This window comes from Cupriavidus sp. P-10, from assembly GCF_003402535.2.
Classification (GTDB): domain Bacteria; phylum Pseudomonadota; class Gammaproteobacteria; order Burkholderiales; family Burkholderiaceae; genus Cupriavidus.
On record NZ_AP025171.1, the window covers coordinates 1,421,990 to 1,652,675 of the forward strand.

Genomic DNA, 230,686 nt, shown 5'->3' on the forward strand with positions numbered 1-230,686 from the left:
CGCGTCAGACAACGCGACGAGCAGCTTCTCCGCTATATCGTCCAAGTGTGGATCCTTGAATCGATAGCCGCGTTGGCGCCCTTGCACGACTGCCGGCAGCAACACTTCCGAAAAAAGCGTTTGGCTAAAGCTGATGGACGCGCGTAGCGACGTGTGGACATCCAGTTCCCGACAGACATGTCGGAAGATGTCGATGTCGCCAATCGTGCCCCGGTCGCGCTCGCGCAGCGAAGCATCCACAACACGTGTTTTCGGTAGCGCACGGCGGTACGGTAAGGCCGTAAAAAAAACGGCGCCGTGTCGACGACGTTCGTCGGCCGTCATCCAGCGCGCCTCGTGGCCGTCCTCGCGCGCCAGCAGTATCTCGCTATCCCCGCGCGGCTGGGCCACCATCTCCGCGATCCGGGTCAGCAGGGTCGTTTTGCCAGCGCCATTGCGCCCCAACAAGATATGGCAGGAATCTATGCCGAAAAAATTTGCAAAAACCTTGCGTCTCGGCGCAATCAACAGCGCGCGGTCATCGACGACGATCTTATGAATGAGGGCCATGCGGAGCAGTCAAGAAAGGGCGCGTCAGCCAAACGGGACGCGTGCGTCAGCAGGATAGCGCAAACGCCTTTCCCGGCGCATCAGTACGGAGAGGGGCTTGACGCAGTGCTCCGACGGTCCGGCGCTCACAGCCAATCGGTGAGTGTTCTGCCCTAAACGCGAAAGGCCTTAAAAGGCACTTTATGCTGTACTGCAGAAATCTCTATATCTTGATAACCGCGATTATCACGGGACGGTAGGCCGGCCGAACGCCGTTTCGAAGGTTGAGACTGGTTGCACGAGGAAGCGGTTGTAGCCGACTTTGGACTCGACCGGTCAACGCAACAGCTTGATGAGTCCGGCCCGGTTATCGAAGTTTTGCGTGGACGTTCGTTGAAGCTATGGCGTTGAGCTTGGCTTGCGTGTAGACCGACAGATCGGTGACTTTTGTGAGATACCGTGCGACAGATCCTCTGTCAGCGACTTGTACAACTCCTGTGGCAGCGCCGGCGCTAAGCGTCAGTCTTGGGGCGTCACGGCTTTTGCATGGCTCTCAAGAACCACTGAGGTGGCACTGTTTCGTCCGTTTTGAATATCCGCTCCGGAATACGCGTCCAGAATTCCACGACGGCGTCAGAAAATTCCTGGAATTGCTCGTCGCTGACAGTGAGATAGGTATGATCTCTAATGGCTGGCTCCCAATCGAGTTTCAGGCCGCTGAAGGGGCCAGTCAGATACTCCGGATGATCCCGTCTTAATTCCTGCAAAGCCTTGCCGGTGCCATGCTTGTAGACATTCACCACCAACCGGCATGCGTCGAGCTTTCGGTAAAAATCAGCGGTGCGAAGCTGCCAACCGAATCCCTCCAGCAGGTCGATGATTTGGCTGAAATCAGCAGACCAAACTTTGGAGGCCACCAGTTCACCGGAATGCCAATGTTTAATCTCCTTCACCAGCCAGTCGCGCAGTTGCTTCTCCCACTCGTGAAACATCCCAGCCACAACACTCAAGCGGGTGCGTTCTTTCATATCGCTCAGAAGCTGGTAGAAGGCAATTCCTGCGTCGTGGGCGGCTTCGAGGAAGTCAGCAGGGTCATGACGATCGGGATCAAAATGCCGGTCATGCTTATCTAGCCAGGCTTGTTCAGCAGCCTTTGCTTCCCCTTCCAGGTCGCCAAACTGGGACAGTAGCCGGGTGCGGGCCTGCTCGACATAGAACTTATGGCCCTCGATGAGCACTTGGCGAGAAGGGTCCCACATATGAAACAAGGTGAAGTTGGCCATCGGTGCTTTCCAGAGAGAGGAGACCCCATGATCGCATGCGCGAGCGCTTCAGTGTTTCCTGTCGCGAAGCTTCCAAGCCGCGAACGATTCGTAATCGTCCGGAAAGTCTGGCACCACATAGTTGCGGCCGGTTTCGATGTGTTCATCCAGAGCACGCCACTTCAGAAGTTGGTCGCGAAGCTCGAAAGCGCCCTCCATGCCGTAGACAAAAAGCACCGGTACGCCAAAGCGCAGATAAGTCTTCCACTGGGTCATGCCGTGCTGGCCAAGCTTGCCCTTCGCGCGGAATGTCTTGATCTCGATGATGTACTGGAGATGTTTTTCGCGGTCGAAGACTAATAGGTCAAAATAGCACTGTCTGCCGGACGGGAGCCGGATCGGCGTCTCACCACGGACGTCGAAGCCTACGTCGAGCAGCTTCATGACCAGCCACGCCTGGATCTCGAACTCGGTGGTTTGTCGCGGGTACGGTGCGAGAGCGTTGTACTCGGCGCTCGTTGGTCCGAATCGCCGAACGAAGTCTGACTCGTTCATGGTGTCAATGTCCCATTGAGTTCGTGCGGGCGTTTTTCCCGTGTTGCGACGACAGGCTCGGGCTTTGGCGCTACGCCAAGGCCGTGGCTAGTTCTTGGAATCCCCGCCAAGGATTCGATCCAATTCCTTCCCGAGCGCGTCCAGCAGCAATTGTTGAGCCCGCGCCAGATACGGCTTGTCCTCGCTGGACAGGCGGGCCACCTTGGCGTGGACGAGCTTGCCGCGGACTTTCAGTACCTTCCTGTACTGCCCAGCTAACTCCTCTCGCTCCTGGCGTGACCGTCCCAAGAGGAAGCCATAGCGATCGGCAAGCCGGTTCGACATGTCGTCCATGAAGTCGTCGCTGCCGAGCAAGGCCTCTAATCCTATGCATGCGGCGAGGTACGAGAAGGTTTGATTGTCGGCGTAGACGGAATCGTGATACCACTCCATGGCGGCGGAAATGCTTGCAAAGTCCGGATGACCGTCCTTGGCAAAGAAGCGAAGAAGAACTTTGAACTGGTGTTGAACCGCCGATCGTTTCTGATCATCGGTTTGTGCGGCAAGTTCAAGGACTGAGCCCAGCATGGCCGCCGGGCTGTCGTTGTCCACGACTGTTCTCACCAGCTTGAGCGGATCGGGAGTGAGGCGGCCAAAGCAGTGGCCGAGAGACCGGGGGGCTTCCACGCGGTAAACCTGCCCTTGACTGGAGAGCAGGGTGCAGCGCGCCTTCCTAAGCGTGAGCTTTTCGATGAACGTCCCAGAAGCACTCAGCAGGAACGCGCAGCGCTTGGCGACGGACAGAGCCTCGGCAAGGGCGGGGGAGTCCAGAAATTGGGTCGCGTACCCCATAGTCTGGATCTCTAAGTAGCTTGCCTGAGGCGCTTCAAACGGGGGCAGCCCATCAGCAGGCCCACTGCGGGGCCCGTCAAAATCGTGGCTTCCTTGAACCAACGTGATGTTGTCCGTAATGGAAAAAGCAGACTGCCCAAGCCACGGGAACGACGGGAGCTCGATCCGGAGTCGATACGTGAAGGGCAGGTTTTCCACCATCGACTTCATTCGATGGAAGTAGGCGTGGCGCAGTACGGGTAGCGTTTGATCGTCATACGGTACGGTCTTCTCGCCGCGCAGCGCTCGTTCCGCGATGATTTCATTCAGTTCGCGCTCCACAATGTCTTCGGCCGTCCCCTTGTCGATATACCGGTGATGGATCCCCGCGATGCTGCGGGCGACGGCGTCAATATGCGCGCGCTGGGCGGTCGGATAGTCGCCGTCAATGCCCTCGCAGAGCGTCTGCAGGGCTGCGAGATGTTTCCCGTTGAGGTCGATTGCCATGGTGGTGATTCCAAGCCAGCCGTTGGTTGAGCCTGCCGCGTCGCTGCACATTCCGAAGCCACCCACTGTGGGGCATCGAGGCTCTGCGCGGGGGTCGGTTATTCCTCTGCGAGATGCGCAGCGAAGCGATTGTGGGAGGCCGTTGGGCGATTAGACCATTGGCCGGAACCCGAGCGCGGCGACAAACCCCCCGTTGCAGAATGCGTCCGTGGCGGACAGCCCGCGTAGCAGCGCCGTCCGCCAGTCGTTGCGCCCGAACCGTTGCGCGTTCTTTTCCGCCGAGCGGTCGAGGAACGCGCGGAGTTCGTCGGCGCCGCCGGATTCGAAGGCGTACTCGAACGCAGCCTCCAGGCTGCCCAGATAGATGTTGACTTGCGCCGGGTAGCGCTCATGCAGGTCGTAGTCGTCCAGATGATTCACCAGTCGCGCATACAGTTCGTCCCCCATGCCGGCGGGCTGATCGATGGTGAAATGGACCTGCAGCGCCCCGTGTGCGGGGTCGATCTGTACGTCGGCCACCAGAAAGTCGTAGTCCGAAACGTCCTCCAGAAAGGCATGCAACATGTGCCGACGCGGATCCTGCCGGGGCCGTCTCGGCCTGCCGCGGTTGCAGGTCGCGCAACACGGGACGAGATTGAGCGGGAAGATGCTGAACGGCTTGTAGATGGCTTTCGGCAGGTGATGATCCAGATCCTGGATCTGGCCAAATCCGCAATAGGGGCATTCCGTCGCAAGCAACTTCAGCGCGCTCCGGAGCGCTGCCAGCTTGCCATGGTCCTGGACCGCGCTGTACGCATCGTGCACTGCCTGCCTCAACTCGGCCGACAAGGCGTGGCCGAGGAGTGCCTGACCGGGACGACCCAGGGCCACCCGATACGCCTCATACAGGTCCTCGATGGCATCCTTCTCTGCCGCCGTGGCGATGGCTGGCGGCGGGGCTGCGGGAAAAACGCGGTCCAAGTCATCCCTCACCCCGGAAATGTCCGGCCTTGGCAAATTCCACATGCGGCTAGCTCTTCTGACGGTTGCTCAGGCGACTCATGACGTAGGCGCGTGCCTGGTGACTCATGGCGCCATCGAGGAACAACTGTTCGAGCGCGTCGAGATCCGGCGTGCGCCTCACCAGGTGGTCCAGAATCTTGTGGAAATCGGTCGCATCCGTCTGCAGGCCGAAGACTTCGGCGGAGATCAACCCGATACTCTCACCAAACGTTTCACCGGTCATAGGCACCACTCGGGTCAGGTCGCCCTCGCGACGCACCACGCGGACATGGCGCGCGAGGGATTCCTGAACCACTACCGGTGAATGCGTGGCCACCACCGCGAACGCCTTGAATTCGCGCAGGATGCCGCGCAGGGCGTGCATCAGCGCGGCCAGCAGCGGCGGATGGAGATGGGTTTCCGGCTCGTCGACCAGGACAAGAGAATAGGGTTCGATATGGGCGAGCAACCCGGTGACAATCAGCAGGGCAATCTTGTGCCCCGTGCTGCAGGCCAGGAAGGCCGCCCTGGCATCGTCGACGGAACATTCTGCCAGCAGCAGGTGAGCGTCTTGCAGCGCCGACTCCCCGATCAGGTCAGTGGCGAACTTGTGAAGCCGATGCTGCCGGCCTTTCCCATGCACCTTCTCGAGCGAGAGGCGGAACTCATCGGCAAGCTGCTCGATCGACTTCAAGCGCGTTCTTCCCAGACGATCGCCGCGCAACGGTTCGTCCTCGAGCGAGGCAGGGGCCGATGTGGTTCCCCTGGACGTCGATTCTCCAATGACGTCCCGGATGCCGATGAAGCTGAACCGGCCTTCACCCCGCTCCAGATCCTTGAGGACTTGCTTGCGGTTGCGGCTGTCGGAACCGGGCAACTTGAAACTGTCAAAGGGACTGAAGGCGACCGTGATGATGCGGGGGAAGCCGACGCCAGGCGGTTCCAGTCGACCCAGGTCAGCGAGGGGTCCCTTCGCGCGTTCCTCGAGCGTGCCAAATGCGACACGGGCCAGGCGCGCCAGCAACGTGCTTTTCCCCGACCCATTGCGTCCGACCAGTACTGCAATGCGCTCGGGCAGGAGCGGGGAGGACAAGAAATCATCCGCCGGGGCGTCGAACGCGAAGTCGACCGGCGCTTGCCAGGTGGGCATCGCAAACGAGAACGACATGTCTTCGGCCGGCGTCCTGGCGTAGATCCCCGTAATCAAGCCTCGCGCCAGCGTCATGAAGCTGGTGCCGTCGTCGTTGTGGTCCCGGAACAGGGAGGTGGACCAGCCCGCCTCATGCTCGAACTGCGCCACCAGGGCCGGACTGTGCACGACATCCCGCAGCGCGCTCAGGACCTCGATTTTCCGCTTTTCGCCAAGTGCGTTGATGCGCTCGTAGTAGTCGAGCGACTGACCAACCGAACAGAAATCCTCGTCAAGCTTGTCGAAATCCGCGCTGAGTAGCAGGCCGTCCGCCGCCGTCTGGCCCCGCTTCAAGATCTTCACCGGGCCGAGTAGGGTCTCCTCGATGCTGCCCGAGGCATTGATGTCGAAGTAGGAAAGGTGATACTGCGTGCGAAAGCTGTGGTCATTCCAATTGTCCTGCTCGAGGACGAAGGTGGGGAATCCGGCCTTGGGGCGCGCGCCGCGAGGCTTCCGAATCTTGAACCGCTTGTTCTCCACCGCTTTGCTCCAGAGCTGTGCCGACCGCATCATCGCACAGGAGACGTAGGCGCCATGCGTTCTCCCATCCTGAGTAGGGGGCTCAATTGGCCCGCCCATGGTGGGTGTCGACTTGATGCGCCGTTAGCATCACAATCGACCGGGACGAAGAAATGCGCCTGTCTTGATAATTACCATTATCTCGATACCAACTTTAAGCCCGGAAAGCGCGCCGCTGCGGTACCATCTGACCCGCCCGCATCCGCCCATCTGCCGTGTCCGACCCCGTCCGCCCACCCGATTCCCGCGCCCCGACCGCCACGCCGGACGGTGGGGCGGACCGCGTCGCAACCCCGGTACGCCGCCGGCAGCGTGCGCCGGTCGCGCCCACGCGCCTGCTCGGCCCCCATCACTTCGCGTTCTACCGCGGCGTGCTCGAAGGGGTCGATCTGGCCCGCCTGGCCGACCGCTATCTGGACACGGGACGGGATCTGCGCGTGGCGCGCGCGACCGTCGACTGGATCGCCGGGGAGCTGACCCGCGGCGTGCGTCGCCTGGCGACCCGGCCTCGCGCGGCGCAGTCCCCAACCGACGGCCACGACCACGATGCCCACCATCCGGATGCGCCGGCGCCAGGCGGGGCGGCCGGGATCCCAGGCATGGCGGGCACCCCGCCGCCGCGCCGCTGGAGCGAGGCCGCCTGGCACGCACTGTTTCATGCGCCGGCGGGCGAGAGCGCGGCCGCCCGGCAGGCCCGGTGCCAGCGCCAGCAGCGCGCACTCGAGGCGTTGCAGCCGCTGCTCGCGGCGCGTCCGGCGGCCGACGATGCCGTCGGCGGCTGGTTCACACCCGCGATCGCCCAGCGCCTGGTCGCGGTGGGTTGGACCACGCTCGGTGCGCTGCAGGCCGGCATCGCGCAGGGCGGGGCGCGCTGGTATCGGCAGATTTCCCGCATCGGCACGCACACGGCGCGACGCATCGAGGCGTGGCTGGCCGAGTTCGCGACTGAACTGGGTGCCATCCCGCCGGCCGCGCTAGTGCCGCGGCGCAGCGCCACGGCGGCAGAGCTCGCGAGCCTGCGTCCGCCCGCCGCGATGGTGGCGCCGCTGGAGGCGCTGCTGCTGCCACCGGCGCTCGATGGCCGGCACGGCCACAATCGCGCGGCCGCTGGCAGCGAGTCGCGCATCGCCGCCCAGACCGACCTGATGGCGATCCACGCCTGGCTCGGCGTGCATCCCCCCATCGGCGGCCATACCTGGCGCGCGTACCGCACCCAGGCCGAACGGTTCCTCCTCTGGGCCGTGTTCGCCCGCGGCAAGGCCCTGTCCGACCTGACGGTCGAGGACTGCAGCGCGTATCTGGCCTTCCTGGCCGATCCGCAGCCCGCCGCGCAGTGGGTTGGGGCGCGCGGCACGCCGCGCTATCGCTTCGACTGGCGGCCGTTCGAGGGGCCGCTGTCTGCCGGCAGCGTGCGGCAGGCCTTCACCATCGTGAAGAGCCTGTGCGCCTGGCTGGTCAGTGCCCAGTACCTGCGCTACAACCCGTTCGCGCTGCTGCCCAAGCCGAAGGCGGCCAGGCAGGGCCGCATCCAGGTGGCGCGCAGCTTTACCGAGACGCAGTGGCAATTCCTGCGCAGTTTCGCCACGGGCCTGCCGCCCGACGATGCCCGCACGGCGCGGATGCAGTTCCTGTTGCGCTTCGCCTACGCCACCGGCCTGCGGATCTCGGAGCAGGCCCAGGTCACGGTCGGCGAACTGCGGCAGCAGGATCTGGCGGCCGACCAGCGCGGCATGTGGACGTTGTCGTTCGTGGGGAAGGGCACCCGGGCCCGCGAGGTGCACGTGCCCGCACCGGTGATCGAGGCGCTGCGCGACTACCTGGCCGCGCGGGGCCTGGGCCGGGAGTTCGAGCGCCTGCACCCGGAGACGCCGCTGATCGGCCGTGTCAAGGCCGACGGCCAGGCGGGCAGGCTGTCGGTGGCGCAGCTCGATGCGATCTGGAAGGGATTCTTTGCCCAGGCGGCCGAGGTGCTGGCCACGGAGGATCCGGCCGGCGCCGCGCGCCTGGCGCAGGCCAGCGCCCACTGGCTGCGGCACACCTTCGGCTCGCACGCGATTGCGCGCGGCGTGGCGCTCGATGTGGTCCAGCACCAGCTTGGCCACGCGTCGCTCGCCACCACCTCGGTCTACGTCCATGTGGAAGACGCGCGGCGCGCGCGCGAACTCGATCGGGCCGGCATGTATTGACCACCGCCGCCGGATTGCGCATCCTCTCTTGAATCCGGCGGCCCGCATGACCACGTGCGGCCACCCTCGACCGACGAACCGCCCCCCGCCCGCCTATGTCCCCTGAGCTTGAACGACGAGACGCCATTACCTGGATTCGCGTGCAAATGGCGCGCCATGGGTTGCATGTCGAGGACCTGATCGCGGCCGGCTGCTTCCCGGCACCAGCCGCCGCGGTGGCGAAAGGCGTCGTCCGCTATCGCAACGCCGAGGGGCAGGGCTGGGACGGGCAGGGCGCGATGCCCGACTGGCTGCACCGTGCGGTCAACGCGGGACAACGCCTGGAGCATTTCGCGGTCAGTGATGCCGCGTTCCCGTGATCAAGGCCGGCGCGGCAGGCGCAACACCGTTGCCAGGTCCGCGGCGCGCCGTACGCAGGCGAGGCGGGTCATCGCCATTCGGACGGACTTCGTGGCCGCAGGCCGTTGCGCGAGGGCATGAATGGCGGATCTAGTGGCGCTGCGCCGCGTGCTGGCCCCCCTCATCAGCGGGTTGAAGGACCATGCCACGCACGAGCGCCTGCCGGAACTCTGCCTGGCACTGGGTCTGCCGCCGCCGGATCCGGAGGGATCCAAGCGGGACCGGATCGAGGCCAGCTTTGCGGCCGTCGCCGATGGGCGGCTGCCGGAGGTGGCCACCCGCCTGCTCGCGCAGCATCCCATCGACGCGGCCGTCCGCAACCGCATCCAGGATCTGATTTGGCACGATCAGACCGCGGTGGCCATCTCCAAGCGGGTGCGTCGGGAGGTGGCGCGGGCGATCCCGCTCGAAGACCTCTATCTCGATGCCGGCCGGTTCGACATCCTGCTCGACGCGCTCTGGGTCATCGAGGATGACCCGTTTGCGGCGCTCCTGGGCAGGCCGGCGCACGGCCTGCGGACCGAGATTGAGCAGCATGTGCACCGAAATCCGGGAGACTGGTCGGTGGAGACCTTGTTCGACCGGCTGGGCGCCTTTGAGGCCAGCGACGCGCGCTTCGCGCGGTTCCTGGAAGGTCTGGCGGGTGCCGATGTGCGCCCCGACGAAGCGGCGCAGCGCGACTTCGTCGCCCGCGTGAACGTCGCGCTGCACCGGGCTGGTTGCGATTTGCGGGAGTGCGGCAGCCAGGATGGCTATCCCGAATACCGCCTGATGCCCTTGCATGATGGGGTGGCCGGGCGCCCCAAGAACCTGATCTTTGCCTCGTCGGTCAAGCCAGACCTGCGCTTTCGGGACGCCATCAATAACGACATCGAGATCGTCACGCACGCCGACCAGGTCCTCGTGTACGACCGGCCGATCTCGGTCGAGGGCTTGCGCTGGCAGGATCTGCAGGACTGGTGGCAAGAACGGGAAGCGATCGCCGATCCGGAAATCGCCAAGCGCACCCTTTATGAGCGGCTGCAAAGCAGCCTGCCCGAAAGCTCGCCACCGCAACGGACGCTGTTCAAGGGCTATCACCGCGCGTTTGGCAGACGGATTCCCGGGCTGCCGGCCCTGCTGCCCGAGGTCTGGCTGCACTGGGATCCGCGCACGGCAAAACAGCGGGGCGCCGCAGCACTGCTGAGTCACCGGATGGATTTTCTCCTGCTGCTGCCGCATGATGTCCGGATCGTGATCGAGGTGGACGGCAAGCACCACTATGCCAAACCGGACGGGATGGCATCCCCCCAGCGCTACGCCGACATGGCACGTTCCGACCGCGAACTGAAACTGGCCGGCTATGAGGTCTACCGGTTTGGCGCCAACGAGTTGCTCGCCGACAACGCCGAAGCGCAGATGCGGGACTTCTTTGCTGCCATGTTTGCCCGCTATCGCAGCGCGAAGCTGTAGCCGCGACGGGGAGGGATTTGCCTTTGCTATGATTTCGCGGCTGAGATGGCATGTCTGGCATATCCTTTGATCAAGACCACTCATGTACAAGATTCCGCGAAACATCGGTTACAACGATCTGGCGACGCTCTACGACGCGCTACAGCGGGAAGGCGCGTCGACGGCAGCAATGCCGGTTAGCTTCCCCGAAGGTGGCAAGTTTGGAATGGCCGGCCTGCTAATCCAGTGGATCGCAGCATGGGCACGCTCTGGCCCGAACCATGTCGTCTCTGTCTCCGGCGTACCGATTGAGACCGTACTGGCCAATTTGGCGGACGAGCCTCATGGATGCGCGGCACTGTATTTTGCCTCCGGTGTCTCCGGTGCACGCGGCGTCGAGTTCGGTCCCGCGGAAGCGCGCAAGTATTTGATTCCGGGTCTGAAAGCCATGCAAGGGTCCCGGTTCAGGGACACCAATGGCAGCCGGGGGGTTCACCTCTGCTGCTACCATGGCGCGGTAAATGAATTCCTGCTGCCGTTGTACGGCAGGCGTTCGGAAGATTCACTGCGCGACTCGGACGGCTTCCTTGTCCTGACCAAGCAGATCCTCGAGTCGTTTGAACCTCTCGCCGTTCGAGCGATGGCGCCGGACCAACTGGAGTACCTGGCCACGCTGGTCGAAGAACTATTTTCGAACACGCATGACCACGCGCGCGTCGACCAGAACGGCATGAGTTACCCGAGCGGTAATGTTAGGGGGATCTTCGCTCGTACGTTTGAGCAGAGGGCCCGCGTTGACGATTCCGGAAAAGACCTTGGCCCCCTCGGACGGTACCTGACGTGGCAGAGCACCCATAGGAAGCTCTACAAGCCACCGGTGAAGACTGTGTCGCCGGACGAGTTGCGGGAAATCCGGAACGTTCGGAAGGACGCCGTCGCACCCAGAGCAACCCGGTTCCTCGAGATCACCATCTACGATGCCGGTCCTGGACTCGCCCGAAGATGGGCGTCCCAACACGTGCAGAATTTCCGTTGGGACAAGCTCTCGATCGAGGACGAGGCGAACTACGTCAAAGCCTGCTTCCAGGCCCATGCAACGACGAAACGCAGTCGAGGATTCGGTCAAGGCCTTTCTTCGTCTCTTCAAGCCCTGAAGGCCCTGGATGCGTTCATGTCGCTGCGCACCGGGCGGCTTTTTCTCTATCAGGATTTTTCGAGGCAAGATGCGGAAGGCTTCGCGCCGAAGCATTGGGATGAAGCAAGGCCACAACTGCCCGATGTACCTGGGGCGTCTTATACGGTAGCGATTCCGCTTGCGAGGGCGAAGAAATGAGCGGTCTTTACTCTTACCGCTGGGAGCGCCCCTCGAAGAAATCCATCTAGGTCATTTTTTGTCCCGCAGGGTGCGCTTCAGTCCCCGATATGGCGGTCGCCTTGAACAGGGCTGCGCAGGCCGTTCTGTACCCGGATGCCGTCATTGTTGCCTGCCTGTCGGAAGACAAGGGCGCCAACCTGGCCGTGCTGACCAGCGACCGGGTACAACAAAGCATCGCACGGTTCGCGGGGAAAGCGAGTGTGCATCTCGCCGTATTCGGCGTGACGGGCGACCTCGTCGAGATAGCTCCCATCCAAACGCATTCGGCAACGGATGCGCTCGTCACGCTGGCCGCGTTGCAAGCCCAGTGCAAAGGTATGCTAGACGCGGGCGTCCATGCCGTATTTTCCCAGAAGGGCGTGGTGGTGCCGGCTCCGCCGGGATTTGAGTTCATCAAGCCGTCCGGTGAACGATCCAGTCACTTCCTGCGTGCCGAAGAGGCGCTTTCCAACAGCGCCGCGGTCGATTTCATCGCGTTCGCACTGCTGCGAAGGATTCAGATCCAAGATTTGAAGGTGATCTTCGTGGACTCGATGGCCATCGCAAGCATTGCCTATGCGATTCGGGAGATTCGATCACGCGCCGGTTTGCCGATGCCTCAAATCGTGAGTTTTCACTCTCACGAAGGACTGGCAGCCACGACCGTCCCTCCAAGCGGCACCTTCTTTTGCATCATTTCGGCGTCGTCCTCCCTGTCCTTGGAAAAAAAATGGCTGGAGTACACGGGATGCGCCGAGGGGGAGGTCGTTACGCTCCTGACGTTCCGCGATGCGATCACCTCGCAACAGCCGATGTGCGCGGTCGATCGACCGCAAAATTGGCGTGATGCGCAGTTGCCTGTCGCGGGAATCCGAGGGCTGCGGATCTTTGGCGAACGGTTCCAGCCGGAACAGATGCCGGCAAAGAAAGTACTGCTGGGTCTGAAGAAGCACCGCTGCGAAAACGCGACGCTGTTGGCCGAAAGATTCCACAACGCCCGGTTATTCTCCGTGGATGGACTCGATGACTTGGGAAAGCGCCGTGCGCTGTATGCAGACGGCGCGACGGTGCTTGCAAACGGGAATTTCGACGATTGGCTGAAAAAGCAACTGCGATCCCGGGTGCCGGCCTCGATTCAGGGCATCATCTACCAAGATGATCCGGCCAGTCTCGCCATGGCGAACACGTGTCGCCGGATCCTGGCGGCGATGCAGGTTTCCTGGGGACTGCATAGCAGTTCGACCTTCGAGGGCAAGCTTGACGAGGTGGACAGGCATCGGGCGATACTGGTTGTCGCGGCGGTGATTGGCAAAGGCTCGACATTACTCGGCATTTCGAGAGATCTGCGTGCCAGCCATTTCGGCGCGAGGACGTATCTCTGCGGGCTGCAAGTCTGTGCGACTGATGCAAGCGCAACGTCTCTAAGAAGCAATCTCGCTCAAACGAAAGACGGAACCGCGTACTTCGGGGCCTTCCACGTGGCCGCGGTCGGAAGCGCGCTCGAGCAGTCGCTGCGGCAGGAGGCAGATATTCTGCGTCTCAAGGATTCGCGCCTTGATGTCCTGGAATATCGCTGGGCCCCGTCACGCAATGCAGGGCTTGTGACCGACGCCTTTCTGCCTTCGTTGGTGTCCGGCAAGCATCGCTTGGTGCTGCGTCCCGATTTTGCATTCTGGAAGCCAGGGTACGTTGAGGGCGCCTCTCACGCACCCATGGTGTTGGCGACCATCGGGGCCATTCTCGAGCGGGCGAGAACGCCAACGATCGAAGAAGATGATCACCGCCTGTCTTCCGCCGCCTTCCAGCAAGTCGTGCTGGATCCGCAGAATTTCACGCGGTACAACGATGGTCTGATACAGTCGGCGCTACTGCGACAGGCCTATCCCTCCGAGCTCGACTCTTCATCGCTGCCGGAAAACAGCAGTTTCATGCTGCTATTCCTGAAAAAGCTCTTCGCGGCCCGCCACAGCCAGCAGGGTGAAGCCGCCCCTGAATTTGCCTACGCGCTCGGCGTTGGCAGGCTGAAGCTTCAACCGCGCGATCTGCAGGAGCTGGTGACGCACGTCCGCGGCATGGTGGGGCAAACACCCGGAGACGCTGAACTTATGGCGCTACTATCGCCCGAGCCGGCAAACGCGGACGGTGCGAATGCGGCCGTCATCTAGCTTCCGGCCTTCCAGCAGACGCGTGGCTTAGTGCCTTTTAGTGCCGCGCGATGCGCCGCTGAACGGATGGCTCAGCGAGGCAAGTCCGGAACCGCCTGGGGGCCGTTCGCGCTAACGCAGAAAGGCGGAGGGCGGCTCAGTAATCCGTTCGGCACACAGCGCTGACGGAGTCATGCGTCTGCGCGGCGATCGGTATGTCTGCAGCAACCCCCTCCCTAAGTTGGGTTATGGAGAAGGGCCAGGTGCCGAAATATATCTGATAATCGCAAGTTTGACTGAATTGGCATTTTGGGATGCAATCATCCAGGATTGCGCTTGGGGGTTCGCGTCTAGACACCGAAATTGGCTCACGGAGTGTTGGGCATGACGAGAAGAGGTTCGCGCTCGGATGCGACCGCATCCACAAGAGCAACGGTTCATCAGCTTTGCGTGGCCGTGGCGCAGTGTTTTGCGCTGAAGTCCGATCAGAAACTGCTGATAGAGCGATTGGGGGATATCACGGTCGAAGGGCATACCCAGTTTGAGGTAAAGCGGTACCACAGCAAACCTCTGACGGATGGCAGCAAGAACTTCTGGAATACGGTGTACAACTGGATGGACGCTCGGTTCCCCCGGGCCCAGTACGCCTCGCTCATCCTTTTGACGACGCAATCATTTGGCACCACGGCCCAATTGCGATACTGGAACGAGATGGATCGAGCCGGTCGACTCGACCTGCTATGCGCCATCCACGCCAATCAAGCCGACGAGTTCGAAGTGGCTCAGGGCGCCGACCCCGAGCTGAAGCGTAGCAAGGTGCTGGAGTTGCAGGACTGGATCCTCGACCCGATTCGCCGAGACCTGCTGGAGTCAGTTGTGCCGAAGATCTACATCGAGGCATCGGCGCCGGACCTCAGCGAACTATACCAATCGATCCAGACCGAGCAGCTCCGTGTCCCAGCCGAAAACAAAGGCGCGATGATGGACGCCTTGCTCGGCTTCGTCTGTCGTGCGGATCAACCCCGGGAGGCGGCTTGGGAAATCGATTTCCGCGATTTTGATACAAAGCTGAAAGAGTTGTACGACATTCACGGCAAAGCGACTCGATATTTTCCGGAGAAGCCTCATCCTGACCGCATATCAGAGGTGCCGACTGACACCGCTCAGGACCCGTTCGTCAGCAAGATCCTGGACATTGACTACGAAGACGTCATTCCCGAGGCGATCCACCACTATCAGAATGCGATGACGTTGATCGAAACGCACATCCAGAGCTATCTGATTGAGCCATCCCGGTGGAAGGGCTATCACAGCGAGGTTCTCGACATCTTCAATGCGAACTACCGGAAGGCCGCACGGAACTGCGTCGATGAAATTCATGCGTCACAGGATTTCTATGATGACGTCCATGGCACCGGAGCACCGAAGTTTCCAGGCTACGACGACTCGCCGACCTGGTTTCGCAATGGACTGCTGCACGTTGAGATGAATAACAGCCAATTGCAATGGAAGCTCAAGAAAAGAAGATCGACGTAATCGAAAATCTCTTTGTACTGCACAACAATCCCTTCCTGTTTTCCGAGCTATTCACCGAATTCTATGGGGCAATGGGACCACAAAAGAATGGTGTCTTGCTGGCCTATCTGGTCTTGCCCCTGGTCTTGCCGGAACAATCGAGGAAGGTGCTTTACAAGGATCGAGGCAGGACGCGTCTCATGACGTTTGCGGCGAAGCCCGAGCGCCTGTATGGGTTGCAAGGCCGGATCGATACCTACCGTGCGCTCACCAACGTTACCCTCCAGCATCTGCTGAGCTGTGGTCGCCTGTCGATGACGGCCGACTTGTCGCTCGAAGTCTGCGGGAAAGTTGTCGACGAACCGTTAGCGCCACGCGAAGCCCTTGCCGCCTCGAGAAAACTCGGAACGATCGTTGCCCCCTATGACGTGCCGACGATCTTTCGCATGCTTGGTGTTATGTCCCTATGAAAGCCCACATCCTTCACATCGGCGTCGTCGATAAGAACGACACCGTACACGCAGTGACCTTCTCGCCTGGCGTCAACGTCATCACTGGGCGCTCGTCTACCGGCAAGAGTGCGCTGATCGAAATTTTTGACTACTGCTTTGGCAGCTCCGAGTTTACCGTGCCGGTCGGCGTGATTACTGACCGGGCGAGTCTGTACTTCACCGTGCTGATGCTCCACGATACGGCTGTCGTTCTGGCTCGCCGCCCGGACACACGGACGGCATTCCTCAAGGAGGAGCTAGAGACCGAGCGAGTCAAAGAGGCCCGCTCATTGACCAGCGCCTACTTCGAGGAGAAGTTCTTCTATTCACCCTACCTGTTTAAGAAGAACTTGATACGAAGCTTTGGCGTCTTGGTGACCGACGTGGATGAAGACCTCTCGGTTCGCGAAGCCCGTTTTAATAAAGCCCGTTCGGCACCCCCATCTGCAAGAAGCTTTACGTCGTTCATGCTGCAGCATCAGAATCTGGTCGCCAACAAGCACGCAGTCTTCTATCGCTTCGACGAGCGCGAAAAGCGCGAGCAGGCGATCGACCATTTGAAGGTGTTTCTGGGTTTTGCCAAACAGGAATATTTTCTCCTGAAACAAAAGCTCAACGAACTGGAGCAAGAAGAGCGATCGTTGAAGCGCATGGCGCCCAAGCGCGAAGCGCTGATCGACGAGGCCAAACGGAAGGTGGCCCTCGCAAGGACCGAGTACGAAGCATTGTCTGGACTATCGCTTCCGGTGGATCTGGCTACCATGTACGCAAGCCCGGCGGCCGCCAGAGACAGGATCGAAGCCATGTCAGTCGCGCTGTCGGCGGATACAGCGGGGCATGTGCGACGACGGCGTGAACTGGAGATGGAATACAGCAAAACCGTTGCTTTGCTACGGGAGCACGCCACAAACCTGGAAGGCATCGAATCGTCTATCGCCTTCGCGATTCAGTATGACCAGCGCAAGCAGGCTATTCCTCTCCCGGTAAAGACGGATTTGCACGCTAGTGCTTGCCCATTCTGCGCGACGCCCACGGAAACCGTCGAGCACAGTGCGAACGCACTAAGCTCGGCGATTGAATGGCTCAACACGGAGCTGCTCCGATCCAACTCGCGACTGGCGTCATTTGAGGAAGCACGTGCCAGGGTGAGGGATGAGATGCTCCCCGTGCAGAAGCTGGCGGCGGCGCAGGAAGGCGAGCTGAAGAGGTTAAACGCGGAACTTGCCAAGATGGGCAAGCTGAAGAGCCAGTACGAAATGGCAGTTGCGGCGAAAGGGCGTCTAGAAGAGGCACTACTCGCGCTTGCCAAGGCGATGAGCCGAAAGGATGAGAGTGATTTGGCTCAACTGCGCCGAAACATCGCCAAGCTTCAGGCAGACCTGAAGCGCAAATTCGATGTGCAAACAAAGCTTGCTCAGGCCGAAGAACGCATCGCGGAGATTCTGGATGATCTGGGCACACGATTCGACTTCGAGGACTCGTACAAGCCGATTCGCTTGCGGTTCTCAGTTGAGACGTTTGACCTGTGGCACGAACCCGCAAAGGATAAGAAAGTCTTCCTGCGGTCAATGGGAAGCGGGGCCAACTGGCTATCCTGTCATCTTGCGCTGTTCCTCGCGTTGCATCGCTATTTTTGCGAACTTGGAGACAAGTGCGCAATTCCACCGATCCTGTTTCTTGACCAGCCGAGCCAGGTGTACTTTCCTGCCTTGCTGGACAACGACGCCGAATTTAACGCGATCCAAGATCCCTCGCGAACATCGGCGCATAAGGTGGACGAAGACTTGCGCGCGGTGACAAACCTGTTCGATCAGCTTGTTTGGTACTGTGAAGACACGTTCAAAGAGACTGGAATTCGTCCGCAGATCATCGTCACCGATCATGCCGATAAGCTGACGCTCGCGAACCAAGTCGAATTTGAATCGCTGGTTCGAAAGCGTTGGCGCAAGCCTGGAGAGGGCTTTATTTCGGCTGCACCGTACGGCCCTGCACTTGAGTAGCGCAGGAGGATCGTGAAGGGGCAACGAAGCTCCCTTTTTTTCCGGTAACAGACGCGCTGTAAAATCTTGGTCGAACCGCTGATGAACCGGCGGCCGCAGGCTTCGATCCGATATCCCCACTCAACTGTACTCCTACAAATGGACCGTATTTGCTCATCCTGCTTCGCTGACGAAGATCTGCGCGCATGGATCCGAGAGGAGGGCGGACCGCGCGGCTGTAGCACCTGTCAGAAATTCGACTCGCCAACGGCAGAGTTTCATAAGGTCGCAAGCCGTATCGAAGCATGTATCCGACGGTACTACGGGCGTGCTGTGGATCAGCTCGGATACTGCTCGGCAGAAGGCGGCTATTTGGGTCCCCACTGGGATTCGTGGGATATGCTGGAAAAGATCAATCTGGTACTGCCCAGGGATGATGGGACCCTATTTGATAGCATCGCCCGGACCATGATGGATGAAGTCTGGTGCGATTTCGATGTGGGTGCTCTCGACCCTGACGAAGCGTTGTGGACAAGTTGGCAGAGCTTCTGCGAGACAGTCAAACACGAGCGACGCTTCTTCTTTCACGCAACCGGAAGAGATGACCAGGATTCGTTATCGCCAGCGTCTCTGCTAAGCCACATTGCCACCGTGAGCGAGAATATCGGCTTAATCACGGAGATACCCGCGGGTACTAAGTTCTGGCGCGCGCGTCCCGACATCGCCAAAGGCCAACGCGTGTCCGCCGCACAATTTGGGCCGCCGCCAGTTGAACACGCCTTGCAGAGCAATCGCATGAACCCGGCTGGTATTCCCATGCTTTATCTTGCTTCCAGCATTGCAACAGCGCTTAGGGAAACTCGGGTGGCCGCGGCGAAAGTAGGGCTTTGGCGCGCGATTCGTCCACTACGTGTTCTTGACTTGCGGACTTTGCCACCCACACCGGGCATGTTTTCAGATGCCGCCCGGATGCCAGCTCTTACTCTGAGTTTCTTGCACGACTTTGCCGCTGACATCATGAAGCCGGTGGCGAGGGACCGGCACGTCCATGTTGACTACTTGCCGTCACAGGTCGTCACCGAATTCGTGCGGGACTATCGGTTCGACGGTGGTGTCGTGGATGGAATTGCGTACGGGAGTACCGTACACCGTCGTGGCTGGAACATGGCACTGTTCCTCGGCCCAGTCGATTTGGGCCTAGCAGATCCAATGTGGGGTAGAAAGTCGCGCCCCAGCCTGGCATTTGAGCGAGCCGTGTGGGCGACGAATGTCTAGCGACCGGCGTAGGTCGCATGGGGCAGAATGGCGAGAAGGGCCCGGTGTTTATGCTCTGCCGCGACAGGGATTCGACCCCTTGCTCTCCTGGCGCGGCACCGAGCGGGGGATTCCCGCACGGCACGTGACCTCGCTCGCTGAAACGTTCGGCGCAGGCCCCAGCGGCCCGAGGAAGTTTGGTGGGCCGCGACGCACGCGTCGCAGATGGCTGTCGTGCCAGTGCGCACAGGGCGGCCGTTTAGCCTCTACGTTGAACTGGACACCCGGATCGGCGATGAGGTGTGGCCGACTTGATCAAGCCATTGCCGGACGGGATTGTCTGCGCCATGCATTCTCACCCGCTTCCATCGAGGGGAGGCCATCGCCCGCTTGAGCCGGAGTTGTAGACGCGCAGAGACGGAAATGTGGTCGCGGCTGCTGAACCCTCCAAGTCCCATACTCGGTGCGCGGCGGGTACTGACTCCCTATCAAAAGACTAGCGACACGTCTGCAATTTTGGATCCCGCGGATCACCTCTGCGAGGAATGTACCCTCGTAGTCGTACCTTCCGACGACCAACGTTGTTGGGTCATGGTCACACCAATGGACTGACGGCTAACGTCGGGGCGTGTATCGGCGCGGGCCATACACTGGGCTTTGGAGTCCCGGCCGAGGGCCTGCGCTGGCAGGATCTGCAGGACTGGTGGCAAGCGCGCGAAGGGATCGCCTATCCGGAAATGGCCAAGCGCGCCCTCTATGAGCGGTTGCTAAGCTGCCTGCCCGACAACTCCCCGCCGCAACGGACGCTGTTCAAGGGCTATCACCGCGCGTTTCGCACCCAGATTCCCGGACTACCAGCGCTGGTGCCCGAGGTTTGGCTGCACTGGGATCAGCGCACCGCAAAGCAGCGGGGCGCTGAAGCGCTGCTGAGTCACCGAATGGACTTTCTGCTGTTGCTGCCGCATGACGTCCGGATCGTGATCGAGGTGGACGGCAAGCACCACTACGCTGCCGATCCAGAGGGGAAGGCCTCGGCCCAACGCTATGCGGACATGGCACGCTCCGACCGCGCGCTGAAATTGGCGGGCTATGAGGTCTACCGCTTTGGCGCCCATGAGTTGCTCGCCGACAACGCGGATGAACAAGTTCGGGAATTCTTTGTGGCCATGTTTGCCCGGTATCGCACCTTGAAAAGGTAATACTGATGAGGGTGGGGAGCGCGAGAAGGTTGAGCGCCGGCGCCAGAGGCGGACCAGACCTCCAGCCGGCCGGACTACAGCAACATCAACATGTGTCGTAGCCAAACATGCACGCCGCGAGGACCTTCGTGGGTTCATAGGACCCGTATCGACCTTGCGGACGCCCGACCTCCGAGATTAGGTGAAGATGCTTGCGCGCGCGCGAACCGACGACATAGAGAAGCTTGCTAGCGGCCGCATGGCTGGTCGTTTCGCTGAAATGCGGCACCATGCCTTGAAGCAGACCAAAAGCGATAACCACGTCGAATTCGGCGCCCTTGACGCCGTGTATGGTCGAGACGGTGATACCGGTCCGTTCACGAAACACCTTCTTGAAGAAGGACACATCGTTGATGTAGCTGGCCCCCGCTTGCCGAAGCTTGGCAATCCGCGCCTGTGAGCTGCGAAAGAATGCCGCGTGATGTTCAATCAGCGGAGGGAAGCTGTCGAGGTCGACACCAAGCCGCCCAAATAATATAGCGAACGCCTGGTGCAGGTACGCAAGTCCGTCCGTCTCGGAAATTGCGATGGCGTTGCACTCCCTCAATAGCAACCGCGGTGTCAGGGGAGAGGTGTCGACACCAAAATCTTCCAGATCGTCGATGACCTCGTTCGCCCAACGCATGCGACGAACGAGCATCCCTGGCGAAGACTCCGTCAGCAGAATCTTCGACAGCTTGAACCAGTAGTTATCCGAGTCGTTGCTAAAAGGCACGAGGCCCGGCCCGTCGAACTGTTGATCTGGCAGCATCGCCACCAGTTTGCGCGTCGTCGATGCCAGCAATGTCCACCAGGGGGCGAGCACGCAAATCTCCTCGGGGGCATGCCCTGCAGCCAGGCTCACCTGAATCAGCCGGATCAACTCGTCATGCAGGCCAGTATGGGCGATCTGCCGGTTGTACGACACCATGCTTGGAAAGCTAGCGTTGACACCCGCGCCTTCGATGGTGGTCGCATGGACGTTGAAGTTTGAGAACTGACTGATGATTCTGTTACTCGAACGATAATTTCGGCTGAGCGCCATCTCCTCGATCGGGATCCCCGCCAGGGCACGAAACTCGGGCAGGGAAATCGCATAGCCGCCGAGCGAACCATAGATGGCCTGGTTCGGATCGCCGACGATGAACGTCTTCGTCCGTCGGGCGCCCGCACGCAGGATCGCGGCCAGCAGGCTATATTGGATCTGCTTCGTATCCTGGTACTCGTCTACGAAGATATAGGAGAAGACTTGGGAGAGAAGGGGTGCGATATGCTTCTGGTCACGCATGAGGGTATGCGCATGCCAAAGGATCAGCTCGAAATCGATCTGCCGCGCCGCTGCAAGCTCCCGAAAATACTCCTGCAAGATCTGATGGAGCGCCTCATGTTTCCAGGCATCGGCGCATCCAAGGTGGTACCCGCTTTCGTTGAAGTAGTAGTCGCAATCCCAGTGGCTGACGCCCGAATAAGGCGCGCACAGCCGCTCAAGCAGCAGTTCGCGATCATGCCTGTCCAGGACGCGGTAGCCACGCGCGAGCTCGGGCAGGTAGACGCCATACGGCTTGATGATCCATTCGAGACAGAAGGAGTGGATCGTCCCGATCCACAGGCCCGAGGTGTCGACACCCATCGCTTCGATGCGCTCCTGGATCTCGTCGGCGGCGCGATGCGTATAGGTGATGGCGACCACAATCCGCTTGTCCGTTCGGCGGGAAAGCTCATAGGCAATCTTGTAGGTCAGCGTCCGCGTCTTGCCGCTGCCGGGGCAGGCAATGAGGAAGACGCTCGACTCCTCCCTAACGGCGGCCGCCTGCTCCTCGTTCAGGTCCCGTGCATCCCAGGCGAACATCAGGACATCTCCGCCAAGAACGGCGCGATGGCGTCCCCGGGCAACGCGCAGGCGACTGCCGTCCTGAGCGCTGGCATATCGATCTCTTTCCGACGGAAACGATCGAGCTCGATTGCGAAATGGGACAGACGCGCGTGCGCAGAGGCGTCGGTACGCCACAAACAATCCGCCCGATGCCGAAGGATCCGGGCAATCAGCGGGCGGGAGAAGGGACCATGTGCGAACAGGATCGCCCGTCGGATGTAGTCCGGGATCACCACCTCATGGGTCAGCGCATCGGCGAGCAGGATGGCGAACCAGCCCTTTCCATCGTGCTCGGCCATCATCAGCGCCCGAAGTCCCATTTCAGGCAGGAACCTCGAGTGGAGCGTCGCAATCGATTGTGCAATGGTCGCGGGATCCTTGTAGACCCTGTCGACGACCCGGATTAGTGCCTCCTGGTTGCCAGCCGCGACAAAATCCACTTCAAACGTATGCGTTGCGTAAAACGCCGCGAGCCAGGGGTTTCCCGCGACAAAGGCGTCGAGGTCAGCCTTGCGCTCGGCACCGGATTTCTGCGAGCCGGCCGCTTTGCGTTTTCTCGCTGCCCAGGCGTCCGGATCACCGGGTTGTGGCGTCACATCGAAGAAGATCGTATCGAGGTCGGTGACGATGCCGCAGCGCTTGCGGATGCGCATGTCGTGAAACAGGACGGCCACATTCTTGAACCCGGTGCTCCGGATATTGATGACGCTGATGCCCAGCTCATCGACACTCAGGCCGAGCACCTTCTTGACGAGGATCGGGATCAGGATCTCCTCGGCATCGCCTTCCACGAGCACCACGCTCTTTGCGAAAAGCAGGTTGCTACGCACCGCGTCCAAATACCGTTGAATGCTGGTGAGCTGGGACGGCTCCAGCCCCGTCGACGGCTGGTAGGCCTCGCAGAACGAACCGTGACGTCCCAGGATGTTGACGTTGCTGACGTTACTCACCTCGGAGATGTGAGTCGAGTGCGTCGTGTAGATAATCTGGGCGTCGCGGTAGGCGATGCGATCGAACAACGTCTTCTGAATATGCGTGTGGATATGCGCTTCCGGCTCTTCGATCAAGAGGAAATTGGCGATCGCGAGTTTTTCGCGCTGGTACTTGAATTCCAGCAGCTTCAACGTCAGGTAGATCAAGTTGGCCCCGCCCAGACTCAACTCGTGTATCGCCCCCTCATAGCCTTCCTCGGACTCGCCCACAAACAGACGCAGTGACTGAAATAGCTTCTCGGCTTCGTTAGGCAGGTCGGACTTGATCGACAGCGAGGCAGGTGAGTAGGTCTCGCCGGCGGCATCCTTGATCGTTTCGCGGATGTGCTTGCGCACCGACTGCACGTCCTCCAAGCCTTCAATGGAGGCATTCAAGTCGTGAACCATCTGGGTGATGGGGAGCATTGCCCCCGGCGCGAGCTCGCCGCTCTTGCTCTTAAGCAGCGTGAATAGCGGGTTCGTCCGGTTGTTGTGAAACTCGGCGACGACGTCGCGCAGGGCCTGGATGAAGGTCAGCGACACCTCCTTTGTGACCGAGAGGAAACCAGGCACTTTCGCTCCAATCTCCGGGAACTCAGTCTCCGGACTGAGGACGCACTGCTCGAAGTTGCCTACGATCGATTCGTAGACCAACGGGTCGCCGAATTCCGCGCTACTTCTTCCGGTGAACACGGTCTCGTAATCATCGATCGTGATCGCGTCACGGATTCTGGCGAGGTTCTCTTTGTCGCCATTCTTTAACCCAGCCAGCTTCAGCCGAACCTCCTTCTTCGGGCGAAAGATGAGGTTATAGGTGGCCTTCGAGAGCGGCCCGTCTTCGAGAGCGGCCGTACCGTGAAGAAACAGTGCCTGCACGGCTTCGTCGGCGCTGATTTCCTCGAACTCCATACTGATAATGATCCAATGGCCCTGCCATTGTGCTAGCGCCCGGCTGAAGTCGGACTCTTCCAACCGATAGGCAGCGCGCACCATCGTGTCATCCAGGAGAAGCCGGATCGCGCGAAGAATAGTGGACTTGCCTGACCCATTTTCGCCGATGATGGTGTTGACACCCCGATGAAACCGCAGCGTTGTGCTCCGAAAATTCCGGTAGTTAACCAGGGTCAGTTTGGAAATATGCATGCTTTTCCGGCCCGCCGCTTCCTTGAACGGCCTTGTCTGTTTTTAAGCAAATCGTAACGCTACGGCCTTACAGGGCGTCCAGTGCCGGTAAGAATCGGAGTTTGCGAGATTGTAGCGCGTGCAGCGCGCCCAGATTCCACCCAAATCTCGGGATTACCTGTAAGCCTGTCCGGTAATATGAAAACGGGCCTCATCACACTACTTGCCACCAGCAAGCTCAATGTTTATGCGGGTTATGGAGCGCAGGATCAAGTATCCTCCAATTGGGGGATTGACAATCGTCTTTCGCTGTGACGGATTAAATCCAGCGCCATGCGGAGGCCATCTCCAATGTGCGGGGTAGTTTGCAGTTCCGGCGTTCTCTTCGCAATATGTCAAATCAGATCGCGGCAGGCGCTATAGTCGCGCTCTCACTAGGTAAGGCGAGGCGCTTGTGAGCGCACCAAAATGAAAAAGTCAGGTTCGACGGAACGAATCTGGCCACACTGAGTAGTCGGTAGTTCCTGGTGACGCCTACCCGTAAGCCAGTGCGGGCACGCGGCAAGAATCTGTCCGGAGAGAGAACGTTTGTTTAGTCACGAGACGATAACAACTCCAACGAAGATGGCACAACTAACGAGTTTGTCGAAGCTCCCGCACGATGTTCGGCTCGTCGCCGCGGTGTCGCGCCTGATCGACCTGCATCAGAGTCGTCGTGAAACGGGCGGCGTGTACGTTCCCGAGACCCCAGAGCGGGCCGGATATATGCTGGCGGTCGCCTTCCTGATCCTCGAACTCCTGAGGGAACTCGAAATGGATCGCGGCCCGACGTTTGTCGCCTTGACGGAACTCCATGCGCGCATCCGGCAACGCGTAACGACGGTCACGGCAGACGACCTGACCTTCGTCGTCGACACGCTCGCCCGCGAGCGCGATATCCGCTACGGCGTGGAGGACGGCAAAGGCGGCTTGGAGTTTGGGCTCACGAAGGATTCGACGCCGCTTCTCGAACGAGCAAGGGATTTCAACCAGGTACAACTCACGGAGAATGGACGTCTGCTGCTGCGGGTGTCGGCCGCCAAGGAAAACTGGCTCTATACCGACGTCGACGCAGAGCGGCTGGTCGCTGCCATCGAGCGCAAGCAATTCGGCGACATTCCGCGGCTGTGTCGCAGCCTCATTCTTGAGGTGGCGTCGAAAAGCAAGCAATTGACCTCCGCCATGGAGCGGCCCACGCTCTCGGAACTGCGCGATATCCTACTGACGGAGGGCAGCGGCATCGCCGATGCCCTGCAGAAAGCGATCGAGGTGGTCAAGCGAGCCATCAACCTGATCCACGGTACGGGCGCCCGCGAAGCATTTGACGCGTGGAAGTACACCTACGGCGTCGAGTACTCGCTGGGCAACCTCCAGACGGAAGTGGAGATGGTCATGCAGAACGTCGAGGCGCTGTCCCGGCGCTTTGTCACCTTTCTGGACACGGCGCAGCGCGCGAAGCCAGTTGGCGGCACGACCGTGGACTTCCTGTCGATCGTGAATTCATTGACTATGGTGGGTGCGTCTCCCACACCCGATCGACTGGAAGCGCTCATGGCGGGCATCATGCCTTGGGGTATGCATGGCGAGACGTTCCATCCGGTCGATTTGGTGGGGCAGGTGGACTTTACCCGCCTCGGCGAGGAGTCGGTCACCCCCGTCTCGACCTTCACCGTCGATCCGACGCAGGGTGACGCCAGCCACAATCGATTCCTCAACTTCCTGCTGCGCAATCGCGCGCTGGTGATCTCTCAACTCAAGGAACAGCCGACCCTGTTCTCTGAGATCGTGACAGGGACGGACTTCGCACTTGAGGCGGGCGAAAGTCCGGCCGACTTCTTTGGCGTGTACTCGTCGCCCGAGCAACTGGATGGCGAGGGCTTCACGATCAAGGTCGGCCTAACCGGCAAGACCTTCCAAACTAAAATCGGCGGCACCTGGTTCTCGGGGACGGATCCGATGATGTTTCTTGAGGAGAGCACGCAATGAACATGGCCGACATGGGCGCAGCATTCGCCTACCTGCAACACTGGCGCGTCGCTTTCGGAAACCCGCCCGGGCGCAACCTGCGCGATGGCGAACGGGAAGCCGTGCGTATTCTCTCGAATTGCAACGCTGTCGATCTAGCCGCCTTCGATGAATTTCTGGCCACGCAGGGTCTGACGTTGATCGAGCGCAACGGCATGGAGTTTGGCATCCCGTCCAAATCTGGTGTGTCGAACAGTATCTGGGTGCTGACCCGCAAGCGCGGTACCAGCCTGCCCGCCTATGTCGATAGCCGCTGGTATGTTGAGCGCATGCGTGACCGCCGGGGTGGGGACAGCGACGAAAAGCGTCACGAAACCGTGTTCTGGGTGACTCGCCTTTGGCTCACGCTGCAATGGTTCTTCTATCAGAAGATTGACCGACACCCGTCTGAGGTCAGCCGCTACCGGGAGGCCATGGTGTCCAAGCGTCTGTTCGTTGACATCCTGAAGGGCGGCATTGAGGAGATGGGAAATACTGGCCGCCCGGAAGGCGAGGCCGGGATCGTCTTCGACTACTTCTGGAAGGAAGCCAACAAGATCAACATCTGGGCGACGCGCTTCCTGACTGTGATGGAGGAGGCTGGCATGATCGAGCCCACCGGCAACAAGGAAGAATGGAGCCAGACTGTGCTCGCGGCGGTCGAGATGGCTGATGTGGCGGCAAACGAAGTCGCCTACCTGTTGCCGCCGGCGCAGCGCCCGGCGGCCTTGGAAACCGCAGCCCTGTTACTGGGTGAGTCGGTCGAGTCGGTGCAGGCCCGTCAAGCAGAACAGCAAGTACACGGAGCGTAAGTGGCATGCCTTTAATCAATCGCATCGAAGTTTCCAACTTTATGAACAGCCGTCGCCAGGAGCCGTGGCGCCCGGATTGGGTCTACCAAGTATTCAACCCCAAGGGTGAGAATACCGCCATGAATATGCCCAATGGTCGTGGCAAGAGCACCATGATCGGCGGCACGCTTGGCATGCTGGCGGGCGACTACAAGGTATTGAACGACATCCGGCAAAAGCACTTTTCTCCGGCGTCGAATGGACACTTCACGCATCTGCGGATCGAAGTCACGATCGCCGCCGATGACGAAGCGGGCATGGATCTGGTCGCCCAGTCGGGTGGCGATTTCTCGGGCTACCGGATGGTCTTTGGCATCTACGGCACAGCCGGGGAAGGCCGTGACTACTTTCTGTACTCCTACCGAGGCACCTTTGAAGACTGCCCGATCGGACGCCGTGACGGCCACCGCGTCACGCTGATCGGCAACACCACCTTCCTGGAGACGCTCGACGCGCTGCCTTCGCGCTTCCCGACGACGCGCCGGGAGGGAACGCTGATCAACTGGCGCGAGCACGTTGGTGGCATCTTCGATATGGCTAGTATCGAGCAACAACTCGTCTATCAAAAGGCGAAGGGCGCCGAGGGGAGCAGCAACTACTTTGCGGTCCATTCGGGCAAGCGGCCCTACAGTGAAGCCGTGTTCTACGAGCGCCTGGCGCCGGAACTGCTCGTGGACATGATGGGCAACATTGACGAGTTCGCGGGCGAACGGGGTATCGAGGACACGATCCACGAAAAGGTCCGCAATATTATCGGGGCCCAGAACCGCACCAAGCAGGCCGAAGAAGGCCTTAACGAAACACGGATCCTGCTTGACGAGCTGGAACGGGTGGAGAAGCAGGCCGGCGACCTCAATGCAGCAGAGCAGGAAGCGCACGCCGCGTTGACCGACGCTTCGCTGGCGCAGGCCGTCATCAAGAATTTGGCCACGGATGATCCCCTGCCTGGCGTTCCGCTTGCTCCGCCGCCCGGTGCACCGGCGCTTGCCCGGTGGATGGTGATGCAGGATGGCGAATGGCACTTTGCCGATCTTGGATTCGAGCAATTGACCGGGGAAAAACCGGCTGATGTCGCGACCCGAGCCGGCCGCAATCAGGTTTCACTGACCCCGCTGATGAAGCAGCGGGCGATTGCCTGCGAGGGCAGCGGGATGGTCGAACTGCTGGTGAGCGCCTCGAAAGGCAATCCGAAGCTGTTCAAGCGCCATTTTGCGCTGGCCTTCAACGGTCTGACGAGGAACTTCCGCGAACAGTTAGACCAAGCATCGGTCGCAGCGGCGCTCAATACGGCCTTCGATTGGGCGGAAGCCAACGCCGATACGAACCCCGCTCGTCTCGAAAAAGCTCGTCTGGATATTCAGCGTGAAGAGGCTAGTGTCGAGCATGAGGCGCTTCAACGGGAGGGGACTGCACTGACCAGGGAGGCTGAGGAGCTTCGGGGCCAGTTGTCGGAGATCAACGCGCAGCAAGCCGAATACGCTCGGATGTTGGCGAGCGGGCTTTTCACCGAAGCGGAAATGCGGCAGCCGCTGAAAACCGGGCAGCGGGTCGGCGAAGTGCTTAGCGAGGCGGAAGAGAAGCTGGGCACGCATCGCGTGAAAATGGCCGAGCAAACAGACTCCTTCGAGAAGTGGCAGGAGTTCGTGGCCGAGCATGGGGACGATGCCCAGCCAAAGGCCGTGTTGGAACGGCTCGGCGACGCCTACGAAACCGCGCAAGCACAGGCCTTTGACGCCAAAATCACGAAAGATACCGCGTCCGAAGCAGCCGAGAACGCTCGACTTGAAGAGAAGGCCGCCACCGCTGCGCTGAAGGAAATCTCCGATCGCACCGGAAAGCTGGAAGATCTCGCCCCCCGAGTCGGCGTCTTCAGGAGCGTCTTCGGGGATGAATCGCCGGATGGCCTCGCGGACCGCGTGAAGGCGGTCCTTGCCGCCGCGAGGTACCGCGACGCTGAGATCCACACTCAACGCACGAGAATGCGCGAAGGGCTGGAGGCGCTCGCAGCCTTCGAAGCGGCCCATGGTGACGCCGTGGCGCCCGCCCAGTGGCTGGAACAGCGGACCAAACGGAGCCAGATGTTGACCGAGGAAATCCTTGGCCATCGGCATGATCTGGCGGACTTAACAGCGCGGCGGCGCGACCTCGATACCCATCCCGTGGCGGCCGGTAAGGTGGCGCGGGAAGTCCTAACCTTCGCGGGCGCAGACGCCATGCCGCTGCACACGGCAGTTGAGCAGATGGGGCTTGCAGAGGAGCGAAAGGGAAAGATCCTTTCGCTGTTCTCGGCGTTGCTGTTTTCGCCGGTCTACGCCGATGCCGGCCGCGCTGCGGCCGTGGCGTCCCAATTGGCGGAAAGAGGGATCGAATCGCCTGTCTTTGTGGCGATGGAACTCGAACAGTTCTGCACGGCGGGCGAGATCGCGTTCGACGGCCGTGTGGCAAGTACGTGGCTCGTCGGGGTCAGGACGCGGCCAGTGGACTGCTTGCTGGATCCGACCCTGGTCGAGCGGGAAAAGACACAGCTTGCACTCGAGATCGAACAGGTGCGCACGCTCCTCGCTGAAAAGGAGGTCGAACTCAAAGCAATGGACCCGAACTCGCCGGCGGCCCAGCAGGCATACAAGGCCAGCGATGCCGTGGCCCAGAGCTACCGCCAACTGGACAAGACGCTCGCGGATGAGCAGGCACCGCTGCGTGAGCGGCTGCCCGAACTTGAGGTACGTGCCTCTGCCGAATCCATCGAAGCCATTAAGGCGGTAATTGCTCATCGCCAGGTTTTGGGCGACGACAGCATCGAGGAATTGCTTGAGCGTTTGGTCCTCGCCAAAGACCGCCACGGGCAGGCAGAGGAGGCGATGAAAACCAGGCTCGATCAGGCTCGTGTTGCCGACCAAGCCTCCGACGAATGTCATCGGGTAGTAGCGGCGGCGGGTAGAGAACTCGCCGGCGCAGAGGGTGACCTTAAGCAGGTGGACGCCTTCATCCAGGCGCAGGGACCGGAGTTCATGCGGACCGCAGCTAGTGTGCGAAACAGTTTGGCGAAGGACTTGGATACCGCCAAGAAGCGGAGCGTGTTTCGGTTCGATGCCGTGGAGTCCTTTGTGACGTGCGGCGACCAACGGCCCAAAGAGATTCAGGACCGACTGGCGGAGATCCGACCTGAGCAGGAACGCGTCAGCAATGACCTCGGGTTGGTCACAAAGCGCATGGACACGCTCATTGGAGCTTCCCGCGCCTTAGAAGGCCAAGCCAGAGAGGTCGATGACGTTGTGCGCTCACTGCGGCAGAAGCAGCGTGAGTTGGTGCTGCGGGACTGCATCCCGATCACAGTCCGGGAAGATGTGCTGATCAGCCACCCTGCGTATCAGCAGGCCGCGGAAGTACGTTTGGGCCGCGACATCGAAGCCATTGTGACCGCACTCAAGACCCTTAATGAGCGACTTGGCGACATTAATGCCGGGGTGATCAGCCAGAATCTTGACGCTGCGCGTAGGCAGTTTGCAAGGGCACGCACGCTCTATCACGACGAGATCGACCGCGTGAAGGGTAGCGGCATGGCGCTGATTGATGAACAGATCAAAATGGGGCTCGATGAGGCGAAGGAAAACCTCGCGGTCCTTGGCCAACTCATTACCGGAACCCGGAGCATCTATGAGCGTAGCCGGCAGGCAAACGAACAAGCCGCTCAGTACCTCGATCAGCAATGGTCTGAGATAGGCTCGTGGTTGGGGAGCTTTACGCGCCGCCTGCCGACCAATCTCGATACCATGAAGCGGGTGTTCCGCCCGCGGCGCGACCCGGTCTCAGGCGATATCGTCAAGGCTGGATTCGAGATCGAGGCCAAGCTCGCCGATATGTCAGATGTGAGGGCGGTGCTCGACGGTATTGTCCAGAAGGTCGAGAAGCGAGAGCGTACGCGCGAAACCTACGCCGAAGACGAGGTGGTGCAAACGATCGCGGACAAGAACCTGCGCAAGGATATCCGAGACGAGTTTTACCGCAATGTGATCGTGGAGCCGAAGATCCGCGTGTGCTTGCCCGCGATTTCGCAACGGCCGCTGCTTCTGGAAAAGGATATGGCGTCGTCCGGGCAGGGTGTGGCGATGACCCTGCTCTGGATCGTCAAGATGGCGGATTACGTGACCGAGCGGGAACTCGACAGGCAGAGCGTCAGCGCGGCGAACCGCAAGAAGATCCGCAGCCAGCGGACGCAGTTCGTCTTCATCGACGGTGCATTCTCGCACTTATCGGACCCGCGCCTAATCGATGATGCGCTTAAGGGGGTGCAGGAAAGCCGTGGCAAGTTCCAGCTTCTCATTACCGGGCACGATCCCAACTATCAGAATAAGTGGGAGTACTTCCCGACCTATGTGGTGGCCCGCGAGATCGGTGGCAACATGATGTACGCCGATAGCGAGACCCGACGGCTGCTGGAGCCGGAGGAGGTCGGGGCACGACACGGGGTCATGGAACTCGCATCGTTCCGCAAGGGCGAGGCTGCCGCGCAATGAGTCGCGAGGACCAGTTGCTGACTGAACTGCACGCGATGCTGGACGGGCGGGCATTCCTCCAAGGCTCGGGTCTGGTGGCGAGGCTGGCAAAGCGCACGGGCTGGCATGAGTTGGATGTGAAACAAGCCCTGGGCCGCCTGGCCCGCTCAGGGACGGTGACGGGGATCACGGTCCAGGGCGATGTGTACAAGCGGGTCGGCGTGACCGCGGCGGCGCCAGCAAAGCCCGTCCCGGTGTCCCTGACGCAATGGGAGACGGCCATGCAGCGGGCAGGGCTCAGCACCTCGGATGTCGGGGCGCTTGCAGCTTGCCACGACAGGATTGCTGACTTCTGCGACACGGATATGGAGGCACTGGCAGCAGGGCTCCTGGCGTTACGTCGGGCTGCGCCTCAGGAGGTAGGGACACCGAAGTTTGTCCTGTCCGCCCGATATCTCCTCGGGTCGTCAAAACTCCTCGGGCAGTTGCCGGCAGCCGCGATGTCGACCTTCGGCCTAGACTTAAAGGCGCACCCCGATGCGCCACCGTACGTCATTACGGCGGGTCCCCCAGAGCCTGAGGCGGTGGTGCTGGTCGAGAACCCACATGCCTTTGACGCAGCCGTTGCGGCCGGAGCGGCCTCCCGAGTGGCGTTTGTGGTCACCTTTGGCTACGGGCTGTCACGCAGTAGCGAGGACTTTGGCAATCAGTTGCTCGCCTCGGTCGCCTACGGCGATGGGCTCATTGCGCTGGTCCGGGAAGGCCGACCTCCAAGTCCGGCCGCACTGCTTGAGCACCCCCGAGTCTACTTCTGGGGGGATCTCGATCGCGAGGGGCTGCGGATCTACGGCGGCCTGCGACATCGCATCCCGCAGCTAAGGCTTAGTGCGCTTTATCGCCCCATGATCACAGCCTTCCACGCCGGCGCCTCCCACCCGTACGCAAAGGCAACCTGCAAGGATAAGCAAGCCGCAAGCCAGATTGCCCCCGACGATGGTCGCGATCTCATCGAATTGTGTGGGCTTCGTGCCGTGGATCAAGAATACGTAGGTACCGAAGACATTAGGAACCTATGCGCCCATGCATTGATCTAGGGTTAGCGGCCAGCGCTTTCGGGATGGCCGCCACAAAAGATGTTGAAAGCTGACTCGATTCGAAGCAAGCATGCAGCATGCTGGGAGGCACGAGGGAAAAATGAGGAGATTCGCAGCGTAAGCCTGACGCCGAAGGAAGATGTCGACCAGGTCCGTTTGCCAGGCGGTACTGCAGCGAGGCATCGCGGCAGGAATCGCCGTCCAGCGCCGGAAAATTAAACGTGCTGTTTCAGTTCCCTATGGTGCGCGATGGTCAAGGCGACCATGTCGCGGGGTGACAGCTTTCCAGCACGCGTCAGTGCAACAAGCAAATGGTCGGTGGCGTCCGGCGTGACATCATCACCCACTAAACCGGTCACGGCTGCTGCCCATTCGTCGGCAAAGGTCGCCGCATAGCTAATGCCCTCTCTATGCGCCAGGTCAGCGACATAACGCGCGGTTTTGGTCATGTTTCAAAATGGAGTAGGGGGATGGCTGGACTAATGGCATACACGTCTCCCTCAACGCGGGTGAAAGAGGGGTGAAGTGCCCGAAGCCAAGGATTCGCGTGTAGAGGGTGCTTTTGCCCACCTCACCAGCAAGCTCTGCGATCGCGACTAGACAAGATACTCACGGTGGCGGGACACTTGCCGAGTCTAAGCGCATTCAATAGCGTGGCTTGCGGCGCAACGACCCTTGGAACTCGGGCGCTGGAATTCCGGCGAAAGCGCGAAGCATTTGCCTTGCCCGTTCAAGCGCCGGCAGCAAATCTTCCCGGCCTCGCAAGCCGATCAAATCTTTTCTTCTTTGCACAACCTCCGCCGTTTCAGCGGACTGCGAGGCGTCTGCTTCGCGCATAGCGTCGGGATACCTGATCATCCTGTCCTCTTGGTCCAGTCTCTATTGTGTTGGCGAGCCGTTCGCAATGGCGTGTCATTCGTCGGCGCCTTGCTGGCTCATGTAGCACTCCTTGCAGACGCGCCGGTGAGCCAACGCTCCTCGGCAGACTGAAGCCTCCGAAAAGCAGCGACCAGGAACAGTTTAGCCACGAATGCCGCAGCCTAGAAGCTGGACACCACGTCCTGTCGACGCGTGGGGAATCAGTATGCTTCCCATAGCAGGCGTATCGAACAAATTCTGTCAATAACGCCTGCCGCAGGACGCCGAATGGAAAGCGAGAAATCCTTCCACTCGTCGCGCCGTCGCAACAAGAGCCGCGCAGCCCAAGGCGCGAGGGCATGCGCCTGTCAATCCTTCTGAGCTTTTATCACGTACGCGCGCATTCGAAGTTGCCGCCGCTTCGTCAACGCTAACGACGTCGGCAAGGTATCCGGGAACGCGGCGTCCAGGTTGCTAAGCACGCCCAGCCCACGCATGACCTTGATGAGAGTCGACAACCGAACATCGCGACCGGCCTCAATGTCACCCACCGCGGTACGACCGACACCGGAGCGTTTCGCGAGCGCCTCAATAGTGATATTGCGCTCCAAACGCCGGAAGCGGAGCCGCATGCCAATCTCTTGGGCGATCTCGTCGCCTGTCAGTGCGTTTCGAATAGCAGGCATAGTGAGCAAAAAACGTCGATAACGCCCGCGTTGGCAGGCATAACGGTTGGCCGCAATGTCAGGCTCTCAGATACCACTCGTTGGGCCCATAGATGCGCAGGGTGGTGTCGACATCGCGCTTGTAGTCCATTTCCGCCGTAAAGCCGGCGTCGCGCAGCACTTGGCGTACGATCATGAGATCCGCTTGATCATTCCAATCCAGCGTGAAGATGCAGATGACATGACCGTCGTGGTATCGACGACCGATCGCGCTCGATACCTTTGCAAGAAGGATCTTCTCATCAGCGGCAAGACCCTGGATCGTTGCCCATGATTCATCGATCTCGTGCTCGGAGCGAAAGATGCATCATTTTCCAGTGGACTCATTGGATTCGAATCACTGCACGAAGGCGCGGCCACGTAAAGCCACACATCATCTTCGTTTAGGGACGGGCGGTCGTCTGGCATAGTCGCTTTCTCTATCTGCGGTGGATCATGTGGGCCGGGGGCCGGTTTCCATCGCCTCGCCCCAGTGAGGCAAGCTACATTCCACCAGTCGCTGCGTCGCGCGCGCGCGCCATGCGTATAAAGCAGATTGCGCCGGCGTCAGGTCCATACGAGCAGCCTGATGAAAAGCGTCCATAATGTATTGCGTCGGTGGAATCGCCGTCATGCGTGCCATACGGCCGGTTGCTGTCACCACGGCGGTGGAGAACTTCCGCAAGCCCAGTGGACCGGGCGGCGCCACCAATGCGGCGATCTGGGTGTCGTGACGAATCTCCACAGTCACGCCCTGCGCATTGGTGGCCTCCAGACGATCCCTTGTGACCTGACGCACGATAAACGACTTGTCCGCGGCGCGCAGCGCATTGAACGCCAGATCCTTCGCTGATTCGCTGGCGGCCCAGAGATGGAGGCTCAGGGGCGCCGGCACATTGCCGGCATTTGGCGGGGCACACAGGCGCACGCCCGCTTGTGCCGCGTACGCAAACAGTGCGCAGTCGCCGGCAACGACCACCTGGTCGTGCAGGCGGCGTCGATCCATCGCCGAGAGGATCCGCTCCAGCAGCGCCGGCACGTCGCCGACACGCAGGGCGCGGTTCATGCGGTACTGAATCGCCATCTGTTGGCGTAGCGCCCGCAAGCGGTCTTGCGCCGTGCGTTTTCCGGTCACAAACTGCTCATACATGGATTCGGTTGCGGCCGACCGGCGACCGAGGGAGCGTTGACGGTTGTCGCTGCTGGTCTGGATCAGATACTCGTGACCCTTGCTGGTCCGCCACAGCATGCCACCACTGAATGCATCGACGCGAGAGCGAGCGGCCTCGCAGGCTTCGAATACGGCCATGGCATCGATGTACTGGCGCAATGCCAGCTCGTCCAGGTCGATCCAGTACGCCATACCAGTACCGTGCAAAAAAGGAGGTGAGGGTGGCATCGCGCACCAAGCATTAGGCTGGCCAGCGCAATTACTTAAGAACATGAGGATGCGTCGATGGCTAGGTGTGAAGAGAAAGCGAGGAGGGCGGCCATCTACTGTGATACGCGCCAGGGTTGCAGTGTCCCCAACGTAACGGCACTGCGAAAAAACTCGCGTACACGACCGCGCAGGACCGCGCCACGCACGTCCAGATCATCGGCCATAACGTGGCAGTCTCCGTTGTCCATCGGTCCGGCTTCCAGGCCCGGGAGCTGCGTCTCGATGAGATGGCAAATCAAAATCACCTCGTCGTCGTTCAGATCGGTTTCGCCTAGCTGGCGGCGTTGGCGTGCCAGCGCTGCTGGCCTTTCATCACTGGGCATCGTCCGCATCAGAGCCAGCAAACGGTCGTGGTGATACTGCAGGTAGTCCGCACGCAATCCGGTTTCGCCCTCGACGGGCGCCTGCGATACCACGTACATGTGGCCAGCGAACGCCACAGGTAGCGCGATGCCCATGGCATGACTCAGTTTGCGAAGGTCGGGCGGTAGGTACTTGCCGGGCAGCACATGCCCGGAAATGGAGACTGGCCAGTTAAATGCGCTCATCGTTGATGCGGTGAAGCCTGATGCGGTGGTGCGCCGCTTGGCAGCGGATCTTGCAAAACCGAGCCGGAGCGGTCGCCAGGTTGGAAGAAATCAACGCTGCGGGGACGCTGGGCTGGCCCAGCTTATGGCCGATGCAACACTGACGATCCGGTTCAGACCGAAGAAATAAAGTTGGTGAACTTTAACTTTAGTTGAAGTTTCAGTGCAACTGGGGCCTGAAAATTCGCTCTAGATCACTTGAGCGACTGCATGGACCGGACCGAGGCGCTCAGCCACGTGCTGAGAAAAATCAGAGAAGACAAAGGGCTCACACAGCTCGTTGTCGCTGATCTCGCCTTGATGTCACCGACCTCCGTCTCCAATGTCGAAAACCACCGCAAAGGCTTGCGGATGGCTTCCTTCTTTGATCTCTGCGACGCGCTGGGCGTCCGGGCCTCGGATGTGATCCGCCAGGCTGAGGAAGAGGCGGCCAAACATAGCGGCCGCAGCCGCTCGCAGAAGCCGCGTCTTGGCCGCCCTCCGACCAAAAAGGCGGTTTAACATAACGATGATTATGCGACGTTTGAGTCACTTTTTGGGTGAGCCGTGCAGCATGGCGGAAACGAATCTGGACAGGCTGCCGGAAGAGACGCACCGCAAAAGTAAGTTCCGACGATCGTAGGTCCTTCCTTGATGAATATCACGTCATCGAGCTTGACTCTTCCGAACCTGGAAAGTGCTCTCGGCAATTTCTACGCTCAGAAGCGATCCCTGTATGGCATCCCATGTCGTGACAACACTGGACGACCGATTCGGCCATCCTCGCTGCGAACAACGAAGTCGAGCGCAGCTACGGCGTACTGAACAGAAAAGCCAATTTCGCTACCGGAATTGGATGCTGGGATAAAAGATAGGCTTATAGAAGCCGGTCCACCGTAGCGTTGGCGGCAAGTACCCGCGTCCGTAAGATCAAATTAGGCACGCTGATCCGCTACAAAACTCAGTCCCAGCAAACTGCGGCAGCCTTGCTCGAAAAGAAGATTTCTTTCCCATGAAGGCGAGAAGTGCATCAAAAATATCTTTACAGTGCCATTTATAGCGGAAGTTGCCGCGCCGGCGTCGCCCAGCACTGGTTGATTCATGACGGAAGTTACCGCCACATCCGCGCCAGCTAAGGGTTTCCGGGCATTTGTAGCAAAGTTGCCGCCACCACCGAGAGTAGCGGAGCACCATTTGTAACGGCTTTTGTTCCGAGTCACGGCGTTCTGTTTGACTTTTCGTTCGGCTGGCGAGTTGTTCCACTTTTCCTTCTGTAAGCTGCTGCAAATTCAGTTCGCGGCTGTCCGAGACGACTTTGACCACGTCTGAACAGGTCCGAACACAAGAAATCAGACACGCGCATAGGTGCAACCCATGGATGTATTGGCGCCTGAACATTGGTTGTCACGAAACGAACATCATCTCGTAGATTTGTTATGGCTTTGGTTCCGCTTTTTGATAAGTTCTTAGTCCGGGGATGTCCGGTCTCGGACAGACGGAAAGCCGCCAGCATGCCAGCCTTGGCAAGGGGGTACGACATTTCTATTTGGCTCAAGTACGACATTACTATTTGGGCCTAACACTAACACTTCGCATAATCTATCTTATGTTAAATGAAAGACACAGATGCGCCGTGGTCCCCGGAACTCAGAAACCCTGGACCGCCACTGCCTCGCGGCGGATTCCACCCTTGTCCTTCTGAACACCGGATGATGACAAGGCTCGGATAGCAGCTTCGCGGGAATTCGCGATGCGCTTGTGTGCGGTCTGCAAGACCGCATCGATGTCTCGCCTGGTGACAGCACGCTGCAGCGCACGCCAGGTCTTCAAGGAATTTTCCAGCGAGCCTGGATGGCATTCGAGCCCCAGCCGGACATAGCGCAGGACCCGCAGCGAGATGGAGTTCAGCAGTTCCCCGACCAGCCGGTTGCTCGTCAGGTCTGCCATGGCCATGTTCGCGATGAAGGTCACGCTGATATAGGCGTCTACCGATTCTTCGACGGCCTTGCTGAACTGCGGCATGAACTTTTCGAACCAGGCGTCCAGCGCGTCCGCGCGCTCTTCCACCAGTTGCCTGAGCAGGATTTCAAACAGCGCATCCCGCACGACGTAGATATCGCGCAGATCCTGGGCGTTGGGCTCGGTGACAATGGCGCCGCGCCGCGCGCGAAACTCCACCAGGCGCTCCCGCTCCAGGATGCGCAAGGCCTCGCGCACAGGAGCGCGGCTGACTTCCAGCACCTCGCAAATGTCATTTTCAAGCAGGCGTTGGCCGGCGTGGATTACGTCGAGCGTGATCAGGCCCGCCAGCCGCACTGCAATCTGATCAGCGACCGATGCCGACCAGTCGCGCCCATGCATCAGCGCCTGCTCAACCGCCAGCATGACCGGACTCTGCGGCGTTTGCGGCGCAAGCAGCGACTGCAGGTCTGGCGTGTTGGTAGTCTTGAGTCGAGCCATGCGCGGCGCATCCTTCCGATATACGTTGTTCAGTTTTTGTCGACAATATTAAACCGCGCAACCGGCTGGAGGCAACCAGGACCCGTGCCTGGCATGGCTTCGTGAAGCGTTATGCGTTGTCCACCGGCAGAGGTGCGGCCTGCCGGCGCACGGCACCGCGTGCCGCCCTGCTTTCCTTGGGGCTGCAGCCGAATTGCACGTGATACCAGCGCGAGAATCCACTTGGCGCGGAGAATCCGAGCAGGGTCGCCACTTCGGTCAAGGGACGATCGCTTTCGATGACATGGCGCGCGGCGAGTTCGATGCGGACGTCGTTGACGATCGAAGAAAAGCTCTGCCCTTCATCCGCAAGCCGGCGTTGGACCGTTCGGCACACCACGCCCAGATGGTCCGCCACCTGTTCGATGGTGCAGCGCCCGCCGGGCAGCAGCAACAGGATGATGCGCCGCACGTCTTCGAGCATTGTCACCTGCCGGCAAATGGCGGAAGCATCTACCAACTGTTGCGCATAGCGCGCCATGGCAGGATCGGCGGAGGAATTGCGGGCATCGAGATCGGCCTTGGGGCAGATGATGCAGTTGAATTCATGGTCGAACTCTACGCAAGGCCCGAAAAACCGTTGGTGCGTACTGAGGTCGCGTGGCGCCGGATGTTCAAAGCAGACGCGCCGCGGCACCCAGTCGGGGTTGAGCAGTTGGCGTATCAACCGCACGATGACCCCGAGTGCGAGTTCCACCCGTTGGCGTGTGGGCTGGTGTGCATTGCCGGCGATGACCGCCTCGCGAATGATCACCAGTCCGTCGCATTCCTCGACCGCCAGCGAGAGCGCACTGTTGAGCAAGGCTTGATAGCGCATCAGGATGCGCAGCGAATCGCGCAGGGTCGCCTGGTCGCGGATCAGCAGTCCTACCGGCCCGAGATTGGACAACAGGCGCGACTCGGCCATGCATAGCCCGAAGCTCTCGTTTCCTGACAGGGTTGCGGAGGCGTGCAGCAGTCGTCCGACACGCTCCACCGGAATCATGAGGTCCGGATCGCGCAGAACGCTAGGACTCAAGCCGGCGTCAAGGAGCATTCGCACCGGGTCCAGTCCGGCAGCCAGGGCGACCTCGCTGTAGTTGGTGAGGGCCGCGGCGCGGACCAGTGACGACATTGCAGGGGCGAGTAAAACAGTGACATGGAATGATAAAAGCCTGTCATGTACTGTCAAGCGGGAGAAACCCGTGGCGTCCAAACTCCAAGGCGATCGACCAGCTCGACGAAGGAGACAACGCTCATGATCCAACGCCTCGAAGCGGCACCCGCAGTGGTCCGCGCCACCTCGCTTGGGAATTCCATCCGGGTCGAGCCAATCACTTGCACGATCGGCGCCGAACTCGGCAACGTCCACCTTGGCGCGGCTGCCGAGGACGACCAGCAGATGGCGGAGATCCGGGCACTGTTACTCAAGCATCGCGTGTTGTTCTTCCGCGACCAGGACATCACGCGCGCAGAGCATGTGGCCTTTGCGCGCCGCTTCGGCGAACTGGAGGACCATCCGGTGGTAGGCAGCCATCCCGACTACCCGGGACTGGTCCAGATCTACAAGACCCCGGACAGTCCTCCCGAACGCAATGAGAATTCCTGGCATACCGATGCCACCTGGCGCGACCAGCCGCCACTGGGCTGCGTGCTGCGCTGTATCGAATGCCCGCCCGTGGGCGGCGACACGATGTGGGTCAACATGGTCGAGGCATACAACCAGTTGCCCGAGGATATCAAGGCAAAGATCGCCCCATTGCGTGCGCGGCACAGCATCGAGGCGAGCTTCGGCGCCGCGATGCCGATTGAAAAGCGTCTTGCGCTGAAGGCCCGGTACCCGGACGCCGAGCACCCCGTTGTGCGCATCCATCCCGAAACCGGGGAGAAAGTGCTGTTCGTCAATGGAAGCTTTACGACGCATTTCACCAACTTCAATGTGCCGGCGAACGTGCGCTTCGGGCTGGATAAGGCGCCAGGTGCAAGCCACCTGCTCAACTATCTGGTCAGCCAGGCCAGCATCCCCGAATACCAGGTGCGATTTCGTTGGAAGAGAAACAGCGTCGCGTTCTGGGACAACCGTTCAACCCAGCACTATGCAGTGATGGACTATCCCCCGTGCCACCGAAAGATGGAGCGAGCCGCCATCGTTGGTGATCAACCTTACTGAAAGATCGACATGACCGCTACGACACCAACCGTTCTTATCGTCCCTGGCCTGCGTGACCACGTGCCGGAACACTGGCAGACGCTGCTGGCCGCAAAGCTGCCTCGCGTCGTCAGCGTCGCCCCGCTTGAGCAGGACAAGCTGAGCTGCGCAGCCCGGGTCGAGGCAATCGACCGCGCCCTGGCCACCATCGACGGGCCGGTCATCATCGTCGCGCACAGCGCGGGCGCGATGATGGTCGCCCATTGGGCTGCGCGAGGCGCCACACGCGAGATTCTCGGCGCATTGCTGGCGGCGCCCGCGGACCTCGAGACGCCCATGCCGGCAGGCTATCCGACGACCGAGACACTGGGCGCCCAGGGCTGGCTGCCGATTCCTCGCGGCCCGTTGCCGTTTCCCAGCATTGTTGCGGCAAGCAGCAACGATCCCCTGACGCGCCTGGATCGCGCCCGCGAGCTGGCGCAGTCGTGGGGAAGCCGCCTTGTCGAGCTTGGCGAGGTCGGGCATCTGAATCCTGCCTCGGGCTATGGCGAGTGGCCGCAGGCCGAAGCGTTCATTCGCGAGCTTTCGCAAGCGAATATCCCGGCGACGGCCCGCGGATAATCTGAGATCAGTCCGGCTGGAAATTGATGGATTTCAGTAGCGCGGACTGTTGTTGATAGGCCTGCTTCAAGTCCGCCATCATGTCTTCCGTGGTGGCGGCACTCCCCTGCTCCATGCCCATGTCCCTGACGCGATTCTGCACCGCTGGCTGCCTGAAATAAGCCAGCGTCACCTCGCGGATCTTTTGCTGGACGGCAGGATCGACATCCGGGCGCGACCTGAAGCCCGCGAATTCCGCGGGCGTGGCGGATACTCAGGTCACGAAAATGAGGAGCCGGTGGTCTTTCGCGCCTCCAGGTCCCGATGTGCCTGCACGGCGTCTTCCAGGGCGTAGCGCTGGTTGATCCCGATGTGGATGCGGCCTGCCGCGACGTGCCCGAACAACTCATCGACCAGTTCCGCCTTTTCGGCGGGATCGGCGATGTAGTCCGCCAGGCCCGGTCGAGTCAGGTACAGCGAACCCTTGCGGGCAAGGATTTGCGGATCGAACGGCGGGATCTTGCCGGAGGCGGTACCAACGCAGACCAGCAGGCCGCGGCGCTTGAGGGAGTCCAGCGAGGACATGAACGTGGCCTTGCCCACGCTGTCGAAGACCACCGACACCCCTGCTCCGTCCGTCAGTTCCCGCACGCGGCTGGCCACGTCCTCGTGGCTGTAGTTGATGGTGTGATCGCAGCCATGGGCGCGCGCCACTTCGGCCTTGGCGTCGGTCGAAACCGTGCCGATCACTTTCAGCCCGAGGCCGGGCAGGCGGATGGCGCCGGCAGGAAACTGCGTGACCAGGCGAGGGGTGCGGGGCTTCTTATTCTTCGACCCGGATGGCTGCGTCGCTGGCGATCTTCGTCCAGACCCGCAGGTCGTTCTGGACGATCTCGCCCAGCTGCGCGGAGGACTTTACCGGAGCCGGCTCGAAGTTGAGCTTGTTCATCAACGCCGCAATCTCGGGCGATCCCTGCACCTTGTTGACCTCGTCGGACAGGCGCTTCACGATTGCCGGACTGGTCCCTGCCGGCGCGAACATGCCGAACCATCCCACCGTGCCGAACTTGTAGCCCTGCTCGCTCATCGTCTTGACGTTGGCAAGCTGGGGCGAGCGCACGTTGCCCACGATCGCAATGCCACGTACCTTGCCGGATCGCAGGAATGGAACCGCCACGCTGGGATCGGTCCAGCCGATCTTCAGCACCCCCGAGGAAAGCTCGGTGAGCAGTTGGGTGGTAGTCCGGTAAGCAACGTGCTCCGTCTTCATGCCGGTCTGCTTCTTCAGCCACTCCATCGTCAGGTGCGCGGACGAACCGGTGCCCCAGCTGCCGTAGCTTATTTTGTCCGGATGCGCCTTCACGTACTCGATCAGTCCAGGCAAGTCGTTCACCGGCAGATCCGGGCTGACCAGCAGCAACACGCCACCCACCGCAGTCTGCGCGATCGGCACGAGGCTCTTCCTGGACTCCGGGGAAATAGACTTGATGACTGCCGGCGCAACCACCATGTTGGATGCCGTCGTGTAGAGGATCGTATAGCCATCCGGTGCCGCCTTGAGGGCGGCATTGGTGCCGATCACCCCACTGCCACCCGGCCGGTTCTCCACCACCACAGGCTGCTTCAGCGATTCCGAAAGGCGTTGCGCCATGACGCGCGCCAGCGCATCGGTTCCGGATCCGGGAGATGACGGCACGATCATCTGGATCGGGCGCACAGGCCAGTTTTCCTGCGCCTGAACCGGACGTACCGCGCACAAGCCGACGATGGCCTCCGCGCATAGCGTGAGGGCAAGCCGCTTTCTGAGTAATGACATCGTTGTCTGTCCCCATCTTTTCTAGTCATTCGCCCGGTGCGCAGTTGTGCTGCCCGCCTCACCAGGCCACTGCTGCAACGGCGAGGATTCCTGACGACTCAGGCGATCGTGCGATTGATCATAGCAGTCGCATTTTTTATTGTCGACATAAATTATTTAGGCTGATGAGACGACCGGATTCAATTCGAGCCAGGCCCGAAATGGATCGCAACAGGTGGGGATTGCCGGGGTCCGCCAACGCGGTGGCGGACCCCCGGATGGACTGCTCCGCTACTTGCCTGTAGCTGGCTGTACGGACACGGCGATGGCCTCGGTATAGACCGCCTCGACCCTGTCACCCTTCTTGATGCCTTTGAGCCGCTCCGGATCGTCAACCACCAGATCCACGGTGCGACCCTTTGGTCCCTTCAGCGTGACGGTCTTGGCGCTGGTGTTGACCGCGACGACGTCGGCAGTGACGGTCACTTCGCGGCCGACCGTACCGCCCGGCTTCGCACCCGGCGCGGCACGGTCCGAGATCTCGCGCTCATTCATCGCAAGGGGCCCGCTGCCCTTCTTGAGGCTCATGGTCAGGGCCTCCCTGTACTCGATCGTGACGGTGTCGCCTACCTTGAGCTGCTCGAAGTTCCTGGCCTCCGGGCCTACGACGATATCCACGACCTTGCCGTCGCCGGATTTCAGCGAGACCGTTCGCGTCGGCGCATCGATCTTGACGATCTTGGCGGTCATTTTCGCCGTGCCGGTGGCAGTCGCCTGGCCTGCCGATTGCGTGACATCCACGCGCGTTTCAGGCTGTGCCCAGGCGGAAGCGGTAGCCACCATCATCACTGCTGCAGCCAGTACTGTTGTTCCTTTCATGCTGTATCCCCTTTTGCTCTGCCTTGCGCTGCGCGGCCATGACACCAGCTGCGCTTCCCTTCAGCGTCCCATGCGGCGGTCATAGCTGCGTGAAACGCGATCGAGCAGGCCGCCATCGCGCGGGCTGGCGGAATTGAACTCAACCCGCACGCTGCCGTCGCCTTGCTGGCGGACACTGGCCGTCACGGTATCGCTGTCTTTCCTGCCGACGACAGTGCCAGCCATCGCGTCCTGACTGGTGATGACCAGGCCCTGGTCCCGCATGGCATCCGCGGCCGCATAGAACGAACGGTCGTAGCTGGCAGGTGCGCCCGCAGGGGGTGGGTAGCCGTAGTAGGTGCAGCCCACCAGCGTCAGGGTGGCAGCGGCTATCAGGGCGATTCGCTTGAGCTTCATGGTGACACCCTCCATTTCCAGTGATGTACGCGGTCAAGGTCCGGTGTGCTACGCCATCAGGAGCGCCTCGAAGGATGCGTCACAGGCTTCATCGTGTGTGATGCCGGTCAGCATGTTTGTCTGCCCCCGTCAGCGCGGCGGCTGTGCGCCCGGCGCGTCGAAGCCGATCGTCATCGCGCCGCTTTCGATCTGTTGCAGGCGCAGCAATTGGCGGGCCGGCAGCGTCTGTGCTGCCAGCCGCGCGCTGGCGCCCTGTCCGAAAAGGTCATACAAAACCATAGCACACGGAAGGTCTTTGCCTAAGTGAGCCGCATGAAACCCTGCTGAAGGCGCTTGCGCCCGTCGTGGCTGCGATCATAGGTCGCTTGACTACCGCGCCCAAGGGGCCGGCACTGCACATGTTGCGACGCAGTCTTTTGGTGTCGCTCACCGGAACCCGATGCGCCGCGCCCCTTCCCGGAACAGCGCCTCGCCATCCGCATCGAACGGGAATGTCAGCAGGAATTCGTCAAGCGTGTAGCGCGGGGCGATCCGGTAGATCGCCGCAGCCTGGGAACGCGCCTGCTCCAGCGAGTTGGCCAGCGCCAGCGTGCAGGCGGCAATCGCGTGGATATGCGGGAACACGTTGGGGCGCGCGGCGGCCTTGACGGCCCAGCCAGCGGCTTCCTCGAACTGTCCGAGTCGGACCAGCGCCATCGCCCGCGTCGCCAGCATGCCGAACAGCATCGGGTCGAACGGACTCAGCTGGCGCGACAGGTCCGACGCATCGATGGCCGCCTGCGGGTCGCCGGAAATCGAGCGGACGAACGACAGGTTGTAATGCCCCAGCGCAAAGTTGGGGCTCAGGTCGATGGATTGCTCCAGCTCGCCGACGGACTCTTCGGGATTGCCCCGCAGCCACAGCGCGCGACCCATCGCCCAGTGGACCGCGGGGTCGCGGTCATCCGCCATCATGCCCTGCACCGCGGCTTCGTAGGCTTTGTCGATCTCCGGTCCGCGCTTCTCCCAGTTCTGGAACGCGTCCTGGAAATGCGTGAAAGACAGGCCGGCGTAGGCGCGCGAAAAGGTAGGGTCAAGCCGCAGTGCCGTCTGGAAGAAATGCCGGGCCATCTCGTTGTCGGCCCGGCGATACCGGTACATATGCCAAAGGCCGCAGTGGTACGCCTCCCACGCATCGAGCGAACCCGGTGGTTTCAGGATGGCGCGGTTTCGCTCCAGGGTCTCGATCTCGCTGGCGATGGAGGCCACGATGCGGTTGCCGACCTCTTCCAGCACGAGGAAGGCGTCGTCCAGCTTGTGGTGGAAGGTGTCAGCCCAGACGATCCGGGCGCTGCGTGTCTCGGCCAGTTCGACGGTCACCGTCAGGCGCCCTTCCCGCATGCTGACGGTGCCGCCGACGACGTAGTCGACATTCAGAGTCCGGCCGGCTTCTTCCGCGCCGACGTGCCGCTCATGCAGCGCGAACACGGTCCCCTGCGCGATGACAAACAGGCTGCGCAGCTTGGCCAGGCGCGTGATGATGTCGTGCGCCAGTGCATCGGCTGCGCCGCCGTGCGCGAGCGCCGCGGTGGAAGGATCGATGAACGGCATCACCGCAATGGAGCCGTGCCGGGAAATTGCCGGTGAGGCGTCGGTGGCCGCAGGGGCGCTGGTGGCCTCGACCACTTCGAGCACTTCGACGACCGAGGTGCGGCCGCCTGCCCCGCCTGCCGCACTGCCCGCCGAACCGGCCATGGCCGAGCGCCAGGCATTGCGGATCGGCCGGCTGTCCAGCCCTTCGGCCTCGAACAGCCTGGTGGTGGCGGCGACATGCTCTTCCCCTTCGCGTATGCGACCCTGCCGGGCGAGCGCGGCGAGGATAGACGCGTGCACCTGCTGGTCGAATGGCGCCAGCTCGCGCCACTTGTCGAGGTAGCCAAACGTCTCTTCGTCGGCAGCGTCCTGCACGAGCTGCTCCAGCAGCGCGGTCTGGCAGGCCCGGAAACGCCGCCGTTGCGCGGTGAGCCACGCGCTGAACGCCGGGCAGCGCGCAATGTCGAGACCTTCCAGGAAATCCCCTTCGAACAGCTTCGCCAGGCCGTGCTGCCGCTCTGGCGACAGCGACGTGACGCCTGCCTCCATGGCCTGCGCCACCCCCAGCGCATCCACAAACCCGTCAGTCAGGTCCAGCCAGATCGTCTCGCCGCTGGTGCGCAGCCGCTGCCGCGCGTCGGAATCGACGAGCTTGCGGATCCGGCTCAGGCACCAGCGCAATTCGCCACGTGGATCGTTGGGCACATCCCACAGCAGTTCGCAGAGCTGGCTGCGCAGCACCGGCCGCGGCGCAAGCGCCAGGTACGCGAGCAGCGCGCGGACTTTCCTCGATGCCGGCAGCGAAAGCGCAACGCCATGCCGCCGGACGCGGAACGGCCCAAGCAACTGGATCTGCACCGGCGGGATGCCGGTTCCGGGCGGCAGGTTCGATTCCACGGGAATTTCCACGCCGGCTACCACGCCACCTACCACGCGCGCGGCCAAAGATCGGGACTGGAACGACCTGGAACAGACCGGAAAGGAGACTGGATCATGGACACCACCTTGCATGTGCGCAGCCGCAGTCATCTGACCATCGCGCTAGCGGCCGGAGCGGTCTTCGCGCTGGGGCTGGGCCTGCGCCAGTCGCTGCCGCTCTTCATCAGCTTACTCAACTCTCATACCGGCGTTGGCTATGCCACCGTCAGCCTGGCCTTCGGCCTCTCGCAGCTGATGTGGGGCATGGCGCAGCCGGTGGCGGGCGCGATCGCGGACCGCTGGGGGCCGCGGCCGGTGATGATTGCCGGCGCCACGGTGTTTTCCATCGCGGTCGCGGCCACGCCGGTCGCGGATAGCGCCATCACGCTGATGCTGCTGATTGGCGTGGCCGCCGCTGCCGGGGCTGGCGCGATCGGTCCGGCCATGCTGATGTCGGCAGCGAACCGGCTGATTCCCGAGGCACACCGGGCCCTGGCGAGCGGCATCATCAACGCGGGCGGCTCGGTGGGCCAGTTCACGATCCTGCCGCTGACGCAGTTGCTGATTGGCACCGCGGGCTGGCAGCCGGCCCTGGTGCTGCTCGGCGCGGCGGGGCTGGCCGCGATCCCGGCGATCCGGGTCATTACCCGCACGGCGCCGGCGCACGCCAACGCCCATGCAGGCGCTGCGGGCGGTGGCACGGTGGGCTCGGCAACGGTGGGCTCGGCATTACGCGGCGCACTGCAAGATCCCGGCTTCTTGCTGCTCAACGCGGGCTTCTTCGCTTGTGGCTTCCACGTTGCATTCATCTCGACGCACCTGCCTGGCGTGGTCGCGCTTTGCGGAATGCCCGCCACGGTCAGTGCCTGGTCGCTGTCGCTGATCGGTCTGTGCAACATCCTGGGGAGCCTGTTTATCGGCAAGGCCATCCAGACCGTGCCGATGAAATATGCGCTGGCCGTCCTCTATTTCGCACGGGCACTGCTGATCATGGCGTTCGTCGTGGCGCCGAAGACGCCGTTGACCTTCGCCCTGTTCGGTGCCGGACTCGGTTTCACCTACCTGTCGACCGTCCCGCCGACCATCGGCCTGGTCGCCAAACTGTGCGGCGCGCGTTACCTGGCCACGCTGTTCGGCGTCGTCATGCTGTCGCACCAGCTTGGTGGATTTCTCGGCGCCTGGCTTGGTGGCAAGGCGTTCGAGGTGACCGGCAGCTACGACTGGATGTGGCAGGCCGACATCGCGCTTTGCCTGCTTGCCGCCTTGCTGCACCTGCCGATCCGCGAGGCACGCCCCCTGCCCCTCGCTGCGGGACAGGCCCAACCCACCTGAGGAGACTGCCATGCGTTCATTTCACTCGACATCCTTCGCTGCGCCGGCGCAGCCCTTCTTCCGCGAGGCGGGCACCGGACCCGGCGTCGTCTGCTTCCATGCGAATGCGAGCACCTCCGGTCAATGGCGTGCGCTGATGGAGCACCTCGCACCGAGGTTCCACGTACTGGCGCCCGATTCCTATGACGCCGGCCAGGGTCCGCGCTGGCCGTCGGACCGGGTGATTTCGCTGCGCGATGAGGTGGCGCTGATAGAGCCGGTGCTCGGCAAGGCTGGCGCATCGCTGGCAATGGTGGGGCATTCGTATGGCGCTGCGCTGGCACTGGTCGCCACGCTGGCGCAACCCGGCCGCGTGGGTGCCCTGGCGCTTTACGAGCCAACGCTGTTTTCGCTGATCGATGCGCAGCAGTCCGCGCCGAATGACGCCGATGGCATTCGCCATACCGTCGCCGATGCGGCTGCCGCGCTCGATGCAGGCAACGAGGACGCGGCTGCCGAGCACTTTATCGACTACTGGATGGGAACGGGAGCGTGGCGGCAGACACCCGGACAACGCAAGCCGCCAATCGCCGCATCGGTGAAGAATGTCCGCCGGTGGGCGCATGCGCTGTTCACGGAGCCCACGCCGCTGCAGGCATTCCGATCCCTCGACGTACCGGTGCTCTATCTGCTCGGCAAGCGCTCGCCGCCGTCGGCGCATGCAGTGGCGCGGCTGCTGACGGCCGCGTTGCCGCACGTGGAAGTGGTGGAGTTCGCGCAACTCGGGCATATGGGCCCGTTGACGCATCCGGAGGTGGTCAATCCGGTGATCGGCGAATTCCTTGCGCGCCACCTGCGATGATTACAAGGCGAGCGTAAACGGCAGCAGCAGCGCATTCACCAACAGCAAGCTGAAGACGATGGCGATGGCCGCCGGGACGCCGCGGCGCCAACCATGCCCTGCGCCAGCCGCTCGCCGCGTCCACAGAAACCCCGCCCCCATGCCCAGCACGGCCAGCCCGGAAAGCACGCTCTCCGCGGTCAGCGCGGCCGGGTAGGACCTGGCGGGGCTGCTGTTGAAGGTTTCGATGTACGGCAGCGATTCCGCTCCAGGGTCTGCCGGCGCTGGCGCGGCGGCGGCAAGCGGCTGTGTGAGGGCCACCGGTTCTTGCTCGGGTTCCTGGACGGCTTGCGGCGCAGGCAATGCGGTCGCCGGCGTCCCGTCCGGTACGGCGGCGAGCGCGGGGCTCGGCAGCGCGGCTGCCGGCGCCTGGATGGTGGGGCTAGTCTGGACTTTGGCCGTGGGCGGCGTAGACGTAGAGGCAGGCGCCCCTGAGGCACTTTTCATCGAGTCCCGTTCCCGCCAGAACCTGGCAAAAAGGCCTTCCAGGCAGCGTGCCGACTCGCAGGCATCGCGCCGGGCACGCCAGGCGGTAATGTCGGCATTATCGATCCTGCCCTTGCGCAACATCCGCTGCTGCTCGGCGTAGATGCGCTCGTAGCGCTCGGACAACCTGGAAGAATTGCAGATCAGCGCATGGCGAGCGCGTGGCCTGGGCTCGTCAGTTGCCAGCGTGCATCGCACTCCGGAACCATCCGGATTGTTGCAGCGGACCGTGGATTCGCCCGCAGGAGAGTTGCAGGCGATGTCGGAGGCCCATGCACCGCCGGCGGCGCAGAGGCACGCTGCAGCACCCGCGCAAACCATCGTGGCCAGGCGCCCTGTGATCCTCTTCATGATGATGCCCCATCGTCAAGCGGCCCAAGGCTTTCAAGCTAGTCGCTAGCTGGCGGGTCATGCAAGTGCCGGATTTTGCAGGCCTGCGCCAGCGCACATGGCGCCAGGCAGGCCGGCAGGAATGCGCGCTGTCGTGCTCTCGCGGCAACCCGTCAGCGGGCGGCCTTCGGCGTCATGGAAACGGCGAACGCCTCGGTGTAAACCGCCTGAACCTGTTCGCCGCGCCGGATCGCCTTGAGCTGCTGCGGATCGCTGACATGCACGTCGACCGTCTTGCCCTTCGGGCCCTTGATCGTCACCATGCCGGTCTTGCGGTTGACGTTCACGACATCGGCAGTCACTGTTACCTCCCGCCCGATGCTGCCCCCGGGCTTGGCACCAGCCGGTGCGCGATCGATGGTCTCGCGCTCGATGGACGAGCGAATGCCGGTCTGCCGGGTCATGCTGACGGACAGCGCCTGCTTGTATTCGACGGTCATCACGTCGCCAATGCGTACCTGGTTGAAATTTCGAACATCGTCACCGACCTGCAGGTCGGTGACCTTGCCTTGCTTGTTCTTGAGGGACACCGTGCGCGTGGCGGTGTCGATGGCCACCACGGTCGCGGTGGTCTTGACAGTCTCGGTCGCCATCATCGCCCCGACGCCGGACGCGACAACCACGCTGGATTCTGGCTGTGCCAGCGCTGCAGCACTGGCCGCGGCCAGCGCGCATGCCAGGAGTAGTCTGTCGAAACGCATGCTCGGCTCCTTTGCTCGGAGAAACGTTTTGGACTCCTGTTGGTTTAGCTCATCCACGCCAAAGTACAAGCCGCGGGGCAGCCTGGCGCATGACCGGCCTTGCGCCGGCCGCGCTGAACCCGCTGGCCGTTCCCGCGAAGCGGGAAGCGCAACCAGTCAGAAACGGATATCCAGCTGCCTCACCACGGCCCTCTCGCGCTCGTACTGCTCCGCCGCGAATTTCGCGTAGGCCTCGCTACTGAGGTGGACCTGCTCCAGGTCGATCGCCTCGAGCGAGCGCAGGTAGGCGGGATCCTGCGACGCCTTGTAGAACGCGTCGTGCAGCGCCTTGACCACCGCCGGATCCATGCCCTTGGGGCCGACGATGCCGACCAGCGAACTGGCCGTGATGTCGTAGCCGCGTTCCTTCAGCGTCGGCACATCCTTGAAGCGCGGGAAGCGCGCGTCGCCGACGATGGCCAGCGGCCGCACCTTGCCGGCAACGGCATACTGGCCCCACCCGGGATCGAGCACGGCATCGATGTCGCCGCCCAGCAGGGCCATCATTTCCTCGGAACCGCCTTTGTATGGCACAAAGGTGAATTTCGCGCCGGTGGCCTTGCCAAGCTTTTCCATGGAGATATGGCCGGAACTGCCGATGCCGACAGCGCCATAGGTGACCTTGCCCGGGTTCGCCTTGGCGTGGGCCAGGAATTCCTCCAGCGTCTTCCAGGGTGCATCGGCCCGGACCACCAGCCCGTAGCGGTAGTTGGTCAGGCCGATGATGTAGGTGAAGTCCTTGAGCGGGTCGTATGGCGTCTTCTGCAGGTGCGGCATGCGGAAGATGTTCGACGCCACCATCGACAGCGTGTAGCCGTTCGGCGCTGCTGTCTGGGACATCACCTGCGCGGCAAGCGTGGCGCCGGCACCTGGCTTGTTGATCGGCACGACGCGCTGGTTCAGTTCCTTGCCGGCCGCCGCCACCAGCGTGCGCAGCGAGCCGTCAGTGGGACCGCCCGGCGGGAACGGTATCCAGAATTCGATCGGCTTGGCGGGAAAGTCCGCTGCCGCCAGCGTGGCGGGTGCATGGGCGGCCAGTCCGGCCAATGCTGCCAATGCCAGTACGCCTTGCCGGGCGACCGATCGCAGGCTCCTGCGCGTTCCACGGATGGTCATGCTCACGTTTCGTCTCCTGTCTGTCGTTTTGATATGCCGCGCCGGGGTATCCAGGGTGCGGTCGGTTTTATGACAAGACGTTAGTGAGTTGCGCCGACAAGACCAATTGCGGATTCGGTCAATCGCATTGGCAGGAATGTCGGCAGGAATGTCGGGAGGTATGCTGGGGCCACGCAGTGGATGGCGCCAGGTAAAGACATGACGGCCGGAGGGACCGGCCGCCGAGGAGGGAATTCGCCGGACGCATCATGGCGGCGCGCCCGGATTGCAGAGACTTATTCGACCGCGATGCCCTTGTCGCGGATGACCTTGCCCCACTTGGCATAGTCCTGGCGGATGCGCTGGCCCATCTGCGCCGGTGCCTGGTAGCTGGCAATGGCGCCTGCCTTCAGCAGCTTGTCCTGCACGTCCTTGTCGGCCAGGATCTTGCCGACTTCGCCGGAGATGCGGTCGACCACGTCCTTGGGCGTGCCCGGGGGCGCCAGCAGGCCGCCCCACGACACCGCTTCATAGCCCTTGAAGCCCTGCTCCGCAATGGTCTTGACGTCGGGCAGCATGGCGACGCGCTGCGGCGAGCCGACGGCGATGGCGCGCAGCTTGCCGGCCTGGATATGCGGCAGCGCCGCGACCAGGTCGGCGTACATGATGGGCACTTGCCCGCCGATGGTGTCGCTGATCGCCGGCACGCCGCCCTTGTAGGGCACGTGCTGCATCTCGAAGCCACCCATCTGCTTGAGCAGTTCCATGCTCAGGTGGCCGAAGCTGCCGGCGCCGGAGCTGGTGTAGTTGAGCTTGCCCGGCTGCGCCTTGGCCTGCGCGATCAGCTTGGGCAGGTCGGTCACGTTGGGCAGCAGCGTCGGGTTGACCACCACCACGATGGGCAGGTCATAGACCGTGGCCACCGGCGTGAAATCCTTGGTGGTGTCGTATCCCGCCTTCTTGTACAGGAACGGTGCCAGCAGCGTCGGTGTGGCCAGCATCATCAGCGTGTAGCCGTCCGGCGCGCTCTTGGCGACCTGGGCGGCAGCGATGGAGCCCGACGCACCGGCGCGGTTTTCCACCACCACCGGCTGCTTGAGGGCTTCGCCCAGCTTCTGGCCGACGATGCGCGATGCGGTATCCGTGGGCCCGCCCGGCGGGAACGGCACGACCAGCTTGATGGGCTTGGCTGGCCACGATTGGGCGAAGGCGCCGCTGACCAGCAGCGGTGCGGCGGCCAGCGCCAGGATCGCGCGGCGGCGGGAGTGAACCATACGGGTAATGTCTCGAATACGCACTTTCTTGTTCCAGTTGAATCAGCGCAAGGCAATCCAGCCCCCTTGCCGGGCGCGCTGCGCGTGCGCCATGGGTATGCCATGGGCACGACGCGCGGCGCGAATGCTCAGGCGGACGCGGGTGCGTCCGGCAGCGTCAGCACGCCGCTGGCCTGCAGGGCCTGCAGCTGGTCATCGCTCATCTGCAGCAGGTTTTGCAGCACGGCGCGCGTGCCTTCGCCCAGCGTGGGCGGCGCGCTGCGGATCGGCAGGCGCTGGCCATCCAGCCGGTAAGGCGGCGCGAAGACATGGGTGGTGCCTGCAACGGGATGCGGCATCTCGCGCAGCAGGCCGCCCTGGCGGGTGCGTTCGCTGGTCAATGCCTCGTGCAGCCCGGCCACCTTGCCGCACGGAATGCCGCAGGCGCTCATGCGTTCGAGCAGCAGGTCGCGCGCAAAGCTGCGGATCAGGCCCGTGATCAGCGGGGTCAGCGTCTCGCGGTTCCTGGCGCGCTCGACATTGGTGGCGTAGCGCGGATCTTCGACGATGTCCGGGCGCTCGATCACCTGGCGGCAGAACTTGTCGAACTGGCTGTTGTTGCCCACCGCGATGATCAGCGGGCCATCGGCGGCGTCGAACATGCCGTAGGGCACGATCGACGGGTGGGCATTGCCGTAGCGGGCCGGATCGCGGCCCAGCAGCATGGCGTCCAGGCCGTAGTAGCCGGTGACCATCAGGCCGCAGTCGTACAGCGCCATTTCGATCAGCTGGCCCTTGCCCTTGCGCTCGCGGCGGAACAGTGCCGCCAGCACGGCCTGCGCGGCGTACATGCCGGTCATCAGGTCCACCACGGCCACGCCAAACTTCAGCGGCGGCGTGTCGGCTTCGCCATTGAGCGCCATCAGCCCGGCCTCGCCCTGGATCACCAGGTCATAGCCGGGGCGCTTGGCCTCGGGGCCGCTGCTGTTGTAGCCGGAAACCGCGCAGTAGATCAGCTCGGGCTTGATGGCCTTGAGCTGTTCGTAGCCCAGGCCCAGCTTCTCGGCACCGCCGGTCTTGAAGTTGTGGATGACCACGTCGAACTGCGGCAGCAGGTCGTAGACGATCTGCACGCCTTCCTTGCTCTGCAGGTCCAGCGTGATCGACCGCTTGTTGCGGTTCATGCTGTTGAAGTACGTGGTCTCGGTCTTGCCGATGCGCATGCCCCAGTCGCGCGTGTCGTCGCCGCGTCCGGGGTGCTCGACCTTGACGACTTCGGCGCCGAAGTCAGCCAGGACCTGGCCGCACAGCGGGCCGGCGAACACACGCGACAGATCGAGTACGCGCACGCCCTCAAGCGGGAAGTCGATGCCTTGGGATGATTCGGGCGTCTGCAATTCTTGTCTCCTTGGGCTGTTTCGGGGTACGAGCCGTCTCTGGGAAATCGTAGCCCATGCCGGGCTGGCGCCACGCGCGGCAGGCGTGGCTGTGGTGTGGTGCGGTCAGCCCAACATTCTTGCTTGGATAAATAGCCTATACAATCCCAATCGACATTGACAAAATGTTCAAGAATATTTGACAAAGCCCTGCGCGGGGCCCAAAAGCATGGCGCCCGGGCATCCGACTGTAGCCGAGTGCCCGGGCGCCACGCTGGCTTCACATTTGCCGTGGGGTGCTTGCCTGCCTCAGTGGCTGGCGCCCTCCACCGCGCCGATGCCGGTCTCGGAACGCAGCTCCTGCGCTTCGAAGCCAGCCCTGTCCACGCGAGCCCGCGCCGACTTGTCCGTCACCGAGAAGAACCAGATCCCCAGGAACCCGGCCGTCATCGAGAACAGCGCCGGCGACGTGTAGGGGAACGGCGCGCTGCTGAAGTGGAACACATCCACCCACACCGCCTGGGACAGGATGGTCAGCACCACCGCCGACAACAGCCCGATGAAGCCGCCGACCGTGGCGCCGCGCGTGGTGCAGCCCTTCCACAGCACCGACATGAACAGCACCGGGAAGTTGGCCGATGCCGCCACGGCAAACGCCAGCGACACCATGAAAGCGATGTTCTGCTTCTCGAACACGATGCCGAGCACCACCGCGACCAGGCCGAGGATGATCGTGGTGATGCGCGAGACCCGCAGCTCCACCGAACTCGTCGCCTGGCCCTTCTTGAAGACCGTGGCATAGAGATCGTGCGACACGGCCGAGGCACCGGCAAGCGTCAGGCCCGCGACCACCGCGAGGATGGTGGCAAAGGCCACGGCCGAGATAAAGCCGAGGAACACATTGCCGCCCACCGCGCTGGCCAGGTGCACCGCCGCCATGTTGATGCCGCCCAGCAGCTTGCCGCTGCCGTCCTGGAAGCTGGCGTTGGTCCCCACCAGCACGATCGCGCCGAAGCCGATGATAAAGGTCAGGATGTAGAAGTACCCGATCCACGTGGTCGCCCAGAACACCGACTTGCGCGCTTCCTTGGCATTGGGCACGGTGAAGAAGCGCATCAGCACGTGCGGCAGGCCGGCGGTGCCGAACATCAGCGCTATGCCGAACGAGATCGCGGAGACCGGGTCCTTGATGAAGTTGCCGGGGCTCATGATCGAGTCCTGCTTGGCATGGACCTCCACCGCCTTGGCGAACAGGGCCTCGGGGCTGAAGTGGTACTGTGCCAGCACCATGAACGCCATGAACGAGGCACCGCCAAGCAGCAGGCACGCCTTGATGATCTGCACCCAGGTGGTGGCCGTCATGCCGCCGAACAGCACGTACACCATCATCAGCGCGCCGACGATGACCACGGCGACCCAGTATTCCAGCCCGAACAGCAGCTTGATCAGCTGGCCCGCGCCGACCATCTGCGCGATCAGGTAGAACGCCACCACCACCAGCGTGCCCGATGCCGCGAACGCGCGCACCGGCGCCTGCTTGAAGCGGTAGGCGGCGACGTCGGCAAAGGTGAAGCGGCCCAGGTTGCGCAGCCGCTCCGCCATCAGGAACGTAATGACGGGCCAGCCCACCAGGAAGCCGATCGAATAGATCAGGCCGTCATAGCCGTTGGCGTACACCGCCGCGGAAATGCCCAGGAACGACGCCGCCGACATGAAGTCGCCGGCGATCGCCAGGCCGTTCTGGAAGCCGGTGATGCCACCGCCGCCCGTGTAGAACGCCGCGGCGGACTTGGTCTTGGATGCCGCCCACTTGGTGATGTACAGCGTGCCGAGAACGAACACCATGAACATGCCGATGGCAGTCCAGTTGGTCGGCTGGCGCACGGCCTGCCCCATGTCGCCACCGGCGGCGAACACGCCGGCCGACAGCAGCAGCGCCGCGGCGGCGAGAATTGCGTGGCGTGCGTTCATGCGACCTCCCGCTTGATACGTTCGGTCAGCTCGTCGTAGGTGCGGTTGGCATGCTGCACGTACAGTCCGGTGATGACCACCGTGAAGACGATCACGAACAGCCCGATCGGCATGCCCCACGTCATCACGCCCTCGCCCACCTTCCTGGCTAGCAGTTCCTTGTCGAAGGCGATCAGCAGCACGTAGCCGTAGTAGATCACCAGCATCGCTGCGGTCAGCAGCCAGCCGAGGCGCGAGCGCCTGCGCACCAGCTGCAGATAATTGGGATTGGTCTTCAGTCGCCTGACCAGATCTTCATGCATTCCTGTCTCCTGCCATCTATGCGTGGTCTTGCCCGCTGGGTTTGGCCCGCTGGGTTTGGCCCGATGCACCCGCGGCGGGACGCCGCGAGTCCGTGCTGCATAAGTTAATGGCCGCCCCTTACCTGCTACTTACACGCGGCAGAAATCGGCCCCGGGTAAACGCTGAGTCGAGGCGTGGGACAGGATGCGCCCTGGCGGTGTCGGTTGTTGGTTTGCATGGGCGACGCATGCGCCGCAAGTCTGATCGGGCCCAACACTGTTGCGGCCGGACGCCTTGCAAAACGCGCGTGGCGGGGCGTCGGCTGCATTTGCTTTCGCACTGCATCCGGTGGCACGGCTTCTGCGTAAGTACAAGCGGACGCCCCGGCGTTCTGCCTCTCCTTACCGCAAATCGGAGTACCGCCATGATTCGACAGTTCGCCCACACGCTCTTTGCCACCGCCGCGATCGCCGTGGCCTGCACCGCCACCATCGCCCATGCCGCCGCGCCGCGCGACAGCGGGCATGCCGGCGACAAGTACGGCTATTCCTTCCGGGGCGACATGGGCAAGGTGTCTGGCGACGGAGCACGCGCGGCCCGCTTCGACGTTTTCACCGAGGGCGCCAGCACCGGGGCACCGCCCGCCAATGCGCAGTCCCTCTCGGGCCTGGATCGCAGCGGCGTATCGGCCGACCCGGCGCGCAAGTTCGATGTGTATTCCGATGGCTCGCTCGCGGGCATGGACCGCAGCGGTGTTTCGGCCGATCCGGCGCGCAAGTTCGACGTCTATACCGACGGCGCGCTGGCGTAAGATCGCATCGGCAGTCACTCCATCTTCAGGCCCACCGATCTGGTCATCGCCTGGTAGGTTGGCCAGGTACGTGCGATGAATCGCTGCAAGGCATCACCGGTCAAGGGAGTGTCCTGGCTGCCAAGCTGCTCGCGCACGTTCCTGACCGCCTCCGATTCGGTGACCGATTGCCGCACCAGCGTCGCCAGGCTCTCGACGATGCCGGCAGGCAAACCGGCCGGCCCCAGCAGCATATTGCATTCAGCAAGGTTGCCGAAAACTGGGTCGGAGATGCCCTCGTCCGCCCAAGTCGGCACGTTTGGCAACTTGTTGCTGCGCGGCCCGGAAATCAGGAGAAGCGGCTTGAGCCCACCGGAAGCCAGGCCGCCCGACATGCCCAGCAAGGACCCGGCGCCGATATCGATATGGCCCGCCAGCAGGTCGCCGATCATCGCGCCGGTCCCCTTGTAGTTGATGATGTCGAGCTGGGCCCCGGTCAGCTTCTTCAACTGCGCGACCATCAGCTGCCACCCCGAGCCTATGCCGTAGTTGCCGACGCTGACCGGGCGTTTCTGCGCGAGGGCGAGCAATTCCTTGAAGGTGGTGGCCGGCAGCCCCCGGGTCGCGACCATGACGCCGACACCGGTGCTGATCGATGCCACCGGCGTGAGGTCGCGCGAGGGATCGATGGGCGGCTTCTTCAGCAGGACCGGCGCCTGCGCCAACTGGCTGTGCAGGGTGCAAAGCAGCGTATAGCCGTCAGGCCGCGCCCGCGCCACGGTTTCTGCGGCGATCATGCCGATGCCGCCCGGCTTGTTCTCCACCACCACCGGCGTCTTCAGCCTCGCGGAGAAGAACTCCGCGAATGCGCGCGCGGTGCTGTCGTTGGACGATCCCGGCGCCTGCGCCGCAATGATCCGGATCGGCCGTGAAGGCCAGTCGGCGGCAAACGCACCACGTGGCAGCAGCCACGGCAGCGCAGCGGCGCCGGCAGCGGCCCCCAGCATCCGGCGCCTGCGAGGGTTGATCATCTCCGCGGGCAGGTCGCTGCCCGGTTCAGGATAGACACGCATGGATTGTCTCCGAAAGCGTCGAGCCTGCGCCGGCCGACTGGCAGCCGGCGCCCTGGCTGGCCGTCGCGATCCGCCACGGCCGGCGGGCGAGCATGTCGTTTCATGCCGCTACATGCCGATCAGGTCGGCCCGTTGCACCAGGTTCCGGACGATGCGGACCGAGGCGATGTCGATCATCTTTCCCTCGTACTGCACGGCACCCAGGCCTTGCGACAGCGCTTCGTCATACGCGCGCATCATGTCGCGGGCACGCGCTACATCGGCCTCTGCCGGCGTGAAGACGTCCTGAGCCAGCGCTACCTGCGATGGATGGATGGCCCACTTTCCCGCCATGCCGAGGATCATGGCGCGGCGGGCTTCTTCTCGGAACGCTGCGGGATCGCGGAAGTCGGCGAACGGCCCATCGACGGCGTCCAGCCGGTTGGCGCGCGCCGCGATCGTCAGCCGCTGGCGCTGGTAGTGCCAGATGTCGCCCGGATATCCGCCGCTGCCGCCAATGTCCCGCATGGATACGCCCTGGCTGGCGGAGTAGTCGCCCATGCCGAAGATCAGGCACTCCAGGCGCGGCGACGACGCGGCGATCGCCTCGACGTTCATCATCGCTTCCACCTCTTCGACCAGCACATCGATACCGATGCGGTGGCGCAGCCCGAGCTTTTTCTCCATCATCGACAGCAGCTTGTCGACGAACTGCACATCCGCCGCCGACATGGCCTTGGGCAGCATGATCACGTCGAGGTTGCGGCCGGCGCCCTCCACCACCTCGATGATGTCCTCGTAGGCATACTCCGTGGTCAGGTCGTTGATCCGCACGCAGCGCGTGGACGTGCCCCAGTCCAGGCCGTTGAGCGCATCGACGATCTTGCGCCGCGCCGGCCGCTTTTCGCTCGGGGCCACGGCGTCTTCCAGGTCAAGGAAGACGAAGTCGACGGCCATGTCCGCTGCCTTGGCCATCATCTTCTCGCTTGAGCCCGGCACGGACAGCTGGCACCGGCGCAGTCTCCTGGTTCGTTCCTGCATGATGTTGTCTCCTGCTGGTTGTATTGGTCTTGCTTGCCTGCCATGCCGGCGGGCGCTACTGCACTACGCCACCGGCGCGCAGCGCGGCGATTTCGCGGCGATCGAAGCCGAGGTCGGCGAGGGTGCGGTCGGTGTGCTCGCCTGTCATCGGGGCGCGGCGGCGTACGCCGCCGGGGGTGGCGCTCATGCGTACCGGGCTGCCGGCAATGGTCAGCTTGCGCGGGGCGCCGGGCTGCTCGGCCTCGACCAGCATCCCGCGGACGCGGAAATGCGGATCGTTGAAAATGTCGGCGGCATCGAATACCGGACCGAATGGCACGTCCCCGCCAAGCATCTCCGCGAGCGCCCGCTTGGTGTAGCGCATGGTCCAGGCGCCGACCCCCTGCTCCACCTCCTCCCGGTACTGCACGCGCAGTGCGTTGGTGGCGAAGCGCGGATCATCCGCCCATGGCGGATGGCCCATCCGGTCTACCAGCAGCTTCCAGAATCGGTCGTTCGGCACGCCCAGGCTGATAAAGCCATCGCTCGCCGGGAACAGGCCAAACGGGCAAAGCAGCGGATGGCCATTGCCCTCCGGCCCCGGCGGCTGCGCCGTGGCGCTGTACTGGAACACCATGCGCTCGCATACTGCCAGCACGGCATCGACCATGGCCACGTCAACGAACTGGCCACGCCCGGTGCGCTGGGCATGCCAGCAGGCCGCGGCGATGCCGTAGGCCAGGAACATTGCCGGCACGATATCGCCGACCCCCGGCCCGATCTTGGTCGGCGCCCCGCCGCGCTGCGGGCCGGTGATCCCCATGATGCCGCCCATCGCCTGCGCGACGGGGTCGTAGGCGGGCCAGCCGGCATAGGTGCTTGCGCCGCTGCGTGGGTCGCCGAAGCCGCGCAATGCTGCGTAGACCAGCCTGGGGTTTTCTTCGGCGAGCCGCTCGTATCCCAGCCCGAAGCGCTCCATCACCCCGGCCCGGTAGTTCTCCACCAGCACGTCCGCACTGCGCACCAGTCGCAGCAAGGTCTCGCGGCCCGCGGCCTGCTTCAGGTCGAGCACCAGCGATTCCTTGTTGCGGTTGATGGAGCCGAAATAGCCGCCAAAGCCACCCGATTCCATCGGCAATGCGCCCTCCAGGTGCGGACCGTTGCGCCGCGTCTGGTCACCGCCGGGCGGCTCGATCTTGATCACGCGCGCCCCCTGGTCGGCGAGCATCATCGAGCAGTACGGGCCGGCCAGCATCTGCGTCAGGTCGAGCACCAGCAAGCCGTCCAGCGCGCCGGCGGCGCCGCCATGCGCGCTCATTGATCGCCCCAGTGGCTCTTGCGCTTGATCAGCGCGGTGCGTTCGGCCTGGACACAAAGCTTGTCGTCCTGGTTCACGCCGTAGTGGCGGAAGCGCACGATGCCGGCATCGTCGCGCCCGGCATCCTCCCTGCCGAGCACTTCCGTAAAGGCATAGAGCGTGTCGCCGTGGAACACGGGATGCGACAGGCGGATCTTGTCGAGCCCGAGTTCGCGCAGGCAGTGCTCGGCCGTATCCTGTGCCGCCAGGCCGAGCACCATCGACAGGTTGATCCCGCCGAATACCACGCGCTGCGCGAAGATGCCGCCGGATGCACGCCGCATGACGTCTTCGTTGAAATGGCCCTCGGCGGTGTTCATGACCATATTGGTCAGCATGACGTTGTCCATCTCCGTCACGGTCTTGCCGCGTGCGTGGCGGATCAGCATGCCGGGCTCGAAGTGCTCGAAGTAGCCGTCCGGGCTGGTGAGTGCGGAATATTTCATGCTGCCTCCCTTGCCGGGCCGGATTGCTTGTCGAATGCGCGGCTGGCGATCATGCCCTCCACCTCGGACTTGCCGAGCAGGCTGGTCGCGATGATGCGTTGCTGGATCTCCGAGGTGCCCTCGAAGATCTTGGTCAGCCGCGCATCGCGCCAGTAGCGCTCCACCGGGAACAGCCTGGTATAGCCGGCGCCGCCGAAGATCTGCAGCGCGGACGATGTCACCCGCTCGGCCATTTCGGAAGCGAAGTACTTCACCATCGACGCCTCCTTGTCACAGCGGCGCTCGCTGTCGATCTCGCTGCAGACGAAATAGAGCAACTGGCGCGCGGCTTCGATCTCGGTGGCCATGGTGGCGATCTTGAAGCGGATCGCCTGGTATTCGGCGATCGGCATGCCGAACTGGCGGCGCTCCAGCGAATAGGCGATCGCATCTTCGAGCGCGCCCTGCGCCAGGCCGATGGCCCGGGCCGCAGTATGCGCACGCGCGCCTTCCAGCCCCTTGGTCATCAGCAGGAAGGCCTTGCCCTCCGGCCCCATCAGGTTGCGCTTCGGCACCCGCACGCCGTCCAGTGCCAGTTCGAAGGTCTTCCAGCCAAAGTAGCCGATCTTGGGAATGGGCGAACCGGTCATGCCGGCCGGAAAGCTGCCGCGCGGCTTCTCGATCATGAAGCACGAGATGCCCTCCCAGCGCTTGTCCGGCGCGGGCGGCGGCGAGGTCCGGGCGAACACGATCAGGTAGTCCGCGCCATCGGCAAAGGTGCACCAGTACTTGTTGCCGGTCAGCACCCAGTCATCGCCGTCAGGCACGGCGCGGCAGGAGATCGAGGCCAGGTCGGAGCCCGTGTCGGGCTCGGACAAGGCACTGGCGTTGAGGAATTCGCCGCGCACCACGCGGGGCAGGTATTCCCGGCGCATGTCCTCAGGCATCGATTTCATGATCCAGCCGCCCTGTGCGCGGGCGACGATCGATGCCACCGACATCCAGCCGCGCGAGAGCTGCTCGCAGATCAGGCAGTACTCGAAGATGCCAAGGCCCATGCCGCCGTACGCCTCGGGGATGGTGATGCCGAAGTACCCCATCTCGGCCATCTTGTCGCGCAGCGACATCGGGATTTCCGCATCCGGACCATCCAGCGCGTTAGCGACCGGCAGCACCTCTTTCATCGTGAACTCGCGCGCCGCATCGCGGATCATGCGACGCGCTTCCGTCATGTACCCCAGACCGTCTGCTGACATGCTTACCCCCTCATCCTGACCAGATTCGAACGCTTGAACTCGATGACCGCTTCGCCCCGCTGGTTGGTGCCATGCGTATGCCAGGTCACGATGCCGTAGCCTGGCCGGTTGCTCGCGGGCCGGCGCGATACCACCACGGAGCGGGCATAGAGCGTTTCGCCGGGATAGACCGGCCTGACGTAGGCCAGTTCATCGACGCCGAGGAAAGGACCGCCCCCCTCGGACAAGTCTTCGACCGACAGCCCGAACACGGTGTTGAACACCAGCAGCGGGTTGACCGGTACGCCCGGATGTCCGTTCGCCTGCGCCATCGCCTCATTGGTGTACTGCGGGTTGTAGTGCAGCGTCAGCACCGAGAACATGGTGTTGTCCGCCGCGGTGACGGTGCGGCCCCAGTGGTGGTCGAAGCGGCGGCCGGGCTCGAAGTCCTCGTAGCGGTTGCCGCGGCTGCGCAGTGTCGCGCTGGCTTTCAGGCGGGCGACGACGGGGTCGACAGCAGTCTCGTTGGATGTCATTGGATTGCCTCAAACAGGGGTTCAACGGAAGGAAGCCGGTCCAGCGCGTCGACCACCGACACCAGCTTCGAGAACCTGGCCACGCCGATCCGTGGCACGACGATGGCTTGCGCCTTCTCGACCAGGCGCCGCCATTGCATGGCCAGGTCCGTGGCGGGCACCGCGACATTGGCCTGCGCGCGCAGCGTCCGGCCATCGCGGGTCATGATCTCCACGGTGGCGGCATTGCGGTCCGCTCCCGGCACCACTTCCAGCGCGATCCGCTGCCGTGCCTTGACAAAGCGCGGCGCGAGCGCTGTCTCGGTTGAATACAACGCGAGCGATGCGGTGGGCGCGCCGTCCATCGCCAGCGCCGCAAGATGCTGGATGGAGAACTTGATCTCGAGGCCGGTCTGCGGGCTGGCGATATCGCAGACACCGCGGTGCGGACCGGACACGAAGATGGTCATGGCCTCCAGGGCATCGAGGTCGATCCGTTGCTCACGGCAGGCCGCCGCGACCGCCTCGATGGTGGAGTGCGTGAGGTAGCAGGATGCGTGGAACTTGAACAGGGTGCGTTCGATGGCCAGGCCCTGCCGTCGCTCAAACGTCTGCGGGAAAGCTGGTGCTGCTGGTGCCTGGGTGCGGCCGAAGCCCTGCTCGCATTCGATGGCGCGGGGGTTGGCGGTGAACCCGCGCGCCGCCAATCGGGCGGCCATGACGCCATTCATGGCCGCCTTGCCGGCGTGCAGCGGCTTGGCCATGGTGCCGAACATGCATTTGAGTCCCGCCGCCTGGGTCGCGGCCAGGCCGAGCGCATGCGCGGTGGCGCTTGGATCCAGGCCACCGAGCCGTGCGCATGCGGCGGCCGCGCCAAGCGTGCCGGTGGTGCCGGTCGGATGCAGGCCAAGGCGGTATTGCTCCGCGCCCACGACTTCGCCGATCCGGCTTTCCGCTTCGTGCCCCAGGATCAGCGCGCGCAGCAGGTCCCTGCCGCTGGCGCCGGTTGCCTGGGCCATCGCCAAAGCGGCAGGCGCAACCGGCACGGTCGGATGGCCATGCATGGCCGAGGCGACGTCGTCAAAATCCAGCGCATGTCCGGCGGCACCATTGATCAGCGCGGCCTGTGCAGCCTCCGCGCGCAGCCGGCTGCCCAGCAGGGCGCAAGGCAGATCACGCGAGCCGCTGGCATACTCGGCCGCGAGCATTTCCACCAAGGGCTCGTGCGCCGCGGCGATGGTGACCGCGATCCAGTCGAGCATGGCATGCCTTGCCCAGGCGAACGCCGGCGCGCCGATGCCGGCATCGTCGACCGTGCTGACCCAGTGGGCCAGCGCGTGGGTAAAGCCGCCGCTGCCCGCCGCATTTTCGATAATGTTGTCGGTTTCCACTCGGTGACATCGCCGCGCTAGCGGGGCGTAGTGTTGTTGTCGATGGACCGAGTATTGGCGATCGCTGACAGGGGCGGTATCACATATGTGATGAATCCAGGCCCCGGCGATCGATCACATATGTGATGAAAGGCGCCCCGCGGCGAAAGCGCTCTAGCAGTCGTTGGCGACGGCGAGCACGGCGGCCAGCAGCTTCTTGCGACGTGCATGCAGCCGCGCAACCGGGCCACCGGTACCAATGCCGAGCCATTGCCCGCGTATTGGCGTTGCCACCAGCGTGGCGATCACGCCCGCGCCCGGCGTGGCCAGGCTTGCCGACTCGTAGTAGCCGTGGCGGCGCGCCTGCTCCACGGCGCGCATGACCTCGGCGGGCCGTGCCGGCTGCTCGCCGGGCGCTGCCTCGGCGTTGTAGCGGCGCAGCAGGCGGCCGATCTCTTCGTCGTCCATCCGGCTCATCAGCATGATGCCGATCGCGGTGCGGTGCATCGGGCGGATCGTGCCGGACGACACCGACAAGCGCAGCGCGTGGCTGGATTCGATGACGGATAGGTACTGCAGCATGTTGCCGCTTTGCCGGCCGAGCAGCACCGTCTCGCCGGTTTCACTCGACAGTCTGCGCATCGCATCATGGACCGAGGCGCCGGGACCCTGCTTGCGGGTGGTCCAGCCGCACAGGAACGCGACCCGCACCGAGGGGCAATAGCTCCGGTTCTGCGCGTCGAACTCCATGTAGCCGCGCCCCACCATGGTTCGCAGCAGCATCGAGACGCTGGATTGCGGGATGCCGAGGCGCTCGGCGATCTCGCCGACGCGCAATGGCCGGCGCACGCGCTCGAACAATTCGAGCAGATCGAATACACGATTGGCGGACTTGACCATCCCGCTGTCCATGACGGTGTCTCCTTGACCACCTGCGGTGGCCGCTTGGCTTTTGCCGGCAGGATAGCAGCCCGGACCGCCCGAGATTCGTCCTAACCGACGATGCCCACGCTTCGGCCCAAACCCTATCCTCCTCGAAAACGAAAATCATATCGGAGACAAAACCATGGATCAGGACAGGCGCCGCGCGTTGTGGCAGATCGGTATTGGCATTGCCGCAGGTCCTTTCGCTCCGCTCGGGCTGGGCACCGCCTTCGCGCAGGACAGTGCCTATCCGTCGCGGCCAGTCCGCGTCGTCTTGCCCTATGCGGCTGGCGGCTCCAGTGACGTGGCGTTCCGCGTGCTGGCCGATGGCCTGTCGAAGGCCTGGGGCAAGCCGGTGATCGTGGACAACCGCCCCGGTGCCGGCGGCATGATCGGTGCGGATGTGGTCGCCAAGTCGGCGCCTGACGGGTACACCCTGCTAGCCACGCTGACCAACCTGGTGCAGGCGCCGGTGCTGTTCGGCAAGTCTCCCTACAACGCCGAGAAAGACTTCGTTCCCATCGCGGAACTCGCGACCCTGAACCTGGTGTGGGTGGTGCAGAAAGACCTGCCGGTGCGGGATATCAAGGGCCTCATCGAGTACGCGAAGAAGCAGGGTCGGCCGCTGCCCTACGGCACCTATGCCGTGGGCGGCACCGGACATCTGCTGATGGAAACCTTCGGCCGCGAGCACAAGCTGCCGCTGGTACACGTGCCCTATAAGGGCGAGGCGCCGCTGGTCAATGACCTGCTCGGCGGGCAGGTACAGGTCGGGGTGATCGGGCCGGGCAATGCCAGGCAGCACACTGGCAGGCTGCGCGCCATTGCTGTCAGCGGCGTCAGTCGTCCTCCGCAATTGCCTGACGTGCCGACGTTCAAGGAGCAAGGCTTTGGCGGCATGGAGCGCCAGGGCTGGTTCGGCCTGTTCGCGCCCGCCGGCACGTCTGCGGCCATCGTCGAGAAGGTCAGTGCCGACGTGAACCGGCTGATGGTCCCCGCCACGCGGGCGCGCGTAGCGGAAACCGGTTACGTTCTCACCGGTGGCACGCCGGCGGCGTTCGCCAGCACGGTGAAGGCCGACGACAAGTTCTGGCGGGAAGCGATCAGGGCGTCGAACATCAGCCTTGAGTGAGTTGCACGCCGCGCCTGCGGTGCGAGTGAAGCCTACCCGTACTTGCCGCCGGGCAGCGCCATCTCGATCGCGCTGATCAGTTCCTGCAAGCGCAGCGGCTTTGCGCAGACCGCATCGAAGCCGGATTCTATCGCCAGCCGCCGGTCTTGCTGGCGCGTGAAGGCGGTCAGGGCGATGGCCGGCACGCGGGCGCGGGATGCGACCACCTCCTGCGCGCGCACTTCGCGGACCAGTTCATTGCCGTCCCGCCCGGGCAAGCCGATATCGCTGATGATCAGGTCCGGCATGGCGTTGGCCAGCTGGGCCAGCGCGTCGTCGCCGTCGCGGGCGGTGCGGACATGGGCGCCGAAGCCGGCCAGGATGGTGCTCAGGGCCGCCGCCGCATCGCTGTCGTCTTCCACCAGCACGATATCCAGGCCGTCCAGCCGCGTCGGTGTCTCCGGTGCACCATGGCTGGCGCCGCCAGTGGCTTCGTCATCGTCCGGCTCGGCGGTGGGCGCCAGTAGCGGAATGGTGATCTCGAACGTGGCGCCGCGGCCTGTTCCTTCGCTGCAGGCCTGGACTGTGCCACCGTGCATCTCGGCAATGCGCTTGACGATGGCCAGCCCGAGGCCCAGGCCGCCATGCCCGCGCCGGTTCGCGCCTTCGCTCTGGGTGAAGCGGTCGAACAGGAAGGGCAGGAACTCCGGATCGATGCCACGGCCGGCGTCGACCACGGACAAGCTCAACGTGTCCGCATCGGACTTCGCGCTCACGCGGACGGTGGCGCCTTCAGGCGAGGACTTGATCGCGTTGGAGATAAGGTTCCACAGGATCTGCTGGAAGCGTGCCGGATCGATCCATGCGGCCGGCACCAGGTCAGGCGCAATGTCCGCCTCCAGCGACAGCTGCTTCTCGCCTGCCATCAGCTGCATGCTGTCGAGTGCGGCGCGGATGACGGTGGCCGGGTTGGCCATCTCGCGCTCCAGCTTCATCTTGCCGACGTTGAGCAGCGACACGTCGACCAGGTCGGCCACCAGCCGCTGCTGGATGGCGACATTGCGTTCGACCGCGGCCAGCCCGCGGCGCCCTTCCTCGTTGCTCACGTGGCGGCCCAGCACGTGGGTCCAGACCGAGATCACATTGAGCGGGTTGCGCAGTTCGTGCGACAGGATGGCGATGAACTCGTCCTTCATGCGGTTCAGGCGTTCGACGCCGGCACGCGCTGCCTGTTCGCGTTCGATCAGCTGCTCCTGCTGGTGTTCGAGGCGGATCCGTTCGGTCGCGTCCGTCACGACCGCGACCCGGTCGCCCGATGGCGTGGCGGAGGAAATGCTCCAGTCGAGGTGGACCGGCGCGCCCTCCGCGTCAAGCAGCGGGAACGATCCCTGCCATCCCTGGTGCGCGGCAACCGTGGCCTCGGCCGCGCGCGGGGCGAATTCCGGGGGCGCCAGCGCGGTCACCGGCTGCCCGACCAGGTCCGTGGCCGGCCGCCGCAGCAGTGTCAGCATGGCGGGATTGACGTCAACCAGTTGCCCGTTCGCATCCAGCACGCAGATGCCGCTGGCGGCCTGCTGGTAGATCGCGCGCAGGCGCGCCTCGCTCTCGCGCAACGAGCGCTCCGCCGCGCTGGCGCGCGCCAGCGCCGAGACCGTGGCAATCAGCACCTCCGGCTCGGCGGGATGGACCAGGTACGCCGTGGCCCCGGCATTGAGCCCGCGCGCCTTGTCGTAGTCCTGGACGTAAGTAGCGGACAGGTGGACCACCGGCAGCGTCGCGGTATCGGGGTCGGCGCGCAACCGCTCGCACACCTGGATTCCGTCGATATCGGGCAGGTTGATATCGAGCACGACGACCGAAATGCCGGGGGTCATCGCCAGGCGCAGCGCGTCCAGCCCGCATTCGGCCTCGGTGATGCGGAACCCGGCGCCATTGAGCACGCGCACGGTCGAATAGCGGGTCACCGGGTTGTCGTCGACGACCAGTATGTGGGGCGGCAAGGGCAACGATAAGGGCTGCGCTGTCCGAGGTGTGGATTGGGGATCCATGGTCATGCGTTCGCCTCGCCCGCCTCCGCCGGCGGTGCAGGATAGGTGAGCGGCAGCGTGACGTAGAAACGGGAGCCTACATCGACCTCACTCTCGAAGCCGACCCGCCCGCCCAGCAGTTCGGCCAGCCGCTTGCTGAGCGCCAGCCCCAGTCCCGAGCCGCGCAGGCGGCGCTGCAGCGGGGAATCGATCTGCACGAAATCCTGGAACACCGCGCCATGCATCGCCGCGGGAATGCCGATACCGGTGTCCTTGACCGAGAACATGACTTCGTCCTCGCCGACCCGCGTTGCCGAAACGCGGACTTCTCCGCGCGGCGTGAATTTGAGCGAGTTGGAGATGAAGTTGCGCAGGATCTGCGACAACTTGCGGTCGTCGCTGTAGAGGGTCGGCACCTCGTGCGGTTCTTCGAAGATCAGCGACACCTCGGGGTTCGTCAGCACCGGCTTGAACATGCCGCGCAGCGTATCGAACAGCGCGACCATGTCGAACCAGGCCGGCGACACGTCCACCCTGCCCGCTTCGAGCTTGGCCAGGTCGAGCAGGTCGTTGACCATGTCGGCGAACTCGGCAGCGGTCTCGCGCACGAACAATACCTGCCGCTCCTGCTCGGCGGTGAGGGGGCCGTCCACACGATCGATCAGCAGGCGGGTGATGCTCTGGATCGCGACGATGGGTGTGCGGAACTCATGACTCATGTAGGCCAGGAACCGGCTTTTCAGCTCCGTTGCCTGGCGCAGCTGCTCCGCCTGCATGTCCAGCTCCGCATACAGCGCCACCACGCCGCGGTTGGTTTCCTCCAGTTCGGCGCGCAGGCCGTCGCATTCGCGGATCCTGGCTTCCAGCGCCTCGCGCAGTTCGTCCGGGCTCAGCGGGGTGCCGGGCGGCAGGCGGGAGTAGTCGCGGCTGGCCATGCTCAACCCTCGGCGCGGCGAATCACGAGCACGGTCGCATCGTCCCGGCCCCGGCTGAACTTCCACACGATAAACGCCGCGATCAGTGTGGGATCGTGCCGCAACAGGCTGGCATCGTCCAGTTGCCAGCGCGATTGCACGCCATCAGAGAACAGGATGACCAGGGCATGGGCCGGCCATTCCATCACCTGCTCCTGGACGGTGTGCACCTGGATGCCGGCGGTGCCGTGCTGCGGCAGCAGCGTGCGGTCCGCGGTGCCGGTGATCACGCGGCCCATCACATTGCCGGCGCCGGCGAAGTGGATCTGGTTGGCCCGCAGGTCCAGCCGCGCCGCGCTGACGGCCGCGCCGCGGGTGGTGCGCAGTGCCGCGTGGGCGCGTTCGAGGATCTGGGACGGGCTGCTGTCGGGTTTTTCGGCAAAGGCCGCCAGCGCCGCCTGGGCTGCATCCGCGGCCAGTGGGCCATGGCCGAGGCCATCGGCCAGCATCACCTCGGCGCCGCCGTCGTGCTGCGCCACGCCCCAGCCGTCGCCGCTGACCTGTTCGCCGGGTGCCGCCAGGCATACCGCTCCGACCAGGCAGCCGTGCACCTGCGCCTCGCGTACCGGCCGCCCGCCAGGTTCCCGGTCCCGGTAGAACCGCGCCAGGATGACGCTGCCCTGGCCCAGGCAGCTGACGATATCGAAGTCGTCGGCCATGCGCTGCACCGCGCCCAGCCCCTGCCCGGCGCTGCCTGCGCTGGAATAGCCATCGCGCAGGCAGGCTTGCAGGTCGCGCATGCCGGGCCCGTTGTCCACCGAGATGAGCTCGATCAGCATGCCATCGCCGACCGCCCGCCCGCCAATGAACAGCCGGCCGCCCACGGCATGGCGCACCAGGTTGTTGCAGAGTTCGTTCGCCACCACGGCGATCCGGCCTGCCAGCGAACTGTCGAAGGCCAGCCGCGTGCACAGGTCGGCCGCGAGCCGGCGGGCCTGGCCGACCCGGCTGGCGTCGTCCATGGGCACGACGGCGGCAGGACCCTGGCCGCTACTTCCACCGAGTGACACTGACACAGGTTCCCTCCCCGACTTGGGTACGGATGGAGAAATCGTTGACCAGCCGGCGGCTTCCGGACAGGCCCATGCCCAGGCCATGGCCAGTGGTCCAGCCATCGGTCAGCGCCAGGGCAACGTCCGGGATGCCCGGGCCCTTGTCCTCGAAATGCAACCGCAATCCCCGGCGCTGACCCTCGTCGATGAATTCCCAGCGCATTTCGCCGCCGTGGCCGTGCACCACCGCATTGCGGGCCAGTTCACTGGCCGCCGTAATCATCTTAGTCTGCTCGACCAGCGAAAACTGCAGCTGGGCGGTCAGGGAACGCACGACCGAGCGTGCCTGCACGACATCGCGCTCGTCGCGCAGGGGGATCGATCCGGCGGCGTCAAGCGCGGATTGCGTCACCTGTGACCACTCCGCTGCGCCTGGTCCAGCAGTGCCATCCCGCGCTCGACGTTCAGTGCGGTCTTGACGCCCGTCAGCGGCAGGCCAAGCTCGACCAGCGTGATCGCCACGGCCGGGCGGATGCCGACCACGACCGTGTCCGCGCCCAGGATGCGCGCGATATCGGAAATGCCGACCAGCATGCGGCCGATAAAGGAATCGACGATTTCCAGCGCCGAGACGTCGATCAGCACGCCGCGCGCCGTGTTCCGCTCGATGCTGCCCGCCAGGTCTTCCTGGAGCCGCAACGCCGTCTGGTCTTCCATGTCGATCTGGATCGTGACCAGCAGGTAGGGCCCCATCCGCAGGATCGGAATGCGCTCCATGCCTGGTGCCTCCGGATCAGGCAGGATGACGGGACACCGTGTGCCCCGTCATCCGCATTGCGGCAGCCAGCGCGTCGGCCAGCGATGCCTTGGTCACGATGCCCTGCAGGTCGATGCCCAGATGCACGATGGTCTGCGCGATCTGTGGACGGATCCCGCTGATAATGCTTTCCGCACCCATCAGGCGGATCGCCGTCACTGTCTTCATCAGGTGCTGGGCCACCAGCGTGTCGACCGTCGGCACGCCGGTAATGTCGATGATGGCCAGTGCCGAGCCGGTCTCGACGATGCGCTGCAGCAAGGTCTCCAGGACCATTTGCGCGCGGTTGCTGTCGAGCGTGCCGATCAGCGGGACCGCCAGCACCCCGTCCCACAGCTTGATGACCGGCGTCGACAGTTCGAGCAGTTCCACCTGCTGGCGCCGGATGATGTCTTCGCGGGTGCGCTGGTAGGTGGACATGGTCCACTGGGCCATGCGGTCGATGATGGCGGACGCGGCCCAGATCACGTCGATCTGGGCTTCCAGGTTGCTGCGGTCGCGCTGCAGCGCCCCGAAGATCGGCCGTTTGAGCGACAGCACGAAGCCGCTGGTAATGTCCGCGGTTTCGCCTTGCGCGGCGCGCGAACCCGACAAGTGGGCGAGCGCCTCGCGCAGTTCGGCAAACGGCGGCTGGTCGAACGCGCCCGCATCGCCATCAGCGTGCAAGGCGGCCTGCAGGCCTTGCAGGATGGCGCGCTGCTCGGAGGCAAGACCGCCGGTGAAGCCCCGGCCGCCGGACAAGGCCTGGTATTCCGTGGCCCAGCTTTCGATCAATTTGTCCGGCTCGGCTTGCAACAGGTCGGCAAGGCGTTGGTTTTCTGGACGCATGTGAATGGCGGAGGTTGTAAGCGATGCACAGGGAACAAGCAACGCAAGTGTTTGTGCATTCTAGGAGAGATTGATAGCTCACCCCACGTTACAACGCGCCCTGCGGAACAAAGACGGGCGCCGCGATGTGCGCTGCGCTGCACGGTGGTGGCACCCGTCCAGGCCGGCCGTACCTCCGATATCTACTTCAGATCTGCAAACCGCATGCCGCGCGCCGCCAGCTCTGCCAGCAACGGCGCGGGCCGGAACGCCTCGCCGAGCATTTCCTCGTACTGCCGCAGCGTCCGCACCACCTTGTCCAGCCCGATGGTATCGGCATAGAACATCGGGCCGCCCCGGTACACCGGCCAGCCGTAGCCGTTGTTCCAGATCACATCAATATCGGACGCCCGCAGCGCCTTGCCCTCCTGCAGGATCTTCGCGCCCTCGTTGATCATCGGATAGACGCAGCGCTCCAGGATTTCCTGGTCGGATACCGCGCGGCGAATCCGGCCCTGGCGCGCGGCAAAGTCGCGGATGACCTGCTCGACCACTGGCGACGGCCGCGCGTTGCGCTGCGCGTCGTAGTCGTAATAGCCCGCGCCGGTCTTCTGGCCGCGCCGGTCCATCTCGCAGAGGATCTCGCGCAGTGTCGAGCCGGTGGAACGCTCGCGCACCCAGCCCAGGTCCAGCCCGGCCAGGTCGCTCATCGCGAACGGGCCCATCGGGAAGCCGAAGTCATACAGCACGCGGTCGATGTCCCAGGGCAGCGCGCCCTCCAGCGCCAGCTTCTGCGCTTCGCGCTGCCGCTGCGCCAGCATCCGGTTGCCGACGAAGCCGGGGCAGACGCCGACCAGCGCCGCGACCTTGCCGATCTTGCGGGCCAGTTCCATCGAGGTCCGTACCACCGGCTTTGCGGTCTTCTCGCCGCGCACCACTTCCAGCAGCTTCATCACATTGGCCGGCGAGAAGAAATGCAGACCGATCACGGCTTCGGGGCGCGACGTGGCTGCGGCGATCTCGTCCACATCCAGCGCCGAGGTGTTGGTAGCCAGGATGGCGCCCGGCCTGACGATGCGGTCGAGCCGACCGAACAGTTCCTGCTTGACGTCCATGTTCTCGAACACCGCCTCGATCACCAGGTCGGCATCGGCCAGTTGCTGCAGGTCCAGCGTGGGTGTCAGCAGCGCCATGCGCGCCTCGATATCGGCGGCGCTCAGGCGCCCCTTCTTCATGGTGCTGTCGTAGTTGGCGCGGATGGTGCGCAGCCCGCGGTCAAGTGCCTCCTGTGTGGTCTCGACGATGGTGACGGGCATGCCGGCGTTAAGGAAGTTCATCGCGATGCCGCCGCCCATGGTGCCGGCGCCGACGATGCCCACCCTGGCCACCGGAATCGCCGGCACGTCGGCGCCGATGTCAGGCACGTTCCAGACCTGGCGCGAAGCGAAAAAGACGTAGCGCTGCGCCGCCGACTGCGTGCCTGCCATCAGCGCCTGGAACAGCTCGCGCTCGCGCCGCAGGCCTTCGTCAAAGGGCAGTTCAACCGCGGCCTCGATGCAGCGGATATTGGCCTCGGGCGCCTCGAAGCCGCGGAACCGGCGCGCGTTGGCCTTGCGGAAGGCGGCAAACAGTTCGCCATTGCCGCGCGCGGGGGCGATCTTGTCGTCGAGGTCGCGCACCTTGCGCAGCGGCCGATTCCCGGCAACGAGCCGGCGCGCAAAGGCGATGGCATCGGCGCGCAGCGTGGCATCGCCGGCAAGCGCATCGAGCAGGCCCATTTCGGCCGCCTCCGGCGCCGGCACGTGGGTGCCGTAGGTGACCATCTCCAGCGCCTTTCCGACGCCGACCAGCCGGGGCAGCCGCTGCGTGCCACCGGCACCCGGCAGCAGCCCGAGGTGGACTTCGGGCAGGCCGCATTTCGCGCTGCGCGCGGCGATGCGGTAATGGCACACCAGCGCCACCTCCAGCCCGCCGCCGAGCGCGGTGCCGTGGATGGCGGCGACCACCGGCTTGGGGCTGTTCTCGATGGCAGCCTGCACGTCAGGCAGTCCCGGCGGCACGAACGGCTTGCCGAACTCGGTGATATCGGCGCCGGCAATGAAGGTCTTGCCGGCACAGGCCAGCACGATGCCCTGCACCGCCGGATCGGCGACGCAGCGCTCGATCCCCTGCAGGATGCCCGCGCGCACGGCGGCGGACAGCGCGTTGACGGGGGGCGAATCGACGGTCAGCACGGCGATATTGCCGTCCATGGCAAGGCTGGTGACTGCGTTGATGGCGGTCATGCAAGCTCCTTGATTGTTCGGGAAAGCGTTCGGGGAAAGCGCTTGTAAAAAAAATTGGCTGGCCAGGCACGCCTCAGTCACGCAGCCCGGCCACGTCATCGGTGCGGTCCGTTGCGCTGCGGCGCGAGCGCGGGTCGGCGATACGCAGCGCCAGCACGAAGGCGGCCAGCTTGACCGCGATGGCAACGACGAAGACCAGCGGAAAATGCACCGACTGCGCCAGCAGCCCGCCGATCACCGGCCCGAGGGCCATCATGGCGAAGGTGGCCGTATCGGAAACCGCGAGCAGCATCGGCCGGTCCTTGCGTGCGCCGAACTCCATCACCAGGTTGTCCGCCGAGATAAAGAAGCCGCCGAAGCCCGCCCCCAGGCCGCAGAACGCCAGCAGGAAGCCCGGCAGCGTGGCGCACGCCAGCAGCCACGCCGTGGCGGCGATCCAGGTGGCGATGCTGGCCAGGAACACCACGCGGTAGCCAACGCGGTCGGCGACACGGCCCCAGGCGAGGTTGCTGCCCGTCTGCGCCAGCAGGTAGGCCAGGCTCAGGTACCCGAGCGTGGAGCCATCCAGCCCGAGCAGCCGGCCGGCGTAGATCGCGTAGAACGGCATCGCCATCATGCCCAGCGCCACCAGTGCCCGCGCCACGAAGAAGCGCACGAAATCCCGGTCGGCGGCCAGCAGCGCCGGCAACTCGCGCACGCGCCGGCCAAAGCCCGCGCGCACGCGCACGTCATGCAGCGCCGGCTCGCGCATGCCGGCCAGCGCCGAGATCCCGAGGCTCGTCAGCACGAAGGCCGCCAGGAACGTGGCGGCATAGCCATTGCCGAACACGTCGTTGCCGACCAGGTAGCGCCCGCCCATCCACGCCACCGTCGCCGCGGTCAGGCCGCCGAAGAAATTGCGCAGCGCCGTCAGCCGACCGCGCCGCGCCAGCGGGATGATCTTGGAGGTCAGGTAGTTGAAGCTCACGTTCTGCACGCCGTTGAGCAGACCGAACAGCAGCAGGAACGCCGCCGCGGCCGCCAGCGCGCCGCGCCCGCTCAGCAGCAGCGCAGACAGCGCCAGCCCCAGGATCTGCCCGCGCACCAGCCAGCCCACCAGGTAGATCAGCGGCATCACGCGCTGGCGATGCTCGATCAGCGTCGCGCCCCAGATCGACGAAGCCGCCATGCCGGCATATTGGGCCGCGAGCACGAGCCCGACGGTGAGTTTGGAGCCGGACAACAGGTACAGGTAGGCGGGCACGAAGGTGGGTGCGGTCACCAGCCGGAAACCGGTCATGCCAAGCATGCCGTGGATCAGGAACGCCTTCGCGTTGCGCGGCAAGTGGCGGTCGACATGGTCGCGGAAATGCTGTTCGGCCCGTTGCTGCTCCGCCTCCGCGGCTGCGCCCGGCAGCGCGCCGCTCATGCCGGCCTGCGTTGTCACGTTGTCTCCCGCTATCAGTCCGGCCCGGTGCGGTGCCGGATGTTTTTAGTATTGTTGGTATGGCTGCGAAGAATCGTAGCACAAGCGTTCGTTTTTCGAGCGTGGGGATTCTTGGCGATTTCGAAATTCCGGCATCGGGGCGAAAAGCTGGCACCGACGGCGCTGAGGCAAGCCCGGCCAGGCAGGTGGGAATGCGGCACGAGCCCCACGATTCTGGCCATACATATCATGAAAATTCCGCATATTCACGCAAGTTTGCTGCGCCGCATTAGCGCTGCGATGCCTTTGCCGTGGCGGCTTCCCGTCCCATCCTGGCCCTTCCCTCCGGTTCCGGATGGCGCCGTCCTGCCGTGCGGTTTAGGTTTTGGAGTATTGACGATGCCAGAAGCGACTTGTATAAAAGTTCCTGCCGCTGCGCAGAGTCTGCTGTTTTTAGAAAAATGAGACTGCTGGCGCAGTGCCCCTGATCCCGCCGGCCGCCAGGCGACAGCGCAGGACAACGGGCTCCACAGGTGCACAACAAGGAGACGAGCTTGGACGCACTGGAAACGTTCCGGCAGCAGGCACACGCCTGGCTGGAGGCCAATTGCCCCCCTGAAATGCGCCTGCCGATGCAGGACGAGGAAGACATCTGCTGGGGCGGCCGCAACTTCCGCTATCAGTCAGAAGCGCAGCGGCTGTGGCTGCAGCGGATGGCCGGACAGGGCTGGACCGTACCGGAATGGCCACGCGAGTATGGCGGCGCCGGATTGAGCGCCGCCGAGGCCCGGGTGCTGCGCGCCGAGATGCAGCGGCTGAACTGCCGCGTGCCGCTGCAGAGCTTCGGCACCTCCATGCTCGGCCCCGCACTGCTGAAATATGGCACCGAGGCACAAAAGCAGGAACATCTCCCCAGGATTGCACGCGGCGAGAGCCGCTGGTGCCAGGGCTATTCGGAACCCAATGCCGGCTCCGACCTGGCCGCGCTGCAGACGCGCGCCGACGAGCGCGATGACCATTTTGTGGTCAACGGCCAGAAGATCTGGACGTCGTATGCCGACAAGGCCGACTGGATCTTCTGCCTGGTGCGCACCGACTTCGCGGCGCAGAAGCATACCGGCATCAGCTTCCTGCTGTTCGACATGGCGTCGCCGGGTGTCTCGACCCGCCCCATCGTGCTGATCTCCGGCAAATCACCCTTCTGCGAGACCTTCTTCGACAACGTAAAGGTGCCGCGCCACCAGCTTGTCGGCGAGCTCAACGGCGGCTGGGCCATCGCCAAGTACCTGCTGACGCATGAGCGCGAGATGATCAGCGCGATCGGCAGCCGCGGCTTCCGCCAGCCGCTGGGGCGCCATGCCGCCAGGGTCATCGGCGTGGACGAGCGCCATCGGCTCGATGACCCGATGCTGCGCGCGCAGATCGCCCGCTTCGAAATAGACGAAGCCGCGTTCGCCGCCGCCGGCGAGCGCGCCCGTGACCTGGCCCGGCAAGGCGAAGGCATGGCCGCGTTCTCGTCCGTGCTGAAGTACTACGGCGCGGAACTGAACAAGCGGCGCTATGAGCTGCTGATGTCGGTCGGCGGCACCGATGCCCTCGAATGGGAAGGCCCGCGCAGCCAGGAAGGCGCGCTGGCCAGGGCATGGCTGCGCACCAAGGCGAACTCGATCGAGGGCGGCACCAGCGAGGTCCAGCTCAATATCGTCGCCAAGCGCCTGCTCGGTCTGCCCGGCGCCTGAGTTGCTGCCTGAGTTGCCGCCTGAGTTGCTGCGCAATCCTCCAAGACCCCACCTCTGCCAAACGCCGCCATGCCCATCGTATTGACCGACACGCAGGAGATGCTGCGCGACAGCGCCATGACGTTCCTGCAGGAGAACGCCCCGATCTCCGCGCTGCGCACGCTGCGCGACACCCGCGACCCCGTCGGCTTCTCGCGCGAGCTGTGGCAGCGCTGCGCCGCGCTGGGCTTTGCCGGGGTGATGATCGACGAGGCCTACGGCGGCAGCGGCCTCGGCGCGGTCGAGGCCGGCGTGATCGCGGAAGCGATCGGCACCACGCTGGCGCCGCTGCCCTTCCTGTCCACTGCCGTGCTTGGCGCTGCGCTGGTCGGCCTGTACGGCAGCGACAGCCAGCGCAGCGCGTTGCTGCCGGAGATCGCCGCGGGCCGGCACCTGATGGCGCTGGCGCTGGACGAAGCCGCCCGGCACCGGCCCGAGCGCATCGCCATGCAGGCGCGGCGCGACGCCGACGGCTATGTGCTCGATGGCACCAAGGTCTTCGTGGTCGACGGCCATGTGGCCGATACGCTGGTGGTCGCGGCACGCACGGGTGCAGCCGGCGCGAGCGACGGCATCTCGCTGTTCCTGGTACCGCGCGACCACGCTGGCGTACAGGTAGAGCGCTGCGTGCTGGCTGACGCCACCAACGCCGCGCGCATCACCTTCGGCACCGCCAGGGTGCCGGCCGATGCGCTGCTTGGCAGCGTGGGTGCCGGGGCGCAAATGCTGGAGCGCGTGCTCGACATCGCCCGCGCGGTGCTGTCGTCCGAACTGCTCGGCATCGCCGATGCCAGCTTCGCGCGCACGCTGGCCTACCTGAAGGAACGCAAGCAGTTCGGCAGGGCCATCGGTGAATTCCAGGCACTGCAGCACCGCGCCGCGCATCTCTTCGCCGAGATCGAGCTCGCGCGCGCTGCCGTGCTGCGCTGCCAGCAGCGGCTCGACGAAGGCCGCGCTGACGGCCCCGAGCCGCTGGTCTGCGTGGCCAAGGCCAAGGCCGGCGATACCGCCACGCTGGCGGTGCAGGAAGGCGTGCAGATGCAAGGCGGCATCGGCATGACCGACGAATTCGATATCGGCTTCTTCATGAAGCGCGCCCGCACCGCGCACGAATGGCTGGGCGACGCCAACTGGCAGCTCGACCGCTGGGCCACATTGCGCGGCTATTGAGCGGATATTGAGCGGCTGGATCCGAGCCACTGACACAGGCGGCCCCAAGGCGGGGCCCTGCAGGACATCACGCAACACCGAGGCGGCAACGGGCGCCCCCGCCGCGGCGTCACGCGCCCGCGCCGGCCCGACCGCCAGCAAGGAGGCAGCATGTCGGCAAGTCCCTGGACACCCGCATTCCCGCCAACGAAGGCATCTGCCGGCGCCACGCCGCAATGCCGGCACACGCACGGAGGCCGGCCATGAGCGCCTATCTACTGCGCCGCCTGCTGGCGCTGCTGCCGACGCTGGTCTTCGCCAGCATCATCGTGTTTGCCATCGTGCGGCTGGTGCCAGGCGACGTGGTCGACCTGATGCTGAGCCAGAACGACATCAGCGCCGATACCCGCACCCGCGAAGACCTGGTCCGCACGCTCGGGCTGGACCGCCCGATGTGGGAGCAGTACCTGCACTGGGTCGGCAATATCGTGCTGCATGGCGACCTGGGCCAGTCGCTGTGGCAAGGCGAGCCGGTGCTGAAGATGGTGATGGCGCGCATCCCCGCTACCTTCTCGCTGGGCGTGCTGGCCCTGGGCGTGGCACTGACGGTGGCGCTGCCGATCGGCGTGCTGTCCGCGATCCGGCAGGACACCGCGGCGGACTATGTGGCGCGTTCCTTTTCTATCCTGATGCTGGCGGTGCCAAGCTTCTGGCTCGGCACGATGGTGATGGTATTCCCTTCGGTCTGGTGGGGCTGGTCGCCGGAAGTGCGCTACGTCCCCTTCCTGGAAGACCCGGTGCAGCATGTCAGGCAGATGCTGGTGCCGGCCGTCGTGCTGGGCATGGCGCTGTCGGCCATCACCATGCGCATGACGCGGACCATGATGCTGGAGGTGCTGCGCCAGGACTATATCCGCACGGCCTGGGCCAAGGGACTGAACGAGCCGCTGGTGATCCTGCGGCATGCGCTGCGCAATGCGCTGATCCCGGTGGTGACGCTGATCGGCCTTCAGGCGCCGCTGCTGATCGGCGGCGCCGTGGTGATCGAGCAGATCTTCGTCGTGCCGGGCATGGGGCTGCTGCTGCTCGATGCCGTGCACCAGCGCGACTATCCGCTGATCACGGGCGTCTTCCTCGTGGTCGGCGTCGCGGTGATGCTGATCAACCTGCTCGTCGACCTGAGCTACGGCCTGTTCGACCCCAAAGTGAGGCACCGCTGATGGCACCCCCGACCGTCGATCCGCAAGCCGCTTCCGCCACCCTGCCTGCCACGCTGCCCGGTGCCCTGCCCCGCGCCGCCCGGCAACGGCAGCCCCGCTTCGCCCTGCTGCGCCGGCTGTTCCGCGACAAGCCGCTGGGTGCGGCCGGCGCGGTGATCTGCGCGGTGTTCCTGTTCTGCGGCGTGTTCGCAGACCTGCTGGCGCCGTATGGCATGAACGAGATCAACATGATGGCGCGGCTGCAGCCGCCCTCGTGGGCGCATCCGTTCGGCACCGACAACCTTGGCCGCGACATGTTCTCGCGCTGCCTGTATGGGGCCCGGCTGTCGGTGGTGATCGGACTGTCGGCGGCGACGCTGGCCACGGCGATTTCCCTGCTGCTGGGCATCCTGACCGGCTACCTCGGCGGCAAGATCGACCTGTTCGTGCAGCGTATGGTCGATGCCTGGATGAGCTTTCCCGACCTGGTGATCCTGATCGTGGTGGTGTCGGTGCTGGGCCCGGGCAGCTGGCAGATTGTCTGCACGCTCGGCCTGCTGCTGGGCATCGGCGGCTCGCGCATCGTGCGCAGCGCGGTGGTGTCGGTGCGCGAGAACATGTACGTGCATGCGGCGCAGTCGATGGGCGCGTCGACCAGCCGCATCCTGTGGCGCCATATCCTGCCCAATGTGCTGCCGCCGGTGATCGTGCTGTTCACCACGCGAGTGGGCACCGCGATCCTGGCGGAGTCGGGGCTGTCCTTCCTCGGCCTCGGCGTGCCGCCGCCGGCCCCGACCTGGGGTGGGATGCTCTCGGGCGATGGCCGCACCTTCATGTTCCAGGGCCCGTGGCTGGCACTGGCGCCGGGCGTCTGCCTGACGGTCGTGGTCTATGCAATCAACGTGTATGGCGATGCATTGCGCGACCTGCTCGACCCGCGCATGCGGGGCAGCCGCTGAGAACAGCAAATTGACGAGCGGCCGGCATAACGAGCCGGCACATCATGATCCCCAAAGGAGCAGACGATGGTGCGCAGCGTGAAGACGGACGGCGGAATGGCGAGGCGGGCTTCCCTGGCGGTGGCGATGGCGGCGACGGCAATGGCCGCGGCCTTGGCCTGCGGCACGGCGGCCGCGCAGGCGGAAGCGCCGAAATATGGCGGCACCATCGAAGTCGGCTCGGTCTACCCCACCATCTCCGCATTGTCGTGGGACCTGGGCGACTGGAACTGGAAGCAGAACTACGACACCGGCCAGGTCTATGAGCAGCTCTTCGCCGCCGACCTGTCCAAGTCCCGGCGCAACGGTGGCAAGTACGCGTTCCAGGCCGACGCCTGGCTGCCCGAAGATGCCATCCGTGGCGAACTCGCCGAGAGCTGGAAATGGACCGACCCGCTCACGCTCGAAGTCAAGCTGCGCAAGAACGTGCGCTTCCCGGCCAAGCCGGGCGTGATGGAAGAGCGCGAACTGACCGCCGAGGACGTGGTGTTCAGCTACAGCCGCCAGAGCGCCAGCGCCAAGAAAATCCCCACCTACTTCGACCACCTGAGCAAGGTCGAAGCCGTGGACAAGCATACGGTGGTGTTCCGCTTCAAGGAGTTCAATGCGGAATGGGACTACCGCTTTGGCTGGGGCTATTACTCCGGCATCATGCCCAGGGAGGTCGCCACCGCCGGCGCCGCGAACTGGAAGAACGTCACCGGCTCCGGCCCGTTCACGCTGAGCCAGTTCGTGCAGGGCAATTCCAGCACGTATGCGAAGAATGCGCAGTACTGGGACACCGAGAAGATCGGCGGCAAGGACTACAAGCTGCCCTTCGCCGACAAGGTGGTGCTGCGCACCGTCAAGGACGAGGCCACCCGCAACACCATGCTGCGCACCGGCAAGCTCGACGTGCTGGAAATGGTGCGCTGGACCGCCGTCGATGAACTGAAGAAGAGCGCGCCGCAGCTCAAGTGGTCCCGCTGGCTGTCCTACACCGGGCAATACCTGGCGCTGCGCGTCGACGCCAAGCCGTTCAACGATATCCGCGTGCGCCGCGCGCTGAACATGGCGGTGAACAAGCAGGAAATCGTCAAGCAGTACTACGGCGGCAATGCCGAGCTGTTCGCCTATCCGCAGCACCCGGATTACACCGGCTATTTCGAGCCGCTCAGCGCCATGCCGGAATCGGTCAAGGAGTTGTTCACCTATAACCCGGAAAAAGCGAAGAAGCTGCTGGCCGAGGCCGGCTACCCGAAGGGCTTCAAGTTCAAGGTGCAGGTCTGCGCCTGCGCCCAGGACCATATGGAAATGCTGCCGCTGATCGCCGCGTACCTGGAGCAGGTCGGCGTGCGCATCGAGATCCAGCCGATGGAGTACGGAGCCTTCCTGTCGGCAATGACCACCAAGACCAATGCGCCGGGCTACATGATGAGCAACGGCCATACCAACCCGACCACGACGATCCGCAAGAGCTTTGTCGCGGGACAGGTGTGGAACGCCTCGCAGTGGAACGACCCCAGGTTCGATGCCCGCGTCAACCAGGCCTTCCAGATGCGCGACCTGGGCAAGCGTCAGGAAGCGCTGCGTGGAATGACCCGCGACATCCTGGCAGAAGCCCCTTATATCTGGCTGCCCACGCCCTACCTGTTCACCGCGTGGTGGCCGTGGGTCAAGAACTACGACGGCGAGTTGCGCGCCGGCGCCGTGCGTAACGGGCCCATCTATGCACGGGCCTGGATCGACCAGGAGATGAAGAAGAAGCTCGGGTTCTGACCTGCGCAACGCCAACCCGCACCGTCAACCCGCACCGTCCAACGGAATGCAACCATGACAGAGCCAATCCTGCAGGTGAAGAACCTGACCACGCGCTTCCACACCGACCGCGGCGTGGTCACCGCGGTGGACCGCGTCTCGTTCGACGTGGCCGCGGGCGAGACGCTGGCGATCGTCGGCGAGTCGGGTTCGGGCAAGAGCGTGACCGCGCTGTCGATCCTTGGCCTGATCCCGCAGCCGCCCGGCGTCATCGAGTCCGGCGAGATCCGCTTCGAAGGACAGGACCTGCTCAGGCTCAGGCCGGCGGCGATGCGCGCCATCCGCGGCAACCGCATCGCGATGGTGTTCCAGGAACCCATGTCGTCGATGAACCCGGCGCTGACCGTGGGCAAGCAGATCGCCGAGCCGATCCGCGTGCACCGGGGCCGCGCCTGGCGCGACGCCTACGAAGAGGCCGCGGAGCTGCTGGCGCAGGTGCAGATCCCGGAGCCGCGCAGCCGCGTGCATGCCTATCCGCATCAGTTTTCCGGCGGCATGCGCCAGCGCGCGATGATCGCGATGGCGCTGGCCTGCAAGCCGAAGCTGATCATCGCCGACGAACCGACCACCGCGCTCGATGTCACCGTGCAGGCGCAGATCCTGGACCTGCTGAAGGGGCTGGCGCAGCAGGCCGGCACGGCGCTGATCCTGATCACGCACGACCTTGGCGTGGTGGCGCGCTATGCCGACCGCGTCGCGGTGATGTACGGCGGGCGGCTGGTGGAGACAGCGTCGGCGGACGAGCTGTACCGCCATCCCGCGCATCCCTACACGCGCGGCCTGATGGCCTGCGTGCCGCGCCTGGACGGCGACACCAGCCAGCCGCTGGTGCCAATCGACGGCCAGCCGCCCGATTTGACCGCGCTGGGCCCGGGCTGCGCCTTCCTGCCACGCTGCCGGCTGGCGCAGGAGCAGTGCCGGCAGGCGCCGCCAGAACTGCGCGCAGTTTCCGACCACCACCTCAAGGCCTGCTTCCTCCATGACGCCCATTGACACGCCCCTGGCGCGCAGCGTCGCGCCGCCGGAACGCCCGCATGGCAGCACAAGCGCCGAGGCGCCGGCCAATTGCCAGCCGGGCCAACCGGGCCAACCGGGCCAGACGTTCCAGCCCGGCAACGTGATCCTGAAGGTCGAAGACCTGAAGGTCCATTTTCCCGTGACGCGCGGCGTGCTGCTCAGGCGCCAGGTCGCCTCGGTCAAGGCCGTCGACGGCGTCTCGTTCACGCTGCGCCGGGGCGAGACGCTGGGACTGGTGGGCGAAAGCGGCTGCGGCAAGTCCACCACCGGGCTGGCCATCATGAAGATGCTGCCTGCCAGCGCGGGACGGATCGCCTTCGACGGCGAGGACCTGGCCGGTTTCAGCCGCGCGCGCGAAAAACACTTCCGCCGCAGCGTGCAGATGGTCTACCAGGATCCGTTCGCGTCGCTGAACCCGCGCATGAAGGTGCGCGACATCATCGCCGAACCGCTGCAGGTACACGGCCTGGCCGGCGATCGTGCCGCGCTGCAGGCGCGCGTGGCCGAGCTGCTCGACATGGTCGGCCTGCTGCCCTACATGGCCGACCGCTATCCGCACGAGTTCTCGGGCGGCCAGCGCCAGCGCATCGGCATCGCGCGCGCGCTGGCGCTGAAACCGAGCCTGATCGTCTGCGACGAACCGGTGTCGGCGCTGGACGTATCGATCCAGGCGCAGGTGGTCAATGTGTTCATGGCGCTGCAGCGCAGCCTGGGCCTGTCCTACCTGTTCATCGCCCATGACCTGGCGGTGGTGCGCCATATCAGCGACCGCATCGCGGTCATGTACCTGGGCCGTATCGTCGAGATCGCCAGCCGTCACCAGCTCTACGCCGAGCCGCGCCATCCGTACACGCGCGCGCTGCTGTCCGCCGTGCCGGTGGCCGACGTGCGCGCCGAACGCCAGCGGCAGCGCATCGTGCTGCAGGGCGAAGTCCCCAGTCCGATGCATCCGCCTTCAGGCTGCCGCTTCCATACACGCTGCCCTTCGGCGATGCCCCACTGCAGCAGCGCCGATCCGGTGCTGCGCGACCAGGGCGACGGGCAGATGGTGGCCTGCCACCTGTACGGCTGAAAGGCAGCGCGCGGCAAACCCGGCGCGACGGCGCCGGATCAGCGCGGTTCAGCGCAGCAGGCCCATCATCATGGGGCGCACGAACAGCTCGGCGGCATTGTCCGAGGTGGCATCGCGGACCCAGCGGCGCAGTTCGACTGCGGCGTTGATCATGCCGTGCACCTGCAGCGCGGCGATCGACTGGTCCAGCGGCCGGATCGAGCCGTCCTGCATGCCCTGCACCAGCAGGCGGACAAAGCGCGTGGACAGCCGCGCCATGTCCTGCATCTTGGCGACGCGCATCTCTTCCGGCAGCGCGCCATAGATGGTCAGCCGCAGCAGCGGCCCCTGGCTGGAGAACTGGTAATGCACCAGCGCGCGCGACACCGCGCACAGCTTGTCCCAGCCGGTGCCGGGCATCTCGTCGACCAGCGTCTGGGTATCGCGGATCACCGCCGACATGCGGTCAAAGCAGGCGGAAATCAGGTCGTCCTTGTTCTCGTTGTGGTGGTAGAACGCGCCCTTGGTCAGGTTCAGCCGGGCCGAGATGCGATCCGCCGAGGCGCCGCGGTAGCCCTGCTCGTTCAGCAGTTCGGTGGCGGCGCGCAGGAACGCCTGCTGCGTCGTTTCCGGCTGGCCCAGTGTCGGCAGCAGCGCGGCAATATCCAGTTCCGGCTGCCACGCGGTGCCCGGCGCGGCAATGCCGTTGAGCACGATGTCCGCCAGCGTCTGCGCGACCTTGGGGTAGTCCGCCGGCTCGTAGCGTTCGATCCAGCTCATCGCGCCGCTGGTCAGCGACAGCAGCAGGTGGGCCCGCGCGCTCAGCGCGCTGCGGTGTGCCGGGTCCTGTGCCGGGTCGGCGGGCGTGGCATCGCGCAGCAGCCCGCGGATCTGCCGGAACATGTCGTTGTAGGCGGAGAACGCCACGTCGGCATGGCTGGCCGGCAGCGCGCGGATTTCGCGGAAGCTCATCAGCTCCGGCCGCTCGCCTGCCGCGGTTCGCGCCAGCCGTGCGACAAACAACGCGATAAAGGCGGCAACGCGCTCGCCGGCGCTGCCGTGCTGCGACGCCGCGCCGGCCAGGCCGCGCATTTCCTCGATCGTGCGCATCAGGCAGGCCAGCACCAGGTCTTCTTTCTTGCGGAAGTAGTACGTGATGCTGTTGGTGTTCAGCCCCACCAGCTGGCCGACGTCAGAGAGGGTCGTGCCGCGCACCCCCTTGCGGTTGAAGAGCGCCGCGGCGGCATCGAGGATGCCCTCGCGCTTTTCGACATAACGGCGGGTCTGCCTGGCTTCCGACTGGTCCGTGAGCATGAGCGGTCCGGTTGCCCGAATCGGGCGAACCGGTTTTTCGAAGATACGTTGCTTTGGATTATAGGTTGGGGGTTTCTGCAGCGGATATCAGGATGATCCCCGCTTTTCCGCACATACCGTATTGTTGAAGCGCCCGGGACGACTACGACGCCGTCTTCGCCCTCGTCCTGGCCGTGCGCTGCACCGGCGCCAGCATGGCCGCGGCAGGCTCGATGCTGTCCGCATTGACCAGCACGCCCGCCGACACGATGTAGGCCGCCGCGCTCTCGATATCCCCGCGCAGCGCCGCGCAGGCCGCGTCGCTGTCGTGCCCGTGCAGCGCCTCGACCAGCATGTCGTGATGCCTGACCGCGACGCGCTCTTCCACGCGGCGCGATCCGGAGCGCAGGTCGTGGTTCAGGATCGGCCCGATGCGCAGCCATTGCGACTCGATCATCTGCAGCAGGATCGGCATTTGCGCCGCCGCGTAGACGGCAAAGTGGAACGCCTGGTTGGCGGCGATGACCGCGGCGCCGTCGGGCCGGGGCTTCGACATCTCGGCCGCGAACCGGCCGCGCAGCGACTCGACCTCCGCCAGTTCGGCATCGGTGATGCGTTCGGCCGCGGTGGCCGTCGCCAACCCCTCCAGCTGGATCCGGATCTTGGTGATTTCCTCGAACTGGCTGACGCTCATGCGCGGCACGCGCAGCGCGCGGTTGGGCGTCAGTTCCAGCGCCTGCTCGGCGACCAGGCGGTGGACCGCCTCGCGCACCGGCATCACGCTCACGCCCAGCGCGGCAGCGATATTGCGCAGCGAAATCTGCTCCCCCGGCATCATCTGGCCGGTGATCAGCAGTTCCCGCAACTGGGTGTAGACGTCACGGCTCAGCGTCTGGCGGGTCAGCGGCGTTACGAGTTCGTTCAGGGGCATGCGGTGAAGCATATCACATAGGGTTATCCGCTATATGAGATCTGTGATCACAGTTTTAATCTTGCTTCCGAAGGCAGGCGAACGCCTGTCGCGAGAACTTTCAAGCACGGGAAGCAAGGAGACCGGAAACATGTGGAAGGATGAATCGCTGGCGGGCAAACGCGTATTGGTGACCGCCGGCGCCGACGGGATCGGCCTGGAGATCACACGGGCTTTCGTGGAAGCCGGTGCCCGCGTTGCGGTATGCGACGTCTCGGGCGCGAGCCTGGAGCGGATTGCGGCGGAGTTGCCCGGCGTGCTGGCGCTCAAGGCCGATGTATCCCGCGAGGACGATGTCGACGCGCTGTTCCAGGCGCTCGATGCGGGACTGGGCGGCCTCGATGTGCTGGTCAACAACGCCGGCGTGGCCGGCCCGACCGGCGGCGTCGAAACGCTGTCACTGGCCGACTGGGAACGCTGCCTCGCGGTCAACATCACCGGCCAGTTCCTGTGCACCCGCGCCGCGGTGCCGCGCCTGCGCCAGGGACGCGCGCCGGCCATCGTCAACCTGTCATCGGCGGCCGGCCATCTCGGCATGCCGGGCCGCTCGGCCTACTCCGCGTCGAAATGGGCCGTGGTGGGTTTCACCAAGTCGCTGGCGCTGGAGCTGGGCGCGGATGGTATCCGGGTCAACACGGTGCTGCCCGGCGCGGTCGACGGCCCGCGTATCCGCGCGGTCATTGCCGCCAAGGCGGAGTCGCTCGGCAAGCCGCTCGACGAAGTCACGCGCAACTACACGTCGCAGGCGGCGCTGGGCCGCATGGTGACGATGCGCGATATCGCCAGCATGGTGCGCTTTGCCTGCAGCGACCAGGCAGCCAACGTTCACGGCCAGGAACTGGTCGTCGACGGCCTGACCCAGGCGCTCAGCTAAGGCGCCCTGCCCCCGCACGCGCCGCCCGCATCCCCCAAACAACGCCAGACCAAAGGAACCACCATGGCCAAGCGAGCCAAAGCCATCATCACCTGCGCGCCGACCGGCGCCATCCACACCCCGAGCATGTCGCCGCACCTGCCGGTGACCGCGGACGAGATCGCACAGGCGGCCATCGACGCCGCGCGCGCCGGCGCCGCCATCCTGCACCTGCATGCGCGCGACCCCAAGGACGGGCGCCCGTCGCAGGACCCCGAGCTGTTCCGCCCCTTCCTCGCCAAAATCAGCGCCGAGACCAACGCGGTGATCAACATCACCACCGGCGGCAGCCCGCACATGACGGTGGAAGAACGCATGCTGCCGGCCACGACCTTCAAGCCCGAACTGGCCTCGCTCAACATGGGCTCGATGAACTTCGGCCTGTTCCCGATGCTGGAGCGCTTCAAGGACTTGCGCCACGACTGGGAGCGCGAACACCTGGAGAACAGCCGCAACCTGATCTTCAAGAACACCTATCAGGACATCGAGAACATCCTGCGAATCGGCAATGCCAACGGCACGCGCTTCGAGTTCGAGTGTTATGACATCAGCCACCTGTACAATCTGCGGCACTTCCTTGACCGCGGCCTGGTCAAGGGCCCCGTGTTTATCCAGTCCGTATTCGGCATCCTGGGCGGCATCGGCCCCGATCCCGAAGACCTGATGCACATGCGCCGCACCGCACAGCGCCTGTTCGGCGACCAGTTCCGCTGGTCGATCCTCGGTGCCGGACGCGGCCAGATCCCGCTGGCGACGATCGGCGCGGCGATGGGGGCCAACGTGCGCGTCGGCCTGGAAGATTCCCTGTGGATCGGCCCGGGCCAGCTGGCGGCATCGAGCGCCGAGCAGGTCACGCGCATCCGCACCGTGCTGGAAGCGCTGAACATCGACGTGGCCACGCCGGACGAAGCCCGCGACATCCTCGACCTCAAGGGCGCGGCAGGCACCGCGTTCTGAACGCCGGCGGGGCCGCAGCGGGCCGGCTCCCCGCCACCATCGACACCCGCCACCTACTGGCGGGCACCGAACACATCAACCAGGCAGGACGGCAGCCGCGCGGCCCGCGAGGCGCAGCGCCGTATCCGCCAATGGAGACCACGCTCATGCAGACCGTACCCGCTCCCGGCGCGCCATCGCTGGCCGCGCCGACAGACCGCCCGCTGACCGGGCTGCTGTTCCGCAAGCTCATGCCCTTGCTGGTGCTGTCGTACGTGATCAGCTTTCTTGATCGCACCAACATTGCCCTGGCCAAGACCCATATCGCCGTCGACCTGAACATCTCGGCGGCCGCGTACGGCCTCGGCGCAGGCCTGTTCTTCCTGAGCTACGCCCTGCTCGAAGTCCCGAGCAACCTGATCATGCATCGGGTCGGGGCGCGCTTCTGGATCACCCGCATCATGGTGACCTGGGGCTTGTTGTCCGCAGCAATGGCCTTTGTCCAAGGCGAGACGTCGTTCTACATCATGCGGGTGCTCCTTGGCGCGGCCGAGGCGGGCCTGTTCCCCGGCGTGATGCTGTACCTGACCTACTGGTTTGGCCGCGAGGACCGCGCGCGGGCAGTCGGCTATTTCCTGCTTGGCGTCTGCATCGCCAACATCGTCAGCGGCCCGCTCGGCGGCGCACTGCTGGGCATGGACGGCATGTGGGGCTTCAAGGGCTGGCAATGGATGTTCGTGCTCGAAGGCCTGCCGGCCGTGTTCCTGGCCGCGGTAGTGTGGAAGAAGCTGCCCGATGGCCCGGAAAGCGCGCCGTGGCTGACGCCGGCGCAGGCGCAGCAAGTCCGCCGCCAACTGGCCGCCGAAGCCGCAGATGGCAGCGCGGGCGCTGGTGGCCACTCGTTCCTGGGCGCCATCCGCGATCCGCAGGTCTGGCTGGCGATCTTCATCTACTTCTGCCACCAGATCGCGATCTATACGGTGATCTTCTTCCTGCCGGGCATTATCGGCACGTACGGCAAGCTCACGCCGCTGGAGATCGGGCTGCTCAACTCCCTGCCGTGGATTGCCGCCGCTATCGGTGCGGCCTTGCTGCCGCGCCACGCCAACACCCCGCAGCGCGGACGCCGCCTGCTGTGCCTGGGCCTGGTCGTGATGGCGGCCGGCCTGCTGATTGCCGCGTTCTCGGGCCCGGTGCTGGCACTGGTCGGCTTCTCGATGACGGCGCTGATGTTCTTCGTGGTGCAGTCGATCGTGTTCCTGTTCCCGTCGTCGCGGCTCACCGGCGTGGCGCTGGCGGGCGGGCTGGCACTGATCAATACCTGCGGCCTGGTCGGCGGCTTTATCGGGCCGTCGACGATGGGCCTGATCGAGCAGGCGACCGGCAGCACGCGCAATGGCCTGGTGATCATGGCCGTGCTGCTGCTGGTAGCCTGCGCGGTGGCGCCGCGCCTGCGCCAGGGGCAGGAACGCTGAGTCTTCAGCGCGCGGGCCCGTCAGGGCTCGTGCGTTGCTGCAGATCCTGCGCCTGCCGGGTGAAACACCGGCAGCCGGAACATGAATTCGCTGCCGCCACTGCGGCGGCGCCTGGCCACCAGCGTACCGCCGTGCGCCTCGACGATCGAGCGGCAGATCGCGAGCCCCATCCCCATGCCGTCGACCTTGGTGGTGAAAAAGGCGTCGAAGACCCGCGGCAGCACGTCTTCGCCAATGCCGGTCCCGTGATCCTGCACGCTGACCACCACGTCGTCCTGCTCGCGGCAGGAAGCCACCAGCAGCTCGCGCTGTTCGACCGGTGTGCCGGCCATGGCGTCGAGCGCGTTGGTGACCAGGTTGAGCACCACTTGCTGGAGCTGCACGCGGTCCGCTTCGACCTGCGCGGCGCCTGCCGCCAGCCGGGTCACCGCCCTGACGTTGTGCGCGTCCAGCTCGGGCCGCACCATGACCAGCACCTCGCGCAGTACCTCGTCCGGCGACAGCGCCGCGAGCACCGCGGGAGTCTGCCGCGCCAGTGCGCGCAGTGCGCGCACGATGTCGGCGGCGCGCAGCGCGTGCTGGCGGATAAAGGCAAAGCCCTCCAGCGCCTCGCCGAGTTCCGGCTGCGGCCGCTTCAGCCAGCGCACGCTGGCATCGACGGTCGCGACAATGGCCGTCAGCGGCTGGTTGACTTCATGGCCGATCGACGCTGCCAGCGTTCCCATCACGGTGAGGTGCGAGGTGCGGGCCAGTTCGGCGCGCGCATCGCGCAGGCTGATCTCGGCGGCCACGCGGCGGTTGTTCTCGCCGATCAGCTGCTCATACAGCCGCGCCGTTTCCAGCGAGAGCGCGACCTGCGGCGCCAGCATTTCCAGTTCGGCGACGTGGTTGGCGCCAAACACGCCGGGGGCGTTGTTGTTCTCCAGGTAGACCGCGCCGATCAGGCTGTCGCCGCGCACCAGCGGCAGGCACAGTACCGAGCGCACCCCGGTGGCAATGGCTGCCTTGGTGCGGATCGACGGGGCGTCGACCATGGCGTCGGCGAGCACCAGCGTCTGGCGCGTACGCAGCACGCTGTTGAGCACCCCCAGCGGCAGCGCATGCTCGGTGGGTGGCGCCGAACCAAGTGCCACCGTCACCTTGCCGTCGAGCACGCGGCCCGAGGCCTCGATCATCGGCTCGCCGTCCCGCATCAGCACCAGCAGGCCGTAGCGGGCACCCGCGTGCAGGATTACGGTGCTCAGCAGGCTTTCGACCAGGCGATCCATCACGATCTCGCTGGACAAGGCACGCGCCGCCTGCCTGCCAAGTTCCCAGCCGACGGCTGGCGGCGCGTACAGCGTGTCGCCGGCCCCTGTCGCGTCGAGCTGCGGATATTGCGCGGCCAGCAGCGTTGCCTTGTGATCGGCGCCCCAGCGCTGGTAGCACGCGCGCGCCAGCCGCAGGTGCTGCCGGGCCCCCGTATGCAGGCCGTGCCCTGCGCACAGCATGCCGGCCAGTTCGTGCGCCAGCGCCTGCTCATGCACGAAGCCCGCCGCGGCGGCCGCCTCCGCCGACTGCTCGTAGCAGGCCAGCGCGCGCAGCGGATCGCCATCCGCCTGTGCCAGCGCGGCATCGACCAGCAACAGCTTGCTGCGGAACGTCAGCGGATTGAGTGCGGCCCAGCGCGCGAAGCAGGCGCGGTGTGCCGCGATGCCGGCGGCGGCCTGCGGTGCCTGCGCGTGCGCCAGCGCAATGCTGAGGAACAGGCGGCAGTCGGCCACGTTGATATGCGCGGGCGCGGACCAGATCAGCGTCTCGGCGTGGCGCAGGCTGTGCACCGCCTGCGCCCACTGCCCGAGGAACGCCGCGGCCATGCCGTCGTACAGGTAGATCCAGAAGCGCGTCGGCAGCGAGTTGCTGCGTGCCAGCCGCTGCGCGGCGGTCCCGCAGTGCGCGACTTCCTCCTGCCACCCGCCCTCGCCGCCCGCCTTGCCGTCCCCGCTGCCGTCCCCGCTGCCGCCCCCCCTGCCGCTCTCCCCACGTTCATCGCCCACGCGCAGCCGCTGCACGAAATGCAGCTGCGAATGCAGGATCAGCTCGATGTCCCGGTACTGGACCTGGCGCGTCAGGGCCAGGCCGCGCGCGATTTCTTCCGCCACCAGGCACAACTGCTCGCCCATGACCAGCAGGTCGGAGGCGATATGGTTGCAGGCATAGCAGGCCATGCCGATATCGCCGGAAGCCCGGCCCAGCGTCACGGCTTGCTGCGCATGGCCAAGGGCATAGGACAGCGGACGCGTCCAGGCGCTGACCTGGTCCACCGCGACCAGCGTTGCGATGCGTCCCGCTTCATAGCCGTGGTGGTCGATCAGCGCCATCGCCGCCTGCCCGTAGGCGAGCCCGTCCTCATACGCCTCGTACAGGCTGGCGATAAACACGCCATACCATGACAGCCCGTACGGAGACTCCGGCGTGGCGCCGTGATTGAGCGTCAGCTCGACCATCTTTGCCACATGCAGGAAGCTGATGCCATCGCGCACGAACAGCGAAGAAATCAGCGTCGACAGCAGCCCCATCACGGCGTGGATGCGCGGGTCTTCGGTGGCGGGCAGCGCCGCCAGGCTGGCGATCGGGCGCGTGCCCAGCACGGCGCGCACGGCGTCACAGGCGTCGCGCATGCGCTGCGCCGACGGCGCGCGCTCCAGGTGCACATCGAGCAGCGCCAGCCCGGACAAGGCGGCGTTGATCGCGCCTTCGTAGTCCGAGCGCACGGTCTGCAGGCTCGCCCGGAGACGGTACACAGCGGCCTGGTCCAGCGCGTTTTGCGCGCGCGCCAACAGCGCGTCGATCCCGTCCGAGGCCGCTTCCACCCGGGCCTGTGCCAGCAGGCATTCGCAACGCAGCAGGTTAACGGCATAAGCCAGCGCATAGTGCGTTTCCCACCAACCTGGCAGCATCAGCGCCTGAGCCGTGTCCGTGTAGTGCAGCGCCTGGCCGATGGCGCCCGAGCGCCAGGCGCGCCGCCCCGCCACCAGCAGCACCTCGACGAAGGCTTCGCGCTGCGGTACCGGCAACGCATGATTGGCGCGGACGGCCACGCGCTCGATCTGGTTGCAGATCTCGAACGCATGGTCCGCCAGATCGCCTCGCCAGTGTTCGATCATGATCTGCGCGATGCGCGCGTGCTCGGCCGGGCGCGCATGCGGCTCGATCATCGAGTACGCGGATTCCAGCACGCGGTCATGCTGGAACGCGTAGCCGCTCGGCACCTGCACCAGCAAGCCGGCCTCGACGAACGGCTGCAGCTGGCTGGCCAGCTGTGCGGCACTGATACTGGCCACGCGGGCCAGCAGGCCGGCATCGCCGCGCAGCCCGACGCAGGCCAGCTGCTGCAGCAGTTCGGTGCCGGCGCGGGGCAGCCTGGCAAAGCGGCGGATCATCAGGTCGACGACGTTGCCGGTGTAGTGCTGGTCGTCGACCTCGTCCGCGCGCCAGTCCCAGCCGGCGCCGCCGGCACGGCGGGTCAGCACGCCGTCGTCGACCAGTGTGCGCAACAACTGGTAGGAAAAGAACGGGTTGCCCGCGGTCCTGTCGTGCACGGCGTGCGCCAGCGCAGCGATGCGCGTGGGCGGCTCATCGAGCGCTGCGCCGACCAGTTTGGCCAGGTCATCGGGTGCCAGCGGCCTGACGGCGATGCGCGTGACCGCCAGCGCGCCGCTGCGGTTGGCATGCAGCAGCCACGAGAAGCGCTGCTCGACGTCCTGGCCGTGGTCCCGGTACGCGGCGACCAGCAGGATGCCGCCGGGACGCTGCACGGTGAAGGCCTCCAGCAGCGCGATGGTAAAGGCATCGGCCCATTGCAGGTCATCGAGGAACAAGACCAGCGGCATGCCCGGTGCGGCAAAGGCGGCAAAGGTCGCCAGCAGCGCAGCCTGCGCGCGGGCCTGCGCCTGCTGCGCGGGCACGTTGGCCAGCGGCGTGGTGCGGCCCAGCACATGCTCGACCTCGGGCACGAGTTCGGCCACCGCCTTGCCCTGCCCCGCCAGCGCGCCGAGCCAGCGCTCGCGCATCGGCGCCAGCGTGGCCGGCGGCGCGTCCAGCAAGCCGAGCGTGAGCGCGTGGATAGCCTGCGCCACTGGCGCGTACGGTATATCGAGCTGGAGCTGGTCGCTCTTGCCGGCGGCAATGCGGGCGCCGGTCTGCGCGGCGGCCTGGCGCGAGAATTCGCTGGCCAGCAAGGACTTGCCGGTGCCGGCGGCGCCGGCGATCAGCACCAGCTCGGATTTGCCGCCCTGGCACACGCGGCCCAGCGCGTCGGTCAGCAGCGCCATCTCGCGGGCGCGCCCGACCAGGCGCACTGGCGCTTGCAGCGCTGGCTTGTCCGTCACTGCCCGACCTGGCAGAGGCCGAGTTGCTGTGCCATCAGCACCAGCTCGGCAAAGGTGCGCGCCTTCATCTTGCGCATGGCGTGGCCACGATGGATCTTGACCGTCACCTCGCTGATGCCGATCTCCGCCGCGATCTGCTTGTTCAGCAGGCCCGACACCGCCAGGCCTATGACCTCGGCCTCACGCGGCGAAAGGGCCTCGTAGTTGATGCGCAAGGCGTCAGCCTTGCGCGCGCCTTCGCGGCGCAGGCGGTCCTTGGCCAGCGCGGCGCCCACGGCGTCGAGCAGGTCCTGGTCGCGGTACGGCTTGGGAATGAAGTCCACGGCGCCCGCCTTCATCGCGGCCACGCTCATGGCGATGTCGCCATAGCCCGTCATGAAGATGATGGGCAGCGGCACGCCCATTTGCGCCAGCCGGCCCTGCAGGTCCAGGCCGCTGGGGCCGCGCAGCCTGACATCGAGTAGCAGGCAGCATGGCGTATCCGGCAAGCGAAAGGCGAGCAGTTCGGCGGCGGACGCGAACAGCACCGCGTCCAGGCCGACCGAGCGGAACAGGTTGCCCAGCGCATGGCGCACGCCGGCATCGTCGTCGACGACCAGTACGGTCGCGTCATCGCAGGCACTGTCGTCGGCAGGCTCCAGGCTTTGGGATGTCACGGGTCTGATCTCCAGTGCATGCGTGCGTGGTCGCACGAGCAGCGGATTATAACCAGCAGACCGCCATCGGCAACGACCGACATTCCAGCAAGGGGGAGATGTACAGGTCACTCATACCATTGTGTTAGTCCGACGCGCGCCGGTGCCGAACCGTGCGCCCGATTCCGGTGCAACCTGCCGGTGCAAGCCGGTGCAAGCCGGTGCAAGCCGGTGCAAGCCGGTGCAAGCCGGTGCAAGCCGGTGCAATCGGCCGGTGCAATCGTGCCCGGGCCGACTAATACCATCATGCAATGGCGATCCCTGCGCTTGCCGTCTAGTCTTCTATCCGGGCTGCGCTGCCGTGCCGTCCGCCGGTCGAAGTCCTGACCCCGCAAAACAGCGGCCACCCCGGCGGCACGCAAGCCGGCTCCCCCGGCACCCGCGAGGTGCCTTCATCCTGCTTCCCGATTCCAGGAGGGATTGATCGATGAAAACCATCACCACCCAAGACGGTACCCGCATCTTCTACAAGGACTGGGGCGCGGGCCAGCCGGTCGTGTTTTCGCATGGCTGGCCACTGAATGCCGATGCATGGGACGCGCAGATGCTGTTCTTCGAGCGCCAGGGCTTCCGCGTGATCGCCCATGACCGCCGCGGGCACGGCCGCTCGGACCAGCCCGCGCAGGGCAACGACATGGACACCTACGCGGACGACCTCGCCGCGCTGATCGAGGCGCTGGACCTGCGCGATGCGGTGCTGGTCGGCCACTCCACCGGTGGCGGCGAGGTGACGCACTACCTCGGCCGCCACGGCACCGGGCGCGTGGCGAAGGCAGTGCTGATCGGCGCGGTGCCGCCGCTGATGCTCAAGACCGACGCCAACCCGGGCGGCCTGCCGCTGGACGTGTTCGACGGCATCCGCAAAGGCGTGGCCGATAACCGCTCGCAGTTCTACCAGGACCTGGCGCTGCCGTTCTTCGGCTTCAACCGTCCGGGCGCCAAGGTCTCGCAGGGCACCATCGATGCCTTCTGGGCGCAGGGCATGGCCGGCGGCATTGTCGGGCAGTACGCCTGCATCCGCGAATTCTCTGAAGTCGACTACACCGAAGACCTGAAGAAGATCGACGTGCCCACGCTGATCCTGCATGGCGACGACGACCAGATCGTGCCGATCGACGCCTCGGCCAGGCGCGCCGCCGAACTGGTCAAGGGTGCGACGCTCAAGGTCTACCCCGGCGCGTCGCACGGCATGTGCGTGGTCAATGCCGACCAGGTCAATGCCGACCTGCTCGCCTTCGTGAAGGGCTGAGCAACGATGTCGTTGAGAACGGTTACCCGCCGGCAATTCATTGGCACCGCGGCCGCGCTTGGCGCGGCCGCATCTCAGGATATCTTCGGCATGCAGCCCGGCACCGCACCCAGCCTCATCCTCGTCAACGGCAAGTTCACCACGCTCGACAAGTCCAACCCGCAGGCGGACGCCGTGGCCGTCCGCGACGGGCGCTTCGTGGCCGTCGGCACGCGCCAGGACGTGATGAAGCTGGCCGGCGCGCAGACGCAGGTGGTGGACCTGAACGGCCGGCGGGCCATCCCCGGGCTGATCGACAGCCACATGCACATCATCCGCGGCGGCCTGAACTACAACATGGAGCTGCGCTGGGACGGCGTGCGCTCGCTGGCTGACGCCATGCGCATGCTGAAGGACCAGGTCGCGCGCACGCCGGCACCGCAGTGGGTGCGCGTGGTCGGCGGCTTTACCGAGCACCAGTTCGCCGAGAAGCGGCTGCCGACCATCGACGAACTGAACGCGGTGGCGCCCGATACCCCGGTGTTCATCCTGCACCTGTACGACCGCGCCATCCTCAACGGCGCGGCGCTGCGCGCGGTAGGCTATACCAAAGACACGCCCAACCCGCCGGGCGGCGAGATCGTGCGCGATGCGCGCGGCAACCCCATCGGGCTGCTGCTGGCCAAGCCGAACGCCACCATCCTGTATGCGACGCTGGCCAAGGGCCCCAAGCTGCCGCCCGAGTACCAGAAGAACTCGACGCGCCATTTCATGCGCGAGGTCAACCGGCTCGGCGTGACCGGCGTGATCGATGCGGGCGGCGGATACCAGAACTATCCCGAGGACTACAGCATCATCGAGGAGCTGCACAAGGACGGGCAGCTGACGGTGCGGCTGGCGTACAACCTGTTCACGCAGAAGCCCAGGGAAGAACTGAACGACTTCAAGACCTGGACCGCCAAGGTCAAGCCGGGCCAGGGCGACGACCTCTACCGCCACAACGGCGCGGGCGAGATGCTGGTCTACACCGCGGCCGACTTCGAGGACTTCCGCGTCGAGCGCCCCGACATGGCGCCGTCGATGGAAGCTGACCTGGAGCCCGTGATCCGCCTGCTGGCGGAGAAGCGCTGGCCGTGGCGGCTGCATGCCACCTATGACCAGACCATCTCCCGCGCGCTCGATGTCTATGAGAAGGTGGCCAAGGACATTCCCTTCGACGGCCTGAACTGGTTCTTCGACCACGCCGAGACCATCTCCGACCGCAATATCGACCGCATCGCCGCGCTCGGCGGCGGCATCGCCGTGCAGCACCGCATGGCCTACCAGGGCGAGTACTTTGTCGAGCGCTACGGCGCACGCGCCGCCGAGGCCACGCCGCCGGTGAAGAAGATGCTGGAAAAAGGCGTCAAGGTCGGCGCCGGCACCGATGCCACGCGCGTGGCCTCGTACAACCCGTGGGTTTCGCTGTACTGGCTCACCACCGGCAAGACCGTGGGCGGCATGGCGATGTACCCGCAGGCCAACCTGCTCGACCGCGAGACCGCGCTGCGGCTGTGGACCGAGGCGAACACGTGGTTCTCCTCGGAAGTCGGCAAGAAGGGCCAGATCAAGGCCGGCCAGCTCGCCGACCTGGCGGTGCTGTCCTCTGACTACTTCAGCGTGCCCGGCGACGAGATCCAGGACATCACCTCGGTGCTGACCATCCTCGGCGGCAAGGTGGTCTATGGCGATTCGGACTTCAGCAAGCTGTCGCCCGCGCTGCCTCCCGCCATGCCGGACTGGTCGCCGGTGCGGCACGTCGGCGGCTACCAGCCGCGGCCGGAAGCGCGCAAGCTGGCGCTGAACACGGCGTGCGGGTGCGCGAGTTCGTGCGGTGTCCACGGCCACGCGCATGCCAAAGCCTGGACCTCGGGCGTGCCGACCTCGGACGAGAGCACGTTCTGGGGCGCGCTGGGCTGTTCCTGCTGGGCGTTCTGACCTGCTGCCGACCGCAGCCAACCGAGACCGGCCATGCCTGAACCGATGACTTCCCTTCCCCTGGTGCCAGCCAGTGCCGCCGGGCTGCCGCGCTGGATGCGCTGGCTGCGCTGGCTGCGCTGGGTAGGCCTGCTGCTGCTGTGCGCGGCCTACCTGCAGGGCGGCCTGTTCAAGCTGGCCGACTTTCCCGGCGCGGTGGCCGAGATGCGGCACTTCGGGCTGAACCCGCCGGTGCCGCTGGCAATCGCCACCATCGTGCTCGAGCTGGGCGCGTGCGCCATGATCCTGCTGGGCTGGCGGCGCTGGCTGGGCGCGCTGGCGCTGGCGGCGTTCACGGCCGGCGCGACCTTCATCGCAAACCGCTTCTGGGAAGCGCCGCCAGAAGCCCGCTTCATGATGACCAACGCGTTCTTCGAACACCTGGGCCTGGCCGGCGGCTTCCTGCTGGTGGCCTGGCACGACCTGCGCGAGCGCGCAACCCGGCACGGCTGACCAAGATGGCAGAGCAAGCAACGCACTCCCCTTCCCGCCCCGCCGATGGCGGCACCTTCGCGCCGCTGGCGCAGGCCACGTTTGCCGTGCTGTGGGCGGCGACCATCCTCGGCAACGTCGGCAGCTTTATGCGCGACGTGGCCAGCGCCTGGCTGGTCACCGACCTGTCGTCGTCGCCGGCCGCGGTCGCGACGATCCAGGCCGCGGCAACGCTGCCGGTGTTCCTGCTGGCGATCCCGGCCGGCGTGCTGTCCGACATCCTCGACCGGCGCCGCTTCCTGATCGCGATCCAGGTCGGGCTGGCGCTGGTCAGCGGCACGCTGATGATGCTGGCCTGGCGCAATGCGCTGACGATCGAGATCCTGATCGCCATGGCGTTCCTTGGCGGCATCGGTGCGGCGCTGATGGGGCCGACCTGGCAGTCGATCGTGCCCGAACTGGTGCCGCAGCAGGAACTCAAGCGCGCGGTTGCGCTCAATGCGCTGGGTGTCAACATCGCCCGCGCGATCGGCCCGGCCGCGGGCGGCCTGCTGCTGGCGGCGTTCGGCGCGGCCGTTACCTATGGCATGGACCTGCTCAGCTATGTCTTCGTGGTCGCCGCGCTGCTGTGGTGGAAACGCCCGGCACGCGCCGCCGACCCGCTGCGCGAGCATTTCCTCGGTGCGTTCCGCGCCGGGCTGCGCTTTACCCGCGCCCACAGCAAGCTGCATGTCGTGCTGGCGCGGGCCGCAGTGCACTTTGCCTTTGGCAGCAGCATCTGGGCGCTGTTGCCGCTGGTGGCCAGGCAACTGCTGAAAGGCGGCGCCAGCCTCTATGGCGTGCTGCTGGGCGCGGTCGGGCTGGGCGCGATCCTCGGTGCACTGGTCATGCCGCGGCTGCAGCGGCGCCTGGACGCGGACGGGCTGATGTTGCTCTCTGCCTGCGCGACCGCGGTGGTGATGGCCGGGCTATGCGTGGCGCCGCCGGTCTGGATCGCGCTGTTGCTGCTGCTGTTCCTGGGTGCGGCATGGATCATCGCGCTGACGACTTTGGGCGGCGTGGCGCAGGCGATCCTGCCCAACTGGGTGCGCGGGCGCGCGCTGGCGGTCTACCAGATGGTGTTCAACGGCGCGATGGCGGCGGGCAGCCTGGTGTGGGGCCTTGTCGCGCAGGCACTGGGGACGCCCGGCGGGCTGCTGGTGGCCGCGGCAGGCATGCTGGTGGCAGCGCTGCTGCTGCACCGGCTGCGCCTGCCCCGCGGCGAAGATGACCTGGGACCGGCACGGCACTGGCCCGAACCCGAAGGCGCCGCGGCTATCGCGCATGACCGCGGCCCGGTCATGATCCTGATCGAATACTGCGTGCGTGCGCCCGACCGCGACGCCTTCCTGCGCGCGGTGCACCAGCTTTCCGAAGAACGGCTGCGCGACGGGGCCTTCGACTGGGGCGTGATGGAAGACCCGGCCGACCCGGAGTTGCTGACGGAGTGGTTCCTGGTCGAATCATGGGCCGAGCATTTGCGCCAGCACGAGCGCGTGCCCCACGCCGATGCCGACCTGCAGCGCGAGGTGACGCGCTTCCATGTCGGCGACAAGCCGCCGCGCGTGCGGCACCTGCTGGGCGTCGGATTGCCGCCGGCTCCTGCGGCGCGCCACTGATTCCCATGCTCTTGTTGTCACGCGCCTGCCTCAGGGAATCCGTGTGAATGCCATCCCGGTCATTGCCATCGTCGACGACGACGCTGCCGTGCGGCATGCAATGGGCGGGCTGGTGCGCGCCTTCGACATGGCGGTGGAGTTGTACGCGGGTGGGCCGGCGCTGCTGCAGTCGTCATCGATCGACTGCATCGACTGCGTGATCACGGATGTGCAGATGCCCGGCATGAATGGCTTCGCACTGTGCGAAGCGCTGCGTGGGCGCGGGTTGCGCATGCCGGTCATCTTCATGACGGCGTACGACCTGCAGGACCTTGCGCGGCGCGCGCAGGCCGTGGGGGCGGCCTGCTTCCTCAGCAAGCCGTTTGACGATACCGAGGTACTCCGGTGCATCGAGCGTGCGCTGGCGATGCACCGGGGATCATTACGCCCCGGGCCGGATCAGGCCAGCGCCGGATAGTCGACGTAGCCATGCGGGCCGCTTCCGCCATAGAGCGAAGCGTCCTCGAACGGCTTGTTCAGCGGCTGGTTCTCGCGGAAGCGGCGCGGCAGGTCGGGGTTGGTGATCATCTTGCGGCCGAACGACACCATGTCGGCGCGGCCGCTGCGGATGGCCTCCTCGGCCATCTCCTTCGAATAGCCGTTGTTGACCATCCACACGCCGCTGTACAGGCGGTGCAGCGCTTCGTAGTCGAACGGCACGTTGTCGCGCGGGCCGCCGGTGTGGCCTTCCACGACGTGGATATACACCGGGTGCAGCTTTTCCAGTTCGCGCACGACATGCTCGAACAGCGGCTGCGGGTTGCTTTCCAGCGCGTCGTTGACCGGCGACACCGGCGCCAGGCGCACGCCGACGCGTTCGGCACCGATCTCCGCGATCACCGCGGCCATGACTTCGAGCAGGAAGCGCGCGCGGTTTTCGATGCTGCCGCCATAGGCGTCGGTGCGCTTGTTGGTGCCGTCGCGCAGGAAGGCGTCGAGCAGGTAGCCGTGGGCGCCATGGACTTCCACGCCGTCGAAGCCGGCACGGACGGCGTTGGCCGCGGCGGTGCGGAAGTCATCGACGATGCCGGCGATCTCGCTCGCCTCCAGCGCGCGGGGCAACGAGCATTCGACGTAGCCCTGGCCATTGATAAAGGTCTTGGCATTGGCCGCGATGGCCGACGGTGCCACCGGCGCCTGGTTGTCCGGCTGGAAATGCGTGTGCGACATGCGTCCGGTGTGCCAGATCTGCAGGAAGATCCTGCCGCCCTTCGCGTGCACCGCGTCGGTCACCTGCTTCCACGCTGCAATCTGCTCGGGCGTGTAGACGCCCGGCGTATTGGTGTAGCCCTGGGCCGTGGTCGAGACCTGCGTGGCCTCGGCGATGATCAGGCCCACGCTGGCGCGCTGGCTGTAGTACTCGACCACCATGTCGGTCGGCACCAGGTCGTCGTCGGCGCGGCTGCGCGTGAGCGGTGCCATGGCCATGCGGTTGGCGAGTTCGAGCTTGCCCAGCCTGGCCGGCTGGAACAGCGCATCTGCGAGAAAGGCTTCGTTCTGTGCACCCATGAATCGCTTACTCCGAGGTTGGTGAATGGCCGGCCGCAGCAGCATCAGCAGCAGCGGCCGGCTGGAACAGGTGGTTGAACATCAGGTCGACGCTGCGGCGCAGCGGCTCGACCGAGCGTTCGAGCTTCATGCGCAGCAAGGCGCCTTCCCAGGTATCCCAGGCCAGGCCGGACAGTTCGGCGGCCGCGATATCCGTGCGGATGGCGCCGTCCGCCTGGGCTTCGGCAATCATCCCGGCCAGGCGCTCGCGCCAGGCCAGTTGCGCGGCCTGCAGCGCGGCACGGCAGGTCTCGCTCGACGAGGCGATCTCCGCCGCGAAGTTGCCGACCAGGCAGCCGGCCCGCTCCGTCCTGGATTCATGGTGGGCAACCATCTGGTCGAACACATAGCGGATTGCCGCCATCGGCTGCGGGGGTGCCGCTTCCATCATGGCTTCCCACGACCGCTGCAGGTACGCCGCGTACTGCGCGATGATCGCCGCGGCGAACGCTTCCTTGCTGTCGAAATGGTTGTAGAACGACCCTTTCGGCACGCCGGCATGGTCGGTGATCTGCTGGATGCCGGTGGCGTTGTAGCCATGGCGCGAAAACAGTTCGCGCCCCGCCTTGGTCAGGCGGTTCGGGATGTCGGTCTTGTCTGCGGTGCGGGCCATGGGATGAATAATATGACCAGTCGTCTTAAAAAGTCAAACACCAGAAAAGCGGCGAATTCGCCACCCAAAATGCAGTCTGTCTGGTGAAGATGCTGTTCCCTCTACCTTGGTTCGGCAGGCCGCACTTCATAGAATGAAGTTGCCTCTTGGAAAAAGCGGCCCGGATCCCGCCGCAGCAACCGCCATGCAAGCTGTCGCTTATCCCTACCAGCCGGTGCCGGAACGGGGCACCACGCGCTGCTTCGTGCTGGCCCTGCTGATGCACCTGTTGCTGGGTGCCCTGCTCTACTACGGCGTGCGCTGGCGCAACGCAGTGCCCGAGGGTGTGACAGCCGAATTGTGGGAAGCCGTGCCCGAAATCGTCATGCCCCCGCCCGCGGTCAAGCCGGCGCCGACGCCAAAGCCGGTCGAGGAAGACGCCGATATCTCCCTGCAGGAAAAGCAGCGCAAGGCCGAACGTGCCGCCCGCGACGACGCCCAGCAGGCACGCCAGCGTGAAAATCAGGCCCGCGCCGATGCGGCCCGCAAGGAGGCACAACGCAAGGCACAGGAAGAACAACGCCAGGCCGACAGCACGCGGCGCCAGGGCGAACTCGCGCGCCTGCAGGCCCAGGCAGGCCACGCCAACGCGGGAACGGGTTCGGGCACGTCCGCACGGCCTTCGTCCGGCTATGCCGAGCGGGTCCGGCAGCGGGTCAAGCCAAACATCATCTTCAACGAGGATGTCCCCGGCAATCCGGCGGCGGTGGTGGCGGTGCATATGGCGCCGGACGGGTCGGTGCTGTCGACGCGGCTGGCCAAGTCAAGCGGCAACGCCGGCTGGGACAACGCCGTGCTGCGCGCCGTTGCGCGCTCGGACCCGCTGCCGCGCGACGAGAACGGTGTCGCGCCCTCTAACATCAACATCACGTTCTGGCCCAAGGACCAGGGCGGCTAGCCGCGGCGCCGTGCGCAACGAAAGGGAAAAACAGAAGGGGAAACAAGAGGGGGTGGTGCCCATGGGCAGGATCGAACTGCCGACCTCTCCCTTACCAAGGGAGTGCTCTACCACTGAGCCACATGGGCATACACGCTCCGGCGAAAACCGGAAGGATTTGGAGCGGGAGACGAGTCTCGAACTCGCGACCTCAACCTTGGCAAGGTTGCGCTCTACCAACTGAGCTACTCCCGCGTACTTTGGCTCCCCGACCTGGGCTCGAACCAGGGACCTGCGGATTAACAGTCCGTCGCTCTACCGACTGAGCTATCGGGGAATTCATCGCGTTTTCAGCGAAGCGCGGATTCTACAACAACTTTGACGCATTGTGTAAGGGGGTAGCGAAAACTATGCGATGGACACAGCGATTGCGCATCCGGCAACTGCACGTCCTTGTCGAACTGCACCGCATCCGGAACCTGAGCCGGACCGCAGCGAACCTCGACATGACCCAGTCCGCCCTGTCGAAGTGGCTGGCTGAACTGGAGGACGACCTCGGCGTCCCATTGTTCGAACGGGAGCCCAAGGGCATCAGGCCGACCGCGTGGTCGCCTGACGGTTCGCCCGCCAGGCGGACGCATTCCATGAATGCCCGGCGCGGTCCGTAAGCCTCGTCGTCAGCGCGCGTGAGAAGGCCGATGTTGCCCCTGCCGGCATGAAAGAACGCAGTCCGGTTTTTCGACGAAGTCGCCGCCGCACCGCAAGCCGAAGCCGAAGCCCCCAGCCCGTCGGCTGTGCATAATGTGCACAACTGACGCCGGCGCCCTTGTCCCCGCGGACCCGATACGCTTGAATCGGGTCACCCTTCCGGCAGAGGAAGGATGGAGACAAAGATGCCTATTCCCAACACGGCGCGGCCACCGGTACGCGCCGATCGCACCGCACTGGCGCAGCTGCTTGAGCCCGCCTCGATCGCCATCATCGGCGCCTCGCGCGATACCAGCCGCATCGGCGGCGTGGCGCTGGACCACCTGCAGCGCCTCGGCTACCAGGGGCAGGTTTATCCGGTCAATCCGCGCTATGCGGAGATCGCCGGGCTGGCCTGCTATCCCGATGTAGAGTCCCTGCCGGCGGTGCCGGACGTGGCGGTGCTGGCGCTTGGCGCCGACGAAGTGCTCCCGCAGCTGCAGCGCTGCCATGTCCGCGGCATCCGGGCCGCCATCCTCTATGCGTCGGGTTTTGCCGAGGCCGGAGAGGCCGGTGTCGCGCGCCAGGCCGCGCTGGCCGCCTTCGCGCGCGAAAGCGGCATGGCCATCGCCGGGCCCAACTGCATGGGGCTGGCCAACCTGACCACGCGCGCCATCACCGCCTTTGCCACCACCTTCCGCGCCTACCCGCCGCAGGACGGCCCCGGCGCCGTCAGCCTGCTGACGCAGAGCGGCAATGTCTGCGCCATCGTCTATGCCACCGGCCGGCAGATGGACGTGGGCTTCCACCAGTTCATCAATACCGGCAACGAAGCCTGCCTGGACTACGCCGACTACCTCGACTACCTGGCCGACGACGCCCGGACCGGCGCCGTGGTCGGCTACGTGGAGGGCCTGCGCAGCGGCCCGCGCTTTATCGACGCCGCGGCGCGGCTGCGCGCGGCGGACAAGCCACTGGTCGTGCTCAAGGCCGGCGAAAGCGAGGCCGGTTCGGCGGCCACGCAGTCGCACACGGCCGTGCTGGCCGGCAACCAGGCCATCTACCGCGCCGCCTTCGCCCAGGTCGGCGCGATGCAGGCGACCGATCCCACCCACCTGACCGACCTGGCCTACCTGTCGGGCTTCCGCCAGCGCAGCGCGGGCCGCCGCGTGGTGGTGGCGTCGGTGTCGGGTGCGATGGGTGCGCTGTCCGCCGACCTGCTCAGTGCCGCCGGACTGGACGTGCCGTGCCTGGCCGAGCCGGTGCAGCAGCGCCTGCAGGCCGCCGTACCGGAGATCGGCTCGGCGGCGAATCCGGTCGACCTGACCGGCCAGCTGTTCAACCGCAGCGGCCTTGCCTATGCCGTGCTCGACAACCTGGCGGCGGTCGACGGCGTCGACGTGATCTTCCTGTACGCGACCGCCTACCTGCTCGACCGCGTGGCGGACGAACTGATCGACGTGGCGGGCAAGACCGGCCGGCTGATCGTCGTCGCCACCACCGGCGAGCCGGCCAGCCGCGCCCGGCTGGCCGCGGCCGGCGTGGCGCTGTTCCCGGATGTGGCGCGTGCGGCCAAGGCCCTGGGCACGTACGTCGGTTGGCTGGGCACGCGGGCCCCGACCGCGCATTGGATGGCGTTGCGTGCGCAGGCCGCCGGCCACGCGCCGGCCAGCGACGCGCCCGGCGCCGCCATGGACGAGTACCAGGCCAAGCACTGGCTGGCCGGCTTCGGCGTGCCGACAGGCTTGGAAGCGGTCGCAGCCACTCCCGCCGATGCCGCGCGCGCCGCCGAGAGCCTCGGCTTCCCGGTGGCGGTCAAGGTGCTCAGCCCCGACATCGCCCACAAGACCGAAGTCGGCGGCGTGCAACTGGGACTGCGCGACGCGCAGCAGGTGCAGGACGCCGCCGCCGAAGTGGTCGCCGCCGCGGCGCACGCCAGGCCGCAGGCACGCCAGCGCGGCGTGCTGGTGCAGCAGATGGCCAGCGGCGTCTGCGAGCTGATCGTCGGCGTGACGCGCGACCCGGTGTTCGGCCCGGCCATGACGGTCGGCCTGGGCGGGATCTTTACCGAAGTCTTCCACGACGTCGCGCACCGCTTGCTGCCGGTAGACCGCGCCATGGCCCGCGAGATGCTTGCCAGCCTGCGCGGCTACCGGCTGATGACCGGCTTCCGCGGCAAGCCCCCAGCCGATATCGACGCGGCCGCGGACGCCATCGCCGCGCTTTCCGACGCCGCAATGGCGCTCGGCGACTCGCTCGCTGAACTGGAAGTGAACCCCCTGCTGGTGCGCGAGGCTGGCCGCGGCGCGGTCGCGCTTGACGCGCTGGTGCTGACGCAGCAACCGAACCACGACGGAGAGCGGCAATGAGAGACGACACCATCGACACCCGCCGCCGCGACACGCTGGGGCTGCTGGGCCTGGGCGCGCTGGCGCCGCTGGGCACGCTGGGCACGCTGGGTATGCTGACCTCCGGCGCCGCGCGGGCGGCTGATTTCCCCGCGCGGCCGGTCACGCTGATCGTGCCGTTCGCGGCCGGCGGCGCCACCGATACGCTGGTGCGCACGCTGGCCGACAGCGCCGGCAAGACGCTGGGCCAGCCGGTCGTCGTGGAGAACAAGCCCGGCGCAGCCGGCGTGCTGGGCGCCAACGTGGTCGCGCGCGCCAAACCCGACGGCTACACCCTGACGGTGATCCCGGAGCCGGTGTTCCGGCTGCCGCACCTGCAAAAGACGCAATACGACCCGCTGCGCGATTTCACCTATGTGATCCACCTGACCGGTTACACGCTGGGCGTGGCGGCGCGCGCCGACGCGCCGTGGAAATCGTGGCAGGAAATGATTGACGATGCGCGGCGCCGTCCGGGCAAGATCAGCTACGGCAGCACCGGCACCAACGGCACCATGCACGTGACCATGGAAGAGATCGGGCAGAAGCTCGGCGTCCAGTTCAACCATGTGCCCTACAAAGGCGAGTCCGAGATCATCGCCGCGCTGATGGGCGGGCATATCGACCTGGGCGTCACGGCCGGCGGCATCGGCCCCTATGTCGACAGCGCCAGGGCGCGCTGGCTGGTGCTCTGGACGGCCGAACACTCGCGCCGCTGGCCGCGCGTGCCGACGCTGCGCGATGTCGGCATCGACATCGTGTCCACCTCGCCCTTCGGCATCGCCGGCCCGCGCGACATGGACGCGCAGGCCGTGCAGCTGCTGCACGACGCCTTCCGCAAGGCGCTCAACGAGCCGGCGATGCAGAAGCTGCTGGAGCGGCTCGACCAGGAGAACGCCTACCTGAACAGCGCCGACTACGCCGCCTTCGCGCGCCAGCGCTATGAAAGCCAGGGCAAGCTGGTCAAGCGCCTGGGCCTGACTGCCAACCCCTGACGCCTGATTTCGGAGCCCGCATGCAATATCGATCCGTCTTCCACACCGGCCTGTTCGCCGGCCGTACCGTGCTGGTCACTGGCGCCGGCAGCGGCATTGGCCGCTGCACCGCGCATGAACTGGCCAGCCTGGGCGCGCGCGTGGCGCTGGCCGGCCGCAAGCTGGAAAAGCTGGAACAGGTCCGCGAGGAAATCATCGACGCCGAGCCAGACGCCGCAGACCGGCTGACGCTGCACAGCTGCGACATCCGCGACGAGGCGCAGGTGCGCGAGACCGTGGCCGCGGTGCTGGCGGCTCACGGCAGCATCGATGGCATCTTCAACAACGCCGGGGGGCAGTTCCCGTCGCCACTGCGCGACATCAGCCTGAAGGGCTGGGAAGCGGTGGTGCGCAACAACCTGACCGGCGGCTTCCTGGTGGCGCGCGAATGCTTCACGCAATGGATGGAAGCCAACGGTGGCGCCATCGTCAACATCATCGCCGACATGTGGAACGGCATGCCGGGCATGGGCCATTCCGGCGCGGCGCGTGCCGGCATGCTGTCGTTCACCGAGACGGCGGCGTGCGAATGGGCCGCCGCAGGCGTGCGCGTCAACGCCGTGGCGCCGGGCTGGATCGCCTCCAGCGGCTTTGACACCTATCCATCCGAATTCCAGGCCAAGATCCGCCAGCTGGCCCGCAAGGTGCCGTTGCAGCGCCTGGGCACCGAGGCCGAGGTTTCCGCGGCGGTGGTGTTCCTGCTGTCTCCGGCGGCGGCCTTCATTACCGGCTCGACCCTGCGCGTCGACGGCGGCGTGCCCAATGCCAAGCACACCTGGCCGCAGCCACAGCACCAGCGCTCGCAGCCATACAACGGCTTCCCGCTCTACACGCTGCCGCAATGCCTGACGCCGTCCAACGAGTAAGCGAACACCATGACCCTGCAACCGCCCAACCCGCGCTACTACAGCGCGGACCATGAAGCGTTCCGCGCCAGCGTGCGGCGCTTCTTCGAAAAGGAAGTCGCGCCCAACGCCGAGGCCTGGGACGAAGCCGGCAGCTTCCCGCGCGAGCTGTACCGCAAGGCGGCGCAAGCCGGCCTGCTGGCGCCCGGTTTTCCCGAGGAGTACGGCGGCGCGCCATGCGACGCCTTCTACCGCATGATCCTATTCGAGGAGCGCGCCTGGGGCGGCTCGGGCGGGATCGCCTCGGGGCTGTTCTCGCACACCATCGGCGCGCCGCCGATCGCCGCGGTGGGCAGCGAGGCGCTGAAGGCGCGCGTGCTGCCGCAGATCCTGTCGGGCGAGAAGATCTCTGCGCTGGCGATCACCGAGCCCGACGCCGGCTCCGACGTGGCCCGGCTGTCGACCAGCGCGCGCCGCGAAGGCGATCACTACGTCGTCAACGGTACCAAGCTCTATATCACCTCCGGCATGCGCGCCGACTACTTCACCGTGGCCGTGCGCACCGGCGGCCCGGGCACAAGCGGTGTCTCGCTGCTGCTGATCGAGGGGGACACGCCGGGCCTGAGCCGCACGCCGCTGAAGAAAATGGGCTGGTGGGCGTCCGACACCGCGCAACTGTTCTTCGAGGACTGCCGCGTGCCGGTGGCAAACCTGGTCGGCGAGGAAGGCAGGGGCTTTGCCGCGATCACCCGCAACTTCAACCACGAGCGCCTGGCGCTGGCGGCGGCGGCCTGCGGCTATGCCCAGGTGTGCTTCCACGACGCGCTGGCGTGGGCACGCGAGCGCCATACCTTCGGCAAGCGGCTGGCCGACCACCAGGTGGTGCGCCACCAGCTGGTCGACATGGCTACGCGCATCGAATCCACGCGCACCCTGCTCGACGACCTGGCCGCGCGCCTGGACGACGGCGCCGCACCGGTGGCGCAGATCGCGATGGCCAAGAACATGGCCACGCGGACCTTCCAGTTCTGCGCGGACCGCGCGGTGCAATTGCTGGGGGGGATGGGCTATATGCGCGGCAGCCGCGTAGAGCGGCTGTATCGCGAAGTCAAGGTGATGATGATCGGCGGCGGCGCCGAGGAAATCATGAAGGACCTGGCGGCAAAGCAACTGGGGCTGTAAGCGCCAAGCGCCCGCGGCTTCCGCTGCGGGCGCTTTCCCCGGGCAAGTCCTGCTTATTCCAGCTTCACACCGCTCTTCCTCACCACCTCGCCCCAGCGCACCGCTTCCGTCCTGATAAAGGCCTGGAACTGATCGGGCTTGCCGCCGACCGGATCGATGCCATAGTCGATCAGCCGCGCGCGCACGTCGGGCTGGTGCAGCACGGCGTCCATGTCGGCCGACAGCTTCGCCAGCACCGCCGGCGGCGTCTTCGCCGGCGCCAGCAGGCCGATCCAGCTGCCCGCCGTCACCGCCGGGAAGCCGGCTTCGGCCATGGTCGGCACCTCCGGCGCGGCCGGCCAGCGCGTCGGGCTGGTGATCGCCAGCGCGCGCACCTTGCCTGCCTTCACCTGCGGCATCATGGTCTGCACCGAATCGAAGATCACCGCAACCTGCCCTGAGAACAGGTCGGGCAACGCCGGCGAGATGCCCTTGTATGGCACGTGCGTCATCTTCATGCCGACCGCCTGCGCGAACAACTCGCCCGCCAGGTGCGCGCCGGAGCCGGTGCCACTAGACGCAAAGGTCATCTTGTCCGGGTTCGCCTTGCCCCAGCCCACCAGCTCCCTGACGCTGGTCGGCGGCAGTTGCGCGCTGCCGACCAGCAGCAGCGGGATCCGGCCGATCATGCTGACGCCGGTCAGGTCCTTGACCGGGTCATAGCTCATCCTGGCGTACAGGCTCGGGTTGATGGCGTGGGCGGCGACCACGACCAGCAGCGAGTAGCCGTCCGGCGCGGATCTGGCGACGTTCTCCGAGCCGATCATGCCGTTGGCGCCGCCACGGTTTTCCACCACCACCGGCTGGCCGATGCGCTCGGACAGCTTCTGCATGACCAGCCGCGTCACGGCGTCGGACACGCCGCCGGGCGTATACGGCACCACCACGCGGACCGGCCGGTTCGGATAGGCGTCGCCCTGCGCCAGTGCCGGAATGGCGCCGGCAAGGCTGCCGGCGAGCAGGCTCAGCGTCAGCAGGCGGCGTACGTGCGCGTTGCGCTTGGATCGGGTCATGTGTCTCCTCCTTGTCAGGGGTGGCCGGGTCTATGCCCAGCTGCGCGGTACGGAAAGCGGGAAATCGAGCAGCATCTGCGCGTAGCTCTTGCCCAGCGGGTCGGAGCGCAGGCTGGCCACGCCGCCGCCGCCCAGCGCGCCATGCATCAGGAAGTTCAGCGCATGCAGGCCGGGCACGTCGAAGCGCTCGACCTCGCCCTCCACCAGGTGGGCAAAGTACGCGCGCACGGCCTGCGGCGTCAGTTGTTCACGCAGCAACGCCAGGTATTCCGGCTTGCGCGCAATCACGCCGATGTTCTCGTCGTCGCCCTTGTCGCCGCTGCGGGCGTAGGCCAGCGCGACCAGCGGCAGTCGCACGCGCGGCTCGTCGGGTACCGGCGACAGTGCCGGGCCGCTAACCACGGCGGGCGCCTCCGGTGCGGCGCTGGTTGCAGCATCGGGCAGCATGATCACGCCCCCCTCGAATTCCACCCGCATCGGCACGTCCGCCTTGGGCACGAGGAACGAAAACACTTTCACCACCGGCTGGATATCGACACGCCCGGCAAAGGACGAGCGCGTGCCGGCCGCCATCGACGTTCCCGCCGACGAGCATTCGCGCTGCAGGAAGCTCAGGCCCCGCGCCAGCGGGTGGCGCGCGCCGATGCGCAGCACCACCTCGCGCGTTGGCAGCTCCCGCGCATGGGCGCCGTATTGCGATTCACAGCCCAGCAACTCCACCACAGTCTCGGTGTAGTCAGGCATGCCGCGTTCGGCCAGCATGGCGCGGGTGCGCGCCAGCAGCGCGTCGGCGGTGCGGCGGGCCTTGGCCGGGGCGTCGATGCCGCGGATTGCCATCATCAGGCTGATCTGGAAGCCGTCCTGCCAGGTGGCGTTGCCCTTGTAGTGGGTGCCGGGCGCCCGGCCGCGTGCGCCATCCACGCGCACGCGGCCGGGTTCGACCAGCTTGGTGCGGACCATGCGGAAGTCGCAGGTCACGTCCGGCATCAGGTAGTTGGCGGGGTCGCCCACCTCGTACAGCACCTGCTCGGCGACCGCGGCGGGGTCGACCAGCCCGCCGGTGCCTTCCGGCTTGCTCAGCATGAAGCTGCCGTCGTGCGCGCAGTCGATCACCGGGTAACCCATCCGATCCCAGCCGGGCACGCGCTCCCAGTCGGTAAACAATCCGCCGGTGGCCTGCGCGCCGCATTCGATCACATGGCCCGCGAGCGTGCCGGCGGCAAGGCGGTCCCAGTCGGTCCAGTCCCAGCCGAATTCGTGCGCCAGCACCCCGACCACCACGGCGCTGTCGACGCAACGGCCGGCGATGACGATGTCGGCGCCCAGCGCCAGCGCGCGGGCAATGCACTGCGCGCCGGTGTAGGCGTTGGCCGACCACGGTTCGGTGGTCGGCACGGCGTCGCCGGCCAGGTCGGTCAGCCCGTCGGCGCACCATTGCGCAAAGCGGGGCTGCACGTCGTCGCCGGTGACCACGGCGATGCGCGGCTTCAGGCCCTGCTGCGCGGCGATCTTGAGCAGCGCGTCGCGGCAGGCTTCCGGGTTGAGCCCGCCGGCGTTGGCAACTACCCGGACGCCGCGCTGCAGGATCCCGGCAAGGTTGGGCCCCATCGCCGCCTGCACGAAATCGGTGGCGTAGCCCAGCGCCGGGTCCCTGGCGCGGGCGCGCGCCAGGATCGACATGGTGGTCTCGGCCAGGTAGTCGTAGACCAGGTACTGCAGGCCTGGAACGGCCAGCAGTTGCGGCGTGGCGATAGCGGAATCGCCCCAGAAGCCGGACGCGCCACCGATGCGCACGGTCTTGCCGGTGCGTGCCTCCGCGGCTTCGGTATTTGTCAGTTCGCTCATGCCGGCTCCTTCGCCGCAACATCGGCATCGACGCGCGCCAGCAGCGAACCGGCGCTGGCCTGGCCGCCTGCGCGCGCGGGCAGTTCAGCGACCACGCCGGCAAACGGCGCGGCAATGGTGTGCTCCATCTTCATGGCTTCCAGCACGACCAGCGGCTGGCCGGCTTCCACGCGCTCGCCCTCGGCCACATGGACCGCGACGATACGCGCCGTCAGCGGTGCCTGCAGGACCCCGTCGGCTTCACCGGCATCGCGGCGGCGGCGCGGGTCGTGCAGCGGGAATTGCCAGGCGCGGCCGGCCTGGAACAGGTGCAGCACCTGCTTGTCGGCGGCGAACACCAGCGGATAGGCCACGCCGTCGCACTCGACCAGGGCCGTGCCGCTGTCGCCGTCGGCGCGCAGCACGCGCAGCGCGCAGGCGACCGGCTGCTGGCCGGGCAGTTGGTCACTTTCGCGCTGGCGCAGCATCACGCGCCAGCCTTCGGCAGCGACGCGCAAGGTGGCTTCCCACGCCGTGCCGGCCGCGTACAGCACCACGCTGGCCGCGGCACGTGCGAGCGTGGCCGGCTTGCCGTTGTCGCCAAGCAGCCCCGACGCGGCCAGCGCGGCGCTGGCCATCACGTGCAGCGGCGGCTGCGGCGCCTGCAGCGCGCCCTGCATGTGCGCATCGACGAATCCGGTGTGCACGTCATTGCCCGCGAAGGCCGGATGCGCGAGGCAGTCGGCAAGGAACCCCTGGTTGCTCGGCACGCCCAGCAGCGCGCAGTCTTCGACCGCGCGCAGCAGCTTGCGGCGCGCTTCCTCGCGGTCGGCGCCATGGGCGACCAGCTTGGCCACCATCGAGTCGTAGTGCGTCGGGATGGCGCCGCCCTCTTCCAGAGCATGGTCGACGCGCACGTCGCGGCCTGCGGCGGGCGGGCGCCAGCGCATCAGCGGGCCGCCCTGCGGCAGGAATCCGGCCGGCACGTCTTCGGCGGTGAGACGGACCTCGATGGCATGGCCGTTGAGTTTCACCTGTTCCTGCGTCACCGGCAGCGGCTCACCAGCGGCCACGCGCAGTTGCCATTCGACCAGGTCGAAACCGGTAATGGCTTCGGTCACCGCATGCTCGACCTGCAGGCGCGTGTTCATCTCCATGAAGTAGAAATTGCCGTCGGCATCGAGCAGGAACTCCATGGTGCCGGCGCCGACGTAGCCGATCGACTTTGCCGCGCGGACCGCGGCCTCGCCCATGCGCGCGCGCAGCGCCGGGCCAACGGCGGGCGACGGGGCCTCTTCGATGACCTTCTGGTGGCGGCGCTGCACCGAGCAGTCGCGCTCGCCCAGATGGATGACATGGCCGTGCGTATCGGCGAAGACCTGGATTTCGACGTGGCGCGGCGCGATGACGGCGCGCTCCAGGATCAGCTCGTCGGAGCCGAACGCGGCCGCGGCCTCGGAGCGTGCGCTGGCCAGCGCGATGGGCAGCGCCGCTGCCTCCCGCACCAGCCGCATGCCGCGCCCGCCGCCGCCCGCCGCGGCCTTTACCATCAGCGGAAAACCGATCGAACCGGCTTCGGCCAGCAGCGTGGCGTCGTCCTGTGCCGCGCCCTGGTAGCCCGGCACGCAGGGCATGTCGGCGGCCAGCATCAGGCGCTTGGCCTCGGCCTTGTTGCCCATGGCGCGGATTGCCCCGGCAGGCGGGCCGACAAAGACAAGGCCCGCCGCCGCGACGGCTTCGGCAAAGGCCGCGTTCTCGGCCAGGAAGCCGTAGCCGGGGTGGATGGCGTCGGCGCCGCTGGCACGGGCGGCCTCGATGATGGCGGGGATGTTCAGGTACGACTCGCGTGGCGCCGCGGCGCCGATGCAGACCGCGCGGTCCGCGAAGGCCACGTGCGGGCTGTGGCGGTCGGCCTCGGAGTAGACGGCCACGGTGGCCAGCCCGAGGCGGCGCGCGGTGCGCATGATGCGCACCGCGATCTCGCCGCGGTTGGCGACGAGCAGCGTATGGAAGGGTCGGCTGGTTGCAGACATGGGGGAATCCTGTGAATTTCCGGGAATTGGCTGGCGGAGTTGTCAGCTCGCCGATTGGGCGCCGCGCACGGCATCGGCATCGAAGCGCACCGTCCAGTTCGCGTCGCGCTTCTCGCGGAAGGCCGCGACGCCTTCTGCACCCTCGCTGCGCATGCACTGGGCGAACAGCCGCGAGGCTTCGTCCAGCAGCGGCCCCGCCGGCTCCTGGCCGCAGCGGCTGACCAGCGTCTTGAACACGCGGTTGGCATTGGGCCCGCAGCGGCCGATGCGCGTCAGCCATTCGGCGACCAGCGCGTCCAGCTCGGCGCTGTCGGCGGCCAGCTGGTCGACCAGCCCGATCGCCACCGCGGCCTCGCCGCTGATGCGTTCGCCGGTGAGGCCCAGGCGGCGCGTGGCGGCCGCGCCGATGCGCTGCACCACGAACGGCGCGATCTGCGCGGCGATGATGCCCAGCGTGGTTTCAGACAGCGCGAAGCGCGCGTCCCGCGTGGCCAGCACGATGTCGGCGGCGCACGCCAGGCCCATGCCGCCGCCCATCGCGGCGCCGTCCACGGCGGCGATGACCGGCACCGGCAGCGCGCTCAGCCGCTGCATGAAATAGCCGAACTGGCGGTTGCGGGTGGCGACCGGATCTTCCCGGCTGGCATCGGCATCGAGCCGCGCCTGGAAGTTGCCGACGTTGCCGCCGGCGCTGAACATGCCGCCGGCGCCGCGCAGCACCAGCGCGCGCACCTCTGGGTCGGCTTCGGCCTGCTCGACCGCACCGGCCAGCGCGGCGACGACCTCGGGCGCCAGCGCATTGCGCGTGGCCGGGATATTGAGGGTGGCGAACAGCACGCCGCCGGCGCGGCGCACGATCACGGGTTCGGTTTGCGTTGGCACGGTCATGGCGGTTCCTGCCTGTCAGCCGCGGGACTCGCGCGACATCAGGCCCATCTGCTTGGCGATGACCTGCAGCATCACTTCGTCCGCGCCGCCGCCGATCGAGCCCAGGCGGAAATCCCGGTACGCACGCGACGCATGGTTGTCCCAGGTGTAGCCCATGCCGCCCTGGAACTGCATGCACCAGTCGGCCACCTCGCGCGACAGCCGCCCGGCCTTGAGCTTGGCCATCGACGCCAGCTCGACCACGTCGCCGCCTGCGATATAGGTCTGGGTGGCCAGGTAGACCAGCGCGCGCAGCGCCTCCATCTCGGTCTTCAGTTCGGCCAGCTTGAACTGGATGAACTGGTTGTCCAGCAGCGGCTTGCCGAAGGCGACGCGCTGGCGCAGGTACTCGGCGGTTTCCTCGATCAGCGCGGTGCAGGCCAGCCGGCGCGCCGCGCCGTTCAGCCGCTCTTCCTGGAACTGCTTCATCTGGTAGATGAAGCCCATGCCCTCCTCGCCAATGCGGTTGCGTACCGGCACGCGCACTTCGTCGAAGAAGATCTGCGCGGTGTCCGAGCACCACATGCCGAACTTCCTGATCTTCTGCACTTCCACGCCGCGCACGCGCTTGCCGTCTTCCCTGAGCGGCACCACGATCAGCGATTTGTTCTTGTGGACCGGACCGTCGGAGGTGTTGCACAGCAGGCAGATCCAGTCCGACTGGGTGCCGTTGGTGATCCACATCTTGGAGCCTGAGATGACATAGTCGTCGCCGTTGCGCACGGCGCGCGTCTTGAGCGAGGCCACGTCGGAGCCGGCGCCCGCCTCGGACACGCCGATGGAGCACACCATGTCGCCGGTGATGGCAGGTGCCAGGTAGTTGCGCTTGAGTTCTTCCGAGCCGAACGCGGTCAGCGCCGGCGTGGCCATGTCGGTCTGCACGCCCACGCCCATGCCGACGCCTTGTGCGCGCGCATAGCCGAGCGCCTCGGCGGCGGCGACGGCGTAGGAGAAGTCGAGCCCCATGCCGCCGTACTCCACCGGCTTGGTGATGCCGAGGAAGCCGAGGCCGCCCATCTTCTTGAACAGCTCGTGCGCCGGGAACACCTCGGCGGCTTCCCATTCATCGACGAAGGGATCGATCTCCGCCGAAACGAAGCGGCGGATGCTGTCCATGATGTTGCGGTGGTCTTCGGTGTAAAGCATGCTGGTCTCCTGGATTTCGTTGCGTTCTGTTTGTCTGTGGGGCGGCGGCGCTCAGAAGCGCCCGACGCCGAACTGGATGGCATGCGGCTGGCGCAGCGCCGCCTCGCGCGCGGTGGCCAGCACAAAGGCCAGCACGGCGCGCGTGTCGCGCGGATCAATCACGCCGTCGTCCAGCAGCAGCCCGCTGGTGACGAAGGCGCTCGCCTGGCGCTCGAAGTTGGCGACGATCTCGGCGGTCTGGCCGGCCAGTTGCGCCTCGTCGACCGGCTTGCCCTTGCGCGCCGCCTGCTGGCGCGCCACGATCTCCAGCGTCATGGCGGCCTGTTCGCCGCCCATCACCGCCGTGCGCGCGTTCGGCCACGAGAAGCAGAAGCGCGGCCTGAAGCCCCGCCCGCACATGCCGAAGTTGCCCGCGCCGAACGAGGCGCCACAGTACAGCGTAATCTGCGGCACTTTGGAGTTGGACAGCGCCTGGATCATCTTGGAGCCGTGCTTGATCATGCCGGCCTCTTCCGAGGCGCGCCCGACGATAAAGCCAGTGGTGTTCTGCAGGAAGACGATCGGCGTGCCGGACTGGTTGCACAGCTGGATGAACTGCGCGGCCTTGGTCGCCCCGGCCGGGTCGATCGGACCGTTGTTGGTGATGAAGCCGACGGTATGGCCTTCGATGCGGGCATGGCCGCACACGGTGCCCGGGCCGTAGTCGGGCTTGAACGGCAGCCACGCCGAATCGTCAACGATGCGCGCGATCACCTCGCGCATGTCGACCGGGCGCTTCATGTCCAGTGTCATGACGCCGTCCAGTTCCGACGCGTCGAGCCGCGGCGCACGGGCCGGCTGCGCCGGCTGGGGCTCCACCTTGGGCCAGTCCAGGCTGGCGACGATGTCGCGGGCGGTGGCGATGGCGTGTTCGTCATCCTCCGCCAGGTACTCGGCCAGCCCGGTGGCGGTGGCGTGCAGGTCGGCGCCGCCCAGTTCCTCGTCGGTGGCGATCTCGCCGGTGGCGGCCTTCAGCAGCGGCGGGCCGGCCAGGAAGGCGCGGGCGCGGTTGCGCACCATCACCACGTAGTCGGACAGGCCGGGCATGTAGGCACCGCCGGCCGTGGACGAGCCGTGTACCACCGTGATCACCGGCAGGCCGGCCGCGGACAGCCGCGCCAGGTTGTAGAAGATGGCGCCGCCGCGCACGAACTTGTCGACGCGGTACTTGCGCAGGTTTGCGCCGGCCGATTCCACCAGGTGGATAAAGGGCAGCCGGTTTTCCAGCGCGATTTCCTGGCAGCGCACCAGCTTCATGTTGCCGGCCTCGGTCATGGCGCCGGCATCGATGCCGGAATCCGTGGCGAGCACCATGCAGCGCACGCCGCACACGAAGCCGATGCCGGCCACCAGCGAGCCGCCGGGAATCGACGTCTGCGGGTCGGGATCGTCCATGCCGAAGCCCGCCAGCGTGGACAGCGGCAGGAAAGGCGCGCCCGGGTCGAGCAGGCGGCCGACGCGCTCGCGCGGCAGCAGCGCGCCGCGCTTGGCGAAGGTGGGCCGGGAGCGCTCGGAAGCGGCGACGGCACGCTGCTCCAGCCCGTGCAGGCGGTCGATCAGGGCCTGCATGCCGGCGCGCTGGCTGGCGAAGGCGTCGGAGGACGTGTCAATGCGGGATTCGATGGGGATCATGGCTGGTGCCTGTGGTTCCGTGATGGATGGATTGCAAACCACGGCGCCCCGCGCGACAACCGCAATCGCTCAGATTGTGCATAATGTGCACAATCTTCCTATCCTGGGAGTGTCTTCCGACGCTCCGCCGACGCATCCAGCCATGCCCACCAAATCCTCCGCCCCCGGCGGCGTCCAGAGCCTGGCGCGTGCCTTCACCCTCTTGCAATTGCTGGCTGAACACCATGACGCCGGCCTGGCGCTGCCCGACCTGGCCGCGCTGGCCGGCATCGACCGCACCACCGCGCATCGCATGGCGCGCTTCCTGGAAGCCGGCGCATATATCGAGCGCGAGTCGGCCGGCAAGCGCTATCACCTCGGCACCGCCGCAATGGCGCTCGGGCTGCGCGCCATGAACCGGCCGCCGCCGAACAGCGCCCTCGTCAGCAAGATGAAGGCGCTGGCCCGCCTGACTGGCGACGCGGTCTTCCTGATCGTGCGCATTGGCGACCACGGCCATTGCCTGCATACGGAGGAAGGCAGCCATCGCATCAAGAGCTTCCACATGCTGACCGGCACCTCGCGCCTGCTGGGCCAGGGCACCGGCAGCATGGCGCTGCTGGCCAAGATGGACAACGAGGCCGTCCGCGCCCACTACGAGCGCCACCGCGCCGAGTACGAAGCCGGCGGCCTGAGCCTGCTCAAGCTGATGCGCGGCGTCGAACGCAGCCGCAAGCTGGGCTATGCGCTGGCCGGCGCAGAAGGCGTGGCCGGCGTGGGCTACGCCTTGCCGCTGGCAATGGGCGCGGATGCGGCCATCAGCATCGTCTCGACTGCGTCGCGGATGTCGGCGGCGCGCCGGCATGAAATGGGCGGGATCATCGTGGCGATGTTCGCGCAGCAAGGGTGACGCGGCGGCGGACGCGCAAACCGCGGCTCTGCACGACCTGGTGGCGCACTGAGCGGCCGCGCAGCTCGGTTTTGAAACGCGTCTCTGTCAGGGGCCGCACAGAGACGCACCGGCTCTATGGCGTTCAATGGTGACGCAAACAGAGATACGCAAGAACGCGCCCGCTGCCCTGGCATCGGCCGGGCGAGCCGCCTTCATGGGAAGGCGGAATCAGTCCTGGTGCCAGAACAATAAATTCCCCCGCCGGCCAGAGGGAGGGTCGGCATTCCGGGCCACGCCCCGATGTCGGAGCGTGGCTCCTTTTTTTCCGGCGCCAGCCATTCCGCACCCCGCCACCGAGGCGCATATGGAATGCCGGTTTTATTCGTTGGATTTCGCCTGCCGCGCGCGTACGGTCATGGGTTCCCACGTTTCCAGCGAGTGCCATGACCGCTTCACGACGCCAGTTCCTGCGCCACGGCGCCGCCGCCACGGCGGCCCTTGCCTCCGGCCCGATCCTTACCTTCACCACACTCGCCAGCGGCAACGCGCAGGCGCAGGGGCGCCCCGTGCTGAAAGCCGGCGACCAGAAAGGCGGGCTGCGCGCGCTGCTCGAATCCGCCAACGCGCTCGAAGGGCTGGCCTATGACATCCAATGGACCGAGTTCCCCGCCGCGGCGCCGCTGGCGGAGGCGTTGAACGCCGGCGCCGTCGACAGCGGCCCGATCGGCGACGGTCCGGCAATCTTTGCGCTGGCAGCCGGCACCCGGATCAAGCTGATCGGCGCCAACCGCTCCGATCCGTTCGGCACCGCGATCCTGGTGCGGCCCGATTCGCCGCTGCGGCAGGCGGCCGATCTCAAGGGCAAGAGCATCGGCACCAACCGCGGCTCGATCGGGCACCTGGTCACGCTGAAGGCGCTGGAGTCGGCCGGGCTCAGGCCGGAGGACGCGAATATCCGCTTCCTGCCGCCCGCGGATACCAAGCTCGCCTTGAGCAACGGTTCGGTCGATGCCTGGGCGACGTGGGAGCCGTACACCGCGATGGCCGAGACCAGCGGCCACGCGCGCGTGCTGGTCAGCGGGCGCGGGCTGTGGTCCGGCCTCAGCTACCTTGCCGCCACCGATGCGGCGCTGGCGACCAAGCGCGCCGTGCTGCAGGACTTCCTGGCCCGCGTGGTGCGCGCGCAGCGGTGGTCGTACCAGCACGTGCCCGAGTTCTCGGCGACGCTCGCGCGCATTATCGGCATCACGCCGCAGGCGGCGCGGCTGCAGTTCGAGCGGCGCCACACGCAATGGCGCAACATTGACGCCGAACTGATCGCCGAACAGCAGCGCACCGCGGACTTCTACCAGAAAGCGGGCCTGCTCAAGCAACGGCTCGACGTACGGCAGACCTTCGACACCGGCTTTCCGATCGCCTCCTGAACCGCACGCCCGCACGCACGCACGCACGCGTGCAAGCAGCATCACGCCCGCTTGCGGCGGTTGTTGCCTGGCATTGCCGCCGGTACCGGCGCGGCCAGCGCTTCGCGCTTGTCCACCAGGAAATCCACCAGCGCGCGCACCTTCGCCGGCATTTGCTCGCGCGAAGGCGCGTACAGGTAGAAGCCGGGAAACGGCTTGCTCCACGCCTGCAGCACGCGCACCAGCGTGCCATCCCGCAAATGCTCGCGCAAGGCGAGCTCCATGTGCTGGATCAGGCCGACGCCCTGCAACGCCGCCCGGATCATGCCGTCGTCGTCGTTGGTGATCACGCTGCCCTGGGGCTCCACCACGAAGTCGTGGTCCTTGATCGTCGGTGACGTGAACTCCCAGCGAAAGATCGCGCCGCTCGAGGCATGGCGGTAGCACAGGCAGTTGTGGCGGATCAGGTCGGCCGGCTCGCCCGGCTTGCCATGCCGCGCGAAGTAGTCCGGTGTCGCGGCCACCGCCATTTCCAGCATGGGCGTGATCGGCACCGCCACCATGTGCCCGGCCAGGCTCTCCCCCAGCCGGATGCCCGCGTCGCAGCCGTCCGCGATGATGTTGGACAGCCCATCATCCATCACCAGTTCGAGCCGCAGCTGCGGATAGCGCGCCATGAACTCGCCCAGGTGCGGCTCGACCAGTGCCTTTGCGGCGATCCGTGACGTGTTCACGCGCAGCAGGCCGGTGGGCTCATCGCGCACCTCATGCAGGTTGCGCACCGCGCTGTCGATGGTGAGCAGCGCCGGGCGCAGTGCGTCGAACAGACGCTGGCCGGCTTCCGTCAGCGACATGTCGCGCGTGGTCCGGTAGAGCAGCCTGACATCGAGTTGCCGCTCCAGCGCTTTCAGGTTCTGTGACAACGCGGCGCGCGACACCCCCATTTCGGCCGCTGCCCTGGTAAAGCTGCGGTGATGGGCGATGTGGGCGAACCAGGCAAGGGATGGCAGCTGGGAAGGGTCCATGGCAGGGATCCATGATTAATTGTTAAGCTGTGCTTACCACTATAGTCCAAATTATGCGCTTGTTTAGCGCCAATCCGGGTTCTACATTCAGTCGTACGCGGCCGCCGCGCTCCGGACCCCAAAGGTTCCGGAATGCCGGAGGGCCTGGCCTCTCCCCCCTGTCAAGGCACACCGAATGAAGACCGTCAAGATCAAGCATCAAACCTGGGACATCGCCGCCGATATCCATTTCCCGCCCGGATTCGACGAAAGCAGGCAATACCCGGCCATCATCAGCGCGCACCCGATCGGCAGCTGCAAGGAGCAGACCGCGGGCAACGTCTACGGCGCCGCGCTGGCGCGCGAAGGCTTTGTCGTGATCGCCTTCGATGCAAGCTACCAGGGCGCCAGCGGCGGCGAGCCGCGCTTCATCGAAGACCCGACGCGCCGCGTCGAAGACTTCCGCGTGGTGGTTGATTACCTGGTCACGCTGCCCTACGTCGATGCAGGTCGCATCGGTGTGCTCGGCATCTGCGGTGGCGGCGGCTACGCCATCAACGTCGCCATGACCGAGCGCCGCATCAAGGCCGTGACGTCGATCACCGGCGTCAATTTTGGCCGCCTGATGCGCGAGGGATTCAGCGGCTACGACCCCATCGCGGCACTGGAAGCCATGGCCACGCAGCGCACCGCCGAAGTCCGCGGCGCCCAGCCGCGCGTCGACAACTTTCTGCCGGCCTCGGTCGAAGCAGGCAAGCAGCATGGCATCACCGACATCGACGTGCTGGAAGCGACCGAGTACTACAAGACCCCGCGCGGCCAGCAGCCGCATGGCGCCACCAGTGCGCGCTATTCGCGCAATGCGGCGGCGGTCGGCTGGGACGCGTTCCACCTTGCCGAAGTGCTGCTCACCCAGCCGTTGCTGGTGGTGGTCGGCGACAAGGTCGGCGGCTTCGGCGCGTACCGGGATGGCTGCGAAATCATCGGCCGTGCCGCATCGAAACAGAAGGAACTGGCAGTCGTGGCCGGCTGGTCGCACTACGACCTCTACGACAAGCCCGAGCCGGTGCGCCAGGCGCTGGCCAGGGTGGTGCCCTTCTTCAAGGAAAACCTCTGAGACATGACGTGCGCGGCAAAGCCTGCCGCCATCGCAGCGCAAGCGCAGGAACCCGACATGGAAAAGATCCGCTTCAAGAACCGCAACGGCGCCGACATCACCATGGCCGCCATCATCCACTTCCCCACCGGCTTTGACAGCAGCAGGCAATACCCCGCCGTGGTCGTCACGCACCCGGGCGGCGGCGTCAAGGAACAGACCGCCGGCCTCTATGCCAGCAAGCTGGCCGAGCAGGGCTTCGTCAGCATCGCCTTCGATGCCTCCTACCAGGGCGAAAGCACCGGCGAGCCGCGCCAGCTGGAAGACCCCCATGTGCGCACGCAGGACATCAGCGCGGTGATCGACCACCTGACCACGCTGCCGTACGTCGACCGCGAGCGGATCGGCGCGATGGGCATCTGCGCGGGCGCCGGCTATACCGCCAACGCGGCCATCAACGATCGCCGCATCAAGGCGGTCGGCACGGTCAGCGCGGTCAATATCGGCTCGATGTTCCGCAATGGCTGGGACAACAACGTCAAGTCAGCCGACGCCATCTCGCTGCTGGAGCACGGCTCGCAGGCCCGCACCACCGAGGCCGGCGGCGCCGGCACCGTCACCATTCCGCTGGCGCCGCTGCGCAAGGAAGATGCGCCCAACCAGGAACTGGAAGAAGCCTGGGAGTACTACCACACCCCGCGGGCCCGGCACCCGACCGCGCCGGGCTTCGCCACCGCGCGCAGCCTGAACCAGATCATCACCTACGATGCCTACAGCATGGCCGATGTCTTCCTGACGCAGCCGCTGCAGATCGTGGCCGGCAGCGAGGCAGGCAGCAAGTGGATGAGCGACGGCCTGTTCCACCGCGCGGCGAGCCAGGACAAGCATTTCCACGTGGTCGAGGGCGCCAGCCACATGTCCCTCTATGACGTGCCGAAGTACGTCGACGAAGCCATCTCGAAGCTCGCGCCGTTCTTCCGGTCGCATCTGTAAGCGGGCCGCGCCGCCCGCCTAACCCGGGGGCTGCAGTGCGCCAGTTGTGTGGCGCACCGTAGCCCCTCTCTTCAGCTTTCCCGGATTCGAGTCGATTGCGGCAAGCCTGCGCGGCAGGATCGCGCTCGTCCCGCGTTCGTGGCAAAGCCTTCCCAAAGTACGGCACAGATGCGTGAACGTGCTTGCCGCGCGGGCCATCCGTCGATGAAATGGCCCGCTATCCCCTTATCGCCCCTTATGGCCCCGCTCTTATGGCCCTTATGGACCTTATCGCCCTTTTCGTCCATATGGCGCGCCGATGCGGATCCAGCCATTGCCCCCTCACCGCCAGACAAGGAACCAAGAATGGCCACTGACACCCCTACCGCAAATCTCCCGGACACCGGCCTCTCCCGCGCCCGCGCGTGGATCGACGCCGGCCCCAAGCGCCTGCTGATCGGCGGCCGCTGGGTGGAGGCAGCTTCCGGCAAGACTTTCGACGTCATCAATCCCGCGACCGAGGCGGTGCTGTGCCGGGTGGCCGAGGCGGACAGCGCCGATGTCGACGCCGCCGTGGCCGCGGCGCGGCAGGCCTTCGACAAGTCCCCTTGGGTCGGCCTGTCGCCGCACGCGCGCACACGCGCGCTGCTGCGCATCGCCGACCAGGTCGAGCGCCATGCCGACGAACTGGCCGCGATCGAGACCCTCGACAACGGCATGCCCTTGTGGTTCAGCACCGCCGTGGCCAATAACGCCGCCGATATCTTCCGCTACTACGCGGGCTGGTGTTCCAAGGTGCTGGGCAGCACGATCCCTTCCGACGCCCAGACCTTCATCTATACGCTGCGCGAGCCGCTGGGCGTGTGCGGGCAGATCATCCCGTGGAACGTGCCGATCCTGATGGCGTCGATCAAGCTCGCCAACGCGCTGTGCTGCGGCAATACCCTGGTCCTCAAGCCCGCGGAACTGGCCTGCCTGTCGTCGCTGCGGCTGGCCGAACTGGCACTGGAAGCCGACCTGCCGCCGGGCGTCATCAACGTGCTGCCGGGTTTCGGCACCACCGCCGGCGCTGCGCTGGCGCTGCACCCGGACGTGGACAAGATTGCCTTCACCGGCTCCACCGCGATCGGCAAGCAGATCGTGCGCGACTCGACCTCGAACCTGAAGAAGGTGACGCTGGAACTCGGCGGCAAGTCGCCCAACGTGATCTTCGCCGATGCCGACCTGGACAAGGCGGTGCAGGCCGCGGTCAAGACGTTCTGCGGCAATTCCGGCCAGGTCTGCTCCGCCGGCACCCGGCTTTTCGTCCACGAGAGCGTGCATGACGAAGTTGCCGAGCGCGTCACCCGGCTGGCCGCCACCTACACGGTCGGCGATCCGCTTGCGCCAGACACGAAGCTGGGGCCGCTGATCTCGGCCCGCCAGCGCGACCGGGTGCGCTCCTGCATCGATGCCGGCCAGTCCGACGGCGCGGCACTGCGCCTGGGCGGCAAGCCGTGGCAAGGCAGCGGCTACTTCGTCGAGCCGACGGTGTTCGACGGCGTGCGCAACGGCATGCGCATCGCGCAGGAAGAGATTTTCGGGCCGGTGCTGTCGATCATCCCGTTCCGCGACGAAGACGATGCCGTGTTCCAGGGCAACGACACCACCTACGGCTTGTCCGCCGCGGTCTGGACGCGCGACGTTGCCCGCGCCCACAAGGTCGTACGTGCACTGAAGGCCGGCCGCGTATGGATCAACACCTACGGCGAGTCCGATCCCGTCATGCCGTTCGGCGGCTACAAGCAGTCCGGCTGGGGCCGCGAGTTCGGCCAGGAATCGATCGACGCCTACACCCAGGTCAAGGCCGTGATGCTGCGGATGTAAGCGTCAGCAACGACATGACCATCGCCCGCGAGGAAATCTTCGGCCCGGTCGCCGCGGTCATGCCGTTCGACACCGCGGAGGATGCGCTGCGCATCGCCAATGACACGCTGGTGCGTCGGGGCACCTGAAACGCCAGCGTTAGCGCTCAGGGCCGGTATGCACAAGCCGGCGCGCAAGCGCGCCGGCCCGAAGCGGCATCGGCGGCCGCCCTGCCCGCTCAGAACGAGCGCGGCAGGCCCAGGATGTGTTCCGCGACGTACGAATAGATCAGGTTGGTCGAGATCGGCGCAACCTGGTACAGGCGCGTCTCGCGGAACTTGCGTTCGACGTCGTATTCGCAGGCAAAGCCAAAGCCGCCGTGGAACTGCAGGCAGGCGTTGCCGGCTTCCCAGCTGGCCTTGGCCGCCAGGTACTTGGCCATGTTGGCCTGGGCGCCCATCGGCTCGTGCTTGTCGAACAGTTCGCAGGCCTTCCAGCGCATCAGGTTGGCGGCTTCCAGTTCGATGAAGGACTCGGCGATGGGGAACTGCACGCCCTGGTTCTGGCCGATCGGGCGGCCGAAGACTTCGCGCTCGCTGACGTACTTGGTGACGCGGTCCATGAACCAGTAGCCGTCCCCGATGCACTCGGCGGCGATCAGCGTGCGCTCGGCGTTGAGGCCGTCGAGGATGTACTTGAAGCCCTTGCCTTCCTCGCCGATCAGGTTTTCCTCGGGGATTTCCAGGTCTTCGAAGAACAGCTCGTTGGTCTCATGGTTGACCATGTTCGGGATCGGCCGCACGGTCAGGCCCTTCTTCTGCGCTTCGTGCAGGTCCACCATGAAGATGGACATGCCTTCGCTTTTCTTCTTCACGTCGGCCAGCGCGGTGGTGCGCGCCAGCAGGATCATGAAGTCGCTGTGCTGTACGCGGCTGATCCACACCTTCTGGCCGTTGACGACATAGCGGCCGTCCTTCTTGACCGCCGAGGTCTTGATCTTGGTGGTGTCGGTGCCGGTGGTGGGCTCGGTCACGCCCATCGACTGCAGGCGCCATTCGCCGGAGGCGATCTTCGGCAGGTATTTGTCCTTCTGCGCCTTGGAGCCGTGGCGCAGCAGCGTGCCCATGTTGTACATCTGGCCGTGGCAGGCACCGGAATTGCCGCCGCTGCGGTTGATTTCTTCCATGATGACCGAGGCTTCGGTCAGGCCCAGGCCCGAGCCGCCGTATTCCTGCGGGATCAGCGCCGCCAGCCAGCCGGCCGCGGTCAGTGCGTTGACGAAGGCCTCGGGGTAGGCGCGCTGCTCGTCGACTTTGCGGAAGTACTCATCCGGGAATTCGGCGCAAAGCGCGCGCACGGCGTCGCGGATTTCTTGGTAGTTGTTCGATTGGGTCTGTTCGATCATGGCGCGTCGTTGGCGTAGGTACGGACGAAATTGCGGACGGAGTTTGCGGCGCTTCGGTCCCACGGATGGCTCATGGGGACGACCGAGGCTGTCTTGGCCGCAATAGTCGCTGCGATCGCCGCCTCGGGCAATCAGCCATTGCGAAAGCGCGCCTTCCACTGCGCTTAAGGCCGGCATCCCGGGCCCGAGGTGCCGTTTTCGCAAACGCCGAAGCCGACCATTGGCATTGTCAAATAGCGCAAAACCCACTTTGGCGACATTCTCACGGCTATCTCCTGATGAAGACATAGGACCCGCACATGGCAGTGAGCTACCAGCACCTCAAGCAGCGCCCGTTCGCCCCCGTACGCCAGCGCTATACCGAGCGCGACACCATGCTGTATGCGCTCAGCCTGGGGCTGGGCAACGATCCGCTGGACGCGGCCGCCCTGCCCTTCGTGTTCGAGGGCGCCGCCGGTGGGTTGCGCACGCTGCCGTCGCAGGCCGTGGTGCTGGGCTATCCCGGCTTCTGGGCGCGCGAGGCCGATACCGGCATCGACTGGGTCAAGCTGCTGCACGGCGAGCAACGCATGCGCCTGCACCGTACGCTGCCGGCCAGCGCCGACATCGTCGGCCATAACCGCATCACGCACCTGACCGACAAGGGTGAAGGCAAGGGCGCGATCATGGTGACCGAGCGCCGGCTCGAAACGGCAGACGGCGAACTGCTGGCGACGGTGCAGCAGGTCAGCTTCCTGCGCGGCGACGGCGGCTACAGCCAGCGCGACGGCGGCCAGCCCAGCGACGATCCGCTGCCCGCTCTGCGCCCCACCCCGGAGGACCGCGCGCCGGACTTCACCGACATCCAGGCGATCCGCCCCGAAGCCGCGCTGCTGTATCGCCTGATGGGCGACTTCAACCCGCTGCATGCCGACCCGGCAGTCGCCAAGGCAGCCGGTTTCGAGCGTCCGATCCTGCACGGCCTGGCCAGCTACGGGCTGGTCGCGCATGCACTGGTGCGCCAGTGCGCGGACCACGATCCGTCCCGCCTGCGCGCGCTGGATATCCGCTTCACCGCGCCAGTGTTTCCGGGCGAGACGCTGGTCACCGAGATCTGGCGCACGCCGGACCATCCCAACCACTTCCAGGTGCGTGCCCGCGTGGCCGAGCGCGACAAGGTAGTGCTCAGCCACGGCTGGGCCGAGATCGCCTGAGTTCGCAGCGCCCTATGCACCCTATGCATCCCGCAACCGTGGACAACAACAACCTGGCCGCCGCGCTGCAGGCACTGCTGCACCCCGGCGACCATATCTGGTGGGGCCAGGCCACCGCCGAGCCGCTGACGCTGACGCGCGCGCTGGTCGGGCAGCGTCACGCGCTCGCTAAAGGTGGCAGGCTCAGCGTGTTTGTCGGCATCGGCCAGTCCGACACGCTGCAGCCGGCGCAGGCCGACGTGATCGACTTCGTCGGCTACGCCGCCAGCGGCCCGCACCGTGCGCTGGCCAGGGCCGGCGTGCTGGACATCGTGCCCAGCCACTATTCGCACCTGCCCGGCCTGATCCGCGACGGCGCGCTGCGCGCCGACGTAGTGCTGGTACAGGTGTCGCCGCCCGACGAGGAAGGCCGCTACAGCATGGGCCTGGTGCATGAGTACATTCCCGCGGCGCTCGACCGGGCCCGCGTGATTGTCGCCGAGGTGAACCCGGAAGTGCCATGGACCTATGGCAGCCGCCACCTCACCGCGGACGAGTTCGACCTGCTGGTCGATGCCGCGCATGCGCCGATCAGCCTTGACCGCAGCGCTCCCGGCCCGGCGGAACAGGCGATCGCCCGCCATATCGCGGGCTGGGTCGAGGATGGCGCAACGCTGCAGATGGGCATCGGCAACCTGCCCGAGGCCGTGGTGGCCGCGCTGCACGACCGCCGCGACCTCGGCCTGCACAGCGGCGCGGTCGGCGACGGCATTGCCGCGCTGGCCGAGGCCGGTGTGCTGACCAATGCGCGCAAGAGCATCGATACCGGCATTGGCATCGGCGGCATCCTGATGGGCAGCGAGCGCCTGCGCCGCTGGGCCCACCGCAACCCGACGCTCCAGCTGCGCGAGACCAGCTACACGCATCATCCCGAGGTGCTGGCCAGCATCGACAAGTTCACGGCGATCAATTCGGCGATCGAGGTTGACCTGACCGGCCAGGTGAATGCCGAAGTGGCGGCTGGCGTTTATGTCGGCGCGGTTGGCGGCGCGGTGGACTTCCTGCGCGGCGCCGCGCGCAGCCGCGGTGGCCTGCCCATCGTCGCCCTGCCCGCGACCGCCAAGGGCGCGAGCCGCATCGTGGCGCAACTGTCGGGCCCGGTCAGCACGCCGCGCTCGGATGCCGGCCTGATCGTCACCGAATACGGCGTCGCCGACCTGCGCGGCCAGACCCTGTCGCAGCGCGTGCGCCGCATGCTGGACATCGCCGCGCCGGAACACCGGGAAGACCTGGAGCGCCAGGCCCACGCCCTGCTGCGCCAGTGCGGCGCGGTTTTCGTTGCCACCGGGGGCACGGCCTGACCGGGCCCCAGCTTCGCTACCCAACAGAATTTCCAAGGAGACTTCCATGCGCCGAGCCGCAATCGTCACCCCCCTCCGTACTCCCGTCGGCACCTTCGGCGGCAGCCTGCGCCCCGTGTCCGTCGAGGAACTGGCCGCCACCACCGTGCGCGCCGTGGTCGAACGCAGCGGCATCGACCCCGCCCGCATCGACGACGTGGTCTTTGCCCAGTCCTACGCCAACAGCGAAGTGCCCTGCGTGGGCCGCTGGGCCGCGCTGCAGGCTGGCCTGCCGGTCGAAGTGCCGGGCATGCAGCTGGACCGCCGCTGCGGCGGCGGCCTGCAGGCCATCGTCACGGCGTCGATGATGGTGCAGAGCGGCGCTGCCGACGTGGTCATCGCCGGCGGCGTCGAGAGCATGAGCAATATCGAGTACTACACCACCGACATGCGCTGGGGCTCGCGCTCGGGCAACGTGAAGTTCTACGACCGCCTCGACCGCGGCCGCGAGCGTTCGCAGCCGGTCGAGCGCTTCGGCAAGATCTCCGGAATGATCGAGACCGCCGAGAACCTGGCGCGCGACTACGGCATCAGCCGCGAGCAGGCCGACGCGTTCTCCGTGCGCAGCCACGAGCGCGCAGCGGCGGCGTGGGAATCGGGCCGTTTCGACGCCGAGATCGTGCCGGTGCAGGTGCCGCAGCGCAAGGGCGACCCGGTCACGTTCGCGCGTGACGAGGGCTTCCGTCCCGGCACCTCGATGGAAAGCCTGGGCAAGCTGCGCGCGCTGACGCCCAATGGCACCGTCACGGCCGGCAACGCCAGCCAGCAGAACGATGCCTCGGCCGCCTGCCTGATCGTGGCCGAAGACAAGCTGGCCGAACTGGGCCTGACCCCGATGGCGACGCTGGTGGGCTGGGCCGCCGCGGGCTGCGAGCCGTCGCACATGGGCATCGGCCCGGTGCCGGCGGTGAAGAAGCTGCTCAAGCGCCTGAACCTGACGCTTGACCAGATGGACCTGGTGGAACTGAACGAAGCCTTTGCCTGCCAGGTGCTGGCCGTGCTGAAGGGCTGGGAATGGAACGACCAGGACGCGATCGAGCAGAAGCTCAACGTGAACGGCTCGGGCATCTCGCTGGGCCACCCGATCGGCGCCACGGGCGTGCGCATCCTGGCCACGCTGCTGCACGAACTGCAGCGCCGTGGCGGCCGCTATGGCCTGGAAACCATGTGCATCGGCGGCGGCCAGGGCATCGCCGCGGTGTTCGAGCGCTGCTGATCGCGCGCTTTCGATCTGCCTTACCTGTCCGCAGTACCGCACGGCCCCATCGGGAGCGAGGAGCCGTGCCTGCCTGCTTGCATGGCTGTCTGCATTATCCGCATTACGTATTACGCATTACGTAGGAGAAGTATCTTGATTTCCACCTCACGCCGCCACCTGCTGTTGTCCGGACTGGCCCTGTGCGCCGCAACCCTGGCCAGCGGCCCTGCCGCCGCGCAGGGCAATGGCCAGCCGGTCCGCCTCGTGGTCGGCTATGCCGCGGGCGGGCCCGCGGACCAGGCCGCGCGGCTCTTTGCCGTAGCGCTGGGCAAGACGCTCAACACCACCGTCATCGTCGACAACAAGCCCGGCGCCAATGCCACGCTGGCCGGGTATGAAGTGGTGCGCGCCAAGGCGGACGGCGCCACGCTGTGGTTTGCCGCCAGCGCCGCGCTGACGGTGGCGCCGAACATCATGAAGAGCCTGCCCTTTGACCCGGCCCGCGACCTGACGCCGGTGGCCCCGGTGGCGCGCTACTACAACATGCTGGTGGCCAACACGAAGGAGCCGTTCAAGACCACGCAGGAACTGGTGGCGTACGCCAAGGCCCATCCGGACAAGCTCAGCTACGGCTCCTCCGGCGTGGGCAGCTCCAACCACGTCGCCATGGCGCTGTTCGCGCGGCAGGCGCAGGTCGATCTGAACCACATCCCGTACAAGGGCAATGCCCCTGCCATGACCGACACCATCGGCGGCCAGATCGACATGATGTTCGACATCATCAGCACCGCCAGCGGCTATGTGCAGAGCGGCAAGGTCAAGCCCATCGCCGTGGGTTCGCCCAGGCGCAATCCGTCGCTGCCCAACGTGCCGACCTTCCGCGAAGCCGGCATTCCAGCGCTGAAAGACTACGAGGCCGGTGGCTGGTATGCCATCTACGCGCCCAAGGGGCTGGCGCCGGAACTGACGCAGAAGCTGGCGACCGCGGTGCGGCAGGCCGTGGACGATGCCGAACTCAAGAAGCGCTACGCCGAACTGGGCTACGAGCAGTGGAGCGGCACCACGCAGGACGTCGTCAACACCGCCGCGCGCGAGCGCACGCAGTGGGCCGGCGTGCTCAAGGGCGTGACGCTGGACTGAGCCTCCTTCTCGTCCCGCACATTGCCCCCCACATGCCGCGCACATTGCCTCCCACTCGCCCCCGCACCGACCCGACACTGAGGAAACCCCGACATGATCCGCGATAACGACACCCTGGAAGCCCTGCTCGACAGCGTGCGGCGCTTCGTGCGCGAACGCCTGGTGCCCGCCGAGGCACTGGTTGCCGAAACCGATGAAATCCCGCAGGACATCGTGCAGGACATGCGCGAGATGGGCCTGTTCGGCATGACCATCCCCGAGCGCTTCGGCGGCCTGGAACTGACCATGGAAGAAGAAGCGCGCGTGGTCATGGAGCTGTGCCAGACCTCGCCGGCGTTCCGCTCGCTGCTGGGCACCACCGTCGGCATCGGCTCGCAGGGCATCCTGATGGACGGCACGCCGGAGCAGCAGCAAGCCTGGCTGCCGCGCCTGGCCACCGGCGAGATCCTGGCCTCGTTCGCGCTGACCGAGCCGGATGCGGGTTCGGATGCGGGCTCGCTGCGCACCACTGCCGTCAGGGACGGCGACCACTACGTGGTCAACGGCACCAAGCGCTTCATCACCAACGCGCCGCAGGCCGGGATGTTTACGCTGATGGCCCGGACCAATCCGGACATCAAGGGCTCGGCCGGGGTCTCGGCCTTTATCGTCGACGCGAAGACGCCGGGCATCAGCTTCGGCAAGCGGGACGTCAAGATGGGCCAGAAAGGCGCGCATACCTGCGACGTGATCTTCGAGAACGTGCGGGTGCCGGCGTCCAACCTGATCGGCCTGAAGGAAGGCCAGGGCTTCAAGACCGCGATGAAGGTGCTGGACAAGGGCCGGCTCCACATCTCGGCGGTCAGCGTGGGCGTGGCCAAACGCGTGCTGCGCGACGCGCTCAACTACGCGCTGGAGCGCCAGCAGTTCGGCCAGCCGATCTGCGAGTTCCAGCTGATCCAGGCCATGCTGGCCGACAGCCAGGCCGAGCTCTACGCCGCCGAATGCATGGTGATCGACGCCGCGCGCCGCCGCGACGAAGGCAAGAACGTTTCCACCGAAGCCTCATGCTGCAAGATGTTCGCCACCGAGATGGTGGGCCGCGTGGCCGACCGCGCGGTTCAGATTCTCGGCGGTTCCGGCTATATTTCGGAGTACGGCATCGAGCGCTTCTACCGCGACGTGCGCCTGTTCCGCCTGTATGAAGGCACCACGCAGATCCAGCAGGTCATCATCGCCCGCAACATGATCCGCGAGGCGCGCGGCGCCTGAGGGCCGAGCTGCCGAGATGCCCCCACGCTGCCCGCCCCGCAACATCCCGCACCGGGCAGCAACGATGCAACCGCCACGATTTCCATGACTGATTCCGCCACCAACTCCCTTCCCGACCTGCCGCCCCCTTCGCCGCGCACGGGCGCGCTGAGCCACCTGCGCGTGCTCGACCTGTCGCGCGTGCTGGCCGGGCCGTGGTCCACCCAGAACCTGGCGGACATGGGCGCCGATGTCATCAAGATCGAAAAGCCCGGCGAAGGCGACGATACCCGGCACTGGGGCCCTCCGTTCCTGTCGGGCGAGGATGGCGCGCCCACGCGGCAGGCGAGCTATTTCACCGCGGCCAACCGCAACAAGCGCTCGGTCACCGTGGACATGTCTAAGCCGGAAGGCCAGGCACTGATCCGCGAGCTGGCCCGCCACAGCGACGTCGTGGTCGAAAACTTCAAGACCGGCGGCCTCAAGCGCTATGGCCTGGACTACGAGAGCCTGAGCGCGATCAATCCGCGCCTGGTCTATTGCTCGGTGACCGGCTTTGGCCACACGGGGCCGTACGCCGCCCGCCCCGGCTACGACCTGCTGATCCAGGCCATGAGCGGCCTGATGAGCATCACCGGCCATGCCGACAGCGAACCCGGCGGCGGCCCGATGAAGGTGGGCGTGGCGGTGATCGACCTGTTTACCGGCATGTACGCCACCACCGCGATCCTGAGCGCGCTGGAAGCGCGCCACTACACCGGCCGCGGCCAGCATATCGACATCGCCCTGCTCGACGTGGCGATGGCGGTGCTGGCCAACCAGGGCGCGGGCTTCCTCAATGCCGAGGACGTGCCCCGCCGCCAGGGCAATATCCACCCGAGCGTGGTGCCCTACCAGGACTTCCCCACCGCCGACGGCAACATGCTGCTGGCGATCGGCAACGACGGCCAGTTCGCGCGCTTCTGCGAGGCCGCGGGCGTGGACTGGGCCCGCGATGAGCGCTATGCCACCAACACCGGCCGCGTCAACAACCGCAAGGTGCTGATCGCGATGATGATGGAGCTGACGCGCACCCGCACCACCGCCGGATGGGTCACGCTGCTCGAAGCCAATTCCGTGCCGTGCGGCCCGATCAACAACATCGCCCAGGCGTACGCCGACCCGCATGTGCAGTCGCGCGGCCTGCGCATCGAGCAGTCGCGCTATCCGGGCGAGCAGCCGCCCGCCGGCCAGAGCGTCAATCGGGTAGTGACCGCCGCCAGTCCGCTGCGCCTCTCGGAGACGCCGCCCACGCTGCGCTATGCCCCGCCGGCGCTGGGCCAGCACACCGAGGAGGTGCTGCGCGACTACCTGAAGCTCGATGCGGAACAGGTGGAGGCGCTGCGCACCAAGGGCGTGGTGTAAGCCGATACGACGACAAGGCGCCCAGGCCCTCACACGGTTGCCCGAAGACCATGCGCATCGAACTCCAGGCTTTCTCGCATATGCATGTGTCGCGGCTGTTGCCGGCCTTCCCGCTGGTGATCGCCGCGGCGCAGGGCAAGACCCTGGTACGGCGCCGCGGCTTCGAGCGCGTGGTCGTTCCCGGGCAGCCTTTGGTGGTGGCACCCTTCGAAACCGTCGACCTGTACCTCGACGGCGGCGCGATGCAGCCGGCCTGCTGCAGCCTGCAAATGCGGTTGCGGCCCGGCGGCGCGCCCGGCGCGTCGCTGCATCACCGGCTGTCGCGGCGCGTCTTCATGCAGCCGCAGCACACATGGAGCGCGGCCTTTATCGCCGGCTTGCTGCGCGCTTCGCCCACGCAGGTGCGGCGCACGCTGTTCTCGGAAGGTGCCGCATTGACGGAACTGTGCCGCACGCAGCGGCTGATGCGGGCCTTGTTCGAGGTCCTGCATGACAATCCCGGCGCCGAGGAACTGAAGCGCCGCATCGGCTGGTCGCCGCGCAGCGACCTGGAGGCCGCCTTCTACGACTGGTTCGGCCTCTCGCTGCACGCGCTGGCACGATCCGGCGCCCGGAGGCCTGCCGCCGATGCCACGCGCGCCGCGGCGTTCGTACCGCGCTGGCTGGAACAGCAGATGGCCTGACCCACGCGCTTTCGGCAACCTCGAAAGGGGCCTTTGCCGATGCGCGATTGCAGCGCACCAGCCGCGCACATACACTGGCGTCGTCCGCTTTGCCGGACGGTTTTCTACCCCGCACAAGGACTTTCCGCGCGATGCCCCCGGACCGAGCCAACCTACAACGGATCAGCGACATCCCCCGCCACTGGGCCACCGAGGCCCCTGACCGCGCGGCGGTATTCGAGGATGGCCGCATCGTCACCTTCGCCCAACTGTGGCAGGGAATCGAAGATGCCCAGGCCTGGCTGCAGGCGCAGGGCGTCGGCACCGGAGACCGGGTGCTGGTCGTTGCCGAGAACTGCCTCGCCGTGATCACGCTGGTATTCGCCTTGTCCGAACTGGGCGCGTGGCCGGTGGTGGTCAACGCGCGCCTGTCGGAACGCGAGATCGAGGTGATCCGCTCGCACTGCCAGCCGCGCCTGATGCTGTTTACGCACGCAGCATCGCCCGACGCGCTGCGGCACGGCGTGCGTTACCGTGGCCGCGAGATCGCGCCCACCGGCCTCGGCCCGCTGATGGCCAGCGCGGCCGACAACGCCAGCGAGCGCGAGCCCGAAGCCCTGGCACGCGAGGTCGCCGTGCTGATCTACACCTCCGGCACCACCGGGCAGCCCAAGGGCGTGATGGTGACGCACCGCGGCCTGCTGCACTTTGCCCGCGTCACGGTGGAATCGCGCCGCATGCAGCCTGACGACTGTGCCTATGCGGTCATGCCGATGTCGCATGTCTTCGGACTGGGCACGCTGCTGGTGTCGACCTTCCAGGCCGGCGCGAGCCTCTACCTGAGCGCGCGTTTCAACGCGGCGGACGTCACCGCGGCGATCCGGAAAGGGGCGATCACCCTGCTGCAGGGCGTGCCGACCATGTTCAGCCGCATCCTCGCGCATGTGCGCGCCAGCGGCATGCCGCTGGCGCCGTCACCCAGGCTGCGCTACCTGTACACCGGCGGCGGGCCGCTCGATCCCACGCTCAAGCAGGAAGTCGAAGCGATGTTCGGCCAGCCGCTGCACCATGGCTACGGCATGACCGAATACGCGGGCTCGCTGTTCGTCACGCGCATGAACCGGCCGCGCGCCGATTGCTCGGCGGGTGAGATCGTCGAAGGTGCCGAACTGCAAGTGGTCGGGCCAGAAGGCCAGCCGGTGCCGGCCGGCGAACCCGGCGAGCTGTGGGTCAGGGGCCCCGGTGTCATGCGCGGCTATTACCGGGCACCGGCGCTGACCGCCGAGGCGCTGCGCTCCGGTGGCTGGCTCAATACCGGCGACCTCGGCCGGCTGGGGCCCGACGGCGCACTGTTCATCGTGGGCCGCACCAAGGACCTGATCATCCACTCGGGCTTCAACGTCTATCCGATCGAGGTCGAATCGGTAATCAACACCCATCCCTCGGTGCGCGTGTCGGCCGTGATCGGCCAGCCCGCCGCGGACGGTAACGAGCAAGTGATTGCCTTTGTCGAGATCAAGGACGGCGAGAAGTTCGATGCGGAGGCACTGCACGACTACCTGGTCGACCGCCTGTCGCCGTACAAGCGCCCGGAGAAGATCCTGCGCGTCGCCAGCATCCCGACCACGGCCAGCGGCAAGCTGCTCAAGCACCAGCTCAAGCAGATGGTTTCGCAGCAGAAATAGTGGTAGCGGTAGCGGCGGCGGGGGCGATCAGGCGGGGGCGATCAGTCCTGCCGCCCGAGTCCGTCCTCGACCAGCAGGTCGACCAGCTTGCGTGCGAACAGCGGCAACGCGCCGACATCCGCCACGCACACCTGCAGCTTGCGCTCGGCCCATTCGTCGTTGAGCTGGATGATGCGCAGCGCCATCGTGCCGGCATGCCGCGCGGCCGTGCTCTCGGGCAGCACGCCGACGCCGACATTGGCCTCGATCATGCGGCAGGCAGTCTCGAAATTGCTGACCTGGACACGCCAGCGCAGCTCACGCTGCAGGTCGACCGCGGCACGCTTGAGGAAATTGTGGATGGCACTGGCTTCCGGCAGGCCGATAAAGTCGTAGTCGAGCGTATCGATGAAATCGACGGTGTCGCGCTCGGCAAGTGGGTGGCTCAGCGCGGTCGCGAGCACCAGCCGGTCACGCCGGTAAGGCATGACCTCCAGTCCTTCGGTGCGCACGTTGCCGGCGATGATGCCGATGTCGACCATCCCCTCCTGCACTGCACGCACGATATCCGGGCTGAGCCGCTCCTGCATGTCGATGGTCACGTCGGGATTGTTCACGAGGTAGGTGCGCAGCACCGCGGGCAAAAACTCGCTCATCGCCGTGGTGTTGGCAAAGACGCGCACATGGCCCTTCACGCCGGCCACGTATTCCTGCAGATCGCCACTGAGTTGCTCCAGCTGGCGGATCACGCGGCGCGCGTGGGCCAGCAAGGTCTCGCCGGCACCGGTGACCTTCACGCCCTGGCTGCTGCGGCTCAGCAGCTTGACGCCGACGTACTCTTCCAGGTTCTTGATCCGGGTGCTGGCCGCGGCCAGCGACAGGTGGGAACGCTGCGCGCCGCCGGTCAGGCTCTGGGCCTCGGCAATATGCGTAAACAGTTTCAGATCGACCAGATCAAAGCGCATTACATCGTTCCCTAGCGTGGTACGGGATTATCGCGCAAAGGCGCCGCCCGTACACGACGCCGGTGCGAATGCCGCACTGCGGGGGCGAATATCGCCCAGCGATGGTGGCCTGTGCGGAGGGCTGACAGACGTTAGGTAGAATTTGCGTTGCTGTCGCGGCGCAGCATCCGCCACATTGGCGGCCTGCCCGCGATTTCCCGACAACATCCCCCCATCATGCCCAAGCGCAACGACAACGCCCTCCCCGTCGACACCCGCGAAAAGCTGCTGCGCCTGGCGGCACGCGCCTTCGGCACGCAGGGCTACGCCGCCGCCACCATGCGCGGCATCGCCGACCAGGCCGGCATCGAGGCGGCCAGTATCTACTATCACTTTGCCTCCAAGGAAGAGTTGCTCGAAGCGGTGATGGAGCATGGCGCGCAGAGCATCGTCGCCCATACGCGCGCGCGCATCGCGGCGCTGCCGCCCGGCGCCGACGCCGAGCAGCGTTTCCGCGCCGGACTGCTGGGACTGCTGGGCGCCATGGTCGAGTATGGCGACTACACCCTGGCCCAGGGGCGCCAGCTGGCCGAGTTGCCGGACAAGGTGCGCGAGCGCCAGATCCGGCGCCGGGCCAGGCACCAGGAGTTCTGGAACGGCTTGCTGGAAGACCTGCGCGCCGAAGGCCGCTTGCGCGAGGAGGTCGATATCGCGCTGTGCCGCGTCCTTATCCTCAGCACCATTGCCTCGGCGCAGACCTGGTTCAATCCCAAGAAGGGCACCGCCGAAAAAGTCGTCGACCAGTTGTGCGGCATCCTGTTCGAGGGGATCCGGCCGAGACCGGCACGCAAGCCCGTGCGGCGCGGGCCCCGGCCTCGGGCTGGATAGCGGGCTCCAGCCCCTGGGTGGCGCAGAACTCCTTGAAGGCTTGTGTTCCGGCAGCCTTGGTCATGGCCGTGGAAAGCTGGCTGACGATGGCCTGCGGCGTGCCGTGCCGCGCAAACGCCCACATTGGCGTCACCAGCTCATAGCCCTTCAGGCCAACCTCGTCCAGCGTGGGCGCGTCCGGGAAATACGCGGACCGGCGCGCGCTGGTGACTGCCAGCACGCGCAGGCGCCCCGCCTTGACCAGCGGCAGCGACGTCGCCACCCCGCCAAAGCCGGCGTAACAGCGAGCCATATGGCCCAGCCAGTGCCACGGTCAGGTCGAGCACCCGGATCCCTTCGAGGGGCCGCGATTGATTTGCTGCCACGACTGTCTCCTTTTTCTTGCGCCGGACCGCGTGGCCGGCGCCATGTGTGTGGATTCGATGCTAGTGAAGCGCCCCGGTTGCGCTCAAGTCATCACTGGCGAACCGGTGATTCGCATTGCGCGAACCCCGCGCGGACGCGCTCAGACGATGCCGGCCTGGCGCATCGCCTGCACCTGTACGCGGTCGTAGCCGACCTCGGCCAGCACTTCTTCGGTGTGTTCGCCAACGGTAGGCGGCCGCCGCGCCACATCGGGAGGCGTGCGCGACAGCATGGCGGGGGGTGCAACGATGGGAGCCTTGCGGGGCAGCCCGGGATAATCGAGCCAGATATAGGCGCCCGAGTCCTGGATCGAAGCGTCGTCCAGCGCCTCGCGCGGTGAATAGATCGGGGCGGCCGGGATCCTGGCCTGCTCCAGCGCCTGCAGCGCTTCGGCGCGGGTGCGGCCGGCGCACCACTTTCCCATCAGGCCGCTGAGGAATTCGCCGTGCTCGCCGCGCCCCAGGTCATCGCCGAAGCGCGGATCGTCGGCCAGTTCCGGCATGCCGACCAGCGTGGCCCAGCGCCGGAACAGCGGCTGCCCGATCACCTGGGCAATGATCCAGCCATCGGTCACGCGGAAGATGTCGGAGGGGCCATAGGACGGGCTACGGTTGCCGATCGCCCGCCGGTCGAGGGACAGCGCCGCTTCCTCGATCAGCGCGCCGCTGGACAGGTTCAGCGCGGTCTGCAGCAGCGAGGCCTCGACGCATTGCCCGCGCCCGCTCATGCGGCGTTCATACAGCGCCATCACCGTGCCGAGCGCGCAAGACAGCGCCGTGGAGAAATCGACCACCGGCACCATCGCCTTGGTCGGGCTGTCGGGCGTGCCCGACATATACACTGCGCCACTCATCGCCTGGCCGACGCCATCGAAGCCGACGCGGTGCCCCGCGCCCTCATGCGAGCCGAACGCCGTGGAAGCGGTCAGGATGATGGCGGGATTGATCGCGCTCAGCGTGGCGTAGTCCAGCCCGAGATTCGCCAGGGTCCGGGGCGGCATGTTGGCCACCACCACGTCGGCGGTCTCGACCAGGCGGCGTACCACCTCGCGGCCTGCGTCGCTGTCGATGTCCAGCGTGATCGAGCGCTTGTTGCGGTTGCACTGCAGGAACAGCGCGCCCTCACCCGATTCCGTGACGGGCACGATAAAACGGTCTTCGCTGCCGCCGACCCGGTCGATACGGATGACATCGGCGCCGTAGTCGGCAAGCAATGCCGCGCAGAACGGCCCGGCGATAAAGCGTCCGAAATCGAGGACGCGGATTCCTTCAAGCACCTTGGACATCTTGTTCGTTTCCATGTTGACTTCACTGCCATGCTGGAAACGATCGTGGCCGCCGCACGCCTGGCAGTCAACGCAGATACCCGCGGTGTTCCGTGCTTCGAAAATGCAGTGCCGGGTGGCGGGGAAGCGACCGCGCCGTGCGGCTCAGCGACCGCGCCGTGCGGCTCAGGCTACCGAACGGTGCCGTTCCGGGGCGCGAGGCAGCGCGAGCCGACGTGCCGCATGCATGGACAGGCCAAAGCGGTCGTAGAAGGCGCAGTCGAGGTCGCTATTGGCGGGCCAGCCGGCAAAGCGCGCCAGGTTGGCCGTCGCCACATGCCCCGACATGGCTTCGAACAGCACGCGCATCAGCCGCTGCGTCCGGCACAGGTCGGTCAGCGCCGTGCCCTGCGCGAACAGCGTGCGCCGGACCTGCGCGGCAGACATGTCGAGCCGTCCGGCGATGAACGCGGCGCTCCAGGCGTATTGCGGCTGCAGGAACACCCGCTTGCAGATGCGGTGATGCAGCGGCGCCTGTGGCGCGGCGGGCATCACGCCGTGGAGTTCGAGGTAGCATGCCGCGGGCTGCGCGCCGCAGCCGTCAAGATGGAGATCAACGGCTTCGAACGGCGCGACCGCGATCTCCTGGCCCGGCAGCAGCACGCGTTCGTAGCCGCGCCGCCTGACCACCGCCCGTCCCTGCGTGGCGGCGACCGACAGCGGGAAGGCCAGCAGCAGCCGCTGCAGGCTGACATGCATGGGGGACTGCAGATGGACTTGCATGATGGCTCGGAAAGCGGTCTGTGACGATGACTATCATCGCCGCCCGCGAGAATTCCTGCCTCTGCAATTTCCGAACGCCCCATTCGCCGCCACCGCACGGGGCGCTCGCAGATGCTGCCGGATTCAGCCGCGGGACCGGCCGAGGAAGGCTGCTACGCAAGCACTCAGGCTGACGTCGTGGTCGGGAACACCGGCGCGCGCTTCTCCCGGAACGATGCCACGCCCTCCTTGACCTCCGGGCCGCCGAAGCCGAACATCTCCAGCGCCAGCGACGCGTCGAAGGTCGGGCCCGCCTGGCGCAGCCAGTTGTTCAGCGAATACTTGGTCCAGCGGATCGCAGAGGGTGCGCCATTGGCCAGGCGCGTGGCGATCGACACCGCGGTGTCCTGCAGTTCCGCCTCGTCAACGGCCAGCGACACCAGTCCCATCTGTTCGGCCTTCTCGCCGCTCACCGGTTCGCACAGCAGCAGGTGGTACTTGGCCTTGGCCATGCCGCACAGCAGCGGCCACACGATCGCGGCGTGGTCGCCGGCGGCAACGCCCAGCCGCGTATGCCCGTCCACCAGCCGCGCGGTGCGTGCCGCCACCGAGATATCGGCAAGCAGCGCCGCGACCAGCCCCGCGCCGACGGCGGAGCCGTGGATGGCCGAGACGATCGGCTTGGCGCAGTTGATGATGTTGTAGACCAGGTCCTTCGACTCACGCCAGACGCGCGCGCGCGCCTCGAAGGAATCGATCATCTCCTCGACCATATCGAAATCGCCGCCGGCGGAGAATGCCTTGCCGGCGCCGCACAGCACCACGGCGCGAACGCTGGGATCGGCGTCGATATCGCGCCAGACGCGGGCGATCTCATCATGGCCGCGCGCATCCAGCGCGTTGAGCCGCTCGGGGCGGTTCAGCGTGATGCGCAGCACGCCATCGCCGGGGCGGTCGAATGCCAGGCTGGAATAGTGCTCGTAGGCCGCGCCAGGCGCGGTGTTGCTCTTCGACATGGAATCTCCTGAATAAAAAATGCGGGACGTGTGCAGCGAACAAGGAAATGCACACGCCCCGCGAGTCAGTACGCGCTCAATGCGCCGCGGCGGCGCGGATCTCTTCCAGCGCGGGCGGGTTGTCCAGCGCGGACAGGTCGCCCGCGGGCAGGCCGGTATAGACGCTGCGGATCACGCGGCGCATGATCTTCGAGCTGCGCGTCTTGGGCAGTTGCGCGACCACGTGGACCACCGACGGGCGGAACGGACGTCCCAGCCGGCCGTCGACATGCGTGCTGACGGCCGCTGCCAGCGCCTCATGCGACTGCGTCATGGCAGCCGATGGCACCAGGAACACCACCAGCTTCTGTCCCTTGACCGGGTCGTCGACCCCGATGGCGGCGGCTTCGGCGATGTCGGGCAGTTCCAGCAACACGTCTTCGATCTCGGCCGGGCCGAGGCGCTTGCCGGCAAGCTTGATGGTGTCGTCCGAGCGGCCCATCATGAACCAGCTGCCGTCTTCGCGGCGCAGCGCCAGGTCGCCATGCACCCAGATGCCCGGCACGGTGTGCCAGTAGGTGTCGAGATAGCGTTCATCGTCCTGCCAGAACGACTGCGTCATGCCGACAAAGGGCCGGCGGATCGCCAGTTCGCCCACGGCGTTGGTGAGCGGCTTGCCATCCGCGTCGACCACGTCGGCCGCCACCGATGGCGACGCGGTATTGAATCCGGCCGGGCTGATCGGCTTGACGATCACGCTGGACAGCAGCGCGCCGGAGACCTCGGTGCCGCCGGTGTAGTTGATGACCGGGCTGCGGCCACCGCCGAACGCCTGCTGGAACCACAGGAAATGCTCGGGCGCGATGCTCTCGCCCGCGGTGATCAGCAGCCGGACCGTCGAGGTATCGCCTTGCGTGGCGACCGCTTCATTGGCGGCCAGGCCGCGGATCAGCGTCGGCGCCGAGCCGAAATGCGTCACGCCGTAGCGCTCGACGATGCGCGACATGCGCGACCAGTCCGGGTAGTCGGGGGCGCCGTCGTAGCAGACCAGCGTCGCGCCGCGCAGCAGCGCGCACGACATCACCAGCGTGCCGGCGACCCAGCCCATGTCAGCCGGCCAGCAGAACACGTCCTTCGGGCTCAGGTTAAAGTGGATCGCCGCGTCATGCGCGATCTTCATCGGGAAGCTGCCGTGCGTATGGACGGTGCCCTTGGGCTTCCCGGTGGTGCCCGAGGTATAGATGATCATAAAGGGATCATCCGGCGACATGACCGCAGGCGCGGCATCCGGCTGCGCACCGGCGACCTGCTGCCAGTCCGCCACCTTGCCGCCGAAGGCGATGTCCTCGCCTGCATGCTTCCAGACCGTTGTGCCGAGTTCCGGCAGGCGCGACAGCGCCTGGTCGACCAGGCTGCGGGTATCGACCCACTTGCCTCGGCGCGAGAAGCCGGTGGTAGCCACCAGCGCGCTGGCCGAGCACGACTCGAGGCGCGACACGATCGCATCGACGCCGAAGCCGCTGAACAGCGGCACCGCCACCGCGCCGATCCACGCGATGGCCAGCGCCGTCACCGTGGCCTCGACGCCGTTTTCCATCAGCAGGCCAACACGGTCGCCACGCCGGATGCCAAGGGCTTTCAGGCCGCCGGCAAAGCCGGCCACCTTGCGCGCCAGGTCGGCGTAGCTCAGCTGCTCGACCGCACCGCCCTCCTTTTCTGCCACCACGGCGGCCCGCGACGCCATCGCGGCATCGTCGGACCAGCGCAGCACGGACTTGACCCAGTTGAGCTTTCCGCCTGGAAACCACCGCGGAAACGGCTGCCCCCTGGAAGCGTCGACGTATTGCTCGTACGGCACGTCCCAGACCATGCCGCAGTAGTCGATGACGGCGTTCCAGTACGCGTCCGGCTTTTCATTCGAGAACGCCAGCAGCGCGTCGTAGTCCTTCAGGCCCAGGCGCGCGGCCAGCGCCGATACGTTCGCCGTGGCGATATCGTCGCTTGTCGGGACCCAGTCATTGTGCAGAGAATCACTCATCGGAAATCCAGCGGTAGGGTTGCACGGTTGCCGCGGCGCGATACGGCAGGGCCGGCTCGTGCCGCGTCGGCAGCGCCTTGGGACGCTCGCCATCGCATGGATTCAGCGTGCTCGCCGGCCTGGCCGCAGTCAACCGGCATGGGCGCGTTGTGCCGTACTTTGAAACGGCGCCGACGGGATTTTCATTGCACGGCACAATTGCGGCGTGCGCTTTGACGCGCCCCCATGGCATCTCCAGACTCCGCCCACACAAGACCACAACGGAGGAGATGCATGAAGACCCGGATCTACGCAGCAATGCTGTTATCGGCGGCCGCGCCATTCGCCGCCGCGCAATCGTCCGTCACGCTGTACGGCGTGGCGGATATCGGACTGGAATACCTGAGCCACGCCAACGCCGCCGGCGACAAGCTGTTCCGCATGACGTCCGGCAACGTGTCGGGTTCGCGCTGGGGCCTTCGCGGCGTCGAGGACCTGGGCAGCGGCATGAAGGCGGTGTATGCGCTGGAAAGCGGGTTCGAACTCGACAGCGGCGTTTCCAGCCAGGGCGGCCGGCTGTTCGGGCGCCAGGCTTTTGTCGGGCTTGACCACCAGTGGGGGCGCCTGACGCTGGGCCGGCAGCAGAACGCGCTGTTCGACCTGCTGATCAACTACGAGCCGATGGTGCTGGCGGCCCGCTACTCGGCGCTGGCGATCGATGCCAACCTGGCGGGCCGCTATGACAACACCGCCAAGTACACCGGCAAGTTCGGTCCTGTCACCGCCACCGCGCTGTACAGCTTTGCGCGCGGCACCAGCATCACCAGCGGCGGCACCACGACACTGGCGACCGAAGTGCCCGGCGACGTGAAGAGCGACCGTGCCTTCGGTGCCGGGCTCGAGTATGCCGGCGGCAATTTCGGCGCCACCCTCATCTACGACCAGCAGCAAGGCACGCGCGGCATCACCGGCCAGAACTCGGGCCAGACCGACCGGCGCATCGCGGCGGCGGCAAATGCCAGCTTCGGCAGGTCGACGGTGCTGGCGGGCTACCGCTGGTTCAATGGCGATATCGGCGTCGCGCCGGGTTCGCCGCAGCGCCGCAACGACCTGTTTTGGCTGGGCTACCGCTTCCAGGCGACGCCTGCCCTGATGCTGACCGGAGCCGGCTACTACCTGAACAACAAGCGCAACGGGCAGGATCCGTGGATGCTGGTGGCATCGGCCAACTATGCGCTGTCCAAACGCACCGACGCGTTCCTGAACGTTGGCTACGTGCGCAACAAGGACAACTCCAACCTCGGCCTCAACGGCTTCGGCAGCACCGTCACGCCGGGCGAGAACCAGACCGGGGTGATGGTCAATATCCGGCATAAGTTCTGACGGCCGGGGAGTGGCCCGCTGCCTGTCCGGTTCTGGAGCACCTACCGGGCATCGCCATCGATGCTGGCCGATGTGCGGCCCGGCACGCAATGACCACCGGAAGCGTCACCGATCTGATCCAATAGTCATCGGCCGCTGGTGGTATTTCCTCCAGGCGGGCACCTGCACGCCCGACTCCCCTTGCGGGTGCCTCATGGTTCGCTTGATCTCCCCGCGGTAGCGCCGGAAGATGGCTTGTTGTGACACAAGTCCCGGACCCATGGCGTTCCGGGTGGCGCAAGTCCGCGCAAATCCTTACAGGGACATTCAGATGACACCAACCAAAGCCTGTCCGATTGTCCTCAGACGCACGCAGAACCGTGTGGAGATCCTCGCCTTCGAGCATCCCCTCTCCGGATTCCAGATCGTCAAAGGCACGATCGAGCCTGGCGAACCCCCGGCAGATGCCGCAGTGCGCGAACTGCGCGAGGAGTCAGGGATAACGGGCGTGGCTACGGCCGACCTGGGCTTGTGGGAATCCGGATTCGAACAACAGATATGGTCGCTCCATCTCTGCGAGCCAACGCAGCCGCAGCCGCTGCCGGACACCTGGGAGCATCACACCGCCGATGATGACGGCCATGTGTTCAGGTTCTTCTGGCATCCCTTAGGCGAGGCTCCATCCGAGCAGTGGCAATCGTTGTTCAGGGATGCGCTTTCCGTCATCGGCGAGCGACTGGCAAGGATGGGAAAGTCCTAGAGCGACATGCAGGCGTAGCTGCGGACCCTGAGCACCGCTTCCTGCTGGAAGCTGGTTTTGTACTCGCTGGCGATGGCGCGTGCCGCCGCCTCGCTGCGCTCGTTGGGGGCATGCATCAGGCTTAGCACGCGCGTGGCCTCGCTGACGACCTTGCCGTTTGCGCCGCGCCATTGGCCGGAAGCCGGCCAGACCGTGAAGCCGTCCGGGAAGCGCGGTGCCACGGAGGTTTGAACGAAGGCGTCCCATTCCGCCTCCGACACGGTTCCGCCGGGCTTTGCCATGCCGAAGTACAGCAATTCGCTGATCGCCGCCTGTTCTCCGGCCGGGCATGTGGGAGCTGGCGCCGTTGCGCAACCGGAAAGCGCGGTTGCCAGCGCGATGGCGATGGCATTCCCGGCACGAGACGAAGGCAGGCAACGAATCTGCATCCGTGCAGATTAGTGCAGCGTCCAGCCTTCGTAAATGGCAAACGCGGTGAACGCGGTGAACGCGGTGAGTGGAGTGAACGATGCCGGATCCGCCTGCCTACCGGCATCCCTCCATGCCTCAGCGGCTATCAACGTCCAATACCGCCTGCGCAAACGCCACCGGCGCCTCGTGCGGCGGATTGTGGCCGATCCCGCCGGTCAGGTCGCGGTGCTCATACGGCCCGGTGAACTTGCTCGCATACGAACTGGGCGTCGGATGCGGCGCGCCGTTCGCGTCGCCTTCCATGGTGATGGTTGGCACGCTGATGGTCGGCGCGGTGGCGAGGCGCTTTTCGAAGTCGTCGAACCGCGCCTCGCCGGCAGCGAGACCCTGGCGCCAGCGGTAGTTGTGGATGGTGATGGCAACGTGATCCGGATTGTCCAGGGCAACCGCGCTGCGATGGAAGGTGGCATCGTCGAACTCCCATTTCGGCGACGCCAGTTTCCAGATCAGCCTGGCAAACTGGTGCGTGTATTGCTGGTAACCGGCCTGGCCACGGTCGGTGGCGAAGTAGAACTGGTACCACCATTGCAGTTCGGCCTCCGGCGGCAGCGGCTTCTTGCCGGCGGCCTGGCTGCCGATCAGGTAGCCGCTGACCGAGACCAGCGCCCGGCAACGGTCCGGCCACAGCGCGGCCATGATGCCGGCGGTGCGCGCGCCCCAGTCAAAGCCGGCGACCACGGCGGTCGGGATGCGCAGCGCGTCCATCAGCGCGATCATGTCGGCAGCGATGGCCGACGGCTGTCCGTTGCGCATCGTCGCAGACGACAGGAAGGTGGTCGAGCCGAAACCGCGCAGATAGGGAATGATCACGCGATAGCCGCGTGCCGCGAGCAGTGGCGCCACGTCGGCAAAACTGTGGATGTCATACGGCCAGCCGTGCAGCAGCAGCGCGACGGGCCCGTCGGCCGGGCCGGCTTCGGCGTAGCCGACGTTGAGTACCCCGGCGTTGACCTGGCGGATCGCCGCGAAAGTCTTATGGGTGCCTGGCGCGGTCGGCGGCAACGGGGCCGTCTTGCGAAATCCGGCCTGGGGCTGGGCGGCGTGCGACAGGCTGACGTGCGCGGCGGCCAGCGTCAGGGCGGCGGCGCCCAGGAAGCCGCGGCGCGGCAGATCGATGGTTGTTGACATCCTTTTCTCCTAGCAAGTGATCGAACCGAAAACGAGTCTAGGCAGCGAAGGCAAGCGCAATGTGTCGAATTGCAGGGGGTCTTGTATCCGCATGTATCTGGGAGCACTTGTCAGATACGCCGATACAAAATCGGCGCAAGAAAAAGGCCGCTCCGGAGAGCGGCCTTCTGCCGAGCGCGAAATCCGCGCGGGCGTCAGTCGTCCAGCAGCGACAGGTCGCGCACGGCGCCCTTGTCGGCCGACATGACCAGCTTGGCGTAGGCCTTCAGCGCCGCAGACACCTTGCGCGGGCGCGCCTTGGCCGGCTTCCAGCCCTTGGCGGCCTGCTCTTCGCGGCGGCGCGCCAGTTCCTCGTCGGACACCAGCACGTCGATGGTGCGGTTGGGGATGTCGATGCGGATCTTGTCGCCGTCGCGCACCAGGCCGATCGCACCGCCGGCTGCCGCCTCGGGCGAGCAGTGGCCGATCGACAGGCCCGAGGTGCCGCCCGAGAAGCGGCCGTCGGTCAGCAGCGCGCAGGCCTTGCCCAGGCCCTTGGACTTGATGTAGCTGGTCGGGTACAGCATTTCCTGCATGCCGGGGCCGCCCTTGGGGCCTTCGTAGCGCACGATCACCACGTCGCCGGCCTTGACCTTGTCGGCCAGGATGTTTTCCACCGCTTCGTCCTGCGACTCGGTGACATGCGCCGTGCCCTCGAACACCAGGATGCTCTCGTCCACGCCGGCGGTCTTCACCACGCAGCCGTCGAGCGCGATATTGCCCGTCAGCACGGCCAGGCCGCCTTCCTTGGAGAACGCGTGCTCGTAGGAGCGGATGCAGCCCTCGGCGCGATCCAGGTCCAGGCTCGGCCAGCGCGTGTTCTGGCTGAACGCGACCTGCGTCGGGATGCCCGCGGGGCCGGCCATGTAGAAGGTGCGGACCGCTTCGTCCTGCGTGCGGCCGATGTCCCACTGCTCCAGCGCATCCTTGAGCGTCGGGGCGTGGACCGTCGGCACGTCGGTATGCAGCTTGCCGGCGCGCTCCAGCTCGCCCAGGATCGCCATGATGCCGCCGGCGCGGTGCACGTCTTCGATGTGGTACTTGTTGGTGTTCGGCGCCACCTTGCACAGCTGCGGCACGACGCGCGAGAGGCGGTCGATGTCGTCCATGGTGAAGTCGATGCCCGCTTCCTGCGCGATCGCCAGCAGGTGCAGGATGGTGTTGGTCGAGCCGCCCATGGCGATGTCCAGCGTCATGGCGTTCTCGAACGCCTTGAAGCCCACCGAGCGCGGCAGGATGCGCGCGTCTTCCTGCTCGTAGTACTGGCGTGCCAGTTCCACCACGCGGCGGCCGGCGCGCTTGAACAGTTGCTCGCGGTCGGCGTGGGTGGCGACCACCGTGCCGTTGCCCGGCAGCGACAGGCCCAGCGCTTCAGTCAGGCAGTTCATGGAATTGGCCGTGAACATGCCCGAGCACGAACCGCAGGTGGGGCATGCGGAGCGCTCCACCTCGGCCACGTCGGCGTCGGAATAGGCGCTGTCGGCCGCCATCACCATGGCGTCGACCAGGTCCAGCTTGCGGAACTCCATGGTCTTGGTGACGGGGTTGGCCAGCCGCGTCTTGCCGGCTTCCATCGGGCCGCCGGAGACGAAGATCACGGGGATGTTGAGGCGCATCGCGGCCATCAGCATGCCCGGGGTGATCTTGTCGCAGTTGGAGATGCACACCATGGCGTCGGCGCAGTGCGCGTTGACCATGTACTCGACCGAGTCGGCGATGATGTCGCGGCTGGGCAGCGAGTACAGCATGCCGTCGTGGCCCATGGCAATACCGTCGTCGACCGCGATGGTGTTGAATTCCTTGGCCACGCCGCCGGCAGCCTCGATTTCGCGCGCGACCAACTGGCCCAGGTCCTTCAGGTGCACGTGCCCGGGCACGAACTGGGTGAACGAATTGACCACCGCGATGATGGGCTTGCTGAAATCTTCGTCTTTCATGCCGGTGGCACGCCACAGCGAGCGGGCCCCCGCCATGTTGCGGCCGGCGGTAGAGGTTTTGGAACGGTATGTGGGCATTGTTTTGCTAAGGAATGTCGCCAGAAAGGTTGCGGGCCACGGGATGACCGGCCCTGCGCGCGCCCGTGCGGACAACCTCTTGAGCTGCGCCCTGGGCAAACCGGGGATTATCCCATAACAGGTCGGGAATCAGGCCCCCGGCGAGGCAGCGGGCCGAGAGCCAGCGGGAAAAACCTCGAACAGGCATGCCGATAACCGCACTTTCCCCCGCACTTTCCCCCTCGCGCGTAAGACGCCGCCCGATACACCGCCTCCGTGGCACCCCCTAGACTTCTTGCATCGCGGGCGCTCTCGTGGCGCGGCTGAGGCGCGTGAGTCTTATGGCAACGAATGCAAGGGCGACAACGGCCAGGCGCCGCGCAGCGGAGCAGCCGGACAGCCTCCAGGACTACCAGGAAAAGCGGAATTTCCACATCACCCCCGAGCCTGCCGGCTCTCGGCGCAGGGGTAAGGCGCAGCCGTTGCGTTTTGTCGTGCAGAAGCACTGGGCCCGGCGCCTGCACTACGATTTCCGGCTCGAACTGGATGGCGTGCTGCTGAGCTGGGCCGTGCCCAAGGGACCCAGCTACGATCCTGCCGAAAAGCGTATTGCCATCCATGTCGAGGACCATCCGCTCGACTATGCGGACTTCGAAGGCGAAATTCCGCCGAAACAATACGGCGCCGGCGCGGTCATCGTCTGGGACCGCGGCACCTGGGCGCCCGTCGGCGACGCGCATGACGGCATGGCGGCCGGCAAGCTGGTGTTCGACCTGTCCGGCGAAAAGCTGGCCGGCCGCTGGGAACTGGTCCGCATCGCCCGGCCGGGCGACAAGTCGGAACAATGGATTCTCTTCAAGAAGCGCGACGCTTGGGCGCGCCCGTTGTCGGAGTTCGACGTACTGGCAGCGCTGCCGGACAGCGTCATCGCCAGGCCGCTGGGCGCGTTGAACGCATCCGGGCCGGGCGTCGTCGAAGACGCGGCCGAGGCCATCAGGTACGCGCCACGCGCGCCGCTCCCGGCAAGACTGACGCCGCAGCTCGCCACGCCCTCGCCCACGCTGCCGGACGGCGCCGGCTGGATCATCGAAACCAAGTTCGACGGGTACCGCATCCTGGCGAGGATCGACGATGCCCGCGCAACGCTCTACACCCGCAACGGCCATGACTGGACCAGGAAGCTGGGCTCGGTGGCCGCCGAAATCGAGAAGCTGGATATCTCGCAGGGCTGGCTGGATGGCGAGATCGTCGTGCTGCGCGATGGCATGCCGGATTTCAATGCACTGCAGAACGCCATCGACGGCCATCGCCACGACGCGATGGTCTTCTTTGCCTTCGACCTGCCCTACTGGGAAGGGCGCGACCTGCGCGGCTTGCCATTGTCCCAGCGCCGGGAAAAGCTGGCCGAGCTGGTCGGCGCGCGCACCGAGCGCGTCCGCTTCAGCGAGGCTTTCGAAGCGCCGCCCGCGCAGATGTTCCAGGCGGCGTGCCGGCTGGGGCTGGAAGGGCTGATGTTCAAGCGGGCGGACGCGGCCTACGTTTCGGCGCGCACGCAGAGCTGGCTCAAGACCAAGTGCAAGCTGCGCCAGGAGTTTGTCATTGGCGGGTTCGCGGACCGCGAAGGGTCGAAGACTGAAATCGGCAGGCTGCATCTTGGCGTCTATGACGAGGGCGATGAAGGCGGCCTGCTCTACGTCGGCGGCGTCGGCACCGGCTGGGATAGCGAGATGGCCGCGAAACTGCGCAAGCGCCTTGCGGCATTGCAGGTTGACGACAGCCCGTTCGCGACCGAGGCGCGTGCCAGCGGGCGCTGGGGCCGCGGCCGTGCTGCGCCGGGGCGATGGGTCAGGCCAACCCTCGTGGCGGAGATCGAGTTCTCCGACTGGACCCCGGAAGGACAGATCCGCCACGCCTCCTTCAAGGGCCTGCGCAGCGACCGCCCCGCCAGGTCGGTCCGGCGCGAAGCGGTCCAGACCGCCGTGACGCCGCATGGCATGGCCGCCATCAAGGTCACCAACCCCGAACGCATCATCGACAAGGCCAGGGGCATCACCAAGGTCGAACTGGTGCGCTATTACGAGAGCGTCGCCAGCCTGATGCTGCCGCACCTCGCCGATCGCCCGTTGTCGCTGGTGCGCGCGCCGGAGGGCATCGACGCGCCGACGTTTTTCCAGAAGCATGCGGAGACGGCAATGCCGGGGCTGACCGAACGCTCCGCGTCGCTCTGGCCCGGCCATGGCGCGCTGCTGACGGCCGACTCGGCCGACGCCATCGTCGCCGCGGCCCAGATGAACGTGGTCGAGTTCCACACCTGGAATTCCACCGCATGCCATATCGACCGCCCTGACCGCGTGATCTTCGACCTCGACCCCGGCGAGGGTGTGGCGTGGGAGTCGATGCTCGAAGCCGCCATGCTGGTGCACACGCTGCTGGATGAACTCGGCCTGCAGTCCTGGCTGAAGACCAGCGGCGGCAAGGGCCTGCACGTGGTTGTGCCGCTGGCGCCGCACCGCTCGTACGACGAGGTCAAGGCGTTTTCGCGGGCCGCAGTGCAACACCTGGCGGCCACCCTCCCCCAGCGCTTCACTGCCCGCTCCGGCGCGGCCAACCGCAAGGGGCGGATATTCGTGGACTACCTGCGCAACGGCTTTTCCCAGACCACCGCGGCCGCGTTCTCGGCCCGCGCCAGGCCGGGGCTCGGGGTATCCATGCCGGTGTCGTGGGAGCAACTTGGCAAGCTGAAAAGTGGCGCACAGTGGACGATCCGGGATGCCCGCGAGTACCTCAGCTTCCAGGTCGCCGACCCGTGGCAGTCCTATTGGGACACAAGCCAGACTTTGACCGCCGCCATCGAGCGCTTAAGCTGATTCCAGCCGTATTGCATTGCGGAGACCTCCATGCCTGCCCGATCCCTCGCCTCGCTGTCCCTGTCCTTCGGTCTTGTCTCGATCCCCGTCAAGCTCTACACGGCCACCGAAGCCAGCTCGGCAGTGCGTTTCAACCTGCTGAGCAAGGAGGGTTCGCGCCTGAAGCAGCAGTACATCTCCGAGCAGACGCAGAAGGTGGTCGAGCGGGCCGAGATGGTGAAGGGCTACGAATTCGAGAAGGGCCGCTTCGTGACCTTCTCGCCGGACGAACTCAAGGCGCTGGAGGAAAGCGCCAGCCACATGGTCGATATCGTCGCGTTCATTCCCGAGCAAAGCGTCGATCCGCTGTACTACGACAAGGCCTATTTCATCGCGCCGGACAAACGCGGCGGCAAGCCCTACAGCCTGCTGCGCGAAGCCATGGCGAAGACCGGGCGGTGTGCCATCGCCAAGTGGGCCGCCAAGGGCAAGTCGCATATCGTGCAGATCCGGCCGGTCGAAGGCGGCCTGGTGTTCCAGCAGCTGTTGTTTGCCGATGAGGTGCGCAGTATCACCGAACTGCATATCGAGGATGTGTCGGTCTCGGATGCCGAACTGAAGCTTGCGATCCAGCTGATCGAGCAGGCATCGGAAGACCAGTACGATCCGACCCAGTACAAGGACGAAGAGAAAGCCAGGGTGCTCGCCGCCATCGACGCCAAGATCACCGGCAAGCAGATCGTCTCGCCGGAGCCGGCCGAAGTCGCCGCCGGCGGTGAGGTCATCGACCTGATGGATGCGCTGCGCGCCAGCCTGTCCAAGAAGGGCGCGCCGGCGGCCAAAGGCAAGGCCGCCGCCGACACTGCATCCGCCCGCCGTCCCGGCAAACGCGCGGCAACGCCGGCGGCGCCCACGCCGATCCGGCGCACCGCGAAGAAATCGGCGTGAACCGCGGCGAAGGCCTGACCACGCGAGCGCTGGAGGCGCGCCTGGGCGTGTCGCGCCGGCTGATCGGCAGCCTGGTCAGCGCCGGGCTGGTCACGCCTGCCCGCGGCCCGCGCGGCGAACATTTGTTCTCCTTCCAGGACGTGGTACTGATCCGTACCGCGGCCTCGCTGTACCAGGCGCGCGTGGCACCGGCGCAGATCCTGCGGGCGCTGCATCGGCTCGAACGGCTGGCGCCGGACCGGCACCTGTCAGGCGTGCGCATGTCCGCCAGCAGCGGCAAGGTATCTGTGCGCGACCGGCACGGCGCGTGGCTGGTGGAGAGCGGGCAACGGCTGATGGAATTCGAGCCGGCCCCGGACGACGTGCGCGTCGTTGAACTGGCACGCGCGGCCGCCAGCGAAGCGGCGGCCGACGAGGTATTTGCGCGCGCACAGGCGCTGGAGCCCTTCGACGCCGTAGCTTCCGAAGCCGCTTACCGGCGCGCACTGACGCTGTCGCCCGGCATGCTGGACGCGTACCTGAACCTGGGGTGCCTGCTGTCCGACCAGCAGCGCTTCGATGAAGCGATCGCGCTATATGAGGGCGCGCTGGCCTGCCTGCCGGACGCGCCGCAGCTGCATTTCAACCTTGGTGTCGCGCTGGAAGATATCGGCGCACCCCAGTCTGCGCTGTCCGCCTACGATCGCTGCATCGAACTGGCACCCGGCGATGCCGATGCGCATTACAACGCCGCGCGGCTGCATCATGAACTGGGGCACTTCCAGAAGGCGGTGCGGCACTTCAACCAGTATCGAAGGCTCAACCGCGCGGAGTAGCCGGCAGGCCGATGGGGACGCGGATGGCTGCCTGCTTCAGCTGAAGCGCTCCCGCAATACCAGCGCGCTGACCTTGTGGCCATGCCAGAACATCTGGTGGATGCGGGCCTTGAGCTTGTCCAGGGTGTCATCGTCCAGCGTGTCGAAGGTCAGCCTGACGGACGGCCTGCTGCCGTCGCCATCCAGGTGCTCGATGCTGTTGTATTCCGGGAAGCCGTATTTCACCAGGAAGGCGCCGATGTCTTCATCGGTGACTTCGGCATCGATGTTGCTGAGCATGAGAACGGACATGATTCACCTCCGTAGGTCGCGCAAGGGTGTCCAGCGTGCCGTCACCCGGGGCGTCATGGTTTGACCTCGGTCCACCCCGGCCCCGGGTCGAATGACCGGATCGCGCCGGCCCGGGCCGCGCTGTCCGGGCCCAGGTCGCGCTCGAAGACGCGGCCGTCGTGGCTCACCATGAAAGTCTTGACGCCGGTATCCCCGTAGCGGAGCGGCCACGCGATCACGGCAAACCCGCCAAAGAGCTTGCCGCCGACGACATAGTCATACTTGCCGCCGGGCGCATGCGTGCCTTGCGAGGTCAGCAGCCGGTAGCGATATCCATGGTAGCCGCCGCCCGGCGCGCTGCGATGTTCGGCGCTGAGGAACGCGGGGCCAAGCGGGCTTTCCGGTTCGCCGGAGCGGGTTGGCCAGTACAGGCCATCGTGCTTGCCGGGCGAACTGACCAGCTTCGATGCGTACGCTGTCACGCCGCGGTCCTGGCGCATCAGCTGCGCATACTCGTTCTGCGCATCGCACACGGCAAGCAAGGTCTGCATCACCGACAGTTCGTTGCGGCCGATCCGGCGCAGGCGCATCTCCTCGACCCCGGCGCGCGTGTCGAAATGCCAGCCCTTTGCCGTCTTCACCAGCGGGACCGGCATGGTCCAGTCGTCCTTGCCCGCGGCAATGCGGGCCCGGTCGGGTCCGTCGGAACGAATCGCGTGCGATTGGTGCCAGGCCTCCAGGAACTTGTAGCGGATATCCGCGCCGACCGGCGGGATCAGGTCGGTGTAGCGGGCGCCGAGCAGAGACTTCATGGCGGCGTCGTCGCTGGTGGCGACGGCTTCGCCGAAGGCATTCATTGCGGCCTCGGGCGTAGCGAAGTCCTTTTGCGCATAGGCTGGCGCCGTCGCCAATGCGACCAGCATCCCGCCGAGGGACAACGCCTTGCGGCACGGCCATGCCAGGCCCGATCGTTTCGTGCGCTGCATATCGCTGTCCCCCGCTCAACGCCGTCCGCCACCGCCACGGCCACCGCCCCCGCCACCGCGGCCACCCCCGCTGAAGCCCCCGCCGCCGCGGCCGCCGCCGCCACTGAAGCCACCCCCGCCGCCGCCACGCTGGCCGCCACCGCTGAAGTTACCGCCACCACGCTGGCCGCCACTGTCGCGGTACGAGGCCGATTGCGTGCTGGCACGGCCGCGGTCAAAGTCTCGCTGCGCGGCCGCGCCTCCACCGCCCACGCCCTGGAACGCGTTGTCGCGTCCGCCGCCCGCGGCCCGGTCAGAAGTGCGAGCCCGGTCGGATGCTCCGGCCCGGTCGGAAGTGCGCGCCCGGTCGGATGCTCCAGCCCGGTCGGATGCTCCAGCCCGGTCGGAGACGCCGGCGCGATCTCCTGCACTGCCACGTTCGCCAAGGCTTCCGCGCTCACCGCCGCGGTCGCCAAAGCCTCCGCGTTCGCCGCCACGGTCGCCGCCGAGATCACCGCGCCCACCGCGATCCCCGCCTGCCATACGGTCCGACACGCCACCGGCGCCGTCGCGGCCGCGGAATTCGTTGCGCCGGTTGGCGCCGGCGGCATCCCTGCCACCAAACTTCTCGCGCGAAGCGTTATCCCGGTATGCCACGCCTTTCCGGTGCGAGGCGTCATGCTGCCATTTCCCTCCACCCTGCACCTTGGTGCGGTCGAAGTTGCGGTCGATATTGGCGGCCTTGTTGACGTTGATATTGACGTCGCCGCCGCCCCAGTTGCAGTTGCCGAAGATGGCACCCGCCGCGGCCAGGCCGACGCCCCAGGCAAAGCCGGTCATCAGCGCGGCGCCAGGATAGTAAGCGGGATAAGGGGGCCAGTAGTACGGCGGGTAGGCGGGATAGCTCCAGGCCCCGTACACCACTGTCGGGTTGTAGGCTGGCACGTAGATGACTTCCGGGTTCGCCGGCTCGATTCGCACGATGGTCTGCGACGCCTGTGCCGGCGGTGCCTCCTGCCCCGCCTGTACGGGTGGCGCCGGCGCAGGCTCGACGATTACCTTCTGCTGCTCGTTCGACTTCAGGTTGCCCGATTGCTGCGCACGCGCCCGCAACCGCTGCACGGCGTCGAGCACCTCCTTCTCCTGGCCGAGGAAGGCGTCGCCCAGCTTCTGCGTCCAGTCGAGCTTGTCGTTCAGCGGCTCAAGCACCTGCGGGAAGGCCACCAGCGACTTGACGCTGACATCCCAGGGCTGGCTCTCGACTGCCTTCAGCGCGGCGTCGCCCTTCACCTTGGGGTTGGCCTTGACCCAGCGGGCCGCCTGCACGATCTCGAGCGGATACGTGGAGGCCATCAGCACCTGGGACAACACTGAATCGGGATAGAGCGCGATGGGGGCGACCAGCGCTTCAAGTTCTTCCGGCTTGAACGGCGCCTGCGCGGCTGGCGCATCCTGCGCATGGACATTCAGCGCCAGGCATGCCAGGCCGGCGCACAGACAGGCGCCGACCCGGCGCCACAGACGCATCCCCCGCCCCTCCATGGCCAGTCTCCCTTGCCCCGTTGCCGGACCACCGTCCGGGGCTGAACTTCCGGCCTGCCGCCAGCGCCCTGCCCGCGCCAGGTCCGGGAAACGATAAAAGCGATCGCGACGTCTTATTGCCCTGAGAAACTATAGGTGTCGGCGCCTGCCGCAGAGATGAAAAATTTACGAAAGTGATATAGGAAAAACTTTTGCGGCGAGAGCCAGGACACCACGCGCAATGCTCGAGATCCGATATTGCTGTCCGAATTGTCTATTGTGAGGAATGTGAGGAAGGTGAGACAGCACAACAACCCCGGACGTCTTGCCGTTCGAGGTGTCCGAACCCAATGGAGGTGGAAGATGGCCAAGCACAAGGACAAGCGCCACGACAGGGAGCAGGCCGAGACCGAGCCGCCGCGCCCGCGGGATGACGCCGGGGAGCGCCCGGATGCAGCGGACGAGCCGCGCGAACGCATGTCCGAGAAGGCTTACCAGAAGGAACTCCGCCACCTGCATGGCGAGCTGGTCAAGCTGCAGCTATGGGTGCAGGCCAGCGGCACCAAGGTCTGCGTGGTGTTCGAAGGCCGCGACGGCGCCGGCAAGGGCGGCACCATCAAGGCCATGACCGAACGCGTCAGCCCGCGCGTGTTCCGCGTGGTCGCGCTGCCCGCCCCGACCGAACGCGAAAAAAGCCAGATGTACGTCCAGCGCTATCTGCCGCACCTGCCTGCGGCAGGCGAGATCGTCATCTTCGACCGCAGCTGGTACAACCGCGCCGGGGTCGAGCGCGTGATGGGATTCTGCAGCGAAACGCAGGCCGAGGAGTTCCTGCGGGCCGTCCCGCTGGTGGAGCGGGCCATTGTCCATTCCGGCATCATCCTGATCAAGTACTGGCTGGAAGTCAGCCCCGAAGAGCAGACCCGCCGCCTGAAGGGACGCATCCACGACGACCGCAAGACCTGGAAGCTCACCGACATGGACCTGCGCTCATACAGCCGCTGGTATGACTATTCCCGCGCGCGCGACGCCATGTTCGCGGCCTCCGACAGCGACTACGCGCCGTGGTTTGTCGCCGATTCCAACGACAAGCGGCGGGCGCGGCTGAACATCATCCAGCACATGCTGGACCGCATCCCGTACAAAGAGGTCGAGCGCAAGCCGGTCAAGCTGCCGGCAAGGCAGAAGGCACACGGATACCAGGAACCGGACTACCCGTACCGGTACGTGGAGTCGCGCTTCTAGGCCGCTGCAGGCCTCTGCAGGCCGCGATCGCCTAGCTGGCGAGCTTGCGCGACTTCCAGTCGCCGCTCCTTTCCCTGCAGTACCAGCCGGTCCAGCTCTCCGATTCGCCGGCACGGCGGAACTCGCTGTGCAGCTGCCGGCACCGGTCGCCGCGGTCCTGCCGCGTGCGCAATGGCGTGAAAGCGCCTTCCACCGGGCGCTCCCGCATGTCGGGCGGCAGCGTAAACGGCACGCGGGCACCATCGGCGCCCTGCTCCAGCGTCTTGCGAAAGACGCCGGTCAGGACTTCGAGCTGGCTCTTCGTCAGCGTGCCGACGATGGTGCCGGAGAGGTAGTGATCGAAGTAGGCAACGGCCGTCCCTGCCGGTGCCAGACCAGCAAGGCATGCGGCGACGCATGCCAGCACGTGCAAGACCCGGTATCGGCTGTTCATGTCGGCTCCTTCGAGGTGGTGCCCCGGTGAGCTTGGCGTGATCTGCAAGCGCTGCGGCCGGGCATCGGGCCCGGCGTCAGTCTGGCTTGCCAAGGTAATCATCGACCGCGCTGCCCACGGTGGGATGGAACTTGTCGCCGAACGATTCCATCAGCTCAAAGCGCTTGAGTTTGTCCCGTACCGGATCCTTCATCTCGGCGAAATGCAGGTCGATACCGCGCTCGCGCAGGATGCTGCCCAGGTCGCGCAGCATGTCGGCCGAGGTGACGTCGACGCTGGTCACCGGTTCCGCTGCGACCACAACGCGGCGCACGGGTGTCGGCGAGGCGTCGATCGCTTCTATCAGGCGTTCCTGGAACAGTTCGGCATTGGCGAAGAACAGCGGCGCGTCCCAGCGGAACAGCACCAGTCCGTCGATCAGCCTGGCCTCCGGGTAGCGCTCGATATCGTGGTATCCACGCAGCCCGTCCACTTTCCCCAGCACGGCGTAGTGCGGCCGCCAGCCGTCCCAGAGGAATTCGATCACGGCAATGACCACGGCCAGGAAAATCCCCTGGATGGTGCCGAACACGGCAACGACCGCGAAGCAAACCATCGACAGCCAGAACTCCCACTGCTGGATGCGGTAGATGCGCTTCAGGTCGCCGATCACAAACAGGCCGATGGCCGCGGCGATGACCACCGCGGCCAGCGCGCTGCTTGGCAGGTACTGAAGCAGGTTCGGCGCGAACAGCAGCAGGATGGCCACGGACAGCGCGCCGACCACGCCGGTGAGCTGTGTCTTGGCGCCAGCGGCTTCGGCCACCGGCGTGCGCGAAGCGCTGCTGCTGACCGGGAAGCCCTGGAACAGTCCGGCCGCCAGGTTGGCGGCGCCCAGCCCCACCATCTCCTGGTTCGGGTCGACGCGGGTGTTGGTGCGTGCCGCATAGGTGCGCGACAGCACGCTGGTGTCGGCGAAGGCAATCAGCGCGACCGCGCATCCGCCCAGCACGATCTTCATCAGGTCGGCGCCGTCCAGCCACGGCAGGACAAAGGCGGGAAGCCCCTGCGGCGTCTTGCCCAGCACTTTCACCCCGTGCTGGTCCAGGTCGAACATGCTGACCGCGAGCGTGGCGATGACCACCGCGATCAGGATGCCCGGCACGCGCTCGAAACGCTTCAGGCCCAGGATCAGCGCCAGACTACCGGCGCCGACGGCAAAGCTGTACCAGTTGGTCTGCCCGTCCAGGATGGCTCTGCCCAGTTCGAGCATCTCCCGCAGCGGCCCGGCATCCTCGACCGGGATGGCGAACAGCTTGGGCAGCTGGCTGACCAGCACCGTCAGGGCGATGCCATTCATGTAGCCGTAGCGGATCGGCTTGGACAGCAGTTCGGCGACAAAGCCAAGGCGCAGCAGCCCCATCACGATGCAGACCGCGCCAGAGACTACCGCCATCATGCTGGCCACCAGCACGGCGAGCGCCGGATCGCCGCCGGCGACCTGCAGCACCACCGCCAGGATCGGCGCGGCCAGGGCCGAATCCGGGCCCAGCACCAGGATGCGGCTCGGCCCGAACAAGGCGTACACGAGCAGCGGGACCATGGTGGCGTAGAGCCCATAAACGCCGGGCACGCCGGAGGCTTCGGCGTAGGCGATGCCCACCGGCATCAGCATGGTGGTCAGCACCAGTCCCGCCGCCAGGTCCCGTGGCAGCCAGTCCGGCCGATAGGACTTCAGCACCCGGACGCCGGGGAGCCAGCGTAGCCAACCGACGGCCTTGCCGGCGTCCTGCCCTGCGAAGTGCGTCAATTTCTGGGGCTCCATGTGCAGCAATCTCGTTCGACACGCATCGACTATAGGCGGTGGCGACACGGTCTCGCCATGCCATGGCCCGGGCGCTTGCCGGCGGCGCCAGGTCGCGCGCCAAACGCACGGCGAGGTCGCGGCGCCGTCTGCCCCGGCCGCCCCCACGCGGCTCCCTCTCGTTTTCCCCGATTGTCCCTGAATGCAAAGGAGATGTCCCGCCAGGCCAAACCCGCGGTCGCCAATATCCGATACTTCGCCAGTCGCAACCGGCCTGCGACCACGCCCCAGAGGACTGCTTTTTCCTGCTGGCAACGCCGTGGCTCAGCCGGTCCACTACTGGAAAAATTCTCATGATCGGGCAACCCACTACCCATCGCACCGTTGCAACGCCGTCGGACAAGACATCGCGCTCAAGCCTCTATGCCTGGCTTGTCTTTGCCCTGAGCTTTGGCCTGCTGCTGTCGGACTATATGTCCCGCCAGGTGCTCAACGCGGTATTCCCCCTGCTGAAGGCCGAATGGTCGCTTAGCGACACCGAACTGGGTGCGCTGGGCGGCATCGTGGCGCTGATGGTCGGCTTGCTGACGTTCCCGTTGTCGATCCTGGCCGACCGCTGGGGCCGGGTCCGCAGCCTGGTGCTGATGGCGGCGCTGTGGAGCCTGGCGACGCTGGGCTGCGCACTGGCAAACGGCTTTGGCCAGATGTTCATCGCGCGACTGTGCGTGGGCATCGGCGAGGCAGCATACGGCAGCGTCGGCATTGCCGTGGTGCTGTCGGTATTCCCGCGCCACCTGCGCGCCAGCCTGAGTTCCGCCTTTATCGCCGGCGGCGCGTTCGGCTCGGTGCTGGGCATGGGGCTCGGCGGCGCCTTGTCGGCGCATTTCGGCTGGCGCTGGGCCTTTGCCGGCATGGCGGTGTTCGGGCTGGTGCTGGTGGTGGTTTTCCGCCTGATCGTGACCGAACCGCGGCTGCGGGCACGGCGCAAGGAGCTCGGCGAAGACGCTGATACCGGAGCGCGCGGGCCCGCCATGCCCCTGCGCCCGCTGCTCGCCGCGCTGTTCTCCGCGCGCTCGATCCTCTGCGCCTATGTCGGCAGCGCCCTGCAGTTGCTGGTGATGGGCGCCCTGATCACCTGGATGCCCAGCTACCTGGCGCGCTACTACGGCATGGCGACGGACCGCGCCGGCGCGGTCGCCGCGGGATTCGTGCTGGCCGGCGGCGTCGGCATGGTGCTGTGCGGGGCGATGACAGACTGGCTGGCCCGGCATGCGCCTTGCCGCAAGTGGGTGATCGCGACGGCCTACAGCCTGATCTGCTGCGCCCTGCTGCTGACGGCGTTCCGTCTGCCGGCGGGCACCTTGCAACTGGTACTGATCGGTGCCGGCATGCTGTTTGTCGGCGGCGCCGCCGGCCCTGCCAGCGCCGCGGTCGCCAACCTGACCCGCCCGGCCATCCACGCCACCGCCTTTGCCACGCTGACGCTGGCCAACAACCTGCTGGGGCTGGCGCCCGGGCCGTTTGTCACCGGCCTGCTGGCCGACCACATCGGCCTGCGCGGTGCGTTGCAGCTGGTGCCGATGGCGTCGCTGCTGGCCGCCGCCGCGTTCCTTGCCGGACGCCGTTACTACGCTGCGGACCTGCGCCGCCTGGAGAGCCGGCACGAGGCCTGCGCTTCCCGAACTTCTGACTGACATTCCTGCAGAACCATGAGCCTTTCCCCTGATACCACCGTGCTGCTGGTGCCCGGCCTGCGCGACCACGTGGCCGAACACTGGCAGACCCTGCTCCAGGCACAACTGCCCAACGCGCGCTCGGTGCCGCCGCTGGAGCATGACAAACTGAGCCGCGACGCCCGCGTCGCGGCGCTGGACGCCGCCCTGGCCGACATCGACGGCCCGGTCGTCCTGGTCGCGCATAGCGCCGGCGTCATGATCACCGTGCACTGGGCCGCCCGGCACCACCGCAAGATCCGCGGCGCGCTGCTCGCCACGCCAGCCGACCTGGAAAGCCCCATGCCGGCCGGGTACCCGGACATCGCCACGCTCGCAGAGCACGGCTGGCTGCCGATCCCGAAGGACCCGCTGCCCTTCCCGACCATCCTCGCCGCCAGCCGCAACGATCCGCTGGCGAGCTACCCGCGCGCGGCCCAGATGGCCAGCGACTGGGGCAGCACGCTGGTCGACCTGGGCGAAGTCGGCCACCTCAATCCCGCCGCGGGCTACGGCCCCTGGCCACGCGCGACCGCCCTGATCGACGATCTGCTGCGCGCCAACTGAAGCACGCGAAGAACGCGAAGAAAACGCATTGAATCGCAGTACCCGGCAATACCAGACCAGACGGAATTCATCCGCATCCCAAACCAAAGGAAAAGAAGGGGAGAACACTCCATGAAGCTCAGGACCATGGCTGCAGCCGCAGCGCTAACCTGCTCAGGCAGCGCCCTCGCGCAGTCAACCGTCACGCTATACGGCGTGGTGGACATCAATGTCGAATACGCAAACCATGTCGGCGCCGTGCCGGTGGCGAGCAACCAGTTCAACCGCGGCCCGGCGAACGACGTCTACCGCATGAACTCGGGCGGCGTCTCCGGGTCGCGCTGGGGCATGCGCGGTACCGAGGACCTCGGCGGCGGCCTGAAGGGCCTGTTCGTGCTGGAAAGCGGTTTTAACCTCGATACCGGCACGATGCAGCAAAGCAACCGCCTGTTCGGCCGCCAGGCCTTCGTCGGCCTGCAGAAGGCAGGCATCGGCCAGATCAGCCTGGGGCGCCAGTACACCTCGATGTTCGAAGCCCTGGCGAACTTCTCGCCGGCTGCCTATGCCACCCAGTACGAACCGGTGGTGCTGCAATCCGGCCCGAACTTCCGCGCCGACAACACCATCAAGTACACCGGCCAGTTCGGCCCGGTCACGGCGCTGGCGCACTGGTCCTTCGGCACTGGCCTGGCCCTGCCGGCGACCGTGGGCATTGCCACGCCGATCGGCGGCAACGGCGAAGTGCCCGGCCAGTTCCGGCGCGACACCGCCTGGGGTGCCGCGCTGGCCTACCAGGGCGGCCCGTTTGGCGTGACCTTCGGCTACGACCAGTGGAACCCGACCATCGGCACGAGCAACGGCGAGATCAAGAAGGCCGTGGTCGGCGCCAGCTATTCGTATGGTCCGGCAAAGATCATGGGCGGCTACCGCTGGGGCCAGAACAAGAACGCCGCGGACGTGGTGATCCAGCGTGACGATTTCTACTGGATCGGCGGTACCTACCAGGTCACTCCGGCCATCGGCCTGACGCTCGAATACGCCTACGACAACGTCAAGACCCTGTATGGCGATACCCATGTCCCCAACCCATGGCAGGTCGCCTTCATTGCCAACTACGCGTTCTCCAAGCGTACCGACGTGTACCTGACCACGGCCTACGCCAAGAATGCCGGCCTGATGATGGAATCGCTGGCCACGGTCTACGCCAACAGCCTGTCTCTGGGCAACAGCTACGCGCTGGCCAACGGGCAGAGCAACATGTTCGGCGCGGCAGTGGGCATCCGCCACAAGTTCTGACAACGCGTCTCGCAGCATCGACCCTGCAACCGATGCTCTTTTGCGGCCGCCCGGATTCCGGGACGGCCGCTTTTTTTTTATGGGTGGTGGTTGGGGGTGCCTCCGGCGGCCACGAGCCGAAAGCGCCGTTGCTGGCGCTTCAATGCCGTGTCAGCGGCGCAAAAAGCCGTGGACGATGCCGGCCGCATGCTCCGGCCCGGTGACCAGGAAGAGGTGGCCGTCTTCGACCATCTGCAGCGTCGAGTCGGGAATGCGGGCTGCCAGGATCCTGGCATTGACCGGCGGCACGATCGGGTCGTCGCTGCCGTGCATGACCAGCGTGGGCTGTCGCAGCGCGCCCAGCCACGGCAGGCTGCTCCAGCCCCACGCCGCCAGCAGTTGGTAGAGATAGCCGCGCCCGGGCGGTGGCTGCATGTGCCGGCCGTGTTCGTCGAGCAAGTCCGGATCGCGGCGGAAGGCGCCACCGTAAAGGTCGGCGCCGATTCTGCGCAGGTATTGCGGATCGGTATAGCGCCGCACGCCGATCATCTTGGTGAGCACCGACAGGCTGCCCGGCACCATGAGCACGCCGGGCGACGTGGCGGCAAGCACCAGGCGCCGGCATCGCGCGGCATAAAGCCGGGCAAACTCCTGCGCCAGCGCCCCGCCCCACGACACGCCGAGCACATCGACCTGGCCCTGATAGCCGAGGTGCGACAGCAGGCGGTCAGCCAGCACGCAAACACTGGAAAGGCGATACGGCAGCACCGGCGCGGGCGAGCCGCCGGCGCCGGGAACGTCGAAAAGAATGACTTCGATGCCCGGAAGGGCATCGACAAAGGGGGCGAGCAGTTCAAGGTTGGCGCCGATGCCGTTGAAGATCAGCAACGGCGGCCCGGCATCGCTGCCGGGCCGGATACCGGCCTTTACTACCTGGCCGTCCAGGTCCACGGTCAGGACCTGCAGCTTGTGACCGGCATGCGTGCCGGCGTCTGTTGTTGTCATCAGTTCATCCTGGAGACGCAGCGCACGGGCATGGCCGGGGGCAGCCATGCCCGCCGCCACTTATTGTTTCGGGCGCAGGATCCCCTTCGCCTCCTCAACGTTCTCGGCGAGGCGGCGTCCGACCACCGAAATGCTGTCGGCCTGGGCCTTGTACAGCGTGTCGGTCAGGCCGCGCACGCCGGCTACCGCCTTCTGCAGCGAGCGCGGCAGGGCTTCCGCCAGCTTCGCGGGGGCCTTGCCGTCGACAGCCTGGCTGCCGCGCGACAGCGCCTGCAGGTCGGCGGCGGCATCGCACAGGAACTCGGCCTGCTGGCGCACCAGCGATTGCAAGCCGCCCAGCAGCATCACGTTGACGCTGGCAAGCGCCTCGATGTCCTTGCGGCGCGATTCCAGGACCGCGGACGGGTCCAGGCGGTTGTTGCGCACGAAGTCGAGCAGTTTCTTGTGCGGGGCCTGTGCGGCCGATGCACCTGCGGTGTTGGTCGTTTCCATCTTGGTTTCTCCTGACAGTTGGGTTGAGGAATTCAGATTGCAGTGTTCCGGCGGCGCATCAGGCCTCGGTCACATAACGGCCCGGGGCTTCGCCCAGGGGGGGAAAGTTCAGGCTGCCGGGCTCGGCGGGCGCATTGCGCTTCGGGCCCGAGCGCTTCTTCAGCCACTGGGTCCAGTGTTCCCACCACGAGCCCTGCTCGGCGGTGGCGCCTTCCAGCCAGGTCTCGGGCTGCGCATCGGGCGTGCCGTTGCGGAAATACTTCGCCTTGGCATTGCCGGGAGGATTGACCAGGCTTTGCACGTGGCCGCTGGAACTCAGCACGAACTCGGTGCGCCCGCCAAACGCCTGCGCCGAGCGGTACACGGCCTTCCACGGCGTGATGTGGTCGGTCATGCCGGCCAGCACGTACTTGTCGCAGTCGACGTCGGACAGCGAAATGGCGTGGCCAAGCACGTTCAGCGCGCCTGGCGTGGCGAGCTGGTTCAGCGTCAGCATGTCCAGGAACTGGCCATGCAGCCCAGCCGGCAGGCGCGTGGTGTCGTTGTTCCAGTAGAGGACGTCGAACACCGGCGGCGCGTTGCCGAGCAGGTAGTTGTTGACCCAGTAGTTCCACACCAGGTCATTGGGCCGCAGCCAGGCAAAGACCCGGCCCAGCGCCTCGCCGTCGAGCACGCCTTGCGACGCGCTGCCATGCCGCGAGGCCGTAACCGCCTCGGGCGTGCTGAACAGGCCGAGTTGCGACTCCGCATCGAGCCCGAACACTGCCACCATCAGCGTGACGGCATGCACAAGCTTTTCGCCACTCGCCGCGCAATAGCCCAGCAGTGCGGCCATCGTCATCGCGCCGGAGCAGGCGCCATGCAGGTTGACGTCGGCACTGCCGGTGATATCGCGTATCGCATGGATCGCCTCGACCAGCGCGCCGACATAGGTATCGAGATTCCAGTCGCGCTGCGCCGCCGTGGGGTTGCGCCAGCTGACCACGAACACCTGCAGCCCCTGGCCCAGCATGTACTCCACCATGCTCTTGCCCGGCGCAAGGTCGAACACGTAGAACTTGTTGACCTGCGGCGGCACGATCAGCTGGGGCCGCGCATGCACTTTCGCGGTGGTCGGGGCGTACTGGATCAGCTCCAGCACCTCATTGCGGAACACCACGACGCCAGGCGTGGCAGCCAGGTTCTTGCCCACGCTGAATGCGCTCTTGTCGACCTGTGCGGGCATGCCGCCATTGGTCAGGACATCGGTGGCCAGGTTGACCAGACCGCTGACCAGGTTCATGCCGCACGACTCGAAGGTCTTGCGCAGTGCCGCCGGGTTGCCCGCCAGCGTGTTGGTCGGCGCCAGCGCATCGGCCAGCAGCGACGTGAAGTACTGCGCGCGATGCTTGCTGCGCGGGTCCATCACGGAACGCCGCACCGTGCCCTCGAGCGCGTCACGCCAGGCCTGGTAGCCTTGCAGCGACATCCGGAACAGCGGATGTTCGCGCCAGGCATCGTCAGCAAAGCGCCGGTCGCGCGCCGACGGCATCGGTGCCGAACCATCCAGCACGCTGACCAGGTCATGGGCCAGCTGCGCCTGCTGCTCGAGCACCAGCACCGGCTCCTGCACGCACTGTGCGCCGATCTGCTGCGCGGCCGTGATGAAGTCTTCGGGACGGATCCCGACGAAGGGATTGGGTCCCGCCAGAAGGTCGGTTGGCGCCTCCACGTTGGCTGCACTTGTCATGTTGCTTCTCATCTTTCGTTCCTGCTTGCTTTCCTGCTATATCCGCTGTTGCCACTTCACGCCATGACAAGCGCCAGGGCTTCGGCCACCATGGCCGGCTTGGCTTCGCCCTCGATTTCCATCGTGTTTTCCGTGCGCAGCAGCACGCGGCCATCGCCCTTGCTGTCGGCCGACATCAGCCTGACGCGATTGCGCACGCGCGCCCCCGTCTTCACCGGCGCCAGGAAGCGCGTCTTCTCTACGCCGTAGTTGACAGCGGCACGTGCATCCGCGGGTACCACGCCCATCTCGACCAGCTTCCCTGCCAGCAACGACAGCGTCAGGTAGCCGTGCGCGATGGTGCCGCCGAACGGGCTTTCGCGGCGCGCGCGTTCCACGTCCACGTGGATCCACTGGTGGTCTCCGGTGCATTGCGCGAATGCATCGATGCGCGCCTGATCCACCTCCATCCATTCCGAAACGCCGAGCTCCGTGCCGACGAATGCGCCGAGCGTGCTCATGCTGTAGCCTTCAATAGCCATATGCCTCCTTGCTAACCCTGGTTCTGTGCCTCCGACCGCGTCGGACACACGCTTGTTTGTCTGCCGCATCGTAGTGGCAAGGCGCGCCAGAACAGCTACCAAAACCTGCCCAATCGTTGACAATGCTTGCCGCTTTGCACGGCCTCGGCGCAGCGTGCGCGCAAAGCGCTGCCGAGTCCTCCCGGGATGGCACGATTTGTCAGTCACGCGGCCGGCATTGGCAGCCGCATGCGCGGCTACGGCGCGCGGCGGTACGTGTTGGGCGTGCTGCCGGTCCACTGCCGGAAGGCACGATGGAAGGCCGTGGGATTGTCGAAGCCCACGTCGAAGGCAATGGCCGCGATCGCGTCGCCGGTGCGTGTCAGGCGCTGGATGGCGATGTCGCGACGCACGTCATCCTTGATCGCCTGGAAGGTGGTGCCTTCCGCGGAGAGCCGGCGGCACAGCGTTCGCACGGAACAGTGCAGCGCCGCCGCCACCGCCTCGATCGTCGGCGCGACCGGCAGGCAATCCGCCACGTGCTGCCTGACGCGATGGCAGGTCATCGGCTCCGCGAACGTGACGAAGATCCAGTCCTCGGGCGCGCGGGCGAGAAATTTTTCAAGGTCGGCCTTGCGCTGCCGCACCGGCATGCCGAGGTATGCCGCGTCAAAGACGATAGCGCCGCGCTGGCAGCCGAAGTGCACCGGGCCGGGAAACAGGTAGAGATGGTCGCTTGCCTGCGCGGGCCGCCCGGACGGCAGCTGTACCGCCTGCAGCGGGATCTTTTGGCGGATCAGCCATGACGCCACGCCATGCACCAGCTTCAGCATCAGCTCGCGCGCCATCGCGTTCACCGTCGGCCCCGCGGCGGGCTCCACCAGCTCCACATAGGCCGCGTTGCCGTCGCGCCGCGACTCCACGCGGAACTCGTCCAGCAGCAGGCGGAAGAATTGCCCGAAGCGATGCAGTGCCACTTCCAGCCGTGGCGCATCCAGCAAGCTCAGGCACAGGTACTTGAGCGTGCCGTTGCGCAACGGACGGCTGAAGATGCCGGGCATTTCATCGTCGAGTTCGTGCGCCAGCAGCCGGTACAGGGTTGCGAACTGCTCCTGCGTCACGCGCGCCGCGGGCTCGTCCATCAGCTCCGTCGCAATGCCAGAGCGGGCTGCAAGCCGCGCGATCAATGCCGGGTCGGCACCTGGCAGGAAGCCATGGACGAAGGAGACCGGGACGGTGGGGGACAGGCAGTTCACTGGGGGGACGGAGAGGAAAGACGGCGCGTGCCGCGCCAACGCTCCGACACTTTGCAACGTCGCCCGATCCCCGCACATCGTGTTTTCCCTGACTGTCCCGAAATGCCAAACAAGCGTCCCGGATCGCCAAATCTCCGGACGCCGTTCGCCGATACTTCGATACATCCGAATGGCCACGACTACAGGCTCACGGACTGCGAGCCGGCGTGCTCGCAAGCGCCCATGCCGACAAATCACAGGAGCAACACACATGCAATTCCTCGACGATTCCCTGCACCCCGAGAACCAGGACAAGGTGGTTATCACCGTGGCCCCGTATGGCCCCGAGTGGATGCCGCAGGACTTCCCCGAAGACATCCCGGTGACCATGGAAGAGCAGGTGCAAAAGGCCGTGGATTGCTATAACGCCGGCGCCACCGTGCTGCACCTGCATGTGCGCGAACTGGACGGCAAGGGCTCCAAGCGCCTGTCGAAGTTCAACGAGCTGATCGCCGGCGTGCGCGCCGCCGTGCCCGACATGATCATCCAGGTCGGCGGCTCGATCTCGTTCGCGCCGGAAGACGATGGCCAGGCTGCCAAGTGGCTGTCCGACGACACCCGCCATATGCTGGCTGACCTGGACCCGAAGCCGGACCAGGTCACCGTGGCGATCAACACCACGCAGATGAACATCATGGAGCTGCTCTATCCCGAGTACCTGAAAGGTACCTCGCTGGAGCATCCCGCCTACCAGGCTGCCTACCGCGAAATGACGGTGCCGGCCGGCCCGGGCTGGGTGGAAGAGCACCTGCGCCGCCTGAGCAACGCCGGCATCCAGCCGCACTTCCAGCTCACCGGCATCCACGCGATGGAAACGCTGGAGCGCATGGTGCGCGCCGGCCTCTACAAAGGCCCGCTGAACCTGACGTGGATCGGCATCGGCGGCGGCTTCGACGGCCCCAACCCGTTCAACTTCTTCAACTTCGTCCACCGCGCGCCGGATGGCTGCACGCTGACCGCGGAGTCGCTGCTGAAGAACGTGCTGCCGTTCAACATGATGGCGATGTCGATGGGCCTGCACCCGCGCTGCGGCATCGAGGACACCATCATCGACCAGCACGGCAACCGCATGACGTCGGTGCAGCAGATCGAGCAATGCGTGCGCGTGGCCAAGGAACTGGGCCGCGAGATCGCCTCGGGCAAGGAAGCGCGCGAGATCTACCGCATCGGCACCTGGTACGACAGCGCCGATGAAACCCTTGCGGCGCACGGCATGGCGCCCAACCGCAAGGCCGGGGAGAAGAACCTGCCGCGGCGCGCTGCCTGACGTGCGTCGCCTGGCCGTGGGCCCCGGTCCCGGCCAGGCGTTTACCGGCCCACCCGCCGAGCGAACCACCACACTGCTGAAGTCATGAACCCTGCCGTCGCCGTCGCCAACCCGTGCCTCAACATCTGCCGCCTGGACGTGGCCGGCAAGTACTGCCAGGGCTGCGGCAGGACACCGCTGGAAATCGGCACCTGGGACAGCATGACCGACACCCGGCGCGCCGAGGTGCTGGCCGAACTGCCTGCCCGCCAGCCCTGGCGCCGCACGCAGGCCGCGACCGCGCCCTGATTCCCCATCGCCCGCTGGCAGGCACGCATGCGCCGGCGGGCGTCATCGAGCTGTTGCCATGAACCACCCATCCACGCTTACGGTCGATGCCTACTTCGACCTGATCTGCCCCTGGTGCATGATCGGCAAGAAGCACCTGGAAACCGCCATCGAATGGCTGGGCCAGGAGCATCCGAACGTTGCCGTCCAGGTTGCATGGCGGTCTTACCCACTGCTTCCAGTCACGCCACCGGAAGGCACGCCTTACCGCGAGTTCTACCTGGCACGGCTGGGAGGCCCCGATGCCCTGGCCGCGCGCCAGGCGCAAGTCTGCGCCGCGGCACTCGACGCTGGCATCGCGCTGGCGCTGGACCGCATCGAAACCTTTCCCAGCACGCTGCTGGCCCACCGCCTGGTACGCCACGCCGTGCAGCAAGCCGGCCCCGCTGCCGCTTCGCCGCTGCTGGACGAACTGTTCACGCGCTACTTCATCCGTGGCGAGAACATCGGCGATCCGCTGGTCCTGCGGCGCGCGGCGGCAAGCTGCGGCATCGCATTGCCTGACGACGGCGCCAACGCCGGCCGCCGGGACCTGGACTGGCTGCCGCCACTGCACGACACGGAAGACCGGCCGCTGCGCGCCGGCTCCGGCGTGCCCTATCTCGTTTTCAACGGCACGCACAGCGTGTCGGGCGCACGGCCGCCCGCCGTGCTGCTCGAAGCCATGAAGCGGGCCCTTGCGCGCGCAAAACAGCGCGCCACGCTGGCCGCCGGCTGAATCTGCCTGCGCCGGCACACCGGCGCACGCGCCCCCGATCTCTTCAAACCTGACCCCATGACCGTCCCGGCAAGAAGGCTGGCATGGGCCAGTTCCATCTCATATCTTTAAATTGGAGACAACCATGTCAACCCGCCCCACCCTGTTCCGTCCCCGCCACGCCGCGGTTGCCGCCATGCTGGCACTGGCAATGCCCGCCGCCATGGCCTGGACCAGCAAGCCCGTGCGCATGCTGGTGCCGGCGCCTGCCGGCGGCACCATGGACGTGATCGCACGCCTGCTGGCCGACCAGCTTTCGGCCGACCTCGGCACGCCCGTGGTGGTCGACAACAAGCCGGGCGCCGGCGGCGGCATCGCGATCAGCGCCATGCTGGCCGCGCCGCCCGACGGCCAGACCATCATGGTGACCGCGACCAACGTGCTGACGGAAGTGCCGCACGTGCTGAAGACCCCCTACAACACCATGAAGGACATCCGCCCGCTGGCCGCGGTGGCGCGGTCGCGGCTGCTGCTGGTGGGCGCTCCCACGCTGCCCGCCAAGGACTTCAACGGCCTGGTGAGCTACGCGCGTGCCAACCCCGGCAAGCTCAGCTTCGCTTCCTACAGCGCCGGCACGGCGTCGCATTATGCAGGCGTGATCGTGAACCAGAAGACCGGCATGGACCTGCAGCACGTGCCGTTCGCCGGTTCGGCGCCTGCGCTGGCCCAGGTGATGGGCGGACAGATCGCGGTGATGTACGACGGCATGGTAACGTCGCTGCCGATGATCAAGGCGGGCAAGCTGCAGCCTTATGCCGTGGCGTCGAAGAGCCGCTCGCCGCTGCTGCCGCAAGTGCCGACGTTCGCGGAACTGGGCTATCCGGATGTCGAGTTCAGCAACTGGGTTGGCGTAATCGCCTCCGCGCGCGTGCCGGTCGAGCTGGCGCAGAAGATCCAGACCGCATCCTACAAGGCCGCGGCAACGCCGAAGGTGCAGGAGCGGATGCAGGCGCTGAGCTATGAACCGATGCCGGCGCAGTCATTGCAGCAGCTTGGACAGTCGCTGCACGATGAGTTCGAGCGCAATGGCGCGATTGTGAAGGCGTTCAATATTCAGCCTTGAGCGGGCACTTCTTTTCCGACGGTTTGCTGCCTTCGTCGTCGGGCCCGCCACCCTCACGTGATAAAGAGCGGCGGGTTTTCTTACCCAAGGAGCCTGCCTGCCGTTTTCCAAAGACCGGCCACGTCGGCCATCTCTCCCATCTCTCCCATCCCCTCCCGCCTGAGCCCTGATCACCATCGACAACTCGTTCGCCACCGACGCCCGGTACGACGCGGGCGCGCTGGGGCACCTGCCAATGAAAATCATTCTGGCGAATTCAGATTATCTTAATACTGATTTCAGCGTGATCGGATGATTTCCAGGAGGCGTCCGATATTCCGCTGCGCCCCTTCCGTACCGTTCGACATCTATTGATGCGTCTCAAATGCGGGCGCAGCGATGCTCCGCACAATTGCCAATCCCTGGCTGCCTGCGGCAGCGAATGTCCAACCTGGCACGAAGTACCAAGCGTAACGGTATGGCGAAAGCGGAGTGAACAAGAATGGCGGAAGGATTTGACGAACTCAAGGCTCCCGGCGCCCGCGCACTCAACGAGCTGACCACCGGGCGGCAGGCTTACTTCCTCGAAGTACCCGGCACGGCCAGCGCCGCCGCGCTGTCGGTGGTGTCCTTCGAAGCGGTGGAACGGATGGGCGCCCCCTATGTCGTCACCATCCAGCTCACGCACCCGCTGGCACTCTCCCGTGCCGACTACCTGGGCCGCGAAGCGACCTTCCTGATCGCTCCCGCCAACGGCGGCGAGCCACGCAAGTTCGCGGGGTGCATCACCCACTTCCGCCAGACCCGCCAGACCCGCGATTTCGGTGGCTACGAGAGCGTGGTCGGGCCGCTGGTCGCGCGACTGCCGCTCACGCGCGCCAGCCGAATCTACCAGCAGCAGACCGCTCCGCAAATCATCGAGGCGATCCTCCGCCGGCACGACCTCCCCCCGCGGCAGAATAGATGTCGCCCCTATAGAATTTGAACCCTGGGGGCGATGAGAGAGAGAAGTGGCTCGTTACGGGAAGGATTTCAAGGACCGGGCGGTAGCGCGGTTGTTACCGCCGGAGAGTGCGGCGGTGGAAGTGGTTGCAAGGGAACTGGGTGTGGCAGTGGCCACGCTGGAGCGCTGGCGTGCGGACGCTATGTCCATGCCCGCTCGCGAGCGGGCATGGACAGCGGCGGCCAGGTTTGAGGCGGTGCTGGCGACGGCTGCGATGGACGAGGCCAGCAAGAACGCCTGGTGCCGTGAGAACGGTGTGTATCCGCAGGAGTTGGAGCAGTGGCGTGCTGCCGCCACGCAGGCGCTGGCGGAGCCCGAGGATGCGCGCGCCACCCCTCGCGAGACGAAGGCCGATCGGCGCCGCATCAAGGAACTCGAACGCGAGCTGCGCCGCAAGGAGAAGGCGCTGGCTGAAGCCGCCGCCCTGCTGATACTCTCAAAAAAGCTAGAGGGCATCTTCCCGAAGGACAAGGACGAGGACGCATGATCGGCCTGGAAGATCGCCACACGATGGTCCGCCATATCGAAACCGCGCATGCAGGCGGCGCTCGCCTGCGCCTGGCGTGCGAGGTAGCTGGCATAACCGTGCGCACTCTGCAACGCTGGAAGGCCCACGATGGCCTGGTGGTCGGCGACCGCCGCCCCGGGGCCGAACGGCCCACGCCCGCGCATGCGCTGAGCATTGAGGAGCGCGAACGCATTCTGGCCGTTGCCAACGAGCCGCGCTTCGCCGACATGCCGCCGGCGCGCATCGTACCGATGCTGGCCGACGAGGGTGTCTACCTGGCCAGCGAATCGAGCTTCGGTCGGGTGCTGCGCGCCCATGGGCAGACCCGGCATCGAGGACGCGCTAAGGCGCCGCGCCAGCGCCGTCCGCCCACCACGCACGTGGCCACGGGGCCGCGCCAACTGTGGTGCTGGGACATGACGTATTTGCCGGCCGAGGTCGCCGGGCGCTGGTTTTATCTGTACCTCATCCTGGACGTGTACAGCCGCAAAATCGTGGGCTTCGAGGTCCACGACCGCGACGACGCCGACCACGCGGCGCATCTGGTCAAACGCACAGCGCTGGCCGAGGGCATTCACGCCATGGCGGCCAAGCCGGTGCTGCACGGTGACAACGGCGCCACGCTCAAGGCCACCACGGTGTTGGCGATGTTGCACTGGCTGGGCGTCAAGCCCTCGTACTCGCGTCCGCGGGTGAGCGACGATAACGCCTTCGTGGAAAGCCTGTTCCGCACGGCCAAGTACCGGCCGGAGTTCCCGTCTACAGGCTTTGCCGATCTGGTCACGGCACGTACGTGGGCGGCCCACTTCGTCCACTGGTACAACCATGAGCACCGGCACAGCGGCATCCGCTACGTGAGCCCGGCACAGCGCCATGCCGGAGAGGACAACAAGATTCTGGCCGCGCGCCACGCGCTCTATGTTCAGGCTCGTGACTGCAACCCGCGTCGCTGGTCACGACACACGCGCGACTGGTCGCCAATCGACACGGTCACGCTCAATCCGGAGCGCGAGATTGCCGTGCCCACCGGTGGTATCAAGCCAGGAGCCGAAAACCAGCGTTTGGCTGCATGAATGAGGCGACATCTACCTTGACGCGCGCCGACCTCAAGGGCCACCGGTTCATCTTCAAGACACGCCACAAATGCCCGCGCCACGCCTTCCGCATGCGGTATCAGATGCCGGATTGGGACAATATCCGGCTGTTGATGGCGCAGGAGGGCCTGTACTGCTGGCCTTCCCCGACGGCAACCACGCTGCCAAGAAGGCCGTGACAGGCAGCAGGGTGCCTACCTGCATTCGACGGCCACAGCGCCACCTTCCATTGCTCCGGCGCCTTCAAGGTGAAAGCCGCGTCCTTTACGTTCGAAGGTCCGGACGGGATGGACTTTGCCTTGCCGACCCTGCCGAATAGCCAATTGCAGCTCAGCAACCTGTATCCATCATCCCACTGATCATGATCATCAGCCCCCCCTTCCTGCCGGCCAACGGCATGGAATCCAGCGATCCGGCCAGGATTGACCCGATGATGGATGTCGTGGACAAGCTCGAATTGCCCCATCACGGCGTCTACCCAATCGCGTTTGACCGCCGCTGGCATTGCGGTGCGCATCTGCAGCCAAGCCTCCAGAATGAGGCGGTCCGAGCCATCGCGGATGGTGAAGTCGTTGCCTATCGCGTCAGCCAGAAAGCCATTGGAGATGGGCAAAAGAAGAACGACGGCAGCGATGCACTGAACTCGAACACCGGCTTTGTACTGCTCAAGCACACCACAGAGACAGGGGATGGCAGAACCATTACCTTTTATTCGTTGTACATGCACCTGCTGGATCTCGAAAGCACGCGCACGAACATCAAGCCGTTGCCGGCTAACCCACCGGCGGTCGGATCATCCACGGTGCTTCCGAAATGGCTTTGCTATCCGAGCGATGGCGTGAAGGTGCCGCAAAACCTGAAGGTCTACCGCAAGGACATGCTCGGATATCCCGGAGCCTGCCACGGGCAATCGCACCTTCACTTCGAGATCTTCATGACCGAAGTCGACTTCGGGGCATGGTTCGAACAGGCTGGCCACACGGTGCAGCTTGGAAATGCGGCTCCCACTACCCCAGCGTCAAAAGACTACTGGGGGCATAGCTACTTCGTCATCACAGGCCCTCAAGCGTTCGTCAGTACTCCGAATGCGGTCGGAGCAGCCGCCGAGTACTTTCCAGCGCTGCAGGCGGGCACACTGGACGCCGGCAACAAGCTGTATGTCGAAGCCTATTTTCACAAGGGCCAACGCTACACACGTTCCTGGCTGGAAAAGGTCGACACCATTACGCTGCTGACGCCTGCTCCAGAACGGGACGCCTATGCAGACTACGAGTACAAGATGTACGCGCGCGCCACCGCGCTCTATCCGTCATGCCCGAGCGACGGCTACGAGATGCTCCGGTTCGGGCGGATTTTAAGCAAAGATCTGACTCCGCCTGCTGCCCCGCCAAAGACGTGGGTGGCGGTGACCTTCGATGCGGGCAAGCAGGGCTATGTTGATATCAGCCAGAGCACAATCCAGAAACTCTCCGATGCGAATTTCCCGTTCTTTACGGGCTGGCAGAAGATCGACGAAGGCAATGCGCTGTTCAGCCAGGACGGACTCTGCGATCAAGACGCACTGCGCAACATTGTCAAGGTAGTCGAGGACCTGGAAACACCAACCGAGCGTTTGCGCCCTGAATGGGGGCAGGAAGACAAGCTGGCCGCTTACATCCAAACTCACGCCGAGGTAAGGGAAAAACTCAAGGGTTTCATTTGCCACGCCCCGAGCGAATGGGATGCAAGCGGCAACGAGGAGCGCTACAAGCGGTTGAATGACCCGAATGGGTTCTTCGGAAAGCGTAAGGAAACCGATCCAAATGGCTACAACAATTTCCTCAAATTCCAGAAGCAACTTCAGTTTCTTGACAAGACCCCGCTGGACAGTGGGCAGAAATTCTGGTTCTTCCACCCCCTGGCGTTTGTGCGCCATTTCAGGAAATGTGGGTGGCTGGCTAGAAATGAACTTCTGCAACTTCTTCCTGCCTTTACATTCGATAAAAACGGGGCGAACTGGCTGTGGTCGAATATATCATTGAATGGAGCCGCATCGCTTCTTTCCAATGATTGTAGTGATGCCATTTCTCGCCGGCTCGAACTAAATGCAGCACTCCGAAAATACGGAATAACCCCTCTAGTTCGCATGGCTTGTTTCTTTGGAAATGCAACCCAAGAAACGCAGTGGTTTCAAAAATATCATGAGGGGTCGCCATACTGGTATAGGCCGTGGGATGGGCGAGGATTCCTCCAACTCACTCACGCAGCCAATTACATCAAATACTGGACATTTCGCGGGCTTACCACCAATGAACAGAGTAAGCTTATTTTGCAGCAGCATACCACCCAGGCGAATAATAATCGTCCCGTTATTAACGGCAAGAGGACGATGTTCGACCCAGCAAATTCGTTGAGCGACACATCGACACATATTTCTGCCGAAATTATAAATCGAAGAAATGACACAAAGAATGCATTCGAGGCTGCAGATAGCGCGGGCTCCTACTGGGCCTGGTCGAATGCGGCTTCTGGAGCCGATGAATATTATTCCACACCAAACGGAACTTTGAAGGTTCTCAACACCAATAGTGGCCCAAGGCATTATTATGAGAACAGAGCTTTTGGGAAAGTTGCCGGCACCGTCAATACCGGATCCCCCTCAAGCAGTTATTCAGCCATATGGGGCATCCAGGCTAGATTTCTGGCTTTTGGGAACGCACAAGTTGTATTGCTAGATGCACCGGCATTCAACCAGATAGACGGAAGTTTTAGCCAGATTCCAGTAGATTACGTTCGCCGGGAGATTCCGTGAAAAACGCAAACATGGCAGCAAAAGCCCTTGGGATGACATTCATCCTGTCAATCAATTTAACATTCGCTGAAATAGCGCCAGTACCAAAAACCTCCGTGGGAAACGATATTGGAAGCTCACAGTTCGCTGATGGGCCCGGAAATATCGCTGTTACCCTAGGGGATTGCAAATTTTCGATTAATCTTGCCAAAGACGACCACATTCGATTCAATGATCCTGATATGATTATTTATCGATCAGCGACGCGATTTTCTGATAATAGAATGCCATATCTTTCGCAGACCGAAATGGCGGCCGGCTATGATTGGTCGTTCAAAAAGAAAGGGAGACTTGATGACAGATGGATTGGAATAATGTGCGAAAGCACATCCAACTTTTCATGGGGTATTAAAAATATCGAAAATGTTACTCCGGAATTGACGCAAATAATAGCCACAAATTCATACAGGTGTCCAGCCAAATTTACCAACAATGCCTGGAATCCAATTTCAATGGGTAAAGGCGTGAAGTTTCGCGCGCTTGATGGGAAAGGATGGTCGGGAGTCGTAGTTGCATATCTCCATCGAAATAATCAAACCAAGCTTGAGCGAATAAATATTTGCATCGTTCAAGGCAGCAATGTATTGATTGGGGCGTCGGAAAATTTTAATGGAACTCTGCGTATTCCCGTTTCGTTTTTTGATGAAATCGCTGAACTCATGTCGTCCATAGAGTTTGATCACAGCGACAAAGAGAGATGAAATCCAACTCACAATCATCACTTGTCGAGGCGCGTTCATATAGGAGCCAAAAAAAAGGCGCCAGTCCCCGCCTGAGGACTGGCGCCAAGCTCCTTACCTTCTCTCTCAGGCTGCGTCTTCCCGCAGCTGCTTCTTGTTGATTTTGCCTACGCTGGTCTTCGGGATCGCATCGACGAACGTGATGCGGTCGGCCTCGGGCACCGCGTACTTGCTGATGCGCTGCGACGCGACATGTCCCAGCAGATGCCCGCGAACCTGCTCCGCATCCACCTCCACGCCCGCCTTGCGCACCACGAAAGCCATCGGCCGCTCACCCCACCGTGCATCCGGAACGCCGATCACCGCGCATTCCAGCACGCCGGGCACTTCGGTGATCAGGTTCTCCACCTCGATCGACGACACCCACTCGCCGCCGGTCTTGATCACGTCCTTGATGCGGTCGACGATCTGCACAAAGCCATCCTGGCCCATCACCGCGACGTCCTGCGTATGCAGGTAGCCGCCTGCCCACAGGTCTTCCGATGCCGCCGGCTTGCCGAAGTACGCCTTGGTCAGGAACGGCGCACGCAGCACGATCTCGCCCCGGCTCTTGCCGTCACGCGGCAGGTCCTGCATGTCTTCGCTGACGACGCGGTAGTCCACCAGCGTCACCGGACGGCCGGTGGAGCAGCGCATGCGGACTTCTTCCGCACGGTCCTTCGGCTTGCGGCCGGGCGGCAGCTGCGCCAGCGACACGATCGGGCCGGTCTCCGACATGCCGTAGCCGGCAAAAATGTCGATGCCGCGGTCCAGGGCCGCCTCGCACAGCGCCGGCGGCAGCGCCGAGCCACCGATGATGATCTTCCAGCCGGACAGGTCCGGCTTGCCGTTGGCGGACGCCTGCAACAGCATCTGCAGGATGGTCGGCACGCAGTGCGAGAAGGTGACCTTCTCGGTCTCGCGCAGCTTCAGCAGCTGGTCGGGCACATAGCGGCCCGGCAGCACCGTGCGCAGCCCCAGCATCACGGCGATGTAGGGGATGCCCCACGCCAGCACGTGGAACATCGGCGTGATCGGCATGTAGACATCTTCGCGATGCATGCGCTGCCCTTCGCGCGGCGAGCACAGGCTCGTCGCCGACGCCAGCGTGTGCAGCACGATCTCGCGGTGGCTGTAGCAGACACCTTTCGGGTCACCGGTGGTGCCGGTCGTATAGAAGGTGGCCGCCTTGGTGTTCTCGTCGAAGTCCGCGAACTCGAAGTCCGGCGACGCCTGCGCCAGCAGCGCCTCGTACTCGCCGGCGAACGGCACGCTGGTCTTCGGCACGTCCTGGCCATCGGCCAGCAGCACGAAGCGCGGGTTGCCGGTCAGCTGCGGGCGGATCTGCTCGATCACCGGCAGGAAGTCCGGGTGCACCAGCACGATCGCGGCGCCGGCATCGTTGAGGGTATAGAGGATCTGCTGGGGCGACAGCCGCACATTGACGGTGAACAGCGTGGCCCCCATCATCGGCACGCCGAAATAGCATTCCAGGTAGCGGTGGCTGTCCCAGTCCATCACGGCAACGGTGCTGCCATGGCGGACGTCCAGCGCAGCCAGCGCCGAGGCCAGCTTGCCGATGCGGTGGCGGAAATCGCGGAACGTATAGCGCATCTCGCCGCGGTAGCTGATCTCCTGGTCGCCATAGAGGCTCAGGGCGTTGGTCAGCAGCTGCTTGACCAGCAGCGGATAGGCGTAGGCCGACTTGGCCGGTGTAATCAGGTTGTCTTGCATGCTCTTTTGCTCTAAGCCTTGTTCAGTACGGGCGCGTGCCGATGATGCCGGCGCGTTCCATCTTGCGGTGGCAAGGCGGGTAATCCATCACCGCATAGTGCTGCGTGGCGGTGTTGTCCCAGATCGCCATGCTGTCCGGCGCCCAGCGCCAGCGCACCTGGTATTCGGGGATGTAGGCCTGGCTTACCAGGTAGCGCAGCAGGTCCCCAGCGCCCGGATTGGCGTCCTGGCCGAATCGCACGCGTGCGGCGGTGTGGTAGTTGGTGAAGTGCGTGGTGAAGGCGTTGACGTAAAGCACCTTCTCGCCGGTGTCGGGGTGCGTGCGCACGACCGGATGCTCGGCATCGGGATACTGCGCCTTCAGCGCCAGGCGCTTTTCGATCGGCATGGCGGCGCCAAAGCTGGCTTCGATACTGTGGCGTGCGCGCAGTTCGGCGATCTCCGACTTGATGTGGTCGGGCAGCCGTTCGTACGCCAGCGCCATGTTCGCCCACATGGTGTCGCCACCGACCGGCGGGCATTCCAGGCAGCGCAGCACTGCGCCGAACTGCGGCGCCTCGCGCCACGTGGTGTCGGAGTGCCAGGCGTTCTCGTAGCGGTCATTGGGCTGGTCGGGCGTCTTGTAGATGCGCACCAGGCCCGGGTGTTCCGGGTCGCTGCCGGCCACCGGGTGGTCTTCCAGTTCGCCGAAGCGGCTGGCGAAGGCAACGTGATCGGCCCGGCTGAGCTTCTGGTCGCGCAGGAACAGCACGCGGTGCTGCAGCAGCAACGCGCGGATCTCGGCGAACAGGCCGTCGTCGCGCACGGCATCAGCCAGGTTGACGCCGCTCAATTCGGCGCCCAGCGCGCAGGTGAGTTGTTGGACTCGCATGGCTTTGGCTCCTTAAATGACAAAGATCGACGAACCGGTGGTCTTGCGCGACTCCAGGTCGAGGTGCGCCTGCACCGCGTCTTCGAGCGCGTAGCGCTGGTTGATCTCGATCCGGATGCGGCCGGAGCCGACGTGATCGAACAGTTCCCCGGCCAGCTGAGCCTTCTCGGCAGGATCGAAGATGTAGTCGGCCAGCGCCGGGCGGGTCAGGAACAGCGAGCCCTTCATCGCCAGCAGCACCGGGTCGAACGGCGGGATCGGTCCCGAGGCCGTGCCTACGCAGACCATGGTGCCGCGGCGCCGCAGCGAATCCAGCGACGACGCGAAGGTGCTCTTGCCGACGCTGTCGAACACCACCGAGACGCCGACGCCGTCGGTCAGTTCGCGCACGCGCTTAGCCACGTCTTCATGGCTGTAATTGATGACGTGGTCGCAGCCATGGGCGCGCGCCACTTCGCCCTTGGCCTCGCTCGACACCGTGCCGATCACGGTCAGGCCCAGCAGCTTGGCCCATTGCGAAACGATCAGGCCCACGCCGCCAGCGGCCGCGTGCAGCAGGATGGACTCGCCCGGCTGGAACGCATGGATGCGGCGCATCAGGTAGGCCGAGGTCAGGCCGCGCATGGTCATGGCCGCCGCGGTCTCGAAGCCGATGGTGTCGGGCAGGCGGATCAGCGGCGCGGCCGGCACCAGGCGCTCGGTGCTATAGGCACCCAGCGTGTTGATGAAGCCGGTATACGTGACGCGATCGCCCACGGCAACGTTGGTCACGCCCGGGCCGATGGCCAGCACCACGCCCGCGGCTTCCACGCCCATGCCGGACGGCAGCGGCACCGGATAGGTGCCATTGCGGAAGTAGGTATCGGCGTAGTTCAGGCCCACCGCCACGTGGCGGATGTGCACCTGCCCCGCGCCGGGCTCTCCCACCGGTGCGTCTTCGTAACGCAATACCTCGGGGCCGCCAGTCTCATACATACGGACGATCTTTGCCATGCACTTGTCTCCTTGAAACGTTGCGGCACCGATGTGTGCCGCGCATGCATGCAATGTAGGACGCCGCGGCCCGGCCAGCTTTGCAATAGACTCCAGCGGCTTTGCATTTCATGCCAACCCCGCCTATCATGCCGCTGCAAAGACAATGCGGCGGCCTTCCGACGGCCCGCCGCCATAAGTGGGAGACAACCTTGGACACGTTGGTACGGGCGGCGGTACTGACCAATTTCTTTGAAGTGGCCGGCGCGCTTGGCCTCAATACGCAGCCCTTGCTGCGCACCGCCAGGCTCAGCCAGGCGCTGCTGGCGGAGCCGGACCAGCGCATCCCGGTGGGCGCCTGCGCCACGCTGCTGGAAGCCGCCGCCAAGGCCGCGGACTGCCCGACCTTCGGGCTGCGCATGGCGGAATCGCGGCAGTTGTCGGACTTTGGCGTGATGAGCCTGCTGATCAGCCAGCAGCCCACGTTGCGCGCCGCGCTCGCCACCATCATCCGCTACCGGCACCTGGTCAACGAATCGGTGTCGATCCTGCTGGAAGAAGCCGGCGGCGCGGTCATCATCCGCCAGGAAATCGTGCTGGACCAGCCTTCGCGCCAGGGCACCGAGCTGGCGCTGGGGGTGTTGTTCCGCCTGTGCCGGGCCTTGCTCGGCTCGCACTGGCGCCCGCTGAGCATCAATTTCACGCACCCGGCGCCGGACGACCTGCGGGTCCACCGGCGCCTGTTCGGCTGCCCGATCGAGTTCGACAGCGAATTCAACGGCATCGTGTGCCGGGCGGCCGACCTCGACGCGGCCAACCCGACCGGCGATCCGGCCATGGCGCGCTATGCCCAGCGCTTTGTCGACACGCTGCCGCGCATCAACGCGCCGAGCATCGGGCGCGACGTTCGCAATGCCGTCTACCTGATGCTGCCGATGGGCCGCGCCACCTGCGAAGGCGTGGCGCAGGGACTGGGACTGAGCCTGCGTACCATGCAACGCCAGCTCGACGAAGCCGGCGAAACCTTTACCGACATCCTCAATGAAGTGCGGCGCGATCTGGCGCTGCGCTATGTGGAGAATCCGCAATACGCCCTGCTGCGGGTGGCGGAGCTGCTGGGCTACAGCTCGGCCAGCACGTTCACGCGCTGGTTCTCGATCCAGTTCGGCGAACCGCCGCTGACATGGCGCCGGCGCCACGCCAACGCAAGCGCGCCCGGCGCCGAGGGCACGCAACGATGAGCGCCGCCCGTCCGGACGCCATCCGCTTGCATTTCGCGACTATCGGATAACGCGATGTCTTACTACCTCCGCAGCGCCAGCCTCACCCACTACGTCGAAGTCGCCCGCGCCGTCGGCCTCGATCCGCACCAGCAAATGCGCGCGGCCAAGATCAGCCGCGACGTGCTGCTCGATCCCGATATCCGCATTCCCGCCGCGCTGGTGGGACGCCTGCTGGATGCTTCGGCACGCGCCGCACGGGTGGATGACTTCGGCCTGCGCATGGCGGAGCTGCGCCAGTTCTCGAACCTCGGGCCACTGGCCTTCGTGGTGCGCGAGCAGCCCACGCTGCGCCGCGCGCTGGAATCCATGGTGCGATACATGGGCCTGCAGAACGAAGCGCTGGCCATGCGCATAGAGGAAGGCGAAGGCCTGGTCCTCATCCGGCTCCATGTCCTGAGCGAGGAGCCCGGCGTGCTGCGCCAGGCCACCGACCTCGCCGTAGGCGTGATGTTCCGCATGCTGAGCCTGTTCCTGGGGGCGTCATGGCGCCCGCGCAGCATTTGCTTCACCCACCCCGCCCCCGCCAGCGGGGCGACCTGTATGCGCGTGTTCGGCATCGAGCCGCTGTTCAACCAGGACTTCGACGGCATCGTCTGCTCCGCCGCCGACCTGGAGGCCCCGCTGCCGTCCTACGATCCGGTGATGGCAGGCCAGGTCAAGCGCTACCTCGGCGGCCTGCTGGCGCAGGCCAATGCCACCGCGCCGGACAAGGTGCGCAAGCTGGTCTATGTGCTGCTGCCCACCGGCATGTGCTCGGTGGACCGGGTGGCGCAGCACTTGGGGGTGGACCGACGCACCATCCACCGCCGCCTGGCGCGGGAAGAAACCAGCTATTCCGAAATCCTGAACCAGGTGCGCGCGGGGCTGGTGGTCGGCTATATCGAGAACCCCGACAGGCCGTTGTCCGAGGTGGCAACGCTGCTGGGGTTTACTTCATTGAGCACGTTCTCGCGCTGGTTCAGCGGGGAGTTTGGCTGCAGCGTGTCAAAGTGGCGGACGCAGCAGGTGCAGCAGGTGCCGCAGGCGCAGCACATGTAGGCGCGGGGGCGCCAGCAGCCGGATCAGGCTCCCCGCCGCGCCGCCTCGATCTTGGCGATGTCGATTTTCCGCATCGTCATCATCGCTTCGAAGGCGCGCTTGGCCGCCGCGGGATCGGAGTTCCCTGTGACGCCGGTTCGCCAACCCTGCCGTCAGGCCCGCCACCCTCGTTTGGCGGCGAACCGGGCTCCCCGCTGTCACAGGAGTCCAAATGCCCAACGCACGGATGCGCGCTCCGCCGCTCACGAGGCGGTCGGGGTACCCTCTTCCTCCATAGCTTCCTACCAAGCTGGCGCCCTGGCCGCACACCGCTTTCCTGCTTTGATACGCAGCGGTTGCTATAGAAACGCGCGGCCCGCACCGTCCCGCCCCTCTATCTATTCGCGCACGGCGAGGACTACCTTTCCCATCCTTCCCTAGCCTTTCGCGTCGGCATCATGGCCGCGCTGTCGCTGTACTTGCAACTCTGCCTCGAAGGCTGCTAGGTCGAGATTGCCTCCTGGCGCGTGCTCGACGTCATCGCGGGAGTTTCAACAGAAACCATCAACTGAGCCTCTCGCGCGCATCCAACGCAAAGTCAACGAGTGTGACATTTCGGCTCCACCTATTCCTTCCGCAAGCCGCAGACCCGACAGTAATTGGATAAAGAAAAAGAACTCGAATTCAAGGTTACATAATTTTGTATTCAGTAATTTTTATTCCGAAAATCGCCCTCGTTTTCGGAATCGTCCGATTTTATTCCAGACCTCGATTCGCTATTTTCGGCCCAGCTTAGGCGCAGTGCGGCGTTACCCAAGCCCATGGCGGGCTTGCTCGTTTCTCCCCGACACGTACCCAATGAACAACAAAATTCATCGCCTGGTTTTCAGCGCCGCACGCGGCATGCTGGTGGCAGTACAGGAAAGTGCGGTAGGACGCGGCAAGGGCCGCCATGGTAGCGCGGCACGTCAGGGTGACGGCATGACGTTCGCGCCGGTATTGTGGCTGACGGTGCTGGCGGCGTCGATGATGGGCATTCCCGTGGTACTGGAGCAGTCCGCACACGCGCAAACGCTGCCCATCCAGGTGGACAAGAGCGCGCCGGGTGCACGCCCGGTGGTGGGCGTGGCCGCGAATGGCGTCCCGGTTGTGAATATCGCACCGCCCAACCACAATGGCGGTACCAGTGTGAACAACTTCACGCAGTACCACGTCGGACCATCTGGCCTCGTGCTGAACAACTCCGGCCAGAACTCGCAGACTCAAATTGCAGGCTGGGTACAAGGGAACATGCAGCTGGGCAACAACAGCGCCAGCGTGATCGTCAACCAGGTCACCGCGCCCAACCCATCCCAATTGCTCGGGATGCAAGAAGTGGCGGGTAGCCGCGCGACAGTAATCCTGGCCAATCCTGCGGGCATCACCTGCTCGGGCTGCGGCGTGATCAATGCGGATCGCTTCACGCTCAGCACGGGCCGACCGGTATTCGGTGCCGATGGCAATCTGGCCGGCTTCGACGTACGCGCGGGGCACATTGCCATCGATGGACAGGGTCTGTCCAGCCCGCAAGCGCAGGTGGATTTGTTGGCGCGCTCAATCTCGATCAATGCCGAACTCTGGACCAAACATCTCAATGCCGTGACCGGTGCCAACCAGGTCGATTACCAGAGCCTGAATGCCACCGCCCAGGTGGGCAGCGGTGCCGCACCCCAATTCGCGCTCGATGCCTCCGCAGTGGGCTCAATGTTCGCGAATGGCGCAATCCGCCTGATCGGCACCGAAAAGGGCCTCGGCTTCAACCTGGGCGGCGTAGTTGACGCGCGCGGTGGCGATATCACGGTGGACAACAACGGCGATGTCCGCGTGCTGGCAAGCGGACGGGTGCAGGCCGAAGACGGCGCCACGATGACCGGTGCAAACATCAGCAATGCGGGCACCGTCACAACGCGCAGCAGCATCACGGCCACCACGCCGGGCCAGTTGACCAACAGCGGCACCCTGGCGGCGGGCATCGACCTGCTGGGCATGGCCGACCGGATCGCGAACACGGGCACCATCGGCGCGGGGGTGGACGCCAACCCCAATGTCACCGGTGCGGGCACGGCGAACCTGGCCGCGCGCACCGCCATCCAGTCCAGCGGCAAAATCGTCACCGGGGCGGATACCAACCTTTCGGCGCCGACGTTGGACCTGTCCAACGGCACAACCGTCGCGCACATCACCGCCAACCTGTCGGCTTATGGCGACATTGTGAGCCGTAACGCCCGCGTCGAGGGCGCGGCGCTCCAGGTCGTCGCAGGTGGCAACGTGGACAACCAGGGCGGCGCACTGGTGGCGGGTGCCTACGGTGGGCAAGTCAATGGCGCCAGCATTCTGAATCAGAACGGCGCCATCACCAGCACCGGCGCGCTGGGTGTGTCCGGCACGCAGGCGGTGGACAACACCGGCGGCACCGTTGCAGGTAACGGCACCACCACCCTTTCCGCTCCCAGCCTCGTCAACCGCAGCGGCACCATCGGCTCGGTAAATGACAAGCTACTTGTTACCGGCGCGCTCGACAACACCTCGGGCAAGGCGCTGGCCGCCACCGACCTGGCTGTAGCGGGCGGCAAGATCATCAATGACCATGGGCTGATTTCTGCAGGCCAGAACTTGCGCCTGGATACCGCCGGGCAAGAACTGGTCAACACCTCGGGCGGCATTGCTGGCAGCAACGTCCATACCGATTCAGCTCTCTTCGATAACCACGCGGGCATCGTGCAGTCCACCGGCCTCCTGGTTGTCGACACGCACGGGCAACTGTACGACAACAGCCAGGGCGCGCTGACCGTGGCCACCGGCGCCATGAGCCTCCATACCGGCGCCTTCAACAACCAGGACGGTACCGTCTCGGGGCAGCAGGCCGTCACCGTGACGGGCACCGCGCTGAATAACACGAGCGGCAAGATCGTGTCCGGCGGTTCGCTGGCAGTGAAAGGCGATAGCCTCGCCAACCAGGATGGCTATCTCGCCACGAATGGCGACGCGAAGATCCAGCTAACCGGCGCCTTCGACAACACCGCAGGCTTTACCCATGCTGGCGGCCTGCTCGACGTGCAGGCGAGCACGGTGGTGAACCGCAGCACGCTGGGCGGCACAGACGCGTCTCCCAAGGGCATGGAAGGCGGCACTGTCCAGATTGCCGCTAGCACCATCGACAACATCGACGGCGCGCTGCGGGCCGATACGGCCATGACCGTTGGCGCGATGAAGCTGGATAACAGCCGTGGCGAAGTGACCTCGGGCGGCACGGCGCAACTCAATGTTGGCGCCACCACCAACGCCGATGGCCTGCTGTCCGCCAACAGCCTGCTTGGCATCGAGGGCAGCAGTCTTACCGGCGATGGCACGCTGCAGTCGAATGCGGGTGACGTCACTGTCAAGCTTCAAACCGATTTCCATAACACCAAGACCTTGGCCGCTGCGCAAGACCTCCAGGTCTTGATCGAGGATGGTAACGGCAACGCCATCGGCGACATCACCAATGATGGCAAGGTGGTGGCTGGACGGGACGCCAGCTTCCACGGGAAAAATGTGAACAACAGCGGTGAACTGTTCGGAGCCCGCGCCAATACCGTCCGTGCCGACGCGGCGGTTACCAACAGCGGCCTGATCGACGGTGGCGCAGTGCGCGTGCAGGCCGGCACAACGGTCACCAATACCGACCGCATCTTCGGCGACTCTGTCGCCATCGGCGCGGGCGTGCAAATCCTGAACGACCGGAACGCCGCCACCGGGAAGGGGGGCGTGATCGCCTCGCGCACCGGCGATGTGGACCTTGGCGCGCCGGACATCGTCAACCGGGAGCACGCCCTTATCCTCTCCTCGCAGGACCTGAGGGTGGGTGGTGCGCTGGATGCCGAGGGCAAGGCAATGGGACAGGCCAACTCGCTGACCAACGCCTCGGCTGTTATCGATGTGGCGCGCGACGCCAACATTAATGCGGCCAGCATCCGCAATGAGAACAGCCATTTCGAAACGCAGGTGAAGGACACTGGCGTCCAAACGTCGCTGGTCTATCGTCTCAAGGGCTCCCCGGAGGATATCGACGCCACGACGGCGCTCATCTTCGATTGGAGCGGTAAGGACGATTACTTCCATCCTGGCACGGATGTAGGCTGGCTGTACCGAGACGGCAACCAGAAAGGTGTCGCACGCGTACTACTGCTGCCCTCGGAGCAGTATCCATTTGCTGAGTTCGGCCCGCCGTTCGACTGGTCACGCGGCCTTGATGGCAAGGCGGGACCTGTCATGCCTTGGCAAAGCGCCTGGCTAGGCTTCTCTAACCCGGACTTCTACGGCGGACTGCCAGAAGACCATTGGTCGCCGGTGGGATTGGCCTATACATCGGGCTACGTGACGGATGCCAACAACGATCCGGTGACGGAGCAATACCACTACCCGTTCGACCACCCGATCTGGGATAAGCTGAAGGTCGCGCGGCCCGACAGCGCGCCACCGCCCTATGCCGCACCCTGCGAGGTCAACGCCCCGCCCGCGTGTCTTGCGGCGCGCCAGCAGTACGTGGACTGGCAGACGGTCAACAACGACCGGTATAAGGTGCTGAACGACAAGATCATCGCCTTCAACAAGGACTTCCACGCGCGCACCGTCGACGAATTCTACTCCGTCGATAAGCAGACGCAGATGCGCGAGGAAGTCGTTCTGCATACCGATCCCGCCCGAATTCTGGTCGGCGGCAATGCTGCGCTCAATGGGGCCGTGGTCAATGACAAGAGCGAGATCGCCATTGGCGGCAGGCTGACCGTGCCTGCACCGGTGCGCAACGAAGGCTATACCGGCACGCGGTACGAGACAGAAACCGGCACGCAGGCGTGGCACTACATCAACCATGGCGTCAATGCCCCGGACCGGCGCAGCGATAGTTCCACCTTGCCGCCGCTCAATCTGACGCTCCCGCTGGTACTGGCAACCGGCACCACGCAGGAGCACTTGCAGACTGTCCCGGGCAGCGGCGCCGCCCTCGACCCGAGGGCAGGTCTCGCCCCGATTGCCACGGCGCCAACCTTGACGCAGGTGTCGCTCAACCCAGGGGGCAGCACCGCCGGGGGCCGTCTGGGCGGCGAGGTGATCCGCACCGTCACGCCCTCGCTGGCGATGCCCAACAATGCGCTCTTCGTCACGCGCACCGATCCCGGCGCGCGCTACCTGATCGAGACCGACCCGCGCTTCACTAACCAGCGCCAGTGGCTATCAAGCGACTTCATGCTGACGCAACTCGGCCAGGACCCGACCCGGGTCCTCAAGCGCCTCGGCGATGGCTACTACGAGGCGCGACTGGTGGCCGACGCCGTGATGCTCGCCACCGGCCAGCGCTTCATGGGCGACTACACCGACAACGAGTCGCAGTACAAGGCGCTGATGCAGTCTGGCGTGGAGTTCGCCAAACAGTTCTCCCTGAACGTCGGCACGGCTCTGACCGCCGAACAGATGCGGGCGCTGACCACCGACATCGTCTGGCTGGTCGAGAAGACCGTCACGCTGCCGGACGACTCCACCCAGCAGGTGCTGGTGCCGCAGGTGTATCTGAAGGTACGCGAGGGGGACCTCAAGGGCGACGGCACGCTGATCACGGCGCGCAACATGGCGATCCAGACCGGCGGGGATGTGAAGAACAGCGGCACGATCGCGGCACGGGACGTGATGCTGATCGACGCGGGTAATATCCGCAACGAGCGCGGCACGCTGTCCACCGGCGCCATGGGCCTGAATGCAAAGCAGGATATCGACAACCTGGCGGGCAAGATCAGCGCAGGCAACCTGGCGGCGACGGCAGGCCGGGACATCAACCTGACCACCACCACGGCATCGGCCAGCAACAAGGTCGGCTAATCGACTGCCAGCCGCACCGTCATCAGTGGGGTCGCCAGCGTGGACGTGGACAATGCCATCCTCGCGGCGGGCCGCGACGTCAATAGCCAGGCGGCCAGCATCACGGCAACCGGCAGCCTCGGCATGGGCGCGGGGCGGGACATCAACCTGGACACCGTGAAGGTGGCCGACAGCTTCGATGCCGTCGTGGACGCTAAGAACCGCACCAGTGTGGCGCGCAGCGCGGAGATCGGCTCCCAGATCACAGGCCACGACGTGGCGCTCGTTGCCGGCCAGGATATCAATGCCAAGGCTGCGTACGTGAACGCCGATGGCGCGCTCGCCGTCAGCGCAGCGCGTGACATCAACGTGAAGGCCGGCGAGGCCAGCGCCACCATCCGCGACGAGCAGTCGAAGCAAAGCGGCGGCGTCCTGTCGAAGAAGTCCACCCATACCATCGATGCGGCGAGCCGCAGCGAGGCCCTGGGCAGCACCTTCTCGGGCAATACGGTTGACATGGCGGCGGGACGTGACCTGACCACCTCAGGCAGCACCATTGCGGCCACGCACGATGTGAACCTCGACGCGGGGCGCAACATTACCGTCGGCACCGCCGAAACCACGTCGTCGGCATACAGCTTCAAGGAGGAGAAGAAGACCGGTTTCGGCGCCACCGGTTCCGGCCTGTCCTACGGCAAGCGCGAGCAGAAGGACACCGTCAACGACAATGGCACGCAGCAGGTGGGCAGTCTGGTCGGCTCCACGGATGGCAGCGTGCACATGAATGCGGGCAGTACACTCAAGGTCACGGGCAGCGACCTGATCGCCGCGAAGGACATCACTGGCGTGGGCGCTGACGTGACCATCGAGGCCGCACAGAACCGCCAGCACCACGACGAGACGCACGAGGTGAAGCAAAGCGGCTTGACGCTGGGCGTGTCGGGCGGTGCCATCGGCGCGGCGATCAACGCGGGCAACAAGGTCAGTTCGGCCAGCCAGAGCCAGGACGGACGAGCGTCTGCGCTGTGGAGTATGGCTGCCGGACGGGATGCATACGACGCCGCCAAATCGCTCGCCAAGGACGGACTTACCGGCGGCGCCGCGCTTACGCTGTCTTTCGGCACCAGCCAGAGCAAGCAGACGCTCACAGAGGACAGCCTCAGCCATAACGGATCCAACGTGTCGGCAGGCGGAACCACTGCCTTCATTGCCACCGGCGTCGATGCCAATGGCAACAAGACGGCAGGCAACCTGAACATCATCGGCTCGAACATCGACGCCAACAAGGTTGCGCTCGGTGCCAAGAACGACATCAACATCGTGGCGGCCACGGACACGAACGAGAGCCACAGCACCAACAAGTCGAGCAGCGCCAGCGTGGGTGTCTCCTACGGCACTGGTCCAAACAACGCAGGCTTCGGCGTATCGGCCTCGGCCTCCAAGTCCACGGGTAACTCGGACAGCCAGGGCACAACCCAGGCGAACAGCCATGTGACCGGCAAGGAGTCCGTCACCTTCGTCTCCGGCAATGACACCAACATCCTGGGCGCCACGGCCACCGGCGGCAAGGTGATGGGCGATGTGGGCGGCAACCTGAATATCGCGAGCCGGCAGGACACCGAGGAGATGCGCGCCAAGCAGGAAAGCATGGGCGGCGGCTTCAGCATCAGCCAGGGCGGAGGCTCGGCGAGCTTCTCGGCGAGCAAGGGCAAGGCCAGCGGCAGCTATGCGAACGTGAGCGAACAGTCGGGCATCCAAGCGGGCGAAGGTGGCTTCGATATCCGCGTGGAAGGCAATACGGACCTCAAGGGGGCAGTGATCGCCAGTACTGCAGGCAAGGACAAGAACCACCTCGACACCGGCACGCTCAGCTTCAGCGACATCCAGAATCATTCCGACTACAGCGCAACCTCGTTCGGCGTGGCGGGAGGCATTACCGCTGGCCCACAGAACAGCGAGAAGAACAGCGGTCAGACCGCCGGCAGAAACACCGGCGGCATCAGTCCGATGATTCCGCAGCACGAGAGCGGCAGCCAGGACGGCGTGGCGCACAGTGCTATTGCGGACGGCACCATCACGATCCGCGATGAGGCCAGTCAGAAGCAGGACCTGGCGGACCTCAAGCGGGACACCACTGGCGCCAACACCACGGTGGGCAAGAACCCCGACCTGAAGCACGTGCTCGACAAGCAGTCGGACATAATGGCGGCGGCGCAGGCAGCGGGCGAGGCGGTTGCCAAGACCGTAGGGGATATCGCGCAATCGAAGCTCGATGATGCCAACAAACGATATGCCGCAGCAGAAAAGGCAAACAAGCTGAATCCTAGCGCCGAGAACCAGACTGCAATGGACGCGGCGCAAGCCGACATTGACGGTTGGAAGGACGGAGGCAGCTACCGAGCAGCGCTACACACCGCCGGTGGTGCACTGATTGCCGGTCTTGGTGGCGGCAATGCGCTGGCAGGAGCCGCTGGAGCTGGAGCCGCATCGCTTGCTGGTGGGAAGCTTGGCGAGCTGAGCGGCGCGGTGGCTGGCGGTGCCGATACCGGCAACGCGGCACTGAACGAGACTCTCGGCAATATTGCCGCCAACATCGTAGCGGGGAACATCGGCGCAGTAGTGGGCGGCGGGTCTGGTGCGGCTACGGCAGCGAATGTAGACCGCTACAATCGTCAGTTGCATCCCGATGAAAAGCAACTTGCGAGAAAGATGGCTGCAAACAGCGGCGGCAAGTACACCGCCGAGCAGATCGAAGCGCAAATGCGTCTGTCGGATCGAGTGGATATGAACGGGAAGGTACTGGAATACGGCACGCCCGACCAAATCGATGCAGCCAAGACCAAGCCGAGCGACACAGGTGTGGAATGGACATCGATCGCAGGTACGACTCAGGTCAAGGAAGTTCAAGCGAAACCGGACGCTGAAGCTATTGCATACATCCAGGCCCAGCAGACAACCATGCAAGGTGACGTCCCATATACCAGCCGGCTTGACTTTGGCAACGCACAGAAGACCAGCTACGCACCGGGAGTCTTAACGACTGCGAAGTGTGGCGCCGGCCAAGCGGACTGCGCTGCCGGTCTTCCTGCAGGCTACAGCGCTGAGGAAATTGCGAATCGAAGGACAGCGGTCGCTGACGCAGCGAGCTACTTGGGAACTCAGGCTGGGCGCGTAGGTGCCGCAGCGACAGCTGCGGGAACTGTACCCGGGCCTCACGTCGTCGCAGCTGACGCACTCGCGGCAGTGGCCACCGCCGCAAACCTTGCGATAACTGCTATTCAGCAGGTTGCGAAACCTAATCCCGGAGGACTGGCAGCGGACACTATCTCGGCTGGATTGGGGGAGGCGGCAAATGCTATACCTGGCTATGGAAAGGCGCTGGCGCCGGTTGTAAATGAATTTATCGAACTCGGCAAGAATTCAGCAGCTTCTTCTGCAGCACAGGATAAATTGAACAAGGCCCTTCAGAAATGAAATATCTCTTAAAAGACGGAAACCTAAGTGGCTTCGCGATTATTGTCCTGCTGGTGGTAGGCTTGTTGCTGGTATATGCCTGTGTCTCCTGGATTGAAAGCTATCTTGGTCGACTTGCCAGCTTCTCAGTGGGCCTTGTGTGTGTCGCATCTGCGGGATATGCGGGAAGGGCCAAAGCACTAGGATTGCGCCCGTTCGGAGAATCGCCGTGGCGCAAAGCGAAAAGAACTTATGAAGAAAAGGATAAATAGCAAGCCACTTTCATAAGTTCCGTTTCCTGGCCCTCCAACCGTAGCAATACATGCCGATTACCAATCCGTGATGGTGTCTTAGCAATACGATCAAACAAGTCAAGGAAAAGAAACAATGAGCTTGGAAATCGGTACGGCAATACTAACGGCATTATCGCTAATCTTAACCTGGTTAATTTTTGGAAAATCCTTAGATGGGACCGGGAAGGGTCGATTTTTATACTGGCTTAAGTCCACAGCAATCACCAGCGGTGTCTTGTTGGCTTGGCTGTTGTATAAGGAGCCTTCTCTTGGATATTGGATGGCAATAGCTATTGCCGTACTGATTTCCGCAGTCGTGAATCTTGTTCGCTCTCAATGGGTGTTCTTGATTCCATAAAAACGCCTAATCGCTATAGCAAGAAGGAACGCCACCAAGTGAACATTGATTCGAAATATCGCAATCAATAAAGCCGTCGCAGACAATTTGATCCATGTTACAGAGTTTATGCACCACGCGCCGCAAGACGCGCGGCGTCTCCCCTTTTGTCCCTTTTTTCCTGGCCCTGCCCTCGCTGGCGGTGGCCCAGGCGCTGCCGTTCTTCCCGCCGGTCACGCCGAACGACGCCATCGAGCGGCGCCAGGAGCAGCAGCAGGAAGCGGCTAAGCAGCGCGCCATGGCCCGGCCCGATGTGCTCTCTCCCACCACCACCGACCCCGCGCCATCCGGCCCGCTGCTCCTGCCCGCCGAAGCGCCATGCTTCCCGATCCAAACCGTGACCTGGGAAGGCGCCGAGGATTTCCCCTGGCTGCAGGCCGAAGTTGGCATCCTGGTCGGCCAATGCGTCGGCAAGCAGGGGCTCGAAGCGATCCAGGATTACTTCTCCGCGCGTCTGGTCAGCCATGGCTACATGACCACGCGCGTGCTGATCCCGGACCAGCACCTCGCCAGCGGCGAGTTGCGGCTGCGCGTCGTCGCCGGACATATCACCGGCGTCAAGTCTGACGACACCGCAGGCTGGTGGCGCACCGCCCTGCCGACCGGCCCCGGCGGCGTGGTCAACCAGCGCGACCTGGACCAGGGCATGGAGAACATCCGCCGCCTGCAGGGCCAGGCCGATGCCAGCATCGACCTCGTGCCCGGCGAGGCCCCGGGGGCCACCGACCTGGTCATCAAGCCCGGCACCGGCAAGCGCTGGCACGCTCTCATCACCGGCGACAACGCCGGCCTGGAGAACACCGGCAAGTACCAGATGGGCGGCACGCTGACGGTGGACTCGCCCCTCTTCCTCTACGACAGCCTGACTCTCTCCGCCAACACCAATGCCAACTATGGCAACGGCGCGGCGGGTACGCGCTCCTCGGCCATCAACTACAGCATCCCGTTCGGTTACTGGAATGCCTTCTTCAATGCCAATCAGTCGCGCTACAAGCAGACCGTGGCAGGCTTCGAGGAAAACATCGTCTACGGCGGGCGCAGCACGCAGATCGAGGCGGGCCTGGGCTATGTGCCCTTCCGCAATGCCTCGGGCAAGGCCAGCCTCTACGGCAAGGTTTTCCGCAAGACCGCGCGCACCACCATCAATGGCCTGGACATCCCGGTGCAATCCCGGGACCTTGTCGGCTACGAGGTCGGCGCCGCGCATCGCCAGTACTTCGGCGCGAGCGTGCTCGATCTCGGTGTTGGCTGGCGCGCGTCGTTACCGGCCCACTCCAAGTCCCCCGGCTTCGTCCTGGGGGATCCGACCTGGGATGGCAAGTCCGGGATCCTGCTGGCTAATGCCGGCCTGATGGTGCCGCTCCAGGCCGGAAGCCAACGCCTGCGCTACCAGGGCAACGTGCGCGCCCAGTACGCCCGCACGCGCACCCTGCCGTCCGACTACTTCACTATCGGCAACCGCTACTCGGTGCGCGGCTTCGATGAGCAGCTGACTTTGGCCGCCGAGAACGGCGTGACTATGCGCAACGACCTGGCGTGGCAGCTCGGCAGCGCCGGGCAGGAGGCTTTCGTCGGTTTCGACATGGGCCATGTCAGCGGGCCGTCCGCCGCGTTCCTGATGGGACAGACACTGATAGGCGCCGTGATAGGGGCCCGAGGCCGCTGGGCAGCCAGCCGCTATGCCGCGCTGACCTACGAGATAACGCTGGGCTGGCCGGTCAAGAAGCCGGAGTTCTTCCGCACCCACTCACCCAACATCGGCGCCCAGATCGGGCTCGAATTCTGAACGCCCCCGCCCCGCTCGCCTCGCGCGAGTTCCACTAACCTCGGGTCATCGCAGCACGTGTAGGCGCGGGGGCGCAATCAGCCGGATCAGGCTCCCCGCCGCGCCGCCTCGATCCTGGCGATGTCGATTTTCCGCATCGTCATCATCGCTTCGAAGGCGCGCTTGGCCGCCGCGGGATCGGAATCGAAGACCGCCGCGGTAAGCGCCCGCGGGGTGATCTGCCACGACAGTCCCCACCGGTCCTTGCACCAGCCACATTCGCTTTCCTGCCCGCCATTGCCGACGATCGCATTCCACAGGCGATCGGTCTCGGCCTGGTCGTCCGTTGCGATCTGGAAGGAAAACGCCTCGCTGTGCTTGAAGTGCGGGCCGCCGTTCAGGCCAAGGCAGGGAATGCCGGCCACCGTGAACTCGACTGTCAGGACATCGCCCTGCTTGCCATCGGGATAGTCGCCGGGGGCGCGGTGGACGGCCTTGACAGCGCTGTCGGGGAAGGTCTCGGCATAGAAGTTCGCGGCATCCAGCGCATCTCGGTCGTACCACAAACAGATCGTATTCTTGCTCGGCATACTGTGTCTCCTGGAAAGGTGAGCACGGGGCATCCGTGGTCGTCGAACACTCGAGGGCAGCGGCCGGGCACGGTGTGCCGGTCGTCCGCCTCAGAAGTCGATATTAGCCCTATCTCGCCGCCCCCCCAATATGCCGTGAGCGCCACACACAGGCACTAGCGTGCCTGCACCGCCTCGCGCTTCACGCTCTTGGGATTGATCTGCCCGGCATCGAGGCGGCGGAAGACCAGCCCGGACAGTACGGTAACCAGGCCCATGCTGAGGAAGGCGAGCCGGTAGGCCGGCGCGGCCACCCCGAGCTTGACCGAGAACAGGCTGACGAGCCCGCCGCCGATGGTCACGCCCAGGCCAATCGCCAGCATCTGCACCATCGAGAACAGGCTGTTGCCGCTGCCGGCGTCCTCGCGCGACAGGCCCTTCAGCGTGACGCTGTTCATCGCGGCGAACTGCATCGAATTGGCGCAGCCGAAGACGGACAGTTGCAGGATCGACAGCGCCAGCGGCCAGCCCGGCGCCATGGCCGCGAACGATGCAATGGACACGCCCACGATCCAGGTGTTGACCAGCAGGAACATGTCGTACCCGAACCGGTTCACCAGCGGCACGATCCAGCGCTTGGAGATCGTGCCCGCGATGGCGATCGGCAACAGCATCAGGCCCGAATGAAACGGCGAGTAGCCAAGCTGGAGCTGGAACAGCAGCGGAAGCAGGAATGGCACCGCACCCGAGCCGATCCGGCAGACGAGGTTGCCGACCAGGCCGACGCTGAAGTTCGGCTCGCGGAACAGCGCCAGCCGGAACAGCGGCGTGGCGTGGCGCCTGGCATGCGGGATATAGAGCAGTCCGCTGCCGAGGCTGACGGCGATCAGCAATGCGCTCCACGGGCTATGCGCGCCGTATTCCAGCGCCAGCGAAAACGTGACCATGCATAGCGACAGCAGGCCGCAGCCGATCCAGTCGAACGGCGGCGCGACGCCCGCCTCGCCCTTTGGCAGGTAGCGGCGCACCGCGAACAGGCCGACCAGCCCCACCGGCACGTTGATCAGGAAGATCCAGTGCCATGAGGCGCTCTGCACCAGCCATCCACCCAGGACCGGGCCGAAGATCGGGCCAACCTGGCCGGCAATGGACACGAAGGCCAACGCGGCGATGTACTGCTCGCCCGGGACATTGCGCAAGACGGCCAGCCGGCCGATCGGCAGCAGCATCGATCCGCCGATGCCCTGCAGCACGCGCGCGACCACCAGTTGCGGGAGCGTCCAGGCAGTGGCACAGAACACCGAGCCGAGCACGAAGATCAGGATTGCGCAGAAATAGACGCGCCGCGTGCCGAACTTGTCCGCCAGCCAGCCCGATGCCGGCGTCAGCAGCGCCATGGTCAGCGTATAGGCCACCACCACCGGTTTCAGGTCGAGCGGGCTTTCGCCGAGACTGCTCGCCATCGACGGCAGCGCGGTATTGACGATCGTCGTGTCCAGCGTCTGCATGAAGAAGCCGGCAAAGACGATCCAGAGCATGGCTTTGCGGGAAAAATTCTGTCCTGCGGCGGGGGCTGAGGCGGTATGCATGGGAACCTTCGGTGATGCCTGCCCGGAGAGCTCGGGCAACTGTCTTGCATGCTACGCATGCGCCGCCTCATCGGGAACCCCTCTGGCCTTATTGACTGTCATCGGTAAATCCGATGACAATGCCGCGATGCTCAACCCCATATGGATCCAGACCTTCGCCACGGTGGCCACGGCGCACAGCTTTACCGACGCCGGGCGCCAGCTCGGCCTGTCGCAGTCATCGGTCAGCGATCACATCCGCCGGCTGGAACAGAGCGTGAACCGGCGGCTGTTCGTGCGCGACACTCACTCGCTGTCGCTGACGCCCGATGGCGAGGCACTGCTGGTGCATGCGCGCCTGATTCTTGAGTCCCTGGCGCGCGCCGAGTCGCAATTCAGCGGGCCCCGGCTGCAGGGCCGGGTGCGGCTGGGCACGTCCGAGGACCTGGCGCAGGGACCGCTGCCCAACCTGCTGGCGGCGTTCCGGGCCACGCACCCGGACGTCGAGCTGGAGATCACGATCGCCATGACCAGCAAGCTGTATGAGGGCATCGAGGCCGGCACGCTGGACCTGATCGTCGGCAAGCGCCGCGAAGGCGAGCGCCGCGGCGTGCCGCTGTTCCTGGGCCAGCTCGAATGGCTGGCGCGGCCCGGCACCGTTGTCGACGTGGGCCAGCCGGTGCCGCTGATCCTGGTCAACGAGCCGAGCGTGACCCGCTCGGTGGTGCTGGACACGCTGGCCAAGGCCGGCTGGCGCTGGCGCGTGACCTGCACCAGCAGCAGTCATTCCGGCTGCATTGCGGCGGCGCGCGGCGGCCTCGGGATTACGGTGCGGGCACAGAACCTGACCGGCGGCGGGCTGGTGCCCCCGGTCAATGTCGAGGCCTTGCCGCCGCTGCCCGGCGTCGAATTCATCACGCTGGCGGCGCGACGCCTGAGCAAGCCCGCCGAGACGCTCCAGCAACTGATCCGCAAGAGCGACCTGCGCGCGGGGCGGGTGGACTGAACGCGAGGCCTCTCATTCCGATCGGCCATGCCGCAGCACCCTGCCCGCGTGCACATCGACCGTCCGGCCGTTCCGGCAGGCGAGCTTGCCATTGACGAACACCGCGAGGATGCCGGTACTGACCGCCGTCGGGTTCTCGAAACTCGCGGTACCGCTGACGGTCGCTTCATCGAACACAACCACGTCGGCATGAGCGCTCTCGGCAAGCACGCCCCGGCCTGCCAGGCCAAATCGGGCTGCACTCAGGCCAGTCATCTTGTGGACAGCCTGTTCGAGCGCCAATATGCGCCTTTCGCGCACATAGTGCCCCAGCACTCGGGGAAACGTGCCCCACAGCCGCGGGTGCGGGCTCACGTCATGTGCCAGCCCATCGGATCCGACCATGGTCAGCGGATGCTGCAGGATGCGGCTGACGTCGTCCTCGCTCATGGCGAAGTAGATCGCGCCGGCCGGCTGCAGCGTCTGCGCCAGTTCTTCAGGTGCCACGCCGCGCTCGCGCGCCAGGGCAAACAACGAGCGCCCGGCAGCGCTGGGGTCCGCCTTTGACCAGGTGACCCGCACATCGTCCGACTGCGCCACGCGGCCCGGCAGCAGCATGGTCGACGAGGCGTTGTAGGGATAGCAGTCCAGGCAAACCGACTGGTTCCGGGACGCTTCCTCGATCATCGCCAGCGTTTCCACCGAGCGTCCATGGTTGGCCTTGCCGACCAGCTTGTGGTGCGACAGCACGGTGTCGATGCCCAGGGCGCGTCCGATCAGCAGCGCCTCGCGCAGGGCACTGTCGATGGCATCGCCCTCGTCGCGGATATGCATGGTGATGACGCCCCTGGCACTCGTCAGCGGCGCGCCTACCGCGATGACCTCGTCCGTGCTGGCGGCTTTCGCAGGCGGGTAATAGAGGCCGGTAGACATGCCGATGGCGCCGGCTTCCAGCGCAATGGCCAGGTCCAGCGCCATCAGCCGCTCCTCATGCGCGGTCGCGGCGCGATCCAGGCGGTCCATGCGCCGCACGCGCAGCGTCGAGTGGCCCACCAGGCAGGCGGCATTCACCGCTGGCCCGGTCTGCTCCAGTTCGTCCAGGTAGTCGCCGAAACTGCCGAAGCGCCAGGCGTCCGTTCCCAGCAGGTCCAGCGGCGCCGGCGGCGTCGCCACGGCCTGCAGCGGTGCCAGGCTGATGCCGCAATTGCCCGTGACGACCGTCGTCACGCCTTGCGACAGCTTCGGATGCGGGCCCGCGGGGGCATCGAGCAAGAGCCGGTCGTCATGTGTGTGGACATCGATGAAGCCAGGGGCAACGACGCGCCCCCGGGCATCGAAGCGCTCCCTGGCCGGCACATTCGTCAGGTCGCCAAGTCGGACGATGCGGTCCCCGGCAATGCCGACATCCGCTTGCCGCCGCGGCGCCCCAGTCCCGTCGATCACCGCGCCGCCTTCGATGATGAGATCAAGCATGGTGTTCATTCAGTCGCCTCGCTCGCCATTGGCATTCATTGCTGCGCAAAGAAGTCGGAGATCTGCCGGATGTCCTTTGTCCTGGTCAACGCAAGCATCAGCAGGATCCGCGCTTTCGCTGCCGTGAGCGCCCCGGCGGCCATGCTTCCCGAGACCTTCGGCGTCACGATGCCGCTTACCACCCGCGAGCCGCGCACGATCGGGATACCTTTGCCGCCGAATTCGCGGATCAGCGCTTCGTGATCCGGGCTGGCATTGCCGTTGCCGGTGAAGCCGATGACGACGCCCTGCGCCCCCTCGTTCACCGCATCGCGCACCAGCTGCATCTCCTGCCCCTGGTAGCGGTACACCAGCTCGACGCGCGGCAGCTTGGTGACGCCTGAAACGTCGAAGTACAACTCGCCCTTGGCGCGCGCCGGCTCGTAGTAGTAGATCACCCGTTCGCCGGCCACGGCGCCAAGGTAGCCTTGCTCGACGGAGCCCATGGCATCGACATTGAGCGTGTTCATCTTGGTGACGTACCGCGCCGCACTGATGCGGTCGTTCATCACCACCATCACGCCCCGGTCGCGCGAGCCCGGGTCGGCGGCCACCATGACGGCGTCGAGCAGGTTCACGGGCCCGTCCGCGCTGAGCGACGTTGCCGGGCGCATCGAACCCGTCACGACGATGGGCTTGCTGGACCGCGTGGCCAGGCTCAGGAAGTAGGCCGTTTCCTCCATCGTGTCCGTGCCGTGCGTGACCACGACACCAGCGACGTCCGGGTCCGCCAGCACCGCATTCACCCGCTTCGCGAGGTTGAGGATGTTCTCGCTGGTGATGACGTTGCTGCCGACGTTGACGATCTGCTCGGCCCGCACGTTCGCGTAGCTGTGGATCTGCGGCACCGCCTTCAGCAGGCTGTCGACGCCTGCCAGCGGGCCGCTGTAGTTGGCCATGTCGGTGGCCGAGCGGGTCGAACTGACGATGGTGCCACCGGTGGCAAGGATGACCACACCGGGCTTGGGTGCGGCGCCGGGCTGCGGCGATTCCTTTGCCGGTTGGGCGGTGGCGGGAAGGATGAACAGGTTTGCCATGGCAAAGCACGCCAGCAGTGCGCGAAATGAAGTCTTCATGATTTCCAGTCGGGGGATGGTCGGTACTCAGTCCACTTGCGCGCCGGAGCGCTGCACTACGCTGGCCCAGAGCGGGGTTTCGCGCGCGACACGTTCGGTCAGCCGCTCGGGTGCACCGGTCAGCGTCTCGAATCCGATGGCGGCGTACCTTTCACGGACAGACGGCTTCGCCAGCACGGTGTTGATGACGCTGTTCAGCTGCGCGACGATGGCTTTAGGGGTCCTGGCGGGTGCGACGATGCCGCCCCAGGCCACGATGTCGTAGCCCGGCACGCCGGACTCGGCAATCGTCGGCGTTTCCGGAAACAGGGCGCTGCGCTGCGCGCCGGTCACGGCCAGCAGCTTGAGCCGCCCCGCCTTGATATGCGGCGTGATCGAACTCAGGTTGTCGAACATCAGGTCCACCTGCCCGCCCATCAGGTCCTGGATGGCCTGCGGGCTGCCGCGATACGGCACATGCGTCATCGAGGTACCGGTCATGGCCTTGAACAGCTCCCCGCTCAGGTGCCCGGTCGTGCCGTTGCCGGCGGAACCCATGGTCAGCACGCCCGGCTTCGCCTTTGCCATTGCGATGAGCCCCTTGACATTGCTCACCCCAAGGTCCTTGCGCACCACCAGCGCATTCTGGACATAGCCGAGCAGCGCGACTGGCACAAGCTGCTTGTCCGGGTCATAGGGCAGCTTCCTGAACAGGGCCTTGTTGATGGCCAGCGTGCCCACGTTGCCATAGCCAATGGTGTAGCCGTCCGGCGCCGCATTGACCAGGTCGACCATGCCCACGTTGCCCGCGCCGCCGGGCTTGTTGTCGACGATGAAAGACTGGCCCAGCGAGACGGACAGCTCTTCCGTCAGCAGCCGGCAAATGGCGTCGGGCGACCCGCCCGCGGCGGAGGGCACCACCAGCCTGACCGGGCGACTGGGCCACCCGGCGGCACGCGGCAGGCCGGAAACGCCAAGGGATGCCGCCGCGATGCCAAGCTTCAGCACGTCGCGGCGGGTTAGTTGTCTCGTTGTCATTGACTCACCTCTCCTCGTTGGAAACACTGGGTGTGTTCAGCACGGATGGTAGAAAGGGCCTCGACATTGGACAAACCACATTTACTGTGGATAGCATGAGATTTCCTCATGGCTAACCGGCGGATTGCCCAGATACCGGCGCTTCCGCCACACTCCTGCCCCCGCTTTTCTCATGAACCTTCACGTACGCGCGCCTTCGACAATGTCATTGCTGTGCCTGGAAGCCAGTGCCCGCCTGCACTCCTTTACGGCGGCGGCGAAAGAACTGCAGCTGACGCAGGGGGCCGTGAGCCGGCAGATCCAGACGCTGGAAGACCGGCTAGGCGTGAGGCTCTTCACCCGCACGCGGGAAGCCCTGGTGCTGACGGATGCCGGGCGCTACTACCTGGGCGAGATCGAACCGCTGCTGCAGAAGCTCGAGCGTGCCACGGCCAATGTGATGGCACTCAAGGGGCGCGGGGGAGCCCTGTCCTTGTCGGTCGGCGCCTCGGTAGGCACGTATTGGCTGATTCCACGTTTGCCGGCCTTCACACGGGCCCATGGTGAAATCACGCTCAACCTGGGAACGCGCGTGGGCCCTGTCGATTTCCGCACCATGGCCGTCGACGCTTCCCTGGAATTCGGCGATGGCCTGCGCACGGGCCTGCACAACGAGTTTGTGTTGCCGCTGGTGCTTTCGCCATATGCGGCGCCGGATTGGATCGCCAGGCACGGGAAGTCGGTCGACGCCAATACGCCCCGCGCGTCGTTGATCCACCATCAGACCCTGCCCGACGCATGGGACGAATGGTTCCGGCTGGACGGCATCCCTGGCGAAGGCGGCCGGGAAGGCCCCCGCTATGAAATCATGTCGATGGCGCTGAATGCCGCGGTGGCCGGGATGGGCGTGGCGTTGCTGCCGCCGTATATGGCGGACGACATGGTGGCGCTTGGGCGGCTAAGGCGCCTGTCGCGCCGCAAATGGCGCTATGCCAAAGGTTATTACCTGGTTTATCCCGAGGAGTCCGCGGCGCTGCAATCGCTGCAGGTGTTCAGGGAGTGGCTGCAGGAGCAGGCAAGGGAAAGCGCCTAGTCAGCCCGTTCCCTGGGGTTGCGGGCTTCGGCATGCCGGGTCTATCCGCGCCACTGCGGCCGACGTTTTTCCACGAACGCCGCAATTCCCTCCTTCGCATCGTCGGTCGCGGCCACCTGGCAGAACGTATCGACGGCGTACGACACCCCGCGACGATAGTCGCTGTCCGCTGCGCGGTGAAACGCGGCGCGGCCGATCGTCATGGCCGAGCGTGACTTGGACGCGAGCGTCCGGGCCAGGCGGCGCGCCTCGGCCAGGACTTCCTCCTCGGCTACCAGGCGGTTGACCAGGTGCAATGCATGTGCCTCGGCGGCATCGAAGGTGCGGCCCGTGAACAGCAGATCGAACGCAACATGCCGCCCGACAATGCGCGGCAGGTGGGTGAAGTGAATCGCGGGCAGCATCCCGACATCGATTTCCGGGTAGCCGAAGCTTGCGTTCCCTGCGGCGACGATGAGGTCGCAGGAAATCGCCACGGTCATGCCGCCCCCGCGCGCCGCGCCGGCCACCGCCGCGATCGAGGGCTTGCCCAGCTGGTATTGCGCATCGCTCAGGCGCACATAGAGCTTGTCGAGCAGGGCATGGACGTCGGCCGCGGAGGCGCCCTGCAGCGCGCTGATATCCAGCCCGGCACAAAAGCGCCCGGGCACCTTGCTGGCGATGATGACGGCTCGCGCAGCATCGTCGGCGGCGGCTCGCTGCAATGCCTGGATCAACGCATCGACCATCGGAATGGTCAGTGCATTGACGGGTGCGTTGTCCAGCAGGATTTCGGCGACGTGGTCGCGTACGGTGTAGGTGACAAGTGACATGGCGAATGTTGGGTGATGAGTAGATGGACGTCTCAGGCGGCGTCGGCTTGCGCCACACCGATGCCAATCGTGCCATCGTCGGCCAGGCGATGGACGTGGTCGACCGGGTAGCCCGCCTCCCGCAGGATTTCCTCGGTATGTTCGCCCAGCAGCGGCGCGGGCCGGTGTGCCGCGCGTGGCGCTTGCCCGAAGCGTACCGGCAGGCCGACGTTGCTGACCGTCCCCAGCACCGGGTGGTCGGACTCGACGATCAGTTGCCGCGCGGCCACCTGCGGATGCGCAAGCGCCTGGTCCAGCGTCTGGATCGGCGAGCACGGCACGCCGGCCTGGCGCAGCCGATCCAGCCAGAAAGCGACCGTATCCCTGCCGATCCGGTCCTGCACAAGTGCCACCGTACGCGTGAAATGCCGTACCCGGCTGGCATTGGTGGCAAAGTCCGGGTGGTCCATCCACTGGTCGAGCCCTGCCACGGCGCAGAAGCGGCGCCACTGCGCGTCGTTGCCGACGCCGAGCATCAGCGGCCCATCGGCGGCCTCGAACGCCTGGTAGGGAGACATCGACGGATGGGCCGTCCCCATCTTCTGCGGCACCTGGCCCGTGCGCCAGTAGTTCTGCGCCATGTAGCCCATGAAGCCGAGGGCGGTTTCCATCAGCGCCACTTCCAGGTAGACGCCTTTGCCGGTCGACTGGCGCTCGATCAGCGCTGCCAGGATGCCGCTGAACGCGTGCATGCCGGTGCCCAGGTCGACCGGCGAGAAGCTCGCCCGCGCAAAGCTGCCGCCCGGCTCGCCCATGGTGCTGATCATGCCGCTGAAGGCCTGCAGCATGACGTCGTAGCCCGGCTCCTGCCCGAGCGGACCATCGCGGCCGTAGCCGGAGATCTCGCAGTAGATCAGCCGCGGATTGAGCGCGCGCAGCGTGTCGTAGTCCACGCCAAGCCTGGCCGCGGTGCCGCCGCCGAAGCCCTGCAGCACGACATCCGCCTGCGCCGCGAGGCGCTGCACGACCTGCTGCCCGGCCGGGGTCTTCAGGTCGACCGCGATGCTGCGCTTGTTGTGGTTGACGGACAGGAACACCGCCGACTGGCCCGCCTCCTGCGGCAGCCATGCGCGCGTGTCGTCGCCCGTGCCCGGCGGCTCTACCTTGATGACATCGGCGCCAAGCTCCCCGAGATACTGGCCGCATAGCGGCCCGGCCAGGACCTTGCTCAGGTCCAGTACGCGAATGCCTTTCAGTGCTTGCATGGTCAGATCCCTCGTTGTCATTCCGGCTTGATGCCGATGTCGCGCGCGACGGTGGTCCAGCGCTGGGCGTCGGTGCGCACGAAGGCCGCCAGTTCGGCGGGCCGGGTGGCCATCGGCTCCGCGCCGCGCGCCCGCAGCGCTGCGATGTAGCCGGGATCGTTGACCGCCTTGGCGGCGGCGGCGCGCAACCGCTCGATTACTGCCTTGGGCGTCTGCGCCGGCGCCTGCAGCGAGAACCAGTATTTCAGGTCGACGTCCGGATAGCCGGCCTCCTTCAGCGTCGGCACGTCGGGCAGCAAAGGCGAGCGCTGCGAAGCGGTGATCGCCAGCGGGCGCAGCTTGCCGCCCTGGATCTGGCCGATGCAGGTGGTGAACGAGTCGAAGACGAAATCCACCTGCCCCGCCATCACGTCGGTCAGCGCCGGTGAACTGCCCTTGTACGGCACCGCCACGGCCCGGAAGCCGGCGGCCTTTTGCAGCAATGCGCCGTAGATATGCGGCGACGTGCCGGCGCCAAAGGTGGCGTAGGTGAGCCCGTTCGCGCTGGCCTTGCCAAGCCGGATGAGGTCTGCCAGCGACTTCACCGGCAGCTTGCCCGGATGCACCACCAGCACATTGGGCATCGCCGCCGTGGTCGCGATGGGGACGAAGTCGCGCGCGGGCTGGAAACGCGCCTGCGGGTACATCAGCGGATTGACCGCCTGCATGCCCACGGTGTTGTGCAGCAGCGTGTAGCCGTCGGCCTCGCCGTCCAGCACGTTCTGCGCGCCGAGGTTGCCGCTGGCGCCGGGACGGTTCTCGATGACCACCGGCTGGCCCAGCGCCTGGGACAGCGGCGTCGCCAGCAGCCGGGCGATGAAGTCGGTGGGCCCGCCGGCGGCAAAGGGCACCACCAGCCGGATCGGCCGGCTGGGCCAGTCATTGGCGAAAGCGGGCGGTGCCAGCGCGGCGGCAGCGGCACCCAGCAGCAAAGTGCGTCGTTTTGGATTCATTTGGTGTCTCCTGACCGGATTCGTGGGCCGATCATGGCAGCGCACCAGCCATAAGTCCAAGACAGATACAGGATGACTGATATAAGATTTCACGATACCCCGGGGTGCCCCCGGCGCTTTTTCCGGAACCCAACCCATGGCATTAGACCTGCGCGCCTTGCGTGCCTTCATGGCTGTCGCTTCCGCCGGCTCGATCTCGCGGGCTGCCGAGCGCATCCACATCGCGCAGCCGGCGCTGAGCCTGCAGATCAGGAACCTGGAAGAAGAACTGGGCACCGCGCTGTTCGAGCGCACGCCCAGGGGCGTCACGCCCACCGCGCCCGGCAACATGCTGCTGGCACATGCGGCCGATATCCTGCGCCGCGTCGACGTGGCCTGCGAAGACATCCGCACCGCGGTAAAGGAGCCCCAGGGACGGGTGGCGGTCGGCCTGCCCCAGTCGCTGGCCAAGCTGGTGACGGTACCGCTCGTGCGGCAGGTGGTCGCACGCTGGCCGGGGATCGACCTGCAGATCATCGAGCAGAGCACGGGCTATATCCCGCAGAACCTGCTCACCGGCCATATCGATATCGGCATGACCTTCGGCCCCGCGCCGGAAGCGGGGCTGCGCACCGAGGTGCTGTTCGAGGAGGAGTTGCTGCTGGTTGCCGCACCGGGCCAACTCTCGGGCTTCGGCGAGGACAGCGTTGCGCAGGCGATGGTGGTGCCGTTTGCCGATCTGCCCCGCTACCCGCTGGTCTTGCCCGCCGGACTGCACGGTTTGCGCAGCGTGATCGACCACCATAGCGCCATGCACAGGACAGCGCTGAACGTGATCGCCGAAGTCAATGCGATCCCCGAACTGATCGCGCTGGCCGGCGCGGATGTCGGCTTCACCATCCTGTCGCATGCGGCCGTGCAGGAGGAATGGCGCACCGGGCAGGTATCGTGCGCACGCATCGTGCAGCCGGCCATGACGCGGCAGGTGTGCATCTGCCGGTCGGCGACGATGCCGGCTTCACTGGCCACGAGCACGGTGTGGACGCAGTTGCTGGAGATAACCGGTGGGCTGGTCGACAGCGGCGCCTGGCCGGCGCGTCCGGTCGGCAGGCACAGCGCGTGAACAAACCCTGCCCCGTTCGGGCCATGGCTACACGGCACATTTCTCATGGTGAAAGCGCCGGGCATTGGCCATTGCGGGGATCCGTCACCGTCGCCTATCCTGTCCTAACCGACACGGCGAACTGTGCGGAACAAGACATAGCTGAACAAGACTGAACAATAACAAGGGGATATTCCCCAAAAGCGGGCCGATGCACCAAGCATGCGCCGTCCGCGCGATCGGCCTGGCTGTAACCACGGGGTGGAACCATCGCACGCGGCGCTGTCCCGGCCGTGGGCGGGATACTCCGTTGACAAACCATGGCCGATGCTTTCCTGTTCAGCAAGCCCTTCACCTTTCTCGCCTGTCCCGGCATGTCGGAAGTCAGGGCTGGCGTCGATGCGCTCGAATCCCTGCCCGGACATATGTTCTGGCTCGAGAACGAGGACTTTATCCGTCGCGTCCACGTGCCGGATTTCCTCGCGCAGAGCCGTGCCGCGCTAGAGGCGGTCATGCCCGGCGGGGTTGCGCTGGTCGACGCGAAGGCGGACGAAATCCGGCGCAGCACGCACCTGGTCCCGGCCTTGCAGCGCCTGGATGCGGAAGCGGCGGCTGCCGCCCACTCGTATTGCTACTGGCGCTATTCCGCCGACGTGCTGGGACGCTCGCTAGGCATTCCGCGCAGCGCGATCGAGCGCCAGTTCGACCGCGCGGTCGCGCCTCGCGACGGCGCGCACAAGCTCGAATGGATCTGCCCGTGCTGCGACGGCCAGGCGCACTACCAGGTCGATGGACTGCTCGCGTCGCAGCGCGCCGCGCGGCAGGGTGGCTTTTCGGTGGAATGTCCGCATTGCGGGCACCTGGAGCGCCTGTATGCCGGCTTCCTGCACTCGGGCCGGCTGGAGTGTCACTGCAGCATCTGCACCGGCTTTATCCAGACACTGGCGGGCCAGCTTGCCAGGCCCGCGCGCAAGCTGGTGGGCGGCCTGGAAGCGTTTGCCTGGAAGCACGCCGCCGATGCCGTAGCCGAGATCCAAGAACTGAAGGAAGCCGCGTTGCAGCGCCTGGCACGCGGCGACACGCCCTCGGAAAACGCGATGGCGTTCGCGCATGCCGTGCAGGCAGACGGCAATCGTCCCCTGCCAGACATCCTGGGCGACATCGATCCCACCCTCGAAGGCCGGCTCGACAAGAATCCGCGGGTGTGGGCGCTGCTGTGCGAGCTGCTGCAGGAAGGCGTGCTCGACTGCCAGTGCACCATCTACGACCAGGACAGGTGCCAGCGAGTCGCGCTGGAGATCGCACTGCTTGATGAGGATTCGGCCGCGGCCAACCCCGCGGCGCACGAACAGCTCAATACGTTGCTGAAGGGATACCAGCCGTCGGATCGAGACGCCTTCATCAACTGGCTGCAGGCGCTGAAGCGTCTGCGGCTGTGCACCGCGCGGTTCAATGTCGCCGTCGACGTGTCATGGAAGCCCAGCGTGGAGCATTGCCGCATCCTGACCGCGCGGCAACCGGACAGCCTGGCCGCGGCCGGCCCGCATGCCAGCGCCCCGCCGCGCTGGCAGCCCGCGCCACGCCTGCGGCCACCGGATCGTCCCGTTTATCTCGATGCCGAGCTGGAAGCGGTGCAGCTGTTGAAGGCGCTCGGGTATATCGTGTTCAGTCCCGAGGATATCCGGGCGCAACAGGACAACCTGGAAAACATCTCGTAGATCTTGAAGCGCAGTTTCCTGGCCGAAGCACGACATGACCTCCGCTGAACTCAAACTGGATCCTGCAACCACGGCGCTCGTCCTGATCGACCTGCAATACGGCATCGTCGCCCTGGAAGTGCAGCCGCAGCCGGCCAGCGAGATTGTCGCCAGGGCGCGGCAGCTTGCGGCAACGTTCCGCCAGCTCCAGGCGCCCGTCGTGCTTGTCACGGTTGGCAACTCGCCCGATGGCAAGGATGCGCTTGCGCCGACGGTGGATACACCCGCTCCCCAAAGCCAGCGCGGCCCCGACTGGTCGACCGTGGTTGCGGAACTGGGCGCCGAGCCGACCGACCTGCGCATCATGAAGCGCCAATGGGGCGCCTTCTATGGCACCGACCTGGACCTGCAGCTGCGCCGCCGTGGTATCCGCACCATCGTGCTGGCCGGAATTTCGACCAACGTAGGGGTGGAGTCCACCGCCCGTGACGCCTTTGAACGTGGCTATGGCCAGGTGTTCGTGACCGATGCGATGGGCTCGCCGTCCGCGCAAGCACATGCCAACACGCTGAAATACACCTTCCCCCGGATTGGCCGCCTGCGCACTGCCGACGAGGTCATCGCCGCGCTGCAGGCCTGACTTATCCGCCAGCTTCAGCAGATGGCAATGCCCCGGCGGCGACCTCCTCTTGCGATGGACGGCTTTGCGCACTACTCCTATGAGGGAAGCGTCCCGAGGAGGCCCCATGGCGCAATGCACAAAGTGCGGATGCGATAACACCGCGGGGGCCAATTTTTGCCAGCAGTGCGGCAGCGCCCTCACCCGCCAATGCCGCCGCTGCGGCCAGGCCCTGGCGCCGGCGGCGCGCTTCTGCAGTGCGTGCGGCGAACCCTGCGGCGATCTGGCATCCGCTGCGCCCACCGCCCCTGTCTCCTATACGCCACCCCACCTGGCCGAGCGCATCCGCAACGAGCAGGCGGCGCTGGAAGCCCGGGGCGAGGCCGCCGGCGAGCGCAAGACCATCACCGTGCTGTTCGCGGACATGGCCGGTTCGACCGCCCTGATCCATGACCTGGACCCGGAAGACGCCCACCGGCTGATCACGCCGGTGATCGACCTGATGATGGAGGCGGTGCACTACTACGAGGGCTACGTTGCCAAGTCATTGGGCGACGGCATCCTGGCGCTGTTCGGCGCTCCGATCGCCCACGAGGACCACCCCCAGCGTGCGCTGTACGCCGCGCTGCGGATGCAGAAGGCGATGCAGCGGCACAGCGACCGGCTCAGGCTGGAGCAAGGCATCTCGCTGCAGATCCGGGTCGGCATCCATACCGGCGAGGTGGTCGTGCGCTCGATCCGCAAGGACGATTTGCACACGGACTACGATCCGGTCGGCCACACCATCCACATTGCCTCGCGGATGGAAACCATGGCCGCGCTCTCGTCGATCTTCGTCAGCGAATCCACCCAGCGGCTCGCCGCAGGGTATTTCGCCTTCAAGCCGCTTGGGGTTGCGCAGGTCAAGGGCATTCCCATGCCGCTGGCCGTCTACGAGCTGACCGGCATCGGGCCGCTGCGCACGCGCTTGCAACTGGCGGCGCACCGGGGTCTCGCATGCTTCGTCGGGCGCGACATGGAACTGCAGACGCTGCACCATGCGCTGGAGCGGTCCGCGGGTGGACAGGGGCAGATCGTCGCGGTGGTCGGCGAGGCCGGGGTCGGCAAGTCGCGGCTCTTCCATGAATTCAAGGCGCGTTCGCCCGGCAGTTGCCTGAAACTGGAGACGTTCTCGGTGTCCCACGGAAAGGCCTTTGCCTACCTCCCGCTGATCGAACTGGTGAAGAACTATTTCCAGATCGAGGCCCAGGACGACGAACGGAAGTGCCGCGAGAAGGTGGCGGGCCGCGTGGTGATGCTCGACCGGGCACTGGAAGACGTGCTGCCCTACCTGCTGCATCTGCTAGGCATCAGCGAGCCCGGCTCGGCATTGCCGAACATGGATCCGCTGATCCGGCGCCAGCGCACGTTCGAGGCGATCACCAGCCTGCTGGCGCGCGAGAGCCGCAACCAGCCGCTGGTGCTGTTGTTCGAGGACCTGCAATGGCTGGACAGCGAGACCGAAGCCTTCCTGGATGTTCTGGTCGAGCGCCTTGCCGACGCGAGGATCCTGCTGCTGCTGAACTACCGGCCGGAGTACCAGCATGGCTGGGACCAGAAGGACAGCTACACGCCACTGCGGCTGGCGCCGCTGGGCCAGGCGGAGGCCGGGCAACTGCTTACCGCGCTGCTTGGCGACGATCCGACGCTGATGGCCCTCAAGCGCCTGATCCTGGCAAAGACCGAGGGCAATCCCTTCTTCATGGAAGAGGTGGTACAAACCCTTTGCGAGGAGAAGGCCCTGCTTGGCGAACCTGGCCACTACCGCATCGAGACGACGCCCACCGCGCTGCATATCCCGACGACGGTGCAAGGGGTCCTGGCCGCCCGCATCGACCGGCTGTCCCGTGCCGAGAAAGACTTGCTGCAAACACTGGCCGTGATCGGGAAAGAGTTTTCCCTCAGCCTGATCCAGCGGGTAGTCGCGCAGCCGGATGACCAGTTGCGCCCGCTCCTCGCGCAGCTGGAGGCGGGCGAGTTTATCTACGAGCGGCCGGCGTTCCCCGACACCGAATACACGTTCAAGCATGCGCTGACCCAGGAGGTGGCCGGCAACAGCCTGCTCACGGAGCAACGCACGGCGCTGCACCAGCGCACGGCGCAGGCGATCGAGGCGCTCTTCCAGAACCAGCTGAAGGACCACTACGGCGAGCTGGCCCGGCATTACAGCCTCAGCGGCAACGATCCGAAGGCGGTGGAATACCTGCAGTACACGGGACAGCAGGCTGTCCAGCGCTCCGCCTACCACGAGGCAATCAACCACCTGAGTGCCGCACTGGAATTGCTCGGGCGCCAGCCCGACACCCCGGAACGCGCGCACCAGGAGCTCGCGCTGCGGCTTGCCATCGGGCCGGCGCTGATCGCCGCGCGGGGCTTTGCCGCATCCGAGGTGGAGACGACCTACAGCCGCGCGCTGGCACTGTGCGGCCAGGGCGGCGACACGCCACAGCTGTTTCCAACGCTGGTCGGCTTGCGTACCTATTTCTCGCTGCGCGCGGAGCATGCGAAGGCCTACCGGCTCGGCAAGCAGCTGCTGCGGATGGGCGGGCAATCGAACGACCGGGAGTGGCTCGGAGAAGCGCATGTCGCGCTCGGGATGACCGCGTTCTACCTGGGAAGATTCGGCATCGCGCGTTCCCACCTGCGCGATGCCCTCGCGGTCTATGGCGCAGGGCCGCATCTCAGCCACCTGAATGTCCATGGCGTGGACCCCGAAGTGCGCGCCCTGTCGATGTCGGCGCTGGTGCTGTGGTGCCTTGGCTATCCTGACCAGGCCTGCCAGTGCGCGCAGGAGGGGCTTGCGCTGGCGCGGCAGCTTTCCCACCCCTTCAGCCTGGCGCATGCGCTGTGCCAGGCAGCAGAACTGCACCAGTTCCGCCGCGAGCCCCAGCTCACGCAGGAATATGCCGAGGCCGCCATCACGCTCTCGACCGAGCAGGGTTTCCCGCTCTGGCTCGCATGGACGACCATCCTTCGCGGCTGGGCGCTGGCCGAACAGGGGCAGCAACAGGCTGGCATCGCGCTGATGCACGAAGGCCTGGAGGCCTATCACGCCACCGGGGCGGTGTTGGGGAATCCGCATTTCCAGTGCCTGCTGGCCCACGCCTATGGACGCCAGGGACAATGGCAGGCTGGTCTGGATGCGCTTGCCGAAGCCAAGGACGCATTGGACAGGACCGGGGAGCAATACTGCGAAGCGGAATGGCACCGGCTCAAGGGCAAGCTGATACGGCAAGGTCCTGGTCCGGAATGCGATGCGGAAGCGGAAGCGTGTTTCCACAAGGCGATCGAGGTCGCCCGCCACCAGCATGCGAAGTCGCTGGAATTGCGGGCCGCGCTGGATCTGGCGCAGCTATGGCGGCAGCAAGGCAAGGAGGAACCCGCCACACAGTTGATGGCCACCGTCCGGGCGGGATTCACCGAGGGTTTCGACAGCGCGGACATGCAGGACATGCAGGGCATGCAGGGCATGCAGGACATCGTGCCTGCCTGCCGCTGATGCCATGGCAGTGTCCGGATCCAAGCCGCCGGCAGATGCCACCCCTGTTCTCACGATCCTGTTTGGTGCCTTCGACCGCCACAACTTCGGCGACCTGCTGCTGGCGCACGTGGTGCAACGCATGGCCGGGCTGGGCAGTCCCTGTTACGGAGGACTTGCCGACCGCGACCTCAGCGTGCAGGGCGGCCATCGGGTCGATGCCCTGCGGCGGCTTTCGGCCATTGTTGGCGACGCGCCCGTCGATGTCATCCACGTAGGCGGCGAAATCCTGACCTGCTCGCTGTGGGAAGCCGCCGTGATGCTGCTGCCGCCCGGGCAGGCCGAGGCCGTAGTGGCGCAGCTCGATAGCCGGCCGCAAGCGCGCACGGCGTGGGCACGGAACCAGTTGGGCCTGCCGGACCTGGTTCCCTACCTGTTGCCTGCCGGCCTGTTTGCCAACGTCAGGCGCGTGATCGTCCACGCCGCCGGCGGCATTGACCTTGGCTCGGTCGATGCTGGCATGCGGGCGGAAGTTGCAGCCAAGCTCGGTGCCGCTACCAGCGTTGGGATCCGCGACCATCAGACCCAGGCGCTGCTCGCTGAAAGCGGCATTGACTGCCGCCTGGAGCCCGATCCGGCGGTGCTGGTGGCCGAGTTGTTCGGCGACGGCATCCGCCGGCGCGCCGGCCGCGGCGAGTGCGCCCGCATCGTTTCGGCCTTCGCTGACGGATACCTCGCGGTGCAGTGCAGCGCCGATTTTGGCGACGACGAAACCCTTTCAGAGCTGGCGGCCCAGCTCGATCGCGTCGCCCGGGACAGGCGCCTGGGCGTCGTGCTGTTCCGCGCCGGCGCCGCGCCGTGGCATGACGACCTGGCTTGCTACCAGCGCCTAGCGGCCCGGCTGCGCGGCACGCCCGTCGCGCTGTTTGGCTCGCTTGACCTCTGGGATATCTGCGCCCTGATCGCGCACAGCCAGGGTTTTGTCGGCAGCAGCCTGCACGGCGGCATTGTTGCAGGCGCCTTTGCCTTGCCAAGGCTGGGCCTGCTGCGGCCCGCGCAACCGCCCGCGGCCAGCAAGCAGGTTGCCTTCGCCGCGGCCTGGGGCACTGCCGGCGCGCCGGCCGCGGTGCCCGTGCAGGAGGTTGCGTCCGGCATGGACCAGGCGATGGCGGCCCCGCCCGCACGGCGCAGAGCGCTGGCCCGGGAATGGACCACGGCATGCAGGGCCGCATTCAAGCTGGTTCAGCAGAGCGAATAGCACCGGGCCAACGCAAGACGGCGCGACAGGCATCTACCCCGTCGCGCCGTCGACGCCTTGCGGCGGAAGGCTTAATGGCCGGCGCTCTGGCCGCCGTCGACGTGCAGGATCTCGCCGGTCACGAACGGCGCGCGGTCGAGGTACAGCACGGCATCGACGATATCGCGCATTTCTCCCATATGCCCCATCGGATGCAGCGCGCCCAGCGCCTCATGCGTTTGCGCCGGATGCATCGGCGACTTGATGATGCCGGGCGACACAGCGTTGGCGCGGATACCGGTCTTCGCATACTCGATCGCCAGCGACTTGGTCGCCGCGTTCAGCCCGCCCTTGGTCAGCGAAGCCAGTACCGACGGCACGCCGCTGATCGCATGGTCGACCAGGCTGGTCGTGATGCTGACCACATGGCCGCTGCGCTGCTTCTCCATTTCGGCGATGGCCAGTTGCGTGATATGGAAGAAGCCGTTCAGGTTGATGCCCGTGACGGTGGCATAGTCCTCGTCGGTATAGCTGGTGAACGGCTTGGCGACGAAGATCCCCGCATTGTTGACCAGCGTATCGACGCGACCGAACTTCGACACGGCTTCCGCGATGACGCGGCGCGCGGTGGACGGATCGGCGATATCGCCGGCCACCGCCAGGATATCCTGGTCGTCCGACGGCTTGATGCTGCGCGCCGTGGCGACGACCCGATGTCCGCGCTCGCGGAATGCCTTGACCAGTTCTGCGCCGATGCCCTGCGATGCGCCGGTGATGACGACAACCTTCTGTGCTGCACTCATTTTCTAACCTCGATGTCTGTTGACTCGGCCTTCCGGCCGATCGGGCCGACGGCTCCGATGGGCTCAAATTTAGGAGAACCGTCCTGGCATTCGAAGACCTCCACGGAACAAACAGTTATGCACGCGCGGAACAAATGGCGCCGAGACCACGGTTGCCAGAGCGATGTTTAAAGCTGCATGACGTGGGGTCCCGGCCACATTTCCGTCCCTGAGGCTCCCGCCATCGACTTCTGGCATTGGCCCACATATGATGGCGGCACCGCTTCCAGCCACACCTTGCAGCGCCCGATCCCACGCCATGAAAAGGCAATTCGATGACCTCCAGCTCGGCAGCATCGAGCTGTTCTGCCTGGCCGCCGAGCTGGGCAGCTTTACCGCCGCCGCGGCCGCGGCCGGCGTGACACCGCCCGCCGTCAGCCGCACCGTGCAGCGGCTGGAAGAACGGCTGGGGGTACGCCTGTTCGTGCGCACCACGCGGCAGATCCGCCTGACGGATGAAGGACGGCTGTATTTCGAGCAAAGCCGCGGCGCGCTGGCGCAGCTGCTGGATGCGGAGCGGCAGGTCAGCGGCCAGCGCGCGGCACCCGCGGGCCGGCTGCGGATCAGCTTGCCGACGCCTTACGCGCACTATCGCGTGCTGCCGATCCTGCCGGCGTTCCGGGCGCAGTACCCGGAAGTCGAGGTCGACGTGCACATCAGCAACCGCAACGTCGACTTCGCCGATGACACCTATGACCTGTCGGTGCGCGGCCGCGCGCCGGACGATTCGAACCTGATCGCGCGCAAGCTGGAAGATGCCGAGCTGGTGGTGGTGGCAACGCCCGCGTACCTGCAGCGCGCGGGCACGCCCAGGTCACTGGAAGACCTGCTCAGGCATGAGTGCATCCAGTTCGAACGCCCCAGCAGCGGCCGGCGCATTCCCTGGACCTTCCGCGTCAATGGCGAAGACGTCGATATCGCCACCACCGGCGGCTATGCGGCGACCGAAGACATCCTCGGCGGAGCCACGCTGGTGCGCGCCGGCGCGGGCCTGTTCCAGACCTATCGCTTCGTCGTGGAACAGGATCTGCGCGACGGCACGCTGGTAGAAGTGCTGCAGGAATATGCCGGCAGTACGCGGCCGTTCGTGCTGCTTTACCCGTCGGCACGGCATGTCACGCGCCGCGTGCGGGTCTTTGTCGACTTCCTGGTCGAGAAATTTTCCGCGTAGAACCCGGACTCAGGCAGGCCTGACCTGCGCAATGACCACGAGGATCACGGCCGCATTGGCGGGCTGCTGGAAGTGCGACGAAATGGTCCGCGCATGGCCGGCCTTGTCCCCCAGCACATCACGGAACAGGTCGGAAGCGCCGTCGAGGACCGCCGGCTGGTCGAACCAGCCCGGCGCACCGGCAATATGGCCGTCGACGCGGACAATGTGGTCCAGCCGCTCGAAGCCGCCCAGATAGGCGTCGATCTGCGCCAGCACATTGAGCGCCGCCAGTTCGGCGGCGCGCTTGCCCTGCTCCACTGTCAGGTCCTTGCCGAGCTGGCCTTGCCAGACCACCTTGCCATCCTGCAATGGCAACTGCCCGGAGATAAACAGCAGGTCTGCGGCCTGGCTGACGGCGGTATAGCTCCCCAGCGGCTGCGGGGGCTGCGGCAGCGCCAGGCCGCGCGCTGCGAGTCGTTCATGTACGGACATTCTTGCTCCAATCGGATCAGGTGTGCTCGCAACGGGCGGGTGCGCCGTGCGCGTTGGCCGAGCCGGCGGGACGGCACAGTTTGACCGCCGCCGCCGGCCTGTCGTGGCCACTTTAGGTGCGCCAAGCGCGTGAATACAGGCACCGGCAGGAACAGGAAAAGAAACGGCGGGGAACAAATCCCTCGCTTAAGCGCGCTTAATACAACCCGTCGTACTTATCTCCACCCCCTCGAAATATCGCTTGCACGGCCCTCCGACGGCACGTACATTATTTCCATATATCGTAATTTATTACGACATCTCGGAGATAAAAGTGCCTGTCAATATACCCGCCGCGAGCCGCGCCATGGCCGTGTTCGAGGTCTTCGCCCGCGAACAGCGCGACCTGTCCAACTCCGAGATCGCGAAACTGCTGGCAGTCGCCGACAGCAGCTGCTCCGACCTGCTGCATACCCTGCAATCGCTTGGCTACCTGATGCGCACCACGCGCACGCGGCGGTTCTATCCCACTGGCCGCCTGCTCGAGACTGCGCGGCAGATCGCCGAAAACGACCCGCTGAGCCGGATTGCGCGGGAAGCCGTGCGCCGCCTCGCCGAGGCCACCAACGAAAGCGCCTTCTTCGGCTTGCTGGAGCCACAGGCCGTGCGCGTCGCCGCGGTGGCGCAGAGCCGCCAGCCACTGCGCTACATCCTCGACGTCGGCGAGCGCGTCGCGCTGCATGCCTCTGCCCTGGGCAAGGCCATGCTGGGCCTGCTGCCGGAGGACGAGGCCCGGTCGCGGCTGGACACCATCAAGCGGACGGCGGTCACACCGAACACGGTGGTGGCGCTGGACCAGCTGATGACGCAGCTTGCCCGGTGCCGAGAACAAGGCTGGTACGAAGCCATCGATGAAGGCACGGCCGGTGTAACGGCGCTTGCGGTCTCGGCGCGCCTGGGCGAGCGGCCGGTAGCCATCTCCGTGGCCGGCCCAACGGAGCGCATCGAACGGCAACGCGACTTCTATCTTGCGGCCCTGCGCGAAGTGCGCGACGCACTGTTGGCCGACCACTGAACCTGCGCAATTCCAACGAAGGAGGAGAAATGGATCTTGGACTGAATGGCCGCGTGGCGGTCGTCACCGGCTCGGCCCGCGGCATCGGCGCGGAAACCGCCCGCATGCTGGCACAAGAAGGCATGGCCGTGGTCATCACCGACCTGGACCTCGACGCCGCGCGCGAAACCGCCAGCGGCATCGGGCGCGACGGCGGCAAGGCAATCGCCGTGCAGTGCGATGTGCGCATGGAAGACCAGGTGCGAAACATGGTCGGCGCCGGCAAGGAAGCGTTCGGCAGCATCGACGTGCTGGTCAACAACGCCGGCCTGGTCAAGGACCGCACCATCCTCAAGATGGACGAGTCCGACTGGGACCTGGTGCTGGACGTGACGCTCAAGGGCGCCTTCCACACCTGCCGCGCCGCGCTGCCCTTCATGCACGAGAAAGGCTGGGGCCGGATCATCAATATCAGCTCGCGCGCGCTGTTCGGCAACCCCGGCCAGGCCAACTACTCCACCGCCAAGGCCGGCATCGTCGGCTTTACCCGCGCGCTGTCGCTGGAGCAGGCGCGCAAGGGCGTGACGGTCAATGCCATCGCGCCCGGCTATATCGAGACCGAGTACATCAAGAGCCTGCCCAACTACGACACCATCCTGGCCAACGTGATGGCCAGGAACGCCGTGACGTTCCCCGGCGAAACCAGCGATATCGCCGGCGCCGTGGCCTTCATGGCGTCCGAACATGCCCGCTACATCACGGGCACCACCCTGTTCGTCACCGGAGGCCGCTATGGTTGATCCCAATGTCGACGTCGATGGCCTGGATGCCAGCCAGCAACTGCTGCGCGACAACATTCGTCGCTACCTGAAGGAAAACATCGCCCCGCGCATCGACCAGGCCGAGCAGGACAAGCAGTTCCCGCACGAGCTGCTGACAGGCCTCGCCGACTTTGGCTACTTCGGCGGCCACCTGCCTGAAGCCGACGGCGGGCTGGGCCTGGACTACCTGACCTGGGCGGTGATGATGGAAGAGGCAGGCTATTGCTGGTTGTCGCTGCGCATCCTGCTCAACGGGCTGAATATCGTCTCGGGCATCATCAATGCCTATGGCACCGAGCAGCAGAAGGATCGCTTCATGCGTCCGCTGCTGCGCAACGAGCGCAAGACCTTCGTGTCGATCTCCGAGCCGGACGTGGGCTCCAACGTGGCCGAGATCAAGACCCGCGCCGACAAGCGCGGCGACCGCTACGTGCTCAACGGCAGCAAGCTGTGGATCACCAACGGCATGTTCGCCGACTTCGGCATCGTGGTGGCGCGCACCTTCAGCGAGACCTGCAACGGCGAGCTGTCGCTGTTCCTGGTGGAGCGCGACGTGACCCCGTACAGCGCCACGCCGGTGGAAACCATGTTCACCCGCAGCACCGGCACCGCGGCCTTCACCTTCGAGAACGCCGAGGTCCCGGCCGCCAACCTGCTGGGCAAGGAAGGCCAGGGCCTGCGCCAGATCCTGATCGGACTGAACTTCGGCCGCCTGAACGTTGCCATGGGGGCGGTGGGCGCGGCGCAATGCGCGCTGGACCTGTCGGTGGACTACGCGCTGCAGCGCAAGCAGTTCGGCCGCCCCATCGGTTCGTTCCAGCTGGTGCAGAAGCACATCGTCGACATGACCATGCGCACGCAGGCCGCACGCGCACTGGGTTACCGCGCGGCACGGTCGATGCAGAACGGCACGTCGCGCACGGAATGCTCGATCGCCAAGCTGTACGCCACCGAAGCCGCGTTCGAGGTGTCCAACCTCGCGCTGCAGGTGCACGGCGGCATGGGCTACGCCACCGGCTACCCGATCGAGCGCATCTTCCGCGACACGCGCGGCGGGATGATCCCCGAGGGCACCACCGAGATCCAGACGCTCATCATCGGCCGGGAAATCCTGGGCATCAGCGCACTGACCTGATGCTCACAGACAATACGGAGACACTAGACATGACCCAACCCGCCATCCTCGAACAAATCGCCAACACCACGCTCTACTGGGAAGACCTGGTGCCGGGCATGACGTACAGCACCTCGTCGCGCACCATCACTGAAGCCGACGTGGCCGCGTTCGCGGCACTGACCGGCGACTTCAACAAGGTGCACGTCGATGCCGAGTACGCCAAGGGCACGATCTTCGGCCAGCGCATTGCCCACGGCATGCTGGTGGCCGCCTTCATGGCCGGCCTGACTTCGCGCTCGATCCCCAACCAGTTCTTCGAAGGCTCGCTGTTCAGCGTGCTGGAGAACCGGCTCAAGTTCCCCAAGCCCACGTTTATCGGCGACACCATCCGCGTGGAAATCGAAGTGGTTGAGCAGAAGGCCACCAGCCGACCGGACCGCGGCATCATTGCCTTCCTGCGCAAGGGCATCAACCAGCGCGGCGAAGTGGTGGCCGAGATGGCAGCCACCTGCCTGTTCAAGCGCCGCCCGCAGGGAGAGGCGCAATGAGCAGCCATCCGACCTGGTTCAGCGACCTGTCGCGGCTGGTGAACCCGCGCTCCATCGTGCTGGTCGGCGCCTCCGAGAAGCCGGACAGCATCGGTGGCCGTACGCTGGAAAACCTGACCACCTTCTCCGAGTTCAAGGGCGACCTCTACCTGGTCAATCCCGGCCGCGCGGAGATCCACGGCAGGCCGTGCGTGGCCTCGGTCAATGACCTGAAGGAAGCGCCGGACCTCGCCATCCTGGCCGTGCGCGCCGACATGGTCCTCCAGACGCTGCGCGACTGTGGCAATCGCGGCATCAGGTTCGCCATCGTCTTCACCTCCGGTTTCGGCGAAACCGGCGAGGACGGCCGCGCGGTGGAAGCCGGGATGCGCGAGATCGTGGCCAGCACCGGCATGCGCATCTACGGCCCGAACTGCCCGGGCCTGAACAACATGAATGCTCGGCTGGGCCTGACCTTCTCGCCGGCCTGGCGCATCGACCGCCGCGCCGGCCCGATCGGCGTGGCCACGCAGGGCGGCGGCCTGGGCCGCTCGTTCATCCAGGCGATGGACCGCGGCGTGGGCGTGGGGCTGTGGTGCTCCGGCGGCAATGAAGTAGACCTGGAGGTCAGCGACTATATCCACTACATGGCCGACGCGCCGGACATCGAGGTGATCGTGACCACGCTGGAAGGCGTGCGCAACGGCCCGCGCTTCATGGCCGCCGCACTGCATGCGGCGCGGCGCGGCAAGCCCATCGTCGCCATCAAGGTCGGCAAGTCGGAATATGGCGCCAAGGCGGCGCAGTCGCACACCGCGGCGATCGCCGGCTCGGCGGAGATCAACAGCGCGGTGTTCAGCCAGCTCGGCATCATCGAGGTGGATGACATCGACGAGCTGATCGACGTAGCCTCGCTGCTGGCGCGGCGCAAGCCCACCGGCAAGGAGCAGCTGGCTGTCTACAGCTTCTCCGGCGGCACCGCGGCGCTGGCCTCCGATATGGTCGGCCTGGCGGGACTGAAGCTGTCCGAATTCGCGCCCGCGACGATCGAGGCGCTGCGTAACGCCCTGCCCGGCTTTGCGGCATTCAGCAATCCGGTGGACGTGACCGCCGAGGTGCTGGTCAATACCGAAGTCAGCTATGCCACCCTGAAGGCCACCGCCGCCGACCCCAACACCGACCTGGTGCTGGTGCCGATCCCGGTGGAATACGGCAAGACCACGGCCATGCTGGCCGACAGCATGGTGCGCGTGCAGTCGGAAGAGACCGGCACGCCGATCGTGCCGGTCTGGATGAGCGACCGCACCGGCGAAGGCCATCGCAAGATGATCGACGGCGGACTGATGCCGATGCGTGCTGTGGGCAACGCCGTGCTTGCCATCCAGCGTTTCATCGAGTACGGGCGCTGGAAATCCGGCTTCGAACGCGAATGGCAGCCACTGGCCAACGTGGCAGGCACCGAGGCCACTGCCAACCTGTCTGAAGCAAGGACCAAGGCGCTGCTTGAGAAAGCCGGCATTCCGACACCGCGAGGCGTGGTGGCGCGCTCACCCGCCGACGCCGCGCTGGCCTTCCGCAATGCCGGCAATGGCAAGGCGGTGATGAAGATCGTCAGCGCCGCGATCACTCACAAGACCGACATCGGCGGCGTGCGGCTGGGCATCGCCTCCGGCGGCGACGCCATGGCAGCGTACGAGGAAATCCATGCCAACGGCGCCAAAGCCTGCGATCCGTCGCGGATCGAGGGCGTGCTGGTGGAACCGATGCTGCCCGCGCCGTTTGTCGAAGCGGTGGTCGGCATCCATCGCGATCCGGTGTTCGGCCACGTCTGCACCTTCGGCCTCGGCGGCGTCAGCATCGAGCTGTTCAAGGATGTCAGCCGGCGCCTGCTGCCGCTGACCCCGGCAGCCGCGCGCGAAATGGTCACGGAAACGCGCTGCTACGAGTTGCTCAAGGGCTATCGCGGCCAGCCGGCCTTCGACATCGATGCGCTGGCCGACATGCTGGTGAAGCTCTCGGATCTTGTCGCCAGGCACGCGGACAGCATCGAAGAACTGGAAATCAACCCGCTCGCGGTACGTCCGCAAGGCGAGGGAGTGATCGCGCTCGACGCGGTTCTCTCGTATCAAGGCACGGAGCCTTCGGCATGGTAAAGACTGACATCGGCTACACCACCACCGACACCATCATGGTGCGTGGCCTGAACCTCTCGACCGAGATCATCGGCAAGTTCGACTTTGTCGACATGATCTTCTTCACCACGCTGTCGCGCCTGCCGGCCCCGCGCGAGAAAGTCATGGTCAATGCGCTGCTGGTGACCACGGCCGACCATGGCATCACGCCCAGCTCGCTGTCGGCGCGCCTCACCTACATCGGCGCGCCGGAAGCGTTGCAGGGCGCCGTGGCCACCGGGCTGCTGGGCGCGGGCAGCGTATTCCTCGGGCCCATGCAGAACGCGGCGGAAATGCTCAACGAAGGCGCCGCCGATCTGGCCGACGGCGCCACGGACGAACAAATCCTGGATGTAGTCCGCGCGCTGATCCGCCGCTACAAGGAGCGCCGCCAGCAGATCTTCGGCGTGGGCCACCCCATCCACGTCGACGGCGACCCGCGCGTGCCGGCGCTGCGCGCGCTGTCGCGCGAGCACGGCTACTACGGCCTGCACTGGCGGCTGATGGACGCCATCGTCGAGGTGCTGGTGAAGGAGCAGCACCGCAAGCTGCCGATGAACGTGGTGGGCGCCATCGGCGCGATCGTCGCGGCGATGGGGCTGGACCCGCTGATTGCGCGCGGCCTGGCGCTGGTAGGCCGCTCGGCCGGCCTGCTGGCCCATGTGCTGGAAGAGAAACAGCAACCAATGGCGCGCGAGGCATGGCAGCTGGTCCTGAAGGACGACCCGCGCAACGTGCTGCCCTGACAGGCGCGACCCAGGCGGCGGGATATCGCGTGGGCGTGGCGTGATGGCGGGGCCGGCTTCCGGCAGACTACGAAATTTCGTATAGTACTGTCGTTGACCGAATCCCCAACTGCCAACCCATGCCTACCCTGATCCCCGCTGCCGGCCGCGCCATGGCCGTCTTCGAAGTCTTCGCCCGCGAGCGGCGCGAGCTGTCCAACTCCGACATGGCGCGCCTGCTGTCGCTGCCGGAGAGCAGCACCTCCGACCTGCTGCACACGCTCCAGTCGCTCGGCTACCTGGTGCGCACCACCCGCAGCCGGCGCTTCTATCCCACCGGGCGCCTGTTCGAGGTCGCGCGCCAGATCGCGGAGAACGACCCGCTCAGCACCGTCGCGCAGGAAGCCGTGGAACAGGTCGGCGAGAAGACCAACGAAAGCGTCTTTTTCGGCGTACTGGATACCGCCGCGGTCAAGGTCGTTGCCGCCCAGTCCAGCCGCCAGCCGCTGCGCTACATCATTGAAGTCGGCTCGCGCGCCGCGCTGCACGCCTCGGCGCTGGGCAAGGGCCTGCTGAGCCTGCTGCCGCCCGAGGAGGCGCGCGCTGCGCTGGGCCGTAGCCAGCTGCGCCAGATCACGGAGCACACCATTGTCGACGTCGACACGCTGATGGCGCAGATTGCCCGCGGCCACAAGCGCGGCTGGCACGAGGCGCGCGAAGAAGGCAGCGAGGGCGTCTATGGCCTGGCGGTGACCGGCCTGCTCGGCGGACAACCCGCGGGCATCTCCCTCGCTGGCCCGGCGGATCGCATGAAGAGGAACCATGACGCCTACCTCGCCGCATTGATTGAAGTCCGCGATGCACTGATGGAGAAGGCATAGCCGCGCGCCGGGTGCCAGGCGCGATACAAGCGATGTATTACGCGACATACCGAAAGTATTTTTCACAGCGCCGCTCTGTCCTTAGCATCGATTGGAAATCGCCGTGCACGTTTCCGCGCCGGTCCTTCCACCCTTTAAATCGACCTGGACATGAGCAGCTTCCTGGATATCCGGCGCGATGGCGCTGTCGCCATCGTCACCATGAACCGCCCCGAGACACGCAATGCGATCTCGGACGACGACGCCATCGAAGCCCTGGTGCAGATGTGCGAGACCATCAACCGGGACCTGACGGTGCGCGCCGTCATCCTGACCGGCGCCGGGTCGGCCTTCTCTTCCGGCGGCAACCTGAAGACGCTGCGCGACAAGCTCGGCAGCGGCCTGGCCCACCCCGTGCTGAGCCGCTATGGCTATCGCGACGGCATCCAGCGCGTGCCGCTGGCCATGTGCAACCTTGAAGTGCCGGTCATCGCCGCGGTCAACGGCCCCGCGCTGGGCGCCGGCAATGACCTTGCCTGCACCTGCGACATCCGCATCGCCTCCGAACATGCAAAGTTCGCCGCCACCTTCGTCAAGCTCGGGCTGATCCCGGGCGACGGCGGCGCATGGCTGCTGCCCCAGGCGGTGGGCATGTCGCGCGCCTGCGAACTGGCCTATACCGGCGACACCATCGATGCGCGCCAGGCGCTGGCATGGGGCCTGGTGTCGCAGGTGGTCGCCGCCGATGCGCTGCTGCCCACCGCCATGGAACTGGCCCGGCGTATCGCGCGCAACTCCGGCCATGCGCTGCGCATGACCAAGCGCCTGCTGCGCGAGTCGGTCCATGCGCGGCTGGACACCATCATGGAGATGTCAGCGGGCTTCCAGGCGCTGGCACACAACACGCCCGAACACGACGCCGCGCTGGACGCCTTCCTCGAGCGCCGCGTCTGAGGGCGTGATGGCGGTACGCCGCCCGCGCCGAAGTGCGCGGGCGGACAAAAAAATACAGCAAGGAGACAACATGGCATTCCACCATTTCATGCATGGCCTGGTCGCGGCATCGCTGGCGCTGAGCGCGATGCCGGCCACGGCGCAGTCCGACTTCCCGAACCGGCCGGTCAAGGTCATCGTCTCGCTGCCGCCGGGCAGCGGCGCCGACACCACGGCACGCTTCATCGCCCAGCACCTGGGCGAAAAATTCAAGCAGCCTTTCGTGGTGGAAAACCGCCCCGGCGCCAACAGCTTCATCGGCGCGCGCGCGGTGGCCGAGGCAGCCCCGGACGGCTACACCCTCTTCGTCGGCAGCAATTCGTCGATGGTGACCAACGTGGCGGTGTTCCGCAACATGCCCTATGACCCGGTCAAGGATTTCGTGCCGGTGGAACGGATCGCACGCTTTGCCATGGTGGTGGTAGTGCCGGCCAGTTCGCCCTACAAGACCCTCGACAACCTCGTGGAGGCCGCCCGCAAGGCGCCCGGCAAGCTCAACTATGCCAGCGGCAGCGCAGGCTACCAGGTGGCTGTGGAACTCTTCCATGAACGCTTCCGCATCAAGGGCAACCCGATCGCCTATAAGGGCACGGCGCCGGCGATGACGGACGTGGCCGCAGGCAACGTCGACTACTCGATCGGCGAGATCAGTTCAGTGCTGCCCCTGATCCGCGCGGGCCGCCTGCGAGCACTGGCCGTCACCGACACACAGCGACTGAAGGAACTGCCGCAGGTACCCACCGTTGCCGAAAGCGGCGCGCCCGGCTTCGAGGTGTTTGCCTGGACCGGCGTGTTCGCACCGGCCAGGGTTCCGGAGAAAATCGTCAAGTCCCTGTCGGACGCGGTGCGCGAGACCATGCAGCAGCGCGACAGCGTGAAATTCATCGAGAACCTGGGCGGCAGCGTGTTCTCCGGCGGTCCGCAGCAGCTCAGGCAGTTCCAGCTGGCAGAGATCCAGCGCACGCGCGACATCGTCAAGACTGCCGGCATTCCCGTGGAATAACGCCCCGCAAACCAGATCCAACCGACCGCAAGAGGAGAACGATGGGCCCCCTCGCAGGCATGAAGATCATTGAACTGGCCGGCATCGGCCCCGGCCCCATGGCGGGCATGGTGCTCGCCGACATGGGCGCCGAGGTACTGCGTATCGAGCGCCCCGGCGAAGCCGACCTGGGCGTCAGGCGCGAACGTCGTTTCGACCTGATGCTGCGCAACCGCAAGTCGATCGCGCTAGACCTGAAAGATCCCCGGGCCGTGGCCATCGTGCTGGACCTCGTGGAACAGGCCGACGCGCTGATCGAAGGCTTCCGGCCGGGTGTCACCGAGCGCATGGGCCTGGGGCCGCAGGACTGCATGGCGCGCAACCCGCGCCTGGTCTACGGCCGGGTCACCGGATGGGGCCAGACCGGCCCGCTGGCCCACACCGCCGGCCACGATATCAACTACATCTCGCTGACCGGCGCGCTGAACGCCATCGGCGCACGCGGCCAGGCACCCGCCATTCCGCCGGCCTACCTGGGCGACTTTGCCGGTGGCGCCATGTTCCTGGTCACGGGCGTGCTGGCGGCGCTGATCGAAGCCGGAAAGTCCGGACAGGGACAGGTGGTGGATGCCGCCATTGTCGACGGCGCCGCGGCACTCGGCACTGTCTTTTACGGCATGACGGCGGCCGGCCAGTGGCGGCAGGAACGCGGCACCAATGTGCTCGACTCCGGCGCCCACTACTACAACGTCTACCAGTGCCAGGACGGCCGCTGGATCTCGGTGGGACCGATCGAGGCGCGCTTCTACCGCGACCTGCTGGCGCGGATCGGCATCGATCCCGCCGGCCTGGGCGAGCAGCTGGACGCGGACACCTGGGAACCCGCGCGCGACCGGCTGGCGGAGGTCTTCCGCAGCCGTACCCGGGACGAATGGTGCCGGTTGCTCGAAGGCACCGACGCCTGCTTCGCCCCCGTGCTGGACTTCGAGGAGGCGCCGCAACACGCCCACCTGAAGGCGCGCGAGACCTTCGTCGAGGTGGACGGCATTCCCCAGCCCGGCCCCGCGCCGCGTTTCAGCCGTACCCGGAGCGCCCCGCCCGTGCCGCCGAGCGCGCCCGACGCAAGCCGCTATGGCGAGGTGCTGGCCGGCTGGCTTCCGCCCGAGACTATCGAACAGGTACGCACGCTGGGCGCCACCGGCCGCTGAATCGCGCACGGGGCAATGCCCGATTGCGCATTGCCCCCCCTTGCCGCATAGTCGGTCGCGCGGCACTGGTGCCGCGCCCGACCCGCCTTATCCGCATGGACCTCCGTCAGATCAAGCAGGCGCTGGTGCTGAGCGAAACGCTCAACTTCCACCGCGCCGCCGAGCGGCTGCACATGGCGCAGCCGCCCCTGTCCACCGCCATCCGCAAGCTGGAAGAAGAACTGGGCGTGACCTTGTTCGAGCGGCTGCCATCCGGCCTGCGCCTGACGCCCGTGGGCGAAACCGTGCTGCGCCAGATGCGCAACACCCTGTTCTTCGCCGACGAAATCCGCCGTGCCGCCAGTGAAGGCGAGCGTGGCGAGCAAGGCAAGCTGCGCGTGGGATTCGTCGGCTCGGCGGTGTATTCGCTGATGCCGCGGCTGATCCGCACGTTCCGCCTGCAGTATCCGCGTGTCGACCTGGTGATCGAGGAATCGACCACGGTAGAGCTGCTGCGGCGATTGGACGAACACTCGCTGGATGTAGCCCTGGTGCGCTATCCGATCCTGGAACGGTCCGGCGCCAGCGTCCTGCTGCTGCAGCCCGATCCGATGGTGCTGGCCGTCAGCGTCGATTCGCCGCTGGCTGCGCGTGATGTGGTGGATATCTCGGAGCTGGGCACCACACCGTTCATCTTGTATTCGCGGACCTTCGTGCCCGCCATGCATGCGATGACGATGATGGCCTTCCATGAGGCCGGCATCCAGCCTCCCATCGCCCAGGAAGCGGTGCAGGTGCCATCCATCCTGGCATTGGTGGAAAGCGGGCTGGGCGTGGCGCTGGTGCCGGCCACGGCCTCCCGGCAGGCCGGCGATGGCGTGAAGCTGGTGCGCCTGACCGGGATGCCGCCCAGGATGGAGTTGGGCATCGCGCTAGTGACGCTTCCGGAAACGGTCAACGCGACCACGCGCAATTTCGTTGCCATTGCGCGGGAGATCATGCCGGCGGCGCCGGGGACAACGGAGCCGGAAGCAGACTGATCTGGCGACCCTGCCAGCGGGCCTTGTCCGGCGCGGTTTACAGGGAATCCCGTGAATCTGGTCAGTGCGTGGCCCGGCAGCGGGCACGACACCAGGTCACCCTTGCGCGCGGCCTGGCGTCCCATGACCACCATCGTTTCCGAACCAGTAAGAATGACGCCACCGGGAGTTGTGGCATCGCCTACATAAGCAATCGAGGACATGGGTTTTCGCTTTTGCTGAGGCTAGTTCGTTTCTGAGCAGGGCCGTTTCAAAGCCGGAGCATCTTCCGAAGCGGCGTCAAGAAAGCAGCGCAAGCGGCTGCCTCCGAGTCGAAAGACTGCTCCTCTGTATGTTGTCCATGCCCGCTGTAGTACACGCACCAGCGCCCGTAACTTTCCAAAAGACATAACGCCTCATCCTTCTCACATCCAAGGCAATAGCTGTCTCGTGGCGCGCCAGCGGCACGAAGCTGCCCGCCTCGTGCAGGTACAGCGACGCCCCCTGCCACTGGTTGGCCTCGTCCAGCGTATGGATGCGCTGCGCCACTGGCAGGGAATACTCCAGGCGAAGGATCGCGAGAGACAACCCTGGCAGTATTGGTTTTGTCAGCAGTCCGCTGCCCTTACCTCAGCTCGCCAGGTGATACCCCCCATTCACCCCGATATGCTGCCCCAGGATGTACGACGCCGCGTCCGACAGCAGGAAGCAGATCGGCTGCGCCACCTCCTGAGGCTGCGCCCAGCGTCCCATCGGGATCATCGACAGGATGCC

Annotated in this window: 190 protein-coding genes, 3 tRNA genes and 5 pseudogenes (2 of these 198 cut by a window edge); 101 read left to right on the forward strand and 97 right to left on the reverse strand. The window is 65.6% G+C overall.

Annotated elements, in window-relative coordinates; all coding sequences use genetic code 11:
• The 6 genes from CTP10_RS23510 to CTP10_RS23535 all read right to left on the reverse strand — a co-directional run.
• On the reverse strand, nucleotides 1–549 hold the 5' end (the start) of the coding sequence (locus tag CTP10_RS23510; RefSeq protein WP_116321665.1) for an AAA family ATPase. 921 nt of this gene lie to the left of the window's left edge; 549 of the gene's 1,470 nt are visible here — the first part of the coding sequence; the start codon lies at nucleotides 547–549; its stop codon lies beyond the left edge, outside the window.
• A 512-nt stretch (nucleotides 550–1,061) separates the two neighbouring features.
• Complete coding sequence (locus tag CTP10_RS23515) at nucleotides 1,062–1,811, reverse strand: hypothetical protein (RefSeq protein ID WP_116321666.1); 750 nt, start codon at nucleotides 1,809–1,811, stop codon at nucleotides 1,062–1,064.
• A 48-nt stretch (nucleotides 1,812–1,859) separates the two neighbouring features.
• Entirely contained in the window at nucleotides 1,860–2,345 is a 486-nt protein-coding gene (locus CTP10_RS23520; RefSeq protein ID WP_116321667.1) for a hypothetical protein, read from the reverse strand.
• Between the two features lie 87 nt (nucleotides 2,346–2,432).
• Nucleotides 2,433–3,662 (reverse strand): HEPN domain-containing protein, encoded by a 1,230-nt coding sequence (locus tag CTP10_RS23525; RefSeq protein WP_116321668.1) that lies wholly within the window; start codon nucleotides 3,660–3,662, stop codon nucleotides 2,433–2,435.
• Nucleotides 3,663–3,812: 150 nt separating this feature from the next.
• Nucleotides 3,813–4,667, reverse strand: a complete 855-nt coding sequence (locus tag CTP10_RS23530; protein ID WP_116321669.1) for a hypothetical protein — start codon at nucleotides 4,665–4,667, stop codon at nucleotides 3,813–3,815.
• Nucleotides 4,668–4,671: 4 nt separating this feature from the next.
• Complete coding sequence (locus tag CTP10_RS23535; RefSeq protein WP_199414651.1) at nucleotides 4,672–6,312, reverse strand: AAA family ATPase; 1,641 nt, start codon at nucleotides 6,310–6,312, stop codon at nucleotides 4,672–4,674.
• Between the two features lie 254 nt (nucleotides 6,313–6,566).
• On the opposite strand from CTP10_RS23535, the gene CTP10_RS23540 reads away from it, so the two are divergent.
• The 10 genes from CTP10_RS23540 to CTP10_RS23585 all read left to right on the forward strand — a co-directional run bounded on the left by CTP10_RS23540 (nucleotide 6,567) and on the right by CTP10_RS23585 (nucleotide 20,303).
• Nucleotides 6,567–8,537 carry a tyrosine-type recombinase/integrase gene (locus tag CTP10_RS23540; RefSeq protein WP_116321670.1) on the forward strand — a complete coding sequence of 657 codons (1,971 nt, stop codon included), beginning with the start codon at nucleotides 6,567–6,569 and terminating at the stop codon, nucleotides 8,535–8,537.
• A 95-nt stretch (nucleotides 8,538–8,632) separates the two neighbouring features.
• The gene (locus CTP10_RS23545; RefSeq protein ID WP_116321671.1) at nucleotides 8,633–8,896 is read left to right on the forward strand and encodes an H-NS histone family protein; all 264 of its coding nucleotides are present in this window, start codon (nucleotides 8,633–8,635) and stop codon (nucleotides 8,894–8,896) included.
• A 121-nt stretch (nucleotides 8,897–9,017) separates the two neighbouring features.
• Entirely contained in the window at nucleotides 9,018–10,388 is a 1,371-nt protein-coding gene (locus CTP10_RS23550) for a hypothetical protein (protein ID WP_116321672.1), read from the forward strand.
• Nucleotides 10,389–10,470: 82 nt separating this feature from the next.
• On the forward strand, nucleotides 10,471–11,700 hold the full coding sequence (locus CTP10_RS23555) for a hypothetical protein (protein ID WP_116321673.1): 1,230 nt from the start codon (nucleotides 10,471–10,473) through the stop codon (nucleotides 11,698–11,700).
• 89 nt (nucleotides 11,701–11,789) lie between these two features.
• Entirely contained in the window at nucleotides 11,790–13,886 is a 2,097-nt protein-coding gene (locus CTP10_RS23560) for a hypothetical protein (protein ID WP_116321674.1), read from the forward strand.
• A 363-nt stretch (nucleotides 13,887–14,249) separates the two neighbouring features.
• A complete protein-coding gene (locus CTP10_RS23565) occupies nucleotides 14,250–15,401 on the forward strand; it encodes a hypothetical protein (protein ID WP_147316246.1) in 1,152 nt (383 codons plus the stop codon).
• On the forward strand, nucleotides 15,371–15,850 hold the full coding sequence (locus CTP10_RS23570; protein ID WP_116321676.1) for a three component ABC system middle component: 480 nt from the start codon (nucleotides 15,371–15,373) through the stop codon (nucleotides 15,848–15,850). Before CTP10_RS23565 ends, CTP10_RS23570 begins: the two co-directional genes overlap by 31 nt.
• Nucleotides 15,847–17,871 carry a DUF3732 domain-containing protein gene (locus CTP10_RS23575; protein WP_116321677.1) on the forward strand — a complete coding sequence of 675 codons (2,025 nt, stop codon included), beginning with the start codon at nucleotides 15,847–15,849 and terminating at the stop codon, nucleotides 17,869–17,871. Before CTP10_RS23570 ends, CTP10_RS23575 begins: the two co-directional genes overlap by 4 nt.
• A 138-nt stretch (nucleotides 17,872–18,009) precedes the next feature.
• Nucleotides 18,010–19,125, forward strand: a complete 1,116-nt coding sequence (locus tag CTP10_RS23580; RefSeq protein WP_233528267.1) for a HEPN-associated N-terminal domain-containing protein — start codon at nucleotides 18,010–18,012, stop codon at nucleotides 19,123–19,125.
• Nucleotides 19,126–19,688: 563 nt separating this feature from the next.
• The gene (locus tag CTP10_RS23585) at nucleotides 19,689–20,303 is read left to right on the forward strand and encodes a DUF559 domain-containing protein (RefSeq protein WP_233528253.1); all 615 of its coding nucleotides are present in this window, start codon (nucleotides 19,689–19,691) and stop codon (nucleotides 20,301–20,303) included.
• Between the two features lie 85 nt (nucleotides 20,304–20,388).
• Here CTP10_RS23585 and CTP10_RS23590 read toward each other — a convergent pair whose 3' ends face one another.
• Both CTP10_RS23590 and CTP10_RS23595 read right to left on the reverse strand, forming a co-directional pair.
• Nucleotides 20,389–22,170, reverse strand: coding sequence for a UvrD-helicase domain-containing protein (locus CTP10_RS23590; RefSeq protein WP_116321680.1), 1,782 nt, complete (start codon nucleotides 22,168–22,170; stop codon nucleotides 20,389–20,391).
• Entirely contained in the window at nucleotides 22,170–24,308 is a 2,139-nt protein-coding gene (locus tag CTP10_RS23595) for an ATP-dependent nuclease (RefSeq protein WP_116321681.1), read from the reverse strand. The genes CTP10_RS23590 and CTP10_RS23595 overlap by 1 nt, the downstream gene beginning before the upstream one ends.
• 603 nt (nucleotides 24,309–24,911) lie before the next feature.
• Here CTP10_RS23595 and CTP10_RS23600 point away from each other — a divergent pair.
• From CTP10_RS23600 to CTP10_RS23615, 4 genes are read left to right on the forward strand one after another with little or no spacing between them, the layout of a single operon-like run.
• The gene (locus CTP10_RS23600; RefSeq protein WP_116321737.1) at nucleotides 24,912–26,312 is read left to right on the forward strand and encodes a hypothetical protein; all 1,401 of its coding nucleotides are present in this window, start codon (nucleotides 24,912–24,914) and stop codon (nucleotides 26,310–26,312) included.
• On the forward strand, nucleotides 26,309–27,142 hold the full coding sequence (locus CTP10_RS23605; protein ID WP_116321682.1) for a hypothetical protein: 834 nt from the start codon (nucleotides 26,309–26,311) through the stop codon (nucleotides 27,140–27,142). Before CTP10_RS23600 ends, CTP10_RS23605 begins: the two co-directional genes overlap by 4 nt.
• Nucleotides 27,143–27,147: 5 nt before the next feature.
• A complete protein-coding gene (locus CTP10_RS23610; RefSeq protein WP_116321683.1) occupies nucleotides 27,148–31,695 on the forward strand; it encodes a hypothetical protein in 4,548 nt (1,515 codons plus the stop codon).
• Nucleotides 31,692–32,768, forward strand: coding sequence for a Wadjet anti-phage system protein JetD domain-containing protein (locus tag CTP10_RS23615; protein ID WP_116321684.1), 1,077 nt, complete (start codon nucleotides 31,692–31,694; stop codon nucleotides 32,766–32,768). The genes CTP10_RS23610 and CTP10_RS23615 overlap by 4 nt, the downstream gene beginning before the upstream one ends.
• A 215-nt stretch (nucleotides 32,769–32,983) precedes the next feature.
• Here the strand turns inward: CTP10_RS23615 and CTP10_RS23620 are convergent, their stop codons facing one another.
• From CTP10_RS23620 to CTP10_RS23640, 5 genes are all read right to left on the reverse strand, one after another.
• Nucleotides 32,984–33,217 (reverse strand): hypothetical protein, encoded by a 234-nt coding sequence (locus tag CTP10_RS23620; RefSeq protein ID WP_116321685.1) that lies wholly within the window; start codon nucleotides 33,215–33,217, stop codon nucleotides 32,984–32,986.
• A gap of 777 nt (nucleotides 33,218–33,994) precedes the next feature.
• On the reverse strand, nucleotides 33,995–34,258 hold the full coding sequence (locus tag CTP10_RS23625; RefSeq protein ID WP_233528254.1) for a helix-turn-helix domain-containing protein: 264 nt from the start codon (nucleotides 34,256–34,258) through the stop codon (nucleotides 33,995–33,997).
• 112 nt (nucleotides 34,259–34,370) lie between these two features.
• On the reverse strand, nucleotides 34,371–34,655 hold the full coding sequence (locus CTP10_RS23630; protein WP_116321687.1) for a putative phosphothreonine lyase domain-containing protein: 285 nt from the start codon (nucleotides 34,653–34,655) through the stop codon (nucleotides 34,371–34,373).
• 129 nt (nucleotides 34,656–34,784) lie between these two features.
• Nucleotides 34,785–35,693 carry a hypothetical protein gene (locus CTP10_RS23635; RefSeq protein ID WP_116321688.1) on the reverse strand — a complete coding sequence of 303 codons (909 nt, stop codon included), beginning with the start codon at nucleotides 35,691–35,693 and terminating at the stop codon, nucleotides 34,785–34,787.
• 131 nt (nucleotides 35,694–35,824) lie between these two features.
• On the reverse strand, nucleotides 35,825–36,319 hold the full coding sequence (locus CTP10_RS23640; RefSeq protein WP_147316247.1) for a hypothetical protein: 495 nt from the start codon (nucleotides 36,317–36,319) through the stop codon (nucleotides 35,825–35,827).
• 249 nt (nucleotides 36,320–36,568) lie between these two features.
• Here CTP10_RS23640 and CTP10_RS23645 point away from each other — a divergent pair, with 249 nt between their 5' ends.
• Nucleotides 36,569–36,859, forward strand: coding sequence for a helix-turn-helix domain-containing protein (locus CTP10_RS23645; RefSeq protein ID WP_116321690.1), 291 nt, complete (start codon nucleotides 36,569–36,571; stop codon nucleotides 36,857–36,859).
• Between the two features lie 408 nt (nucleotides 36,860–37,267).
• Here the strand turns inward: CTP10_RS23645 and CTP10_RS23650 are convergent, their stop codons facing one another.
• The 3 genes from CTP10_RS23650 to CTP10_RS23660 all read right to left on the reverse strand — a co-directional run bounded on the left by CTP10_RS23650 (nucleotide 37,268) and on the right by CTP10_RS23660 (nucleotide 39,950).
• A complete protein-coding gene (locus CTP10_RS23650) occupies nucleotides 37,268–37,660 on the reverse strand; it encodes a hypothetical protein (RefSeq protein WP_147316248.1) in 393 nt (130 codons plus the stop codon).
• A gap of 324 nt (nucleotides 37,661–37,984) precedes the next feature.
• Nucleotides 37,985–38,722, reverse strand: coding sequence for a GntR family transcriptional regulator (locus CTP10_RS23655; protein WP_233528255.1), 738 nt, complete (start codon nucleotides 38,720–38,722; stop codon nucleotides 37,985–37,987).
• Between the two features lie 184 nt (nucleotides 38,723–38,906).
• Complete coding sequence (locus tag CTP10_RS23660) at nucleotides 38,907–39,950, reverse strand: AraC family transcriptional regulator (protein ID WP_116321692.1); 1,044 nt, start codon at nucleotides 39,948–39,950, stop codon at nucleotides 38,907–38,909.
• A 123-nt stretch (nucleotides 39,951–40,073) separates the two neighbouring features.
• Between CTP10_RS23660 and CTP10_RS23665 the strand changes: the two genes are divergently transcribed.
• Together CTP10_RS23665 and CTP10_RS23670 are read left to right on the forward strand one after the other, a co-directional pair.
• Complete coding sequence (locus CTP10_RS23665; protein ID WP_116321693.1) at nucleotides 40,074–40,985, forward strand: TauD/TfdA dioxygenase family protein; 912 nt, start codon at nucleotides 40,074–40,076, stop codon at nucleotides 40,983–40,985.
• 9 nt (nucleotides 40,986–40,994) lie between these two features.
• On the forward strand, nucleotides 40,995–41,585 hold the full coding sequence (locus CTP10_RS23670) for an RBBP9/YdeN family alpha/beta hydrolase (protein ID WP_116321694.1): 591 nt from the start codon (nucleotides 40,995–40,997) through the stop codon (nucleotides 41,583–41,585).
• Nucleotides 41,586–41,592: 7 nt separating this feature from the next.
• On the opposite strand, the gene CTP10_RS23675 is transcribed toward CTP10_RS23670, so the two are convergent.
• The 7 genes and pseudogenes from CTP10_RS23675 to CTP10_RS23705 all read right to left on the reverse strand — a co-directional run bounded on the left by CTP10_RS23675 (nucleotide 41,593) and on the right by CTP10_RS23705 (nucleotide 47,103).
• Entirely contained in the window at nucleotides 41,593–41,757 is a 165-nt protein-coding gene (locus CTP10_RS23675; protein ID WP_233528256.1) for a hypothetical protein, read from the reverse strand.
• Between the two features lie 86 nt (nucleotides 41,758–41,843).
• Nucleotides 41,844–42,326: pseudogene (locus CTP10_RS23680) on the reverse strand (zinc-binding dehydrogenase); the annotation flags it as partial.
• A 61-nt stretch (nucleotides 42,327–42,387) separates the two neighbouring features.
• Entirely contained in the window at nucleotides 42,388–43,380 is a 993-nt protein-coding gene (locus CTP10_RS23685; protein WP_116321695.1) for a Bug family tripartite tricarboxylate transporter substrate binding protein, read from the reverse strand.
• A gap of 270 nt (nucleotides 43,381–43,650) precedes the next feature.
• Nucleotides 43,651–44,238 carry a hypothetical protein gene (locus CTP10_RS23690; protein ID WP_116321696.1) on the reverse strand — a complete coding sequence of 196 codons (588 nt, stop codon included), beginning with the start codon at nucleotides 44,236–44,238 and terminating at the stop codon, nucleotides 43,651–43,653.
• Nucleotides 44,239–44,298: 60 nt separating this feature from the next.
• Nucleotides 44,299–44,634 carry a hypothetical protein gene (locus CTP10_RS23695; RefSeq protein WP_116321697.1) on the reverse strand — a complete coding sequence of 112 codons (336 nt, stop codon included), beginning with the start codon at nucleotides 44,632–44,634 and terminating at the stop codon, nucleotides 44,299–44,301.
• Nucleotides 44,635–44,763: 129 nt separating this feature from the next.
• On the reverse strand, nucleotides 44,764–44,907 hold the full coding sequence (locus CTP10_RS23700) for a hypothetical protein (protein WP_233528257.1): 144 nt from the start codon (nucleotides 44,905–44,907) through the stop codon (nucleotides 44,764–44,766).
• Between the two features lie 153 nt (nucleotides 44,908–45,060).
• On the reverse strand, nucleotides 45,061–47,103 hold the full coding sequence (locus CTP10_RS23705; protein WP_233528258.1) for a transcriptional regulator: 2,043 nt from the start codon (nucleotides 47,101–47,103) through the stop codon (nucleotides 45,061–45,063).
• 96 nt (nucleotides 47,104–47,199) lie between these two features.
• Here CTP10_RS23705 and CTP10_RS23710 point away from each other — a divergent pair, with 96 nt between their 5' ends.
• Both CTP10_RS23710 and CTP10_RS23715 read left to right on the forward strand, forming a co-directional pair.
• A complete protein-coding gene (locus tag CTP10_RS23710) occupies nucleotides 47,200–48,456 on the forward strand; it encodes an MFS transporter (RefSeq protein WP_116321699.1) in 1,257 nt (418 codons plus the stop codon).
• Nucleotides 48,457–48,466: 10 nt separating this feature from the next.
• Nucleotides 48,467–49,297, forward strand: a complete 831-nt coding sequence (locus CTP10_RS23715) for an alpha/beta fold hydrolase (RefSeq protein WP_116321700.1) — start codon at nucleotides 48,467–48,469, stop codon at nucleotides 49,295–49,297.
• Here the strand turns inward: CTP10_RS23715 and CTP10_RS23720 are convergent, their stop codons facing one another.
• The 7 genes from CTP10_RS23720 to CTP10_RS23750 form a co-directional block, all read right to left on the reverse strand.
• Nucleotides 49,298–49,948: a GntR family transcriptional regulator gene (locus tag CTP10_RS23720; RefSeq protein WP_233528259.1), complete on the reverse strand. Its 651-nt coding sequence runs from the start codon at nucleotides 49,946–49,948 to the stop codon at nucleotides 49,298–49,300.
• Nucleotides 49,949–50,325: 377 nt separating this feature from the next.
• Complete coding sequence (locus CTP10_RS23725) at nucleotides 50,326–50,913, reverse strand: hypothetical protein (RefSeq protein ID WP_116321702.1); 588 nt, start codon at nucleotides 50,911–50,913, stop codon at nucleotides 50,326–50,328.
• 156 nt (nucleotides 50,914–51,069) lie between these two features.
• Nucleotides 51,070–52,068 carry a tripartite tricarboxylate transporter substrate binding protein gene (locus CTP10_RS23730; RefSeq protein WP_233528269.1) on the reverse strand — a complete coding sequence of 333 codons (999 nt, stop codon included), beginning with the start codon at nucleotides 52,066–52,068 and terminating at the stop codon, nucleotides 51,070–51,072.
• 275 nt (nucleotides 52,069–52,343) lie between these two features.
• Nucleotides 52,344–53,321 carry a Bug family tripartite tricarboxylate transporter substrate binding protein gene (locus tag CTP10_RS23735; RefSeq protein WP_116321703.1) on the reverse strand — a complete coding sequence of 326 codons (978 nt, stop codon included), beginning with the start codon at nucleotides 53,319–53,321 and terminating at the stop codon, nucleotides 52,344–52,346.
• Nucleotides 53,322–53,449: 128 nt separating this feature from the next.
• Complete coding sequence (locus CTP10_RS23740; RefSeq protein ID WP_116321704.1) at nucleotides 53,450–54,697, reverse strand: CaiB/BaiF CoA transferase family protein; 1,248 nt, start codon at nucleotides 54,695–54,697, stop codon at nucleotides 53,450–53,452.
• Nucleotides 54,698–54,985: 288 nt separating this feature from the next.
• On the reverse strand, nucleotides 54,986–56,647 hold the full coding sequence (locus tag CTP10_RS23745; RefSeq protein WP_116321705.1) for a cation acetate symporter: 1,662 nt from the start codon (nucleotides 56,645–56,647) through the stop codon (nucleotides 54,986–54,988).
• Nucleotides 56,644–56,949 (reverse strand): DUF485 domain-containing protein, encoded by a 306-nt coding sequence (locus CTP10_RS23750; protein ID WP_116321706.1) that lies wholly within the window; start codon nucleotides 56,947–56,949, stop codon nucleotides 56,644–56,646. Before CTP10_RS23750 ends, CTP10_RS23745 begins: the two co-directional genes overlap by 4 nt.
• Before the next feature lie 404 nt (nucleotides 56,950–57,353).
• Between CTP10_RS23750 and CTP10_RS23755 the strand changes: the two genes are divergently transcribed.
• A complete protein-coding gene (locus tag CTP10_RS23755) occupies nucleotides 57,354–57,740 on the forward strand; it encodes a hypothetical protein (protein ID WP_116321707.1) in 387 nt (128 codons plus the stop codon).
• 14 nt (nucleotides 57,741–57,754) lie between these two features.
• Here the strand turns inward: CTP10_RS23755 and CTP10_RS23760 are convergent, their stop codons facing one another.
• The 8 genes from CTP10_RS23760 to CTP10_RS23795 form a co-directional block, all read right to left on the reverse strand.
• The gene (locus tag CTP10_RS23760; protein WP_233528260.1) at nucleotides 57,755–58,792 is read right to left on the reverse strand and encodes a Bug family tripartite tricarboxylate transporter substrate binding protein; all 1,038 of its coding nucleotides are present in this window, start codon (nucleotides 58,790–58,792) and stop codon (nucleotides 57,755–57,757) included.
• A gap of 108 nt (nucleotides 58,793–58,900) precedes the next feature.
• On the reverse strand, nucleotides 58,901–59,812 hold the full coding sequence (locus CTP10_RS23765; RefSeq protein ID WP_116321708.1) for an HpcH/HpaI aldolase/citrate lyase family protein: 912 nt from the start codon (nucleotides 59,810–59,812) through the stop codon (nucleotides 58,901–58,903).
• Nucleotides 59,813–59,867: 55 nt separating this feature from the next.
• Nucleotides 59,868–61,109, reverse strand: a complete 1,242-nt coding sequence (locus CTP10_RS23770) for a CaiB/BaiF CoA transferase family protein (protein ID WP_116321709.1) — start codon at nucleotides 61,107–61,109, stop codon at nucleotides 59,868–59,870.
• Nucleotides 61,106–61,594 (reverse strand): MaoC family dehydratase, encoded by a 489-nt coding sequence (locus CTP10_RS23775; RefSeq protein WP_116321710.1) that lies wholly within the window; start codon nucleotides 61,592–61,594, stop codon nucleotides 61,106–61,108. The genes CTP10_RS23770 and CTP10_RS23775 overlap by 4 nt, the downstream gene beginning before the upstream one ends.
• Entirely contained in the window at nucleotides 61,591–62,829 is a 1,239-nt protein-coding gene (locus CTP10_RS23780; protein ID WP_116321711.1) for an acyl-CoA dehydrogenase family protein, read from the reverse strand. The genes CTP10_RS23775 and CTP10_RS23780 overlap by 4 nt, the downstream gene beginning before the upstream one ends.
• Nucleotides 62,830–62,831: 2 nt before the next feature.
• Nucleotides 62,832–63,344 carry a MaoC family dehydratase gene (locus CTP10_RS23785; RefSeq protein ID WP_199414653.1) on the reverse strand — a complete coding sequence of 171 codons (513 nt, stop codon included), beginning with the start codon at nucleotides 63,342–63,344 and terminating at the stop codon, nucleotides 62,832–62,834.
• Nucleotides 63,341–64,714 (reverse strand): MmgE/PrpD family protein, encoded by a 1,374-nt coding sequence (locus CTP10_RS23790; protein WP_233528261.1) that lies wholly within the window; start codon nucleotides 64,712–64,714, stop codon nucleotides 63,341–63,343. Before CTP10_RS23790 ends, CTP10_RS23785 begins: the two co-directional genes overlap by 4 nt.
• Before the next feature lie 153 nt (nucleotides 64,715–64,867).
• Nucleotides 64,868–65,605: an IclR family transcriptional regulator gene (locus CTP10_RS23795; RefSeq protein ID WP_116321712.1), complete on the reverse strand. Its 738-nt coding sequence runs from the start codon at nucleotides 65,603–65,605 to the stop codon at nucleotides 64,868–64,870.
• Between the two features lie 154 nt (nucleotides 65,606–65,759).
• Here CTP10_RS23795 and CTP10_RS23800 point away from each other — a divergent pair, with 154 nt between their 5' ends.
• Entirely contained in the window at nucleotides 65,760–66,749 is a 990-nt protein-coding gene (locus CTP10_RS23800) for a Bug family tripartite tricarboxylate transporter substrate binding protein (RefSeq protein WP_116321713.1), read from the forward strand.
• Between the two features lie 32 nt (nucleotides 66,750–66,781).
• On the opposite strand, the gene CTP10_RS23805 is transcribed toward CTP10_RS23800, so the two are convergent.
• The 8 genes from CTP10_RS23805 to CTP10_RS23840 form a co-directional block, all read right to left on the reverse strand.
• Nucleotides 66,782–68,782 carry a hybrid sensor histidine kinase/response regulator gene (locus CTP10_RS23805; RefSeq protein WP_233528262.1) on the reverse strand — a complete coding sequence of 667 codons (2,001 nt, stop codon included), beginning with the start codon at nucleotides 68,780–68,782 and terminating at the stop codon, nucleotides 66,782–66,784.
• Nucleotides 68,779–69,690, reverse strand: coding sequence for a sensor histidine kinase (locus CTP10_RS23810; protein ID WP_116321714.1), 912 nt, complete (start codon nucleotides 69,688–69,690; stop codon nucleotides 68,779–68,781). The genes CTP10_RS23805 and CTP10_RS23810 overlap by 4 nt, the downstream gene beginning before the upstream one ends.
• 2 nt (nucleotides 69,691–69,692) lie before the next feature.
• On the reverse strand, nucleotides 69,693–70,691 hold the full coding sequence (locus CTP10_RS23815) for a SpoIIE family protein phosphatase (protein WP_116321715.1): 999 nt from the start codon (nucleotides 70,689–70,691) through the stop codon (nucleotides 69,693–69,695).
• A 28-nt stretch (nucleotides 70,692–70,719) separates the two neighbouring features.
• Nucleotides 70,720–71,133 (reverse strand): anti-sigma regulatory factor, encoded by a 414-nt coding sequence (locus CTP10_RS23820; protein WP_116321716.1) that lies wholly within the window; start codon nucleotides 71,131–71,133, stop codon nucleotides 70,720–70,722.
• Nucleotides 71,130–71,498 carry an STAS domain-containing protein gene (locus tag CTP10_RS23825; RefSeq protein ID WP_116321717.1) on the reverse strand — a complete coding sequence of 123 codons (369 nt, stop codon included), beginning with the start codon at nucleotides 71,496–71,498 and terminating at the stop codon, nucleotides 71,130–71,132. The genes CTP10_RS23820 and CTP10_RS23825 overlap by 4 nt, the downstream gene beginning before the upstream one ends.
• Before the next feature lie 16 nt (nucleotides 71,499–71,514).
• Nucleotides 71,515–72,366, reverse strand: a complete 852-nt coding sequence (locus CTP10_RS23830; protein ID WP_116321718.1) for an STAS domain-containing protein — start codon at nucleotides 72,364–72,366, stop codon at nucleotides 71,515–71,517.
• A gap of 182 nt (nucleotides 72,367–72,548) precedes the next feature.
• Nucleotides 72,549–74,630 carry a 3-hydroxyacyl-CoA dehydrogenase NAD-binding domain-containing protein gene (locus CTP10_RS23835; protein WP_116321719.1) on the reverse strand — a complete coding sequence of 694 codons (2,082 nt, stop codon included), beginning with the start codon at nucleotides 74,628–74,630 and terminating at the stop codon, nucleotides 72,549–72,551.
• 73 nt (nucleotides 74,631–74,703) lie between these two features.
• A complete protein-coding gene (locus tag CTP10_RS23840) occupies nucleotides 74,704–76,056 on the reverse strand; it encodes an MFS transporter (protein ID WP_233528263.1) in 1,353 nt (450 codons plus the stop codon).
• Between the two features lie 533 nt (nucleotides 76,057–76,589).
• Between CTP10_RS23840 and CTP10_RS23845 the strand changes: the two genes are divergently transcribed.
• The 7 genes from CTP10_RS23845 (at nucleotide 76,590) to CTP10_RS23875 (ending at nucleotide 85,045) form a co-directional block, all read left to right on the forward strand.
• Nucleotides 76,590–77,774 (forward strand): acyl-CoA dehydrogenase family protein, encoded by a 1,185-nt coding sequence (locus CTP10_RS23845; protein WP_116321721.1) that lies wholly within the window; start codon nucleotides 76,590–76,592, stop codon nucleotides 77,772–77,774.
• Nucleotides 77,775–77,843: 69 nt separating this feature from the next.
• A complete protein-coding gene (locus CTP10_RS23850; RefSeq protein ID WP_116321722.1) occupies nucleotides 77,844–78,983 on the forward strand; it encodes an acyl-CoA dehydrogenase family protein in 1,140 nt (379 codons plus the stop codon).
• 242 nt (nucleotides 78,984–79,225) lie between these two features.
• Nucleotides 79,226–80,182 (forward strand): ABC transporter permease, encoded by a 957-nt coding sequence (locus tag CTP10_RS23855; protein ID WP_116321723.1) that lies wholly within the window; start codon nucleotides 79,226–79,228, stop codon nucleotides 80,180–80,182.
• The gene (locus CTP10_RS23860) at nucleotides 80,182–81,120 is read left to right on the forward strand and encodes an ABC transporter permease (RefSeq protein ID WP_116321724.1); all 939 of its coding nucleotides are present in this window, start codon (nucleotides 80,182–80,184) and stop codon (nucleotides 81,118–81,120) included. The genes CTP10_RS23855 and CTP10_RS23860 overlap by 1 nt, the downstream gene beginning before the upstream one ends.
• A gap of 141 nt (nucleotides 81,121–81,261) precedes the next feature.
• Nucleotides 81,262–82,917 carry an ABC transporter substrate-binding protein gene (locus CTP10_RS23865; RefSeq protein WP_317924812.1) on the forward strand — a complete coding sequence of 552 codons (1,656 nt, stop codon included), beginning with the start codon at nucleotides 81,262–81,264 and terminating at the stop codon, nucleotides 82,915–82,917.
• A gap of 54 nt (nucleotides 82,918–82,971) precedes the next feature.
• Nucleotides 82,972–83,949, forward strand: a complete 978-nt coding sequence (locus CTP10_RS23870; RefSeq protein WP_116321725.1) for an ABC transporter ATP-binding protein — start codon at nucleotides 82,972–82,974, stop codon at nucleotides 83,947–83,949.
• Complete coding sequence (locus CTP10_RS23875) at nucleotides 83,936–85,045, forward strand: ABC transporter ATP-binding protein (protein WP_116321726.1); 1,110 nt, start codon at nucleotides 83,936–83,938, stop codon at nucleotides 85,043–85,045. The genes CTP10_RS23870 and CTP10_RS23875 overlap by 14 nt, the downstream gene beginning before the upstream one ends.
• A gap of 48 nt (nucleotides 85,046–85,093) precedes the next feature.
• On the opposite strand, the gene CTP10_RS23880 is transcribed toward CTP10_RS23875, so the two are convergent.
• Together CTP10_RS23880 and CTP10_RS23885 are read right to left on the reverse strand one after the other, a co-directional pair.
• On the reverse strand, nucleotides 85,094–86,338 hold the full coding sequence (locus CTP10_RS23880; RefSeq protein WP_116321727.1) for a TetR/AcrR family transcriptional regulator: 1,245 nt from the start codon (nucleotides 86,336–86,338) through the stop codon (nucleotides 85,094–85,096).
• Between the two features lie 142 nt (nucleotides 86,339–86,480).
• Nucleotides 86,481–87,248 carry a GntR family transcriptional regulator gene (locus CTP10_RS23885; protein ID WP_116321728.1) on the reverse strand — a complete coding sequence of 256 codons (768 nt, stop codon included), beginning with the start codon at nucleotides 87,246–87,248 and terminating at the stop codon, nucleotides 86,481–86,483.
• Between the two features lie 130 nt (nucleotides 87,249–87,378).
• Here CTP10_RS23885 and CTP10_RS23890 point away from each other — a divergent pair, with 130 nt between their 5' ends.
• The 3 genes from CTP10_RS23890 to CTP10_RS23900 all read left to right on the forward strand — a co-directional run bounded on the left by CTP10_RS23890 (nucleotide 87,379) and on the right by CTP10_RS23900 (nucleotide 90,611).
• Nucleotides 87,379–88,161, forward strand: coding sequence for an SDR family oxidoreductase (locus CTP10_RS23890; protein WP_116321729.1), 783 nt, complete (start codon nucleotides 87,379–87,381; stop codon nucleotides 88,159–88,161).
• A 63-nt stretch (nucleotides 88,162–88,224) separates the two neighbouring features.
• Complete coding sequence (locus CTP10_RS23895) at nucleotides 88,225–89,157, forward strand: 3-keto-5-aminohexanoate cleavage protein (RefSeq protein ID WP_116321730.1); 933 nt, start codon at nucleotides 88,225–88,227, stop codon at nucleotides 89,155–89,157.
• A gap of 146 nt (nucleotides 89,158–89,303) precedes the next feature.
• Nucleotides 89,304–90,611 (forward strand): MFS transporter, encoded by a 1,308-nt coding sequence (locus CTP10_RS23900; protein WP_116321731.1) that lies wholly within the window; start codon nucleotides 89,304–89,306, stop codon nucleotides 90,609–90,611.
• 20 nt (nucleotides 90,612–90,631) lie between these two features.
• Here CTP10_RS23900 and CTP10_RS23905 read toward each other — a convergent pair whose 3' ends face one another.
• Nucleotides 90,632–94,981, reverse strand: coding sequence for a trifunctional serine/threonine-protein kinase/ATP-binding protein/sensor histidine kinase (locus CTP10_RS23905; protein WP_233528265.1), 4,350 nt, complete (start codon nucleotides 94,979–94,981; stop codon nucleotides 90,632–90,634).
• Nucleotides 94,978–95,637 carry a response regulator transcription factor gene (locus CTP10_RS23910; protein ID WP_116321732.1) on the reverse strand — a complete coding sequence of 220 codons (660 nt, stop codon included), beginning with the start codon at nucleotides 95,635–95,637 and terminating at the stop codon, nucleotides 94,978–94,980. Before CTP10_RS23910 ends, CTP10_RS23905 begins: the two co-directional genes overlap by 4 nt.
• Before the next feature lie 466 nt (nucleotides 95,638–96,103).
• Between CTP10_RS23910 and CTP10_RS23915 the strand changes: the two genes are divergently transcribed.
• The 5 genes from CTP10_RS23915 (at nucleotide 96,104) to CTP10_RS23935 (ending at nucleotide 101,467) form a co-directional block, all read left to right on the forward strand.
• On the forward strand, nucleotides 96,104–96,925 hold the full coding sequence (locus CTP10_RS23915) for an alpha/beta fold hydrolase (protein ID WP_116321733.1): 822 nt from the start codon (nucleotides 96,104–96,106) through the stop codon (nucleotides 96,923–96,925).
• 90 nt (nucleotides 96,926–97,015) lie between these two features.
• The gene (locus tag CTP10_RS23920; RefSeq protein WP_271815708.1) at nucleotides 97,016–98,881 is read left to right on the forward strand and encodes an amidohydrolase; all 1,866 of its coding nucleotides are present in this window, start codon (nucleotides 97,016–97,018) and stop codon (nucleotides 98,879–98,881) included.
• A gap of 33 nt (nucleotides 98,882–98,914) precedes the next feature.
• Nucleotides 98,915–99,373 carry a DoxX family protein gene (locus tag CTP10_RS23925; RefSeq protein WP_442875133.1) on the forward strand — a complete coding sequence of 153 codons (459 nt, stop codon included), beginning with the start codon at nucleotides 98,915–98,917 and terminating at the stop codon, nucleotides 99,371–99,373.
• Nucleotides 99,374–99,378: 5 nt separating this feature from the next.
• Nucleotides 99,379–101,010: an MFS transporter gene (locus tag CTP10_RS23930; RefSeq protein ID WP_271815709.1), complete on the forward strand. Its 1,632-nt coding sequence runs from the start codon at nucleotides 99,379–99,381 to the stop codon at nucleotides 101,008–101,010.
• 43 nt (nucleotides 101,011–101,053) lie between these two features.
• A complete protein-coding gene (locus CTP10_RS23935) occupies nucleotides 101,054–101,467 on the forward strand; it encodes a response regulator transcription factor (RefSeq protein ID WP_233528350.1) in 414 nt (137 codons plus the stop codon).
• Here CTP10_RS23935 and CTP10_RS23940 read toward each other — a convergent pair.
• Together CTP10_RS23940 and CTP10_RS23945 are read right to left on the reverse strand one after the other, a co-directional pair.
• Entirely contained in the window at nucleotides 101,449–102,558 is a 1,110-nt protein-coding gene (locus tag CTP10_RS23940; protein WP_116322686.1) for an alkene reductase, read from the reverse strand. The genes CTP10_RS23935 and CTP10_RS23940 overlap by 19 nt on opposite strands.
• Nucleotides 102,559–102,565: 7 nt before the next feature.
• Nucleotides 102,566–103,210, reverse strand: coding sequence for a TetR/AcrR family transcriptional regulator (locus tag CTP10_RS23945; RefSeq protein WP_116322687.1), 645 nt, complete (start codon nucleotides 103,208–103,210; stop codon nucleotides 102,566–102,568).
• A 184-nt stretch (nucleotides 103,211–103,394) separates the two neighbouring features.
• Between CTP10_RS23945 and tolA the strand changes: the two genes are divergently transcribed.
• Nucleotides 103,395–104,147: a cell envelope integrity protein TolA gene (tolA, locus tag CTP10_RS23950; protein WP_116322688.1), complete on the forward strand. Its 753-nt coding sequence runs from the start codon at nucleotides 103,395–103,397 to the stop codon at nucleotides 104,145–104,147.
• Nucleotides 104,148–104,200: 53 nt separating this feature from the next.
• On the opposite strand, the gene CTP10_RS23955 is transcribed toward tolA, so the two are convergent.
• From CTP10_RS23955 to CTP10_RS23965, 3 genes are all read right to left on the reverse strand, one after another.
• Nucleotides 104,201–104,275, reverse strand: a tRNA-Thr gene (locus CTP10_RS23955).
• A 30-nt stretch (nucleotides 104,276–104,305) separates the two neighbouring features.
• A tRNA-Gly gene (locus tag CTP10_RS23960) sits at nucleotides 104,306–104,381 on the reverse strand.
• A 6-nt stretch (nucleotides 104,382–104,387) separates the two neighbouring features.
• Nucleotides 104,388–104,463 (reverse strand) — tRNA-Asn (locus tag CTP10_RS23965).
• A 91-nt stretch (nucleotides 104,464–104,554) separates the two neighbouring features.
• On the opposite strand from CTP10_RS23965, the gene CTP10_RS23970 reads away from it, so the two are divergent.
• The 5 genes from CTP10_RS23970 (at nucleotide 104,555) to CTP10_RS23990 (ending at nucleotide 110,261) form a co-directional block, all read left to right on the forward strand.
• Nucleotides 104,555–104,794 carry a helix-turn-helix domain-containing protein gene (locus CTP10_RS23970; protein ID WP_233528351.1) on the forward strand — a complete coding sequence of 80 codons (240 nt, stop codon included), beginning with the start codon at nucleotides 104,555–104,557 and terminating at the stop codon, nucleotides 104,792–104,794.
• Between the two features lie 225 nt (nucleotides 104,795–105,019).
• Nucleotides 105,020–107,182 carry an acetate--CoA ligase family protein gene (locus CTP10_RS23975; RefSeq protein ID WP_116322690.1) on the forward strand — a complete coding sequence of 721 codons (2,163 nt, stop codon included), beginning with the start codon at nucleotides 105,020–105,022 and terminating at the stop codon, nucleotides 107,180–107,182.
• Nucleotides 107,179–108,195 (forward strand): tripartite tricarboxylate transporter substrate binding protein, encoded by a 1,017-nt coding sequence (locus CTP10_RS23980; RefSeq protein ID WP_116322691.1) that lies wholly within the window; start codon nucleotides 107,179–107,181, stop codon nucleotides 108,193–108,195. Before CTP10_RS23975 ends, CTP10_RS23980 begins: the two co-directional genes overlap by 4 nt.
• Nucleotides 108,196–108,215: 20 nt before the next feature.
• Nucleotides 108,216–109,100 carry an SDR family oxidoreductase gene (locus tag CTP10_RS23985; protein ID WP_116322692.1) on the forward strand — a complete coding sequence of 295 codons (885 nt, stop codon included), beginning with the start codon at nucleotides 108,216–108,218 and terminating at the stop codon, nucleotides 109,098–109,100.
• A 9-nt stretch (nucleotides 109,101–109,109) separates the two neighbouring features.
• On the forward strand, nucleotides 109,110–110,261 hold the full coding sequence (locus CTP10_RS23990) for an acyl-CoA dehydrogenase family protein (RefSeq protein ID WP_116322693.1): 1,152 nt from the start codon (nucleotides 109,110–109,112) through the stop codon (nucleotides 110,259–110,261).
• Nucleotides 110,262–110,314: 53 nt separating this feature from the next.
• Here CTP10_RS23990 and CTP10_RS23995 read toward each other — a convergent pair whose 3' ends face one another.
• From CTP10_RS23995 to CTP10_RS24020, 6 genes are read right to left on the reverse strand one after another with little or no spacing between them, the layout of a single operon-like run.
• A complete protein-coding gene (locus CTP10_RS23995; protein ID WP_116322694.1) occupies nucleotides 110,315–111,313 on the reverse strand; it encodes a Bug family tripartite tricarboxylate transporter substrate binding protein in 999 nt (332 codons plus the stop codon).
• A gap of 30 nt (nucleotides 111,314–111,343) precedes the next feature.
• Nucleotides 111,344–113,158 carry an acyclic terpene utilization AtuA family protein gene (locus tag CTP10_RS24000; RefSeq protein ID WP_116322695.1) on the reverse strand — a complete coding sequence of 605 codons (1,815 nt, stop codon included), beginning with the start codon at nucleotides 113,156–113,158 and terminating at the stop codon, nucleotides 111,344–111,346.
• Nucleotides 113,155–115,170 (reverse strand): acetyl-CoA carboxylase biotin carboxylase subunit, encoded by a 2,016-nt coding sequence (locus tag CTP10_RS24005; RefSeq protein ID WP_116322696.1) that lies wholly within the window; start codon nucleotides 115,168–115,170, stop codon nucleotides 113,155–113,157. The genes CTP10_RS24000 and CTP10_RS24005 overlap by 4 nt, the downstream gene beginning before the upstream one ends.
• 42 nt (nucleotides 115,171–115,212) lie before the next feature.
• On the reverse strand, nucleotides 115,213–116,058 hold the full coding sequence (locus tag CTP10_RS24010) for an enoyl-CoA hydratase/isomerase family protein (protein WP_116322697.1): 846 nt from the start codon (nucleotides 116,056–116,058) through the stop codon (nucleotides 115,213–115,215).
• 15 nt (nucleotides 116,059–116,073) lie between these two features.
• The gene (locus CTP10_RS24015) at nucleotides 116,074–117,243 is read right to left on the reverse strand and encodes an acyl-CoA dehydrogenase family protein (RefSeq protein ID WP_116322698.1); all 1,170 of its coding nucleotides are present in this window, start codon (nucleotides 117,241–117,243) and stop codon (nucleotides 116,074–116,076) included.
• A gap of 51 nt (nucleotides 117,244–117,294) precedes the next feature.
• Complete coding sequence (locus CTP10_RS24020; RefSeq protein WP_116322699.1) at nucleotides 117,295–118,914, reverse strand: acyl-CoA carboxylase subunit beta; 1,620 nt, start codon at nucleotides 118,912–118,914, stop codon at nucleotides 117,295–117,297.
• Nucleotides 118,915–119,056: 142 nt separating this feature from the next.
• On the opposite strand from CTP10_RS24020, the gene CTP10_RS24025 reads away from it, so the two are divergent.
• Both CTP10_RS24025 and CTP10_RS24030 read left to right on the forward strand, forming a co-directional pair.
• Entirely contained in the window at nucleotides 119,057–119,803 is a 747-nt protein-coding gene (locus tag CTP10_RS24025) for an IclR family transcriptional regulator (protein WP_116322700.1), read from the forward strand.
• A 425-nt stretch (nucleotides 119,804–120,228) separates the two neighbouring features.
• Entirely contained in the window at nucleotides 120,229–121,209 is a 981-nt protein-coding gene (locus CTP10_RS24030) for an ABC transporter substrate-binding protein (RefSeq protein WP_116322701.1), read from the forward strand.
• Nucleotides 121,210–121,250: 41 nt separating this feature from the next.
• Here the strand turns inward: CTP10_RS24030 and CTP10_RS24035 are convergent, their stop codons facing one another.
• Nucleotides 121,251–122,213 carry a LysR family transcriptional regulator gene (locus tag CTP10_RS24035; RefSeq protein ID WP_116322702.1) on the reverse strand — a complete coding sequence of 321 codons (963 nt, stop codon included), beginning with the start codon at nucleotides 122,211–122,213 and terminating at the stop codon, nucleotides 121,251–121,253.
• Nucleotides 122,214–122,388: 175 nt separating this feature from the next.
• Here CTP10_RS24035 and CTP10_RS24040 point away from each other — a divergent pair, with 175 nt between their 5' ends.
• The 4 genes and pseudogenes from CTP10_RS24040 to CTP10_RS41290 form a co-directional block, all read left to right on the forward strand.
• Entirely contained in the window at nucleotides 122,389–123,309 is a 921-nt protein-coding gene (locus CTP10_RS24040; protein WP_116322703.1) for an alpha/beta hydrolase, read from the forward strand.
• Nucleotides 123,310–123,366: 57 nt separating this feature from the next.
• A complete protein-coding gene (locus CTP10_RS24045) occupies nucleotides 123,367–124,281 on the forward strand; it encodes an alpha/beta hydrolase (RefSeq protein ID WP_233528352.1) in 915 nt (304 codons plus the stop codon).
• Nucleotides 124,282–124,626: 345 nt separating this feature from the next.
• Nucleotides 124,627–126,126, forward strand: coding sequence for an aldehyde dehydrogenase family protein (locus tag CTP10_RS24050; RefSeq protein ID WP_116322705.1), 1,500 nt, complete (start codon nucleotides 124,627–124,629; stop codon nucleotides 126,124–126,126).
• Nucleotides 126,126–126,233 (forward strand): annotated as a pseudogene (locus CTP10_RS41290) (aldehyde dehydrogenase family protein); the annotation flags it as partial. The gene CTP10_RS24050 and the pseudogene CTP10_RS41290, both read left to right, overlap by 1 nt.
• Nucleotides 126,234–126,343: 110 nt before the next feature.
• Here CTP10_RS41290 and CTP10_RS24060 read toward each other — a convergent pair.
• Nucleotides 126,344–127,510: an acyl-CoA dehydrogenase family protein gene (locus tag CTP10_RS24060; RefSeq protein ID WP_116322707.1), complete on the reverse strand. Its 1,167-nt coding sequence runs from the start codon at nucleotides 127,508–127,510 to the stop codon at nucleotides 126,344–126,346.
• A gap of 299 nt (nucleotides 127,511–127,809) precedes the next feature.
• Here CTP10_RS24060 and CTP10_RS24065 point away from each other — a divergent pair, with 299 nt between their 5' ends.
• The 8 genes from CTP10_RS24065 to CTP10_RS24100 all read left to right on the forward strand — a co-directional run bounded on the left by CTP10_RS24065 (nucleotide 127,810) and on the right by CTP10_RS24100 (nucleotide 137,401).
• Entirely contained in the window at nucleotides 127,810–128,703 is an 894-nt protein-coding gene (locus tag CTP10_RS24065; RefSeq protein WP_116322708.1) for a MaoC family dehydratase, read from the forward strand.
• Between the two features lie 23 nt (nucleotides 128,704–128,726).
• A complete protein-coding gene (locus CTP10_RS24070) occupies nucleotides 128,727–130,043 on the forward strand; it encodes an acetyl-CoA hydrolase/transferase family protein (protein WP_116322709.1) in 1,317 nt (438 codons plus the stop codon).
• Between the two features lie 46 nt (nucleotides 130,044–130,089).
• A complete protein-coding gene (locus CTP10_RS24075; RefSeq protein WP_116322710.1) occupies nucleotides 130,090–131,298 on the forward strand; it encodes an acetyl-CoA C-acetyltransferase in 1,209 nt (402 codons plus the stop codon).
• 135 nt (nucleotides 131,299–131,433) lie between these two features.
• A complete protein-coding gene (locus CTP10_RS24080; RefSeq protein ID WP_199414698.1) occupies nucleotides 131,434–132,420 on the forward strand; it encodes a Bug family tripartite tricarboxylate transporter substrate binding protein in 987 nt (328 codons plus the stop codon).
• Between the two features lie 93 nt (nucleotides 132,421–132,513).
• Nucleotides 132,514–133,671: an acyl-CoA dehydrogenase family protein gene (locus CTP10_RS24085; protein ID WP_116322712.1), complete on the forward strand. Its 1,158-nt coding sequence runs from the start codon at nucleotides 132,514–132,516 to the stop codon at nucleotides 133,669–133,671.
• An 84-nt stretch (nucleotides 133,672–133,755) separates the two neighbouring features.
• Nucleotides 133,756–135,054: a CaiB/BaiF CoA transferase family protein gene (locus CTP10_RS24090; RefSeq protein WP_116322713.1), complete on the forward strand. Its 1,299-nt coding sequence runs from the start codon at nucleotides 133,756–133,758 to the stop codon at nucleotides 135,052–135,054.
• A gap of 50 nt (nucleotides 135,055–135,104) precedes the next feature.
• Nucleotides 135,105–135,737 carry an AraC family transcriptional regulator gene (locus CTP10_RS24095; protein WP_199414699.1) on the forward strand — a complete coding sequence of 211 codons (633 nt, stop codon included), beginning with the start codon at nucleotides 135,105–135,107 and terminating at the stop codon, nucleotides 135,735–135,737.
• A 131-nt stretch (nucleotides 135,738–135,868) separates the two neighbouring features.
• Complete coding sequence (locus CTP10_RS24100; protein WP_116322714.1) at nucleotides 135,869–137,401, forward strand: class I adenylate-forming enzyme family protein; 1,533 nt, start codon at nucleotides 135,869–135,871, stop codon at nucleotides 137,399–137,401.
• A gap of 41 nt (nucleotides 137,402–137,442) precedes the next feature.
• Here CTP10_RS24100 and CTP10_RS24105 read toward each other — a convergent pair whose 3' ends face one another.
• Entirely contained in the window at nucleotides 137,443–138,345 is a 903-nt protein-coding gene (locus CTP10_RS24105; protein WP_116322715.1) for a LysR family transcriptional regulator, read from the reverse strand.
• Between the two features lie 216 nt (nucleotides 138,346–138,561).
• Here CTP10_RS24105 and CTP10_RS24110 point away from each other — a divergent pair, with 216 nt between their 5' ends.
• Entirely contained in the window at nucleotides 138,562–139,212 is a 651-nt protein-coding gene (locus tag CTP10_RS24110) for a TetR/AcrR family transcriptional regulator (RefSeq protein WP_116322745.1), read from the forward strand.
• 58 nt (nucleotides 139,213–139,270) lie between these two features.
• Here CTP10_RS24110 and CTP10_RS41295 read toward each other — a convergent pair.
• From CTP10_RS41295 to CTP10_RS24130, 5 genes and pseudogenes are all read right to left on the reverse strand, one after another.
• A pseudogene (locus tag CTP10_RS41295) lies at nucleotides 139,271–139,504 on the reverse strand (tripartite tricarboxylate transporter substrate-binding protein); the annotation flags it as partial.
• 213 nt (nucleotides 139,505–139,717) lie between these two features.
• Complete coding sequence (locus tag CTP10_RS24115; protein WP_233528353.1) at nucleotides 139,718–140,917, reverse strand: CaiB/BaiF CoA transferase family protein; 1,200 nt, start codon at nucleotides 140,915–140,917, stop codon at nucleotides 139,718–139,720.
• Between the two features lie 150 nt (nucleotides 140,918–141,067).
• Nucleotides 141,068–141,664 carry an AraC family transcriptional regulator gene (locus CTP10_RS24120; protein ID WP_116322718.1) on the reverse strand — a complete coding sequence of 199 codons (597 nt, stop codon included), beginning with the start codon at nucleotides 141,662–141,664 and terminating at the stop codon, nucleotides 141,068–141,070.
• A gap of 164 nt (nucleotides 141,665–141,828) precedes the next feature.
• Nucleotides 141,829–142,659 (reverse strand): enoyl-CoA hydratase/isomerase family protein, encoded by an 831-nt coding sequence (locus CTP10_RS24125; RefSeq protein ID WP_116322719.1) that lies wholly within the window; start codon nucleotides 142,657–142,659, stop codon nucleotides 141,829–141,831.
• 76 nt (nucleotides 142,660–142,735) lie between these two features.
• Nucleotides 142,736–144,676 (reverse strand): AMP-binding protein, encoded by a 1,941-nt coding sequence (locus CTP10_RS24130; RefSeq protein WP_116322720.1) that lies wholly within the window; start codon nucleotides 144,674–144,676, stop codon nucleotides 142,736–142,738.
• 273 nt (nucleotides 144,677–144,949) lie between these two features.
• Here CTP10_RS24130 and CTP10_RS24135 point away from each other — a divergent pair, with 273 nt between their 5' ends.
• Both CTP10_RS24135 and CTP10_RS24140 read left to right on the forward strand, forming a co-directional pair.
• Nucleotides 144,950–146,038 carry a porin gene (locus CTP10_RS24135; protein ID WP_116322721.1) on the forward strand — a complete coding sequence of 363 codons (1,089 nt, stop codon included), beginning with the start codon at nucleotides 144,950–144,952 and terminating at the stop codon, nucleotides 146,036–146,038.
• A 310-nt stretch (nucleotides 146,039–146,348) separates the two neighbouring features.
• Nucleotides 146,349–146,777, forward strand: coding sequence for an NUDIX hydrolase (locus tag CTP10_RS24140; RefSeq protein ID WP_116322746.1), 429 nt, complete (start codon nucleotides 146,349–146,351; stop codon nucleotides 146,775–146,777).
• On the opposite strand, the gene CTP10_RS24145 is transcribed toward CTP10_RS24140, so the two are convergent.
• The 3 genes from CTP10_RS24145 to ilvD all read right to left on the reverse strand — a co-directional run bounded on the left by CTP10_RS24145 (nucleotide 146,774) and on the right by ilvD (nucleotide 150,430).
• On the reverse strand, nucleotides 146,774–147,058 hold the full coding sequence (locus CTP10_RS24145) for a DUF3574 domain-containing protein (RefSeq protein WP_158577733.1): 285 nt from the start codon (nucleotides 147,056–147,058) through the stop codon (nucleotides 146,774–146,776). The two genes, CTP10_RS24140 and CTP10_RS24145, sit on opposite strands and share 4 nt — an antisense overlap.
• Before the next feature lie 265 nt (nucleotides 147,059–147,323).
• Entirely contained in the window at nucleotides 147,324–148,376 is a 1,053-nt protein-coding gene (locus CTP10_RS24150) for an alpha/beta fold hydrolase (protein WP_116322723.1), read from the reverse strand.
• Nucleotides 148,377–148,570: 194 nt separating this feature from the next.
• Nucleotides 148,571–150,430, reverse strand: a complete 1,860-nt coding sequence (gene ilvD, locus CTP10_RS24155) for a dihydroxy-acid dehydratase (protein WP_116322724.1) — start codon at nucleotides 150,428–150,430, stop codon at nucleotides 148,571–148,573.
• 320 nt (nucleotides 150,431–150,750) lie between these two features.
• On the opposite strand from ilvD, the gene ligD reads away from it, so the two are divergent.
• From ligD to CTP10_RS24170, 3 genes are read left to right on the forward strand one after another with little or no spacing between them, the layout of a single operon-like run.
• Complete coding sequence (ligD, locus tag CTP10_RS24160; protein WP_116322725.1) at nucleotides 150,751–153,276, forward strand: DNA ligase D; 2,526 nt, start codon at nucleotides 150,751–150,753, stop codon at nucleotides 153,274–153,276.
• Nucleotides 153,277–153,306: 30 nt separating this feature from the next.
• Nucleotides 153,307–154,203 (forward strand): non-homologous end joining protein Ku, encoded by an 897-nt coding sequence (gene ku, locus CTP10_RS24165; protein WP_116322726.1) that lies wholly within the window; start codon nucleotides 153,307–153,309, stop codon nucleotides 154,201–154,203.
• Nucleotides 154,200–155,018: a tetratricopeptide repeat protein gene (locus CTP10_RS24170; protein ID WP_116322727.1), complete on the forward strand. Its 819-nt coding sequence runs from the start codon at nucleotides 154,200–154,202 to the stop codon at nucleotides 155,016–155,018. Before ku ends, CTP10_RS24170 begins: the two co-directional genes overlap by 4 nt.
• 36 nt (nucleotides 155,019–155,054) lie before the next feature.
• On the opposite strand, the gene CTP10_RS24175 is transcribed toward CTP10_RS24170, so the two are convergent.
• The 3 genes from CTP10_RS24175 to CTP10_RS24185 all read right to left on the reverse strand — a co-directional run bounded on the left by CTP10_RS24175 (nucleotide 155,055) and on the right by CTP10_RS24185 (nucleotide 157,780).
• Nucleotides 155,055–155,309, reverse strand: coding sequence for an RNA-binding protein (locus CTP10_RS24175; RefSeq protein WP_116322728.1), 255 nt, complete (start codon nucleotides 155,307–155,309; stop codon nucleotides 155,055–155,057).
• Nucleotides 155,310–155,362: 53 nt separating this feature from the next.
• The gene (locus CTP10_RS24180) at nucleotides 155,363–156,211 is read right to left on the reverse strand and encodes a DUF2950 domain-containing protein (protein ID WP_233528357.1); all 849 of its coding nucleotides are present in this window, start codon (nucleotides 156,209–156,211) and stop codon (nucleotides 155,363–155,365) included.
• Nucleotides 156,212–156,289: 78 nt separating this feature from the next.
• Entirely contained in the window at nucleotides 156,290–157,780 is a 1,491-nt protein-coding gene (locus CTP10_RS24185; protein WP_233528354.1) for a DUF3300 domain-containing protein, read from the reverse strand.
• A gap of 471 nt (nucleotides 157,781–158,251) precedes the next feature.
• Between CTP10_RS24185 and ppk2 the strand changes: the two genes are divergently transcribed.
• Entirely contained in the window at nucleotides 158,252–159,019 is a 768-nt protein-coding gene (gene ppk2 / locus CTP10_RS24190) for a polyphosphate kinase 2 (protein WP_233528358.1), read from the forward strand.
• A gap of 31 nt (nucleotides 159,020–159,050) precedes the next feature.
• On the opposite strand, the gene CTP10_RS24195 is transcribed toward ppk2, so the two are convergent.
• Both CTP10_RS24195 and CTP10_RS24200 read right to left on the reverse strand, forming a co-directional pair.
• Complete coding sequence (locus tag CTP10_RS24195; protein WP_116322732.1) at nucleotides 159,051–159,452, reverse strand: hypothetical protein; 402 nt, start codon at nucleotides 159,450–159,452, stop codon at nucleotides 159,051–159,053.
• Between the two features lie 76 nt (nucleotides 159,453–159,528).
• On the reverse strand, nucleotides 159,529–161,256 hold the full coding sequence (locus CTP10_RS24200) for a SulP family inorganic anion transporter (RefSeq protein ID WP_116322733.1): 1,728 nt from the start codon (nucleotides 161,254–161,256) through the stop codon (nucleotides 159,529–159,531).
• 332 nt (nucleotides 161,257–161,588) lie between these two features.
• Between CTP10_RS24200 and CTP10_RS24205 the strand changes: the two genes are divergently transcribed.
• The 3 genes from CTP10_RS24205 (at nucleotide 161,589) to CTP10_RS24215 (ending at nucleotide 164,789) form a co-directional block, all read left to right on the forward strand.
• Nucleotides 161,589–162,929 carry an MFS transporter gene (locus tag CTP10_RS24205; protein ID WP_116322734.1) on the forward strand — a complete coding sequence of 447 codons (1,341 nt, stop codon included), beginning with the start codon at nucleotides 161,589–161,591 and terminating at the stop codon, nucleotides 162,927–162,929.
• 15 nt (nucleotides 162,930–162,944) lie between these two features.
• Nucleotides 162,945–163,514, forward strand: a complete 570-nt coding sequence (locus CTP10_RS24210; RefSeq protein ID WP_116322735.1) for an RBBP9/YdeN family alpha/beta hydrolase — start codon at nucleotides 162,945–162,947, stop codon at nucleotides 163,512–163,514.
• 111 nt (nucleotides 163,515–163,625) lie between these two features.
• A complete protein-coding gene (locus CTP10_RS24215; RefSeq protein WP_116322736.1) occupies nucleotides 163,626–164,789 on the forward strand; it encodes a porin in 1,164 nt (387 codons plus the stop codon).
• 150 nt (nucleotides 164,790–164,939) lie between these two features.
• Here CTP10_RS24215 and phaZ read toward each other — a convergent pair whose 3' ends face one another.
• From phaZ to CTP10_RS24240, 5 genes are all read right to left on the reverse strand, one after another.
• Complete coding sequence (gene phaZ / locus CTP10_RS24220; protein ID WP_116322747.1) at nucleotides 164,940–165,773, reverse strand: poly(3-hydroxyalkanoate) depolymerase; 834 nt, start codon at nucleotides 165,771–165,773, stop codon at nucleotides 164,940–164,942.
• A 60-nt stretch (nucleotides 165,774–165,833) separates the two neighbouring features.
• On the reverse strand, nucleotides 165,834–166,265 hold the full coding sequence (locus CTP10_RS24225) for a phasin family protein (protein WP_116322737.1): 432 nt from the start codon (nucleotides 166,263–166,265) through the stop codon (nucleotides 165,834–165,836).
• Between the two features lie 58 nt (nucleotides 166,266–166,323).
• Entirely contained in the window at nucleotides 166,324–167,994 is a 1,671-nt protein-coding gene (locus CTP10_RS24230; RefSeq protein WP_233528355.1) for an alpha/beta fold hydrolase, read from the reverse strand.
• A gap of 56 nt (nucleotides 167,995–168,050) precedes the next feature.
• A complete protein-coding gene (locus CTP10_RS24235) occupies nucleotides 168,051–168,515 on the reverse strand; it encodes a MaoC family dehydratase (RefSeq protein ID WP_116322739.1) in 465 nt (154 codons plus the stop codon).
• A gap of 236 nt (nucleotides 168,516–168,751) precedes the next feature.
• Nucleotides 168,752–169,750 carry an AraC family transcriptional regulator gene (locus CTP10_RS24240; RefSeq protein ID WP_376790669.1) on the reverse strand — a complete coding sequence of 333 codons (999 nt, stop codon included), beginning with the start codon at nucleotides 169,748–169,750 and terminating at the stop codon, nucleotides 168,752–168,754.
• 250 nt (nucleotides 169,751–170,000) lie between these two features.
• Here CTP10_RS24240 and CTP10_RS24245 point away from each other — a divergent pair, with 250 nt between their 5' ends.
• The 9 genes and pseudogenes from CTP10_RS24245 to CTP10_RS24285 all read left to right on the forward strand — a co-directional run bounded on the left by CTP10_RS24245 (nucleotide 170,001) and on the right by CTP10_RS24285 (nucleotide 179,318).
• Nucleotides 170,001–171,056, forward strand: a complete 1,056-nt coding sequence (locus CTP10_RS24245; RefSeq protein WP_116322741.1) for a 3-keto-5-aminohexanoate cleavage protein — start codon at nucleotides 170,001–170,003, stop codon at nucleotides 171,054–171,056.
• An 84-nt stretch (nucleotides 171,057–171,140) separates the two neighbouring features.
• On the forward strand, nucleotides 171,141–171,344 hold the full coding sequence (locus CTP10_RS24250) for a DUF1289 domain-containing protein (RefSeq protein WP_116322742.1): 204 nt from the start codon (nucleotides 171,141–171,143) through the stop codon (nucleotides 171,342–171,344).
• 58 nt (nucleotides 171,345–171,402) lie between these two features.
• Nucleotides 171,403–172,101 (forward strand): DsbA family oxidoreductase, encoded by a 699-nt coding sequence (locus tag CTP10_RS24255; protein ID WP_116322743.1) that lies wholly within the window; start codon nucleotides 171,403–171,405, stop codon nucleotides 172,099–172,101.
• 124 nt (nucleotides 172,102–172,225) lie between these two features.
• Complete coding sequence (locus tag CTP10_RS24260) at nucleotides 172,226–173,203, forward strand: tripartite tricarboxylate transporter substrate binding protein (RefSeq protein WP_116322744.1); 978 nt, start codon at nucleotides 172,226–172,228, stop codon at nucleotides 173,201–173,203.
• Nucleotides 173,204–173,684: 481 nt separating this feature from the next.
• Nucleotides 173,685–174,140, forward strand: a pseudogene (locus CTP10_RS24265) (contractile injection system protein, VgrG/Pvc8 family); the annotation flags it as partial.
• A gap of 52 nt (nucleotides 174,141–174,192) precedes the next feature.
• Nucleotides 174,193–175,766, forward strand: a protein-coding gene (locus CTP10_RS24270; protein ID WP_271815432.1) for an IS3 family transposase whose coding sequence is annotated in 2 segments (ribosomal slippage) — nucleotides 174,193–174,622 and nucleotides 174,622–175,766 — 1,575 coding nt in all. Because the reading frame shifts where the segments join, the coding sequence is not laid out codon by codon here.
• A 17-nt stretch (nucleotides 175,767–175,783) separates the two neighbouring features.
• The gene (locus CTP10_RS24275) at nucleotides 175,784–175,966 is read left to right on the forward strand and encodes a hypothetical protein (RefSeq protein WP_147316372.1); all 183 of its coding nucleotides are present in this window, start codon (nucleotides 175,784–175,786) and stop codon (nucleotides 175,964–175,966) included.
• A 182-nt stretch (nucleotides 175,967–176,148) separates the two neighbouring features.
• On the forward strand, nucleotides 176,149–178,578 hold the full coding sequence (locus tag CTP10_RS24280) for a hypothetical protein (protein WP_271815713.1): 2,430 nt from the start codon (nucleotides 176,149–176,151) through the stop codon (nucleotides 178,576–178,578).
• Nucleotides 178,575–179,318 (forward strand): hypothetical protein, encoded by a 744-nt coding sequence (locus CTP10_RS24285; RefSeq protein WP_147316296.1) that lies wholly within the window; start codon nucleotides 178,575–178,577, stop codon nucleotides 179,316–179,318. The genes CTP10_RS24280 and CTP10_RS24285 overlap by 4 nt, the downstream gene beginning before the upstream one ends.
• Before the next feature lie 105 nt (nucleotides 179,319–179,423).
• Here the strand turns inward: CTP10_RS24285 and CTP10_RS24290 are convergent, their stop codons facing one another.
• From CTP10_RS24290 to CTP10_RS24300, 3 genes are read right to left on the reverse strand one after another with little or no spacing between them, the layout of a single operon-like run.
• On the reverse strand, nucleotides 179,424–181,070 hold the full coding sequence (locus CTP10_RS24290) for a fatty acid--CoA ligase (protein WP_116322917.1): 1,647 nt from the start codon (nucleotides 181,068–181,070) through the stop codon (nucleotides 179,424–179,426).
• 22 nt (nucleotides 181,071–181,092) lie between these two features.
• Nucleotides 181,093–181,941, reverse strand: a complete 849-nt coding sequence (locus CTP10_RS24295) for a TauD/TfdA dioxygenase family protein (protein WP_116322918.1) — start codon at nucleotides 181,939–181,941, stop codon at nucleotides 181,093–181,095.
• Nucleotides 181,942–181,953: 12 nt separating this feature from the next.
• Nucleotides 181,954–182,934: a quinone oxidoreductase family protein gene (locus tag CTP10_RS24300; protein ID WP_116322919.1), complete on the reverse strand. Its 981-nt coding sequence runs from the start codon at nucleotides 182,932–182,934 to the stop codon at nucleotides 181,954–181,956.
• A gap of 191 nt (nucleotides 182,935–183,125) precedes the next feature.
• Here CTP10_RS24300 and CTP10_RS24305 point away from each other — a divergent pair, with 191 nt between their 5' ends.
• The 7 genes from CTP10_RS24305 (at nucleotide 183,126) to CTP10_RS24340 (ending at nucleotide 197,013) form a co-directional block, all read left to right on the forward strand.
• Nucleotides 183,126–184,154: an AraC family transcriptional regulator gene (locus CTP10_RS24305; protein WP_199414710.1), complete on the forward strand. Its 1,029-nt coding sequence runs from the start codon at nucleotides 183,126–183,128 to the stop codon at nucleotides 184,152–184,154.
• 54 nt (nucleotides 184,155–184,208) lie between these two features.
• Nucleotides 184,209–185,234, forward strand: a complete 1,026-nt coding sequence (locus CTP10_RS24310; protein ID WP_116322921.1) for an AraC family transcriptional regulator — start codon at nucleotides 184,209–184,211, stop codon at nucleotides 185,232–185,234.
• Nucleotides 185,235–186,116: 882 nt separating this feature from the next.
• Nucleotides 186,117–191,105 carry a two-partner secretion domain-containing protein gene (locus CTP10_RS24320; protein WP_233528380.1) on the forward strand — a complete coding sequence of 1,663 codons (4,989 nt, stop codon included), beginning with the start codon at nucleotides 186,117–186,119 and terminating at the stop codon, nucleotides 191,103–191,105.
• 39 nt (nucleotides 191,106–191,144) lie between these two features.
• Nucleotides 191,145–194,558, forward strand: a complete 3,414-nt coding sequence (locus CTP10_RS24325) for a hemagglutinin repeat-containing protein (RefSeq protein WP_233528381.1) — start codon at nucleotides 191,145–191,147, stop codon at nucleotides 194,556–194,558.
• Nucleotides 194,555–194,809: a hypothetical protein gene (locus CTP10_RS24330; RefSeq protein WP_147316297.1), complete on the forward strand. Its 255-nt coding sequence runs from the start codon at nucleotides 194,555–194,557 to the stop codon at nucleotides 194,807–194,809. The genes CTP10_RS24325 and CTP10_RS24330 overlap by 4 nt, the downstream gene beginning before the upstream one ends.
• A 115-nt stretch (nucleotides 194,810–194,924) precedes the next feature.
• Complete coding sequence (locus CTP10_RS24335; protein WP_147316298.1) at nucleotides 194,925–195,188, forward strand: hypothetical protein; 264 nt, start codon at nucleotides 194,925–194,927, stop codon at nucleotides 195,186–195,188.
• Nucleotides 195,189–195,282: 94 nt separating this feature from the next.
• Entirely contained in the window at nucleotides 195,283–197,013 is a 1,731-nt protein-coding gene (locus CTP10_RS24340) for a ShlB/FhaC/HecB family hemolysin secretion/activation protein (RefSeq protein WP_116322922.1), read from the forward strand.
• A gap of 86 nt (nucleotides 197,014–197,099) precedes the next feature.
• Here CTP10_RS24340 and CTP10_RS24345 read toward each other — a convergent pair whose 3' ends face one another.
• Both CTP10_RS24345 and mdtD read right to left on the reverse strand, forming a co-directional pair.
• Nucleotides 197,100–197,582, reverse strand: coding sequence for a VOC family protein (locus CTP10_RS24345; protein ID WP_116322923.1), 483 nt, complete (start codon nucleotides 197,580–197,582; stop codon nucleotides 197,100–197,102).
• Between the two features lie 155 nt (nucleotides 197,583–197,737).
• Nucleotides 197,738–199,099, reverse strand: coding sequence for a multidrug transporter subunit MdtD (gene mdtD, locus CTP10_RS24350; protein ID WP_116322924.1), 1,362 nt, complete (start codon nucleotides 199,097–199,099; stop codon nucleotides 197,738–197,740).
• Between the two features lie 178 nt (nucleotides 199,100–199,277).
• Between mdtD and CTP10_RS24355 the strand changes: the two genes are divergently transcribed.
• Nucleotides 199,278–200,135, forward strand: coding sequence for a LysR family transcriptional regulator (locus CTP10_RS24355; RefSeq protein ID WP_116322925.1), 858 nt, complete (start codon nucleotides 199,278–199,280; stop codon nucleotides 200,133–200,135).
• A gap of 12 nt (nucleotides 200,136–200,147) precedes the next feature.
• Here the strand turns inward: CTP10_RS24355 and CTP10_RS24360 are convergent, their stop codons facing one another.
• Genes CTP10_RS24360 through CTP10_RS24370 form a run of 3 tightly spaced genes read right to left on the reverse strand, consistent with a single transcriptional unit; the run spans nucleotide 200,148 to nucleotide 203,719 of the window.
• Complete coding sequence (locus CTP10_RS24360) at nucleotides 200,148–201,596, reverse strand: N-acyl-D-amino-acid deacylase family protein (protein ID WP_116322926.1); 1,449 nt, start codon at nucleotides 201,594–201,596, stop codon at nucleotides 200,148–200,150.
• Nucleotides 201,597–201,622: 26 nt separating this feature from the next.
• The gene (locus CTP10_RS24365; protein ID WP_116322927.1) at nucleotides 201,623–202,702 is read right to left on the reverse strand and encodes an asparaginase; all 1,080 of its coding nucleotides are present in this window, start codon (nucleotides 202,700–202,702) and stop codon (nucleotides 201,623–201,625) included.
• A 27-nt stretch (nucleotides 202,703–202,729) separates the two neighbouring features.
• Nucleotides 202,730–203,719: a Bug family tripartite tricarboxylate transporter substrate binding protein gene (locus CTP10_RS24370; protein ID WP_116322928.1), complete on the reverse strand. Its 990-nt coding sequence runs from the start codon at nucleotides 203,717–203,719 to the stop codon at nucleotides 202,730–202,732.
• A gap of 172 nt (nucleotides 203,720–203,891) precedes the next feature.
• Here CTP10_RS24370 and CTP10_RS24375 point away from each other — a divergent pair, with 172 nt between their 5' ends.
• Nucleotides 203,892–204,791 carry a LysR substrate-binding domain-containing protein gene (locus CTP10_RS24375; RefSeq protein ID WP_233528382.1) on the forward strand — a complete coding sequence of 300 codons (900 nt, stop codon included), beginning with the start codon at nucleotides 203,892–203,894 and terminating at the stop codon, nucleotides 204,789–204,791.
• 41 nt (nucleotides 204,792–204,832) lie between these two features.
• On the opposite strand, the gene CTP10_RS24380 is transcribed toward CTP10_RS24375, so the two are convergent.
• From CTP10_RS24380 to CTP10_RS24390, 3 genes are read right to left on the reverse strand one after another with little or no spacing between them, the layout of a single operon-like run.
• A complete protein-coding gene (locus CTP10_RS24380; protein ID WP_116322930.1) occupies nucleotides 204,833–205,603 on the reverse strand; it encodes an enoyl-CoA hydratase/isomerase family protein in 771 nt (256 codons plus the stop codon).
• A 32-nt stretch (nucleotides 205,604–205,635) separates the two neighbouring features.
• On the reverse strand, nucleotides 205,636–206,847 hold the full coding sequence (locus CTP10_RS24385; protein WP_116322931.1) for a CaiB/BaiF CoA transferase family protein: 1,212 nt from the start codon (nucleotides 206,845–206,847) through the stop codon (nucleotides 205,636–205,638).
• 17 nt (nucleotides 206,848–206,864) lie between these two features.
• Nucleotides 206,865–207,839, reverse strand: a complete 975-nt coding sequence (locus CTP10_RS24390) for a Bug family tripartite tricarboxylate transporter substrate binding protein (RefSeq protein WP_116322932.1) — start codon at nucleotides 207,837–207,839, stop codon at nucleotides 206,865–206,867.
• 136 nt (nucleotides 207,840–207,975) lie between these two features.
• Between CTP10_RS24390 and CTP10_RS24395 the strand changes: the two genes are divergently transcribed.
• From CTP10_RS24395 to CTP10_RS24415, 5 genes are all read left to right on the forward strand, one after another.
• Nucleotides 207,976–208,941, forward strand: coding sequence for a LysR family transcriptional regulator (locus CTP10_RS24395; RefSeq protein WP_116322933.1), 966 nt, complete (start codon nucleotides 207,976–207,978; stop codon nucleotides 208,939–208,941).
• 299 nt (nucleotides 208,942–209,240) lie between these two features.
• Complete coding sequence (locus tag CTP10_RS24400) at nucleotides 209,241–210,638, forward strand: hypothetical protein (RefSeq protein ID WP_116322934.1); 1,398 nt, start codon at nucleotides 209,241–209,243, stop codon at nucleotides 210,636–210,638.
• Between the two features lie 34 nt (nucleotides 210,639–210,672).
• On the forward strand, nucleotides 210,673–211,257 hold the full coding sequence (locus tag CTP10_RS24405; protein WP_116322935.1) for a hydrolase: 585 nt from the start codon (nucleotides 210,673–210,675) through the stop codon (nucleotides 211,255–211,257).
• Nucleotides 211,258–211,363: 106 nt separating this feature from the next.
• Nucleotides 211,364–214,774, forward strand: a complete 3,411-nt coding sequence (locus CTP10_RS24410; RefSeq protein ID WP_116322936.1) for an adenylate/guanylate cyclase domain-containing protein — start codon at nucleotides 211,364–211,366, stop codon at nucleotides 214,772–214,774.
• 4 nt (nucleotides 214,775–214,778) lie between these two features.
• Nucleotides 214,779–216,011, forward strand: a complete 1,233-nt coding sequence (locus tag CTP10_RS24415; protein WP_116322937.1) for a polysaccharide pyruvyl transferase family protein — start codon at nucleotides 214,779–214,781, stop codon at nucleotides 216,009–216,011.
• A 71-nt stretch (nucleotides 216,012–216,082) separates the two neighbouring features.
• On the opposite strand, the gene CTP10_RS24420 is transcribed toward CTP10_RS24415, so the two are convergent.
• On the reverse strand, nucleotides 216,083–216,793 hold the full coding sequence (locus CTP10_RS24420; protein WP_116322938.1) for an SDR family NAD(P)-dependent oxidoreductase: 711 nt from the start codon (nucleotides 216,791–216,793) through the stop codon (nucleotides 216,083–216,085).
• 298 nt (nucleotides 216,794–217,091) lie between these two features.
• Between CTP10_RS24420 and CTP10_RS24425 the strand changes: the two genes are divergently transcribed.
• Nucleotides 217,092–218,003 carry a LysR family transcriptional regulator gene (locus CTP10_RS24425; RefSeq protein WP_116322939.1) on the forward strand — a complete coding sequence of 304 codons (912 nt, stop codon included), beginning with the start codon at nucleotides 217,092–217,094 and terminating at the stop codon, nucleotides 218,001–218,003.
• A gap of 9 nt (nucleotides 218,004–218,012) precedes the next feature.
• Here the strand turns inward: CTP10_RS24425 and CTP10_RS24430 are convergent, their stop codons facing one another.
• Nucleotides 218,013–218,477 (reverse strand): RidA family protein, encoded by a 465-nt coding sequence (locus tag CTP10_RS24430; protein WP_116322940.1) that lies wholly within the window; start codon nucleotides 218,475–218,477, stop codon nucleotides 218,013–218,015.
• Between the two features lie 313 nt (nucleotides 218,478–218,790).
• Here CTP10_RS24430 and CTP10_RS24435 point away from each other — a divergent pair, with 313 nt between their 5' ends.
• From CTP10_RS24435 to CTP10_RS24485, 11 genes are all read left to right on the forward strand, one after another.
• Nucleotides 218,791–219,531 (forward strand): IclR family transcriptional regulator, encoded by a 741-nt coding sequence (locus CTP10_RS24435; protein ID WP_116322941.1) that lies wholly within the window; start codon nucleotides 218,791–218,793, stop codon nucleotides 219,529–219,531.
• 29 nt (nucleotides 219,532–219,560) lie between these two features.
• Complete coding sequence (locus CTP10_RS24440) at nucleotides 219,561–220,310, forward strand: SDR family NAD(P)-dependent oxidoreductase (RefSeq protein WP_116322942.1); 750 nt, start codon at nucleotides 219,561–219,563, stop codon at nucleotides 220,308–220,310.
• The gene (locus CTP10_RS24445; RefSeq protein WP_116322943.1) at nucleotides 220,303–221,466 is read left to right on the forward strand and encodes an acyl-CoA dehydrogenase family protein; all 1,164 of its coding nucleotides are present in this window, start codon (nucleotides 220,303–220,305) and stop codon (nucleotides 221,464–221,466) included. The genes CTP10_RS24440 and CTP10_RS24445 overlap by 8 nt, the downstream gene beginning before the upstream one ends.
• Before the next feature lie 29 nt (nucleotides 221,467–221,495).
• Entirely contained in the window at nucleotides 221,496–221,996 is a 501-nt protein-coding gene (locus tag CTP10_RS24450) for a MaoC family dehydratase (RefSeq protein ID WP_116322944.1), read from the forward strand.
• Entirely contained in the window at nucleotides 221,993–224,128 is a 2,136-nt protein-coding gene (locus CTP10_RS24455; protein ID WP_116322945.1) for an acetate--CoA ligase family protein, read from the forward strand. Before CTP10_RS24450 ends, CTP10_RS24455 begins: the two co-directional genes overlap by 4 nt.
• A complete protein-coding gene (locus CTP10_RS24460) occupies nucleotides 224,122–224,892 on the forward strand; it encodes a citryl-CoA lyase (RefSeq protein WP_116322946.1) in 771 nt (256 codons plus the stop codon). Before CTP10_RS24455 ends, CTP10_RS24460 begins: the two co-directional genes overlap by 7 nt.
• 119 nt (nucleotides 224,893–225,011) lie before the next feature.
• The gene (locus tag CTP10_RS24465; protein WP_116322947.1) at nucleotides 225,012–225,752 is read left to right on the forward strand and encodes an IclR family transcriptional regulator; all 741 of its coding nucleotides are present in this window, start codon (nucleotides 225,012–225,014) and stop codon (nucleotides 225,750–225,752) included.
• Between the two features lie 150 nt (nucleotides 225,753–225,902).
• The gene (locus CTP10_RS24470; RefSeq protein ID WP_116322948.1) at nucleotides 225,903–226,685 is read left to right on the forward strand and encodes a crotonase/enoyl-CoA hydratase family protein; all 783 of its coding nucleotides are present in this window, start codon (nucleotides 225,903–225,905) and stop codon (nucleotides 226,683–226,685) included.
• 70 nt (nucleotides 226,686–226,755) lie between these two features.
• Entirely contained in the window at nucleotides 226,756–227,727 is a 972-nt protein-coding gene (locus CTP10_RS24475) for a Bug family tripartite tricarboxylate transporter substrate binding protein (RefSeq protein ID WP_376790668.1), read from the forward strand.
• A 41-nt stretch (nucleotides 227,728–227,768) separates the two neighbouring features.
• Nucleotides 227,769–228,914 carry a CaiB/BaiF CoA transferase family protein gene (locus tag CTP10_RS24480; RefSeq protein WP_116322949.1) on the forward strand — a complete coding sequence of 382 codons (1,146 nt, stop codon included), beginning with the start codon at nucleotides 227,769–227,771 and terminating at the stop codon, nucleotides 228,912–228,914.
• A gap of 95 nt (nucleotides 228,915–229,009) precedes the next feature.
• On the forward strand, nucleotides 229,010–229,933 hold the full coding sequence (locus tag CTP10_RS24485; RefSeq protein WP_116322950.1) for a LysR family transcriptional regulator: 924 nt from the start codon (nucleotides 229,010–229,012) through the stop codon (nucleotides 229,931–229,933).
• A gap of 86 nt (nucleotides 229,934–230,019) precedes the next feature.
• On the opposite strand, the pseudogene CTP10_RS24490 reads toward CTP10_RS24485, so the two are convergent.
• Both CTP10_RS24490 and CTP10_RS24495 read right to left on the reverse strand, forming a co-directional pair.
• A pseudogene (locus CTP10_RS24490) lies at nucleotides 230,020–230,136 on the reverse strand (PAAR domain-containing protein); the annotation flags it as partial.
• A 406-nt stretch (nucleotides 230,137–230,542) separates the two neighbouring features.
• Nucleotides 230,543–230,686, reverse strand: the 3' end of a protein-coding gene (locus CTP10_RS24495; protein WP_116322952.1) for an SDR family NAD(P)-dependent oxidoreductase. Its footprint extends 627 nt past the window's final position; the window shows 144 of its 771 coding nt (coding positions 628–771); the start codon falls outside the window, past its right edge; its stop codon occupies nucleotides 230,543–230,545.

Coding starts and splice junctions, on each gene's coding strand:
- ppk2 (WP_233528358.1), top strand. CDS start 158,252: ATGTCCGAGAAGGCTTACCAGAAGGAACTCCGCCACCTGCATGGCGAG.
- CTP10_RS24040 (WP_116322703.1), top strand. CDS start 122,389: ATGAAGACCGTCAAGATCAAGCATCAAACCTGGGACATCGCCGCCGAT.
- CTP10_RS23880 (WP_116321727.1), bottom strand. CDS start 86,338: ATGCTCACGGACCAGTCGGAAGCCAGGCAGACCCGCCGTTATGTCGAA.
- CTP10_RS24115 (WP_233528353.1), bottom strand. CDS start 140,917: ATGGAAACGAACAAGATGTCCAAGGTGCTTGAAGGAATCCGCGTCCTC.
- CTP10_RS24210 (WP_116322735.1), top strand. CDS start 162,945: ATGAGCCTTTCCCCTGATACCACCGTGCTGCTGGTGCCCGGCCTGCGC.
- CTP10_RS24005 (WP_116322696.1), bottom strand. CDS start 115,170: ATGTCTGCAACCAGCCGACCCTTCCATACGCTGCTCGTCGCCAACCGC.
- CTP10_RS24295 (WP_116322918.1), bottom strand. CDS start 181,941: ATGCGAGTCCAACAACTCACCTGCGCGCTGGGCGCCGAATTGAGCGGC.
- CTP10_RS24105 (WP_116322715.1), bottom strand. CDS start 138,345: ATGCGCTTTGATCTGGTCGATCTGAAACTGTTTACGCATATTGCCGAG.
- CTP10_RS24200 (WP_116322733.1), bottom strand. CDS start 161,256: ATGGAGCCCCAGAAATTGACGCACTTCGCAGGGCAGGACGCCGGCAAG.
- mdtD (WP_116322924.1), bottom strand. CDS start 199,099: ATGCTCTGGATCGTCTTTGCCGGCTTCTTCATGCAGACGCTGGACACG.
- CTP10_RS24250 (WP_116322742.1), top strand. CDS start 171,141: ATGAACCCTGCCGTCGCCGTCGCCAACCCGTGCCTCAACATCTGCCGC.
- CTP10_RS23570 (WP_116321676.1), top strand. CDS start 15,371: ATGGAAGCTCAAGAAAAGAAGATCGACGTAATCGAAAATCTCTTTGTA.
- CTP10_RS24455 (WP_116322945.1), top strand. CDS start 221,993: ATGAGCAGCCATCCGACCTGGTTCAGCGACCTGTCGCGGCTGGTGAAC.
- CTP10_RS23735 (WP_116321703.1), bottom strand. CDS start 53,321: ATGGTTCACTCCCGCCGCCGCGCGATCCTGGCGCTGGCCGCCGCACCG.
- CTP10_RS23940 (WP_116322686.1), bottom strand. CDS start 102,558: ATGGGTGCACAGAACGAAGCCTTTCTCGCAGATGCGCTGTTCCAGCCG.
- CTP10_RS23760 (WP_233528260.1), bottom strand. CDS start 58,792: ATGCGTGTCTATCCTGAACCGGGCAGCGACCTGCCCGCGGAGATGATC.
- CTP10_RS23660 (WP_116321692.1), bottom strand. CDS start 39,950: ATGTCGTCACTGGTCCGCGCCGCGGCCCTCACCAACTACAGCGAGGTC.
- CTP10_RS23860 (WP_116321724.1), top strand. CDS start 80,182: ATGGCACCCCCGACCGTCGATCCGCAAGCCGCTTCCGCCACCCTGCCT.
- CTP10_RS24485 (WP_116322950.1), top strand. CDS start 229,010: ATGGACCTCCGTCAGATCAAGCAGGCGCTGGTGCTGAGCGAAACGCTC.
- CTP10_RS24425 (WP_116322939.1), top strand. CDS start 217,092: ATGAAAAGGCAATTCGATGACCTCCAGCTCGGCAGCATCGAGCTGTTC.
- CTP10_RS23900 (WP_116321731.1), top strand. CDS start 89,304: ATGCAGACCGTACCCGCTCCCGGCGCGCCATCGCTGGCCGCGCCGACA.
- CTP10_RS23930 (WP_271815709.1), top strand. CDS start 99,379: ATGGCAGAGCAAGCAACGCACTCCCCTTCCCGCCCCGCCGATGGCGGC.
- CTP10_RS24185 (WP_233528354.1), bottom strand. CDS start 157,780: ATGCGTCTGTGGCGCCGGGTCGGCGCCTGTCTGTGCGCCGGCCTGGCA.
- CTP10_RS23615 (WP_116321684.1), top strand. CDS start 31,692: ATGAGTCGCGAGGACCAGTTGCTGACTGAACTGCACGCGATGCTGGAC.
- CTP10_RS23525 (WP_116321668.1), bottom strand. CDS start 3,662: ATGGCAATCGACCTCAACGGGAAACATCTCGCAGCCCTGCAGACGCTC.
- CTP10_RS24405 (WP_116322935.1), top strand. CDS start 210,673: ATGACCTCCGCTGAACTCAAACTGGATCCTGCAACCACGGCGCTCGTC.
- CTP10_RS24470 (WP_116322948.1), top strand. CDS start 225,903: ATGAGCAGCTTCCTGGATATCCGGCGCGATGGCGCTGTCGCCATCGTC.
- CTP10_RS23795 (WP_116321712.1), bottom strand. CDS start 65,605: ATGGACAGCGGGATGGTCAAGTCCGCCAATCGTGTATTCGATCTGCTC.
- CTP10_RS24015 (WP_116322698.1), bottom strand. CDS start 117,243: ATGCTTTACACCGAAGACCACCGCAACATCATGGACAGCATCCGCCGC.
- CTP10_RS24030 (WP_116322701.1), top strand. CDS start 120,229: ATGACCGCTTCACGACGCCAGTTCCTGCGCCACGGCGCCGCCGCCACG.
- CTP10_RS23665 (WP_116321693.1), top strand. CDS start 40,074: ATGATCCAACGCCTCGAAGCGGCACCCGCAGTGGTCCGCGCCACCTCG.
- CTP10_RS23990 (WP_116322693.1), top strand. CDS start 109,110: ATGACCCTGCAACCGCCCAACCCGCGCTACTACAGCGCGGACCATGAA.
- ku (WP_116322726.1), top strand. CDS start 153,307: ATGCCTGCCCGATCCCTCGCCTCGCTGTCCCTGTCCTTCGGTCTTGTC.
- CTP10_RS23645 (WP_116321690.1), top strand. CDS start 36,569: ATGGACCGGACCGAGGCGCTCAGCCACGTGCTGAGAAAAATCAGAGAA.
- CTP10_RS23765 (WP_116321708.1), bottom strand. CDS start 59,812: ATGCAGGAACGAACCAGGAGACTGCGCCGGTGCCAGCTGTCCGTGCCG.
- CTP10_RS24280 (WP_271815713.1), top strand. CDS start 176,149: ATGATCATCAGCCCCCCCTTCCTGCCGGCCAACGGCATGGAATCCAGC.
- CTP10_RS23925 (WP_442875133.1), top strand. CDS start 98,915: ATGCCTGAACCGATGACTTCCCTTCCCCTGGTGCCAGCCAGTGCCGCC.
- CTP10_RS24180 (WP_233528357.1), bottom strand. CDS start 156,211: ATGCTGGTCGCATTGGCGACGGCGCCAGCCTATGCGCAAAAGGACTTC.
- CTP10_RS23770 (WP_116321709.1), bottom strand. CDS start 61,109: ATGAGCGCGCATGGCGGCGCCGCCGGCGCGCTGGACGGCTTGCTGGTG.
- CTP10_RS23785 (WP_199414653.1), bottom strand. CDS start 63,344: ATGACATCCAACGAGACTGCTGTCGACCCCGTCGTCGCCCGCCTGAAA.
- CTP10_RS24385 (WP_116322931.1), bottom strand. CDS start 206,847: ATGCAAGCACTGAAAGGCATTCGCGTACTGGACCTGAGCAAGGTCCTG.
- CTP10_RS24355 (WP_116322925.1), top strand. CDS start 199,278: ATGCTCAACCCCATATGGATCCAGACCTTCGCCACGGTGGCCACGGCG.
- CTP10_RS23600 (WP_116321737.1), top strand. CDS start 24,912: ATGGCACAACTAACGAGTTTGTCGAAGCTCCCGCACGATGTTCGGCTC.
- CTP10_RS23515 (WP_116321666.1), bottom strand. CDS start 1,811: ATGGCCAACTTCACCTTGTTTCATATGTGGGACCCTTCTCGCCAAGTG.
- CTP10_RS24120 (WP_116322718.1), bottom strand. CDS start 141,664: ATGCAAGTCCATCTGCAGTCCCCCATGCATGTCAGCCTGCAGCGGCTG.
- CTP10_RS23865 (WP_317924812.1), top strand. CDS start 81,262: ATGGCCGCGGCCTTGGCCTGCGGCACGGCGGCCGCGCAGGCGGAAGCG.
- CTP10_RS24010 (WP_116322697.1), bottom strand. CDS start 116,058: ATGACCGTGCCAACGCAAACCGAACCCGTGATCGTGCGCCGCGCCGGC.
- CTP10_RS23870 (WP_116321725.1), top strand. CDS start 82,972: ATGACAGAGCCAATCCTGCAGGTGAAGAACCTGACCACGCGCTTCCAC.
- CTP10_RS23800 (WP_116321713.1), top strand. CDS start 65,760: ATGGATCAGGACAGGCGCCGCGCGTTGTGGCAGATCGGTATTGGCATT.
- CTP10_RS24215 (WP_116322736.1), top strand. CDS start 163,626: ATGAAGCTCAGGACCATGGCTGCAGCCGCAGCGCTAACCTGCTCAGGC.
- CTP10_RS24375 (WP_233528382.1), top strand. CDS start 203,892: ATGAACCTTCACGTACGCGCGCCTTCGACAATGTCATTGCTGTGCCTG.
- CTP10_RS24025 (WP_116322700.1), top strand. CDS start 119,057: ATGCCCACCAAATCCTCCGCCCCCGGCGGCGTCCAGAGCCTGGCGCGT.
- CTP10_RS23895 (WP_116321730.1), top strand. CDS start 88,225: ATGGCCAAGCGAGCCAAAGCCATCATCACCTGCGCGCCGACCGGCGCC.
- CTP10_RS24100 (WP_116322714.1), top strand. CDS start 135,869: ATGCCCCCGGACCGAGCCAACCTACAACGGATCAGCGACATCCCCCGC.
- CTP10_RS24475 (WP_376790668.1), top strand. CDS start 226,756: ATGGCATTCCACCATTTCATGCATGGCCTGGTCGCGGCATCGCTGGCG.
- CTP10_RS23575 (WP_116321677.1), top strand. CDS start 15,847: ATGAAAGCCCACATCCTTCACATCGGCGTCGTCGATAAGAACGACACC.
- CTP10_RS24095 (WP_199414699.1), top strand. CDS start 135,105: ATGCGCATCGAACTCCAGGCTTTCTCGCATATGCATGTGTCGCGGCTG.
- CTP10_RS23745 (WP_116321705.1), bottom strand. CDS start 56,647: ATGAACGCACGCCACGCAATTCTCGCCGCCGCGGCGCTGCTGCTGTCG.
- CTP10_RS24245 (WP_116322741.1), top strand. CDS start 170,001: ATGCAATTCCTCGACGATTCCCTGCACCCCGAGAACCAGGACAAGGTG.
- CTP10_RS23605 (WP_116321682.1), top strand. CDS start 26,309: ATGAACATGGCCGACATGGGCGCAGCATTCGCCTACCTGCAACACTGG.
- CTP10_RS23560 (WP_116321674.1), top strand. CDS start 11,790: ATGGCGGTCGCCTTGAACAGGGCTGCGCAGGCCGTTCTGTACCCGGAT.
- CTP10_RS23885 (WP_116321728.1), bottom strand. CDS start 87,248: ATGCCCCTGAACGAACTCGTAACGCCGCTGACCCGCCAGACGCTGAGC.
- CTP10_RS24360 (WP_116322926.1), bottom strand. CDS start 201,596: ATGAACACCATGCTTGATCTCATCATCGAAGGCGGCGCGGTGATCGAC.
- CTP10_RS23995 (WP_116322694.1), bottom strand. CDS start 111,313: ATGACCCGATCCAAGCGCAACGCGCACGTACGCCGCCTGCTGACGCTG.
- CTP10_RS24345 (WP_116322923.1), bottom strand. CDS start 197,582: ATGCCGAGCAAGAATACGATCTGTTTGTGGTACGACCGAGATGCGCTG.
- CTP10_RS23915 (WP_116321733.1), top strand. CDS start 96,104: ATGAAAACCATCACCACCCAAGACGGTACCCGCATCTTCTACAAGGAC.
- CTP10_RS24415 (WP_116322937.1), top strand. CDS start 214,779: ATGGCAGTGTCCGGATCCAAGCCGCCGGCAGATGCCACCCCTGTTCTC.
- CTP10_RS24175 (WP_116322728.1), bottom strand. CDS start 155,309: ATGTCCGTTCTCATGCTCAGCAACATCGATGCCGAAGTCACCGATGAA.
- CTP10_RS23610 (WP_116321683.1), top strand. CDS start 27,148: ATGCCTTTAATCAATCGCATCGAAGTTTCCAACTTTATGAACAGCCGT.
- CTP10_RS23875 (WP_116321726.1), top strand. CDS start 83,936: ATGACGCCCATTGACACGCCCCTGGCGCGCAGCGTCGCGCCGCCGGAA.
- CTP10_RS23825 (WP_116321717.1), bottom strand. CDS start 71,498: ATGGAGCGCATTCCGATCCTGCGGATGGGGCCCTACCTGCTGGTCACG.
- CTP10_RS24205 (WP_116322734.1), top strand. CDS start 161,589: ATGATCGGGCAACCCACTACCCATCGCACCGTTGCAACGCCGTCGGAC.
- CTP10_RS23695 (WP_116321697.1), bottom strand. CDS start 44,634: ATGAAGCTCAAGCGAATCGCCCTGATAGCCGCTGCCACCCTGACGCTG.
- CTP10_RS23625 (WP_233528254.1), bottom strand. CDS start 34,258: ATGCGGCTCCGCTTCCGGCGTTTGGAGCGCAATATCACTATTGAGGCG.
- CTP10_RS23655 (WP_233528255.1), bottom strand. CDS start 38,722: ATGCTGGCGGTTGAGCAGGCGCTGATGCATGGGCGCGACTGGTCGGCA.
- CTP10_RS23780 (WP_116321711.1), bottom strand. CDS start 62,829: ATGTCAGCAGACGGTCTGGGGTACATGACGGAAGCGCGTCGCATGATC.
- CTP10_RS23715 (WP_116321700.1), top strand. CDS start 48,467: ATGCGTTCATTTCACTCGACATCCTTCGCTGCGCCGGCGCAGCCCTTC.
- tolA (WP_116322688.1), top strand. CDS start 103,395: ATGCAAGCTGTCGCTTATCCCTACCAGCCGGTGCCGGAACGGGGCACC.
- CTP10_RS23730 (WP_233528269.1), bottom strand. CDS start 52,068: ATGACCATCCGTGGAACGCGCAGGAGCCTGCGATCGGTCGCCCGGCAA.
- CTP10_RS24370 (WP_116322928.1), bottom strand. CDS start 203,719: ATGACAACGAGACAACTAACCCGCCGCGACGTGCTGAAGCTTGGCATC.
- CTP10_RS24050 (WP_116322705.1), top strand. CDS start 124,627: ATGGCCACTGACACCCCTACCGCAAATCTCCCGGACACCGGCCTCTCC.
- CTP10_RS23750 (WP_116321706.1), bottom strand. CDS start 56,949: ATGCATGAAGATCTGGTCAGGCGACTGAAGACCAATCCCAATTATCTG.
- CTP10_RS23725 (WP_116321702.1), bottom strand. CDS start 50,913: ATGCGTTTCGACAGACTACTCCTGGCATGCGCGCTGGCCGCGGCCAGT.
- CTP10_RS23545 (WP_116321671.1), top strand. CDS start 8,633: ATGTCCCCTGAGCTTGAACGACGAGACGCCATTACCTGGATTCGCGTG.
- CTP10_RS23555 (WP_116321673.1), top strand. CDS start 10,471: ATGTACAAGATTCCGCGAAACATCGGTTACAACGATCTGGCGACGCTC.
- CTP10_RS24420 (WP_116322938.1), bottom strand. CDS start 216,793: ATGAGTGCAGCACAGAAGGTTGTCGTCATCACCGGCGCATCGCAGGGC.
- CTP10_RS23805 (WP_233528262.1), bottom strand. CDS start 68,782: ATGACCATGGATCCCCAATCCACACCTCGGACAGCGCAGCCCTTATCG.
- CTP10_RS23815 (WP_116321715.1), bottom strand. CDS start 70,691: ATGGACGACGCCAGCCGGGTCGGCCAGGCCCGCCGGCTCGCGGCCGAC.
- CTP10_RS24290 (WP_116322917.1), bottom strand. CDS start 181,070: ATGCAAGACAACCTGATTACACCGGCCAAGTCGGCCTACGCCTATCCG.
- CTP10_RS24465 (WP_116322947.1), top strand. CDS start 225,012: ATGCCTACCCTGATCCCCGCTGCCGGCCGCGCCATGGCCGTCTTCGAA.
- CTP10_RS24480 (WP_116322949.1), top strand. CDS start 227,769: ATGGGCCCCCTCGCAGGCATGAAGATCATTGAACTGGCCGGCATCGGC.
- CTP10_RS24330 (WP_147316297.1), top strand. CDS start 194,555: ATGAAATATCTCTTAAAAGACGGAAACCTAAGTGGCTTCGCGATTATT.
- CTP10_RS24460 (WP_116322946.1), top strand. CDS start 224,122: ATGGTAAAGACTGACATCGGCTACACCACCACCGACACCATCATGGTG.
- CTP10_RS24300 (WP_116322919.1), bottom strand. CDS start 182,934: ATGGCAAAGATCGTCCGTATGTATGAGACTGGCGGCCCCGAGGTATTG.
- CTP10_RS24075 (WP_116322710.1), top strand. CDS start 130,090: ATGCGCCGAGCCGCAATCGTCACCCCCCTCCGTACTCCCGTCGGCACC.
- CTP10_RS23810 (WP_116321714.1), bottom strand. CDS start 69,690: ATGGCCAGCCGCGACTACTCCCGCCTGCCGCCCGGCACCCCGCTGAGC.
- CTP10_RS24260 (WP_116322744.1), top strand. CDS start 172,226: ATGTCAACCCGCCCCACCCTGTTCCGTCCCCGCCACGCCGCGGTTGCC.
- CTP10_RS23590 (WP_116321680.1), bottom strand. CDS start 22,170: ATGTTCGCCTGGGATGCACGGGACCTGAACGAGGAGCAGGCGGCCGCC.
- CTP10_RS24400 (WP_116322934.1), top strand. CDS start 209,241: ATGGCCGATGCTTTCCTGTTCAGCAAGCCCTTCACCTTTCTCGCCTGT.
- CTP10_RS24335 (WP_147316298.1), top strand. CDS start 194,925: ATGAGCTTGGAAATCGGTACGGCAATACTAACGGCATTATCGCTAATC.
- CTP10_RS24000 (WP_116322695.1), bottom strand. CDS start 113,158: ATGAGCGAACTGACAAATACCGAAGCCGCGGAGGCACGCACCGGCAAG.
- CTP10_RS24225 (WP_116322737.1), bottom strand. CDS start 166,265: ATGGAAACGACCAACACCGCAGGTGCATCGGCCGCACAGGCCCCGCAC.
- CTP10_RS24070 (WP_116322709.1), top strand. CDS start 128,727: ATGCATCCCGCAACCGTGGACAACAACAACCTGGCCGCCGCGCTGCAG.
- ligD (WP_116322725.1), top strand. CDS start 150,751: ATGGCAACGAATGCAAGGGCGACAACGGCCAGGCGCCGCGCAGCGGAG.
- CTP10_RS23595 (WP_116321681.1), bottom strand. CDS start 24,308: ATGCATATTTCCAAACTGACCCTGGTTAACTACCGGAATTTTCGGAGC.
- CTP10_RS24380 (WP_116322930.1), bottom strand. CDS start 205,603: ATGTCACTTGTCACCTACACCGTACGCGACCACGTCGCCGAAATCCTG.
- CTP10_RS24430 (WP_116322940.1), bottom strand. CDS start 218,477: ATGTCCGTACATGAACGACTCGCAGCGCGCGGCCTGGCGCTGCCGCAG.
- CTP10_RS24440 (WP_116322942.1), top strand. CDS start 219,561: ATGGATCTTGGACTGAATGGCCGCGTGGCGGTCGTCACCGGCTCGGCC.
- CTP10_RS24395 (WP_116322933.1), top strand. CDS start 207,976: ATGGCATTAGACCTGCGCGCCTTGCGTGCCTTCATGGCTGTCGCTTCC.
- CTP10_RS23685 (WP_116321695.1), bottom strand. CDS start 43,380: ATGTCATTACTCAGAAAGCGGCTTGCCCTCACGCTATGCGCGGAGGCC.
- CTP10_RS24445 (WP_116322943.1), top strand. CDS start 220,303: ATGGTTGATCCCAATGTCGACGTCGATGGCCTGGATGCCAGCCAGCAA.
- CTP10_RS23855 (WP_116321723.1), top strand. CDS start 79,226: ATGAGCGCCTATCTACTGCGCCGCCTGCTGGCGCTGCTGCCGACGCTG.
- CTP10_RS23550 (WP_116321672.1), top strand. CDS start 9,018: ATGGCGGATCTAGTGGCGCTGCGCCGCGTGCTGGCCCCCCTCATCAGC.
- CTP10_RS23775 (WP_116321710.1), bottom strand. CDS start 61,594: ATGAAATATTCCGCACTCACCAGCCCGGACGGCTACTTCGAGCACTTC.
- CTP10_RS23520 (WP_116321667.1), bottom strand. CDS start 2,345: ATGAACGAGTCAGACTTCGTTCGGCGATTCGGACCAACGAGCGCCGAG.
- CTP10_RS23850 (WP_116321722.1), top strand. CDS start 77,844: ATGCCCATCGTATTGACCGACACGCAGGAGATGCTGCGCGACAGCGCC.
- CTP10_RS24110 (WP_116322745.1), top strand. CDS start 138,562: ATGCCCAAGCGCAACGACAACGCCCTCCCCGTCGACACCCGCGAAAAG.
- CTP10_RS24450 (WP_116322944.1), top strand. CDS start 221,496: ATGACCCAACCCGCCATCCTCGAACAAATCGCCAACACCACGCTCTAC.
- CTP10_RS24125 (WP_116322719.1), bottom strand. CDS start 142,659: ATGTCGAAGAGCAACACCGCGCCTGGCGCGGCCTACGAGCACTATTCC.
- CTP10_RS24135 (WP_116322721.1), top strand. CDS start 144,950: ATGAAGACCCGGATCTACGCAGCAATGCTGTTATCGGCGGCCGCGCCA.
- CTP10_RS23530 (WP_116321669.1), bottom strand. CDS start 4,667: ATGTGGAATTTGCCAAGGCCGGACATTTCCGGGGTGAGGGATGACTTG.
- ilvD (WP_116322724.1), bottom strand. CDS start 150,430: ATGCCCACATACCGTTCCAAAACCTCTACCGCCGGCCGCAACATGGCG.
- CTP10_RS23620 (WP_116321685.1), bottom strand. CDS start 33,217: ATGACCAAAACCGCGCGTTATGTCGCTGACCTGGCGCATAGAGAGGGC.
- CTP10_RS24045 (WP_233528352.1), top strand. CDS start 123,367: ATGGAAAAGATCCGCTTCAAGAACCGCAACGGCGCCGACATCACCATG.
- CTP10_RS23830 (WP_116321718.1), bottom strand. CDS start 72,366: ATGCGTCCAGAAAACCAACGCCTTGCCGACCTGTTGCAAGCCGAGCCG.
- CTP10_RS24230 (WP_233528355.1), bottom strand. CDS start 167,994: ATGACAAGTGCAGCCAACGTGGAGGCGCCAACCGACCTTCTGGCGGGA.
- CTP10_RS24140 (WP_116322746.1), top strand. CDS start 146,349: ATGACACCAACCAAAGCCTGTCCGATTGTCCTCAGACGCACGCAGAAC.
- CTP10_RS24060 (WP_116322707.1), bottom strand. CDS start 127,510: ATGATCGAACAGACCCAATCGAACAACTACCAAGAAATCCGCGACGCC.
- CTP10_RS23920 (WP_271815708.1), top strand. CDS start 97,016: ATGCAGCCCGGCACCGCACCCAGCCTCATCCTCGTCAACGGCAAGTTC.
- CTP10_RS24145 (WP_158577733.1), bottom strand. CDS start 147,058: ATGGCAAAGCCCGGCGGAACCGTGTCGGAGGCGGAATGGGACGCCTTC.
- CTP10_RS24410 (WP_116322936.1), top strand. CDS start 211,364: ATGGCGCAATGCACAAAGTGCGGATGCGATAACACCGCGGGGGCCAAT.
- CTP10_RS24065 (WP_116322708.1), top strand. CDS start 127,810: ATGGCAGTGAGCTACCAGCACCTCAAGCAGCGCCCGTTCGCCCCCGTA.
- CTP10_RS24365 (WP_116322927.1), bottom strand. CDS start 202,702: ATGAAGACTTCATTTCGCGCACTGCTGGCGTGCTTTGCCATGGCAAAC.
- CTP10_RS24085 (WP_116322712.1), top strand. CDS start 132,514: ATGATCCGCGATAACGACACCCTGGAAGCCCTGCTCGACAGCGTGCGG.
- CTP10_RS24320 (WP_233528380.1), top strand. CDS start 186,117: ATGCTGGTGGCAGTACAGGAAAGTGCGGTAGGACGCGGCAAGGGCCGC.
- CTP10_RS23635 (WP_116321688.1), bottom strand. CDS start 35,693: ATGGCGTACTGGATCGACCTGGACGAGCTGGCATTGCGCCAGTACATC.
- phaZ (WP_116322747.1), bottom strand. CDS start 165,773: ATGACAACAACAGACGCCGGCACGCATGCCGGTCACAAGCTGCAGGTC.
- CTP10_RS23565 (WP_147316246.1), top strand. CDS start 14,250: ATGACGAGAAGAGGTTCGCGCTCGGATGCGACCGCATCCACAAGAGCA.
- CTP10_RS23580 (WP_233528267.1), top strand. CDS start 18,010: ATGGACCGTATTTGCTCATCCTGCTTCGCTGACGAAGATCTGCGCGCA.
- CTP10_RS24035 (WP_116322702.1), bottom strand. CDS start 122,213: ATGGACCCTTCCCAGCTGCCATCCCTTGCCTGGTTCGCCCACATCGCC.
- CTP10_RS23755 (WP_116321707.1), top strand. CDS start 57,354: ATGATTCGACAGTTCGCCCACACGCTCTTTGCCACCGCCGCGATCGCC.
- CTP10_RS24090 (WP_116322713.1), top strand. CDS start 133,756: ATGACTGATTCCGCCACCAACTCCCTTCCCGACCTGCCGCCCCCTTCG.
- CTP10_RS23980 (WP_116322691.1), top strand. CDS start 107,179: ATGAGAGACGACACCATCGACACCCGCCGCCGCGACACGCTGGGGCTG.
- CTP10_RS23975 (WP_116322690.1), top strand. CDS start 105,020: ATGCCTATTCCCAACACGGCGCGGCCACCGGTACGCGCCGATCGCACC.
- CTP10_RS24340 (WP_116322922.1), top strand. CDS start 195,283: ATGTTACAGAGTTTATGCACCACGCGCCGCAAGACGCGCGGCGTCTCC.
- CTP10_RS23710 (WP_116321699.1), top strand. CDS start 47,200: ATGGACACCACCTTGCATGTGCGCAGCCGCAGTCATCTGACCATCGCG.
- CTP10_RS24020 (WP_116322699.1), bottom strand. CDS start 118,914: ATGATCCCCATCGAATCCCGCATTGACACGTCCTCCGACGCCTTCGCC.
- CTP10_RS24235 (WP_116322739.1), bottom strand. CDS start 168,515: ATGGCTATTGAAGGCTACAGCATGAGCACGCTCGGCGCATTCGTCGGC.
- CTP10_RS24310 (WP_116322921.1), top strand. CDS start 184,209: ATGTCTTACTACCTCCGCAGCGCCAGCCTCACCCACTACGTCGAAGTC.
- CTP10_RS23985 (WP_116322692.1), top strand. CDS start 108,216: ATGCAATATCGATCCGTCTTCCACACCGGCCTGTTCGCCGGCCGTACC.
- CTP10_RS24195 (WP_116322732.1), bottom strand. CDS start 159,452: ATGAACAGCCGATACCGGGTCTTGCACGTGCTGGCATGCGTCGCCGCA.
- CTP10_RS24150 (WP_116322723.1), bottom strand. CDS start 148,376: ATGTCAACAACCATCGATCTGCCGCGCCGCGGCTTCCTGGGCGCCGCC.
- CTP10_RS23640 (WP_147316247.1), bottom strand. CDS start 36,319: ATGAGCGCATTTAACTGGCCAGTCTCCATTTCCGGGCATGTGCTGCCC.
- CTP10_RS23690 (WP_116321696.1), bottom strand. CDS start 44,238: ATGAAAGGAACAACAGTACTGGCTGCAGCAGTGATGATGGTGGCTACC.
- CTP10_RS23945 (WP_116322687.1), bottom strand. CDS start 103,210: ATGGCCCGCACCGCAGACAAGACCGACATCCCGAACCGCCTGACCAAG.
- CTP10_RS24255 (WP_116322743.1), top strand. CDS start 171,403: ATGAACCACCCATCCACGCTTACGGTCGATGCCTACTTCGACCTGATC.
- CTP10_RS23670 (WP_116321694.1), top strand. CDS start 40,995: ATGACCGCTACGACACCAACCGTTCTTATCGTCCCTGGCCTGCGTGAC.
- CTP10_RS23835 (WP_116321719.1), bottom strand. CDS start 74,630: ATGACCGCCATCAACGCAGTCACCAGCCTTGCCATGGACGGCAATATC.
- CTP10_RS24390 (WP_116322932.1), bottom strand. CDS start 207,839: ATGAATCCAAAACGACGCACTTTGCTGCTGGGTGCCGCTGCCGCCGCG.
- CTP10_RS24130 (WP_116322720.1), bottom strand. CDS start 144,676: ATGAGTGATTCTCTGCACAATGACTGGGTCCCGACAAGCGACGATATC.
- CTP10_RS23890 (WP_116321729.1), top strand. CDS start 87,379: ATGTGGAAGGATGAATCGCTGGCGGGCAAACGCGTATTGGTGACCGCC.